This is a genomic window from Nonomuraea muscovyensis, from assembly GCF_014207745.1.
GTDB classification, from domain to species: Bacteria; Actinomycetota; Actinomycetes; order Streptosporangiales; family Streptosporangiaceae; genus Nonomuraea; species Nonomuraea muscovyensis.
Genome location: NZ_JACHJB010000002.1, coordinates 1635581 through 1861794, shown reverse-complemented (window position 1 = coordinate 1861794; position 226214 = coordinate 1635581). Strand labels below are relative to the sequence as shown.

Genomic DNA, 226214 nt, shown 5'->3' with positions numbered 1-226214 from the left:
AACGCAGTCCAGGCGCCGCGCGGTGAAGGTCCCGGGCCGGCCGTCGCCGCCGGCGAGCCGCAGCGCCGGGCCGATCGCGGGGAACGTCCAGGTCAGCAGGAGAGCGGAGACGAGCAGCAGGACGACGGTCAGTGGCGGGAACGGGTGCCGCCGTCTCATGCGGTTCGCAGCGCGCAGTCGCAGCGCATGACGGCGCGTTCGGCCTCGCGCGGCCTGCGGTGCAGCAGCATCGCCACCACCATCGGCGCGAAGACCACGGCGTTGTAGAACAGGTGCAGCTCGACACGGGGGATCAGCAACTGCACGACGCTGGTCGGAACGGGCCGGCCGGCCAGGTTCGTGCCGGACAGTGCCTGCAGGAGCAGGAGCAGGTGCTCGACGTGGTGCCAGAACTGGAGCCCGAGCGCGATGTTCCACCAGGTCCGGGAGCGACCGGTGAAGCCCGCCCGCAGCATGATCAGCCCGGCGAGCATGACGAGGGCGTACCCGTAGTGCATCCATTCGGAGGTGACGAGCCACGGGAACGCCAGCCCGAGCACCCCGCGCGCCTCCGGGATCGGCCAGCCGAGCGCGTAGATCTGGATCGCCTGCATGACGTGTTCCGCCCAGTGGGCGATGACGACCACCAGGAAGAGCCCGAGGGCGGCTCTGTGGTGCCGCTCGTTGAGCTGCCGGCGGCCGGCGACGGGGATGGACATGGTGATCTCCTCACGGTGGTTTCTCCGGTGGTGGACGCCTGTGCCGCGGGCACGAGCCGCACGCCGACCGCGCCGGCGTCGATGCACAGCGGCAGCTCGGTGAGGCTTTCGAAGCACCGGCTGTTGGCCGGCGGCCCGGCGTCGGCGGTTTCGACGCCCAGCGTCTTGCAGAACGTGGTGACGAGCAGCCTGGCGGCGGGGTCGTCGCCCGCGATGGGGACGGTCACCAGGGTGGGCGAGCGGGTGTGGGTGGCGATCCATCGGGCGGACCGGCAGTTGGCGGCTTTCACGACGGCGCAGCCGGGCAGTGCCGTGGCGATCCGCAGATCCACAGGTCGGTCCTCCCAGGCTGCCGAGATGGGGGAGTAGCGGTCGAGCGCTCGCCTGCGCGGTCCGGGGATCTCGGTCGGGGTGAGCGCGCCGGCGGTGTCGCGGTGCATGCACGCGATCGTCTGCCGTCCGCGGGCGACGAGCCGGGCCGGGCCGGCGCCGGCGTGGATCAGGTGGACGTATGCACCTCCCGTCCTCTCCGTCAGGGCCCGCAGCCGCCGGCTGTTGCTCAGGGTGATCGTGTCCAGCAGGGTGCAGCTCGTGGCGGCGCCGTCGAAGGGGTGAGGGTGGGGTGGCAAGTCGCTGACGTCCACATCACCGGTGAGTGCTCGGTCATAACCTTCGCCAAAGGCGGCGACCCCTTCCCGAAGATTCGTTTCGACCGGGCGTGATGGTGACACGAAGCCTGTCAGCCGATTTTCGGGCAGGCGAAATATCCGGGTGAGCGCCATGGCCGTTCCCGTCTTGATCTGGGTGACCTTCAGGAGAAACTAAGCATTTTCCCGGCAAAGGGTCAAGGTTTCTCCGGCTCTGTGACCAGAGTCAACGCTGAATTCGGCACCCCTCGGAGAAGGTTTATTGATTATTTGATTACTGAGGTCACCGGCCGTCCGACCGCTGAAGTGGCGCATTGTGGCTCGTATATAAGTGCCTTTACGCGGATAATCGGCACTACCGGTGCCGGGCCGCCGGTCCGGTCGCGCCACCCGCCTGCTGCGCGTCGCCTGAATCCGCTGGAGCATCCAGGAGCGGGAGGAGCTGATCCCGCTCACCGTCAACGAGATCCGCCGCCTCCACGCTCGTCTGCATCCCGGCGAGCATTATCTGCGTTGGTCGCGTTGGCGACGATGGCACCAAGCTCGCGTCCGCCGCCGCCACTACCAACGGCAGCACGGACTCATCAATCACCGAGAAGCTCCATAACCGATCGTTCAAGGTTGCTGAGCTGGGTCGCGTTCTCTGGGCGATCGCGTCAGCTCAAATAGCGGGTCACGATCGTGATGATTTCCTCGTCGAGTGCGGCCGCGTCGAGGTTGGGTATATGTCCGACGAAACGGTGGACGAGCGACTCGATCGTGGCCACCGGCAGCCACTGGGACAGCGACAGCGGACGTGGCTCAGCCAGTACGGCCTGTACCGTTTCGGCCGTCTGCTCCAGACGCGCCCGCGCGAGCACGACCAGGATCGCGTCCTTGTTCGGGAAGTCTGATAGAGCGATCCGATGGACAGCCCGGCCTCCTCGGCTATCCGGTCGGTGGTCCCGGAGGCGTAGCCATGGCGGGCGAAAGCGCGAGCAGCCGCCCCGCCGCCCCCCCGGCCGGCCCTCCCCGACCCGCAGGGCGGCCCCGCCTCCGACCTGTCGGCGACTCCGGAGCGTCGCAGCGCCCGTGTGGGTTGCGGCGCCGTTGGAATGGTTTGCGCCCTTCGCCGGGACGGTAACTCTTACGGAGAGTAGTCGCTTCACTACCTGTCGGCGCACCGGGCGCGACCCGTGCGCGCCGACGCCGAGGCGATGCCGGGCCGACAAGGGGCCGACAAGGGGGCGAAGGCCATGAGCGCAGTCAAGCCGGAAACCGGGCTGGACGAGGTGCACATCCTGTGGACGTCCGAAGGCATGAGCTGTGACGGGGACACCGTGTCCGTCACGGCCGCCACGCTGCCGAGCATCGAGGAGGTCCTCCTCGGGCTCGTGCCCGGGCTGCCGAAGGTGCACCTGCACAACAAGGTCCTGGCCACCGAGGTGGGCAGCGAGTTCATGGCCGCCTTCCACCAGGCGGCCGAGGGCCGGCTCGGGCCGTACATCTTCGTGATGGAGGGGTCCATCCCCAACGAGAACATCAACGGCGACGGCTTCTGGACGTCGATGGGCAACGACCCGGTGACCGGCCAGCCCATCACCGTCAACCAGTGGATCGACCGGCTCGCGCCGGGGGCGTGGGCCGTCGTCGCGGCGGGCACCTGCGCCACCTACGGCGGCATCCACGCCATGGCCGGCAACCCGACCGGCTGCATGGGGCTGGCCGACTACCTCGGACCGGACTTCCGCTCCGCCGGCGGCCTGCCCATCGTCAACGTGCCCGGCTGTCCCGTCCAGCCCGACAACTTCATGGAGACGCTGACGTGGCTGCTCTACCAGGCGGCCGGGCTGGCCCCGATGATCCCGCTCGACAAGCAGCTCCGGCCCACCTGGCTGTTCGGCAAGACCGTGCACGAGGGGTGCGACCGGGCCGGCTACTACGAACAGGGCGACTTCGCCCATGACTACAACTCGCCGAAGTGCCAGGTCAAGATCGGCTGCTGGGGGCCGGTCGTCAACTGCAACGTCACCAAGCGCGGCTGGATGGACGGCATCGGCGGCTGTCCCAACGTCGGCGGCATCTGCATCGGCTGCACGATGCCCGGCTTCCCCGACAAGTTCATGCCGTTCATGGACCAGCCGCCCGGCGGGACCCTGTCGGCGGGCATGACGTCCGTCTACGGCGGCCTCGTCCGGCGCCTGCGCGCCATCACCAACAAGACGGTCAACACCGAGCCGAAGTGGCGCCACCGGGGCGCGAAACTCACCAGCGGATACGACCCCCGCTGGCGGGCCTAGAAGGGGGATCGCCGACGTGACCATCCGATCACCACAGGAGCAGGACACGCGCCAGCTCGTGGAGATGTCCTGGGACCCGATCACCAGGATCATCGGCAACCTGGGCATCTACACCAAGATCGACTTCAAGAACAACGAGGTCGTGGAGTGCAAGAGCACCTCGTCGCTGTTCCGCGGCTACAGCGTGTTCATGAAGGGCAAGGACCCGCGCGACTCCCACTTCATCACCAGCCGCATCTGCGGCATCTGCGGCGACAACCACGCCGTCTGCTCGATCTACGCGCAGAACATGGCCTACGGGGTCAAGACCCCGCCGCTGGGGGAGTGGATCGTGAACCTCGGCGAGGCCGCCGAGTACATGTTCGACCACACCCTCTTCCAGGACAACCTGGTCTTCGTCGACTACTGCGAGCAGATGGTCAAGGAGACCAACCCCGGCCTGCTGCGGCGGGCCGAGACGACCGAGGCGCCACGCGGCGACATCCACGGCTACCGGACCATCGCCGACATCATGCGGGCCTTCAACCCGTTCACCGGCGACGTCTACCGTGAGGCCCTGCAGGTCAGCCGGCTCACCCGGGAGATGTGCTGCCTGATGGAGGGCCGGCACGTGCACCCGTCCACCCTCTACCCGGGCGGCGTCGGCACCGTGGCCACCCCGCAGGTGTTCACCGACTACCTGGTCCGCCTGCTGCGCACCGTCGACTTCATCAAGCGCGCGGTGCCGATGAACGACGACGTGTTCGACTTCTTCTACGAGGCGCTGCCCGGCTACGAGGAGGTCGGCCGGCGTCGCGTCATGCTGGGGTGCTGGGGCGCGTTCCAGGACCCGGACGTGGTCGACTACGACTACCGCACCATGAACGAGTGGGGCAGGCGGATGTTCGTCACGCCGGGCATCGTGCTCGACGGCGAGCTGCGCACCACCAACCTCGTGGACATCAACCTGGGCATCCGGATCCTGCTGGGCAGCTCCTACTACGACGACTGGCAGGGCGAGGAGACCTTCGTCACCCACGACCCGCTCGGCAACCCGGTCGACCAGCGCCATCCGTGGAATCAGACGACGCTGCCCAAGCCGCAGCGACGCGACCTGGACGGCGGCAACTACAGCTGGGTCATGAGCCCACGCTGGTACGACGAGCGCACCGCCGACTACCTCGCCCTCGACACCGGCGGCGGGCCGCTGGCGCGGCTCTGGGCCACGGCGCTGGCCGGGCTCGTCGACACCGGCACCGTCCGCGCCACCGGGCACAGCGTGCAGATCAACCTGCCCAAGAGCGCGGCCTTCCCGGACATACAGTTCGAGTGGCAGATTCCGAAATGGGCCAACACGATCGAGCGCAACCGGGCGCGCATGTACTTCGTCGCCTACGCGGCCGCGATGGCCTTCTACTTCGTCGAGCAGGCGCTGGGCGAGGTCCGGGCCGGGCGCACCAAGGTCTTCACCGACTTCGAGGTCCCGGACGAGGCGATCGGCGCCGGCTTCCACGAGGCGGTCCGGGGCGTCCTGTCGCACCACCTGGTGATCCGCGAGGGCAAGATCGCCAACTACCACCCGTACCCGCCGACCCCGTGGAACGCGAGCCCGCGCGACAGCTACGGCACGCCGGGGCCGTACGAAGACGCCGTGCAGGGCCTGCCCATCTTCGAGGAGAACGGCCCCGAGACGTTCAAGGGCATCGACATCATGCGCACCGTGCGCAGCTTCGACCCGTGCCTGCCGTGCGGCGTCCACATGTACCTCGGTGGCGGCAGGGTGCTCAAGCAGGTGCACTCGCCCACCCTCGGCACGAGCGTCTCGGGGTAGGGCCGCCATGGACGACCGTGATGTGACCGAACGGGTGCGCAGGGTCGAGGCCCTGCTCGACGGCGCCGCCGACGGCCACGCCGTGGAGCTGGCCGAGGCGCTGCTCGACCTGTACGGGGAGGTGCTGTCGAGGATCATGGCCACGGTCCGCGCGGCCCCGGGCGACGACGGGCTGCCCGAACGGATTGCCTCCGACGAGCTGGTCGCGCACCTGCTGCTGCTGCACGACCTGCACCCGCTGGACGCGCCCACCCGGATCGCCCGGGCCCTGCCCGGCCTGCGCGGGCGGCTCGGCGGCGCGAGCGCGGAGGTCGTGGCGGTCGAGGGCGACCTCGCCCGGCTGCGGTTGCGGCCGCGCCGGGGAGGCTGCGGCTCCTCCGCGGCGGCGCTGCCCGCGATCCTGGAGGAGGCGGTACGGCGTGCCGCGCCGGAGATCGAACGGGTCGAGATCGACGTCGAGGAGAGCGCACCGCCGCCCGTCGTGATCCCGGTCGAGAGCCTGCGCCGGGCACCCGCGCGCGACCGGCCCGGGGCCCCGGCGTGAGGCCGGCCTGCGACGACGGCGCTTCGGGCGGCGCGACGGGCGCCCCTCGGGGCAGCGCCGCGGGTGGCGCGGGACCGGCCCCGGCCGGCGGCGGAATCGCCGGCCGCACGCTGCGCCGGTTCATCGTCCGGCAGACGACGCCAGCACACGCGACGCCAGCACACGCGACGCCTGGACACGCGACGCCCGCACATGCGACGCCTGCACATGCGACGCCCGGACACGCGACGGTCCCGGCCTCTTCGGGGTCGGCCGCCTCGGGATCGGGATCGGTGTCGTCGGGCGCCGGCGCTCCGGGTGCCGGCGAAGAGCTGTGCGAGCTGTGCGCCGCGCCCGCGGGGACGGCCCACCGGCACCTGCTCGACCTGGCCGACCGCGAGCTGCGCTGTGCCTGCCGCGCCTGCGCCGTGCTGTTCGACCACGCCGCCGCGGGCGGCGAGCGCTATCGCCTGGTGCCGGACGACCGGCGGCTGCTGCGGGACTTCGTCCTCGACGACACCACCTGGGCGGACCTGAACATCCCCGTCCAGATGGCGTTCGCGCTGCGCGACTCGGCGGCGGGACGGACGGCGCTGTTCTACCCCAGCCCGGCGGGCGCCGTCGAGTCGCCGCTGGAGGAGGCGACCTGGCAGCGCCTGGAGGAGGCCAACCCGGTCCTGCGGGGGCTCGCCCCCGACGTCGAAGCCCTGCTGGTGAACCGGACGGGCGCCGCCCGGGAACACTGGCTCGTGCCCGTCGACGACTGCTACACCCTGGTCGGCCTGCTCCGGACCCACTGGAAGGGCCTCGCGGGCGGGCCGGACGTCTGGAACGAGATCACCGACTTCTTCACCGAGCTGCGCCGCAGGTCCAGGACCGCGACCTCGGCCGACCACCCGCTTCGCACCTGAGGGGATGCCACGATGACCAAGAAGGACGGCGACCACATCAAGACGGGCAGACGGGACGTCCGCCCGGACACCCCCTCGCACGTCAGAGGCATCAACGAGGGCAACGCGTGCGGCAACTACGACAAGCAGGTCGGCCACCTGCCCGACGCCCGGTCGACCGCCGCGCGTTCCACCGGCATCAACGCCGCCGACCGCGACCCGATCGACCCCGACATGCCCAACCTCTCGCCGGCCTGATCCTGTGGACGACGTGACGACGGCCGGCGCCCCGGCCCTGCGGATGGCGGTCGAGGGGGTGCGGGCGGCGGAGTTCGCGGCCGTGCCGATGCTGGAGTTCGCGCTCAGGATCACCAATCCGGACGGTCCCGAGGTGCGTTCGGTCACCCTCGACACCCAGATCCGCATCTCGGCCGCCCGCCGCGCCTACGACGAGCCGAGCCGGCAGCGGCTCGCCGAGCTGTTCGGCGGGCCCGAGGCGTGGAGCCGGAACCTGCGCAGCCTGCTGTGGGCGCAGACGGTCACGCAGGTTCCCGCCTTCGGCGCGGAGACCGTGGCGACCATCCGGGTGCCGTGCACCTACGACTTCGAGGTGGCGGTGGCCAAGTACTTCCACGGCCTCACCGGCGGCGACGTGCCGCTGGAGTTCCTCTTCGGCGGCACCACGTGGTACCTGGCCGACGGCCGGCTGCGGGCCACCCGCATCCCGTGGGACACCGAGGCGGACTTCCGCATGCCGGTGGCGGTGTGGAAGGACGTGATGGACCGCCACTTCCCGGGCGGTGCGTGGCTGCGGCTGGGCCGCGACACCTTCGACCGGCTCCACGCCTACCGGATCCGCCACGTCCTGCCCGGCTGGGACGACGTGGTCGGCCGACTGCTGAAGGAGGGCGGCGGCTGATGGACGAGCTGCGCCGGATCGCGCGGGCCGTGCTGTACGAGGGCTACCTGCTGTGGCCGTACCGCCAGTCGGCGCTGAAGAACCAGCACCGCTGGACGATCGGCGGCGTGCACCCCGAGCCCTACGGCAGGGCGCACGACGGAAACCCGTGGCTCACGCAGACCCAGTGCCTCATCGAGGCGGGCCCGGCCGACACGGTGGACGTGCGCGTGCGCTTCCTGCACCTCGTCGCGAGCGAGGTCGCCCGCTGCACGGCCGACGGGCTCGACCCGGTGCCCGAGCTGACGGTGGGGGAGCGGCGCTTCCGGCCGCGCGAGGAGGCCGTGGAACAGGAGGTGGCCGCGTGCGGGCTTCGCCTCGGCGCGCTGCTCGGCGAGGCGCACCGCACCCCGATCGGCGTGCCCGCCGGGCGGGAGACCGAGTGGCTGACCGACGAGGCGGGGCGGCGGGCGGGCGCGGTGCTGCGCTCGCGGCAGGCGCTGCGCGGTCACGTCGACGCACACGCCGAGGAACTGGAGCCGGGCGTCCTGCGGCTCACGGTGCGGGTGGTCAACACCACCCCCTGGCACGGTGACGCCCGCGCCGAGGCGATGCGGCACACCTTCGTCGCCGCCCACAGCGTGCTGCACACGACGGGCGGGCGGTTCGTGTCGCTCATGGACCCGCCGGAGGAACTGCGCGCCGCCGCGGCCGGCTGTCGCAACGTGGGCACCTGGCCGGTGCTGGCCGGCCCCGAAGGCGAGGGGCACACGATGCTGTCGGCGCCGATCATCCTGTACGACCACCCGCGCGTCGCGCCGGAGAGCCCCGGCGACCTCTTCGACGCGACCGAGATCGACCAGCTCCTCACGCTGAGCGTGCTGGCGCTGAGCGACGAGGAGAAGCGCGAGATCCGCGACGGCGACCCGCGCGGGCGGGAGATCCTCGAACGGTGCCAGGCGCTCACACCCGAGCAGCTCATGCGCCTGCACGGCATCGTCCGCACCGACCCGGCGATCCGCACCGACCCGGCGGTCCGTGCAGAACCGGTCCGTGCAGAGCCGGGGACCTGCCCGGAGCCGACGACATGAAGGAGAAGGACCCTTCCGTGGAACGACCCGGCCCCGAGACGTGGGCCTCCTGGACACCCCTCGGCCCCGCACCCGGCAGCGCTCACGCACGCCCGCCAGGTCCGGGGGAGGCGGACTTCTGGACGCGGATGGAGCGGCGCGGCCCGGAGGAGGTGGTCGTCGCCGGCGTGCCGGTGCGCGCGGGCAGCCGGGTCCGGCTGCGGCCGGCCGCCGGCCGGGCCGACATGCTGGACCTCCTCCTCGACGGCCGGACCGCCGTCGTCGAGTCGATCGAGCAGGACGACGGGGGCGCCTTCCACCTGGCGGTCATCGTGGACGACGACCCGGGTCGCGACCTGGGCGAGGCCCGCATGCCCGGACACCGGTTCTTCTACACGGCGGAGGAGGTCGAGCCGCTGGACCCGGACACCGGGCCGGGCCGCGTCCGGATCCTCGTCGCGGGGCTCGGCAACATCTTCCTCGGCGACGACGGCTTCGGCGTCGAGGTGGTCCGCCGCCTGGCCGGAACGGAGCTGCCCGCCGGCGTGGACGTGACCGACTTCGGCATCCGCGGCATGGACCTGGTCTACGCCCTGCAGCGCGACTACGACCTGGCCATCCTCGTCGACGCCGCCCCCCGGGGGGAGCCGCCGGGCACGCTGACCGTGCTGGAGGCCGACACGCCGGACAGCGCCGCGAGCCTCGGCGCGGCCACCGTCGAGACCCACGGGATGGACCCGGTCAGGGTCCTGCGGCTGGCAGGCGAACTCGGCCGGGTCCCCGGCCGGGTGATCGTGGTGTGCTGCGAGCCGGCCACGGTGCTGACGGGAGGCGCGGACGAGGACGTGCTCGTCGAACTGAGCGAACCCGTGCGCGCGGCGGCCGGCCAAGCCGCCCGCCTGGTGATGGACATGATTGCGGAAAGTGCCGGGCCCGGCTCCCGGCCCCGGAGCACGGAATGAGGTGACATGGCATGAGGAAGTCGCACGTGGCAGGGCTGATCGTGACCTGTGGGCTGGTCGCGATCATCGTCCACCAATGGCCGGAGATCCACCGGTACATGAAGATGAAACGGATGTAGCGCCCCATGCATGAGATCGGAATGTGCGAAGGTCTGGTCGAGCTGATCGGGCAACGCGCCGCCGGCAGGCGGATCACGGCCGCGCGGGTGCGCGTCGGCACCCGCCATGCCGTCGTCGGCGAGGCCTTCGACCAGGCGTTCGCACTCGCCGCGGCGGGCACCCTGGCGCAGGACGCCTCGGTCGAGCTCGTCGTCACACCCCTGACGGTCACCTGCCACTCCTGCGGCGCGCGGAGCGAGTCCCTGGACGTGCTCGCCGTCTGCCAGCGGTGCGGCAGCGCGGACGTGGCCGTCTCCGGCGGCGACGAGCTGGTCCTGGAGTCGATCGACTTCGGGGAGGAGCGGGCCGATGTGCCTGGGAATCCCCGGTGAGCTGGTCGCGGCCGACGAGGACAACCCCGACCTGGCGGTCGTGGACGTCGGCGGCGTGCGCCGCAGGATCAACGTGGCCCTCCTGACCGAGGAGGACCTGGGGGTCGGCGACTGGGTGCTCGTCCACGTGGGATTCGCCCTGTCGAAGATCTCGGAGTCGGAGGCGCAGGCCGTGCTCGACTACCTGGAAGGGCTCGGCACGGCCTACGACGACGAGCTCGACGCGCTCAGGGAATCGGACATCACATGAGGGGGACCCGTGCGGTTCGTCGATGAGTACCGCGACGGCGGCAAGGCGCGGACGCTGGCCGCCGGCATCGCCGCCCGGTGCGAGCCGGGGCGCCGCTACACGTTCATGGAGGTGTGCGGGGGGCACACCCACACGATCTACAAGCACGGGCTGGAGGACCACCTTCCCCGGGAGGTGACCCTCGTCCACGGCCCCGGATGCCCCGTGTGCGTGATCCCGATGGGTCGGGTGGACGACGCCGTCCACATCGCCTCCCAGCCGGACGTGATCATGACGTCGTTCGGCGACATGATGCGCGTGCCCGGCGGGCGGGGGTCGTTCCTCGAGGCCAAGGCCGCCGGCGCCGACATCCGCATGGTGTACTCACCGCTCGACGCGTTGAAGATCGCCAAGGCGAACCCCGACCGGCGGGTGGTGTTCATGGCCATCGGCTTCGAGACCACCGCCCCCTCGACCGCGATGACCGTGCTGCGGGCAGCCGCCGAAGGTGTCGGGAACTTCTCCGTCTTCTGCAACCACGTCCTCATCATCCCGGCGATCAAGGCCATCCTGGATTCGCCCGACCAGCGGCTGGACGGCTTCATCGGCCCCGGCCACGTCTCGGCCGTGATCGGCTGCCGGCCGTACGAGTTCATCGCCCGCGACTACGGCAAGCCGCTCGTGGTCGCCGGCTTCGAGCCGCTCGACGTCCTCCAGTCGGTCCACATGCTCCTCGGCCAGCTCGCCGAGGGCCGCGCCGAGGTGGACAACCAGTACGCCCGGGTGGTGCCGTGGGACGGCAACCGCACGGCCATGAACGCCATCGGCACGGTCATGCGGCTGCGGCCGCACTTCGAGTGGCGCGGCCTCGGCTTCATCTCCCAGTCGGCGCTCGGCCTGGCCGAGGCGTACGCGGAGTTCGACGCCGAGCGGATCTTCGACCTGCCGGGGGTCCGGGTCGCCGACCCCAAGGCCTGCCAGTGCGGCGAGGTGCTCAAGGGCGTACTCAAGCCGTGGGAGTGCAAGGTGTTCGGCACGGCCTGCACACCGGAGACGCCGATCGGGACCTGCATGGTCTCCTCCGAGGGCGCCTGCGCCGCGTACTACAACTTCGGCCGATTCGACCGCGAACGGGTGAAGGAGGCGACCCGGTCATGACGTCCGAACCCGCAGCCGACCGGGCGGAATGGGGCGCTCCCGGCAGCCCGCACCGCACCCGCGAGGAGCAGGTCCTCGACCGCATCGACCGGGTCAGGCGGCGCAAGGCCGTCGTCAAGGAGGAACGCATCACGCTCGCGCACGGCTCGGGCGGCCGGGCCACGCAGACGCTGATCCAGGCGGTGTTCCTGGAGGAGTTCGGCAACCCGCTGCTCGCCCCGCTGGAGGACGGCGCGACGCTGCGGCTCGGCGACGCGCGGACGGCGTTCACCACCGACTCGTTCGTGGTCTCCCCGCTGTTCTTCCCCGGCGGGGACATCGGCGACCTGGCCGTCAACGGGACCGTCAACGACCTGGCGATGTGCGGGGCCCGGCCCGGCTACCTGGCCGCCGGGTTCATCCTCGAAGAGGGGTTCCTCGTCGCCGACCTGCGGCGGATCGTCGCCTCGATGGCGGCGGCCGCGGCGGCGGCGGGCGTGTCGATCGTCACCGGCGACACCAAGGTGGTCCAGCGCGGCAAGGCGGACGGCTGCTACATCACCACCACCGGCGTCGGCGTCGTGGAGCGCCCCGTGGAGCTGTCCGCCTCCGGGGCGCGGCCCGGGGACGCGGTCATCGTGTCGGGCCCGATGGGCGACCACGGGGCCGCGATCATGGTGGCGCGCGGCGAGTTCGACCTGGAGTCGCCCATCGTGTCCGACACCGCGCCCCTGCACGGCATCGTGTCCGCCCTGCTGGACGCGCTGCCCGGACATGTCAGGACGCTGCGCGACGCCACGCGGGGCGGGGTGGCCACCATACTCAACGAGGTGGCCGCGGCCTCCCGGGTCGCCGTGGTGGTCGAGGAGAAGGCCCTGCCGGTGCGGCCCGAGGTGACGGGCGTGTGCGAGCTGCTGGGCATCGACCCGCTGTACGTCGCCTGCGAGGGCCGGTTTGTCGCGGTCGTCGACGGGGCGCACGCCGGTCGCGCTCTGGAGGCGCTGCGCCGGCACCCGCTGGGCGCCGGCGCGGCGATCGTCGGCACGATACGGGACGACCCGCCGGGGCTCGTGCTGCTGCGCACGGCGTTCGGCGGCACCCGTATCGTCGACGTGCTCGTCGGCGACCCGCTCCCGCGCATCTGCTGACCGCACACCACTCCGGCCGGGACCCGCGCTCCGGCCCGGAGCCGCGTCCGCCGCGGTGCGGGGGGATCAGCGGCGGGCGGCCGCGACGACCGCCTGGCCGAGGCTGATCCCGCCGTCGTTGCACGGGACGCGCCGGTGCGTCAGCACCCGGAACCCGTCGCCGCGCAACCGGTCGGCCACGCCGCCGAGCAGCACCGTGTTGCCGAACACCCCACCGGACAGGGCCACCGTGTCCAGCGCCGTGGCCCCGGCGACCAGACGGACCGCCGCCGCCACCGCGCCGGCCAGCCCGTGGTGGAACCGCGCCGCCACCACACCCGCCGGCACGTCCCGCCGCAGATCCTCGGCCACGCCCCGCACGAGGTCGGTGCTGCGGATCAGCACCGGCGACGGGCCGGTCACGGTGACCGGGTAGCCGTCCCCGACACCCGGGTCCACCCGCTGCTCCAGCCCCATCGCGGCCTGTCCCTCGTATGTCACGGTGTCACGGACGCCGAGGAGCGCGGCCACCGCGTCGAACAGCCGCCCGGCGCTCGACGTGACGGGCGCGGAGGGGCCGCCGGCGGCGGCGAGCGCGGACACGGCCGGCCAGGCGGCGGCGTTGCGGCGGGCCACGCCGAGCCCCTCGGCGGGCACCGACGCGGCGTGCAGGAAGGCCGCCGCCATCCGCCACGGCTGGCGGATCGCCGTGACGCCGCCCGGCATCCGCACCTGCTCCAGGTGCCCGGCCCGGTCGAAGCCCGCCAGGTCGGCCACCAGCAGCTCGCCGCCCCAGATCGTGCCGTCGGCGCCGTAGCCCGTCCCGTCGAACGCGACGCCGATGACCGGCCCGGCCTCCCCGTTGTCGGCCAGGCAGGAGGCGATGTGGGCATGGTGGTGCTGGACGCCGACCAGGTCCACGCCGTCGAGCGTGAGGGCGTACTTCGTGGACAGGTACTCCGGGTGCAGGTCGTGCGCGACGACCTCGGGCTCGATGCCGAGCAGCCGCCGGTAGCGGCCGATCTCCGTGGTGAACGCGCGCAGCGTCCGGTAGCTCTCCAGGTCGCCGAGGTGCTGAGAGACGACCGCGTGTCGTCCCCTGGCCAGGCAGAACGTGCTCTTGAGCTCCGCCCCGCAGGCCAGCACCGGACGGGGGAAGGGCCAGGGCGGCGCGAACGGCTCGGGCGCGTACCCGCGGGCCCGCCGGACGGGCAGCGCCGTGCCGCGGAACAGCCGGACGACGGAGTCGTCGGCGGGCGCCCGGATCGCCCGATCGTGGGACAGGAACGCGTCGGCCATCGCGCCCAGCCGCCGCCGGGCGTCGGCGTCGTCGTGCGCGATCGGCTCGTCTGACACGTTGCCGCTGGTCAGCACGTACGGCCGGCCGAGCCGGCGAGCGAGCAGGTGGTGCAGCGGCGTGTACGGCAACAGCACGCCCAGCTCGCCGCTGTCCGGCGCCACCGACGGCGCCACCGGCGCACCGGCGCGGCGGGGCAGCAGCACGATGGGCCCCCGCGGCCCGGTCAGCAGGCGGGCCGCGTCCTCGCCGGCCACGCACAGCTCACGGACGGCGGCCAGGTCGGCGGCCAGCACGGCGAACGCCTTGTCCGGCCGCCCCTTGCGGGCCCGCAGCCTCGCGACGGCCGCCTCGTCGGCCGCGTCGACGGCCAGGTGGTAGCCGCCGAGGCCCTTGACGGCCAGCACGGCTCCGCCCGCGAGCAACGCCGCCGCCTCCGTGACGGGATCACCGGCCATCCGCGCGCCGTCGGGCGCGGTCAGCGCGAGGGACGGGCCGCAGCCGGGGCAGCAGATCGGCTGGGCGTGGAAGCGCCGGTCGCGAGGGTCGCGGTACTCCCTCTCGCACGCGGCGCACATGGCGAACCCGGCCATCGTCGTCACGGCCCTGTCGTACGGCACGGCCGTGACGATCGTGAACCGGGGCCCGCAGTTCGTGCAGTTGACGAACGGGTACAGGTAACGGCGGTCGGCCGGGTCGAACAGCTCCGCCAGGCAGTCCGCGCAGGTCGCGACGTCGGCGGGGACGACGGCCCGCGTCGCCGCACCGGCCACGCTGGGCACGATCTCGAACCCGTGCGCTCCGGTCGGCGGCACCGGGGTCACGCTGACCCGTTCGACGACGGCCAGCGCGGGCGCCCGGTGGCGGACCTCCTCGACCAGCGCGCCGACCGCGGCCGCCGGGCCCTCCGCCTCGATGAACACCCCGCCGGAATCGTTGCCGACCAGCCCGGTCAGCCCGTACCGGGCGGCCAGCGCGTGCACGAACGGCCGGAAGCCGACACCCTGGACGATCCCCTCGACCCGGATCCTCGACCGGACCGGCCCCGTCATGCCCTGTCCGATCCCGCCCTGTCCGATCCCGCCCTGTCCGATCCCGCCCTGTCCGAGCCAGTCCCGGCCAGTTCGTGCTGCACCAGCTCCCACAGCACGTGGCGGAGCGTGGTCTGCGCCTCCTGGATGCGGTGCACCGACGACGACGGGACGACGAACAGGTGGTCGGCGAGCGCCTCCCCGGCCATCCGGCCGCCGCCCGAGCCGGCGAAGCCGACGGTCACCATGCCCGCGCGCCTGGCCGCCTGCAGCCCCTGCAGGACGTTGGCCGAGCCGCCGCTGGTCGACAGGGCCACGGCGATGTCGCCGCGGCGGCCGAGGGCGGCCAACTGGCGGGCGAAGACCACGTCGAAGTGCACGTCGTTGGCGAGGGCGGTCAGCAGCGCGGAGTCCCCGGTCAGCGAGATCGCCGGAAGCTGGCGCCCGCCCCGGCCGGGCGTCAGGAAGAGCTGGGCCACGGACTGCGCGTCGGTGCTGCTGCCGCCGTTGCCGAACGCCAGCAGCGTGCCGCCGGCCCGGAACGCGGCCGCCATCGCGCCGGCGCAGGCGACCAGCGACGGGCCGAACCGTTCGAGCACCTGGAGACGCAGATCGAGGCTCTCCGCGGCCTTCGCCGCGGTGGAGCGGACCAGCTCCTCGCGAGTCGTGTCGCGGCCGGGTGCCGCGAACGGGTAGCCGGCGCTCACGAGGCGTCACCGCCGAGCACCGCGATGGCCTCCCCGGCGTGCACCAGGACGGTGTCGCCGACCCGGGCCTCGACCAGTGCCACGCTGATCTCCTCGGTGCCGCCGCCCGTGTCGACCACGGCCAGGCCGCCCGGCCGCAACTCGGTGACGTGCACCGGGACCGCCGTGTCCGCGCAGGTGACGCACGTGGCATCGGCGTCACAACCGTACGGCGCCGGACGCGCCGGACCCGGATCGGCGCGGAGCCCGCGCTCGCCGCGGAGATCGGGCTCGTCCAGGAGGCCGGGATCGTCGAGGAAGACGTGGACCAGCTCCCACAGCAGGTGGTAGGTCGTCATGTGCGCCTCCCCGGCGATCCGGGGATCCGCGCACCGCGCGTCCAGCACGTGGTCCACGAGCGTCCCGTCCACGAGCGTCCGGTCCACCAGCGCTCCGTCCACCAGCGCTCCGTCCACCAGTGCCACGGTCAGCATGCCGAGCTGCCGGGCCGCCGCGAACGCGCCCAGCACGTCGCCGCACCGGTCGTCGACGGCGAAGCCCACCGCGACGTCCTCCGGCCGGCCGAGCATCCGCACCTGCGTGCTGAACACCGCGCCGTACCCCCGGGACACCGCGATGCCGCTCACCAGAGAGGCGTCGTTGGCCAGCGAGATCGCCGGCAGGGCCCGCTTGCCCACGATCACGGGATGGGTGAACTCGACCGCCAGGTGCCCGGCGTCGGTCGCGGCCGCGCCGGCTCCGAAGGCGAGCAGCCTGCCCCCGCGACGGAAGCGCGCCGCCATGTCGATCGCCGCGCGGACGACCAGCCCGGCGTCCTCGACGAGCGCCCGGCCGGGCCCGGCGCGGCGCGCGGCCGCCTCCTTGAGAAGGGACGTCGTCCGCGCCCGAACCCCTGCCATCGCGCCCCCCGGTGCCGGCTGCCTTCGCTGCCATGCTCCACCGGAGGCGTCGCGGGACCCGGATCTCATCAGGCGGCGTTTGGTCAATGTTGGGACAGGTTTTCCACCCCGGCGACGGTGCCGCCGGGATGGGCGTTCACCGTCATCCCGGCCGGTACCCGGCTCTATGCTGCTAGATATGCACGATCAGGCAGGAGCAGGGGAGCCCGACGACTTCCAGCGGCTGTGGACCCCGCATCGCATGGCCTACATCAAGGGCGAGGGCAAGCCGACCGGCACCGGCCCCGACGACGGCTGCCCGTTCGACGCCATCCCCAAGATGAGCGACGAGGACGGCCTGATCGTCGCCCGGGGCGAGCACGTGTACGCGGTGCTCAACCTCTACCCCTACAACTCCGGCCACCTCATGGTCGTGCCCTACCGCCACGTCTCCGGCTACGACGAGCTCGACCGGGCCGAGCTGACGGAGCTGGGGGAGTTCACCCAGCGCTCGCTGCGGGCGCTGCGCAAGGCGAGCGGCGCGCAGGGCTTCAACGTCGGCATGAACCTCGGCCAGGTGGCCGGCGCCGGCATCGCCGCCCACCTGCACCAGCACGTGGTGCCCCGGTGGGGCGGCGACACCAACTTCATGCCGGTGGTGGCGCGGACGAAGGTGCTGCCGCAGCTCCTGCGCGACACCCGCGCGCTGCTCGCCGACGCCTGGGACTGACCGCCGCCCACCCGGCCCGGCGCCGCCGGGCCGCTAGCCGACCTTGACCGTGGCCGGCTTGCTCTCGTGGTGCAGCCGGTCGAGGGCGGTCACCAGGTAGGTGCCCGGCGAGGCGGCGCCGAACGACGGGCTGGAGACCACCGCCACCAGATCGCGGGCGTCGGTGGTGTGGCAGTCCTCGCCCGACTTCGGCAGCCGGTAGACCGCGTACGACCGGGCGCCCGGCGTGGCGTTCCAGGTCAGCTTCGGGCCGGCGGACTTGACCCCGGCGGGAGCGGGCGGGGCGGAGCCGCCCCGCTCCTTCATCAGCGGCAGCAGCGCCGGGCGGGAGTAGTGCTCCTTGACGATGCGGTCCATCGCGCCCAGCGGGTTGGCCAGCAGGTTCTTGGCGCTGAAGTAGACGTCGCCGTCGACCTGCTTGAACTTGCGGTTGAGTGTCAGGTGCGCGGGCAGCTCGCCCGGCTTGGTCCACGCCTTGTCGTCGGTGGCGCCGACCCGGTAGAGGGCCTGCCCGATGTAGAGGTGGACGTCGCCGCCCTTGACCTCGCCGGCCCACCACGGCACCAGCGCGCTGTAGTCGGCGGCCCGGAACCCGCGGGGCCAGTAGAGCTGCGGCATCACGTAGTCGACCGTGCCGGCCTTGACCCAGGCCCGCGCGTCGGCGTGGATCGCGTCGTAGGCCGACATGCCCGAGGTGGCCGAGCCGGTCGGGTCCTGGGCCTTGTTGCGCCAGATGCCGAACGGGCTGACGCCGAACTTGACGTGCCCCTTGGCCGCGTGGACGGCCTTGTCGACCTGGGCGATCAGGGTGTTGACGTTGGACCGCCGCCAGGCCGGCAGGCTCTTGCCCTTGCCGTGCTTGGCGAAGGCGGCCCGGTCGTCGAACGTGCGGCCGGGCTCGGGGTAGGGGTAGAAGTAGTCGTCGAAGTGGATGCCGTCGACGTCGTAGCGCTGCACCACGTCGGTGACGACCTTGGTGACGTGCTCGCGCACCTGCGGCAGGCCCGGGTTGTAGTAGATCCGGTCGCCGTAGCGGACGATCCAGCCGGGGTTGCGCCGCGCCGGGTGCGAGGCGGGCAGCCGCGACAGGTCGGCGTCGTGGGCGGCGCGGTAGGGGTTGAACCAGGCGTGGAACTCCAGCCCCCGCTTGTGCGCCTCGGCGACGAGGAACGGCAGCGGGTCCCAGCCAGGGTCCTTGCCCGGCGTGCCGGTCAGGTACTCCGACCACGGCTCCAGCGACGACTTGTACAGCGCGTCGGAAGCCGGGCGCACCTGCACGAAGACGGCGTTGAGCCGGCGCTTGACGGCCGCGTCGAGGATCTTGACGTACTCGGCCTTCTGCCGGTCGACGGCCAGGCCGGTGCGCGAGGGCCAGTCGATGTTCTTGACCGTGGCGATCCAGACGCCGCGCAACTGCCGCTTGGGGTGGCGCGCGTCGGCGACGCACTGCGCGGCGGCGACCGCGGGCGTGGCCCGCTTCTTGGTCGTGGATCCCGAGGCCGACGTCTCAGCGCCTCCGGGGCCGAACAGGAAGGCGGCGCCGGTGGTCAGGACGGCCAAGGTGGCGGCGGCGATCAGAGGGCGTCCGGTTCGCATAATGTCCCCAGTGTGACACCGCACTTGACGTGCTCTGACCAGAAGAACGAAATCGGTTCGTGATGCTTGCGTGAAGGTTGCGCCGGGCGTGCCGGGCGGGTGCCGGCACGCCCGAGGGGTCTACTCGGTGGTCGCCATCTTGCCCGCCAGGTGCGCCGGCAGCGGCTCGTAGCGCAGGAAGGTGCGCTGGAAGGTGCCGGTGCCGTGCGACATGGACCGCAGGTCGATCGCGTACCTCGTGATCTCCAGCTGGGGGACCTCGGCCTTGACCAGCGTGCGGCCGGTGCCCACCGGCTCGGTGCCGAGCACCCGCCCGCGCCGCGACGACAGGTCGGACATCACCGAGCCCACGTAGTCGTCGGCCACCAGCACCGACAGCTCGTCCACCGGCTCCAGCAGCAGCGTCGGGACCTTGCCGGCGGCCTCCTTGAGCGCGAGCTGGCCGGCGATCTGGAAGGCCATGTCGGAGGAGTCGACCGAGTGGGCCTTGCCGTCGTACAGCGTCACCCGGACGTCGACCATGGGGTAGCCGGCGGCCACGCCGCGCTCCATCTGGGCCCGCACGCCCTTCTCGACGGACGGGATGAACTGGCGGGGCACCACCCCGCCGACGATCCGGTCGACGAACTCGAACCCGCCGCCGGACGGCAGCGGCTCGACCTCCAGGTGGCAGATGGCGTACTGGCCGTGCCCGCCGGTCTGTTTGACGTTGCGGCCCATCGCCTGGCATCGGCCGCCGAACGTCTCGCGCAGCGGCACCCGCAGCTCGACCCGCTCCACCTCGACGCCGTGGCGCTTGGCGAGCCGGTCGAGCAGCACGTCGGTGTGGGCCTCGCCCATGCACCACAGCACGAGCTGGCGGGTCTCGGCGTTGTTCTCCAGGCGCAGCGTCGGGTCCTCGGCCACCAGCCGGGCCAGTGCCTGCGACAGCTTGTCCTCGTCGGCCTTGGATTTGGCCCGGATCGCCACGGGCAGCAGCGGGTCGGGCATCGTCCAGGACGTCATCAGCAGCGGCCGGTCCACCTCCGACAGCGTGTCGCCCGTCTCGGCCCGCGACAGCTTGGCCACCGCCAGGATGTCGCCGGCCACGCCCTTGGCGATGGGCCGCTGCTGCTTGCCCAGCGGGCAGGTGAGGGTGCCGATGCGCTCGTCGACGTCGTGGTCCTCGTGGCCGCGGTCGGCCAGGCCGTGCCCGGAGACGTGCACGGTCATGTCGGGGCGCAACGTCCCGGAGAAGACGCGGACCAGGCTGATGCGGCCCACGTACGGGTCGCTGGTGGTCTTGACGACCTCGGCCACCAAGGGGCCGTCGGGGTCGCAGGTGATGCCGTCGACCGGCGTGCCGTCGACAGTGGTGATCTCGGGCATGGGGTGTTCGAGCGGGGCCGGGAAGCCCTGCGTGATCAGCTCCAGCAGCTCGATCATCCCGATGCCGTGGCCGGCGCCCGCGCCCGTGCACAGCACCGGGTAGAAGCTGCCGCGGGCCACGGCCTTCTCCAGGTCGTCGATGAGCACCTTGGTGTCGATCGGGTCGCCCTGGAGGTAGCGGTCCATGAGCGACTCGTCCTCGCTCTCCTGGATGATCCCCTCGATGAGGGCGCCGCGGTACTCCTCGATCCGCGCCTCGTACTCGGCTCCCGGCTCCTTCTCCGTACGGGTGCCGGTGGCGTAGTTGAAGAACTTCTGCGACAGCAGCCCGATGAGGCCGTTGACGTTGCCGTTGGTGACCACCGGCAGGTAGAGGGGGGCCACGCCGTCGCCGAAGGCGTCCTGGCAGGAGGTGAGCACCTCGTCGAAGTCTGCGCGCTGGTGGTCGATCTTGGTGATGACGACGGCGCGGGGCATGCCGACCTGGGCGCACTCCTCCCACAGCATCTGGGTGAGCCCGTCGACGCCGTCCACGGCGGACACGACGAACAGGGCGGCGTCCGCCGCGCGCAGCCCGGCGCGCAGGTCGCCCACGAAGTCGGCGTAACCGGGGGTGTCGAGGAGGTTGATCTTGATGCTGTTGTGCGTCAGCGGGGCCAGCGAGAGGTTGACCGACCGCTGCTGGCGTACCTCGACCTCGTCGAAGTCGCTGACCGTGTTGCCGTCCTCCACCCGTCCCGGCCGCTGGACGGTGCCGGTCGCGGCGAGCAGGTGCTCGACGAGGGTGGTCTTGCCCGCTCCCGAATGGCCGACCAGCACGACATTGCGTATCGCGTCCGCACTGCCGGCCGCGGGCGCCCTGCCCGCGGCTCCCGTGGCCCCGCCGAGGTTCTTATCCGCCACAACGCCTCCGCTCCTCGTGGGACGAGGCGGCCTCGGCTCGGGCGCCTGCAACCAGACACCCGGCCCGGTCTCCTCTCCCGTTTCGTCGGTTGAGGTTCCAACGCCGCGCCCGCGCGGAGGGTGCACAGGGGCCGCGAGGACCCGTATGAACCCACACGAACCCGTACATATACGCACGGATCAGCGTGGACACCGCATGGACGCGGTGTGTTCACCAAATACCCGTGTGGCGGATATCACAAGAGGGCGGAGGCAAAGAAAGTCGCCGGGCGCGGGATGGCCTACGATCGGACCGCGATGCTCAAACTCCTGCGCCCGGCCATGACCCGGATATTCACCCCGCTTGGCAGGGCCCTGGTCCGCCGCGGTATCGGCCCCAACGCCGTCACGGCGATCGGCACCCTCGGCACCGTCGTGTCGGCCCTGGTCCTGTTCCCCCTGGGGCTGCTGACCGCCGGCGCCCTGGTCATCACGGTGTTCGTGCTGTTCGACCTGCTCGACGGGGTGGTCGCCCGCCTCGGCGGCAAGGGGGGCAGCACCTGGGGGGCGTTCCTCGACTCCACGCTCGACCGGGTCGCCGACGCGGCGATCTTCTCCGGGCTTATCCTGTTCTTCATCTCCCGTGACGACGTGCTGATGGCCGCGGTCGCCCTGTTCTGCCTGGTGGCGGGCACCCTGGTGTCCTACGCCAAGGCCAGGGCCGAAGGGCTCGGGCTCACCTGCGACGTGGGCCTGGCCGAACGGCCCGAGCGGCTGGTGGTGGTGCTGGTGGCCACCTTCCTCGCCGGGCTGGGCGTGCCGTACGTGCTGCCCGCGGGGATGTGGCTGCTGGCGGCGGCGAGCGCCGTCACGGTGGTGCAGCGCGTGGTCCATGTCCACCGGCAGACGAGGGAACGATGAGCGACAAGCCGTCCGTCACCGATCGCGTGGTCGCCGCGGGTTTCGCGGCGGGCTGGAAGCTGGTGCCCCTGCTGCCGCCCCGGCTCACCCGCGGGGCCTTCCGCCTGGGCGCCGACCGGGTGTGGGCGCGGCGCGGCAAGTCGGTGCGCCGCCTGGAGTCCAACCTGGCCCGGGTGACCGGCCTCGACCCCGGCTCGCCGGAGCTGCGCGAGCTGTCCCGGGCCGGCATGCGCTCCTACTTCCGCTATTTCGAGGAGATCTTCCGGCTGCCGTCCCTGAGGCCCGAGGAGATCGTCCGGCGCACCCGGGTGCGGGGCGCCGAGCTGATCCACGACACCGTCGCCTCCGGCAGGGGAGTGGTGCTCGCGCTGCCGCACATGGGCAACTGGGACGCCGCGGGCGCCTGGCTGGTCGCCGTCGGCCACCCGTTCGCCACCGTCGCCGAGCGCCTGCGGCCGGAGACGCTCTTCCGCCGCTACGTCGCCTTCCGCGAGGGCCTCGGCATGGAGGTGCTGCCGCTCACGGGCGGCGACGGGCACACCTTCGCCGCCCTCGCCATGCGCGTACGACGGGGCGGGGTCGTCTGCCTGCCAGCCGAGCGCGACCTGACCAAGAGCGGCGTCGAGGTCGACTTCTTCGGCGCCAGGACCAAGGTTCCCGCCGGCCCGGCCCTGCTGGCCGTGCAGACCGGAGCGGCGCTGCTGCCCGCCACGGTCTACTTCGCGGGCGACGACTGGGGCATCGAGATCCACGAGGAGATCCCGCTGCCGGCCGAGGGCGGCCGGCAGGAGAAGGTGGCCGCCATGGCGCAGGGCCTGAGCCACGTCTTCGAGAAGGGCATCACCGACCACCCCGAGGACTGGCACATGCTGCAGCGGCTCTGGCTGGAGGACCTGACCCGATGAAGGTCGGCATCGTCTGCCCCTACTCCTGGGACATGCCCGGCGGGGTCAAGCAGCACATCGACGACCTGGCCCAGGCGCTGATGGCCCAGGGCCACGACGTGTCCGTGATCGCGCCCGCGGCCGACGACGACGAGCTGCCCCCGTACGTGGTCGGGGCCGGCCGGGCCGTGCCCGTGCCGTACAACGGGTCGGTGGCGCGCATGTCGTTCGGCTTCCTGTCGGCGGCCCGCGTGCGGCGCTGGGTGCGCGACGGCGACTTCGAGGTGCTGCACATCCACGAGCCGCTGGTGCCGAGCCTCGGCGTGCTCGCCTGCTGGGCCGCCAGGGGCCCGATCGTGGCCACCTTCCACGCCTCGTGGGTGCGCTCGCGGGCCATCGCGGTCGCCGAGCCGCTGCTGCGCAGCGCCCTGGAGAAGCTCAGCGGGCGCATCGCCGTCTCCGACGCCGCGCGCAAGAGCCTCGTCGAGCAGTTCGGCGGCGACACCGTGCTCATCCCCAACGGCGTGACCGTGGCCCGCTACGCCGAGGCCGAGCCGCTCGACGGCTGGGGGCCCGACGGGGCCACGCTCGGCTTCCTCGGCCGGATGGACGAGGAGCGCAAGGGCCTGCCGATCCTGCTCGACGCCTTCGCCCTGCTTGCCCCCGAGCGGCCCGGCCTGAAGCTGCTGATCGCCGGTCCCGGTGACGCCAAGGACGTCTACGACCGGGTGCCCAAGAAGTTCCACGACCGGGTCACCGTGCTCGGCATGGTGAGCGAGGCCGACAAGATCCGCGCCTACCACTCGGTCGACGTCTTCTGCGCGCCCAACACCCGCGGCGAGAGCTTCGGCATCGTGCTCGCCGAGGCCATGGCCTCGGGCGCGACCGTGCTGGCCAGCGACATCCCGGCCTTCCGCAAGGTCCTCGGCGACGGCCAGGCCGGGGCGCTGTTCGCCAACGGCGACGCCGCCTCGCTGGCGCGTGAGGCCGCCGCGCTGCTCGACGAGCCGGACCGGCGGGCCAAGCTGGCCGAGGAGGCGCTGGTCGCGGTCCGCAAGTACGACTGGTCGACGGTGGCGCGCGACGTGGTCCGGGTCTACGAGACGGTGACCGCGGGCGGCGCCGGCCGCGTGGAGGAGGACCTGTGACGCGCGGCGGTGCGCGCCTTCCGGAGGGGATCCTGTGACGTCCACCCTGATCATCCTCGTCGTGGGCATCGTCATGGTGCTCCTGGCCGTGTACGTCTCCTGGCGGGCCGGTCGGCTGGACCGGCTGCACATCCGGCTGGAGCTGGCCGGCGAGTCGCTGGAGGCCGCGCTGATGCGCCGCCGGGCCGTGGTGCTCGAACTGGCCGGCTCCCGCCTGCTCGACCCGGCGACCTCGCTCGTCCTCGCCGCGGCGGCCCACGAGGCCAGGATCGCCGGGCCGGAGGAGCGCGAGCACGCCGAGAGCGACCTGTCGCGCGCCCTGCGCGCCGCCGTCGACCAGGAGCGCTTCCGCGAGAGGCTGGCGGAGGCGCCGGGCGGCAAGGACCTGCTGGAGGAGCTGGACGCGGCCGTGGCCAAGGTCGTCTACTCCCGGCGCTTCTACAACAACTCCGTGGGGGTCACCCGTACGGCCCAGCGGCGCTGGCTGGCCCGCACCCTGCGCCTGGCCGGGCACACGGAGTACCCGAGCTTCTTCGAGATCGACGACGATCCACCAGCGGCAATGGCAACCGAATGACCTCATTTGGCCAGACCGGTAAGCTTCTTCCGTTTCTGGGCTGAAAGCTGAGGAGTTGTTCAGGTGCGCCTACCCCGGATGATCGCCGTGACGCTTGCCGGAGCGTCCGTGCTGCTGCCCGCGGCGGCGTGCTCGTCAGAGGAGCCCGCCGCGGGCCAGGCCCCGCAGGCCGCCACCGCGGCGCCCACCCCCACCGAGCAGGAGACGCCGGCGGGCGAGCCCCACCCGTTCACCGGCAAGCCGGGAGCGCCGCTCAGGCCGGTCCTCACGGCCAAGATCGAGAACACCGCGGCGGGCAAGCCGCAGCTCGGGCTCAAGAGCGCGGACATCGTCTACGTCACGCAGGTCGAGGCCGGCCTGACCCGGTTGATCGCGGTCTTCTCGTCCAAGATCCCGGCCAAGATCGGCCCGGTCCGCAGCGCCCGCATCTCCGACCTGCACCTCGCGCCGCAGTTCGGCAAGCCCGCCTTCGCCTACTCCGGCGCGCAGACCAAGATGCTGCCGTTCATCGCCCAGGCGTCGCTGTTCGACGTGTCCGACAGCCGGGTCCCGGGCGCCTACTTCCGCCAGCCGGGCCGGGTCGCCCCGTACAACCTGTTCGCCAACACCAAGCGGCTGCTGGCCGGGGCGCCCAAGGCGAGCAAGGCCAAGGACATCGGCTTCACCTTCGGCGACGCCCCGGCCGAGGGTGGCGTCGAGCGCACGTCGTACACGGTCAAATGGCCCGCCGCGCGCTTCACCTTCGCCTGGTCGGCGGCGAAGAAGCAGTGGCTCATCTGGCAGGACGGCAAGAAGGACATGGCCGCCGAGGGTGGCCAGCTCGGCGCGCCCACCATCGTGGTGCAGTACACCAAGACCGAGCGCTCCCAGTTCCACGACAAGAACCAGAGCTACACGCCGCTCGTGCGCACCGTGGGCAAGGGCTCGGCGATCGTGCTGCGCGACGGCAAGGCCTACAAGGCCCGCTGGGAGCGCAGGTCGGAGGAGAGCGGCACCACCTTCACCACCGCGGACGGCGAGCCGATGAACTTCGCGCCCGGCCAGGTCTGGGTGGCGCTCGCCAGCCGCACGCCCGTCACTCCGTGACGTACAAAAACCCCAAGGAATCATGACATCGTGGTATGTCGGGGGAAAGGTTGCTCAGGACCTACCATGGGGTTGGTAACTGACAGCATGCCGGAGGAGAGGCAGCCGGACCGGCCACCCGCCCGTGCGACGCGACGGCGTCCGCGACGAGGCGGGATGCGGGTGCGGAGGCTCGACCGATGAGTTCGTGAGGAAGACCGTGTCCAGCAGCACGCCCGAAGCCACGTCCACCACCACCCCCGCGCCGGGCGCCGTCACCGGTACGGCCCGTGTCAAGCGCGGCATGGCCGAGATGCTCAAGGGCGGCGTCATCATGGACGTCGTCACCCCCGAGCAGGCCAAGATCGCCGAAGACGCCGGCGCCGTCGCCGTCATGGCCCTGGAGCGCGTGCCCGCCGACATCCGCGCGCAGGGCGGCGTCTCCCGGATGAGCGACCCCGACATGATCGACGGCATCGTCGCCGCCGTCTCCATCCCCGTCATGGCCAAGGCCCGCATCGGCCACTTCGTCGAGGCCCAGGTGCTGCAGTCGCTCGGCGTCGACTACATCGACGAGTCCGAGGTGCTCACCCCGGCCGACTACGCCAACCACATCGACAAGTGGCAGTTCACCGTGCCCTTCGTCTGCGGCGCAACCAACCTCGGCGAGGCCCTGCGCCGCATCACCGAGGGCGCGGCCATGATCCGCTCCAAGGGTGAGGCCGGCACCGGCGACGTCTCCAACGCCGTCACCCACATGCGCACGATCCGCGGCGAGCTCAAGCGCCTCGCCTCGCTGCCCGAGGACGAGCTGTACGTCGCGGCCAAGGAGCTGCAGGCGCCGTACGAGCTGGTGGCCGAGGTCGCCAGGAGCGGCAAGCTGCCCGTCGTGCTCTTCACCGCCGGTGGCATCGCCACCCCGGCCGACGCCGCGATGATGATGCAGCTCGGCGCCGAGGGCGTCTTCGTCGGCTCCGGCATCTTCAAGTCGGGCGACCCGGCCAAGCGCGCCGCCGCCATCGTCAAGGCCACCACGTTCCACGACGACCCCGACGTCATCGCCAAGGTCTCCCGCGGCCTGGGCGAGGCCATGGTCGGCATCAACGTCGACGAGATCCCGCAGCCGCACCGCCTCGCCGAGCGCGGCTGGTAGCCGTCCGCCTTCCGGCGTGACATCTGGCAAGAAATACCGAAAAAGGCGATATCCGCGAAGGATGTCGCCTTTTTCGTGTCAGATGGCGTTCACCGGTGTGTCATGGAGTTCCGTCACGCTACGGAACGATCCTCTCCCTCGCCCCAGGAGCCCCCCATGACGCAGTTCAACCGGCGGCACTTCCTCGTCACCGGCTTAGCCGCAGGCGCCGCCGCGGCCGTCCCCGCCACCGCCGCGCACGCCGATCCCACCCCTGGCCCCACCCCCGGTCCCACCGTCGATCCCGCGGCCGAGACGGCGCGCAGCCTGGCCTCGCGCGGCCTGCGCACCGACCCCTTCACGCTCGGCGTCGCCTCGGGAGACCCCGACCACGGCGGTTTCGTGCTCTGGACGAGGCTCGCCCAGCAGCCGCTCGCCGAGGACGGCCTCGGCGGCATGCCGCAGCGCCCGTTCGCCGTCCAGTGGCAGGTCTACGCCGACGAGCGCGCCCGCCGCGTGGTCCGCGCCGGCGTGGCCGTCGCCGCCCCCGAATGGGGCCACAGCGTGCACGTCGAGGTGGGCGACCTGAGCTCCGACCGCGACTACTGGTACCGCTTCCGCGTCGGCCCGTACCTGTCGCCCCTCGGCCGCGCCAGGACCGCGCCGCACCCCCTGTCCTACGGCGGGGCGCTGTCGATGGCGTTCGTCTCCTGCGCCCAGTACGAGCACGGCTACTTCACCTCCTACCGCAGGCTCGCCGAGGACCACCCCGACCTGGTGCTCCACCTGGGCGACTACCAGTACGAGTACACGAAGAACACCTACACCATCCCCGGCGGCAACGTCCGCCACCACGAGGGCCCCGAGACCGAGACCCTCGCCGGCTACCGCCAGCGCCACGCCCAGTACAAGACCGACCCCGACCTGCAGGCCGCGCACGCCGCCGCGCCGTGGCTGGTCGTCTGGGACGACCACGAGCTCGACAACAACTGGGCCGACGAGGTGCCCGAGAAGCCCCAGGTGCCGCAGCCGGGCTTCCTGTCCCGCCGCGAGGCCGCCTTCCGGGCCTACTACGAGAACATGCCGCTGCGCCGCACCTCCATCCCGCGCGGCATCGACATGCAGCTCTACCGGCGCGTGCGGTGGGGCAGGATGGCCACCTTCCACATGCTCGACACCCGCCAGTACCGCGACGACCAGGGCTGCGGCGACGGCTACCGCGACTGCCCGGCCGCCGTCGACCCGGCCCGGTCCATCACCGGGGCCGAGCAGGAGGCGTGGCTGCTCGACGGCTTCCGCCACTCCCGGGCCCAGTGGGACATCCTCGGCCAGCAGGTCTTCTTCGCCCAGCGCGACAACAACGCCGGACCCGCCAAGGTCACCAGCCAGGACGCCTGGGACGGCTACACCGCCTCCCGCCACCGCATCACCCAGGGCTGGCTCGACGCCGGGGTACGCAACCCCGTCGTGCTAACCGGCGACGTGCACGCCAACTGGGCCGCCGACCTCAAACTCGACTACGACGACCCCACCGGCCCCACGGTCGGCTCCGAGCTGGTCACCACGTCCATCTCGACCGGCGGCGACGGCGCCGACTCCGACCCGGCGGCGCACCCCTTCCTGAAGATCAACCCGCACCTGAGGTTCTACAACAACCAGCGCGGCTACGTCCTGACGACCATCGACCGCGACCGGCTCACCGCCGACTTCAAGGTGGTGCCCCAGGTGCGGACGCCCGGCTCCGGCGTCCACACCCGGGCCACGTACGTGATCGAGGACCGGGTGCCGGGCGTCCAGCAGACGTACCTGCGCCCGCTCGACCCCGCGCTGCGCGCCCTGCCCGGCGTAACGGCCGAGGACACCGTCCGCCTGGAGACCGAACGCCCCTGACCCCTCACCCGGCGTCTTGGGGCACCTGAAGGAAGACGACGGGCCGTTCTGGTGTTGAATGGTCGGCGACCCGGCACCAGAACGGAAGGATCACCGTGCCCACGATCGGTGTACTCGCGCTCCAGGGCGACGTGCGCGAGCACGCGCGCATGCTCCAGGAGGCGGGCGCGACGGCCGTCGCCGTGCGCAGGCCGGCCGAGCTGGAGGCGGTCGACGGGCTGGTCATCCCCGGCGGCGAGTCGACCACCATGTGGAAGCTCGCCGAGACCTTCGAGCTGCTGGAGCCGCTGCGCCTGCGCGTCAAGGAGGGCATGCCCGCCTACGGCTCCTGCGCCGGCATGATCATGCTGGCCGACCGGATCGAGGACGGCATCGACGGCCAGCAGACCATCGGCGGCATCGACATGGTCGTCAGGCGCAACGCCTTCGGCCGCCAGGTCGACTCCTTCGAGTCCGACCTCGACTTCGCGGGAGAGCGGGTGCACGCCGTTTTCATCCGCGCCCCCTGGGTCGAGTCCGTCGGCGCGGACGTCGAAGTGCTGGGCAGGGCCGAGCCTGGGGATAGGATCGTCGCGGTCCGCCAGGGGCCACTGCTCGCGACGTCGTTCCATCCCGAGCTGACCGGGGACGCGCGCGTGCACCGTTACTTCGTAGACATGCTGAGGGAGCTCTAGGTTAATGTCCGGCCACTCCAAATGGGCGACGACGAAGCACAAGAAGGCCGCGCTCGACGCCAAACGCGGCAAGTTGTTCGCGAAGCTCATCAAGAACATCGAAGTGGCGGCCAGGACCGGTGGCCCCGACCCCGATGCCAACCCGACGCTCTTCGACGCCATCTACAAGGCGAAGAAGAACTCCGTGCCCAACGACAACATCGAGCGGGCGCGCAAGCGGGGCGGCGGCCTGGAGGCCGGCGGCGCCGAATACCAGACCATCATGTACGAGGGCTACGCCCCCGGCGGCGTCGCGGTGCTCATCGAGTGCCTCACCGACAACCGCAACCGCGCCGCCTCCGAGGTGCGCGTCGCGCTGACCCGCAACGGCGGCTCGCTGGCCGACCCCGGCTCGGTGTCCTACATGTTCAACCGCAAGGGCGTCGTCATCGTGCCGAAGAACGGCCTCGACGAGGACACCGTGCTCATGGCCGTCCTCGACGCGGGCGCCGAGGAGGTCAACGACCTCGGTGACGGCTTCGAGGTCGTCTGCGAGGCCGGCGACCTGGTGCCGGTGCGCAAGGCGCTGCAGGACGCGGGCATCGACTACGACTCGGCCGAGTCCAGCTTCCTGCCCACGATGAGCGTGCCGCTCGACGAGGACGGCGCGCGCAAGGTGTTCAGGCTCATCGAGGCGCTGGAGGACAGCGACGACGTGCAGAACGTCTGGGCCAACTTCGACGTCTCCGACGAGGTCATGGAGAAGCTCGACGCCTGAGCGACACGTCACGGCAACAGATGATTGTTCCGTGGCAGGGTGGCGGCAGGCCGCGTAGGGTCGGGCGACGTGATCTCCCCCATCCCTCCTCGACCCCCGTCCCCCGCGCTCGGCTGGCTGCTCCTCATGCCCGCCGTCGTGGGCATGCTGATCTCCCTGGTGCTGCCCAGCGTCCAGACGGTCCTGCTCAGCTTCGAATCGGGCGGGGCACTGACCCCGGGCACCCCCGCGGGCTTCGACAACTACGGTCGCGTCCTCGGCGACGGAGGCCCGTTCTGGGCCGCACTGGGCTTCTCGCTGTCGCTGGTGCTCCTGCCACTGCTCGTGGCGCTGGTCGCCGGCCCGCTGCTGGCCCTCGCCCTCGACCGGGCGGGCGGGCTCGTCCGCCGCGCGGGCGTCGTCGTGCTGTGGCTGTCGCTGATCGTGTTCTCGCCCACGGCCGTGGCCGCCTCCTGGCTGCGCGGGCTGCGGCCCGCCGAGACGGGGCTGGTGTCGCTGGTCAGGTCGCTGGGCGATCCCGCCACGGCCCCGGGCGCGCTGCGGCTCATCATCGCGGCGGCGACGTTCGGCGTGGTGTGCGCCCTGGCGGTGACGGCGTTCCTGCCGGCGCTGCGCGGCGGCACCCCGGGCCCGGCCGTCCTGGCGGTCGCGGGCGTCGTCGTGCTCGCCATGCTGGCCGCCGGGCTGCAGGCGTTCACCATCGGCGTCGCGCTGACCCGCGGCGGCCCGCGCGCAGCCACCCAGACGCCGGCCGGGCTGCAGTACGACTACGGGTTCGTCATGGCGCAGCCCGGTATGGGCGCCACGGTGGCCACGGTCACCGGGCTCGTGCTGGGGGTCCTGGGGGTGGCCGCCACGATCGTCGCGGTGGCGACCCGCATGCGCCTGTCGATCACTCCGCGCGCGGCCGGAAGTGCCGCGAAGGGCGGCTCGCCGGTCGCGGTGGCGGCGGGCGCGGCGGCCCTGGTGGTCACCGTCGCGGTCACCCTGGTGCTCACCTGGCCCTGGCTGTCGGCACTCACCGAGCCCGCCGAGTCCACGGGGACCGGGTTGCGCACCCAGGTCAACACGTGGGTGCCCGCCCTGGCCGGCGCCGTCGTCTCCGTGGGCACCGCCTACCTCGCCGCCCTCGGCATCGGCGGCCTGCGCCCGCTCGGCCGCCGTAGCGAGTGGCTGTTGCTGCCGTTCGCCCCCTGGCTGTTCGTGGGCGTCGGCCCGCTCAGCGTCGCCGGCTGGAGCAACTTCCGCGGGATGCGCCTCCTCGACACCTTCGCCGTGCTCGTCCAGCCGTTCCTCGTCAGCGTCCCGGCACTGCTCGTGCTGACGCTGCTGTGCAAGGGCCTGGCCGAGCGGACCGACCGCGACCTCCTCGGCGGGGTGGTCCTGCCGTCGCTGCCCATGGCCGGCGTCCTGACCGGCGCGGTCACCCTCGTCAACGCCCAGGACGTCCTGTGGCCCCTGCTGGTTACCCACGACCGCGGGCTGGCCACCGCGCCCGTCGCCCAGATGCTCCAGCTCACCCAGTTCGGCCGGACCGCGGTCGACGCCGCGCTGACCACCCCGCTGCCCGTCGTGGTGATCGCCCTGCTCGCCGTGGTCGCGGCCCAGCTCCTCTACCTCGACCGGCTGACGCTCACCGTGGGAGGCGAAAGTCGTTGGCCCATCCCGGCGACTCCTGCGTAGGTTGTCCCACTGTGGACATTCGTGACCTGACCCCCGACGACACCGACGCCATCCTCGACCTGCGCAGACGGTCGTTCGGCCCCGTCTCCGCCGCGGACGCGGACAAGTGGCGCAAGGCCGTGGGCCCCGTGATGGCCGAGGGCCGCTACCTCGGCGTGTTCGACGGCGACCGGCTGGCCGCCGGCGCCCGCGTGCGCGCGTTCACCCAGTGGTGGCACGGCAGGCCGCAGCCGATGGCGGGCGTCGCCGGGGTCACGGTCAACCCCGAGGACCGCGGCAGGGGCGTCGGCACCCGGCTCATGCGCGCGGTCGTCGACCGCGCCGCCGAGCTGGGCGACGCCGTCTCGGCGCTGTATCCGGCCACCACCCCCGTCTACCGCGCGACGGGCTACGAGCACGCCGGCGCCCAGCACCTGATGGTCCTGCGCGCCGAGGCGCTGCGCTCCATCCGCCCGTCCGGCCCGGTGCGGCTGCGCCGGATGGGCCCCGCCGACGCGGCCGAGGTCGTCTCCGTCCTGCACCGTGTCCACGGCGCCGCCCGCGCCTCCGGCCCCATCTCCTGGGACGAGCGCACCTGGGCCCTGTGGCTCGCCGAGGAGGACGACTTCCTCTACCTCGCCGAAGACGGCTACGTCGTCTACCGGTGGGACGACGGCGACATCCGTGTCGCCAACCTCGTGGCCGGCTCCGAGCGGACCGCCCGCGCGCTGTGGTCGCTGGTCGGCTCCTCCTCCTCGATCGCCGAGCACGTCACCGCCCCCGTCGCGCCGGACGACCCGGTGCTGTGGCTGACCCGCGAACGCTCGAAGGAGAAGGCCACGGACATCCGGTGGATGTTCCGGGTGATCGACCTGGCGGCGGCCGTGGCGCGCAGGGGCTACCCGGCAGGGGTCGCCCTCGACGCGACGCTCGACGTCGACGACCCCCTGCGGCCGGGCAACACCGGCCGGTGGCGGCTGCGCGTCTCGGGGGGCCAGGGCGCCGCCACCCTCCTGGGGGCCGCCACACCGGCCGCTGACGGCCCGGGGGACGGCTCCGGGTCTCCGGCCCCCGCGATGCCCTCCGGGGGCCCCAGGCTCACGATCAACGGCCTCTCGGCCCTGTACGCGGGCATCCCCACAGCCACGCTGCGCCGTAGCGGCCTCCTGTCGGGGGACGACCGCCACGACGAGGCCCTCGACACGACCTTCGCCGCCCGGCCGTACATGCTGGACTACTTCTGACCCCGCCCCGGCCACCCCAGGTCGCCATCCTCGCCGCGATCCGCCCGCCCGAGCCGCCGTCCGCCCTTCCGCGCCGCCTGTGACGTCGTGGCGGTGACACGGCGTCCGGCCAGAAACGGCGGGCGTTTCGCGATGCGCGGCCCCCTCCGGCCGGGGTAGAGTCTCGTGCCGAACACATGTTCGGCGCGGTGGCGACACCGGTGCCGGTGCCGGTGACGCCGCCGGCCCGCCGCGGGCGACCCCGCGCCCGGACGACGTGCGGTGATGGCTGGCCTGGCGGGAGGCGGACGGGTGCGGGTGATGGGCGTCGATCCGGGGCTGACCCGATGCGGGGTGGGGGCGGTCGAGGGCCGTCCCGGCGCGCCGCTGTCGCTGGTCGCCGTCGGCGTGGTCCGTACGGGCGCCGACGAGGACCTGGGCACCCGGTTGGTGGGCATCGAGGCCGGCATCGAGCGGTGGCTGGACGAGGTGCGTCCCGACGCCGTGGCCGTCGAGCGGGTCTTCAGCCAGCACAACGTCCGCACCGTCATGGGCACCGCCCAGGCCGCCGGCATCGCCGTCCTGTGCGCCGCCCGTCGCGGCCTGCCCGTCGCCCTGCACACCCCCTCGGAGGTCAAGGCCGCCATCACCGGCAGCGGCACCGCCGACAAGAAGCAGATCGGCGCCATGGTGACCCGGCTGCTGCGACTCAGCGAGATGCCCAAGCCCGCCGACGCCGCCGACGCCCTCGCCCTCGCCATCTGCCACGTCTGGCGGGGTGGCCCGCAACACCGCCTCGCCGAGGCCGTCGCCGCCGCCAAGGCCCGGGCCAGGACCGGCACACCGCCGCCAGGACACGGAAGCGGAGCCCGTGCCGCCCGAAGGCCGTGACCCGACGTGGTCGCCGCGCCCCGCGAGCACGTGCCAGGCTGGGAGGGCCGCGCCGTGACGGCATCGCACGGAAGGGGACGTGAGACTGTGGCCGTACCTCTCACCTGGAAGGACATGACGCTGTGATCGCTTCGGTGGCCGGGCGGGTGGCGGCCGTCGCTCCCGACGGCGCGGTGATCGAGGTCGGCGGGGTCGGCATCCTCACCCACTGCACCCCCGGCACGCTCGCCAGGCTCAAGGTCGGCGAGGAAGCGCGCCTGGCCACGTCGCTCGTGGTCCGCGAGGAGTCCCTCACGCTGTACGGGTTCGCCACCGACGACGAGCGGGCCGTCTTCGAGCTGCTGCAGAGCGCCAGCGGCGTCGGCCCCAAGCTGGCCCTGGCCATGCTCGCCGTCCACACGCCCCACGCGCTGCGCGTCGCCGTGGCCGCCGCCGACCTCAAGGCCCTCACCAAGGTGCCCGGCATCGGCCAGAAGGGCGCCCAGCGCATCGTCCTGGAGCTCAAGGACCGCCTCGGCACCCCCGCCACGGCCGTCGACGCCGCGCTCAACGGCGACCGCGGGACGGCGCCCTGGCGCGAGCAGGTGCACTCGGGCCTCGTGGGTCTCGGCTACTCCGCCAAGGACGCCGACGAGGCCGTCGCCGCCGTCGAGCACGAGGCCGACGCCGACCTGGTCGCCGGCCGCTCCCCGCAGGTGGCCGCCCTCCTCAAGGCCGCCCTCCGCTCACTCAGCGCCCGATGACCGCCCCGCGCGGCGTCCTGCCGGTCGCCTCCTGGGGCGCCCTGTCCGGCGCGCCGGGCGGCGGGCGCCGCCGCACCCGCCAGGCGCCGGAGTGCCGTACGCTCGCAGGGCCCGCGCGCCGCCACCCGGGCGCGGCGGACAGATGGCGGCGCGCCCGCGAGGACGCCCGCGAGGACGCGCGGAAGGAGGAGGCGTGAGCCTGGAGCGCGATCTCGTGTCCCCCGACGCCGAGGGCGACGAGCTGCAGATCGAGGCGGCGCTGCGGCCGAAGCGGCTGAGCGAGTTCATCGGCCAGGGCCGGGTCCGCGAGCAGCTCTCGCTGGTGCTGGAGAGCGCCATGCGGCGCAACCGCCCGCCCGACCACGTGCTGATGAGCGGCTCGCCCGGGCTCGGCAAGACGACCCTGGCCATGATCATCGCGGTGGAGCTGAACGCCCCCCTGCGCATCACCTCGGGTCCCGCCCTCGAACGGGCCGGCGACCTCGCCGCGATCCTGTCCACCCTCGCCGAGGGCGAGGTGCTGTTCATCGACGAGATCCACCGGATGGCCCGCCCCGCCGAGGAGATGCTCTACCTCGCCATGGAGGACTTCCGCGTCGACATCGTCGTCGGCAAGGGCCCCGGCGCCACCGCCATCCCGCTCGACATCGCGCCGTTCACCCTCGTCGGCGCCACCACGCGCGCCGGGCTGCTGCCCGCGCCGCTGCGCGACCGCTTCGGCTTCACCGCCCACATGGACTTCTACGAGGTGGCGGAGCTGGAGCAGGTGCTTCGCAGGTCGGCCACGCTGCTCGGCGTGACGCTGCCCGGCGAGGGCGCCCACGAGATCGCCCGGCGCTCGCGCGGCACACCGCGCATCGCCAACCGGCTGCTGCGCCGGGTGCGCGACTTCGCCGACGTCCGCGCCGGCGGGCTCATCGATCGGGACATCGCCTCCGCCGCGCTCGACCTGTACGAGGTCGACGCCGAAGGGCTGGACCGGCTCGACCGGGCGGTGCTCGGCGTGCTTCTGCGCAAGTTCGGCGGCGGCCCCGTGGGCCTGTCGACCCTCGCCGTGGCCGTGGGGGAGGAGCCGGAGACGGTCGAGGTGGTCGCCGAGCCGTTCCTCGTCCGGCAGGGCCTGCTGGCCAGGACCCCGCGCGGCCGGGTCGCCACCGCGGCGGCCTGGCACCACCTCGGTATGAAGCCGCCCCCCGACGCGTTCGGAGCGGCGCATTTCGACTGATTACAAAACGGTTGCAACCGTTTCGAATAGGGAACTTCTCCGCGCGCCGAAACGCTGCCTCGTTGCCGCGTTTCGCAACAAGCGCCTACACTCCGTGGCTTGGCTGGCTGTGTAGGCTGATGGGCTGAGCGGCGCGGCCCCGACGCTACGCGTGGAATTTCCGGCGCGAGGCCGGTGTCAACCTCTTGAACGACTATGGAAGGTCGCCTCTCATGGAGCAACTCGGAAGTATCCTGCCGCTGATTCTTCTCGTGGTGGTGTTCTACTTCCTGCTGATCCGCCCGCAGCGCAAGCGGCAGCAGGAGGCGCTCAAGATGCAGAGCAACCTCACTCCCGGCACCCGGGTGATGACCACGACCGGCCTGTTCGCGACCGTGGTCGTCGTTGACAACGAGGACGTGATCCTCGAGATCGCCCCGGGCGTGGAGACCCGCTGGGTCAAGGCCGCGATCGGCCGTGTGGTGACGCCGGGCGACCCCGTGGCCGACGCCGACGACACTGTCGCGAGCACCGCCGGCGAGACCGCCGACGACAGCACGGACCGGCCCGCGGCCGGTGAGATCGGTGGCAAGGACGACGACACCGCGGAGCGCAACGACGGACACGACACCAGGAAGTCCTGACTAGGCTCTGCGACAAACCTCTATCCGAAAGAACAGACGACCAGTGGCCCGACCGACCAGCAGCCACAGTAAGCCGGGGCGAACGCTCCTGCTGCTCCTGGCGCTCATCCTCGCCCTGGGCGGGACGATGTTCCTGCAGAAGGCGTTCACGCCGAAGCTGGGACTCGACCTCGCCGGCGGCACGACGGTGACCCTCTCACCCGTGACTCAGAACGGTGCGGCTCCCCCCGAGGAGATCCTGGACCGCGCGGTCAACATCATCCGCGACCGGGTCAACGGCACCGGCATCTCCGACGCGGAGGTCGCCAAGTCAGGCGACAACATCATCATCTCCATCCCGGGCGTCGGGCAGAGCGAGGCCATCAAGCTGGTCGCGACCACGGCGGAGCTGCGCTTCCGCCAGGTGCTCGCCATGGAGGCCACGCAACTCCCGCAGGAGCTCACCACCCAGCCCGCGACGCCCAGCGCCGCCCCGTCGGGCAGCGCGTCGCCCGAGCCGACGGCCTCGCCGTCGAAGTCGGCCAGGTCGGAGCCCTCGAGCCCCCGGTCACCCGCGGCGGGCACGCCCAGCGCCTCCCCGACGGGCAAGGCCCTGTCGTCGGCGCTCACGGCGCAGGCCCCCGATCCCACGCCGACGGCCACCCGCGCCCAGAAGGACGGCCAGTCGGACGCCAAGCAGCAGTCCGACCGCCAGCAGAACGACCAGCAGCAGGTGCAGAAGAAGGGCCAGGACCCCAAGGCCAGCCCCACCCCGAGCCCCACGGCCACGCAGCCGCAGCAGGATTCCGGCGTCAACACCAAGGGCATCGACCCCGCCGTGCTGAAGCAGTTCAACAGCCTCGACTGCGCCGACCCCAAGAACCGCGGCCAGGGCGTCCAGGACGACCCCAACAAGCAGTACGCCGGTTGTGAGAGTGACGGCAGCTTCAAGTACGTGCTCGACGTGGCCAAGGTCGTCGGCACCGACATCGACACCGCCTCGGCCGGCGTGCGTCAGGGCAGCACCGAGTGGGTCGTCCAGCTCGACTTCAAGAGCAAGGGCGCGGGCGAGTGGAGCAAGCTCACCTCCGCCGCCTTCAACTCGCCGGAGCCCCGCAACAAGGTGGCCGTCGTCCTCGACGGCGTCGTGATCACCGCCCCCAACATCATCAGCCCGATCCCGGGCGGCCGGGCCGAGATCACCGGCGGCTTCAACCAGAAGAGCGCCACCGAACTGGCCGAGCAGCTCAAGTACGGCGCGCTGCCGCTGAAGTTCGAGCGCAGCTCGATCGACACCGTCTCCTCCACGCTGGGCCAGGACCAGCTGATGGGCGGCCTGATCTCCGGCATCATCGGTCTGGCGCTCGTGGTCGTCTACTGCCTGCTCTACTACCGCGGCCTGGGCATCGTGGCCGTGCTGAGCCTCGTCGTCGCCTCGATCCTCACCTACCTGGCCGTCGTCGTGCTGGGCCACAACGCCGGTTTCCGGCTGTCGCTGCCGCACATCATCGGCCTGGTGGTCTCGATCGGCATCACCGCCGACTCCTTCATCGTGTACTTCGAGCGCATCCGCGACGAGATGAAGGAAGGCCGGCGGACGCTCCGCGCGGCCGTCGAGGTGGCCTGGGTCCGCGCCCGGCGCACGATCCTGATCGCCGACGCCGTCATGTTCATCGCCGCGGTCGTGCTCTACGCCCTCGCGGTGGGCGGTGTCGCCGGGTTCGCGTTCGCCATGGGCCTGACCACGCTGATCGACATCGTGGTGGTGTTCATGTTCACCAAGCCGTTCATCGCGCTGCTGGCCAGGCTGAAGTTCTTCGCCAAGGGACACCCGCTGTCCGGCATCGACGCCGAACGCATGAGCGCTCACCCCACCGGCTCGAGCCGCCCGACCACCCCGCAGGAGGCCTGACATGGGACTGGGGCGTCGCCTCTACCGAGGCGAGATCGACGTCGACTTCGTCGGCAAGTGGAGGCTCTGGTACGGCCTGTCGGGCTTCCTCCTCGTCATCTCCCTCGCCGGACTGCTGATCAACGGGCTCAACCTCGGCGTCGAGTTCAAGGGCGGGTCGGTCTTCTCGTTCAAGGCGCCGACCGCCACCATCGAGGAGGTCCGCGAGGGCTTCCAGGAGCAGGGCGTCCACCAGCCGATCGTGCAGACGGCCGGTGACCGCTGGCGGGTCACCACCGAGACCCTGCCCGAGAACACCATGCTCGCCGTCCAGAACTCCATCGCCAAGGACTACAACGTCCCGGTGAACCAGGTCGACGTCCAGTCGATCGGCGCGTCCTGGGGCGGTGAGGTGTCGCAGAAGGCCTGGATAGGCCTCGGCGTCTTCATGCTCGCGATCATCCTCTACCTGTCGATGGCGTTCGAGCCGAAGATGGCGCTGGCCGCGATCGTGGCGCTCGTCCACGACCTCGTCATCACGGCCGGCGTCTACGCCTGGTCCGGCTTCGAGGTCACCCCGGCGACCCTGCTGGGCTTCCTGACCATCCTCGGTTACTCGCTCTACGACGCGGTCGTGGTGTTCGACATGATCAAGGAGGTCACGGCCAAGCTGGGCACCACGTCCAAGCAGACCTACTCGATGGCCGCCAACAACGCGCTCAACCACACGCTGATCCGGTCGCTCAACACCTCGCTGGTCGCGATCCTGCCCGTGGCGGCGATCCTGTTCATCGGCACGACCGTGCTCGGCGCGGGCACGCTGAAGGACCTGTCGCTGTCGCTGTTCGTCGGCATGATCGTCGGCACCTACTCCTCGCTGTGCGTGGCCACGCCGCTGCTGGTCACCCTCAAGGAGCGGGAGCCGCGCTACCAGGCCATCGCCAAGCGGCTGGCCTCCCAGAGCGGCAAGGGCGCCAAGAGCGCCGCCGCGGCCAAGGGCTGACGTTCGCCCTCAAGCGTCCCAAGGTGTATTCATGCGGGGGCGGTCCGGGCCGGACCGCCCCCGCCGCGCGTGCGCGCCCACTCACCACCCCGAAGGAGTGCCGTGACCAACCGTGACCTGAGCACGCTGATCCTCGACCGGATCAGGGACGTGCCCGACTATCCCAAGCCAGGCGTGCTGTTCAAGGACATCAGCCCGCTGCTGGCCGACCACGAGGTGTTCGCGGCCGTGGTGGACGCGCTGGCCGGCAGCGAGCCGGTCGACAAGATCGTCGGAATCGAGGCACGGGGCTTCATCCTGGCCGCCCCGGTGGCCTACCGGGCAGGCGCCGGTTTCGTGCCCGTACGGAAAAAGGGCAAACTGCCCTCCGAAACGCTAGAGGAGTCCTACGATCTGGAGTACGGCTCCGCGACCATCGAGGTGCACCGCGACGCCTTCACCAAGGGCGACCGGGTTCTCATCGTCGATGACGTGCTCGCCACGGGCGGCACGGCCGAGGCGGCCGTGGAGCTCGTCCGGAGGGCCGGAGCCGAGGTGGTCGGCCTCGGCATCCTCATGGAGCTGGCCTTCCTCAAGGGGCGCGAGCGCCTGCCGGGAGTGGACGTCCGCTCCCTTGTGATCGTCTGAGCCGGACCCACGGCGGGCCAGGTTTCGTACCTGGATACACTGGGGGACCTGGACTCGAACATGAGGAGTCTGTGTGCCCCGTGAAGTGGTCGTGCCCGACGTAACCGACGCCGGAGGTGCCGAGCCTGCCGGTGGCGCTCCCGCGGTGCGTCGACGGCGATTTGGGGGTGGGGCCATGAACCCCGTGCTGGAGCCGCTGTTCCGGACCGTTCGCGCCACCCACCCCAAGGCCGACCTGCGCCTCATCGAGCGCGCCTACGAGGTCGCCGCCCACCACCACCGCGACCAGAAGCGCAAGTCGGGCGACCCGTACATCACCCATCCGCTGGCCGTGGCGACGATCCTGGCCGAGCTGGGCACCGACGACGAGACGCTGTGCGCGGCGCTGCTGCACGACACCGTCGAGGACACCTCCTACGGCCTCGACGAGCTGCGGGCCGACTTCGGTGACACGATCGGATCGCTGGTCGACGGCGTCACCAAGCTCGACAAGGTGAAGTTCGGCGACGCCGCGCAGGCCGAGACCGTGCGCAAGATGGTCGTCGCGATGTCGCGCGACATCCGGGTCCTGATCATCAAGCTGGCCGACCGGCTGCACAACATGCGCACCATGCGCTACCTGCCCGAGCACAAGCGCCACCAGAAGTCCCGCGAGACGCTGGAGATCTTCGCGCCGCTCGCCCACCGCCTGGGCATGAACACCATCAAGTGGGAGCTCGAGGACCTGGCCTTCGCCATGCTCTACCCCAAGCGCTACGACGAGATCGCGCGCATGGTGTCGGAGCGGGCGCCCCGTCGCGACCTGTTCCTCCAGGAGGTCATCGAGAAGGTCTCCGGCGACCTGCGCGAGGCCAAGATCCGCGCCGTGGTCAAGGGCAGGCCCAAGCACTACTACTCCGTCTACCAGAAGATGATCGCCCGCGACGTGGCCTTCGACGACATCTACGACCTGGTGGGCATCCGGGTCCTCGTCGACAGCGTGCGCGACTGCTATGCGGCCCTGGGAACGATCCACGCGCGATGGAACCCCGTGCCCGGCAGGTTCAAGGACTACATCGCGATGCCCAAGTTCAACATGTACCAGTCGCTGCACACCACGGTCATCGGCCCCGAGGGCAAGCCGGTGGAGCTGCAGATCCGCACGCACGCCATGCACCACCGGGCCGAGTACGGCGTGGCCGCCCACTGGAAGTACAAGGAGGAGGTCGGCTCGCCGGGCCCGCAGGGCAAGGTCAAGCCCGGCAGCGACATGGCCTGGCTGCGCCAGCTCCTCGACTGGCAGAAGGAGACCGCCGACCCGGGCGAGTTCCTGGAGTCGCTGCGCTTCGACCTGTCGGTGTCGGAGGTCTACGTCTTCACCCCGCGCGGCCAGGTCGTGGCGTTGCCCGAGGGCGCGACGCCGGTCGACTTCGCCTACGCCGTGCACACCGAGGTCGGCCACCGCTGCATCGGGGCCCGGGTCAACGGCCGGTTGGTGCCGCTGGAGTCGCGGCTGGGCAACGGCGACACGGTCGAGATCTTCACCTCCAAGTCGCCCGATGCCGGCCCGTCGCGCGACTGGCTCAAGTTCGTCAAGTCGGGCCGGGCCCGTAACAAGATCCGCCAGTGGTTCTCCAAGGAGCGCCGCGAGACCGCGATCGAGGCGGGCAAGGAGGCCATCGGCCGGGCCATGCGCAAGCAGGGCCTGCCGCTGCAGCGGCTGATGTCCGGTGAGTCGCTGCTGGCGCTCGCCCGCGACCTGCACTACCCCGACGTGTCGGCCCTCTACGCGGCCGTGGGGGAGGGCCACGTCGCCGCGCAGACGGTCGTGACGAAGCTGGTGGCGTCCATCGGCGGCGTGGACAGCGCAGAGGAGGACATCGCCGAGACGTCGGTCCCGACGCGCCTGCAGGGCCGCCCCCGTGGCGGCGGCGCGGGCGTGGTCGTGGCGGGCGACGCCGACGTGTGGGTGCGCCTGTCCAAGTGCTGCACGCCGGTGCCGGGCGACGAGATCGTCGGCTTCGTCACCCGCGGCCACGGCGTGTCGGTGCACCGCGCCGACTGCACCAACGTCCAGCAGCTCAGGTCGCAGCCCGACCGGCTGGTCGAGGTGAGCTGGTCGCCCGGCGACGACTCGGTGTTCCTCGTGGCGATCCAGGTGGAGGCCCTCGACCGGCCGCGCCTGCTCTCCGACGTCACGCGGACGCTGTCCGACCAGCACGTCAACATCCTCAGCGCGTCGGTCACCACCTCGCGCGACCGGGTGGCGGTCAGCAAGTTCACCTTCGAGATGGGCGACCCCAAACACCTCGGCCACGTGCTCAAGGCCGTCCGCAGCATCCAGGGCGTCTTCGACGTCTACCGCGTCAGCGGCGCCACCTGACCCGTCTTTCCCTCGCGCGCGGCACGGCCGGGGAAGCCGCCACCCGCCGCACGGGCGCAGCGGGCGGACAGCGGGTCGGGCGCGGTCAGTCTCGATCCACTCGTGGACGCGGCCGTGATCACACGTAGGGGCTCGTGGCGATCTCGCTCATCAGCCATGCGGTGAAGAGCTTCAGTCGTCGCCCGACCGGCCGGTCCTTCGGCCTGGTCAGGTAGTACGCGCTGCCCGGATCGATCTCGACGTCGAACGGGCGGACGAGTTGGCCGGTCCGGAGGTCCTCGTGAATCAGGCCAGAGAAGAACAGGGCGGCGCCGTGGCCGTCCAGGGCGAGCCTGCGCAGCGTGTGGGAGTCGTCCACCTGGTCGGCTCTGGGTGGTGCGGGAAGGTTGACGCCGGAGGCTTCGAACCAGCGGATCAGATGCTCGATGCTGAACTCGAACATGAGCCTGTGGTCGAGCAGATCGTGGGGGGAGGGATCAGGAGGCAACTGCTTGAGGTAGGCGCGGCTGCACACGATCGTGAGCCGGCCGTGCAGCACCAGCGTGCTCTCGGCGTTGGGCCAGTCGCCCGGACACCAGTTGATCCCCGCGTCCAGGTTGTCGGTGAGGAAGTCGGCCGGCTGGTAGGCATGGTGCAGCCGCAGGTCGATGTCCGGGTGATGTGCCCAGAACCGGCCCAGCCGTGGGGTCAGCCATTTCGCCGAGAAGTACGGGGCGACGCTGACCGTGAGAGTCTCCTGCTGGTCGGTCCGTTTGACCTCTCGAACCGCGCGGCTGAGGATCTGGAGCGCCTGCGAGCACTCGGGGAGGAGCCTCATCCCGCTGGGGGAGAGCTCGATGCGCCGGTGCAGGCGCGTGATGAGCGGAACTCCGAGCTCCTCCTCCAGATGACGCACATGGTGGCTGAGGGCGGCCGGGGTTACGTAAAGCTCCTGAGCTGCCTTAGCGAAACTAAGATGACGCCCGACCGCCTCGAAGGCTCGAAGCTTTGTCAGTGTCCCTGAATCCAGCTCCATGGGCTCACGCTACGTTAGTTGGGCTCATGTGTCATGCCGCCGAGGTAGGCGTCGGCAACTCTGGGGTCAGCGCGCAATTCGACGGCGTGGCCCTCGAGAATGCGGACGCCGTTCTCGAGGACATACCCGCGATGCGCGATCCCGAGGGCGGCGGTGGCGTTCTGCTCGACCAGCAGGACGGAGGTGCCCTCAGCGTTGATCTGTGCGATGAGCCGCATGACGGAAGCGACCACGAGTGGAGCCAGCCCCATGGAGGGCTCGTCGAGAAGGAGCAGTCGAGGGCCGGTGACGAGGGCGCGGCCGATGGCGAGCATCTGCTGTTCGCCGCCTGAGAGGGTGCCTCCTTGCTGGTCACGGCGTTCGGCCAGACGGGGCAGCAGCTCGTAGATGTGGGCGATGCGTTTGCGGATCTCGGCCTGATCGCGCACCATGTAGCCGCCGAGCTGCAGGTTCTCGTGGATGGTGAGGGTGGAGAAGACGCGGCGGCCTTCGGGGACGTGCACCAGCCCGCGTGCGGCGATGGTGTGGGGCTTGTCACGGGTGATCTCTTGGCCGTCGAAGACGACGGTGCCGTCGCCGGGACGCACGAGTCCGGAGATCGCGGACAGGGTGGTGGTCTTGCCCGCTCCGTTGTTGCCGAGCAGGGCGACGATCTCGCCCTGCTCGACGGTCACGGACAGGCCGCGCAGGGCGTGCACGCCGTCGTAGTGGACGTCGAGTCCGTGGATGTCAAGCATGGGTGTCGCTCCCCAGGTAGGCCTCGATGACAGCGGGGTCGCGCCGGATGTCCTCGGGGCGGCCGTCGGCGATCTCGCGGCCGAAGTTGAGCACGACGACGCGCTCAGAGACCTCCATGACCAGGCCCATGTCGTGTTCGATGAGCACGATGGCGATGCCCAGGGCCTGGATGCGGCGGATGAGGTCGAGCATCTCGGCCTTCTCGCCGTGGTTCAGCCCGGCGGCGGGTTCGTCCAGCAGGAGCAGGTCCGGGCGGCGGGCCAGCGCCCGGGCGATCTCGGCGCGCCGCTGCTCGCCGTAGGGCAGGTTGCGGGCGGCGCCGTAGCGGTCACCGCGCAGGCCCACGAAGTCGAGCCAGTGGTGGGCGGCTTGGGTGCATTCGCGCTCGGAGCGGCCGTAGCGGGGGGTGTGTAGCAGAGCGTCGAAGATGCTCTGCCGCAGCCACAGGTGGGCGCCGGCGCGCACGTTGTCCAGCACCGACAGTTCGCCGAACAGCCGCAGGTTCTGGAAGGTGCGCGCGATGCCCAGGCCGGCGATGGCCGAGGGGCGAAGGCCGCTCAGGCTCTTGCCGCGCAGCGTGATCTGGCCGCCGGCGGGCCGGTAGAAGCCGGTGACGCAGTTGAAGGCGGAGGTCTTGCCGGCGCCGTTGGGGCCGATCACCGAGACGATCTCGGCCTGGCCGACGGAGAAGCACAACCCGTCGATGGCCAGCAGCCCGCCGAAGGACAGGCGGAGATCCTCGATGCGCAGCAGGGTCATGTGAGCGGCTCCTTGGATCGGGCGGGCCACAAGCCCTGGGGCCGTGCCAGCATGAAGACGATGAGCAGGACGCCGAACAGGAAGAAGCGGTAGTCGGCCAGGTCGCGCAGGATCTCCGGGAGCAGGCTGATCACGATGGCGCCGACGACGACGCCCGGGACCGAGCCCATGCCGCCCAGGACCACGGCCATGAGCACCAGCGCTGACTGCAGGAAGGTGAAGCTGTTGGGGGAGATGGCCGACAGCTGGGAGGCGAACAGCACGCCGGCCAGGCCGCCCCAGACTGCGCCGGCGATGTAGGCGGCCAGCTTGATGCGGTAGGTGTGCACGCCCATGGCCTCGGCGGCGTCCTCGTCCTCGCGGACGAACCGCCAGGCGCGCCCCAGCCGGGAGCGGCCGAGCCGGGCCGCGCCGAGCACGGCCAGGGCGACCACGGCCACAGTCAGGTAGTAGAAGACCACCGGGCTGGTGGTCAGCGGCGGGATGCCGTAGATGCCGGACGGGCCTCCGGTGATGTCGAGGTTGTTGGCAGAGATGCGGATGATCTCGCCGAAGCCCAGCGTCACGATGGCCAGGTAGTCGCTGCGCAGCCGCAGCGTCGGGGCGCCGATGACGATCCCGGCGATCACGGTGACCACCAGCACCACCGGCACGGTGGCCACCAGCGGCAACTCGAGTCGGGTGGCCAGCACGCCGCTGGTGTAGGCGCCGACGGCGAAGAAGGCTACGTATCCCAGATCCAGCAGCCCGCAGTAGCCGACCACGATGTTCAGCCCGGCCGCCAGCATCACGAAGATCACCGTGCTGGTCATCACCGCCAGCGCGTACGGGCTGGCGTTCACGAACGGCGCCGCCAGCGCGATCAGCAGGCCGGCCAGCCCGACTCGATTGTTGCCCAACAGCTTCGAGGCGCGGCCAGGGGTCCTGCCCGTTCCCGGGGGACGCGGCTCGGTCCCGGTTTTGCTCTGATCGGCCGTCGTCATACTCGCTCCGTGACGCGTTCACCGAGCAGCCCGGTCGGCCGCACCGTCAGGAACAGGATCAGCACTCCGAACGTGAACACGTCCCGCCACTCGCCTCCGAGCCAGAACGTGCCGAACGACTCCAGCAGGCCCAGCAGCAGACCGCCCAGCATGGTGCCGGGGATGTTGCCGATACCGCCGATGACCGCGGCGGTGAACGCCTTCAACCCGATCAGAAACCCCATCAGGAAGTCGATCTTCCCGTAGTAGGCGCCGGCCATCACGCCTGCCGCTCCGGCCAGCGCCGAGCCGAGGAAGAAGGTGCGGGAGATCACCGCGTCCACGTCGATGCCCATCAGCGAGCTGGTCCGCGGATCCAGCGCGATGGCCCGCATGGCCCGGCCCTCGCGGGTGCGGGTGACCAGCAGGTTCAGCCCGGCCATCAGCGCCACGGCCGCCCCCACCAGCACCAGCTGCTGCAGGGTGAGCCGGGCGCCGAACACCTCGATCGCCGTGCCGCCCAGCCGCACCGGGTACACCTGCGGATCGGCTCCGGCCACCGCGCGCATCCCGTACTCCACCGCGAAGGACGCGCCGACCGCGGTGATCAGCAGGGACAGCCGGGGTGCCCGGCGCAGCGGCCGGTAGGCGATGCGTTCCAGCGCCACCCCGGCCAGGCCGGAGGCGACCATGGTCACCAGCAGCACGGCCAGCAGCGCCAGCAGCCCCATCGAGGCGGGTACGCCCCCGAACGCGCCGAGGATCGCGAAACCGGTGAACGCGCTCAGCATGTACAGGTCGCCGTGGGCGAAGTTGAGCAGCTTGATGATCCCGTACACCATGCTGTAGCCCAACGCCACCAGGGTGTAGAACGAGCCGACGAACAGACCGTTCCAGACGAGCTGCGTCATGACAGCGAATCCTGCAGGGCGAAGGCGCCGTCCTTGACCACGAGAATCTGGAACCCGCCGCCGGCCAGCGTGTGCTCCGGCGTGAACTTCAGCGGCCCGGAGAACATGGGGAACCCGTCGATCGCCTCCAGCGCGGCGATCACTTTCGCGCCGTCGGTGCCGCCCGCCCTGCCCACCGCCTCGGCCGCCAGCCGGACCGCGTCGTAGGCCTGATTGGAGTACGGCCCGGGCTCGGCGTTGAACTTCTTCTTGTATGCCTCGATCCAGCCCTTCGCACCCTCCAGGGTGTCGGGCGTCTGGGTCATGGTGGCGTAAACGCCCTCGGCCGCCTCGCCGCCGGCGATCTCGGCCAGCTTCGGCGACACCGATCCGTCACCGACCATGATCGAACCCTTGTAGCCGGCCTGCCGCAGCTGGCGGACGATCAAGCCGCCCTCCTGGAAGTAGCCGGTCCAGTAGACGAAGTCGGGCTTCTTGGCCAGCACGTTGGTGATGTTGGCGCTGTAGTCGCTCTCCTTCGGCGTCACCGCCTCGACGGTGACCGCCGCCGCTCCGAGACTCGATTGGGTGCGCAGCGCGATGTCCTTGGAGTAGCTGGTGTTGTCGTGCATCAGCGCGACACGCTGACCGCCCTGCCCGGCGATCCACTTCTGCGCGGCCTCGGCCTGCTGCGCGCCGGTACCGTTGATCATGAAGACGTGCTCGAGCTTCTGGTCGACCAGTTCCTGCGAGTTCGCCGCCGGAATGATCATCGGGATGGTCGCCTTGCCGAAGATGGGCAGCGTGGGCAGCGTCGCTCCTGAGCAGTAGCCGCCCACGGACACGTGCACGCCCTCGGTGACGAGCTTGTTGGCGGCGGCCGTGGCCGATTGGGCGTCGCAGGCGTCGTCGGCGGTCTTCAGCTCCAGCTTGCGGCCCAGCACGCCGCCCTTGGCGTTGATCTCGTCAACCGCCAGCCGGGCCGCGTTGCTCATGTACGGCCCGATCGAGGCTTCGCTGCCCGACTGCGGAATGAGCATGCCCAGGACGATGGGGCCGTGCTGCTCGCCCCCGGATTCCTGGCCGAGCAGGCCCTGACCGCAACCGGAGGCCAGGAGGCCGAGGGCGGCGACCGCCGCGATTGACTTCAGAGGAATGGCACGCATGCGATTCCTCCTTTCTTCTGTTAGACGAATGCGACGCCTTGTGCCAGTGGCAGTGCGGAGGAGTAGTTGATGGTGTTGGTCGCGCGGCGCATGTAGCCGCGCCAGGCGTCGGAGCCGGACTCCCTGCCGCCTCCCGTGCTCTTCTCGCCGCCGAACGCGCCGCCGATCTCCGCGCCGGAGGTGCCGATGTTCACGTTGACGATGCCGCAGTCGGAGCCGTCGGCGGCGAGGAAGCTCTCGGCCTCGCGCTGGTCCAGAGTGAAGATCGACGACGACAGGCCCTGGGGTACCGCGTTGTGCAGCCGTACGGCCTCCTCGAAGGAGTCGTACGTCATGACGTACAGGAGCGGGGCGAAGGTCTCCTGGCGCACGATGTCGCTCTGGCCGGGCATGCGGACGATGGCCGGCCGGGCGTAGTACGCCTGCGGAGCGCCTTCCCGGTCAACCCTGGTGCCGCCCGTGACGACGGTGCCGCCGTCTCGGACGGCGCGGTCCACCGCTCGGCGCATCGCGCCGAACGCGGTGCCGTCGATGAGCGGCCCCACCAGCGTGGCCTCGTCGAACGGATCGCCGACCACAAGCTTCGCGTAAGCCGCGTCGAGTCGCTCGACGAGCTCGTCCACCACCGACTCGTGGGCGATCACCCGTCGCATGGTGGTACAGCGCTGGCCCGCCGTCCCGACCGCCGCGAAGGCGATACCCCGGACGGCGAGGTCCAGGTCGGCCGACGGCGCCACCACCGCGGCGTTGTTGCCGCCGAGTTCGAGGATCGAGCGTCCGAAGCGCCGGGCGATGCGCGGGGCGATCTCGGCGCCCATGCGCTCGGATCCGGTCGCGCTCACCAGGGGGACCAGCGGGCTGTCGAGCAGGATTCCGGCCGCCGGCACGTCGCAGATGACCAGCCGGTTGATCTCGGAGGGCATGTCGCACTCGGCGGCGGCGCGCTCCAGCAGGGCCGAGCAGGCGAGCGCGGTCAGGCTTGTCATCGGTGACGGCTTCCACACGACCGTGTCACCGCAGACGAGCGCGATCGCGGCGTTCCACGCCCAGACGGCGGCCGGGAAGTTGAACGCGGAGATGACCGCGACGACGCCCAGCGGATGCCAGGTCTCCATGAGCCGGTGTCCCGGTCGCTCGGAGGGCATGGTGCGCCCCTCCAGGCGGCGCGAGAGGCCGACGGCGAAGTCGCAGACGTCGATCATCTCCTGTACTTCGCCGAGCGCCTCGGAGCGGATCTTGCCGACCTCGATCATGATCAGCTCGGCCAGGTCGTGCCTGTGCAGCTCGACCAGCTCGCCGAACCGCTTGACCAGCCGTCCCCGCTCTGGGGCGGGCACGGTCCGCCACCGCAGGAAGGCTTCGTGGGCGGCCTGAACGGCGGCTCCGACGGCCGCGGCGTCCGCGGCCGGGATGTCGAACAGCTCGTCCCCCGTCACCGGCGTGCGGGCCGTGACAGTGCTGCGGGCGGAGGTGTCGATGGCGACGCCGCACCGCTGCAGGCATGCCCGGGCCAGATGGCGCAGGTCCTCGCTGGAGCGCGGGTGAAGGGACGTCGGGGATGGTGATGTCACGGCCAGACTCCGGTTCCGCTCGCTACCACGCCATGACCCCGCCGACACCGTCGCGCAGCGCGCGACGGTAGACGAGGTTGGCCGCGACCATGTCCTCCATGCCGATCCCCATGGCCTTGTACACGGTGATCTCACGGTCGTCCCGCCTGCCCGCTCGTGGGTCGAGGACGACCGCACCCAGCGTCGTGGCCTTGCCGGGATCGGCGGTGGAGAGCTCGGAGCACCCGATCGGCACCGGTTCGAAGGCGTCGAGTGACTCCACGAACAGGCGATGCCGCTGCGCTAGTTCGCGGGGCAGTTCGCCCTCCGGCGGGAAGTACCCGACGGAGGACACATGCGCGCCGGGCTTGAGCCAGTCCGGATCGATCACCGGCGCGGCCGCGTGCGTGGCCAGGCAGACCACGTCCGATTCGCGCACGGCAGCCTCCAGGTCCGCCCAGGCGTGAGCGATGTCGTCGCGGGCGGCCAGCCGCTCCGCCTCGTCGACGTGGAGCGAGCACACGTTGATGCGGTCGAATGCCCGGATCAGGGGCAGCAACCGCAAGTGCTCGCGAGCCTGGACGCCCGCGCCGACGATCGTGGCGACCCGCGCGTCGCGCCGGGCCAGCAGCCGCGCGGACAGCACCGCGGACGCCGCGGTGCGAATCCCGGTGATGTAGGTCCCGTCCATGACGCACGTCGTCGCCCCGGTCTCCGGGTCGAAAAGGTTAATCATGGCGAGGTGGTTGGGCAGTCCGAGATCGAGGTTTCCGTCGAAGACGTTCACCACTTTCACGCACATCTGCCAACCCGGCTGCCAGGCCGACATGGCCAAGGAGAACCCCTTGCCCGGAACGGTCAGCTCCGGCCGGAAAGGCGACTGGACCTCGCCCAGTTCGAGCCCCCGGAATCCGTCCTCCAGGCCGTCCAGCAACTCCTGGGGATCGAGGTTCTCCTCGACCTCGGCCTCGGTGAGCGTGAGAATCTCACGAACTCCCTTGACGATCTCGAAGGCGGCCCTGCTCGCCGTCCCGGTCATGTAGATCTCCCTGCGTTCAATCGGGGTCTCGGTGCGTTCGATTCTGGGAGACGCAGCGATTCCACTCAACCGAAAAATTCGCGGCTCACATGAACAGAACTAAAGTGACCAACTTTTCGAGCAGGGCATGACTCGCGAGATCACTAAAGTCGTGCTAGGGCTTTGGATGCCTTCTGCGTATCGTGTAGGAGATGAATTCGGCGCAGCGCACCGGGCACCGCCCCACACCGACACGACGAGGCGACAGATGGCCAAGACAGCACCGGATGCCGAATGCCCCGCCGGCGGGACGCCCTCTGAGGTGACGAGTTTCGTCGGCCGGCGACGCGAGCTGGCGGAGGCCAGGCGGCTGCTGTCGGCCGCGCGAGTGGTGACGCTCACCGGCGTGGGCGGTGTCGGCAAGACCCGGCTGGCCATGCGGCTCGCCGACGAGGTCCGGCGGGCCTTCCCCGCCGGCGTGTGGCTGGTCGACCTGACCGCGGTGGAGACTCCGGAACTGCTCGTGCACGCGGTGGGCGAGGCACTGGAGATCCAGGACCGTTCCGCACGGCCCGCGCTGCAGGTGCTCGTCGAGAATCTGCGCGGCAAGCAGGCGCTGCTGCTCCTGGACAACTGCGAGCACGTGATCTCCGAGTGCGCCGAGCTGGCGGACCGGCTCGTACGGCACCTGCCGGACCTGCGCATCCTCGCCACGAGCCGCCAGACGCTGGGCATCGCCGGCGAGCAGGTGCTCCATGTGCCCACGCTGCCCAGCGACGAGGCGGTGCAGTTGTTCGCCGAGCGCGCCCAGACCGTGCTGCGGGGGTTCACGCTGACCGGGGCCGACCGCCGTTCCGTGGAGCTGATCTGCGCGCGCCTGGACGGGATACCGTTGGCGATCGAGCTGGCGAGCGCTCGGCTGAGGGTGCTTTCGCCGGCACAGGTGCTGGAGCGGCTGGACGACAGGTTCGGACTGCTGACCACCGGCTCGCGGACCGCGTTGCCACGCCGGCAGACACTGCGGGAGATGATCGGCTGGAGCCATGCCCTGTGCACGAAGCAGGAGCAGTTGCTGTGGGCCCGCGCCTCAGTGTTCGCCGACGGCATCGAACTGGAGGCCGCCGAAGAAGTGTGTTCGGGGGATGGCATCTCGCCCGAGGAGGTCATCGACGTGGTGACCGGCCTCGTGGACAAATCCATCCTGATCAGGGAGGAGCACGCCCACCGGGTCCGATACCGGCTGCTGGAGACCATCAAACAGTACGGCCGTGAACGGTTGCGCGAGCTCGGGCAAGAGGAGGAACTGCGGCGCCGCCACCGGGACTGGTTCCACCGGCTGGTGGCTCGGGCGGAGCCCGAATGGTTCGGGCCCGGACAGGCGGAGTGGTTCGCCCTGCTGCGCGTCGAGCAGGGCAACATCCGGGTTGCCCTGGACTTCTGTGTCACCGAGCGGCATGAGGCTCGCAGCGGGCTGAGCATGGCCGCCGCTCTCTGCTACTACTGGATCGCGACCAGTTCGCTGCGTGAAGGGCGGCGCTGGCTCGACCTGCTGCTATCCCTGGACACCGCCCCCACCGCGGTGCGGGCCAAGGCGTTGATCGTGGACGCCCGGCTGGCGATCCTGCAGAGCGATTTCGCCTCCGCTGGACCGGTGCTGCGGGACGGCCGGGCGCTGGCCGGTCGCTTGGACGATGCTCGTACTCTCGCGATGAGCATGCACGTCGAGGGGCTGGGCGCGCTGATCGATCAGGATCTGCCCCGGGCCGTGATCCTGCTCGGCACGTCGTGCAAGCGATACGAGCACCTCGGAGATCGCATGAGCGCGGCGATCTCGCAGATGTACCTGGCCACGGCCCAGTCGTATCTCGGCGACCACGATCAGGCAGCCGCGCTCTTCGACGACTGCGTGGCCGTGTGTGATGCGCACGGCGAGCTGTGGTTCAAGTCGTACGCGCTGTGTGTGTCCGGCATCGCCGCCTGGCGGGTGGGTGACGCGTCCGGGGCGCATGCTCTGCAGCTGGAGAGCATTCGGCTCAAGCGGCCGTTCAACGACCGCCTCGGGCTCGCCATGTGCGTGGAGGTGATGGCCTGGATCACCGCGGAGCAGGGAGAGAACGAGCGCGCCGCCCGGCTGCTCGGGGCGGTCGCAAACCTGTGGAAGTCCATCGGCGGGCCGCTCTTCGGGTACCTGACGGACCACCACGCGCGCTGCGAGGAGGCGGTGCGGCGTGCCCTGCCCGCGAGGACGTTCGACGATGCCGTGCACAAAGGCGCAGGGCTCTCCTTGGCCGCGCTGATCGAGCTGGCGCTGCGGGAGGACGCCGCTGCGCCGGAGGCCGCGGAGCCGTCGCCCTTGACGCGGAGGGAAGCGGAGATCGCCGAGCTCGTCGCGCGGGGCATGAGCAACAAGGAGATCGCGGCCGCGCTGGTGATCGCGCAGCGCACCGCTGAGGCGCACGTCGAGCACATCCTGGCCAAGCTCGGCTTCAAGTCCCGCGCTCAGATAGCCGTCTGGATGTCCGAGCGATCCCGCGCGCAGCGGCCGATCAGCGTTCATGACCGCACCGATCCGCCTGTGGCCACGGCGTGACCGTGCCGTCCTCCTGCTGAAGCAGGAGTCGCCTGCCGTGTGCCAACACGCCCCGCGGCAGTAACCCGCGCAGACTCGCGCTCGTGAACGCGGCGCTCATGCTGTTGAGGTCATGGACCAGGCCGATCCGGAACAAGGAGCGGGTCTCCCTGATGGCGTCGTGATCGCCCGCTCTGATCACCACGCGGAGATCGGGCGCGATCGCCCGCGCCGCCACGGAGACCGCTATGTTCTCCAGGTCGTCGGAGGCCACGGCCACCAGAGCCTGCGCGGCGTGCAGGCGGACCTTGGCGAGCACGAAGGCGTCCACGGCGTCGGCCACGAGGACGGGTACCCGGAGTGCCCTGGCGACCCGGAGGTTGGGGGCGGCCGGATCTCGTTCGATCGCCACCACGCCGATACCCAGATCCTGGAGCTGGGTGCACAGCCGCAGGCCCACCTGCCCCAGACCGACCACAACCACGTGGCCGGCTCGGGGCAGGGTCCGGGGGCCCACGATGCCGAGCGAGCGGGGCGCCAGCAGCCGGTCCACCATGCCGGCGGTGAAGACGGCGGTGAAGACCATGGTGATGATCATTGCCACGCTGGCGAACAGCAGGTAGCCGTCCGAGCCGTGCGCGGACGCCGGTCCGACGGTCGACACGGTGCGCACCGCGTCGAACAGCGCCTCGATCGGTGCTCTGCGGTGCACCGCCACGGACCACGCCCAGTCCGCGAAGAGCACCGCGAGCAGCCCCGCCAGGCCCGCGAGCATGATGCGGGAGCTGCCGTCGTGCGGCCGCAACTGGCCTTTGACCCTGCCCATCCGCGCTCGCCGCCGCAGCGGGCGCGGCAGCCGGTAGGGCTCCTGGCGGACGGTGTTCCCGTCCCAGCGGGCCGCGACGTGCCCGGAGGGCGTCCGCGTCACGGCAAGCAGGTCGGGTGCCACGCAGGCCGCCAGGAAGGCGGGCACCGCGACGTCGGCCGGCGACGTGACGCGGCAGTTGGGCACCACCCGCACCAGTTGTTCGGCGACGGTCCGGTCGAAGATCTGGACGACCAGCATGACGCTGGGGCGGATGTGCTCCACGGCGAGGGCATAGCGCAGAGATTCCACATCGTCGTCGAGCAGGATCGCCACGCCCGCGACGTGCTGGCCCAGCGCCTCGTGCAGGTCCTTGTCGGTGGGCTGGACGAGGTGGCGCACGGTGTGGCCGACCGCCAGCAGTGAGCCGCAGACGCCCCGGGCCGCCTCGCCGCCGATCACGACGTAGACGGGCTCAGGAAAGGAGGTCGCAGTCATCGGAGCGGTAGGGGTCGCAGCCAAAGCAGCGGAGGCTCTCGCAGCCCATGCAGTGATTCAGGACCCGGCCGCAGTGGCAGCGCGATGCGCTGCTTCCGGACGTGGCGCTTTCGGATGTGGCGCTCTGCCCGGCCAGGTGGTGCGCCGCTGTCATGCCCGCTCCGCGAGGGGAACGCGGCCCTTGAGCCCCATGGCGGCACGGACCCTGTCCTGGGCGATCGTGCGCGCCGCCTCGTGGGGCCGCATGCCGCAGGTACGGGCCGTCGCCAGAACCGCTTCGGTGTTGTCGCGCAGCTTGGCCGAGACGAGCGGGAAGATCCGTGCCGGGTCAGGCCGGAAGGGCGAGTAGCGGGCTTCCATGGCGAATCCCGCGGCCACCACGCCGCCGGCGTTCGCGATGAAGTCGGGCACGATGCCGACGCCCCGCTCCGCCAGGACTCGCTGCGCCTGGGGGGACGTGGGCAGGTTGGCCGCCTCGACGACGAGCCGTGCCCGCAGGCGGGTGGCGAGATCGGCGTCGATGACGTCCTGCAGAGCGGCGGGCACGAGGATGTCACACGGCACGAGCAGTTCGGTGCCCGGGGCGCGGACGGGGACCGAGCCGTACTCGTCGATCAGGGAGTCCCCGTAAGTCTCGCGCAGCTTGACCAGACGCTCGACGTCCAGGCCGGCTGGGTCGTGCAGGGCACCGCGGGCAGTGGAGACGGCCACGACGCTCGCGCCGAGCTCCGCCAGACGCCGGGCGGCGGCGGCGCCGACGGCGCCGAAGCCCTGAATGGACACCCTGGCAGTGGCCAGGGAGAACCCGCTCGCCCCGGCCGCCGCGTCGGCGGCCTCCGCGACGCCGTACCCGGTGATGCCGAGCGCGTCGTACGGGACGCCGCCCAGCTCCTGCGGTGTGCCGACGGCGGCGCCCCGGTCTCCGAGCTCGTCCTGGATGATCGCCGCGTCCCGCTCGGTCAGGCCCACGTCCAGGCCGAGGACGTACTCGCGGGGGACCTCGTTGGACAGCGCGCGTACGAAGGCGCGCAGGATCGCCTCCTTGTCCGGAGAGGCGGGATCGGCGGCGATCCCCGCCTTCGCGCCGCCGTGGAACATGTCGACGGCGGCCCATTTCCAGGTCATGACCCTGGCGAGGCGGGCGACCTCACCGACGGTGACGTGCGGGCTCATCCTGGTGCCGCCCTTGCCGGTGCCGCGGGCGGTGTTGTCGATGACCAGCACGCCCTTCATCCCACTTCGGCGGTGCGAGACGACCACCACCTTCTCCGGTCCCCATTCGTCGATAAGCGCGAGCGTGTCCGTCATGACGTGCGTTTCCTTCGGGCGGTCGTGATGGCGAGGAGTTCGGCGAGGTGTATGGCGGTGCGGTCGCTGAGCTGGGAGATCTGGGTACGGCAGCTGAAACCGTCGGCGAGGATCAGCGTGTCCGGGGCGGCGGCGCGCACGGCGGGAAGCAGCGTCTGCTCGGCGGCGGCGACCGAGACGTCGTAGTGGCCGCGCTCGAAGCCGAAGTTCCCGGCGAGCCCGCAACAGCCGGACCGCAGGACGGTGTTGTGCACGCCCGCTCGCCGCAGTATCTCGCCGTCGGCGTCGAACCCGCCCTCGGCGTGCTGGTGGCAGTGTGTCTGGCTGATGGAGCGGGCGTCGATCCGCGGCGGCGTGTAGTGCGGGGCGTGTTCGAGGAGAATCTCGGCCAAACTCTTGACGCGGCCGGCAGTACGGCGCGCGGCAGAGGTGTCCAGCAGCCTGGGCAGATCGCCGCGGAGGGCGGCGGTGCAACTCGGTTCCAGACCGACGACCGGCACGTCGGGCCGGGTCTCCAGCGCCGCGACGGCGCGCGCGGCCACTCTGCGGGCGACCCCGAGCTGGCCGGTGCTGATCCACGTCAGTCCGCAGCACTGGGTGCCGGGCGGCACGTGCACCTGGAAGCCGGCGGCCTCCAGGACGGTGACGGCGGCCCGCAGCACGTGCGGGCTGAAGTGGTTGTTGAACGAGTCGACCCACAGCAGCACCGGGGTGCCCTCCCGCGCGCCGTCGCGGCGGCGGAACCAGTGGAGGAAGCTCTCGCTCGCGAACGCGGGGATGCCACGCTGCGGGGCGATCCCGCCGAGCCGCTTGACCAGCGGCGCGAGTGGCGAGCAGGTGACCGAATTGGCCAGACGAGGGGCGCGGGCGGCGAGCCGGGACCACACGGGCAGCCATCCCATGGAGTAGTGGGCCGGCGGGCGCAGGCGGCCGCGGTAGTGGTGGTGCAGGAACTCCGACTTGTATGTCGCCATGTCGACCCCCACGGGGCAGTCGGAGCTGCACCCCTTGCACGACAGGCACAGGTCCAGTGCGTCGCGGACCTCTCGGGAGCGCCACCCGTCGTCGATCAGCTCCCCCTGCGCCATCTCGTACAGCAGCCGGGCACGGCCCCGGGTGGAGTCGCGTTCGTCGCGGGTCACCCGGTAGCTGGGACACATCACCGATCCGCTGGAGCCTCCGGTCAGGCACTTGCCGACGCCGACGCAGCGGCGCACCGCGCGGCCGAAGTCGCCGCCGTCGTCGGGGTAGGAGAACGTGGTGTGCAGCGGGATCGTGCTGCGGCGCGGGCTGACGCGCAGGTCGTGGTCGGAGCGACGAGGATGGACGATCACCCCGGGATTGAGCTTGTCGCCGGGGTCCCAGAGGTGCTTGAACCGCTCGAACAGCTCCACCGCCTGCCTGCTGTAGACCAGGCCCAGGAACTCGGAGCGGGCCTGCCCGTCGCCGTGCTCCCCGGAGGGCGAGCCGCCGTGCTCGGCGACCAGGCGGGCGGCGTCGGCCAGGAAGGCGCGAAACGCCTTCGTGCCTTCGTGGGTCTCGAAGTCGAAGTCAAGGCGGACGTGCAGGCAGCCCTCCCCGAAGTGGCCGTATACCGCCCCTTGCAAGCCATAGCGGGCCATGAGGTCGTTGAAGTCGCGCAGGTAGGCACCGAGACGTTCGGCTGGAACGGCGGCGTCCTCCCAGCCGGGCCACGCCTCGGACCCGTCGGGAAGCCGGGTCGCCAGCCCCGCGCCGTCCTCCCGGATCCCCCACAGGGCCCGCTGCTCGTCCGGGCCGGTGGCGACGTACGTGCCCAGGAACCCGGCGGTCCGCTCGGCCGCTGTGGCGAGATCGGACGCCGCGCGCCGGGCCTCGTCGGGCGTGTCCGCCCCCACCTCGGCGAACAGCCAGGCATCGCCGGCAGGGAGGCGCTCGACGGCCGCCAGCGCGGCCGGGCGGGTGACCATGCGGGTCAGCGCCCGGTCCAGGCCTTCGAGCGTCATCGGCGCCCGTTCCACCAGGGCGGGCACCGCGTCCGCCGCGGCGGGCGCGTCGGGGTACCCGAGCACGGCCAGCGCCCGCGCGCGGGGGCGGCGTACCAGGCTGAGCTTGGCGGACAGCACCACGGCGCAGGTGCCTTCGGAGCCGACCAGGGCGCGGGCCAGGTTGAACCGCGCTTCGGGCAGGAGGTGTTCCAGCGCGTACCCGGAGACCTGCCGGGGGAAGCGGCCGAACTCGGTGCGCAACGTGCCCAGGTTCTCCATCGCAAGGTCGCGTACGCCGGCAAGCAGTCGGCCGCGTTCGCCTCCTTCGGCGATGGCGTCCTCGAGTTGGCTCGTTGTCGTCGGCCCGACGGTGAGGACCGTCCCGCCGTAGGTGAGGACTTCGAGCTCGATGACGTTGTCGCTGGTGCGCCCCCAGGCGAGGGAGTGCGACCCGCAGGCGTTGTTGCCGATCATGCCGCCGATGGTGCACCGGCTGTGGGTGGACGGATCCGGACCGAAGGCCAGGCCATGCTGGGCCGCTGCGGCCTGGAGGTCGTCCAGGACCAGCCCCGGCTCGACCCGGGCGGTGCGCGCCCGCGGATCGAGGTCCAGGATGCGGTTGCAGTGCCGGGAGAAGTCCAGGACGAGGCCGGAGCCGATCGCCTGGCCGGAGGTGCTGGTTCCGGCGCCGCGGCAGGTCAGCGGCACACCGTGGCGCCGGCACGCCGCCACGGCCGCGATGACGTCCTCGCGGTCCAGCGGGAAGACCACGCCCAGCGGGACGCGGCGATAGTTGGAGGCGTCCGCGGCGTACTGGGCGAGGCGGCCGCGATCGGCGGTCACCTCGCCGCGGACGACGCGGCGCAGTGCGGTCAGGATCGGCTCGCCGGCCGATGATGCCATGGTGGCCCCCGGGGCGTAGTCATGCGGAGGAGTTCCCCTCCAGCGTGAGGGGAGGGGGCACGGCGAGCCAAGAGCCAGAAGCCCGGTAGCCTGTAGCCGTGAGAGCAAGCATTCCTTGGTCTGGAGCCGGTTCATGATGAATCCGACTCATCTGCGCACCCTTGAGGTGGTCTGCCGCACCGGTTCGTTCGCCATCGCGGCGCGCGAGCTCGGCTACACCTCCTCGGGCGTGTCACAGCAGATGGCGGGCCTGGAGCGGGCGTGCGGCCTTCTGCTGTTCGAACGGCAAGCCCACGGCATCCGGCCGACCGCGGCGGCCGACCAGCTCGTGGAGCGGGCCGGCCGCGTGCTGGCGATGCTCGGGGAGTTCGAGGACGAGATACGTGACCTGGCCGCCGGGCGAGTAGGCCGCCTGCGGCTGGGCAGCTTCCCCACGGCCAGCGTGCGCCTGGTGCCCGACGCCCTGACGGACCTGGTGGCAGGCCATCCCGCGGCGGAGATCCTGCTGGAGGAGGGCGAGCCGGACGAACTGGCCCAGCTGCTGGTCAACGGCGAGCTGGACGCTGCCCTGCTGTACGAGTACGGGCACGTGCCTCAGCGGTGGCCGGCGGGGCTGGTGACGGTGCCACTGCTGCGCGAGGCGCTGCTGCTCCTGACGCAGCGTCAGCGCGCGAACGCCGGCGAGGCGACGGCGCGACTGCCGGCACTCCGGGCGGCTCAGTGGATCACCAGCCGGGAGGGCACGGCGGGCGCGATCTCACTGGAGCGCCTGTGCGCGGCCGCCGGCTTCGCGCCCGCCATAACGCGGCGCAGCGACAACTACGACGTCGTGCGCCAACTCGTCGGGGCAGGGTTGGGCGTGGCTGTCGTGCCCGCGTTGGGGCACGTGCCCGACGAACGCGTCCATGCCGAGCCGATCGCCTCTCATCTGGCTCATCGCCGCGTCCTCGTGGCCCACCGCGCGGCCAACGTCAACCCGCTCCTGCAACCCGCGCTGCGGGCGATCAAAGCGGCTGTCGCCACGGACGACCCCTGGCTCGCCGTATCAGGGGACCCAGGGCAAGCGTAGCTTGGTCTGGCGGCCACCAGCTCCCGCCCTGCTGGGTCTTGGCCAATCGCCGCCCCCGCTCCCAGGCTGGAAACCGCGGCCCCACCCGAGCCGTGCCCCGGATCCGTGGAACGACACCCAGGAGGCTCGCATGGTTCCCACCTGGCGGCTGCGCGCCGCATTCGCCCGTCGCCTGTCGGACATGTACGGGAGCGAAGTGCCCGCATACACCACGCTCCTCGACGTCGCCGGCGAGGTCAATCACGAGGTGATGCGTGAGAACGCCGACGCCGAGCGTCTGGGCGGCATCGACCGGATCACGGCAGAACGCCACGGTGCGATCCGTGTCGGCACCCCGCTGGAGATGGGCCAGGCGGCCCAGATCTTCGCCGCCTTCGGCATGTACCCCGTGGGCTTCTACGACCTGCGCGATGCGACCTTCAGCGCGGTACCGGTGATCTCCACCGCTTTCCGTCCCATCGACGCCGTCGAACTGGCCCGCAACCCGTTCCGGGTCTTCACCTCGCTGCTCACCACCGCCGACCGGCGCTTCTTCGACGCCGACCTGCAGGACCGCCTGGAGAGGTTCCTCTCCCGCCGCGAACTCTTCACGCCGGAGCTCCTCGACCTGGCCCGCCGCGCCGAACGTGACGCGGGGCTGCCGCACGAGCAGGCCGAACGCTTCCTCGCCCTCGCCGTGGTCGCCTTCAAGCTGTCCGCCGAGCCGGTGGACCGCACGTGGTACGCGGAGCTGGAGCGCGTCTCCGCCGTCGCCGCCGACATAGGCGGCGTCTCCAGCACGCACATCAACCACCTCACGCCGCGCGTGCTCGACATCGACCTGCTCTACCAGCGCATGGCGGCCCGCGGCATCGCCATGATCGATGATGTCCAGGGCCCACCGCGCTGGGACGGCCCGGACGTCCTGCTGCGCCAGACCTCCTTCCGCGCACTCGCCGAGCCGAGGAAGTTCCGCGAACCCGATGGCAGCGTCACCACCGGGTCGCTGCGTGTCCGCTTCGGTGAGGTCGAGGCCCGGGGCATCGCCCTCACCCCGGCCGGCCGCGCCCTGTACGACGAGCTCGTCACCGAAACCGACCTGCGGAGCGCCGACCATCCCCACGTCACCAGGCAGGATCTAGCCCGGAGCATCTGGCAGGCCCGCTTCCCCGGCGACGAGCGCCGGCTGCTCACCGAGCGCCTGGCCTACTTCACCTACCAGCCGGCCACCAGACCTCCCGGCGACCGCCGGCAACCACCCGCGGACGTCGACGGACTCTTGGCAGACGGCTGGATCACCGCCCACCCCATCGTCTACGAGGACTTCCTGCCTCGCTCGGCCGCTGGGATCTTCCAATCCAACCTCACAGGCGAAGGCACCCGGAACGCCACCGTGGGCGGAGCCCACTACGACGCGCGATGGCTCACCGAGACCATCGAGCGGCCCGTGCACGATCCCTTCGAGCTCTACGCGGCACAACAGGACGAGTCCCTGGCCCTGACCCTCCGGGCGCTCGGGCTGACCGTCTAGCGGTGCCGCCGGTGAGCATGAGGGAAGGATCTTCGATGCGCGTCGGATGTCCGCGACTGCCACCGGCAGCCCCCTCGCCCGGCTCGGGCGGCACGCAGCGGCCGGGCGTGTCCGCGGGAGACCCCGTCGCTCGCGAAAGCCCTCGGCAACCGCATGAAGCCGCGCCGGACCCGGCGAGCCGCGCGAGGCCGTCCGAGGCGCCTTGCGGACGTCAGCTGAACTCGGCGAGCGTGCGCTCGGCCTCCTCCAGCCACGAGCGGCGCGCGGTCAGCGCCTCCTCCGCCTCCTTGACGTCCTTGGCCCGGCCGGCCGCCTCCGCCTTGGCCAGCCGCTTCTCGAGCTGCTCGATCGAGGTGCGGAGCTGGTCGACCGTGCTCTGCGCCCGGGCGCGCGCCTCGGGGTTGGAGCGCTTCCACTCGGCCTCCTCGGCCTTGCGGACGGCGTCGTCCACCCGCCGCAGCCCGCCCTCCAGGCGGTCGCGCTGCTCGCGCGGCACCGGCCCGGCCGCCTCCCACCGCTCCACGAGGTGGCGCAGCGTCGTGCGGGCGGCGCGCACGTCGGTGACCGGAAGGATCTTCTCGGCCTCGGCCAGAAGCAGCTCCTTGACCTCGGCGTTGGCCGCGAGCGAGGCGTCACGCTCGGCGAACACCGCCGACCGCGCCTGGAAGAACTGGTCCTGGGCGCCCTTGAACCGCGCCCACAGCTCGTCCTCCACCTCGCGCGAGGCCCGTCCGGCGCTCTTCCAGCGCTGCATGAGCTCCCGGTAGACGGCGGCCGTGCCGCCCCAGTCGGTGGAGTCGGCGATGGCCTCGGCCTCGGCGACGATCTGCTCCTTGGCGGCCCGGATGCCCTCGCGCTGCTCGTCGAGGCCGGCGAAGTAGGCCTTGCGTCGCTTGGCGAACGCGGTGCGGGCGGCCGACATCCGCTTCCACAGCTGCGCCTCGGTGACCCGGTCGATGCGGTCGGCGGCCTTCCACTCCTCGACGAGCTGGCGCAGCCGCTCGCCGCCGGACTTCCAGTGCGTGGTCTCGTCGGCGATGCGCTCGGCCTCGGCGACGATGCGCTCCTTGACCTCCCTGGCCTCGGCCCGCGCCTGCTCGCGCGCCGCCTTGACCTCCTCGCGGCGGTGCGCGACCAGCTCCGACAGCCCGTCCAGGCGGGCCGTCAGCGCGGCGAGGTCGCCGACGGCGTGGGCCTCGGCGACGGCCTCGCGCAGCTTGACGATGCTCGCCTCGGCCTGCGCCGGGGCCAGGTCGGTGCCCCTGACCCGCTGCTCCAGCAGCTGGACCTGGCCGGCCAGCTCGTCGTACTTGCGATGGAAGTATGCCAGCGCTTCCTCGGGTTCACCGGCCTGCCAGGAGCCGACGGCGCGCTCTCCCTCAGCCGTACGCACGTAGACGGTGCCGTCGTCGTCTACCCGGCCCCACGGGTCGGTGCTCACCGTGTCCTCCTGCACTTTCCATCAGACCCTTCGGGACTTGTCGTCCCTAGTTGTATTACGTCAGCTCTTGCCAGCGATTGTCACGTCTTTGATTTCGACCGTCTCCTTGGGAGCCCCGGTGCCGTCCCCGCCCGAGCCTGCCATGACGCCCGCCTTGTTCACCTTGTCCAGGATGTCGAGTCCCTTCGTGATCGTACCCACCGGCGTGTAATCAGGGGTGAGGCCGATGTCGCCGTACACCAGGAAGAACTGGCTGCCGGTGCTGCCCGGGGCCTGCGTCTTGGCCATCGCCATCACACCGCGCTTGTAGGTGGCGCCCTCGAGGTTCTCCTCGGCCATCACGTAGCCGGGGCCGCCCTGCCCGTCGGTCGGGTTCTTCCCGTCGGCCTTGGCCTTCGGGTCGCCGCACTGCAGCATCGGGAACTGGTCGCTGCCCAGCCGGTGGCACTTGCTGCCGTCGTAGTAGTTCTTGTCGGCCAGGAACTCCAGCGAGTTGACCGTGCACGGCGCCTTGGCGTTGTCCAGCTTGACCTCGATGTCGCCCAGGTTGGTCTTGAGCGTCATGGTCTTCGTGGCGGGCTTGGTGCCGGCCTTCTTCGGCGGCAGGCCCACGTCCTTGACGGTGCCGCCCGTCGGGTCGGCGACGTAGTCGCAGGTGCCGGTCTTGGCGTCGTACGGCTTGGGGCCCGCGGCGGGGGAGGCCGAGGGGGCCGAGGTCTCCTGCGCCGGCGCGGACGCGGACGGCGAGGCCGCGGCGTCGGGCTGCGGGTCACCGCCCAGCAGCGCGACCGCGGCCACGATGCCGCCGACCACGACCACGACCCCCACCGTGGAGCCGATGATCGCGGTGCGCCTGGACTGCTGCTCGCGCTCGATGCGGCGCTGCAGTTGCCGCTCGTGGTGCTCGCGTGCCAGCTGCTTCTGCCGGTCCTTCCCCGTGGCCACCGCTTTGCCTCCCATAGTGAATCGACTGAGGTGGGCGAATCGTATCGGCCAATGGGTAATGATTCGCAGCCCGGCGACCCGCACCGGTACCCTTCGGTTACATTCCCATTGGCTTTTTTGACGAGATCAGCTGAGGCAGATGCTCATCGCAGGCTTCCCCGCAGGGGCCTTCCAGACCAATTGTTACGTCATCGCGCCCGCGGCGGGGGAGGAGTGCGTGATCGTCGACCCCGGTCAGGACGCGGCCGCCGGGGTCGACGAGCTGCTGCGCGAGCACCGGCTGAAGCCCGTCGCGGTCCTGCTCACCCACGGACACCTCGACCACGTCTGGTCGGTGGCCCCCGTGTGCGGCGCGCGTGACGTCCCGGCCTGGATCCACCCCGACGACCGCCACCTGCTGTCCGACCCGGCCGCGGGCTGGTCGTCGTCGAGCGCCGAGCTGTTCGGCGGCATCACGCTCAGCGAGCCCGACGACGTCCGCGAGCTGTCCGACGGGGCGGTGCTGACGCTCGCCGGCCTGGAGCTGGTGGTCGACCACACCCCCGGCCATACCAGGGGGTCGGTGAGCTTCCGGTCGCCCGGCGAGGCAATCATGTTCTCGGGCGACCTGCTGTTCGCCGGCTCCATCGGCCGCACCGACCTGCCGGGCGGCGACTACCCGACGATCCTGCGCAGCCTCGCCTCCAAATGCCTGCCGCTGCCTGACGATACGGTCGTCCTGCCGGGACACGGACCACAGACCACGATCGGCCACGAGCGCGCCACCAATCCTTACCTCAAGGAGGCCGCGCCGCACGCCGGTCCCACACGAGGGATCTAATGAGTTTCCAAGCGCCAAAGGGCACCTTCGACTGGCTGCCGCCCAGCTCCGAGCAGGTCCTCGCCGTCCGCGAGGCCCTCGTCGCCCCGGTACGGCGAGCGGGCTACGGCTACATCGAGACGCCCGTCTTCGAGGACACCCAGCTGTTCGCCAGGGGCGTCGGCGAGTCGACCGACATCGTCTCCAAGGAGATGTACACCTTCCCCGACAAGGCGGGCCGCTCGCTGACCCTGCGCCCGGAGAGCACCGCGTCCGTCCTGCGCGCGGTGCTCCAGCACGGCCTGCACAACGGCCAGCTGCCGGTCAAGCTGTGGTACTCCGGCAGCCAGTTCCGCTACGAACGCGCCCAGAAGGGCCGCTACCGCCACTTCTGGCAGGTCGGCGCCGAGGCGCTGGGCGCCGAGGACCCGGCGCTCGACGCCGAGCTCATCGTGCTCGGCGTCCAGGGCTTCGCCGCGCTCGGCCTGACCGGGGTGCGGCTGCTGCTCAACTCCCTGGGCGACCGCGCCTGCCGGCCCGCCTACCGGGCCGCGCTGCAGGAGTTCCTGCGCGGCCTCGACCTCGACGCCGACACCCGGGCCCGCATCGACATCAACCCGCTGCGGGTGCTGGACGACAAGCGGCCGGAGGTGCAGGCCCAGCTTGCCGGGGCGCCGCTGGTCGTCGACCACCTGTGCGCCGCCTGCAAGGCCTACCACGAGGAGGTCAGGTCGCTGCTGACGGAGGCCGGGGTGGCGTTCGAGGACGATCCGCGCCTGGTGCGCGGCCTCGACTACTACACGCGGACCACCTTCGAGTTCGTCCACGACGGGCTCGGCTCACAGTCCGCGGTCGGCGGCGGCGGCCGCTACGACGGGCTCAGCGAGATGCTCGGCGGCCCGCCGCTGCCGAGCGTCGGCTGGGCGCTCGGCGTCGACCGCACCTACCTGGCCATGGAGGCCGAGGGACTGCTCGCCGGCGACGCCACCGGGCGCCTCCAGGTGTACGGTGTCCCGCTGGGCGACGACGCCCGCCGCCGGATGTTCCTGCTCGTGGACGAGCTGCGCCGGGCGGGCGTCAGCGCCGACATGGCCTTCGGCGGCAAGGGGCTCAAGGGCGCGATGAAGGGCGCCGGCCGCTCGGGCGCCCGGTTCGCGCTGATCCTCGGTGAGCGCGACCTGGCCGCGCAGGCCGTCCAACTGAAAGACCTGACCACCGCTGAGCAGACCGAGGTGCCGCTGGCCCAGGTCGTCGACGTTCTGAAAGGGAAAGTGCAGTGATTCGCACGCATACGGCCGGGTCGCTCCGTAAGGAGCACGCCGGGCAGCAGGTGACGCTCGCGGGATGGGTGGCACGGCGCCGTGACCACGGTGGTGTCGTCTTCATCGACCTGCGCGACGCCTCCGGCTCGGCGCAGGTGGTCTTCCGCGAGGAGGACCACGCCCACGACCTGCGCGCCGAATACTGCGTGAAGGTCGTCGGCGAGGTGCGGGTGCGCCCCGAGGGCAACGAGAACCCCGACCTGCCCACCGGCGCCATCGAGGTGGTCGCCGAGCAGGTCGAGGTGCTCAGCGAGTCGGCGCCGCTGCCGTTCCCGATCGAGGGCAACGTCGGCGTCTCCGAGGAGGCCCGGCTCAAGTACCGCTACCTCGACATCCGCCGCCAGCAGGTGGCCCACGCGATGCGCGTCCGCTCCAAGGCCACCTACCTGGCCAACGAGACGATGAACGAACTGGGCTTCGTCTACGTCGACACGCCGACGCTGACCCGCTCCACGCCCGAGGGAGCCCGTGACTTCCTCGTGCCGGTGCGGCTGCAGCCGGGCAACTGGTACGCGCTGCCCCAGTCGCCGCAGCTGTTCAAGCAGCTCCTGCAGGTGGCCGGCCTGGAGCGCTACTACCAGCTCGCCAAGTGCTACCGCGACGAGGACCTGCGGGCCGACCGGCAGCCGGAGTTCACCCAGATCGACCTCGAGATGTCCTTCGTCGACCAGGAGGACGTCATCGCGGTCGGCGAGAAGCTCGTCGGCCGGCTCTGGCGCGAGATCCTCGGCTACGAGATCCCGATGCCGCTGCCGCGCATGACCTACGCCGAGGCGATGGCCCGCTACGGATCCGACAAGCCCGACCTGCGCTTCGGTCAGGAGCTCGTCGAGATGACCGGCTACTTCGCCGGCACCTCGTTCCGCGTCTTCCAGGCCGACTACGTGGGCGCGGTCGTCATGCCGGGCGGGGCGTCGCAGACCCGCAAGGAGCTTGACGGCTGGCAGGAGTGGGCCCGCTCGCGCGGCGCCAAGGGCCTGGCCTACGTGCTCGTGCAGCCCGACGGCACGCTCGGCGGCCCCGTCGCCAAGAACCTGTCGGAGCAGGAGCTGGCCGGCCTGGCCGAGGCCGTCAAGGCCGCGCCGGGCGACGCCGTCTTCTTCGCCGCCGGGGGCCGCAGCGCCGCCCGCGACCTGCTGGGCGCCGCCCGGCTGGAGATCGGCCGCCGCTGCGGGCTCATCGACGAGTCGCAGTGGTCGTTCCTGTGGGTGGTCGACGCGCCCATGTTCGAGGAGGACGGGGAAGGCGGCTGGACGGCCGTGCACCACCCGTTCACCGGCCCCAAGCCCGAATGGGCCGACACCTTCCAGGACAACCCGGGCGAGGCGCTGGCCTACGCCTACGACATGGTCTGCAACGGCATGGAGATCGGCGGCGGTTCCATCCGTATCCACCGGGCCGAGATGCAGCAACGCGTCTTCGACGTGCTCGGCATCTCCAAGGAGGAGGCCGAGAGCAAGTTCGGCTTCCTGCTGGAGGCGTTCAAGTACGGCCCGCCCCCGCACGGCGGCATCGCCTACGGCTGGGACCGCATCTGCATGCTGTTGTCCGGCGGCGAGTCCATCCGCGACGTCATCGCCTTCCCGAAGACGGCCTCCGGCTTCGACCCGCTGACCGCCGCGCCGACGCCGATCACGGCTGAGCAGCGCAAGGAGGCGGGCGTCGACGCCCAGCCCAAGGAGTAGCCCTCCCGCCGCACGCGAACGCCCCGCCTCTCCGGCCCGGAGAGGCGGGGCGTTCGCCGGACGGGACGCGAAACGGCGCGGCCGCCTCCCCGGTGATCAGCCGGAGGGCGGCCGCGCCGATGGGACGGCGGTCAGCGCACCGTGACCTTCTTGATGATGATGGGGTTCTTCGGCGCGGTGGCGCCCGCGCCGGTCATGGCGTCGTCCTTGTTGACGATGACGCCGTCCGCGGCCACCTTGTCGATGATCTCCAGCCCGGAGGAGACGACGCCGAGCACCGTGTACGGGTCCTGGATCTGCGCGTTCTCGTCCGACAGGGAGATGGCGAACTGGCTGCTGCTCTGGTTCGACGCACCCGCCGGCTGGGTCAGCATCACCACGCCCCGGGAGTAGGGGATCACGCCGATGTTCTCGTCGGGGATGGCGTAGCCCGCGGTGCCCTGGCCGTCGGTCGGGTTCTTGCCGTCGGCCTTGGCCTTCGGGTCGCCGCACTGCAGGATGTGGACGCCCTCGGTCTCGGGCATGGCCAGCCGGTGACACTTGGTGTTGTCGTAGAAGCCCTTCTTGGCCAGGAAGGCCATCGAGTTGACCGAGCACGGCGTGGCCGCTGCGTCCACGTCGATGACGATGTCACCGTGGTTGGTGGTGATCGTCATCGTCGACAGCTTCATGTTGGGCTTGCGGCCCGGCATGCCCACGTACTTCATCGGGACGTCCTTGGGACCCCGCTTGTACGTACAGGTCACCGGACCGGCCTTCTTCGTCGGCGTCGCCGTCGGCAGCGCCGCCGGGGCCGAGGTCGAGGGCGAGGCCGACGGCGTGCTCTTGGCCGCCACGGGCGCCTTCGAGTCCTCGCCCATCAGCGTGGTGGCCGCGTAGATGCCGCCCGCCACCACGACGACGGCCACGCCCGCGCCGATGAACGTGTTCCGCTTCGCCTTGGCGGACTGCTCAGCCGCGCGCCGCGCCTGCCGCTCCTTGTGCTCCCGCGCCAGCTGGCTCTGGCGGTCGTCGCCGCTCACCGGTATGTCCTCCAGTTTTGCCTACACATGACCGAACAACTCCGCGAATGCTACCGGCCCTGGAATGTGGAAGACGTAAGTGACGGGAAACGGTCACTGTTGCGCGGGGGTCCGGGAATCATATGGTGCTGGAACTCGTAGTTGAAACACGTACTAAGGAGTTTCGCATGTTCGACCAAGTCTTCGGCCTGCCGGCCCACCCCCTGATCGTGCACTTCGCCGTCGTCCTGACCCCGCTGCTCGCCCTTCTGGCCGTGGCGTACGCGGCGCTGCCCCGCCTGCGGTCACGGCTCGGCTGGGCCGTGGTGCTGCTCTCCCTCGGCAGCCCCGTTGCGATCTTCGTCGCCAAGGAGAGCGGCGAGAGCCTCAAAGAGGCACGCTTCGCCACCACAGAAGGTGAGCTGGCCACGATGATCGCCACCCATCAGAGTTTCGCCAACCCGCTTCTGCTGTCGGCCCTCGGGCTCGGCGTCAGCGCGTTGCTGCTGGTCTTCGCCACCACCCCGGCGCGTGCTGGCAAGGAGGAGGGCGCGGCCGCCACGGGCGGCGACCGGTTCGGCCGCGCGGGCACCGTCGCCCTGTCGGTGCTGACCGTGGTCCTGGCGCTGGCGGCCGCCTACTACGTCTTCCAGGCCGGCGACTCCGGCGCCAGGGCCGTGTGGGAGTAGCCCCGCCGGCCCGCCGTGGGGCGAGTCCCGCCACCTGCGGCGGACCGCGGGGCGTGGACCACCGTGTAATCTCGCGTTGTGGAGAGCCTGTTCGATTCGGCGGCTGAAGAGGCCACGCCGCAGCCCCTCGCCGTACGGATGCGTCCCCGCACCCTCGACGAGGTCATCGGCCAGCGGCACCTGCTCGGTCCCGGCACGCCGCTGCGGCGCCTCGTCGAGAGCGAGGCCCCGATGTCGCTCTTCCTGTGGGGGCCGCCGGGCACCGGCAAGACCACGCTCGCCTACGTCGTCGCCGGCGTCACCAAACGGCGTTTCGTGGAGATCTCGGCCGTCTCCGCCGGGGTCAAGGACGTGCGCGCCGCCATCGACAACGCCCGCCGCGAGCTGGGCATGACCGGCCGCCAGACCGTCCTGTTCGTCGACGAGGTGCACCGCTTCAACAAGGCGCAGCAGGACGCGCTGCTGCCCGCCGTCGAGAACCGCTGGGTCACCTTCATCGGCGCCACCACCGAGAACCCGTTCTTCTCGGTCATCTCACCACTGCTGTCGCGCTCGCTGCTGCTGACGCTGGAGTCGCTGTCCGACGACGACATCCGCGAGGTGCTGGAGCGCGCCGTGCGCGACGAGCGCGGGCTCGGCGGCCGTGCCACCCTCGCCCCGCAGGCCCTCGACCACCTCGTCCGGCTCGCGGGCGGAGACGCGCGCCGCTCCCTGACCTACCTCGAGGCCGCGGCGCTGCTGTCCGACGACATCACGGTCGAGGTGGTGGAGAAGGCCGTCGACAAGGCCGCCGTCCGCTACGACCGGCAGGGCGACCAGCACTACGACGTGATCAGCGCGTTCATCAAGTCGATGCGCGGCTCCGACGCCGACGCCGCGCTCCACTATCTCGCCCGCATGATCGAGGCCGGCGAGGACCCCCGCTTCATCGCCCGCCGCATCGTCATCTTCGCCTCCGAGGACGTCGGCCTGGCCGACCCCACCTGCCTGCAGACGGCCGTCGCCGTCGCCCAGGCGGTGCAGCTCATCGGCCTGCCCGAGGCCCAGATCAACCTCGCCCACGCCGTCATCCACTGCGCGCTGGCCCCCAAGTCCAACGCCGTCGTCAAGGCGATCGGGGCGGCCGTCGGCGACGTCAGGCGCGGCCTCATCGGCCAGGTGCCCGGCCACCTGCGCGACGCCCACTATCCGGGCGCGGCCAAGCTCGGCCACGGCGAGGGCTACAAATACCCGCACGACTTCGACCACGGCCTGGTCCGCCAGGACTACGCCCCGGAGCAGGTCCGCGAGCGGCGCTACTACGAGCCCACCACCCACGGGGCCGAGGCTCCGGTCGCCGACCGCTGGGCCCGCATCCGCGACTTCCTGCGCGGCGCCTGACCGCCCCCGCGCCCACTCCACCGGCGGCAGCGCCGCGGGGCCTTGCCCGAGCGCCGCACCGCCGATCCCCGTACGCCGCCAAGGAGCGCATCGTGAGCGACGCACCGCCAGCCCCGGACCGCCCGCAGGACCCCGCGGCGAGCGACCCTACGGGAGACGACGGCGCCGGTGACCGCGTCGACCACCGGGCCTCGTTCGACGCGACCATCACCTTCGGCAACGGCGGCGATCTCACCGTCCACGGCTTCCGCGTCGACCTGCCCTCGCCCCGCTGCGGCGAGGACGAGATCGCCGCCCTCTTCGTCGCCTCGCTCGGCCTGCTGACGACCGACGAGGTCCGCCTGTCCGACGTCCGGGTCTTCCCCGAGCCGCACAAGGGCACCAGGGGCGGCCCGTCCGACCGCAGCGCCCCGCCACCCGGCCGGGGCGGGCCGCTCGTCGAACTCGACCACGCCTCGCCCGCGGCGGCCACCTCGATCGAGACGCCCGCGGACCTCGCCGCGCTGCGCCTGTCCCGCGTCGCCGACCTGCCCGCCGTGGTGGTGCGGGTGGTGGGGGCCGGGCCGCTGCCGGTCGGCGTCGGCGCGCTGGCGGCCTTCGACGTACGGGGCGCCGCCGTCCTCCTGCACACGGGGGCGCGCCACGGCCACCCGCTCACGCCCGAGGCCGCGACCTGGCTGGTGGAGCGCGGCGCCGCCCTGGTGGGCACCGACGCGGCCGCCCTCGACGACACTTTCGACGGCGCTTTCGACGGCGCGCCCGCCGGCGCCGGGACCGGGCCGGCGACGCCCGCGCGGCGGATCCTCCTGGACGCGGGCATCCCCCTCGTCGAGGGGCTGGCGGGGCTCGACGGGCTGCCGCCGACCGGCGCGCTGCTCACCGCCGTCCCGCCACGTCTGGCGGGCACCCGGCGCGCTCCCGTACGGGCCTTCGCCCGCCTGCCGGCCCGCTGATCCGCGAGCCTCCGCGCACCCCGGAAAAGGACGATCTCCGACGTGGCGGCCTGATCAAGATCTTCGTCGCCACTAACCTGAGTCCCCGGACACGATAGGGTTCATGCCGTTCCGGCGCAGCGTACGAGGGAGATGAGCGCATGCTTACCGCTGGAGAGGTCGCCGGGCTGATCGCGGCCACGGGCTGGATAGTCCTGGTCTGCGTGCTCGTCATGGTGCTGGTCAGGCTCACCAGGCTGCTGACCGAGACCACCAGGGCGGTCTCCGACCTGAGCAGCCGGGTGGCTCCGCTGCTCGACGACGTGAGCGTCACGGTCTACGAGACCAACAGGCAGCTCGTCGCCGTCGAGGCCATCACCAAGGATGTCAAGGAGATCAGCGGCCACGCCGCCAAGCTGAGCGCCGTGACCCAGACGATCTTCACCGGCCCGCTGATCAAGGTGTCGTCCCTCGGCTACGGCGTGCGCAGGGCCGTCGAGGCGCGCAGGACCGGCCGTGCGCGCGGCATCGGGCGGCGGCCGTGATCAGGCGTCTGTTCTATCTGTCGCTCGGCGCGCTCATCACGCTGTGGGTGATGCGCAGGCTGCAGGCCCTGCATCCCCAGCACGTGGCGCGCCGGACCGTGAGCGGCGCGGCGGGCATGCTCGCGCAGGTGAGAGACTTTACTTCCGACGCGCTCGGCGAGGCGGCCGAGCGCGAAATCGAGTTGCGGGCCCGGTTCGGGCTCGGTGACTCTGACCACAACGACTAACGCAAAGGATGGCCACCATGGAGTCGGCAGAGATCGCCCGCCGCTTCCTGCGCTTCTTCGAGGAGCGTGGGCACAAAGTAGTGCCCTCGGCCAGCCTGATCGCTGAGGACCCCACGCTACTCCTGGTCAACGCGGGTATGGTGCCGTTCAAGCCGTACTTCCTGGGGCAGCGCAAGCCTCCGGCGTCACGGCTGGCCACCGCCCAGAAGTGCGTGCGCACCCCCGACATCGACGAGGTGGGCAAGACCACCCGGCACGCCACGTTCTTCCAGATGCTCGGCAACTTCTCCATCGGCGACTACTTCAAGGCCGATGTGATCCCGTTCGCCTGGGAGCTGCTCACCAGGTCCGAGGCCGACGGCGGCTTCGGCTTCCCCGAGGACCGGCTCTGGGCGACCGTCTACCTCGACGACGACGAGGCGTTCGACATCTGGCACAACAAGGTCGGCCTGCCCGCCGAGCGCATCCAGCGCCGCGGCCTGGAGGACAACTACTGGCACATGGGCGTGCCCGGCCCCGGCGGCCCCTGCTCGGAGATCTACTACGACCGCGGCCCCGAGTACGGCAAGGAGGGCGGGCCCGTCGCCGACGAGGACCGCTACCTCGAGGTCTGGAACCTCGTGTTCATGCAGTACCAGCTCAGCGCGGTCCGCAGCAAGGTCGACTTCGACATCGCGGGCGAGCTGCCCAGCAAGAACATAGACACCGGCATGGGCCTGGAGCGCATGGCGGCGATCCTGCAGGGCGTCGACAACATCTACGAGATCGACACCACCTACAAGATCCTCGACCGGGCCGCCGAGCTCACCAAGACCCGCTACGGCCGTGACGCCCGCGCCGACGTGAGCCTGCGCGTCATCGCCGACCACGTGCGCACCGGCACCATGCTCGTCGCCGACGGCGTCATGCCCGGCAACGAGGGCCGCGGCTACGTCCTGCGCCGCATCCTGCGCCGCAGCGTGCGCAACCTGCGTCTGCTCGGCTCCGGCGACGAGCGCTACATGCACGAGCTGACCGGCGTCGCGATCGACGTCATGGGCCAGCAGTACCCCGAGCTCAAGGCCGACGCCCCGCAGATCCACGCCGTCATCGACGCCGAGGAGGCGTCGTTCCTCGGCACGCTGCGCACCGGCACCGCGATCTTCGACGTGGCGGTCGAGGAGACCAAGCGCAAGTCCGGCACGACGATCTCCGGCGACCAGGCGTTCCAGCTCCACGACACCTACGGCTTCCCCATCGACCTCACCCTGGAGATGGCCGCCGAGCAGGGCCTCCAGGTCGACGAAGAGGGCTTCCGCCGGCTGATGAAGGAGCAGCGGGAGCGGGCCAAGGCCGACGCCGCGGCGAAGAAGACCGGCAACGCCGACATCTCCGTCTTCGGGCAGCTGCTGGAGAAGGCGGGCAAGGTCGAGTTCCTCGGCTACGACGAGACCGAGGCCGAGACCACCGTGGTCGGCATCCTCGTCGACGGCGCGAGCGTCCCCGCCGCGGGCGCCGGCTCGGCCGTCGAGATCGTGCTCTGCCGCACCCCGTTCTACGCCGAGGGCGGCGGCCAGCTCGCCGACCAGGGCGTGATCCGCACCGCGGGCGCCGAGGTCGAGATCGTCGACGTGCAGTCGCCGATCGCCGGCCTGGTCGTGCACCGCGGCAAGGTCCGCACCGGCGAGCTCAGGGTCGGCGACGAGGCGCAGGCGGAGATCGACGTCGAGCGCCGCCGCGCCATCTCGCGCAGCCACAGCGCCACCCACCTCGTGCACCGCGGCTTCAAGAACGCGCTCGGCGAGACGGCCGCGCAGGCGGGCTCCGAGAACTCACCCGGCCGGTTCCGCTTCGACTTCACCGCGGCGGGCGCCGTGCCGCCGAGCGTGCTGCGCGACGTCGAGGACGAGGTCAACGCCGTGCTCATCAACGACCTCAAGGTCAACGCCTTCTACACCTCGCAGGCGGAGGCCCGGGCGATGGGCGCGCTGGCGATGTTCGGCGAGAAGTACGGCGACGAGGTCCGCGTCGTGGAGATCGGCGACTACTCCCGCGAGCTGTGCGGCGGCACCCACGTCCACAGCTCCGGCCAGCTCGGCCTGGTCAAGGTGCTCGGCGAGCAGTCGGTCGGCGCGGGCGTGCGCCGCGTCGAGGCGCTGGTCGGCATCGACGCCTTCCGCTTCCTGGCACGCGAGAGCGTGCTCGTCGCCCAGCTCACCGAGCAGCTCAAGGCCCGCCGCGAGGAGCTGCCCGAGCGCATCGAGGGCATCGTCACCCGGCTGCGCACCGCCGAGAAGGACCTGGAGAGGCTCCGCTCCGCCCAGGTGCTCCAGGTGGCCGGCGAGCTGGCCTCCCAGGCTCGTGACCTGCAGGGCGTCTCCGTGGTGACGCACCGCGCGCCTGATGGCACCGGCGCCGACGATCTGCGTAAGCTCGCCCTGGATGTGCGTGGCAGGTTCCCGGCCGACCGGCCTGCGGTCATCGTGATCGCAGGCGTCCCCTCCGACCGTCCCGTGGTCGTTGCCGCGGTCAACGAGGTGGGACGCGAGCGTGGGCTCAAGGCCGGGAGACTGGTCGGCGTCGCCGCCAAGGCGCTGGGGGGTGGCGGTGGCGGCAAGGACGACGTCGCGCAGGGCGGCGGCAGCCGGCCGGAGGCGATCGGCGACGCGCTGCGGCTCGTCGAGCAGGCCATCGAGGGGCAGCTCGGCTGACATGCGGTTCGGTTCACGGATCGGCGTGGACGTCGGCTCCGTACGCATCGGCGTGGCCCGCAGCGACCCTTCGGGGCTGCTGGCCACGCCGGTCGAGACCGTCAGGCGCGGCAAGGGAGACCTCGACCGCCTCGCCGTGATCGTCGCGGAGCACGAGGCGATCGAGGTCGTGGTGGGGCTGCCCACCTCGCTGTCCGGCCGTGAGGGCCACGCCGCCGCGCTGGCCCGCGACTTCGCCGCCGAGCTGGCCGCCCGGCTCGCCCCCGTCCCCGTCCGGCTGTTCGACGAGCGGCTGACGACGGTCGCCGCCCAGCAGGGGCTGCGGGCCAGCGGCGTGCGCGCCAAGAAGCAGCGCGGCGTCGTCGACCAGGCTGCCGCCGTCGTGCTGCTCCAGGACGCGCTCGACGTCGAGCGGGCCACGGACAGACCACCAGGCAGGCCCGTCGACCCGCCCTCCACGGCGGCCGGCGGACCCGCCTCATGACACGGCGCCCCCCTGGGCCAGGTGCGCCCGCACCGGTGGTGGGCGCATGACCGGCCGGCCCGCCGCCGACGGCGGCCCGCCGGACCAGCCTGGCCTGGCCATCGACTGCGGCGCGGCGGCCGAGAGCCGCTCCTCCCCAGGGCACCCACCACATCGGGACACCACCACGTCCAACCCGCCGACCGGCGCCCCTCCTGGCGATGCCGAGGACACTCCGCGCCACCCCGGCGCCTCTCGGGGCGGCAACGCTGACTGCCCTCCTGGTGCCTCCCGGGGCGGCAACGCTGACTGCCTTCCCGGTGCCTCCCGGCCCGCGGACGCGGACCGCCCGGGGGACCCGATCGTCTCTTGGGGCGGCGACGCGCCCTGGTCGGACCGTTCCGGCGCGTTTCCTGGCGGCGACGTGGCCCGCGCGGGAGATCCGACCGCCTGTCCGGGTGGTGAGGCGGCCTCGGACCACCCTGGCGTCTCTCCAGGGGGTGACGCGGCCTGTTCGCATCGTCCTCGCGTCTGTCTGGACGGCGACGTGGTGCGCTCGGGGGACCCGATCGCCTCTTCGGGTGGTGACGCGTCCTCGGACCGTCCTGGCGTCTCTCCGGAGGGTGAGGTGGGCTCGGAGGGGCCCGGCGACTCTGTGGGAGGTGACGCGGACAGCTCCGACACCTCTCGGGACGGCGATGGGGACCGCGCGAGCAGTTCCGGCGGCTTTCCGGACGACGACCCTGATCACTCATGCCGCCCCGGTGACCGTGTCGGTCGGGGGGAGCGCGACTCCAGGGGTGTGACGGGGGAGGCGGGTGCACCCGCGAGGGCCGCCTCGCCCGGCATCCCGGGCCCAGCGCAGACCGCCAGGGCTCGGCGCGGCCCTCGGGACGGCGCTGGGCAGGATGGTGCCGGCGCCCACCCGCAGGGCCGTGCCCCTGCCTGTGCCCACCCGCAGGGGGGTGGCGCTCACGGCGGGCATCGCGGCCTCCGCGCTCGCCCTGGGCGCAGGCGCGTACGCCGTCCTCAAGCCCTACCTCGACCCGGACGACTACGAGGGCGCCGGGAGCGGTGCCGTGACCGTCCGGATCCGGCCGGGCGCGACCGCGGGCGACATCGGCGAGACCCTGGCGGGCAGCGGCGTGGTGGCCAGCGCCCGGTCCTTCGTCAACGCGGCCGAGACGCGTGCGGTGGCCCACCGGCTCAGGCCGGGCCACTACCGGCTGCGCACCGGCATGGCCGCCGCGGCCGCGCTCGACCTGCTGCTCGCCCCGGCCTCCAGGGTGGTCCGGCGGGTCACGGTGACTGAGGGGATGCGGGTGGGCGAGGCGTTCCGGCGCATCGCCGCCCAGTCCGGGCTGCCGCTTCGCGAACTGCGGGCGGTCGAACCCGAGCTGGTCGGGCTGCCACCCTATGCCCGTGGGATCGAGGGATTCCTGTACCCCGCCACGTACGAGGTCGAGCCCGACGCCAAGGCCGTCGATGTGCTCGCCGCGATGGTCGAGCGGTACGGCGCGGTCGCGCGGCAGCTCGACCTGGAGGCCCGTGCGGCCCGGGTGCACCTGACGCCGCTGGAGGCGGTCATCGTGGCCAGCATCGCGCAGGCGGAGGGCGGCCGGGACGCCGATTACCCGAAGATCGCCAGAGTGATCTACAACAGGCTCAGGCGCGGCATGCCCCTGCAGATGGACGCGACCGTCACCTACGCGCTCGGCAGGCGGACGCTGCGGGTCGCGGGCCGGGATCTGCGGGTCCGCTCGCCGTACAACACCTATGCGCGCGCGGGACTGCCGCCGGCACCGATCTCGAACCCCGGCAGGAAGGCGCTGAGGGCGGCGCTACGACCGGCGAAGGGCGATTGGTACTGGTTTGTTACCACTGATCCGGCGCATAGAATCACCAAATTCACCGACAAAGAGAGCGAGTTCGTGAGATACCGGGAAGAGTTGCACCAGAACCTCGGGACGAACTGATGCTCGCTGGGACACCCTCCACCCTGCGGGGGATCGGCGTGATCTCCAGCCGGCGCCCTCGCGCCGGGGCGCCGGTTCGTTCCTTCCTGTCCCCGGGTACGGCTACCCAGAGTGAACTTCCCCGGGTGTGCGAGCATGTCCGGTGGATCCCCCCGTTCCCCCCGGTAATCCCGAACGGTTCGGTCCGTCCGCTTGACGCCGGGCGGCCCGCGCCGGGAGATTGGCCAGCGCACCTATGAGCGAGCTCGATATGGATTTCCTGCTCGGCGCCGAAGACGACGAGGGTCGTGGCAGGCGCTCCAGAGGTTCCGGCAGACGCGGGAGCCGCAGGCGGCGCAGACGCCGCAACCGGGGCGGCTTCATCGCCCCGCTCCTAGCCGTGATCATCCTCGTCGGCGTCCTGGGTGGTGGCGGCTACTTCGGCTACCAGTGGATCAGCGGCGCCCTCGTTCCCGCCGACTTCACCGGCCAGGGACAGGGGGAGGTGATCATCGAGATCAAGGACGGCCAGATCGCCTCCGACGTGGCGCTGGAGCTGGAACGGCAGGGGGTCGTCGCCAGTGCCAGGGCGTTCACCAACGCCCTCGACAGCGCCGGCAAGAGCAACAAGCTGCAACCGGGCCAGTACACGATGCGCAAGCGCATGTCGGCCGCCCACGCCGTGGCCATGCTCGAGGGGAACAACCGGCTGGTCGAGAGCGTGACCCTCAAGGAGGGGCTGCGCCTGTCCGACACCCTCACCAAGCTCGCCGAGGAGACGGGTAAGCCGCTCAAGGAGTTCCAGACGGCCGCCAAGAACACCCGCCAGCTCGACCTGCCCGGCTACGCCAGGAACAGGCTGGAGGGGTACGCGTTCCCGTCCACGTACGAGGTGCAGCCCAAGACCACGCCGGCCGACATCCTGTCGTCGATGGTCGAGCGGTTCCACGAGACGGCCGAGAAGGTCGAGCTGGAGGACGGCGCGAAGAAGCTCGGCTACACGGCCGGTGAGATGGTGATCATCGCGAGCATCATCCAGGCCGAGGCCGGCCGCCAGGAGGACATGCCGAAGATCGCCCGCGTCATCTACAACCGCCTCAACCGCCAGCCGGCGATGAAGCTGGAGATGGACAGCACGGTCATGTACGCGCTCGGCAAGTACGGCACGGCCGCGACCCACGAGGAGCTCAAGACGCCCTCGAAGTACAACACGTACATGTGGCCGGGCCTGCCGCCCGGACCCATCGCCAACCCGGGCGAGCACGCGCTGGAGGCGGCCCTCAACCCAGCCAGAGGCCCCTGGCTGTACTTCGTCGCCACCGACCCGAACAGCAACGTCACCAAGTTCGCCACCACCGAGGCCGAACGGCAGGCTCTGCTGGCGGAGTACCGCAAGAACGGCGGCTGAGCAGGGCGACCGGGGCCGCCCCCCGAGGGGCGGCTGGCTCCGGCTCGCGGCCCGGGTTCCCGGCCCCGGCCCCGGCCCCGGTTCGGGTTCCCGGCCCCGGCTCGGGTTCTCGGGTTCAGGCTCGCGGCTCGGGCTCGCGGCCCCGCTCGATCTGTGGCCGGTCCGGGAGCGGGCGACGGGCGCGGCCGGGGTAGGGTGCTTGCCAGTCGAAGGGAGCAGGTGATCATGCGGGCCGCGGTCATGGGGTCGCCGATCGGGCATTCGCTGTCACCCTGCCTGCACCGCGCCGCCTACGCGGCGATGGGGCTGGCCGGGTGGAGCTACGAGGCCGTCGAGTGCGACGAGGCGTCGCTGCCCGCCACGCTGCGCGGCCTCCACCCGGTGCGCGGCGGGCGTCCGGGAGGAGCCGGCGAACCGGACGACGCCTGGGCGGGGCTGTCGCTGACCATGCCACTCAAGCGGGCCGTGCTGCCGCTCCTCGACACGGTCTCCGACCTCGCGCTGGAGGTGGGCGGCGCCAACACCGTGGTGTTCCGCGACGGCGCCGCGCACGGGGACAACACCGACGTCCACGGCATCGAGCAGGCGCTCACCGAGGCCGGGGTGCCCGCGCCCCGCTCGGCGACCGTCCTCGGAGGCGGCGCCACGGCCGCCTCCGCGCTCGCCGCGCTGCGCGGCCTCGGCGTGCACGGCGTCACGCTGCTCGTCCGCGACCCCGCCCGCGCGGGGGAGACGGTACGGGTGGCCGAACGGCTCGGCGTGGCGCTCGCGGTGGAGACGCTCGACAAGCTCACCACGCGGCTCGAGGTGGACCTGGTGGTCTCCACGCTGCCCGGCGGCGCGGCCGACGCCCACGCGGACCTGCTGGCCGGCGTGCCCGCCCTGTTCGACGTCGTCTACTCGCCCTGGCCCACCCGGGCCGCCTCGGCCGTGCGGGAGTCGGGCGGCGTGGTCGTGAGCGGCTTCGCGATGCTGCTCCACCAGGCGGTCCGGCAGGTGGAGCTCATGACGGGCCGCACGGACGTCCCGGTGGAGGCCATGCGCGCGGCCGGCGAGGCCGAACTCCTCAGCCGGGCCACTCGAACGGGTTGATCACGGTCGCGCCGGTTCCGGCGAATTCCTTGACATTGCGGGTGACCACGCTCCAGCCGTGCACCTTCGCCGTGGCGGCCAGCAGGCCGTCGACGGCCGGCATCGGGCGGATGACGTTGAGACGCCCCCACTCCTCCGTGATCTCGGAGGAGACGGGAACGATGCGATCCCGGAACGACTCGTAGAGCCGGGCGAGCCACTGCTCGAGGACGAGTGCCTGGCGGGGATCGCGTCGCCTGCGCAGATCGATGCCATGCCGGATTTCGCCGATGGTCATCGCACTCACGTGCAGGGTGGGGCCGAGTGAGGCGTCGATCCAGGACTTCACCCGGGAATCGCCGTTTCGCTTGCGGACCTCCGAGACGACGTTGGTGTCGAGGAGATAGCCGACGCTCACCAGCCCAGGTCCACTTCGCGGGGCAGGTCCCGGCTACGGGGGAACTCGATGTCGTCGTCCCAGTCGGGCGCGCTGAGGAGGAAGTCCTTGAAGTCCGGTTCCTTGCCTTTGAGCTGCCGATACTCTGCCATGTCAAGGACCACCGCGACGTCTTCGCCATGGCGCGTCACGATCTGGGGGCCCTCGTCGTGAGCCCGGCGCACCACCTCGCTGAATCGCTGCTTGGCCTCCTGCAACTGCCACGTCGTCACTCGGCACTCTCCTGTCTAGACAGACTAGGTTGACTGCACAGTCTGGTGCGCCGATGCCGCCCGGAAGGGAAGATTCGAGCATCGTCCGTGGTTGTGGTAATGTAGCTCTCTGATCGGTCCGGCATGGCTTGCTGGACGCGCAAGCGGAGGTCTCCCTCCCACCCGGGTCGCCGAGAGGTGGCCGGGTCCAGGATCACGCCGGACTACTCCGGGGAGCTTGAGGCCACGACGCCGAAAAGCTCAGTGGCCCCGCATGCGCGACGTGCGGGGCTTTTCGCGTATCGCGTGAAGCTCCCCGGCACGACGAGCACGTAGGGATCGCAAACCTAGGAGGCCCCATCAGCACTGAGCCCCGCATCAACGAGCGTATCCGAGTTCCCGAGGTTCGCCTCGTGGGCCCGAACGGCGAGCAGGTCGGCATCGTCTCGATTCACGATGCCCTCAAGCTGGCCCAGGAGGCCGACCTCGACCTCGTCGAGGTCGCGGCCACGGCTCGACCGCCCGTGTGCAAGCTCATGGACTACGGCAAGTTCAAGTACGAGTCCGCGATGAAGGCGCGCGAGGCGCGCAAGAATCAGGCGCACACGATCATCAAGGAGATCAAGCTCCGGCCGAAGATCGACCCGCACGACTACGAGACCAAGAAGGGTCACGTGGTGCGGTTCCTCAAGGCGGGGGACAAGGTCAAAGTCACGATCATGTTCCGTGGCCGCGAGCAGTCCCGTCCGGAGCTCGGCTTCCGGCTGCTGCAGCGGCTGGCCGAGGACGTCCAGGAGCTCGGCTTCGTGGAGTCCCAGCCCAAGCAGGACGGCCGTAACATGATCATGGTGATCGGTCCGCACAAGAAGAAGGCGGAGGCCAAGGCCGAAAAGGCGGCGGCCAAGGCCCAGCGTGGCAGCGAGGAGCCTTCCGTACAGGAAGCGTGACCCGCCGTAGGGGTTAGCCTTACAGCGCACCCCGAACAGGCCACCAGCAGACGAAAGCAGCCGCGACCGGGTCGGCCAGCACCGGCCCGGCCACCGGCACGACCGAATTGAGGAGAGACGGCGAACATGCCGAAGATGAAGACGCACAGCGGTGCGAAGAAGCGGTTCCGGGTGACCGGTTCAGGCAAGATCAAGCGTCGCCGTGCCAACCGCGCGCACTACAACGAGTGGAAGTCGTCCACGCTGACGCGCCGTCTCAAGAACGAGGTCGTCCTTTCCGACGCCGACACCAAGAAGATCAAGAAGCTGCTCGGCAAGTAGCGCGAACCCCCGGGGAGAAGAAACATGGCACGCGTGAAGCGGGCGCTCAACGCCAAGAAGAAGCGCAAGGTCGTCCTCGAGCGGGCAACCGGTTACCGTGGCCAGCGGTCGCGGCTCTACCGCAAGGCCAAGGAGCAGATGCTCCACTCGATGACGTACGCCTACCGGGACCGCAAGGACCGTAAGGGTGCGTTCCGCCGTCTGTGGATCCAGCGCATCAACGCTGCGGCCCGTCAGAACGGCATGACCTACAACCGCCTGATCCAGGGTCTGCGCCTGGCGGGCGTCGAGGTCGACCGCAAGATCCTCGCCGATCTCGCGGTCAACGACAGCCAGACCTTCGCCACGCTCGTCGAGGCCGCCAAGAAGGCGCTGCCGGCGAACGTGAACGCTCCGGCCGCGAGCTGAGGCGTGTGACGAGCCCAGCCGGGCTCTAGACGAGGGGCCCACCTCAGGGTGGGCCCTTTTTCCATCTACAGGGCTTTCCAGCCCCAAGGCTTTTCCGGCTGTCCGGCAGGGCGCAGACAGGGGGACGCATGGCGGGATCGGAGCTGACCAACCTCAGGTCACCGAGGGTCAAGGCCGCCCGGCGGCTGACCAAACGCGCCTTCCGCGAACAGGACCGCAAGTTCCTGGCCGAGGGCCCGCAGGCGGTTCGCGAGGCACTGCGGCTCGACGGCGTGACGCTGGAGCTGTTCGCCACCGCCGAGGCCGAGCAACGCCACTCCGAGATCGTCGGCGAGGCCGCCGCCCGGGGGCTGCCCGTGCACCGGGTCAGCGGCGAGGTGATGGCCGAGCTGTCGCAGACCGTCACCCCCCAGGGTCTGCTGGCCGTCTGCGGGCTCGTCCACGTGCCGCTGGAGGAGGCTCTGCCCGCCGAGCCGCGCCTGGTCGCGGTCCTCGCGCACGTGCGCGACCCGGGCAACGCCGGCACCGTCCTGCGCACCGCCGACGCGGCCGGCGCCGACGCCGTGGTGTTCACCGACGCCTCCGTCGACCCGTACAACGGCAAGTGCGTGCGCGCCAGCGCCGGCAGCCTCTTCCACCTGCCGGTCGCCATCGGCGTGCCGGTGAGCGAGGCCGTGCGCCACCTCAGGCGGCAGGGGCTGCGCGTGCTGGCGGCAGACGGCGCGGGCAAGCACACGCTCGACGACGTGGACCTGTCCGGGCCCACCGCGTGGATCTTCGGCAACGAGGCGTGGGGTCTGCCGGAGGAGGTGCTCGCCGAGGCCGACGACGTGGTGCGGGTGCCCATCTACGGGCAGGCCGAGAGCCTCAACCTCGCGACGGCCGCCGCCGTGTGCCTCTACTCCTCCGCGCGGGCTCGACGACATCCCTGAACGCACCGGCCGTCCTTGTGGATCTCCCAGGTAGATCCACAAGATGGATCCGCGAGGGCCTCACCGAGATCCACCGCGGCTCCCCGCCGGACCCATAGGGAGGCGTTCCGCGAGTCCCCCAGGCGGCGGGAAACCCGCTATTGTCGGCCTTGTAGGCGGAGGAGGCGAGGTCGTGCACGGCGCAGACACCGGTGGTCCAGAGGTCTCGCCCGCATGCACGATCGCCATCGACGACCTCCCCGACGGGCTCATCGTGGCCGACGGCTTCGGCCGGGTGCTCGCCGTCAACCGCGCCGCCGCCCGGCTGACCGGCGTCAGCCCCGAGCGCGCCGTCGGCGGCGACATGGACGAGGTGTTCCCCTTCCGCGACCACGACGGCCGCGAGTGGTGGAAGGGCCTCGACCCGCATGGCGGCCTGCGCACCCGCAGCAGGGTGCCCGAGCGGCCGCTCCACCTGCCCGCCGGCCAGGAGCTGCACGTCGCCGCCCGCCTGGTGCGCGAGCCCGCCCGCGGTGGCGACGTCGTCCGGGTCGCCATCACGCTGCGCGACGGCGGAGCCCGCGCCCGGCTGGAGCGCAGCCGCGCCGACCTGGTCTCCACGGTCGCCCACGAGCTGCGCTCGCCGCTGACCAGCGTCAAGGGCTTCACCGCGACACTGCTGGCCAAGTGGACCCGCTTCACCGACGAGCAGAAGCGCGTCATGCTCGAGACGGTCAACAACGACGCCGACCGCGTCACCCGGCTGATCACCGAGCTGCTCGACGTGTCACGCATCGAGTCCGGGCGGCTGGAGCTGCACCGCCACGTCGTCGACGTGCCCGCCAGGGTCCGCCGGATCATCGCCGGTCGGGTCGCCGCGGGCGAGCCCGACGACCGTTTCCGCCTGCTCGCCGGCGCCGATCTGCCCGAGATGTGGCTCGACCAGGACAAGATCGACCAGATTCTCGGTAACCTGGTGGAGAATGCGGTGCGGCACGGACGCGGCACCGTGACGATCGAGATCGAGTCCGTCGGGTGGGGGTTAGCCGTGTCGGTGCGCGACGAGGGCGAGGGCATCGCGCCCGAGCTGGCTCCGCGCGTCTTCCGGCAGTTCTGGCGGGGCAACAGCCGCAGGCGCGGCGGCACCGGGCTGGGCCTGTTCATCGTCAAGGGCCTGGTCGAGGCCCACGGCGGCACGATCGCCGTGCAGCGGGCGCCCGAGGGTGGCGCGGAGTTCCGATTTACCGTGCCCACCGGCGCGCCCGACTTCGCCTGAAGCCCGAGGCCTCACGAGCGAGTCGGCCGGTGGGCGTCCCCGTTAGACTCTTGACCGCTCAAGCCCTGGATACGGAGCTCACTCTTGTCTGACTACGACCCCGTCGAGGTCACACCGTTGCATGCCGACGAGGTGTCCCGCATGGAGGCCGAAGCCCTCGATGCGATCAAGTCGGCCGGCAGCCTCGACGCACTCAAGCAGGCCCGCCTGGCCCACGCCGGCGACCGCTCGCCCATCGCCCTGGCCAACCGCGAGATAGGCGCCCTGCCCCCGGCGGGCCGCGCCGAGGCGGGCAAGCGCGTCGGCGCCGCCCGCAGGGCCATCAACGAGGCCCTCGCCGCCCGGCAGGCCGAGCTGGAGGCCGAGCGTGACGCCCGCGTGCTCGTCGAGGAGGCCGTCGACGTCACCCTGCCGTGGGACCGCCGGCCGCGCGGCGCGCGCCACCCGCTGACCACCATGCAGGAGCGCATCGCCGACACCTTCGTCGCGATGGGCTACGAGGTGGCCGAGGGGCCCGAGCTCGAAGGCGAATGGTTCAACTTCGACGCGCTCAACATCGCCACCGACCACCCGGCCCGCTCCGACCACGACACGTTCTTCGTCGGCTCCGCCGACTCGGGCATGGTGCTGCGCACCCAGACCTCGCCCGTGCAGGTGCGGGCGCTGCTGGAGCGCGGCGTGCCCTGCTACGTCATCTCGCCCGGCAAGGTCTTCCGCACCGACGAGCTCGACGCCACCCACACCCCGGTCTTCCACCAGGTCGAGGGGCTGGCCATCGACGAGGGCCTGACGATGGCCCACCTCAAGGGCACGCTCGACCGGTTCGCCGAGGTGATGTTCGGCGAGGGCATCACCACCCGGTTCCGGCCCAACTACTTCCCCTTCACCGAGCCGTCGGCCGAGATGGACCTCAAGTGCTTCGTCTGCCGCGGGGCCTCCGCCGTGCCCGGCAACCCGCCGTGCCGCACCTGCAAGTCCGAGGGCTGGATCGAGTGGGGCGGCTGCGGCATGGTCAACCCGCGCGTGCTCGTCGCCTGCGGGGTGGACCCGTCGACGTACTCCGGGTTCGCGTTCGGCATGGGCATCGAGCGGACGCTGATGTTCCGCCACAACGTCGAGGACATGCGCGACATGGTCGAGGGTGACACCCGCTTCACGCTTCCCTTCGGAATGGAGATCTGATGAAGGTCCCGCTCTCCTGGCTGCGGGAGTACGTCGATCTCCCCGCGGTCACGGCGCAGGAGGTGGCCGACAAGCTCACGGCCGCCCGGCTCAAGCTCGAGGCGATCACCTCCTACGGTCACGACGTCAAGAACGTCGTCGTCGGCGAGGTGCTCGAGATCGAGGAGCTCGCCGGCTTCAAGAAGCCGATCAGGCACTGCAAGGTCGAGGTGGGTGAGGCGACGCCGCGCGAGATCGTCTGCGGCGCCACCAACTTCGCCGCCGGCGACCGGGTGCCGGTCGTGCTGCCGGGCGGCGTGCTGCCCGGCGGGTTCGAGGTGGGCGCCCGCAAGACCTACGGGCGCATGTCCGAGGGCATGATCTGCTCCGAGCGCGAGCTGGGGCTGACCGACGACCACGGCGGCATCATGGTGCTGCCGCCCGACACCCCGATCGGCGCCGACGTCGCCGACCTGCTCGGGCTGCGCGATGACGTCCTCGAACTCGAGATCACGCCCGACGTGGGCTACGCCCTGTCCATCAGGGGCGTGGCCCGCGAGGCGGCCATCGCGTTCGGCGTGCCGTTCCGCGACCCCGCCGACGTCGAGCTGCCCGCCGAGACCGGGCAGGCGTGGCCGGCGTCGATCGCCGACCCGACCGCGTGCGACCGGTTCGTGCTGCGCGAGGTCCGCGGCTTCGACCCGGCCGCGCAGAGCCCGCTGTGGATGCGCGTACGGCTCGCCCGCGCCGGCATGCGGCCGGTGTCGCTGGCCGTCGACGTCACCAACTACCTGATGCTGGAGCTCGGCCAGCCGCTGCACGCCTTCGACCGGGCCAAGCTGACCGGCGAGATCGTCGTGCGCCGGGCGCGGCCGGGCGAGCGGCTGGAGACGCTCGACCACGTCGTCCGCGACCTCGACCCCGACGACATCCTCATCACCGACGAGTCGGGGCCGATCTCCATGGCGGGCACCATGGGCGGCCTGGCGACCGAGATCTCCGACGCCTCGACCGACATCGTCATCGAGGCGGCCCACTTCTCGGCCACCGGCATCTCCCGCGAGTCCCGCAGGCACCGGCTCGTGTCGGAGGCGTCCAAGCGCTTCGAGCGCGGCGTCGACCGCGAACTACCGCTCGTCGCCTCCTGGCGGGCCGCGCAGCTGCTGGCCGAGCTGGGCGGCGCGACCGTCCAGCCGGGCGTCACCCACGCCGAGAGCGACGTGCACCCGGCCCGCATCGCGATGCCGGCCGGTCACCCCGGCGCCGTCGCCGGCGTCACGTACGCCAAGCAGAGCGTCGTCCGTCGGCTGGAGCAGATCGGCTGCACGGTCGCCGACGGCGACGACCCGGCCGTGCGCCGGGGCGGCGTCGACCCGACCGGCGTGGTGACCGGCGGCGAGCTGGCGGCCAAGCTGGCTGTCACCGGCGACGAGATGATCACCGTGACGCCCCCGTCGTGGCGGCCCGACCTCACCGACCCCAACGACCTCGCCGAGGAGGTCATCCGGCTGGAGGGCTACGACCGGCTGCCGTCGATCCTGCCCAAGGCGCCGGCCGGGGCCGGGCTGACCGAGGGGCAGCGGCTGCGCAGGCGGGTCGGCCGGGCCCTGGCCGCGGCCGGCTACGTCGAGGTGCTGGCCTACCCGTTCGTCAGCGAGACCGACTTCGACCACCTCCAGTTGCCCGCCGACGACGCGCGCCGCCGCGCCGTCCGGCTGGTCAACCCGCTGGCCGAGGACGAGCCGCTGATGCGCACGACGCTGCTGCCGGGGCTGCTGAAGACCCTGGTGCGCAACGTCGGGCGCGGCTTCACCGACGTGACGCTGTTCGAGTCGGGCGCCGTCTACCGCCCGCGTGAGGGCGCGCCCGCCACCGCTCCGGTGCTCGGCGTGGAGCGCAGGCCGAGCGCCGAGGAGCTGGCCTCGGTCGCGGCCGCGCTGCCCGACCAGCCGCACCGCGTGGCGGTCGTGCTGGCCGGCGAGTTCGACCGGTCCGGCTGGTGGGGCGGCGGACGCCAGGAGTGCTGGGCCGACGCCGTGCAGGCGGCCCGGATCGTCGCCGGTGAGGCCGGGGTCGAGCTGTCGGTCGTCGCCGACCAGCACGAGCCGTGGCACCCGGGCAGGTGCGCGGCCCTCTACGCCGGTGACACGCTCGTCGGCCACGCCGGTGAGCTGCACCCGCGCGTCGTCGAGGCGTACGGGCTGCCGCCGCGCACCTCGGCGATGGAGCTGGAGCTGTCACGGCTGGAGCCGGTCATGCCGGGCCCGGTCCAGGCGCCGCAGGTGTCGGCCTACCCGGTGGCGACGCAGGACGTGGCGCTGATCGTGCCCGACTTCACGCCGGTGGCCGACGTGGAGGCGGCACTGCGCGACGGGGCGGGCGGCCTGCTGGAGTCGGTCCGGCTGTTCGACGTGTACGCGGGTGAGCAGGTGGGTGAGGGCAACAAGTCGCTCGCCTACACGCTGCGCTTCCGCGCCGAGGACCGCACGCTGACGGTGGAGGAGACCACCGCCGCCCGCGACGCCGCCGTGGCGATGGCGGCCGACCGGGTGGGGGCGCACCTGCGGGGCGCCTGACCGCGCTGTGCGAAGGGGCCCGGTACGGCTACCGGGCCCCTTCGTCGTGGGTCACACCTCGTCGATCCCGGTGAGGTCGATGTCGATCTCGAACGGCACGCTCACCTTGAGCCGGTCGTGGTAGATGCCGGTGAGCGCGTACCCGCGGGTGGCCGGGTCGAGTTCGTAGACGTAGACGACCGGCCTGCCGGACTCGTTCTCCACGCGCCAGTAGTGGCGGATGCCGGCTTCGGCGTAGAGCGACGGCTTGCGCTTGCGGTCGCGCTCTTCCGAGTCAGGGGAGACGACTTCCGCGGCCAGCAGCACGTCGTTGCCGTCGTAGTAGGTGGCGTCGAGCCGGACGACGGCCTGCGGGACGATGATGAGATCCGGCTCCGGTCGCTGTTCGGGCCCGAGCTTGACGCTCATCTCCCGGCGGACCCGATATCCCTCAGGAACTGAGCGGCGCAGCTCGGTGTGCACGAGGAACAGCATCGAGGTATGGAAGTCTCGCCGAGGGCTCGCGAAGACCAGGCCTCCATCGATCAACTCTGTGTGCGCGGGCAGATCCGGAATGTGATCGAGGTCCGCCCTGAAGCCCTCAGGGGGCGGGAAGACCTGGTCGGGGAGCGAAGGTGGCGCCATCTCGAGACTCACCGCTTCTGCCGTCATGATCCAACGTTGGCAACCTACCGCGTTCACGGTCGGTGAACCGCTCAGCACGCCCGGTTCGGGCCGGGTGCGGCACAATGCCATGCCATGAGGCAGCTATTCGTGTTCGCCGAGCGGGACGACGCCGAGGAGGTGGCGGAGACGCTGGGCGAGTGGTTCCCGCAGGCGGGGGTGCCGCGCGTGGTGCGGGAGACGCTGGCGGGGGAGGACGACGCGGAGGACGCCCAGTGGCTCGTCGTGGCCGAAGGGATCGACCAGGGGCGGCTGGCTGAGGTGGACGCGCTGGTGGAGCGCTACGACGGGTGGCGGGAGAGCGGGTAGGCCGCGCCGTCCGTCGGGCCTTACATCCGCGTCAGAGAGCGTCGATCTCGGTGAGGTCGATGTCGATCTCGAACGGCACGCTCACCTTGAGCCGGTCGTGGTGGATGCCGGTGAGCTCGTACCCGCGGGTGGCCGGGTCCAGCTCGTAGACGTATACGACCGGCCTGCCGGACTCGTTCTCCACGCGCCAGAAGTACGGGATCCCGGCCTTGGCGTAGAGCGTGGGTTTGCGCTCCCGGTCGCGCGTCCTGGACTCCGGCGAGACGACCTCGACAGTGAGCAGGACCTCCCGCGCCCGATAGAACGTCTGCTCCGGTCCGCGGTCCGCGCCGGCGGCGATGACGCAGATGTCAGGCTCGGGCCGCTGGTCGGCGTCGAGGATGACGCCCATCTCCCTGCGGACGCGCAGGCTCGCCGGGACGATTCTGCGGAGACCGGCCACGAGCAGGTCCACGGCCAATGTGTGGAAGGAGACTTGGGGGCTGGCGAAGACCAGGCTTCCATCGATCAACTCTGTGTGCGCGGGCAGATCCGGAATGTGATCGAGTCTTCGGCCCTGAAGCCCTCAGGGGGCGGGAAGACCCGGTCGGGGAGCGAAGGTGGCGCCATCTCGAGACTCACCGCTTCTGCCGTCATGGTCCAACGTCGGCAACCTACCGCGTTCACGGTCGGTGAACCGCTCAGCACGCCCGGTTCGTGCCGCGTGCGGCACAATGCCAAGCCCGGAGGCGGGAGGTCAGGTGGTCGCCTGGGCAGCACGCCGGGCCTCCTCGGCGAGGGCGTGCTCGTCGGTGCGGGCGTCGTAGCGGCGCAACCCCGGCAGCGCGGCGCCCAGCCCCGCCACGGTGGCCACGCACAGCAGCCCGCCCACTCCCAGCGCGAACCTGATGCCGCCCACGTCGGCCATCAGCCCCGCCCTGGCGTTGCCCAGCATCGGCCCGCTGGCATAGGACAGCAGCTCGATGCCCGCCAGCCGCCCGCGCAGCTCGGCCGGGATGGTCTGGTTCCACATCGTCATGCGGAAGATGCCGCTGATCATGTCGGCCGCGCCCGCCACGGCGAGGCAGGCGAACACCGCCCAGACGCTGGTCGCCAGCGCGGCCGCGGCCATCGCCGCGCCCCACAGCGCCGCCGCGAGGACCACGCCGAGCCCTTGGCGGTGCACGCGCGAGGTCCAGCCGCCGGTGAGCGAGGCGACCAGGCCGCCCACCGCGCCGGCCGAGTAGAGCAGGCCGAGCGCCTGGGGCGCGCCGAGCTGGTCGGCCAGGAACGGGAACAGCGCCGTGGACATGGCGAACACCATCGCCGCGATGTCCACCAGATAGGTGCCCATGAGGTCGGGCCGGCCGACGGCGTAGCGGACGCCTTCGGCCAGCGACCGCAGCGAGGCGGGTGTGGCGTCCTTCGCGGGCGGCCGTGACGCGGTCGGCCACAGCAGCAGCAGCGACAGCACGAAGCTCGCCGTGTCGATCCCGTACGCGACCGCGACCCCGGAGGAGGCCACCAGGAGCCCACCCAGCGCCGGGGCCACGATGGCGCCGAAGTTCCAGCGCAGGCTGGCCAGCACGGCGGCGGCCGCGAGCTGGTCGTGCCGGACGACCTGCGGGAGCATGGACTCCAGGCTGGGGCGTTGCAGCGAGCTGATGCCGGCCGTCAGGGCGCCCACCACGTACAGCACCCAGACCTGCGGGTCGGGCAGCAGGGCGTTGACCAGCAGCATCGCCGAGGTGAGCGCGAGCCCGAGCTCGCACAGCAGGACGACCGTGCGCCGGTCGGCGGCGTCGGCGATGGCGCCGCCCCACAGCCCGCACACCACCATGGGCACGAACTCGGCCAGGCTCACCAGACCGACCGCCACGTAGGAGCCGGTGAGCTCCTTCATCTGGAACGGCACCGCCACCATGGTGATGAGCGTGCCGAACATGGTGACGACGCCCGACGCCGTCAGCAGGCGGAAGTCGCGCGACTCGCGCAGCGGGCCGATGTCCGGCATGAGGCCGCGCAGGCGGGCCCGGGCCGGTGGGCCGGACGACGGCGAGGGCGCGGATTCGGACACGAGGTCCGATTCTCGCGGCAAGGCCGCGGCAGGGCAAACACATTTCGCCGGCCACGGCGAAGGCCCCCGGGGCGTCCCCGGGGGCCTTCGTCATGGACGGGGTCAGGCGGCGGGCGCCTTGTCGAGGAACCCGAGCACGCGGGCGATCCGGCCGTCCTCGGCGAGCTGCACCACGTCGAACCCCACCGCCACGGGCTCCCCGCCCTGCGGGCCGAGGTGCCAGGTGAAGCGGGCGACGTCGTGGTGGGCGTCGTACACCTCGCCGGGGCTGAAGACGAGCCCGGGAAACATGCCCTGTGCGCCCTTGATCACCGCGGCGATCCCGGCGTGCCCGGTGACCTCGGCCAGCGGGTCGGTGTAGGTGGCGTCCTCGGTCCACAGCGCGGCGACGGCCTTGGCGCGGGCGCCGGGGTCGGTCTCGTTCCAGGCGGCGACGTACCGCTCGACCAGTTCGGCGTTCATGTGCGTGTCCTTTCGGTTCGGTGTGACGGACGACAGGTCAGCGGGTCCTGCGCAGGCCCATCACCTGCAGTTCGGCGAACACCGCGACCACCAGCGCCTGGAGGATCGCCCACACCGCGCCGGCCACGGTGAACCCGGCGGCCCCCGTCACCACGGCGGCGACGCTGCCCACGGCCCAGGCCGCGTTGAGCGCGATCACGGTCCTGGTCCCGGCTGCGCTGATGGCGGGACGGCTCGCCAGGAACCCGACCCCCAGCCCGTACACGAGGAGGAAGGCGCCGATCCCGCGCAGCAGGCCCGCGCCGGGCCCGAGCAGGTCGCTGAGCAGATCCGCGCCGGCGAGGTAGGCCAGGCCGTTGACCCCCGTGACGACGGCGTCGGCGGCGAGCGCGAGGCGCAGGAACTTGGTCCGGTCGGAGGTGAGGGTCAAGGCGGTCATTCTGGCTCCTTCGAGGTCGTGTTCCGACACCTGGAACAGTGCCATCGACGACATAGGGAGCGCGATTACGCGCCAGGTAATGCTGGGCGAGCGGGAGCCGGCGGATCGGGAGCCGTGGCGCAGGCGATGATCGAGGAGGTCAGGTCGCGCAGCGGGGCCAGCAGGCGGGGGTAGTCGGCCGCGTTGAGCGCGTACAGGCGTTGGGCGCCGTTGCGGCGGACGGTGAGCAGTCCCGCGTCGCGCAGGATCTTCAGATGGTGCGAGACGGCGGGCTGCGACAGGCCCAGGTGGCCGGCGACGTCGCCGACGCTGCGCGGAGCAGCGGATTCGAGCAGGAACACGATGATCTCCTGCCGGCGTTCGTCGCCCAGCGCGGTGAACAGCGGCCGGGTGGTGGCGAACAGGGCCAGGACGTCCCGCGCGGCCGCCTGGCCGCTCATGCGGCCGCCTCGGCGCGCAGCGCCCTGAGGTGGGTGACGGGCAGGCCGCGGGCCGCGCCTTCGGCGATCCAGCCGTCGAGCATCAGCCGCGTCTGCGCGCTCACCTTGGTGAAGTGCGCCTCGAGGTAGCGTGGCAGGTCGAACGGGACGAGCAGGGGGAGCACGCGCAGGGCCAGGGCGACGGCCCAGGCCGGGGCCGCGAGCGGGGCGCGCCTGCCGTGCGGGGCCGCGGCGATGGCGAGGGCCTCCCGGCTCGCCCGGGCGGCGCCCGCGTACCGGGTGGCCGCGATCGACCAGCCCGCGTTCTCCAGGGCGGCGATGGTGGGGATCATCCGGGCGGCGGTGATGTCGCCGGCCCCCGCCCGCCGCGTCCGTCTGGCGCGCGCGCCGCCCGCCCGCAGGGCGTCGATCACCTGCCGGGCGCGCGGCTCCGTCCCGGAGACGCCGAGCGCGCTCCCGGGCGGCACCCAGTACGCGATGCCGGGCTCGCGTCTCTCCCCGGGCAGCGGCGCCGGGTAGGCGAGGAGGGCCGGGCGCACCTGGACGATCTGCTCCGCCGGCCAGGTCCGGGTGAGGACGGCGTGGTCCTGCGGCGCCTGGCCGATGGTCACCACGGTCGCGCCGCCGGTCGCGGCGCGCAGGCCGGCCGTCCACGGGCCGGGCAGCGCCGTGGAGTCCACGCACAGCCACACCATGTCCCACTGTCCGGCCGACTGGCCGGCCGCCGGCTCCGTCACCACCTGGTGGGGCCTCAGCCGCTGCTCGACGGCTCCGCCTCGCCGGCGCAGCCGGTACACCGGCGCGCCGTCCCCGGCCGCCCAGTGCTGCCTGCCGGGTCTGACCAGGTAGCTGACCTGGGCGCCGCCGGCCGCCAGCCACATCCCGAAGACCTGTCCGAGCGCGCCCGCGCCCACCACCAGCACCTTCATCAGCGCCATCCTTGCGAATATTTAAATATTTCGATGGACAGCCTAGCGCGAGACGGAGGACAGGGCGCGGTCGTCCTCGGCGAAGTCGGTGAAGGCGTCGGCCGGGGGATGGGCCAGGTGCCAGCGGACCGAGTCGGCGATGGCGGCCGCCGGGTCCCGGGGCCGGAAGCCGAGCAGGTCGGCCGCCTTGCGGCTGCTCGCCAACACGTGCGGCACGGTCGCGCCGGTCAGGGCCAGGTCGGCGGGCAGCACGTCGTCGGCCACCTGGACGAGCTCGGCCTCGTGCCCGGCCGCCTGCAGGATCAGCCGCATCCATCCGTGCATGCTGTAGGACGTGGTCTCGCCGATGTTGAACACCTCGCCGGAGGCCGCCGCGGGCCGGTCGAGCGCGGCGAGGACGGCGGCGGCCGTGTCGTCCACGTGCAGCCGGGTCACCAGCGCGGTGCCCGGGCCGACCGGGATCCGCTCGCGGCCGGCGCGCACGCGCCGCAGCACCGGCTCCTCGCGCCGCTGCTGGTCGTGCGGTCCGTAGATCATCGCGAGCCGGAGCGCGGTGCCGCCGCGTGCGAGGTAGGCGGGCTCGACGTCCAGCTTGTCGTAGTCGTCCAGGCCCATGCCCTTGCCCCGGTAGAGGTGGCGGGAGCGGCGGACGGGCGCGTCCTCGCCGAAGGGCACCGGCACCGGCGTGCGGTCACCCGTGAGCAGCGCCTCGAACGCCTGGTAGACGTCCACGCTGGACAGCACCAGGAGATGGGCGTCGGGCAGGTGTGGCAGCACCGCCTCCACGTCGCGGCGGGTCAGCGCGTAGGTGTCGACCACAGCATCGGGGGCGAAGTCGCGGACCCGCCCGGCCACCGCGGCGAAGTGGCGCCGGTTGGCGTGCAGGTGGGGGCAGGCCGGGCCGCCCTCGGGTTCGCTCTGCCCGCGGTGCACCACGAGCACCTCGTCGCCCCGCGCCACGAGCGCCTCGACCACCCGCCGGCCGATGAACCGGGTGCCGCCCAGAACCAAGATCCGCATTCGTCCAGTCAGCCGGACCGGCCGGCGCGGCGGCAAGTGACTTCACTACCGGCGAAGCGCCGGGGAGCGATCCCGGCCCCGACCCCGGCACCGAACCCGACAGGGGGTACGGCAGTGTCCGAAGTCTCAGATTGGGCAAAACCGTTGACGCTTAGGTAAGGCACACCTAATCATGAGGTGCACGCAGAACCCAGGAAGGCACGTCATGGGCACCACCACCAGCCGGTTCGCCGCGTTCGCCGCGGCCACCCTCCTCGCTCCGCTCCTCGCCGCCTGCGGCGGCCAGGGCCAGGAGGCCGCCCCCGGCTCCACGACCGCGGCCGCCCGGCAGGCCTCCCCGCTCGTCGTCTACTCCGGGCGCGACGAGGCGCTGATCGGTCCGCTGCTCCAGAAGCTGGAGCGATCCACCGGCGGCAAGGTCGAGGTCCGCTACGGCGACAGTGCCGAGCTGGCCGCCCAGCTGCTGGAGGAGGGCGACAAGACCCAGGCCGACCTGTTCCTGTCGCAGGACGCGGGAGCGCTCGGCGCCCTCGCCGGGCAGGGCCGCCTGGAGCCGCTGCCGCCGGAGTCCCTGGACAGGGTCGGCCAGGCATACCGCGCCCACGACGGCACCTGGGTCGGGCTGTCGGGCCGGGCCCGCGTCATCGCCTACAACCCCGGCAAGACCGCCAAGGCGCCCGACAGCGTCCGTGACCTGACCAGGCCGGAGTGGCGCGGCAAGGTGGGCTACGCCCCGACGAACGCCTCCTTCCAGGCGTTCGTCACCGGCATGCGGGTCCTGGACGGCGACGACGCCACCCGCAAGTGGCTGGAGGACTTCAAGGCCAACGACCCGAAGGTGTACGAGAAGAACGGCGCGATCCTCGACGCCGTCGACTCCGGCGAGATCACCCTCGGTCTGATCAACCACTACTACTGGTTCGAGAAGGCCGCCGAGGTCGGGGCCGGCAAGATGACCGCCAAGCTGCACTTCCCGGCCAAGGGCGACCCCGGCGCGCTGGTCAACGTCGCCGGCGTCGGCGTCGTCAAGGGCGCCGACCAGGCCGCCGCGGCCCGCAAGGCGGTCGACTACCTGCTCTCGGCCGAGGCGCAGACCTACTTCGCCGACCAGACCAAGGAGTACCCGCTGGCGGCCGGCGTCACCAGCAAGGTCGAGGGGCTGCCGCCGCTGGAGTCCATCGACGCGCCGAAGATCGACCTCGGCAAGCTCAGCTCGCTCCAGGAGACCCTGGCGATGCTCCAGGAAACCGGGATGGTCTGACCCGGAGTGTCCGCCAACAGATCCTCTCCCGGCGCCGGGCGCAGGCCGTCGCCGCTCCTGGTCGGCTGGGCGGGCGTCGCTGCGGTGCTCGCCCTGCTGCCGCTGGTCTACCTCGGCGTGCGGGCGCTGGAACACGGCCCCGCCCACGCCTGGCGGATCGTCGCCACCGGCCGCACCCTCGAACTGCTCGCCCGCAGCCTGGGCCTGGCCGCCGTGGTCGTCGCCGCCTGCCTGCTGATCGGGGTCTCGCTGGCCTGGCTGACCGTGCGGACCGCGCTGCCGGGCGCGCGGGCCTGGTCCGTGCTCGCCACGCTGCCGCTCGCCGTGCCCAGCTACGTCGCCGCGTTCGCCTGGATCTCCACCGAGCCGGGCCTGGCCGGTTTCGCGGGCGCCGCGCTCGCCCTGACGCTGGTCAGCTACCCGTACGTCTACCTGCCGGTCGCGGCCACGCTGGGCGGCATCGACCCGGCGCAGGAGGAGGCGGCCCGCTCGCTCGGCCACGGCCCGCTGCGCACGTTCTGGCGGGTCACGCTGCCACAGCTGCGCCCGGCCGCGGCGGGCGGCGGAGTGCTCGTCGCGCTCTACGTGCTGTCCGACTTCGGCGCCGTCTCGATCATGCGGTACGAGACGTTCACCCGGGCGATCTTCACCTCCTACCGGGCGAGCTTCGACCGGACCCCGGCGGCCGCGCTCGGCTGCGTGCTGGTGGTGATGACCGTGCTGCTCGTGTGGGCCGAGGCGCGCACCCGCGGCCGGGCGGGCCACGCCCGCACCGGCGGCGGCAGCGCCCGGCCAGCCCCTCCGGCGCGGCTCGGCCGGCTGCGGTGGGCGGCGCTCGGCTGGTGCTCGGCGGTGGCCGCGGCGGGGGTCGTCTTCCCGCTGGCCACGCTCGGCTACTGGCTGACCGCCGGCAGGTCGGGCGCCTGGGAGCCCGAGCGGCTGCTGGAGACGGCCGCGGCCACCCTCGCCCTGGCCGCCGCGGGCGCGGCGCTGACCACCGCCTGCGCGCTGCCCGTCGGCATCCTCGCCGCCCGACACCGCGGCCGGATCGTCCACCTGCTGGAGCAGGCCGCGTACGCGGGGCACGCGGTGCCCGGCATCACCGTGGCGCTGGCCATGGTGTTCCTCGCGGTGCGCTACGCCTACCCGATCTACCAGGAGCCGCCGCTGCTGGTGCTCTGCTACGCGGTGCTGTTCATGCCGGTGGCCGTGGCGGCCACCCGCGCCGCCGTCCTGCAGTCCCCGCCGGTCCTGGAGGACGTGGCCCGCTCGCTCGGCGACTCCCCGCTGCGGGTGCTGCGCCGGGTCACCGTGCCGCTCGCCGCCCCCGGCATCGCGGCGGGGGCCGCCCTGACGTTCGTGGTGTGCATGAAGGAACTGCCCGCCACGCTGCTGCTGCGGCCCACCGGCGTCGACACGCTCGCCACCCGGCTGTGGGCCGAGACGACCACGGCCTCCTACGCCGCGGCGGCCCCGTACGCGGCCGTGCTGATCCTCATCGCGGCCGTCCCGTCGTACCTGCTCGGAAGGCGGCGCGCATGACCGACCTGAGGATCAGCGGGCTGGTCAAGTGCTACGAGCCGCAGGCGCGGGTGCTCGACGGCCTGGACCTCACCGTCCCGGCGGGCCTGCTGGCCGCCGTGCTCGGCCCGTCGGGCTGCGGCAAGACCACGCTGCTGCGCGTGGTGGCGGGCTTCCTGCGCGCCGATGCCGGCACCGTGGAGCTCGGCGGTCGGATCGTGTGCGGGCCGGGCGTGCACGTGCCGCCCGAGCGGCGCCGGGTCGGCATCGTCCCGCAGGAGGGCGCTCTGTTCCCGCACCTGAGCGTCGCGGCCAACGTGGCGTTCGGCCTCACCGGTATCGGCCGCGCGGAGCGGCGCCGCCGTACCGGCGAGATGCTGGAGCTGGTCGGGCTGCCGGGTCACGGGGAGCGGATGCCGCACGAGCTGTCCGGCGGCCAGCAGCAGCGCGTCGCCGTCGCCCGGGCGCTGGCGCCGGCACCCGACCTGGTGCTGCTGGACGAGCCGTTCAACGCGCTCGACAGCGCCCTGCGGGCGGGCGTGCGCGCCGACGTGCGCGCCGCGCTGCGGGCCACCGGCGCCACGGGCCTGCTGGTCACCCACGACCAGCAGGAGGCGCTGTCTACCGCCGACCTGGTGGCCGTGCTGAGGGAGGGCAGGGTCGCCCAGTGCGGCACGCCCGAGGAGGTCTACCGGCGGCCGGCCGACCTGTGGGTGGCCGGGTTCGTCGGCGAGGCGGTGTTCCTGCCCGCCACGGTCGAGGACGGCACGGCGGCCACGCCCCTCGGCCGCATTCCCCTGGCGGGCGACCGCAGAGGTCCCGGCGGCGTCGTCGTGCTGCGACCCGAACAGCTCGTGCTGGGCGAGGCGGGCACCCGCGGCACGTGCGGCACCGTGGTGGATGTCCGCTTCTACGGGCACGACGCCATGGTCCGGGTGGCCGTGGCCGGTCTGGACGAGCCGGTGGCGGTCCGGGTGGCGGGTCCGGCCGGGGTCCGGCCGGGGGAGCGGGCCGCCGTGTCCGTCACCGGCGAGGCGACCCTGCACGCCGCCCCGTGACGGCCGTGTCCCCGGCGGGGCGAGGCCCGCCGGGGACACGAGGGGGGAGCTCAGTGCCGGCTGTTCCTCGGCAGCAGGAAGCCGAGCGCGAACGCCACAGCCACCAGTCCCAGCGTGATCAGCGAGACGGCCTGCGCGGCGTCCACCGCCCGCGCCACGCCCGCGCCGGGGGCGGGGGAGCCGAGCCGGCCGAAGAACACCGTGCCGAGGACGGCGATGCCGAGCGAGGCGCCGAGCTGCTGGATGCTCTCCAGGACGCCGGCCGCCGAGCCGACCTCGTGGTCCTCGACGTCGCCCATGATGATGCCGAACAGCGGCACGAAGATCATGCCCATGCCGGCCCCGCCCAGCAGCAGCGGGAGCACCAGGTCCCACGCGCCGACCGTGCCGGCCACGGTACCCGCCCAGCCGAGGACGAGGTGGAAGGCCAGCACGCCGGCGGCCAGGATGCCCAGCCCCAGGTGCAGGACGGCCCGCCCGAGGGTGGCCGTCCTGGCCGCCGAGAACCCGGTGCCGAGGAACGCCCCCACCGCGAAGGCCGTCATCGTCAGGCTGGCCCGCAGCGCGCTGTAGCCCAGCCCGAGCTGCAGGAACATGCCGATCGCCAGCGAGAAGCCGCAGACCGCGCCGAAGAACACGACGACGAGCACGGTGCCGGAGGTGTAGGAGCGCTTGCCGAACACGCTTGGCTCGATCAGCGTGGCCGCCCCGCGCCGCGCGCGCCGCACCTGGTGCAGCGCGAAGACGGCGAACACCGGCAGCGACGCGACGGCCATCACCAGCGACCAGGCGGGCCAGCCCAGCTCGCGGCCCTGCACCAGCGGGTGGACCAGCAGCAGGATCGCCACCCCGGCCAGCAGGCCGCCGCCCAGGTCCAGCCGCGAGGAGGGGGCCGAGGCCGGTACGGCGGGCAGCACCCTGGCGCCCACGGCCAGCGCGAACGCCCCCAGCGGCAGGTTGATCAGGAAGATCATCCGCCAGCCCGTGCCGAACAGGTCGGCCTCGACCAGCAGTCCTGCCACGATCGGCCCGAGGATCGTGGCCAGCCCGATGACCGGGCCGAAGGCGCCGAACGCCTTGCCCACCTCGGCCGGCGGGAACAGGTCGCGGATGAGCCCGAACCCCTGCGGGATCATCACCGCCCCGGCCAGCCCCTGCAGCACCCGGGCCACGATGAGCGCATCCGGCGTGGCCGACAGCGCGCAGGCCAGCGAGGTGAGGACGAAGCCGGCCGTGCCCATGAGCAGCATGCGCCGGCGCCCGTACACGTCGCCGAGCCGGCCGCCCACGAGCAGCCCGACGGCCAGGGCGAGGGTGTAGCCGGCCGCGATCCACTGCAGGCTCGCGTAGCCGCCGCCGAGGTCGGCCTGGATGGCGGGGCCGCCGACGCTCACGACGGTGGAGTCGAGCAGGTTCATCAGCGTCGCGGCGAGCACGGCGGCCAGGCCCAGCCAGCGGCGCCGGTCAGGGGTCGCGGCGGTGGGGGCCGGCGCCTCGAGTACTGCGGTCACGGGTTCCTCCAGAATCCGGAACGGATCGCTCTGTTCACGAACAGCATATCGGAACGGAACGATATATTCCACACTCGGGGCCGGGAAAAGGCCGCCGGATCGAGCCGGCGGCCTTGGCGGGGGGGCAGAGGGCGTGCAGGGGGTGGATCAGGTGCCGAGGATCTCCCGTCGCAGGTGCGTCTTGAGGATCTTGCCGCCCGGGTTGCGCGGCAGCTCACCTTCCCGGAACCACACGTGCACCGGGATCTTGAACTTCGCGATCCGCCCGGACAGGAACTCCCGCAGCTCTCCGGCCGTCACCGCGGAGCCCGGCGCCAGGCACACGACCGCACCCACCTCCTCGCCGAGCTCGTCGTGCGGCACCCCGATCACCGCGGCGTCGTCCACCGCCGGATGCTCGAACAGCGCGGCCTCGACCTCGGCGCAGTAGACGTTCTCGCCGCCCCTGATCACCATGTCCTTGGCCCGGTCGACGATGTAGACGAACCCCTCGTCGTCGATCCTCGCCAGGTCGCCGGTGTGCAGCCAGCCGTTCACGAACGTCTGCGCCGTCTCCTCCGGCCGGTTCCAGTAGCCGAGGATGACGTTCGGCCCGCGCACGCACAGCTCGCCGACCTCGCCCACCGGCAGTTCCTTGCCCTCCGGGTCCACCACCCGCACGTCCACCACCGCCGACGGCAGCCCGATGCTGTCCGGCCGGGCGTCGTAGTCGGGGCCGCCGTTGCCGATGGCCAGCGCGGTCGTCTCCGTCATGCCGTAACCGTTGGACGGCGCCCGGTTCGGCAGGGTCTCGTTGATCCGCTCCAGCAGCCGGGGCGGGGCCGGCGCGCCGCCGTAGCCGAGCGTGGTGAGCGAGGACAGGTCGTGGTCGGCGAAGGCGGGGTGCGACATGAGCTGCCAGGCGTTGGTCGGCACGCCGATCATCGTGGTGACCTTCTCGCGCTCGATCAGCCGCAGCGCCTGCCCGGGGTCCCACTTGTACATGAGCACCAGCCCGCCGCCGGTGAACATCGTCGTGGTCAGCGCGGAGAAGCAACCCGTGACGTGGAACAGCGGCACGGTCAGCAGCGTCACCCGCCGCACGCCCGCCGCCTCGGCGATGTCCCTGCCCGCCAGCGCCACCGCCCGCAGCAGCCCGTACGCCACCGTCATGGGCGACTGGCCCACGTTGCGGTGGCTGCCCAGCGCGCCCTTGGGGCGGCCGGTCGTCCCGGAGGTGTAGAAGATCGTCGCCGGGTCCTCGGGTGCCAGCTCCACCTCCGGCAGCGTCACGTCGGCGCGCACCTCGCCCAGCACCTCGTCCAGCGAGCGCGCGCCCGCGGGCGGCTCGCCCCTGGTCACGATCAGCGGGACGCCCGTGGACGCCAGCCTCGCGGCCCGCTCGCCGTCCGCGATCAGCACCTTGGCGCCCGAGTCGGTGACGCCGTACGCCAGCTCCTGCTCGGTCCACCAGGCGTTCAGCGGTACGGCCACGGCGCCCGCCGCGAGCGCGGCCGAGAAGGCGACCACCCACTCGGGGTAGTTGCGCATGGCCACCACGACCCGGTCGCCCTTCGCGACGCCGTAGTCCTCCACCAGCCGGCGGGCCAGCGTCGCCGCCCGCCGGAAGTGCTCCTCGAACGTGATGTGCTCGTCCTCGTAGACGAGGAAGACCTTCTCGCCGTGGAACCGGCTCATCTCCAGCAGGGCCCGGAAGTGCCCAGGCGCGTGCTTCCAGGTGCGGATCCCGGTGTCGCCGATCTCCTCGAGCTCGAAGAGCTGACCGGGCCCGGTGAGCTGGGCCTCTACCTCGGCATGCGTAAGGGTCATGCGCAGACTCCCGCAGGTGGACGGCTGATCCGGCCTTCACAGTACCGACCGGTAAGTATGTGCGCCAGACCACACCTGGGCGTGCCCGGCTTGCACATCCATCCCCGGCCGTGCATCATCTTCTTCATAGCAAAGTCATGAGGAAGCGTGCATGAACATACAGTGTGTATGAACACACAGCGCGCACGAACACACAGGGGGTTCTGTGATGAGGGCGGCGGTCGCCGGAGCCAGCGGCTACGCGGGAGGGGAGCTGCTGAGGCTGCTGCTCGGCCACCCGGAGCTTGAGATCGGCGCGCTGACCGCGGCCTCCAGCGCCGGCAGCGCGCTGGGCGCCCACCAGCCCCACCTGCCCGCCCTGGCCGGCCGCGTCATCGGGGACACCACCCCCGAGGCCCTCGCCGGTCACGACGTCGTCTTCCTCGCGCTGCCGCACGGCCACTCCGCCGCGGTGGCCGCCGCACTCGGCGGCGACACCCTCGTCGTCGACTGCGGCGCCGACCACCGGCTCGCCGACCCCGCCGCCTGGCAGGAGTTCTACGGCGGCGAGCACGCCGGCACCTGGCCGTACGGCCTGCCCGAGCTGCCCGGCCAGCGCGAGCTGCTCAAGTCCGCCCGCCGGATCGCCGTCCCCGGCTGCTACCCGACCTCGGTCCTGCTCGCGCTCGCGCCCGCCTTCGCCGCCGGCCTGGCCGAGCCCGACGTGGTCGTGGTGGCCGCGAGCGGCACCAGCGGCGCCGGCAGGTCGCTCAAGCCCAACCTCCTCGGCAGCGAGGTCATGGGCTCGGTCAGCGCCTACGGCGTCGGCGGCGTCCACCGGCACACCCCCGAGATGGAGCAGGGGCTCACGGCCGTCGCCGGCACGCCGGTGCGGGTGTCGTTCACCCCCACACTGGCCCCGATGAGCCGCGGCATCCTCGCCACCTGCTCGGCGCCCGCCACACCCGGCCTGACCAGGTCAGCCGTGCGCGAGGCGTACGAGAGCGCGCTGGCCACCGAGCCCTTCGTGCGACTGCTGCCCGAGGGCGCCTGGCCCGCCACCGCGATGACCTACGGCGCCAACACCGCCGCGCTGCAGGTGACGCTCGACGAGCGCGCCGGCCGCCTGGTCGCCGTCATCGCCATCGACAACCTCACCAAGGGCACGGCCGGAGGCGCGATCCAGAGCGCCAACCTCGCTCTCGGCCTGCCGGAAGAGCTCGGTCTCCCCACGACAGGAGTGGCCCCATGAGTGTGACCGCCCCCCTCGGCTTCCGGGCCGCGGGCATCGCCGCCGGCATCAAGTCCGGCGACGCCCGCGACCTGGCCCTCGTCGTCAACGACGGACCGAGCCGCGCCGCGGCCGGCGTCTTCACCGCCAACCGCGTCAAGGCCGCGCCCGTGCTGTGGTCGCAGCAGGTGCTGCGCGGCGGGCGCCTGCGTGCCGTCGTGCTCAACTCCGGCGGCGCCAACGCCTGCACCGGCCCCGAGGGCTTCCAGGACACCCACGCCACCGCCGAGAAGGTCGCCGAGGTCATCGACGACTCCGCCGGTGAGGTCGCCGTCTGCTCCACCGGCCTGATCGGCGAGCGGCTGCCGATGGACGCCCTGCTGTCGGGCGTCGAGCAGGCCGCCGCCCAGCTCTCGCGCGACGGCGGGCTGGCCGCCGCCGACGCCATCCGCACCACCGACACCGTCTCCAAGATCTCCTTCAAGCGGGCCGACGGCTACATGGTGGGCGGCATGGCCAAGGGCGCCGGCATGCTCGCCCCGGGCCTGGCCACCATGCTCTGCGTGATCACCACCGACGCCGACCTGACGGCCGAGCAGCTCGACACCGTGCTGCGCCGGGCCACCGCCACGACCTTCGACCGACTCGACACCGACGGCTGCATGTCCACCAACGACACCGTGCTGCTGCTCGCCAGCGGCGCCGCCGGTCTCACGCCCGACCTGGCCGAGTTCGAGCAGAAGGTCACCGAGGTCTGCGCCGACCTGGCCAGGCAGCTCCTCGTCGACGCCGAGGGCGCCAGCAAGGCCATCGCGATCGAGGTGGTCGGAGCCGCCAGCGAGGACGACGCCGTCACGGTCGGCCGTGCCGTGTCCCGGTCCAACCTGCTCAAGTGCGCCATCCACGGCGAGGACCCCAACTGGGGCCGCGTGCTGGCCGCCGCCGGCACCACCGACGCCGTCTTCGAGCCCGACCGGCTCAACGTCGCCATCAACGGCATCTGGGTCTGCCGCGGCGGCGCGGTCGGCGACGACCGCGACAAGGTCGACATGCGCCCCCGCGACGTGACGATCACCATCGACCTGGGGGCCGGCCCCCACACCGCGACGGTCCACACCACCGACCTGACCGCGGCCTACGTCCACGAGAACTCGGCGTACTCGTCATGAGAGCCAACGGCGCGCACGCCAAGGCCGGCACCCTCATCGAGGCGCTGCCCTGGCTGACCCGCTTCCACGGCGCGACCGTCGTCATCAAGTACGGCGGCAACGCGATGACCGAGCAGGCCCTCCAGGAGGGCTTCGCCGAGGACGTCGTCTTCCTGCGCCACGCCGGCCTGCGCCCGGTCGTCGTGCACGGCGGCGGGCCCCAGATCAGTGAGCACCTCGACCGGCTCGGCATCGAGTCCACCTTCACCGCCGGTCTGCGGGTCACCACGCCCGAGGCCATGCAGGTCGTCAGGATGGTGCTCGTCGGCCAGGTCAACCGCGACGTGGTCGGCCTGATCAACCGGCACGGCCCGTTCGCCGTGGGCCTGTCCGGCGAGGACGCCCACCTGTTCACCGCCGAGCGCAAGCACGCGCTCGTCGACGGCGAGCCCGTCGACATCGGCCAGGTCGGCGAGATCGTCAAGGTCGAGCCCGGCGCCGTCCAGGCCCTGCTCGACGACGGCCGCATCCCCGTCGTCTCCAGCATCGCCCGCGGCGCCGACGGAGAAATCTACAATGTAAATGCCGACACCGCGGCCGCCGCGCTGGCCGTCGCCCTGGGCGCCCAGAAGCTCGTCATCCTCACCGACGTCGAGGGCCTGTACGCCAACTGGCCCGACGACACCGACGTGATCGACGAGCTGGCCGCCACGGAGCTCGAAGCCCTCATGCCCACCCTGTCCAGCGGTATGGTCCCCAAGATGGGGGCATGCCTGACAGCGGTGCGCGGCGGCGTCCCACGGGCCCACGTGCTCGACGGCCGGGTGCCCCACGCGCTGCTTCTGGAGATCTTCACCGACGAAGGAATCGGAACCATGGTGATGCCCGATGAGTGACCACCCGAGCCTGTACGACAGGTTCGAGCGGGCCTTCATGCCCAACTACGGCGTCCCGCCGGTGGCCCTGGCCCGCGGCGAGGGCACCCGCGTGTGGGACGTCGACGGCAACGCCTACCTCGACTTCGTCGGCGGCATCGCCGTCAGCTCCCTCGGCCACGCCCACCCCGCGCTGGTCGAGGCGGTCTCCCGGCAGGTCGCGACGCTCGCCCACACCAGCAACCTGTTCCTGCACGAGCCCGAGGTGCTGCTCGCCGAGCGCCTGCTCGGCCTGCTCGGCACGCCCGGCCGCGTCTTCTTCGCCAACTCCGGCACCGAGGCCAACGAGGCCGCCTACAAGCTCGCGCTCAAGTACGGCAGGCGCGAGGGCCGCAGCTACTTCGTCGCCGCCGAGAACGGCTTCCACGGCCGCACCATCGGCGCCCTGTCACTGACCGGCAAGCAGTCCATCCGCGACCAGTTCGGCCCGTTCCCGGTGGACGTCCGGTTCGTCCCGTACGGTGACGCCGACGCCCTCAAGGAGGCCGTCACCGGCGACTGCATCGCGGTCTTCCTCGAACCCACCCAGGGCGAGGCCGGCGTCGTCCCGCCGCCCGACGGCTACCTGGCCGCCGCCCGCGAGATCTGCGACGCCACCGGCGCGCTGCTCGTCGCCGACGAGATCCAGTCGGCGATCGGCCGCACCGGCCACTGGTTCGCCCACCAGGCCGACGGCTTCGTCCCCGACATCCTCACCCTCGCCAAGGGTCTCGGCGGCGGCCTGCCCATCGGCGCCTGCATCGGGTTCGGCGCGGCCGGCACCCTGTTCGCCAAGGGCGACCACGGCTCCACCTTCGGCGGCAACCCGATCTCCTGCGCCGCCGCCCTGGCCGTCCTCGACCACGTCGACCTCGACCACGTCAAGCGGGTCGCGCGGCGGCTGCGCGCCGGCCTGGAGGCGGTGGACCACCCGCTGCTGAAGGGCGTGCGCGGCCGCGGCCTGTGGCTGGCCACCGTGCTGACCGAGCCCGTCTCCGGCCGCGTCCAGGAGGCCGCCGCCCGCGCGGGCTTCCTGGTCAACGCCCTCCAGCCGGACGCCGTCCGGCTCGCCCCGCCGCTCGTGGTGACGGACGAGGAGATCGACGCTCTGGTGTCCGCGTTCCCCGCGATCCTGACGGAGGCGAGCCGGTGAGACACTTCCTGAAGGACGACGACCTCACTCCCGCCGAGCAGGCCGAGGTGCTCGACCTGGCCGAGGCGATGAAGAAGGACCGCTTCGGCTACCGCCCCCTCGCCGGGCCCCGGACCGTCGCCGTGCTGTTCGACAAGCCGTCCACCCGCACGCGCGTGTCGTTCGCCGTCGGCGTCGGCGAGCTGGGCGGGCTGCCGCTCGTCATCGACGGCGGCTCCTCCCAGCTGGGCCGCGGCGAGCCCATCGAGGACACCGCCCGCGTCCTGGAACGCCAGGTCGCCGCGATCGTCTGGCGCACCTCCGGCCAGGAGCGCATCGAGGCGATGGCCTCGGCCTCCCACGTGCCCGTGGTCAACGCGCTCACCGACGAGTTCCACCCCTGCCAGATCCTCGCCGACCTGCAGACCGTCCGCGAACGCCTCGGCCGCACGGCCGGGCTGACGCTGGCCTACCTCGGCGACGGCGCCAACAACATGGCCCACTCCTACCTGCTCGGCTGCGCCACCGCCGGCATGAACGTGCGCATCGGCGCGCCCCCCGGCTACCAGCCGGACGCCGTCGTCCTCGACCGCGCCGCCGCCATCGCCGCCGAGACCGGCGGCTCCGTCACGGCGGTGTCCGACCCGGTCGCCGCCGTCGCCGGCGCGCACGTCGTCGCCACCGACACCTGGGTGTCGATGGGCCAGGACGGCAAGGAGGAGCGGGTCGCCGCCCTCATGCCCTACCAGGTCAACGCCGAGCTGCTCGGCCACGCGGCGGGCGAGGCGATCGTGCTGCACTGCCTGCCCGCCTACCGCGGCTACGAGATCACCGCCGACGTCCTCGAAGGACCCGCCAGCGCCGTGTGGGACCAGGCGGAGAACCGGCTGCACGCCCAGAAGGCGCTGCTGCACTGGCTGGTGGGTCAGGCATGACCATCCCGATGACCAAGGTCGCGCGCCAGGCGAAGATCACCGACCTGTTGCAGCGCCAGCCCGTACGCTCCCAGCCCGAGCTGGCCAAGCTGCTCGCCGAGAGCGGCGTCGAGGTCACCCAGGCGACCCTGTCGCGCGACCTCGACGAACTGGGGGCGCTCAAGCTGCGCGCCGAGGACGGTTCCCTGGTGTACGCGCTGCCCGGCGAGGGCGGCGGCCGCATCCCGCTGGCCCGCCTCGGCACCGGCGAGACTCCCGCGGCGCGGCTGCACCGCATCGCCGAGGAGCTGCTCGTCTCCGCCGAGGCCTCGGCCAACCTGGTCATCGTCCGCACTCCACCCGGCGCCGCCCAGTTCCTCGCCTCCGCCATCGACCACGCCGACTGGGAGTCCATCCTCGGCACCGTCGCCGGCGACGACACGATCCTGGTGATCAGCCGCGACCCGCAGGGCGGCCAGGCGCTCGCCGGCGCCCTGCTGAAGGCCGCCGACCGGCGCAGCTGACACGAGCCTGCAAGGAAAGGTCCAGCACGATGTCCGAGAGAGTAGTCCTCGCGTTCTCTGGAGGCCTCGACACCTCCGTCGCCATCCCGTTCCTCGCCGAGAAGATGGACGCCGAGGTCATCGCCGTCGCGGTGGACCTCGGCCAGGGCGGCGAGGACATGGAGGCCATCCAGAAGCGCGCGATGGACTGCGGCGCCGTCGAGTCGGTCGTCGTGGACGCCAAGGAGGAGTTCGCCGCCGACTTCTGCGTGCCCGCGCTGCGCGCCAACGCCCTCTACATGGACCGCTACCCGCTGCTGTCGTCGCTGTCGCGGCCGCTCATCGTCAAGCACCTCGTCACCGCGGCCAAGCGGTTCGGCGGCACCGTCGTCTCCCACGGCTGCACCGGCAAGGGCAACGACCAGGTCCGCTTCGAGGCCGGCCTGGCCGCGCTCGCGCCCGACCTGCGCGTCGTCGCTCCGGCCCGCGACTTCGCCTGGACCCGCGACAAGGCGATCGAGTTCGCCGAGGAGAAGGGCCTGCCGATCGAGACCAGCAAGAAGAACCCGTTCTCCATCGACCAGAACCTGTGGGGCCGCGCCGTCGAGACCGGCTACCTGGAGGACATCTGGAACGGGCCGACCGAGGACGTCTACGCCTACACCGCCGACCCGGCCACGCCACGTGACCCCGACGAGGTCGTCATCACCTTCGAGCAGGGCGTCCCCGTCAAGCTCGACGGCCGGTCGCTGACGCCGTACCAGGTCGTCGAGGAGCTCAACCGGCGCGCCGGCGCGCAGGGCGTCGGCCGGATCGACATGGTCGAGGACCGCCTCGTCGGCATCAAGTCACGCGAGGTGTACGAGGCGCCCGGCGCGATCGCGCTGATCACCGCGCACATGGAGCTGGAGAACGTCACCGTCGAACGCGACCTGGCCCGCTTCAAGCGGGGCGTCGACCAGCGCTGGAGCGAGCTCGTCTACGACGGCCTGTGGTTCTCGCCGCTGAAGGACGCGCTCGACGCCTTCATCGACGACGCCCAGAGGCACGTCTGCGGCGACGTCCGGATGACCCTGCACGGCGGCCGCGCCGTGGTCACCGGCCGGCGCTCCGAGCAGTCCCTGTACGATTTCTCGCTGGCCACCTACGACACCGGCGACACCTTCGACCAGTCCCTGGCCAGGGGCTTCGTCCAGCTCTTCAGCCTTCCTTCCAAGATCGCTGCTGCCCGGGACGCGAAGCACGGGTGAGGTGCACTATGGTCGCGCAGGAGCCACGGGGAGGCCCCCGCACCGGCGCGACCACAAGATCTTGACAAGGAGGAGACTGACGGTGAGTGAGGGTAAGCCGATGCGGCTGTGGGGCGGACGTTTCGAGGGAGGCCCGTCCGACGCGCTGACGCGGCTGTCGGTGAGCGTGCACTTCGACTGGCGGCTCGTGCCGTACGACCTGGCGGCGTCGCGTGCGCACGCCCGCGTGCTGCACCGGGCCGGACTCCTGACGGCCGACGAGCTGGAGCGCATGATCGGCGCGCTCGACGACCTGGAGCGGGCCTGCAAGGCGGGCGAGTTCCGGCCGACGGTCGCCGACGAGGACGTGCACACGGCGCTGGAACGCGGCCTGCTGGAGCGGCTCGGCTCGCTCGGCGGCAAGCTGCGCGCCGGGCGCAGCCGTAATGACCAGATCGCCACCGACCTGCGCCTCTACCTGCGCGACCACGCGCGCACGATCGTCTCCCGGCTGGTGGAGCTGGAGACGGCGCTGATGGAGCAGGCCGAGCAGCACGCCGACACGGCCGCGCCCGGCATGACGCACCTGCAGCACGCGCAGCCGGTCTCGTTCGGTCACCAGTTGCTCGCGCACGTGCACGCCTTCGCCCGCGACATCGACCGGCTCACCGACTGGGACAAGCGCGCGGCGGTCTCGCCGCTCGGCTCCGGCGCGCTGGCCGGCTCGTCGCTGCCGCTCGACCCGCAGGCCGTGGCGGCGGAGCTGGGCTTCGACAGCGCGGCGCCCAACTCGATGGACGCCGTCTCCGACCGCGACTTCGCCGCCGAGTTCCTGTTCGACGCGGCCATGATCGGCGTGCACCTGTCGCGGCTCGGCGAGGAGATCGTGCTGTGGGCCTCGCAGGAGTTCCGCTGGATCGAGATGGACGACGCCTACTCCACCGGCTCGTCGATCATGCCGCAGAAGAAGAACCCCGACGTGGCCGAGCTGGCCCGCGGCAAGTCCGGGCGGCTCATCGGCAACCTCATGTCGCTGCTGACGACGCTGAAGGGCCTGCCGCTGACCTACAACCGCGACCTGCAGGAGGACAAGGAGCCGGTGTTCGACGCCGTCGACACGCTGCTGCTCGTCCTGCCCGCGATGGCCGGGCTGGTCGCGACCATGCGGGTCAACACCGCCCGGCTGGAGGCGTCGGCCCCCGACGGGTTCGCGCTCGCCACCGACCTGGCCGAGCTGCTGGTCCGGCGCGGCGTGCCGTTCCGTGACGCGCACGAGGCCGTCGGCCACCTCGTGGTGTGGTGCCAGGTCAACGACCGCGACCTCGGCGAGCTGTCCGACGAGGAGCTCGGCAAGGTGTCGGAGCACCTGACGCCCGACGTCCGCGACGTGCTCAACGTGGCCGGCGCGCTCGCCGCGCGCAAGGCGCACGGCGGCACCGCCCCCGACCGGGTGCGCGACCAGCTCGCCGCGCTGCGCGAGGCGGTCGACGCGCAGGCGGCATGGGCCTCGGGCTCCTGACCACCGAGCCGCTGCCGCGCTCGTTCTTCGACCGGCCGTCCCACGAGGTGGCGCCCGACCTGCTCGGGCGCGTCCTCGTGCACGGCGGCTCGGGCGGCGGTCCAGGCGGCGGTGCGGACTGCGGCTTGGCGGACGGCCTGGTCGGCGGCGTCGCGGTGCGGCTCACGGAGGTCGAGGCGTACGGCGGGCCGGGCGAGGACCCGGCCGCCCACACCTACCGCGGCCCGACCCCGCGCAACGCGGTGATGTTCGGGCCGCCTGGACACCTGTACGTGTACTTCACCTACGGCATGCACTTCTGCGCCAACCTGGTGTGCCTGCCCGAGGGCCACGGGTCGGCGGTGCTGCTGCGCGCCGGGGAGGTCGTCGCCGGCCACGACCTCGCCCGCCTGCGCCGCTCCGGCGGCGCCCCGGCGGGCGGGGCCGCACCGGACGGCGACGGCGGCCCGCCCCCGCGGGCCGCCCGGCGGGTGTCCGACCGGGACCTCGCCCGCGGCCCCGCCCGGCTGGCGACCGCGCTCGGGCTGGCCCGCGAGCACAACGGGATCGACGCGACAGCACCGCGCGACCCGGCGGCCCACCTGCCCGGCCCGGCCGCCGTGGTGCTGGCGGGCAGCCCGCCCGAACCCGGACTGATCAGGTCAGGCCCGCGCACCGGCATCTCGACGGCCAAGGAGACGCCGTGGAGGTTCTGGATCGACGGCGACCCGACCGTCTCGCCGTACCGGCCTCATGTGCCGCGCCGGCGCAGCGCCGCCGCCACCTCAGTGGGGGACGCGCCCAGGTCGTGAGCGCTGAAGACGTGCAGGTTGTCGCCCGTGTCGATCTCCAGCATCTCGCTGCGCAGCCCCCACCGCCGGCGGACGTCCACCTTGACGTCCTCGATCTGCTCCCACGGCACGTGCCGCCGGCCCGCGTAGCCGTGCACCACGGTGATGCCGCTCTCGTCGGCGGCCAGCCGCACCGGGACGATCAGGTCGCGCAGCCCCATCGCGCCCACCAGCACCGCGGCGGGGACCGCCAGGATCACGCCGCGCACGTCGCCGCCGGCGAACCAGTGGACGGCGAGCCCGGCACATGCCAAAGCCCCTAAAATCTTGAAAACGGCCAGCTCGCGACGGACCCTCCACATGGGGATCGAGACTATATCCAAGTGGCGGTCTTGCGGCGCGATCGGGCACGCTGTAAACACCCGACACCTACTGGAAAGCCGGCACCGTGACCGACATTCTCGATGAGCTCGAATGGCGCGACGTCCTCGCCCAGACCACCGACATCGACGCCCTGCGCAAGGCGCTGTCGGAGGGCCCGATCACGGTCTATGGGGGCTTCGACCCGACGGCGCCGTCGCTGCACGTCGGAAACCTCGCCACGTTGCTGATCCTGACCCGCTTCCAGCGTGCCGGTCACCGGCCGATCGGGCTCGTCGGCGGCGCCACCGGGCTCATCGGCGATCCGAGCGGCCGCAGCACCGAGCGCACCCTCAACACCTCCGAGGTCGTCGCCGAGTGGGTGGCCAAGATCCGCGTGCAGGTGGAGAAGTTCCTGTCCTTCGACGCCGGGCCCACCGCGGCGACGCTGGTCAGCAACCTCGACTGGACCGCGCAGATGTCGGCCATCGACTTCCTGCGCGACGTCGGCAAGCACTTCCCGGTCAACCGGATGCTGGCCCGCGAGTCGGTGTCGGCGCGCCTGGGCGGTGACGGGCTCAGCTACACCGAGTTCAGCTACCAGATCCTGCAGGCCAACGACTACCTCGAGCTCTACCGGCGCCAAGGCTGCACGCTGCAGCTCGGCGGCAGCGACCAGTGGGGCAACATCACCGCGGGCGTCGACCTCATCCGCCGTGTCGAGGGCGCCCACGTGCACGCCCTGACCGGCAAGCTGATCACCAAGTCCGACGGCACCAAGTTCGGCAAGACGGCGGGCGGCGCGGTCTGGCTCGACGGCTCGCTGACCTCGCCGTACGCGTTCTACCAGTACTGGCTGAACGCCGACGACCGCGACGTGGTGCGCTTCCTCAAGGTCTTCACCTTCCGCTCCCGCGAGGAGATCGAGGCCCTGGAGAAGGCCGTCGCCGACCGGCCGTTCGCCCGCGAGGCACAGCGCACGCTCGCCGAGGACATGACCACGCTGGTGCACGGCGAGGCGGAGCTGGCGGCGGTGGTGGCGGCGTCCAAGGCGCTGTTCGGGCAGGGTTCGCTGGAGGAACTGCCCGCCGCGACGCTGGAGGCAGCACTGGCCGAGGTACCCAAGGCGACGGTGCCCGCGCTGGGCGCCCCGTACGTCGACCTGCTGGCCGAGAGCGGGCTGGTGGAGTCGAAGTCGGCGGCCCGCCGGGCGGTCAAGGAGGGCGGCGCCTACCTCAACAACGTCAAGATCACCGACGAGGCCTACGTGCCGACGGCCGACGACCTGCTGCACGGCCGGTTCATGGTGCTGCGGCGCGGCAAGAAGTCGATCGGCGGCGTCGAGGTCGGCTGACCCGGTTCGGGAGCGTGGGCGGGTTCCGCCCACGCTCCCGCGTGACGCCGCCTCTCGTGCGGGTGGGCGCCGGGCCGGATCAGGGCCGGGCGAACAGCGCCACGGCGAGACCCGGCAGCTCGGCCGGTGCCACGACCTGACCTGCCCGAAGCCGGTGGCTTGGGACGGCCTTCACTCTCGGCATCCTCAGCCCGGCGGCTTGGACGGCCTCCACTCTCGGCCCCGCCGCCTTGGTGTCCCGCCACACCAGCTGGACCCGCTGCCGGTCGCCGAGCATGGCCGCGTTGTCGGTGCGTTCCGGAACGTGAACCCGCCCGGCTGCGGAGCGCGGTACGCCGGCAGCACCTCGGCCGGCCTGCCGGGCAGGGCGCGGTGCAGGCCCGCCCGCACCGAGCTCCGCCCGAAGACGATCGCGTCCCCGGCCCGCGCCCGCACCTGGCCGACCGCGCCCGGGAAGTCCTCGAACCGCCCGTTGTGTTGCCGCAGTTCGCCATACAGGGCCAGCCGGGGTACGAGTGGCGGCAACCGGCACGCGGACGGTCCGGGACCCTGGCCGCCGTGCCCGGCAGGCACGCCGCAGCGACGCCCGCCGGCGGCGCCATCGCCGGGGTGGTCACGAACGGGTAGCGGTCCACGTACGCCGGTGTCACCAGGTGCGACACGGGGGGAGCAGCGGCCGCACGCCACCCACCCCGCCGGCGCCCAGTCTCGGCCGTCCGTCCGCCGGGCGAACGGGAGCCCCGCCGCCACCGCCGACAGCCTCGCTCCCACGGCCGCCACGCCCGTGGTCACCAGCGGGACTTCAGCAGCGCCTCCGGGCCCTTCAGCGGGATCCAGACTGATTGCGCACCGCGGACCGTAGCCGGCCCCAGCAGGTGTGCCGGCACGCCGCCCACGACGAGCGCGGGAGCCGCCCGCAGCAGCAGCGTACGGCGGGGCGTCAGCGCCACTGGCACCGGCAACTGCGCCGGTAGCGGCGCACGGCGAACAGGTGGGCGCACGACACCAACGCCACCGACACCGCGCTCAGCCCCCAGCCGCGTCCGCGCGCCGCCCGGTGCAACGCCCAGAACGACAGCGTCACCGCCGCCGCGGGAAGGCGTACGTCCCGTTGTAGGACGTGGCAGGACCCCATGGGCAGCATCGCGAGGATGGCCGCGGCCGCCACCCCCCCACAGGCACATTGCGCACGCGCCGCCCCAGGTCGGCCACGAACCACGCGGCCACCCCGACGCCCGGCGCCGACGGCAGCTCGAACCACAGTCCGGCCGTGCCCGCCTGCACCCACGGGCGCCAGAACAGTCAGGGGGCAGGAGGTACCCGTCGATGTTCGCGGGCAGCTCCCCCAGTCCCGGCAGGGAACGCGAGGCGGCGCTCGGCGTGGCCGGCCCGGTGCCGTCCAGCGAGGCCGAGCCCGATTCGGTGAGGGTCGCGAGGAACGCGACGGGGCCTGTCGTCAGCCAGAGGATCCACCGGCGGGACAGGAGGAGCGAGGGCGGCGACATCAGTCACGGGGGCAGGGACGCGCGCATAGGCTCGGAACCATGTCTGATGTGATCGTTTTCGACCTGTACGGCGTCATCGCCCGTACCCAGACGGAGGAGGCGCGGCGCCGGCTCGTGGAACTGGCCGGGGTGCCGGGGGAGCGGTTCTGGGAGGCGTACTGGGCCTGCCGTCCCGCCTACGACGCCGGTCAGGACTCGTCCGCCTACTGGGCCGCGGTCGCCGCCCGCCTGAGAGCCCGTTTCGTCGACGTGCCGGCGCTGGTCGAGGCGGACATCGACAGCTGGAGCGCGGTGGACGAGGAGATGGTCGGCCTGGTGTGCGAGCTGGCCGACCAGGGCCGCACGCTGGGGTTGCTGTCGAACATCATCGAGGACCTGGTGCCCGTGTGGGAGTCGCGGCACCGGGGATGGCTCGGGAGGTTCGCGGCGCTGACGTTCTCGTGCCGGATCGGGGTGGCCAAGCCGGACCGGCGGGCGTACGAGATCTGCGCGGCCCGGATGGGGGTGGCGCCGTCGCGGGTGCTGTTCATCGACGACAACGAGGCGAATGTCGTGGCGGCACGGGAGGCGGGCATGTCGGCGGAGCTGTTCACCTCGCCCGCCCAGGTGCGTGCCCTCGTGGCCGGGCGCTGACCACGGGCTTCGCGGGGAAACGCCGGCCGCGGCGGTGCCCGCCGGCCGGCGCGATTTGACGAGTCGCGGAAGGCGACCTAATGTTTCACCTCGCCCGGGAGTGAGCCGGACGCCGGACAGGCGGACGGGCCTCGGGCAAGCCCCTTGAGAACACCACTCGGCCGAGGCGCTTCGCGGCGCTCAGGTCCGAGTCGTCGTGGGCGCGTCCAGATCACCGGAAAATCGGTTGATTCGACACGGCCTCGATGCCACGGTAAGTTACGAGGGTTGCCCCGGAGACGGGGCACTGGGATCGGCGAGATCGGGATTGACACGGGATCGCGAGCCTGGTAAGATTAAAACGTGAAGTGTGCGCCTCTCTGAGGTTCTGGGGATTACGCGTCCGTTTCTTGAGAACTCAACAGTGTGTTAAAAGCCAGTGCATGATGCACAACCCCGTCATTTCGGTGACGGATTCCTTTTATAGCTAGATCAGACCTTTTTTGGAGAGTTTGATCCTGGCTCAGGACGAACGCTGGCGGCGTGCTTAACACATGCAAGTCGAGCGGAAAGGCCCTTCGGGGTACTCGAGCGGCGAACGGGTGAGTAACACGTGAGTAACCTGCCCCTGACTCTGGGATAAGCCCGGGAAACTGGGTCTAATACCGGATACGACCGGCTCTCGCATGAGATGCTGGTGGAAAGTCTTTTCGGTTGGGGATGGACTCGCGGCCTATCAGCTTGTTGGTGGGGTAGTGGCCTACCAAGGCGACGACGGGTAGCCGGCCTGAGAGGGCGACCGGCCACACTGGGACTGAGACACGGCCCAGACTCCTACGGGAGGCAGCAGTGGGGAATATTGCGCAATGGGCGAAAGCCTGACGCAGCGACGCCGCGTGGGGGATGACGGCCTTCGGGTTGTAAACCTCTTTCAGCAGGGACGAAGTTGACGTGTACCTGCAGAAGAAGCGCCGGCTAACTACGTGCCAGCAGCCGCGGTAATACGTAGGGCGCAAGCGTTGTCCGGAATTATTGGGCGTAAAGAGCTCGTAGGTGGCTGGTCGCGTCTGCCGTGAAAGCCCGCAGCTTAACTGCGGGTCTGCGGTGGATACGGGCCGGCTAGAGGTAGGTAGGGGCAAGTGGAATTCCTGGTGTAGCGGTGAAATGCGCAGATATCAGGAGGAACACCGGTGGCGAAGGCGGCTTGCTGGGCCTTACCTGACGCTGAGGAGCGAAAGCGTGGGGAGCGAACAGGATTAGATACCCTGGTAGTCCACGCTGTAAACGTTGGGCGCTAGGTGTGGGGATCTTCCACGATCTCCGTGCCGGAGCTAACGCATTAAGCGCCCCGCCTGGGGAGTACGGCCGCAAGGCTAAAACTCAAAGGAATTGACGGGGGCCCGCACAAGCGGCGGAGCATGTTGCTTAATTCGACGCAACGCGAAGAACCTTACCAAGGTTTGACATCACCCGGAAAGCTTCAGAGATGGAGCCCTCTTCGGACTGGGTGACAGGTGGTGCATGGCTGTCGTCAGCTCGTGTCGTGAGATGTTGGGTTAAGTCCCGCAACGAGCGCAACCCTTGTTCCATGTTGCCAGCGGCGCCTTCGGGCGGCCGGGGACTCATGGGAGACTGCCGGGGTCAACTCGGAGGAAGGTGGGGATGACGTCAAGTCATCATGCCCCTTATGTCTTGGGCTGCAAACATGCTACAATGGCCGGTACAGAGGGCTGCTAAGCCGTGAGGCGGAGCGAATCCCTAAAAGCCGGTCTCAGTTCGGATTGGGGTCTGCAACTCGACCCCATGAAGTCGGAGTCGCTAGTAATCGCAGATCAGCAACGCTGCGGTGAATACGTTCCCGGGCCTTGTACACACCGCCCGTCACGTCACGAAAGTCGGCAACACCCGAAGCCCGTGGCCCAACCAGCTTGCTGGGGGGAGCGGTCGAAGGTGGGGCTGGCGATTGGGACGAAGTCGTAACAAGGTAGCCGTACCGGAAGGTGCGGCTGGATCACCTCCTTTCTAAGGAGCATCGATCAGGGTTCATCTCCTGGTCTACGTCGAGGTCGTGAGTGAACGTCTCACGCTCGGCAGCTCATTAGTGGAGCACTGGCTAGTCAACCAGGCTGGATCGCCTGCGGGTTGGTACCGCCTCTTTCGGGAGGAGTGGGAAGGCGCGTTGTGGGGGTTCTGGTTGGTTGAACACACTGTTGGGTCCTGAGGGAACGGACATGCGACGGGCCTGCTTCGGCGGGCTCGTGGTTTGTGGGTCCTCAGTCAGGGCCGGCCTCCTGCCATACCAGTCCAGTGTTTGCTGGGTGTTGGTGGTGGGGTGGGTTGGTCGCTGGTTGTTGTTTGAGATTTGCATAGTGGACGCGAGCATCTTTGTGGCCAAGTTTTTTAGGGCACACGGTGGATGCCTTGGCATCAGGAGCCGATGAAGGACGTGGGAGGCTGCGTTAAGCCTCGGGGAGTCGCCAACCAGACGTTGATCCGGGGATGTCCGAATGGGGAAACCTAGCACCAGTCATGTGGTGTTGCCTCCGCCTGAATGTATAGGGCGGTTGGTGGTAACGCGGGGAAGTGAAACATCTCAGTACCCGTAGGAAGAGAAAACAACAGTGATTCCGTGAGTAGTGGTGAGCGAAAGCGGATGAGGCTAAACCGGGCGTGTGTGATAGCCGGCAGGCGTTGCATGTTCGGGGTTGTGGGACCTCCTTTCAGTCTCTGCCGGGACTGTGAAGAGTGATAAATCTGTTCGATAGTTGAAGCCTCTGGGAAGGGGCGCCGTAGACCGTGAGAGCCGGGTAGACGAAATCGGATGGACTCTTTGGGGTGTTCCCGAGTAGCACGGGGCTCGAGGAATCCTGTGTGAATCTGCCAGGACCACCTGGTAAGCCTAAATACTCCCTGATGACCGATAGTGCACGAGTACCGTGAGGGAAAGGTGAAAAGTGCCCCGGTGAGGGGTCGTGAAATAGTACCTGAAACCGTGTGCCTACAAGCCGTAGGAGCGTAGTCGTTCTTCGGAGCGGCTGTGATGTGACTGCGTGCCTTTTGAAGAATGAGCCTGCGAGTTATGGTGTGTGGCGAGGTTAACCCGTGTGGGGGAGCCGTAGCGAAAGCGAGTCTGAATAGGGCGTTTGAGTCGCATGCTGTAGACCCGAAGCGGAGTGATCTACGCATGGGCAGGTTGAAGCTCAGGTAAGACTGGGTGGAGGACCGAACCCACCAGGGTTGAAAACCTGGGGGATGACCTGTGTGTAGGGGTGAAAGGCCAATCAAACTCCGTGATAGCTGGTTCTCCCCGAAATGCATTTAGGTGCAGCGTTGCGTGTTTCTTGCCGGAGGTAGAGCACTGGATGGCCGATGGGCCCGACAAGGTTACTGACGTCAGCCAAACTCCGAATGCCGGTAAGTGAGAGCGTGGCAGTGAGACTGCGGGGGATAAGCTTCGTAGTCGAGAGGGAAACAGCCCAGATCACCGACTAAGGCCCCTAAGCGTGTGCTAAGTGGGAAAGGATGTGGAGTCGCAGAGACAACCAGGAGGTTGGCTTAGAAGCAGCCACCCTTGAAAGAGTGCGTAATAGCTCACTGGTCAAGTGATTCCGCGCCGACAATGTAGCGGGGCTCAAGTACACCGCCGAAGTCGTGGCACTCATCACCTTGTGTGGTGGGTGGGTAGGGGAGCGTCGTGCATCCGGTGAAGCCGCCGAGTGATCGAGTGGTGGAGGGTGTGCGAGTGAGAATGCAGGCATGAGTAGCGAATCGAGGGTGAGAAACCCTCGCGCCGGATGACCAAGGGTTCCTGGGGCAGGCTAATCCGCCCAGGGTAAGTCGGGACCTAAGGCGAGGCCGACAGGCGTAGTCGATGGACAACGGGTTGATATTCCCGTACCCGCTTCAACGCGCCCATATTGAACCTCGTGATGCTAAGAGTCCTTAAGTCAGCTGCTTCTTCGGAAGCGGTGTTAGGCTGAACGCTCGATCCGATCGGGTAGTAGGTAAGCGATGGGGTGACGCAGGAAGGTAGTCCAGCCCAGGCGATGGTTGTCCTGGGGTAAGCATGTAGCCCGTGTTGTAGGCAAATCCGCAACACTTGTGGGTGAGATGTGATGCCGAGCCGATTGTGGCGAAGTGGATGATCCTATGCTGCCGAGAAAAGCCTCTAGCGAGTGTTGTGGCGGCCCGTACCCTAAACCGACTCAGGTGGTCAGGTAGAGAATACTAAGGCGATCGGGTGAACTGTGGTTAAGGAACTCGGCAAATTGCCCCCGTAACTTCGGGAGAAGGGGGACCTCTGCTGGTGATAGGCCTTGCGCTTGGAGCTGGTGGGGGTCGCAGTGGCCAGGGGGAAGCGACTGTTTACTAAAAACACAGGTCCGTGCGAAGTCGTAAGACGATGTATACGGACTGACGCCTGCCCGGTGCCGGAACGTTAAGGGGACCGCTTAGCTGACTTCGGTTGGCGAAGGTGAGAACTTAAGCGCCGGTAAACGGCGGTGGTAACTATAACCATCCTAAGGTAGCGAAATTCCTTGTCGGGTAAGTTCCGACCTGCACGAATGGCGTAACGACTTCCCCGCTGTCTCAACCGCAGACCCGGCGAAATTGCATTACGAGTAAAGATGCTCGTTACGCGCAGCAGGACGGAAAGACCCCGGGACCTTCACTACAGCTTGACATTGGCGTTTGGAGCGTCTTGTGTAGGATAGGTGGGAGACTGGGAAGCTCGGACGCTAGTTCGGGTGGAGTCATTGGTGAAATACCACTCTGGTCGTTTTGAACGTCTAACTCTGGTCCGTGATCCGGATCGGGGACAGTGTCTGGTGGGTAGTTTAACTGGGGCGGTTGCCTCCTAAAGGGTAACGGAGGCGCCCAAAGGTTCCCTCAGCCTGGTTGGTAATCAGGTGTTGAGTGTAAGTGCACAAGGGAGCTTGACTGTGAGACTGACGGGTCGAGCAGGAGCGAAAGCTGGGACTAGTGATCCGGCATCGGCGTGTGGAAGCGGTGTCGCTCAACGGCTAAAAGGTACCCCGGGGATAACAGGCTGATCTTCCCCAAGAGTCCATATCGACGGGATGGTTTGGCACCTCGATGTCGGCTCGTCGCATCCTGGGGCTGGAGTAGGTCCCAAGGGTTGGGCTGTTCGCCCATTAAAGCGGTACGCGAGCTGGGTTTAGAACGTCGCGAGACAGTTCGGTCCCTATCCGCTGCGCGCGCAGGAGACTTGAAAGGGGCTGTCCCTAGTACGAGAGGACCGGGACGGACGAACCTCTGGTGTGCCAGTTGTACCGCCAGGTGCACGGCTGGTTGGCTACGTTCGGAAGGGATAACCGCTGAAAGCATCTAAGCGGGAAGCTCGCCTTGAGATGAGGTCTCCCACCACGTGAGTGGGTAAGGCTCCCGGTAGACGACCGGGTTGATAGGCCGGAGGTGGAAGCACGGTAACGTGTGGAGCTGACCGGTACTAATAGGCCGAGGACTTGACCACAAAGCATTGTTCGTGTCTGTGTGTGTGCTGCGCTCTGTTACTCTTCGCCGGGTCCGGAGCAGCGCTGCAGGCAGACCGTTCTTGCTCGCGTCCACTACGCAATTCTGAGACAGCAAACAGTTGTGTTTGTGTGGTCTCGTGGGGTTACGGCGGTTATGGCGGGAAGGAAACACCCGGTTACATTCCGAACCCGGAAGTTAAGCTTCTCAGCGCCGATGGTACTGCACTCGGGAGGGTGTGGGAGAGTAGGTCACCGCCGGACAATTTTTTGATTAGGGGGTCTCACCTTCGGGTGGGGCCCCTTTTTCTGTTTGTGGGGTCGGTCCCGGGTCTATGTGGTGTGAGCTCTGCCCTGCAGTGCGCTTCGCGGTGGTGCCGGTGCATCCCGTTCAGCCGGACGCACAGGGTGGCGCAGCACGGGGATGTCGTCTGATGGGGATGACGCGCGGAAATAGCGTGCATGGGGCACCCCGTCTGCCCGGGCCTGGGGCGTGCCGCCGTCGAGGGTCAGTCGGCCGTGCCGCTGGTTGCATTGCTGGCTCGCTCCGCCGGGCGTATGGGCGAAGACTTCCAGGAGGTCTGAACCGGCACGCGCTCGAGATGCTGGCATCGAGGCCTGTGCGGGCCTGCGAATCGGTGGGATCGGCACGTGCGAGGTTGACAGCGCCGTAGCGGATAGCGAGGGGGCATACCGGAAGTGTCCGGATAGAGGCTTTGAGCGGGGTTGAGGCACCCACGGGCTCGTCGGGTGGTAGCGCATCGGGTCCGCGATCGCTGGGTTCTCCGGGTTGCGGAAGCCGTAGGCGTCGCGGGCGATGGTCTTGATGACGCGGTTGGTGCCGTCGGAGCCGGCGTTGGTGATCCCGATGCGGAGAACGGCGAGGATCTCGCTCCACCAGGTCTCCAACGTGTCGCCAGACGCTCCAGCCCGGGTAGTTCGGAGGAGGCACGACGATCGTAGAAGCGGAACAGCCGGTCGGCGATGACATGCCGGTCCGGCTGTGTATGCGCCAGGGCCAGCAGGTCGAGCAGGTCTTCCTTGGCGTTCCAGGCAGCCAGGATCGGACGGCCGATCTTCTTGGGCAGCGCCTGCGGGTCGTCAATCATCGGGTCGAGTTGGCAGCCCATGCATCCGGGCCGCTGAGCGGGTCAGCGGGTTACGCAGTTCCCGCTCCCGGTTGCCCTTGCGTCCGCGACGCCCTCGCACCTGGACCGTCACCGGCGGCGGACCTCGGGGAGCGCGGCGTTGGCGAGCTGAACGATGAGGAAGTGATCCACAACCAGAACGGCGTGCGGCAACGCGGCGCGCACAGCCGCTTTGTAGATCGCGCACCTGTCGATGGCCCCATGGCTGACCCGCTGGCTTCCACTCCTGCCCGCGCGCGTCCAGCCAGTCGATTACCACCTGGCTGGTCCGGCCTTCGACCTGGCCGAGCAGCCCCTGCCCGCGGGACAGGTCGACAAGGCTGACGTGCCAGCGGTCCGCCACGGCCTGCCATGCCTGAGCTTGTTCGTCGAAGCTCCATCGTGGTCGGCTGCGGCGGGTCTCATCGATCCCCAGCACCGCCACCGGCTCGGGCTCGTCCGGCAGGACCCGGGCGGCATACGCTGAACGCAGCCGAGACAACCGGGCAGGACACGCCGTGATCGCGCGCGGACCGCACGCCCGTCCGGCCGCCATCGGCCACCGCCGCACCGCCGTAACCGCAGCGTCAGACGCGACCGGGCAGGGAGCTGCTCCACCTGCTCGGTGAACGGCCGGCGCGGACACTCCCGTTGGTCGCAATGCCAGCGGCGTTTACGCCGGCGCAGCCGGCAGGTCGGTCCCCGACGGGGAGATCACGCGGGCTGGCCGTCACCCACTCCTTCATCCGGGTGGCCGACACCCCGCACTCCGGACAGGTCCGGGCCCGCTCATCCAGCGGCTCCAGCCAGACAACAGGCCCCCGGCCAGCACCCTCATCCCGGGCGATGACCTTGGTGACCAGCACGCCTTCCAGGCCCAGCAGCCGGGTCGTGTCGTTGACCACGCTCACGGCTTCTCTGTTGTGAGATCTTGCTTCGACAACAGGAATGATCAACGAGAGCGGCGAGCACCCTCAAGACCGGCTGCGTACCTACTATCCGCGAGCGGGGCTTCGCGCACCGTGGCGACGTCGCCGTCACGGGTGCACCCGGGCAGCGCGACAAGGAGGGACCGATCACCTGGGTCAGCCGCTACGAACGGCCGCTCCAGGGCGGGCAAAGAGGCGTTAAAGCCATGCTCTAGCGTGACCACCATGAAGGCGGCTCGATATCTGTGCTGGCTGGCCTGGGCGCAGAAGGGCCGGGTCGCGCTGGGCGCGACGCTGGGAACCCTCTGGATGGTGGGCCTGACGCTCCCGCCGTACCTGCTGTCCAGGGCGATCGACGACAACCTGGCGCCCGGCTGGGTGCTGGCGCTGCTCGGCGCGGGCCTGGTCAACGCCTGGCTGGCGATGTTGCGGCACCGCACGATGACCAAGATCCGGATGGACGCCAACTTCCGCATCGTGCGCGCCCTGGTCGAGCAGATCAACAAGCTGGGCGCCGACCTGCCCAAGCGCGCTTCGACGGGCGACGTGGTGACGATCGGCATCGGCGACGTCATCACCATCGCCGCCTCGCTGACGGTGACCGGCCCCGGCGTGGGCGCGGTGATCAGCTACGGCGTGGTGGCGGCGCTGCTGCTGCAGGTCTCCGTGGTGCTGGCCGTGGTGGTGCTGCTGGGCGTGCCGCTGCTGGCGATCCTGCTCGGCCCGCTGCTCGGGCGGCTGATGAAGGTGCAGAACGGCTACCGCGAGAACCAGGGCAGGCTGACCACCCGCCTGGTCGACCTGATCGAGGGGCTGCGGGTGCTCAACGCCTTCGGCGGCAAGGGCACCTACGCCGAGCGGTACCGCACCGACTCGGCGAGCCTGCGCGAGCAGGGCTACCGGGTGGCGTCGCTGACGAGTTGGATCGGCGCGCTGGGCGCCGGATTGCCCGCCCTGTTCCTGGCCGCCGTCACCTGGCTGGGCGCCCGGCTGGCCGCCGAGGGGGCGATCACGGTGGGCGAGCTGGTCGGCGTATACGGCTACATCGCCGTGCTGGTGGTGCCGGTCTCCTTCTTCATCGAGGGCAGCTTCCAGATCAGCCACGGCCTGGTCGCCGCCCGCCAGGTCACCCGCTTCCTCGCGCTGCGCGCCGAGGAGCGGCCCCGGCCCGCCTGGCCGGAGGTCGCGCCGGGGAGCCTGGTGGGGCTGGTCAGTGCCCGGCCCGAGGAGGGCGTGGCGCTGCTCGAAGGGCTGGGCGGGTTCGACGGCACCTCCCTGATCGCCGACCACGACGCCGCCCTGTTCGCGGGCACGCTGCGCGAGGTCCTCCAGGGCCGGGGCGAGGCGGACGACGAGGCCATCCACCGGGCCGTGCACGTCGCCGCGGCGCAGGACGTGGTCGCAGGGCTGCGCCACGGGCTCGACTCGATGATCGAACCCGGTGGCCGCAACCTGTCGGGCGGCCAGCGTCAGCGCGTGCGCCTGGCCCGGGCGCTGCTGGCCGAGCCCGAGGTGCTGCTGGCCGTGGAGCCCACCTCCGCGCTGGACGCGCACACCGAGTCCCTCCTCGCGGGGCGACTCCGTACGGCACGCGCCGGTCGTACGACCGTCGTGGCCACCACCTCACCGCTGCTGCTCGCCCAGGCCGACCAGGTGCTGTTCATCGAGGACGGGCGGGTGGCCGCCTCCGGCACCCACCATGAGCTGATGGAGTCCACCCCCGCCTACCGATCGGTGCTCGCATGAACCGCGACCTGCCCATCGCCGACCGCCAGCAGGTCCGGCGGGCCGCCCTACGCCTGGTCAGGCGCGACGTGCCGGGCTTCACCGCGACGCTGCTGCTCAACAGCCTCGCGGCGGCCGCGGCGCTGGTCAGCCCGTGGTTGCTGGGCCGCATCATCGACTCCATCAGCGCCGGAGGCACGGTCGACCTGCTCGCCGCGATCGCCGTGGGCGCGGCGCTGGCCCAGCTGGTCCTGTCCAGGTACGCCGAGAAGATCGGCACCCGCTTCAGCGAGCGTGTCCAGGAACACATCCGCGCCGAACTCCTGGACCGCGTGCTGGCCCTGCCCGCCGCCACGGTCGAGCACACCCGCACCGGCGACCTGACCACCCGCGGAACCACCGACGTGGCCGTCGTCGGCCGCACCCTGCGCGACGCCGCCCCCGCGATCCTCGTCTCGAGCCTGCAGGCGCTCTTCCTGATCGTCGCCGTCTTCCTGGTCGACCCGGTCCTGGGCGCCTGCGGTCTGCTCGCGCTGGCCGGCATCGTGGCCGCCTCCCGCTGGTATCTTCGCCACGCCCGCCCCGCCTACCTGGAGGAGGGCGCCGCCCGCTCGGAGCTGGCCGAGCACCTGGCCGCCAACGCCGTGGGCGCTCGCACCATCGAGGCCCTGGGCCTGCAGGCCAAGCGCACGCGGGCGGCGGAACGGGTGATCGAGCGCAGCCGGGCCGCCCAGCTGCGGACCCTCTTCCTGCGCGGCGTGCTCTGGCCCTCGGTGGAGGTCTCCTCGCTCCTGCCGCCCGTGCTGGTACTGCTGCTCGGCGGGGTGCTCCTGGACCGCGGCCAGGTCACGCTGGGCGCGGTCGTCACCTGCGTGCTCTACCTGCGCCAGCTCGGCCAGCCGATCGAGACGATCCTGATCTGGCTGGAGCAGCTGCAGAGCAGCGGCGCCTCCTTCGCCAGGATCGAGGGCCTCGCGACACCGGCGCGGGAGGAGATCGCCGCCGCGGCGCCGCAGGGCGACCGCATCGAGGCGTGCGGCGTGCACTTCGCCTACGAAGGCGGCGACGACGTGGTGACCGGCGTCGATCTGACCGTACGGCCCGGCGAGCGCCTGGCCGTCGTCGGCCCCTCGGGAGCCGGCAAGTCCACCCTGGGCAAGCTGCTGGCCGGCATCGACCGCCCCCGCCTGGGCACGGTCACCGTCGGCTCGGTGCCCGTCGCCGACCTCTCCCCCGCCCAACTCCGCGAGCACGTCGTCCTGGTCACCCAGGAACAGCACCTGTTCCTCGGCACCCTCCGCGACAACCTGCTGCTGGCAGATCCGACGGCCGGTGACGACCGCCTGGGCAAGGCGCTGGCGGCGGTCGGCGCCGACTGGGTCGCCTCGCTCGACGACGAGCTGGGGTCCCAGTCGTCCGGCGCCACCCTCGGCCCGGACCGGGTCCAGCAGCTCGCCCTGGCCAGGGTCATCGTGGCCGACCCGCACACCGTCATCCTCGATGAGGCCACCGCCATGCTCGACCCCCGTACGGCCAGGCGCGCAGAACGCTCGCTCGCGGCCGTCCTGGAGGGGCGGACCGTCATCGCGATCGCCCACCGCCTGCACACGGCCCGCGACGCCGACCGGGTGGTCGTCATGGACAACGGCCGGGTGGTGGAGGTCGGAGCCCACGACGAGCTGGTCGCGGCGGGCGGGGTGTACGAGGCGCTGTGGAGGTCGTGGCGCGGCTCGCGGAGTGTCGGCGCCGAACACGATTCTCCGTCGCGCTGACCGGTGAAGCCGGGAGACGGTCAGACCTCGGCGGCGGAGGAAGTTCCTGGGTGAGCGGCAGCCGGCCTTCCCATGACCCCGTTCAACTTCGAAGAGCCCGTACAGAGCAGCCGATATCCACCAGCGGAGGGCGCATGGACGCTCGCGGGCTTGCTACGCTGGAGGAAAGCGGGCCACCCCCACGGGTGGCCTTCGTCGCGTAAGGCCCGAGGGCGGGCAGCGACCAGCCACGGCCCGTCATGTGCGATACGGGTCCGCTGAGTGAGCCAACGAAATGGACCAGAAGTGAACAGAGACAACGGGCCGGACGGCGGACAGCGCGGACGAGGCGACGACGGAGAGAGACGCTCGTCCGGCGACAGAGGGAGCGGGTACAACCCGCGCGGGGGTGACCAGGACAGGTCCAGAGGAGACCGTCCGTTCCGCTCCGACGAGCGCTCCAGCGGCCGCGACGATCGCGGGCAGCGCCGCGAGGGCGGAGACCGGCGGCCGTACCAGGGCCGTGGCTACGGTGAGCGCTCCGGTAACCGCGGCCAGGACGACCGTGGTCCCCGCCATGAGGGCGGGTTCCGCGATGATCGTGGTCCGCGTCGTGATGATGATCGCCGTCCGTTCCGTGACCGTGATGATCGTGGTCCGCGTCGTGATGATGATCGCCGTCCGTTCCGTGACCGTGATGATCGTGGTCCGCGTCGTGAGGGCGGGTTCGGCGGCGCTGGTGGTCCGCGTCGTGAGGGCGGGTTCGGCGGCGCTGGTGGTCCGCGTCGTGAGGGCGGGTTCGGCGGCGCTGGTGGTCCGCGTCGTGAGGGCGGGTTCCGCGATGATCGTGGTCCGCGTCGTGATGATGATCGCCGTCCGTTCCGTGACCGTGATGATCGTGGTCCGCGTCGTGAGGGCGGGTTCGGCGGCGCTGGTGGTCCGCGTCGTGAGGGCGGGTTCGGCGGCGCTGGTGGTCCGCGTCGTGAGGGCGGGTTCGGCGGCGCTGGTGGTCCGCGTCGTGAGGGCGGGTTCGGCGGCGCTGGTGGTCCGCGTCGTGAGGGCGGGTTCGGCGGCGATCGTGGCCCTCGCCGTGAGGGCGGGTTCGGCGGCGATCGCGGTCCGCGTCGTGAGGGCGGGTTCCGCGATGATCGTGGTCCGCGTCGTGAGGGCGGGTTCCGCGATGATCGTGGTCCGCGTCGTGATGATGATCGCCGTCCGTTCCGTGACCGTGATGATCGTGGCCCTCGCCGTGAAGGTGGGTTCGGCGGCGCTGGTGGTCCGCGTCGTGAGGGCGGGTTCGGCGGCGATCGTGGCCCTCGCCGTGAGGGCGGGTTCGGCGGCGATCGCGGTCCGCGTCGTGAGGGCGGGTTCCGCGATGATCGTGGTCCGCGTCGTGAGGGCGGGTTCCGCGATGATCGTGGTCCGCGTCGTGATGATGATCGCCGTCCGTTCCGTGACCGTGATGATCGTGGCCCTCGCCGTGAAGGTGGGTTCGGCGGCGCTGGTGGTCCGCGTCGTGAGGGCGGGTTCCGCGATGATCGTGGTCCGCGTCGTGATGATGATCGCCGTCCGTTCCGTGACCGTGATGATCGTGGTCCGCGCCGTGAGGGCGGGTTCGGCGGCGATCGCGGTCCGCGTCGTGAGGGCGGGTTCCGCGACGACCGTGGACCTCGTCAAGGCTTCCGTGATGATCGTGGTCCGCGCCGTGAGGGCGGGTTCGGCGGCGATCGTGGTCCGCGCCGTGAGGGCGGCTTCCGCGATGACCGCGGACCGCAGCGCGACGGTGGTTACCAGGGCGACCGCGCCCGGCCCTTCTCTCGCGACCGCGACGAGCAGTCCGCCGGCGGGGCGCGTGCCCGGTACGGCCGGCCGGACCGGGAGGACGCACCGCAGCGCGAGAGGCTTCCCGAGGTCGCGCCCGACATCACCGCCGACGAACTCGACAAGGAGGTGCGCGATGAGCTCCGTTCCCTCCCCGGCGACCTGGCCGAACTGGTGGGCAGGCACCTCGTCGCCGCCGAGCGGGCTCTCGAGGACGACGACCCGGACCGGGCGCACGAGCACACCAGCGTGGCACGGAGGTTCGCGGCTCGCATCGGTGTCGTCCGCGAGGCGGCCGGCATCGTCGCCTACCGCGCCGGACACTACTCCGAGGCGCTCAGCGACCTGCGGGCCGCGAGGCGGATGACAGGATCGGACGCCTACCTGCCCGTCATGGCCGACTGCGAGCGTGGCCTCGGCCGACCCGAGCGCGCCCTTGACCTGGTGCGCTCACCTGAGGCCGAGCGCCTCGACAGGGCCGAGCGCATCGAGCTGGCCATCGTGGAGTCCGGCGCGCGCCGTGACCTCAACCAGCACGACGCCGCCGTCATCACCCTTCAGCGCCTCCCCGAACTGCGCGACCCGGAGCAGAAGCCCTGGTCGGCGCGGCTCGCGTTCGCGTACGCCGATGCGCTGGCGGAGGCAGGCCACCAGGAGGCGGCGACCGACTGGTTCGCCCGCGCGATGGCGTTCGACGAGGACGGTGAGACCGACGCGGCCGAGCGCTACGCCGAGCTGACCGGCGCGGTCATCGAGGACCTCGAAGAGGACTTCGACGACGCCGACACGGACGACGCCGACACGGACGCCATCGACCAGGCGATCGAGCGGGAGGAGGAAATCGAGGACGAGGCTGCGCTGGCCGAGGCCGACGATCTCCTCACCGAGGACGATGAAGTCCAGGACGACGAGCCGAAGGACGAAGCGGCGACCGACGACCTCAAGGACGAGGAAGTCGAGGACGAGGCCGACGAGGACGGGACGGACGGTGACGATCTCGACGCGGACCCCGGCGTACGCGCCGACGCCGTGACCAAGGAGAAGAACACCGCCGAGCCGTCCCAGCCTGGGGCCCCGGATGATTCCGCGGAGGCCGAGAAGGCCACTGCGGAGCCCGCGCCCACCGGCGAGGACGCGTCCAAGACACAGCCGGCGGAAGCGGCCCCGGACATCAACCTGGCCTTCATCGAGCCGAACTTCGGCGACATTCTCGACGAGCCGGAAGAAGCGCCGACGACGGACAGGCCCAAGCGCGACGATTGACGTCCCGCCGCCTCCGTAGCCAGGTCGTGATCAGCCGTCGTCCATCCCTCTCAGGGGTGGACGGCGGCTTTTCCATGTCCGGGACGTGACGTAGAGGATGAGTTCGTCGGAAGGGGGTCAGCGTGCTGGACGGCGTGTCACGGCCTGACAATCGAAACGCGGACCAGGGCGACAGCCCAAGAAGCCTGTCAGATCCGCGACCGGTGCGTTGCCGATGCTGAGCTGACACATGTCCGTACGCGGTTCGGTGCGGCGGCACGACCAGCGAGGCCCGGCGGGTCGAGCCACACGGCGGCACGCGTACACCGACGTGCGTGAGTCGCATCACGCAGCATGGGCGCACCGAACGAGCCGTGGCAGGTGCCTCAGGCCCGGTGCGCGGGTCCTGTGGCATGCCCCGCCGGACGAGACGGGCTCGCCGGACGGGGCACGCTGTGCGTATGGCCGGATGGACGCGCCTCGCGTACCGGGGCTCCGCGCTGACAGACCGTGCCGGTCGGCTGTTACGGCGACACGCGGTCGAGCCAGTGGAGGATGCCGGCGACGTTCGACGGCGCGCCGCTCAACAACTCGAACTGCTCCGCCGTCTGGTCGTCGGCCTTCAGCGCGCTGTAGCGCTCCTTCGTGCGGTCCCTGACCATGGCCACGGCGTGGTCGAGATCCATGCCTTCGGTGCGTGCCTGCCGGGTCAGGTCCACCCAGATGCGGAGCTCCTCGGCGGACCGTTCGAGCGTCTCCTGGACCGCGTTCACCGGGCCGTAGTGGCTGAACAGCAGCCGCTGCGGCCCCAGAGCCTCGAACAGGGCGATCGAGTTGAGCGCCGTCTGCAGATCGAAGTCCGGTGGCGGTGTGGCAGGCCGCAGGTCACCGGTCTGCGGAAGGTAGACCCCGGCGGCGTCGCCGACGTACAGGTCGCCGGTGCCAGAGTCGACCAGGCCGACGTGGTGCTTGGCATGGCCGGGTGAGTAGTGGCTGCTCAGGGTTCGGCCGTTGCCCAGGTCGATGGAGCCGGTGTCGCCCAGGGCGACGATGCGTTCCGCCTCGGTCGGCGACAGCTCGCCGAAGAGCGTGTCCAGCTTGTCGCCCCACACCATGCGGGCGCTGGCCATCAGCCGGGACGGGTCCGCCAGATGCCGGGCACCCTTCTCGTGTACGACGATCTGCGCGGCAGGGAAGAACCTGGCGATGTCGCCGACCCCTCCGGCATGGTCGAGGTGAATGTGCGTGACGACGACCGTCGCCAGGTCCTGGGGGCCCACGCCCAGGGACGCCAGGGCATCACGCACCACCGGCGCCGACGTGGACGTGCCCGTCTCCACCAGGCAGGGGCGGTCGCCCAGGATCAGGTAGCCGGCGGTGATGCCCGTGTAGCCGGCCATTTTGGTGTCAATCTCATAGACGTCGCCGCCCAGGGCGGTGATGTTGTCCACAGGCGCTCCAAGAGCCGTGTCCGCTATCCCCAGAACGGCGTTCGAGCCGATCCGGCCTCCCCCTCATCGTAAAGAGTGATCTCCACCTGAGCATCGATGGGAGGCGGTAATGGACCGCAACGAGGTCGTTCTGGTGGGAAGGCTGTCCGGGGCAGCCGAGGACAAGACGTTGCCGAGCGGCGACACCCTGACGAAGTGGCGTCTGGTGGTGCGACGGCGCCGCCGCCACAGACGTGGCGGCACCCTGACCGACAGCATCCCCTGCGTCACGTTCGACCAGGAGACGGCCGAGCTGGTCCGGAGCTTGCGGCCTCCTGCGCTGCTGGAGGTGACGGGGGCGTTCCGGTGTCGCATCTACGGCCCGTCGACCGCGAAGGTCTGGCGCTACGAGGTGGAGGTCCTCTCGGCCAGACCGATCGAGGCGGACCCCACCCAGGAGGCGGATCGGGGCGAAGCCCCGAGGCCTTCGCCTCCCCGGCCGGTGGCAGCGCTCGCCGAGGTGGGGTGAGGAAGTGCCGTCACTTTGGGGCTGCCTCTCGCCTGAGTCCAGGCCGTGGTTCAGGCTGGCACGCCGCCTGGTGGTGCCCAGGTGCTTCGACGGTCGGTGGCTCTACGCGCGGGGCGTCCTGGAGGCATCGGGCGGGCTGCGGAAGGTGTGCCCGGCAGGCGGTGCGCCGGGTAGGTGTCGCCCGTGACGGTGGTGCGCCCGTGATGGTGTGGGTCACTCTGTGGCGAACGTGCGTAGGAGCAGCCCCGTTCTGGGCTTGGGGCCGAAGGAGGTGGACTTGCGCGGGACCCGTTCCCCGGCTGCGGCCACGGCCAGTACGTCGTCGACGGCGAGTGGCTTGATGATCACCGCCGTACCACCGTAGCGGACGGCGAGGTCCCTGGCGGCTTGGGCGTCGTGGTGGACGATGCGCACGGCCTGCTCGTCCTCCTCCATGCCCCACACCTTGGGCATGACGAATCGGGTGAGGACGGCGGTGTTCAGTGAGTTCCAGCGATCGGAATGGTCGGCAGGCATGGCGTGTGCCAGCTGCGTGGGGTCGGGATCGGTGAGCAGATGGCTGCCGCCCTCACCCGCCAGCAGGAAGGCGGGCTCCGCCGCCGCGTCCAGCGCGGCCAGGCCCTCGGCGAGCGTGGGATGGTCGTGCACCTGCCACGACCCCTTTGCCCGTGCCGCGGCCTGGGCCAGCGGAAGGCCGGGGATGACGCGGTGGATGGCTTTGAGGTCGGGTGGGTACGCGGTGGAGTCGACAAGGAGCGCCAGCCCGAAGTCCCACGGGCCCACCTGAGGGGTGGCAGGTGGGATCGGCGTCGTGCGGGCGGCGTGCTCCTGGCGCTGGAGGATGCGGTACGTCGCGTACCGGTGATGGCCGTCGGCGATGAGGGCTTGGCGGGGGCGCAGGTCGGCGTTGACGGCGTCGATCTCGGCCTGGTCGGTGATCGCCCACAGGCGGTGGCTCAGGCCGTCGTCCGTGCGTGCGTGGATCAAGGGGGCGCGCGTGGTGGCCACCTCCTCCACCAGGCGCGTCGCCGCACCGTGGTCGCCGTTGTAAAGGAGGAAGATGGGTTCGAGGTTGGCCTGGGTGGTGCTCATCAAGGCCAGGCGGTCGGCGACGGGACCGGGGAAGACGTCCTCGTGGGGCAGGATGATCCCCTGAGCCGGGTCGGCCAGGCCGACGTCTCCGATGAGACCGCGCTGCAGGACTCCGGCGCCGCTCTGTTCGTAGGCGTAGAGGGCGGGGAGGTCGTCTCGAACGAGGACACCCGAGGACAGCCAGGCGCGCAGGGTGTCGCGGGCGGGGCCGTACTTCTGGTCGCCGGAGTCGGTCCGGTCGTCAGGCGCCGGAATTCGCCGGCCGTCGTCGGGATGGGTGGCCGGGGAGGTGCCGGGCGGGGTGGCGGCGGGCTCAGTCGCCGGCGTGGCGGCCTGACCTGCCTCTTCCTGCGGAGTGGCCTGGGGCGACGTGCAGGGAAGGATGAGCCGTACGACGTTGTTGGGATGGGAGTCAAGGAGCGCACGGACATCGCCGTTGGAGATCAGGTCGTAGGGCGGAGACGTCACCTTGGCTGGATCGTCGACGGCGAAGCGGACGCCGCGGAAGGGCCGTAGCACCAGTCCATCCGGCACCGGCAGTTCAGGAGTGCCCATACCGGGCATGCTCCCATAAAGGTCTGAGTCCTCTGGAAGTCGCCCCAACGCCCCAGCCGCGCCCGGTGACGCGGCGAACCGAGCGGATCCGTCGTCTGTCGATGAAGGAGACCTCACGTATGGTCCAAGGAACGAATCCCCACGATGATTCCCCCGGCGCCCCGGAAGGCCACGTTTACGACTGGTACCAGCGTGGGGTGAGACTTCTGCAGGAGGGCAGTCCGGCTGCGGCCGCCGCGCTTCTCGAACGCGCCGCCCTGGCCGAGCCCGGCTCGCGCAGCATCCGCGAGGCGCTGGCCCGGGCCCAGTTCAACTCGCGGCAGTACGCGGAGGCGGCGGAGAGCTTCCGGCAGATCGTCGACGCCAATCCCGCGGAGGACTACGCCCACTTCGGGCTCGGGCTGGCGTTGTGGCGGACAGGAGACGTGGAAGGGGCGCAGGAGCCGTTGGCGATAGCCGTGGCCATGCGTCCCGATGAGCGCCACTACGTGTCCGCGTTGAAAAGCGTACGGGCCACGTTGCGCGCTCGCCGGGAGATGTCACGGTAGGGGCGGGTGCATGGGAGCGGTGACGGCACGCGGCTGACGGGTTTGCCGCAGGGGCTCAAGGGTTTTGAGGTGCGGTGATGGAGCCCTCGGCGATGGCCTGGCCCCGCGGTGCGTGTAGGTGGTGTGGTGGCTGGTTTCCCGTGGTGTGCGGTTGTGGCTGGTGACTTGGCTGTGTGGTGAGTGGGTTGCGTGGGGTGATTCGGTCGGGTGGTGAGTGGGATGCTCACCCGGCCGATGGCGCATGTCCTCCAGCTCAACGACCCGCGCGATCCGTCTGACGCTCGCCGCCGTTGGAGCGCGGGCAAATCCTTGCGCGAGCGATGTGGCCGAGGTCGAGGAGCAGCCGGCGTGGTGGGGCCGGGGATGAGAGTGGGCTGGCCCGCGGTGTGGGTGATGGGCGGCGTTAGAGTCACACAGGCGTAAGAGTGCGACGAAAAGGGGCCACGTGCTGATCGACGGCTACGACACCCTGCTGCTCGACCTCGACGGGGTCGTCTACCTGGGTAGGCACGCGGTGCCGGGGGCGCCCGAGGCGTTGGAGGCGGCGCGCGGGAGAGGCGCGCGGCTCGCGTACGTGACCAACAACGCCTCGCGGACGCCGGCGGCCATCGCCGCGCACCTGCGAGAGCTTGGGGTGCCCGCCGGCGCGGCCGACGTCGTGACGTCCGCCCAGGCTGCGGCCCGGGTGGTGGCGGAGCGCGTTCCGCCCGGCTCGAACGTCCTGGTCGTCGGGGGGACCGGGCTGCGGCTGGCCGTCCGGGACCGGGGGCTCAGGCCGGTCAGCACGGCGTTGGAGGCGCCCGCCGCCGTGGTGCAGGGGATAGCGCCCGGGCTGTCGTACGGGCTGCTGGCGGAGGGGGCGCTGGCGGTTCGGCAGGGGGCGCTGTTCGTCGCGTCCAACAGGGACGGCACCATGCCCACCGACCGTGGCGAGTTGCCGGGGAACGGGTCGATGGTGCGGGTCATCGCCGCGGCGACGGGGGTGGAGCCGGTGTATGCGGGCAAGCCGGATCCGCCACTGCACCGCGAGTCGGTGCTCCGCACCGGGGCGCGCCGGCCGCTGGTCGTCGGGGATCGGCTGGACACCGACATCGAGGGGGCCATGAAAGCGGGGGTGGACGGTCTCGTGGTGCTCACCGGGGTGGCCACGCCGCTCGACCTGCTCACAGCCGCTCCCGAGCACCGGCCCACGTACCTCGCCGAGGGGCTGTCCGCGCTGCTCGAACCGTACCCGGAGGTGCGAGAAGGCGCGTGCGGCGGCTGGCGGGCCCGGTGGGTGGACGACGTGCTGCGGTTGGAGGGGGACGGCAGCCGGATCGACGGGCTGCGGGCGGCGTGTGACGCGGCCTGGGCTCGAGCGGGGCAGGGGCGGGTCGAGGAAGATGCGATCAAGCAGGTGCTCGACCGCATCGGCTAGCTGTTCTGTTCGGTGGGATCGGGCATGCCGCCAGCGGGTGGCGAGCGACCCGGCGGGGATCCTCATGACCAGGTTCGTGGCGTGTGGCTTGTCTCTGGCACGGGAGCTTTGGGGCGGGCCGGGCCTTGGCACGGGTGCGCGGGGCGGTGCGGGCGCAGGTCAGATGTGACCCATGTGTTCGGCCCGTCGCCAAATGGTTGGCGGCAGCATTGAATATCTCGGGCGGCGGTCGGCGGGCGGTGGGCGGCGGGTGGGTCAACCACCGTCAGAGCAGGCGGCGCAGGCGCAACAGGTCGCCGAAGCTGGCCTCGACCTTCACCCTGCCCCCGAGCAGCGCACGGGCCAGGTCGAGCTCCCCGTCGACCAGCGCGATCAGGTCGTCGCTCACGATCGTCAGCCGTACGTCGGGCGTCCGCCCGTCGGCCGGAGGGTTCTCCTCGAACGGGTCCAGACCGTCATGGTGCAGCCGGCCGTAGAACATCACGCCGAGGTCGGAGACGCGGCAGCTGAGCGTGCGCTCGACCACGTGCTTGGCCCGGTCCCTCTCGTCGATCTCGTGGAACTGGGCGACGAGCTTGGCCAGTGCCGCCCGGCACTCCTCGACGCTTGCCATGGTGCGTATCCTTTCTGGGCCTTGTCCGGAGGTAGCGTTCCACATCTGTGGCACCCCGTATGCCCCCTCAACGTGTGACACACCCGCCGAGGTGCCGGGCGCTCGCGTGAGGCGTTACCGTCGTGTCATGAGTGCGCTGCCGGAGCAGACCGGAGACGATCGGGTCGACGCGGTGCTCACCGGCCTCGGCCGCCTGGCCGGCCTGCCGGTGAGCGAGCACGTGGGGGTGTTCGAGGAGGCGTTCGCCGGGCTCGAGGCCACGCTCGCCGCCGTGGACGACCAGTGAGCCGCAGGGTACGCCTGGACAGCGAGATGGTGCGGCGGGGTCTGGCCCGCTCGCGCGAGCAGGCGAGCCAGCTCATCGAGGCCGGCCGGGTGAGCGTGGGCGGCCAGCGGGCGGGCAAGCCCGCGACCCAGGTCGACACGGCCTCGGCCATCGTCGTCACCGAGTCGGCCGAAGGGCCCGACTACGTCTCGCGCGGCGCCCACAAGCTGCTCGGGGCGCTCAAGGCGTTCGGCGGCCTGTCCGTGGAGGGGCGGCGCTGCCTTGACGCGGGCGCCTCGACCGGCGGCTTCACCGACGTGCTGCTGCGCCACGGGGCCGCCCACGTGGTGGCGGTGGACGTCGGCTACGGCCAGCTCGCCTGGTCGCTGCGCACCGACGAGCGGGTGACCGTGATGGAACGGGTCAACGTGCGCGACCTGACCCCCGGCATGGTGGGTGATGCGCCGACGCTGGTCGTCGGCGACCTGTCGTTCATCTCGCTGCGGCTCGTGCTGCCCGCGCTGGCCTGCGTGGCCGCCGCGCGGGCCGACTTCGTCATGCTGGTCAAGCCGCAGTTCGAGGTCGGCAAGGACCTCGTCGGCGCGGGCGGTGTGGTGCGCGACCCCGAGCTGCGGGCGCGGGCCGTGCGCGACGTGGCCGCGCGCGCGGGAGAGCTGGGCCTGGCCGTGCGCGGCGTCACCGCCAGCCCGCTGCCGGGGCCGTCCGGTAACGTCGAGTACCTTCTCTGGCTGGGCAAGGGAGAGGGTGCGCCGCCGCTCGCCGATCTGGAGCCGGAGATCGCACGCGCCGTCGCGGAAGGGCCGCAATGAACCGTACGAGCCGTACGCAACGCACCGTGCTGGTCACCGCGCACACGGGCCGCGAGGCGGCGGTCGAGAGCGCCCGCCTCGTGATCAACCGCCTGATCGGCGCCGGTCTGACCGTCAGGGTGCTCGACGTGGAGGCCGCCGAGATCGGCTGTGCCGGCGCCGAGGTGGTGCCCGGCGACCCGAGCGCCGCCAAGGACGCCGAGGTCCTCATCGTGCTCGGCGGCGACGGCTCGCTGCTGCGCTCGGCCGAGCTGGCCCGGCCCGCCGGCACGCCGCTGCTCGGCGTCAACCTCGGCCACGTCGGCTTCCTGGCCGAGGCCGAGGTCGCCGATCTCGCCTCGGCCGTCGACGGCGTGGTCGCCGGCCGCTACGACGTCGAGGAACGCATGACGATCGACGTGCTGGCCCGGCAGAACGGCCAGGTCATCGCCGACACGTGGGCGCTGAACGAGGCGTCGGTGGAAAAGCGTGACCGCATGCTGGAAGTCGTGGCCGAGATCGACGGTCGGCCCCTGTCGCGGTGGGGCTGTGACGGCGTGATCTGCGCCACGCCGACCGGCTCGACCGCCTACGCGTTCTCCGCCGGCGGCCCGGTGGTCTGGCCCGAGGTGGAGGCCCTGCTCCTGGTGCCGATCAGCGCGCACGCGCTGTTCGCCCGGCCGCTGGTCGTCTCGCCGCGTTCCACCATGGCCGTCGAGATCCTGCCCGACACGCCCGGCGGTGTGCTGTGGTGCGACGGGCGGCGCCGGTTCGACCTGCCGTCCGGCTCGCGGGTCGAGGTCCGGCGCGGCGCCGAGCCGGTACGGCTGGCCCGGCTGCACGGCGTGGAGAGCACCGGCGCGCCGTTCACCGACAGGTTGGTCGCCAAGTTCGAACTACCCGTTCAGGGCTGGCGTGGACGGGTGCGTCCCTGAGTCAATGGGCTGGCAGGCGCGTAGGATCACATGCGCACAGGTGTTCGGAGCGACGGGAGTGGGCAGTTGCGACCCAGGGTCGAGGAGGTCCGCATCCAGGGGCTCGGCGTCATCGATGAGGCCGTCCTCGAGCTTTCGCCGGGCTTCAACGTGGTCACCGGCGAGACCGGTGCCGGCAAGACGATGGTCGTCACCGGGCTCGGGCTGCTGTTCGGCGGTCGGGCCGATCCGTCGCGCATCAGGCCGGGCGCCGACCGGGCCACGATCGAGGGCACGCTCGTCATCGAGCCCGTCGGCCGCGTAGCCCAGCAGGTCGAGGACATCGGTGGCGAGGTCGACGAGGGCGAGCTGATCATCTCCCGCACGGTCTCGGCCGAGGGCCGCTCCAGGGCGTGGCTGGGTGGGCGCACCGTGCCCGTCGGCACCCTCACCTACCTCGCCGACGACCTGGTCGCCGTGCACGGGCAGATGGACCAGCAGCGGCTGCTCCAGCCAGCCAGGCAGCGCGCCGCGCTCGACCGCTATGCCGGAAACGACCTGGTCAAGCCGCTGCGTGCCTACACCCAGGCGTACAAACGGCACAAGCAGGTCGCCGCGCAGTTGGAGGAGCTCACCACGCGGGCGCGCGAGCGGGCCCAGGAGGCCGACATGCTGCGGTTCGGCCTCGACGAGATCGAGAAGGTCGATCCCAAGCCCGGCGAGGACGTCGAACTGCGCGGGGAGGAGGAGCGCCTGTCACACGCCGACGCGTTGCGCGGCGCCGCCACCAGCGCTCACACGGCGTTGCTCGGCGACCCGATGCAGACCGCCGACGGCGGGCGCGACGTCATCTCGCTGCTCGGCGAGGCGCGCGCGGCCGTCGACGCGGTGCGCGACTTCGACGCCGAGCTGGCCGGGATGGCTGACCGGCTCGCCGAGGCGGGCTATCTGATCTCCGACGTCGCCACCGACCTGGCCGCCTACGCCGAGTCCGTCGAGGCCGACCCCGCCCGGCTGGCCGCGGTGCAGGAGCGGCGGGCGCTGCTGTCCGGGCTGATCCGCAAGTACGGCGAGGACAGCGCGTCCGTCCTGGCCTGGGCCCAGCGCTCGGCCGCCCGGCTGGGTGAGCTGGAGGGCGACGACGACCGCATCGGGGAGCTGGGCCGCGAGCACGAGGAGCTGACCGTCCGGCTCACCGAGCTGGCCGCCGAGCTGACCAAGGTGCGCGAGGCCGCCGCCGAGCGGTTCGGCCGGGCCGTCACCGAGGAGCTGACCGCGCTGGCCATGCCGCACGCCCGCGTGGTCGTCCAGCTCACCCGGACCGCCGACTTCGGGCCCGAAGGCGTCGACGAGGTCGAGCTGCGCATGGCGGCACACCCGGCCGCGCCGCCGCTCCCGCTCAACAAGGGCGCCTCCGGTGGTGAGCTCAGCCGCGTCATGCTCGCCATCGAGGTCGTCTTCGCCGGGGCCGACCCGGTGCCCACGTTCGTCTTCGACGAGGTCGACGCCGGGGTCGGCGGCAAGGCCGCGGTGGAGATCGGGCGCAGGCTCGCCCGGCTGGCCCGCACCGCGCAGGTCATCGTCGTCACCCACCTGCCGCAGGTGGCCGCCTTCGCCGACCAGCACCTGGTGGTGGAGAAGACCAGCGACGGCAGCGTCGTGCGCAGCGGTGTCGTGACGCTCGACCACGAGGGCAGGGTCCGCGAGCTGTCACGCATGCTGGCGGGCATGGAGGACTCCGAGCTGGGCAGGGCCCATGCCGAGGAGTTGCTGGGGCTGGCCGCCGCAGACCGGTGATCAGGGATGCCCAGCCGCTCCCCGGCGGGAGCCGAGTGATGTTCGTGACGGACCGGACGGATGAGCTGAGTGACATAGCGGACACGCCCCGCGGTGCGTGGCCGCTCAGCTGTTTCGCTCTGGCAGGATGTTCATGATGAAGGTTCCGGGGAGCAGGATGCCGGGCCTCCGCGGCAGGAAGGTCGACGACCTTCCCGGTGTCACGGCAGTGGCGAGAATCGATCGGCGGACGAAGAGGCTCACCAAACGCCTCCAGCCCGGTGAGATAGCGATTATCGATCACGTCGACGTCGACCGGGTCAGCGCGGAGGCGCTTGTCGCGTGCGGAGCGGCGGCGGTGGTGAACGTCGCGGCCGGTATCAGCGGCCGCTATCCCAACCTGGGGCCCCAGATTTTGCTGGAGGCGGGGGTGTCGTTCGTCGACAACGCCACCCCGGAGCTGTTCGAGCGGGTCAAGGACGGCGACGTCGTCCGCCTGCACGAAGGCGTCGTCTACCTCGACGACGAGCCGGCGGGCAAGGGCGACGAGCAGACCCACGAGGCCGTCGAGGCGGCCATGGCCGAGGCCAGGGCCGGGCTGGCGGTCCAGATCGAGGCGTTCGCCGTCAACACCATGGAATACGTGCGCGGCGAGGGCAAGCTGCTCATCGACGGAGTCGGCGTCCCCGAGATCCGCACCCCCATGGAGGGCCGCCACGTCCTCATCGTCGTGCGCGGCTACCACTACAAGGAGGACATCGCCACCCTCCGCCCCTACATCCGCGAATACCGCCCGGTGCTCATCGGCGTCGACGGAGGCGCCGACGCGCTGCTGGAGGCGGGCTACCTGCCCGACGTGATCGTGGGCGACTTCGACTCCGTCTCCACCAAGGCCCTCACCTGCGGCGCCGAGCTCGTCGTGCACGCCTACCGCGACGGCAGGGCGCCCGGCCTGGAGCGCGTCCACCAACTCGGCCGCGAAGCCGTCATCTTCCCCGCCACCGGCACCAGCGAGGACATCGCGATGCTGCTTGCCGACGACAAGGGCGCCGAGCTGATCGTCGCCGTCGGCACCCACGGCACGCTGGAGGAGTTCCTCGACAAGGGGCGCTCCGGCATGGCCAGCACCTTCCTCACCCGGTTGCGCGTCGGCAGCAAGCTCGTCGACGCCAAGGGGGTGAGCAGGCTCTACCGCAGCCGCATCTCCACCTCGCAGCTGCTCCTGCTCGTGATCACCGCCCTGACCACCATGGGCGTCGCGATCTTCCTGTCGCCGATCGGCCGCGGCTGGCTGAACGGCCTGCAAGTCGTCTGGAACGCGTTCATCTTCTGGCTGGTCGGACTCTTCTCGTGATCGATTTCCGTTATCACCTCGTCTCCATCGTCGCGATCTTCCTGGCGCTGGCCGTGGGCATCGTCCTGGGCACCACGCTGCTCCAGGAGCCCGCGATCGAGACCGTCAAGAGGACCAACGAGCTGATGGCCAAGGCCAACGACGGTCTCACCGCCGACCTCGACGCGCTGCGCAGCAAGGAGGGCGGCAACAACGAGTTCGTCACCGCGCTGACGCAGAAGCTGGTCGAGAAAGAGCTGAACGGCGAGCGCGTCCTGCTCGTCGAGGCCCCCGGCGCCAGCACCGCCTACCGAGAGGCCCAGCACCAGGTGCTCCTCCAGGCGGGCGCGGCCATCGCGGGGCGGGTGGTGCTGGCCGAGAGCTTCCTCGACCCCAAGAGCTCGGGTGTGATCGACGGGCTGGCCACCCAGCTCAAGCCCGAAGGCATGGCCTTCGCCCCGACCGCGACCGCCTACGACAAGGCCGGCGCGCTGCTCGCCGCCACCCTCATGACCACCGACGCCGCGCAGGCCGGCACCGCCAACGCGGCGACCCCCGGCGTGCTCGACGGCTTCGAGGCCGGCGACCTGCTCAGCGTCGACGGCGACCCGGGCAAGCGCGCCACGCTCGCCGTCATGTTCGCCCCCGAAAAGCCCTTCACCGGCGACAACGCCGAGGCCCAGGCCGACGCCCTGGTCTCCGTCGCCACCGCGCTCGACGCCGCGGGCAAGGGCACCGTGGTCACCGGGAGCGCCGCCACCGCGGCCTCCGCCGGAGGCATGATCACCGCCGTGCGCGACGACGGCGACGCCGCCAAGCGCGTCTCGACCGTCGACACCCCCGATATACCCGCGGGCCGCGTCGTGATCGTCTACGCTCTGCGAGAGCAGGTGAGCGGGGACGCCGGCCAGTACGGCATCGGCCCGGGCGTCTCGGCGTTCACCCCCGCGCTACCCACCGCGACCCCGTCACCCTCCGAGACAGGGAGCTGACCCATGGCCCGTGGCCTGTTGTCCGCGCTCGCCGGCGCCGCCATCGGCGCTGTCGCCGCCCGCGCCGCCTACGCCGCCTTCACCCGGGCCAGGCCGCTCGACCCCGGCGACCGCTGGACCCGCAAGAACCACCGCGGCGAGCCGCTCACCCTCCTGGAGGGCCCCGCGTTCGTCGCCGGCTCCAGCGCCGCCGTCGCGCTCGCCCCCGGCCTGCCCACCCGCGTACGGCTGGCGGCGCTGCTGGCCGGCGGTGGCAGCGGCGCGCTCGGCGCCTACGACGACCTCTACGGCACCACCTCCTCCAAGGGCTTCAAGGGCCACCTGAGCGCGCTGGCCCGGGGCGAGGTCACCAGCGGGGCCGTGAAGATCCTCGGCATCGGCGCGACCGGGCTCGGCGCCGCCGCGCTCGTCTCCGACGGCCCCGCCGACACGCTCGTCAACGGCGCGGCCATCGCGGGCGCCGCCAACCTCGCCAACCTCTTCGACCTGCGGCCCGGGCGTGCCGTCAAGGTCGGGCTGCTCACCGGCGGGCCGCTGCTGGCCGCCGCGCTGCTGCGCGACCGGCCGGTCGCCGCCGCGCTGGCCGCCGCGCCTCTGGGCGCAGCCGCCGCGCTGCTGCCCGAGGATCTCGGCGAACGCGCGATGCTCGGCGACGCCGGAGCCAACGCCCTCGGCGCCCTGCTCGGGCTCGCCGCCGTGACCCGGCTCGGCCGTCCCGGCAGGCTCGCGCTGCTCGGCACCGTGGCGGCGCTGACCGCGGCCTCCGAGAAGGTCAGCTTCACCAAGGTGATCGCGGGCAACCGGGTGCTCAACCACCTCGACATGCTCGGCCGCCGCCCGGTCGATCCCGTGTGACGGCAGCGGCGGTCCCGGGGCGCGCGAATGTCGGCGCGGCCTGCCAGGATGTCCCCGTGATCGGGGAACGTGCGTGGCGCCGAGGGCCGGTCGGCCGCTGCGACCGCGGCGCCTTCGCGCGAAGGGCCGCCGTGGCGTCGCGAGTCAGGCGGTGGGGCGGTCAGACCGGCCTCGCCGCGCACGCACGAGGTGCGCGCCGGCCCGGTCTCGCACGGGCGCGGCTCGGTGGGAGCGGCGTGGGTCCGGCCGGCCGTGGGCGGGCCCGCTCCGGGCCGGGAGGGGTGCGCCCGACCGGTGGTGGGTGGGCGCGGTGACGGCCAGGCTCGCACGGGGCGTCGCGGGCGGCGCGATGCTCATCGGCGCGATCACGATCCTGGCGCGCGTCGCGGGCTTCGCCAAGCAGTACGCCTTCGCCCAGACCGTCGGCACCGACTGCCTCGCCACCGCCTACTTCACCGCCAACCAGATCCCCAACATCGTCTTCGAGGTCGTCGTCGGCGGTGCGCTGTCCGGAATGGTCGTCCCCGTCCTCGCCGGAGCGGCCGCCGCGAGCTCCGCCGCCACCGCCGATGACCGCCCCGGCGGCCCCGACGGCTCGCCGGAGGCGCGGCAGCGGGTCGAGGAGATCAGCTCGGCCCTGCTCACCTGGGTGCTCGCCGTCCTCGTGCCGCTCGGCGTGCTGGTCGCCCTGCTCGCGGGGCCGATCATGGGGTTGTTCTTCCTCGACGGGGTGGACGGCTGCCAGGCGGAGCACGTGCACGCCGTCGCCACCCGCATGCTGGTCGTCTTCGCCCCCCAGATCCCCCTGTACGGCGTCGCCGTCGTGCTGTACGGCCTGCTCCAGGCGCACCGGCGCTTCGCCGGGCCCGCTCTGGCGCCGCTCGTGTCCAGCATCGTGGTCATCGTGGCCTACCTGGTGTTCGTCCCGCTCAGCGGCGGCCAGACCGACCCGGCCAAGGTGCCCGCAGCCGCCGAGCTGGCGCTGTCCGTGGGCACCAGCCTCGGCGTGCTGGCCCTGGTGCTCACCGTCGCCGGCCCCGTCGCCGGGCTCGGCCTGCGCTGGCGGCCCACCCTGCGGTTCCCGCCCGGCGTCGCCCCGCAGGTGCGCCGGCTCGCGCTGGCCGGAGTGGCCGCGCTGCTCGCCCAGCAGGCGGCCATGATCGTGGTGCTCGTGCTGTCCAACAAGGCCATCGGCAACGGCGCCATCGCCGTCTACAACTACGCGTGGGCCATCTACCTCGTCCCCTACGCCGTGCTCGCCGTACCGATCGCCACCAGCGCGTTCCCCGGGCTGTCGGCGCAGGCCGAGGCCGGAGACACGGCCGCCTTCTCCCGGTTGGCGGCCGGGGCGACGCGGGCCGTGGTCCTCGTGTCCGGGCTGGCCGCGGGCGTCCTCGCCGCCGCAGCGGAGCCGGGGGCCGTAGTGTTCCTCGGCGCCAAGACGGAGGTGTCTCCCGGTGAGCTGGCGCGGACGATCACGCTGTTCGCGCCGGGGCTCGTCGGCTACGGGCTGATCGCGCATCTCAGCCGGGTGCTGTTCGCGGCCGGCCGGGGCCGGGCCGCGTCCGTCGGCACGGTCGCCGGGTGGGTGGTGGTGATGGTCACCCAGACGGTGTTCGTGCTGGTGCTGCCCGATGACTGGAAGATCGCGGGGATGGCGCTCGGCATGACCGCGGGCATGACCGCCGGGGGTGCGCTGCTGCTCGCCTTCGTGGTGCGGGCCAGGGGCCGGTCCGCCGCGACGGGTCTGGGGCGTGCCGTGGCGGCGGCCGTCGCGGGTGGGGTCGCCGGTTACCTCGCCGGGGCGGCCGTGGTGGCGGCGCTGGACGCGCGGGGCGTACTGGCCAACGCCGGGGCGGCCGTGCCGGCGGTCCTCGCTGCGCTGGTGGCCGGGGGGCTCGCCGTCGCGCTGGTCGACCGGGACGACGCCAGGGCCGTGGCCGGCCGGTTCACCCGGAGGAGGAAGGCCGGCAAGTCGGATGGGTGACGGGCTCGGTGGGCGGTGGGCCCGGCGGTTTGCTGGTGTGATGGGGGCATGACAGGTGTGGTGAGGTCCCGCGAAGGAGGCACGGCAGTGCGGGTGGCATTCGTTGTGGGCACGACGTCCGGCGGTACGGGCCGGCATGTGCGGATGCTCGCCGAAGGGCTCGTCCGGCGGGGGCACCAGGTGCTCGTCGTGGGGCCGCGCAGCGTCGAGGAACGGTTCGCCTTCACCGGTGCCGGCGCCCGGTTCGTCCACGTGCCCGTCTCCGACCGGCCGCACCCGCTCAACGACGCCCGGGCCGTGCTCGCGATCAGACGGCTGACCAGGGAGGCCGACGCCGTGCACGCCCACGGGCTGCGGGCCGGCGCGCTGGCCGCCCTGGCCGCGCCGCTACGCCCTGCGCGCACGCGCGGCGGGGCGCCCCTCGTGGTGACCCTGCACAACGCGCTCACCGCGGGCGGGTTCGTGGGCCTCGTCTACGGGGTGCTGGAGCGGATCGTGGCGCGGCGGGCCGACCGGGTGCTGGTGGTCTCGCCCGACCTGGGCGAGCGGATGGAGCGGCTCGGCGCGGGCGACGTGCGCCCCGCCGTGGTGCCCGCGCCCGCGCTCAGGCCCGCCAGGCGTACGCCCGAGGAGGTGCGCGCCGAGCTGGGGGCGGGGGAGCGGCCCCTCGTGCTGACCCTCGCGCGGCTCGCCCAGCAGAAGGGCCTGGAGAACCTCCTCGACGCCGCCCGCGGCCCCTGGCCGGGCGCCCGCGAGAGCACGGACGAGGCGCGGCCGGTGGTCGTCCCGGACGAGGCCGCGAGCGGCACGGGGCCCACCGAGGTCCAGGAAGGCGCCCCCGGGGGAGACGCGCGGGAAGGCGCCGCGGTCGCCGGGGAGGTCGCGGGACGGGCCGGGGGAGCGGGCAGCGGGCGGGCGGCGCGTGGCCGGCCGTTGTTCGTGGTGGCCGGGGAAGGGCCGTTGCGTGCGGCCCTGCAGCGCAGGATCGACGCCGAAGGGTTGCCGGTGGTGCTGCTCGGCGAGCGGGATGACGTGCCCGACCTGCTGGCCGCCGCCACCGTCGTGGTGTGGCCCAGCCGCTGGGAAGGGCTGCCCCTCAGCCTCAGCGAGGCGCTCATGGCCGGCCGGCCCGTGGTCGCGACCGCCGTCGGCGGGATTCCCGGCCTGCTGGGCGAGGCCGGGAAGCTGGTCCCGTACGGTGACGCCGGGGCGCTGCGCTCCGCCGTCCGGGAGCTGGTGGAGGAGCCGGCGACGGCGGCGAGGATGGCCGAGGCGGCCGCGCGGCGCGGTGCCGAGCTGCCGGACGCGGACGACGCCGTGGAGGACGTGCTCGCCGTCTACGGCAAGCCAAGATCATCTGGAGGGTGAGGCGGGGCCTGACGCGTTCTGTATACTGCGTCCGTTAAGGGAGGGGAGTATCCCTTCGCGGCAGCCTCGTCATCACGGTGTAGCCCCACTCCACGGGGCCCCCGGGGCTGCCGGTCCGCGTGTTCGCGGGCGGGAGAGACCTCCGGCACTCGATTTTTTGCATGCCGGAGGTAGGGTGACGTGAGCGTACCTGTCTGGGCCTATTTCGCCGTGATCGGCGGTTTGTTGGTGGTCCTCGCCGTCGATCTGTGGATCGTCGACCGAGGCGAGGCCCGCGAGTTCTCGATGCGGCAGGCCGGCTACTGGGTGACGTTCTACGTTGCCCTTGCGATGATCTTCGGTGGTGTCCTGTGGGCCACCGAGGGGGCCGGCAAGGCGGGTGAGTTCTTCGCCGGTTACATCACCGAGTACAGCCTCAGCGTCGACAACCTGTTCATCTTCTTCATCATCATGAGCAGATTCGCGGTGCCGAAGGCCTACCAGCACAAGGTGCTGCTCGTCGGCATTCTGCTCGCCCTGGTCATGCGGGGCATCTTCATCGCGCTCGGCGCCGCCGCCCTCGAGCGGTTCAGTTGGCTTTTCTACGTTTTCGGCGCCTTCCTCATCTACACGGCCGTCAACATCGTGCGCGGGCACCTCCAGGGCGAGCAGGAGGAGTTCAACGAGAACATCCTGCTCAGGTGGGTACGCAAGGCGTTCCCCACCACCGAGGGGTACGTCGGCTCCAAGGTCACCGTCAAGATCGACGGCCGGCGGATGGTCACCCCGATGCTGATCGTGATGATCGCCATCGGCTCCACCGACCTGCTGTTCGCGCTCGACTCCATCCCCGCCATCTTCGGACTCACCACCGACCCGTTCATCGTCTTCACCGCCAACGCGTTCGCCCTGATGGGCCTGCGTCAGCTCTACTTCCTGCTGGGCGGCCTACTGCAGCGGCTGGTCTACATCAGTTATGGTTTGGCGTTCATCCTCGGGTTCATCGGGGTTAAGCTGATATCGGAGGCCTTGCACGGCAGCGGGGTCTCCTGGGCGCCCGAAGTACCCATCTGGCTGTCGCTCTCGATCATCGGTGGCACCATGGTCATCACGACCGTGGCCAGCCTGGTGAAGGCCCGCGTCGACGCGCGCAAGAGCGAGGAGAGCACTCCGACAAGGGCTGGCTAAATGGCTTTCGAGGCGCTTTGCTTGTGTAGTTGCGCCGTGTCATAGTTGCTCATTCCGCAACGAAACACGGCAAAGCGCCCAGTCCAGTCATCACCTAAGGTTGTCCGTGTCAGACGATTCTGCTAAGACGAGCCGCGTGCGGCTTGCACGCGGGGTGTCCCCGTGGCTCCTCCCGACAGTGGCCGCCGCGGCCACCACCGCGCTCCTGGCGCGCCGGGACCGGCGATGGGCGCTCGCGGCGGTGCCGCTGAGCGCGCTGACCGGGGGCATGCTCTGGTTCTTCCGCGACCCCGACCGCACCCTCGGCGAGGGGCTCGTCCTCTCGCCGGCCGACGGGGTCGTACAGAGCATCGACCCCTGGCCCGACGGCCGCACCCGCGTCGCGATCTTCATGAGCCCGCTGAACGTCCACGTCAACCGGGCCCCTCTTGCGGGAAATGTCACCTCCGTGCAGCATGTGGCGGGTGGGTTCCTGCCGGCGTTCAACAAGGACAGCGACCAGAACGAACGCGTGGTGTGGCATTTCGAGACCGCGCTCGGCGACATCGAGATGGTGCAGATCGCGGGCGCGGTGGCGCGCAGGATCGTGCCCTACCTGAGCGATGGGGCCAAGGTGGAGCGGGGCGACCGGATCGGCCTGATCAGGTTCGGTTCCAGGGTCGACATCTACCTACCCGAAGGGATCTCGCCCGCGGTCACCGTTGGCGAGAAGACGGTTGCGGGGGTGACCAGAATTGACCGCGGCTGACGCCGGTAGCTGGCAGGCGGAAGAGGAAGAACCCCAGGGCCCGGTCGGCAAGGCGTTCCGGCTCTCGGCCGCCGACTCGCTCTCGCTGGGCAACGCGCTCTGCGGGTTCCTCGCGGTCTGCGTCCTGGCCTCCTCGGCGATCCGTTCGCTGCAGGACGGCGGCGACTTCAGGCCCGCGCCGAGCTACTTCGCCACCGCTGTGGTGTTGCTGCTCATCGGCGCCACCTGCGACCTGTTCGACGGACTGGTCGCGCGTCGCTTCCGCGCCTCGGCGATGGGGGCCGAGCTCGACAACCTCGCCGACGTGATCAGCTTCGGCTTCGCACCGGCGTTCATGATCGTCATTTGGGGTGGTTTCACCAACGAGGTGCCCTTCCCCGTCGTGCTCGCCGCCGCCGCGGCCATCCTCATCGCCGGAGTCGTACGGCTGGCGAGGTTCGCCTGCGTCAAGACCAAGAGCGGCGACTTCATGGGCCTGCCCATCCCCATGGGCGCGATGACCGTGATCTCGATCGTGCTGCTGTTCGAGCCGAGCGTCCCGGCGCTGCTGGCGGTCCTGGGCGTGGCCTGGCTGATGGTCAGCCGGATCGAGTACCCGAAGCCGAAGGGACAGCTCGCCGCCGTCGTCCTCGGCTGGATCATGGTCAACGTGGCGTTCCTCACCTTCTGGGTGGCCTGGCCCGAGGGCGGCGACCTGCCCATCAAGATCGGCGCCACCATGCACATCGCGCTCGTGGCCGCGATCCCGCTGCGCGTGCTGTTCTACAAGCGCGAGCAGCGCAAGGAAGCCTCGCGGATCATCGGAGACTGACCTGGTCGTCCCGCCGTCTTCGGGTTGAATGGAGTCATGGCAGGCACGCCGCGCGAGCACACCCGCACCTACTACCTCGGCAAACTGGCCGCGGAGCTGGAGGAGCGCGGCCTGACCACCATGTTGCGCCCCTACCCGCCGACGTTGCGGGTCAGCGACCCCGACAACGCGATGCTGGCCGAGACGGTCGACTGCGTCCCGCTGTCGGACGGGTGGTTCTACCGCTGGTCGTGGGGCGAGGTCGTCGGCCTGGCCGACGACCCGGCGCTCGCGGCGCAGCGCATCGCCCAGGTCCTCACCGCCCGCTGAACCGGGCGCACTCCGGGCGACGGGTGCCTCTCGCGCGAGTCACGAGAGGCACGTCCGCCGTACGGACCGGGCTTACCAGCCGCGGGCCTTCCACTCCGGCAGCGACGGCCGCTCGGCGCCCAGCGTGGTGTCCTTGCCGTGGCCCGGGTAGACCCACGTCTCGTCGGGCAGCCGGTCGAAGATCCGCTCGGACACGTCGGTGTAGAGCTGCTCGAACCGGATCGGGTCGCCCTCGGTGTTGCCCACCCCGCCCGGGAACAGCGAGTCACCGGTGAACAGGTGCTGCCCGGCGCCGCCGCCGTCGTACAGCAGGGCGATCGAGCCCGGAGTGTGGCCGCGCAGGTGGATCACCTCGAGCGTCACCACGCCGACCGCGATCCGGTCGCCGTCCGCCACCTCCCGGTCCACCGGCACCGGCAGGGCGGGCGCGTCCAGCGGATGGGCGACCACCTGGGCCCCCGTCACCTTGGCCACCTGCTCCAGCGCCTGCCAGTGGTCGCCGTGCCGGTGGGTGGTGACGATCGAGCTGATCGGCTCGTCGGCGATCAGCGCGAGCAGCCGGTCGGCCTCCGCCGCCGCGTCGATGAGCACGCCGTCTCCGGTCTCGGCGCAGCGCAGCAGGTAGGCGTCGTTGTCGTACGGTCCCACGGCCAGCTTGTAGATCGTCAGCTTGGGCAGCTCGCGGACGTCGGCGGGGCCGCCGACCTGGACGTCGCCTGTGTACGTCATGGGTAGTCCTCCGGGGGCGTCGCGGGCAGATCAGCGGGAGAGAGCTTCGTCAACCACGGCGGGGCCGCGGGAACAGGCACCTCCTGACCGGGGGCGGACACCCGCCCCTCCGGTACCACCCTAATCCCCTCGCCCGCCGATCTTCCCGTGAGCCAGGCCAGCACGCCGGCCGGGGTGCCCTCCACGACCGGGCCGGCCCCGAGGTCCTTCCACACGGTGCCGTCCGTCAGGCGTATCCCGCCCACCGTGCTCTGCTCGTACGGCCAGGTCCACAGGCAGTCGTGCAGCTCCCGGCGGACGAACCGCTCCGGCCAGCGGTCCGGGCCGTACCCGGCGCCGAGGTCGACGTGGTGCATGCCGACCTCGCGCAGTCTCCTGACCAGCACGTACCAGGCGGGGTGCGTCGGCGGGCGCAGGCCGCCGACCTGCGCGCTCCACGCCTCGGCGGGCAGGGCCGCCGCGGCGGCGTCCAGGCGGGCGGCGCCGGCCTCCAGGTCGGCCAGTTGCTCGGCGGCGGGACGGCCCGCGCCGGCCTCGATCCCGGCGTCGCGCTCGGCCGGGGTGGCATACTGCGGGGTGACGACGCCGGTCCTTGCCCAGGTGAGCAGGTTGACCAGGCTGTCGGCGTTCCGGGCGAGATGGGCCAGGACGTGGCCTCGCGTCCAGCCGGGCAGCCGGGAGGGCGCGGCGACGTCATCGTCGGACAGGGCGGCCGCGGTGGCCAGCAGGTCGCGGGTGGCCGAGGCCAGCTCCTCCCGGAGCACGAGAACAACTGTCATGCCGGATATTTCACCATCTGATGGCTGATGGGGGGATCAACGGAATGAATGCGCAGGTCATGGGGTTACCGTCAAAGGCATCCTGCCCGTGTCGGCGGAGGCCGTAATCTAAGAGTGACGGATTTTCGGGGGCGGAGTCGTTCGGGCGCGGAGTGCGGCCCGCCGAAATTTGTCGGGGCCCCCGTCTACCATCCCCGTGGACCTATCCGCCTTCTTCGACATCGGGATCGCTGTGGCAGACCGCCTGATCGTGCGTGGTGCACGCGAACACAATCTCAAGGACGTCTCGCTGGACCTCCCGCGAGACGCTCTGATCGTCTTCACCGGGCTGTCCGGCTCGGGCAAGTCGAGCCTGGCCTTCGACACCATCTTCGCCGAGGGGCAGCGGCGCTACGTCGAGTCGCTGTCGGCCTACGCCCGCCAGTTCCTCGGCCAGATGGACAAGCCCGACGTCGACTTCATCGAGGGCCTGTCGCCCGCGGTGTCGATCGACCAGAAGGCGACCAGCAAGAACCCCCGCTCGACCGTCGGCACGATCACGGAGGTCTACGACTACCTCAGGCTGTTGTGGGCGCGCATCGGCAAGCCCCACTGCCCGGTCTGCGCCCGCCCGATCGCCAGGCAGTCGCCCCAGCAGATCGTCGACAGGGTCATGGACCTCGACGAGGGCACCCGCTTCCAGGTGCTCGCCCCCGTCGTGCGGGGCCGCAAGGGCGAGTACGCCGAGCTGTTCCGCGAGCTGCAGACCAAGGGCTTCGCCCGGGCCAGGGTCGACGGCACGGTGGTGCGGCTGGAGGAGCCGCCCACCCTGAAGAAGTACGAGAAGCACGACATCGAGGTCATCGTCGACCGCCTGTTGGTCAAGGATTCGGCCCGGCGCAGGCTCACCGACTCGGTCGAGACGGCGCTGCAGCTGTCCGGCGGCACGATCACCCTCGAGTTCGTCGACCTGCCCGAAGACGACCCGGGCCGCGAGCGCTTCTATTCCGAGCACCTCTACTGCCCCTACGACGACCTGTCGTTCGAGGAGCTCGAACCACGCTCGTTCTCGTTCAACTCCCCGTTCGGCGCCTGCCCCGAGTGCACCGGTCTCGGCACCAAGATGGAGGTCGACCCCGACCTGGTCGTGCCCGACCCGGAGCGCACACTCCGCGACGGCGCGCTGCACCCGTGGTCGGGCGGCCACACCAGCGAATACTTCGTCAGGCTGGTCGAGGCGCTCGGCCACGGCATGGGCTTCACCCTCGACACCCCCTGGGAGAAGCTGCCGAAGAAGGCGCACAAGTCGCTGCTGTACGGCCACGACGAGCAGGTCCACGTCCGCTACAGCAACCGCTACGGCAGGCAGCGCGCCTACTACACCACCTACGAGGGCGTCATCCCCTGGGTGCAGCGCAGGCACGCCGAGGCCGAGAGCGACTCGACCCGCGAGCGGTTCGAGGGCTACATGCGCGAGATCCCGTGCCCGGCGTGCAAGGGCGCGCGGCTCAAGCCGGTGTCGCTGGCCGTGACCGTCGCCGACAGGTCGATCGCCGACGTGTCGTCCATGTCGATCGGCGAGTGCGCCGCGTTCCTGGCGGGGCTCACTCTGTCCGACCGTGACATGCACATCGCCGAGCGGGTCGTCAAGGAGATCAACGCCCGGATGGGCTTCCTGCTCGACGTCGGGCTCGACTACCTCACCATGGACCGGGCCGCCGCGACGCTCGCCGGTGGCGAGGCGCAGCGCATCCGGCTGGCCACCCAGATCGGCTCCGGCCTGGTGGGCGTGCTGTACGTGCTCGACGAGCCGTCCATCGGCCTGCACCAGCGCGACAACATGCGCCTGCTCGACACCCTCGTCAGGCTGCGCGACATGGGCAACACCCTGATCGTCGTCGAGCACGACGAGGACACCATCGCCGCCGCCGACTGGGTGGTCGACATCGGGCCCGGCGCGGGCGAGCACGGCGGTCAGGTCGTCGTCTCCGGCACGGTCGACGACCTGCTCACCAGCGAGGAGTCGCTGACCGGGCAGTATCTGTCGGGCCGGCGCAGCATCCAGATCCCCGCCCAGCGGCGCAAGCGCGACCGCAAGCGGCAGATCACGGTCAAGGGCGCCCGCGAGCACAACCTCAAGGGCGTCGACATCGACTTCCCGCTGGGGCTGTTCACAGCGGTCACCGGCGTGTCCGGGTCGGGCAAGTCGACGCTCGTCAACGACATCCTCTACGCCGCCCTGGCCAAGGAGCTGCACGGCGCCCGCACGGTCCCGGGGCGCCACTCGCGGATCAACGGCATGGACCAGGTCGACAAGGTCGTGCACGTCGACCAGTCGCCGATCGGCCGCACCCCGCGTTCCAACCCGGCCACCTACACCGGCGTGTTCGACCACGTCCGCAAGCTGTTCGCGGCCACCACCGAGGCGAAGGTCCGCGGCTACCAGCCGGGACGCTTCAGCTTCAACATCAAGGGCGGCCGGTGCGAGGCGTGCGCGGGCGACGGCACCATCAAGATCGAGATGAACTTCCTGCCGGACGTCTACGTGCCCTGCGAGGTCTGCCACGGCGCCCGCTACAACCGCGAGACGCTCGAGGTCCACTACAAGGGCAAGACGATCTCCGAGGTCCTCGACATGCCGATCGAGGAGGCGCTCGGCTTCTTCGAGGCGATCCCGGCGATCAAGCGCCACCTGCAGACGCTCCACGACGTGGGCCTCGGCTACGTCCGGCTCGGGCAGCCGGCCACCACGCTGTCCGGCGGCGAGGCGCAGCGCGTCAAGCTCGCCTCCGAGCTGCAGCGGCGCCAGACCGGGCGTACCATCTACGTCCTCGACGAGCCCACCACGGGCCTGCACTTCGAGGACATCCGGCGGCTGCTCGGGGTGCTCGGCCGGCTGGTCGACGGCGGCAACACCGTGATCGTCATCGAGCACAACCTCGACGTCATCAAGACCGCCGACTGGATCATCGACATGGGCCCCGAAGGCGGCTCCCGTGGCGGCACCCTCGTCGCCACGGGCACTCCCGAGGAAGTGGCCCTGGCCGACGACAGCCACACCGGCCGCTTCCTGCGCAAGATCCTGCAGCTCTAGCGAGGCCGCGCGTGGCCGGGCGCGTTCGGGCCGCGCCTGGCCGGGCGCGTTCAGGTGGGGGTTCGGCCGGGGGCGGTGACCGGAGTGGGGCGTGTCCGGCTGCCCGGCCGCACCACCCGGCGATGCACAGTGCCGCAGTGCCGCCCGCCCGCCCGAACGTCGTTCGAGCGGGCGCCACCCGGAAGCGGGACCGGCGGGTGGCGGCCCTAAGGTATGGACAGACCTGCAGGGGGTCGGCGGCGACGCGGAGGGGTCGGCAGCACATGAACGATTCGGAGCGGGGCTCCGCCATGCCCGGAAACCGGCCGCAGGACGCGGGCGCGTGCGGGCGGGCGTCCGGCCAGGAGCTCGGGCGGGAGTCCGGGCAGCGGTTCGGGCGGCGCGAGGCGCTGGGCGCGGCGGGGATCGCGGCCTGCGGGCTGGCGCTGGCCGGGTGCGGCTCGGGCGGCCAGGACGCGAGCCGGGTGCCCGGCATCAAGGGCAAGGTCATCGCCAGGACGGCGGACGTGCCCGTGGGCGGCGGCAAGGTCGTCGACCAGTGGAAGATCGTTGTCACCCAGCCCAGCGAGGGCGTCTACAAGGCGTTCAGCGCGATCTGCCCGCACCGCGGCTGCGCCGTGGGCTCGCCCGAGAACGACGTCATGACCTGCCCCTGCCACGGCAGCGAGTTCGCGGCCGACACCGGCAAGTGCCTCAAGGGCCCGGCCTCCGGGCCGCTGACGCCCTACCAGGTCAAGGTGGAGGGTGACGGCATCGTCGTGGTCTGACGGCGATCTGAGTAATTGTGCGTGGTCGCGGGGATGGGCGTACGGGAGGCTGAACCGGCGGCGGGGCTCCGGCCGTACCTCATGTGAGACCCGAACCTGGGAGGACGCACCATGACCGAAACGACGCGCCGGGCGGTTGTGCTCGGAGCCGGAGGCGCCGGGCTTGCCGCGGTCCTGTCCGCGTGCGCGAGCTACGGCGATCCGGCCACGCAGGCCAGCGTGGCGCCGCCGGCCGAGGAGCCGCTGGCCGACGAGGCGTCGGAGGCCCCCGACGGCGGCGCCTCACCGACGAAGAAGGCCAAGGCCGAGGGCAAGGCGCTCGCCGAGACGGCGGACATCCCCTCCGGGGGCGGAAAGGTGTTCGAGAGCCAGAAGGTGGTGGTCGTCCAGACCCAGTCGGGCGACTTCAAGGCGTTCACCGCCGTCTGCACCCACGCGGGCTGCACCGTCGCCTCCGTCTCGAACGGCACGATCAACTGCCCGTGCCACGGCAGCAAGTTCAAGATCGAGGATGGCTCGGTGGCCGCCGGGCCCGCCGAGCAGCCGCTCGAAGAGAAGAAGATCAAGGTGGACGGCGACAGGATCATGCTGCTCTAATTCGTTCTCATCAAATCTTCATCTTTCTGCGGTTGGGTGACCGCATGGCGGATGACCTTCTCAAGAGCCGCAGGGCGGTGATCGCGAGCGCCGGGGCCGGTGGCCTCACGCTGGCGCTCGCCGCCTGCGGGGGCGACACCGGTGACACCAGCACCGCGGCCGCCCAGCAGTCCACACAGCCCACGGCCGCGTCCGGCGCCCCGAGCGCCGCCGAGAGCAGCGCCCCCGCCCCTGGAGGCGGAGCGCTCGCCAAGACCGCCGACATCCCGGTCGGCGGGGGCGCGGTCTTCAAGGAACAGAAGGTCGTGGTGACGCAGCCCACGGCCGGTGACTTCAAGGCGTTCAGCGCCATGTGCACGCACAAGGGCTGCGCGGTCAGCGGGGTCGAGAACGGCCTGATCGACTGCCCGTGCCACGGCAGCAAGTTCAAGATGGAGGACGGCTCCGTCTCGGCGGGCCCCGCCGAGAAGCCGCTCCCCGCGGTGCAGATCACCGTGGAGGGCGACCAGATCACCCTCGCTTGAGGCCGCGGCCGCCGTTTCCCGAGCGGAACGGCGGCCGTCCTGTCGGTGGCGCCCACTAGGCTTTGGAACGTGGTGAGATCAGCGGGCGCTCCCCTCAGTTTCCGGCCGAGACCGGGTTCCATCCCCGACTCGCCGGGCGTCTACCGGTTCCGTGACGCCCACGGCCGGGTGATCTACGTGGGCAAGGCCAAGAACCTCAGGCAGCGGCTCAACTCCTACTTCGCCGACTTCTCGGCGCTGCACCCGCGCACCCAGACGATGCTGACCACCGCGGCCGACGTCGACTGGACGGTCGTCGGCACCGAGGTGGAGGCGCTGCAGCTCGAATACTCCTGGATCAAGGAGTACGACCCCCGCTTCAACGTCAAGTACCGCGACGACAAGTCCTACCCCTATCTCGCGGTTACGATGGGCGACGACTTCCCGCGCGTGCAGGTGATGCGCGGCGCCAAGCGCAAGGGCACCCGCTACTTCGGCCCCTACTCCCACGCCTGGGCGATCCGCGAGACCGTCGACCTGCTGCTGCGCGTCTTCCCGGTGCGCACCTGCAGCGCCGGCGTGTTCAGGCGGGCCGGTCAGATCGGCCGGCCGTGCCTGCTCGGCTACATCGACAAGTGCTCGGCCCCCTGCGTCGGCCGGGTGACCCCCGAGGAGCACCGCGAGCTCGCCGAGGACTTCTGCGACTTCATGGCGGGCAACACCGGCCGCTTCATCAAGCGGCTGGAGAAGGAGATGCGCGAGGCCGCCGGCGAGCAGGAGTACGAACGCGCCGCCCGGCTGCGCGACGACATCCAGGCGCTGCAGCGGGCGCTGGAGAAGCAGGCGGTCGTGCTCGGCGAGGGCACCGACGCCGACGTGATCGCCCTGGCCGAGGACCCGCTGGAGGCCGCCGTCCAGGTCTTCTACGTGCGCGGCGGCCGCATCCGCGGCCAGCGCGGCTGGGTGGTCGACAAGGTCGAGGAGACCTCTCCCGGCGAGCTGGTCGAGCAGTTCCTCCTGCAGATGTACGGCGAGGCCGGCCCCGAGGCGATGCCCCGCGAGGTGCTCGTGCCCGCCCTGCCGCCCGACGCCGAGGCGATCACCGAGCTGCTGACCGAGCAGCGCGGCGCCCGCGTCGACGTGCGGGTGCCGCAGCGCGGCGACAAGAAGGCCCTCATGGAGACCGTCGAGCGCAACGCCAAGGAGTCGCTGGCCCAGCACAAGATCCGCCGCGCCAGCGACCTCACCACCCGCAGCAAGGCGCTCCAGGAGATCGCCGACGCGCTCGACCTCGACCAGGCCCCGCTGCGCGTCGAGTGCTACGACGTCTCCCACCTGCAGGGCGAGAACGTCGTGGCGTCGATGGTGGTGTTCGAGGACGGCCTGGCCCGCAAGAGCGAATACCGCCGCTTCGCCGTCAAGACCAAGGAAGGCGACGTCGCCGCCATCCACGAAGTGATCATGCGGCGGTTCCGGCGCTACCTGGAGGAGCGCTCGGCCACCGGCGAGCTGACCACGGGCGAGCCGGCCGCCGACGACCCGCAGGAGGCCCACGGCCCGATCGACCCCGAGACCGGCCGGCCACGCAAGTTCGCCTACCCGCCCAACCTCGTCGTCGTCGACGGCGCCGGCCCCCAGGCGGCCGCGGCCCAGCGGGCGCTCGACGAGCTGGGCATCGACGACGTGGCAGTGTGCGGGCTCGCCAAGCGGCTGGAGGAGGTGTGGCTGCCCGGCGACGATCAGCCGGTCATCATGCCACGCTCAAGCGAGGGCCTCTACCTGCTGCAACGCGTCAGGGATGAGGCACATCGCTTCGCCATCACCTACCATCGGTCCAAGAGGGCCAAGACCGTGAAGGAGAGCGCACTCGACGGCGTGCCGGGTCTCGGCCCAGCTCGGCGGCAGGCGCTCCTCAAGCACTTCGGCTCCGTGAAGAAACTGCGCGAAGCCACCGTCGCCGAGATCTGCGAGGTCCCCGGCATCGGTCCGTCGACCGCCGAGGTGATCGCATCGACGCTGAAGGGGGAGTCACCGTGAAGACGCGCCAGGGAGCGCCGGTGCCCGGACCGGGAGACGCCGAGACGACCGGGCGGAGCCGCGCGGCCGGAGCGGCGACATGAGCGCGGGGCGGTCGTTCGTCATCGTCACCGGCATGTCCGGGGCGGGGCGGAGCACCGCGGCCAAGGCACTGGAGGACCTCGGCTGGTTCGTCATCGACAACCTGCCGCCCGGCCTGCTGTTCGCCATGGCCGAGGAGGCCGGCAAGGTCAAGCTCGCCGCCGACAAGGTGGCCGCCGTCGTCGACGTGCGCAGCCTCGCCTTCACCACCGACCTCAACGCCGCGATCGAGGAGCTGGAGGCGCGCGGCGTCGGTGTGCGCGTGGTGTTCCTGGAGGCCAGCGACGAGGAGCTGGTGCGCCGCTTCGAGAACGTCCGCCGCCCCCACCCGCTGCAGGGCGAGGGCCGGCTGGTCGACGGCATCGCCCGCGAGCGCGGCATCCTGCGCGAGGTGCGCGCCAATGCCGACCTCGTCATCGACACCTCCGCGCACAACGTCCACGAGCTGCGCAACAAGATCGTCGCCTACTTCGGCGGGGAGGACCGGCCCGGCCTGCGGGTCAACGTGGTTTCCTTCGGGTTCAAGTACGGCCTGCCGGTCGACGCCGACCTCGTCGTCGACTGCCGGTTCCTGCCCAACCCGCACTGGGTGCCCGACCTGCGGCCGATGAACGGCCTCGACACCCCCGTGCGCGACTACGTGCTCGGGCAGCCGGGGGCCAAGGAGTTCCTCGACGCCTACGAGGAGGTCCTGGGGGTGGTCGCCGCCGGCTACGCGCGCGAGGGCAAGAGCTACGCGACGCTGGCGGTGGGCTGCACGGGCGGCAAGCACCGCAGCGTGGCCATGGCCGAGCAGGTCGCCGCCCGGCTGCGTGACCGGGGGATGGAGGTCCAGGTGAGCCATCGGGATGTGGGGCGGGAGTGACCGATGAGCGCCGGGGCTGCGACCCCGCGCGTCCGTCCGCGCCACCACCTTCCGGCCAGGCGCGTCCGTCCGCAACGCCGCTCGCCGCGGGCCCGCCCCTGACCCCGGCGGGTTCCGGCGGTGCGGCTGCGTCGCGTCCTGGCGGCGTGGGTGCGGCTGCGGCGCCGTCTCCTGGTGATGGTGCGGGTCCGGTGGCATCGCTTTCCGGCGGCACGGATTCGTCCGCGTCCCGTCATGGTGGTGAGGGTCCGTCCGGTCGGGCGGATCTTGGAGATGTGCGCGCTGGGATCGCTTCGTCTCTAGGCGGTGTGCGGCCGGCCGCGATGTCGCCCTCCGGACAGGCGCGGCCGAACGGGCCGCGCGTCGTCGCCCTCGGCGGCGGTCACGGCCTGTACGCCTCGCTGTCCGCGCTGCGGGCGGTGACCGACGCGCTCACCGCCGTCGTCACCGTCGCCGACGACGGAGGCTCCAGCGGCCGGTTACGGCGTGAGCTCGGCGTGCTGCCCCCGGGAGACCTGCGGATGGCGCTGGCCGCCCTCTGCGGCGACGACGAGTGGGGCATCACCTGGAGCGAAGTGGTTCAGCACCGTTTCCGCAGCGAGGGTGACCTGCACGGCCACGCGGTCGGCAACCTGCTGATCGTGGCGCTGTGGGAGCTGCTCGGCGACCCCGTCGCGGGGCTCGACTGGGTGGGACGGCTGCTCGGCGCGCAGGGACGGGTGCTGCCGATGGCGTCCGTGCCGCTCGACATCGTCGCCGAGGTGGAGCTCGACGGCGTCGTCTCGACCGTGCGCGGTCAGGTGGCGTGCGCGCTCACGCCAGGCCGCGTTCAGGCGATCTCGCTCGTTCCCGAGGACCCTCCGGCGCGGCCCGAAGCCGTCGAGGCGGTGCTGGAGGCCGACTGGGTGGTGTTCGGGCCGGGGTCGTGGTTCACCAGCGTGCTGCCGCATCTCAAGGTTCCCCAGCTGGCCAGGGCGCTGCACCGCACCAAGGCCAGGCGGCTGGTCACGCTCAACCTCGCCCCGCAGGCGGGGGAGACCGACGACTTCTCGCCCCAGCAGCACCTGGAGGTGCTCCGGCAGCACGCCCCCGAGCTGTCGATCGACGTCATCCTGGCCGACACCGGCGTGGTGGACGACCCGGGCGCGCTGGACAAGGCCGCGGCGGCGCTCGGCGGGCGGGCCGTCCTGGCCGACGTGGCCGCCGCCGACGGCTCTCCTCGGCATGACCCACGACGTCTTGCCTCGGTCCTGGACGAGATTTTCCTCCAGAAGCGTTGATCCTGGTCGGCGCGGCGCGAAGGTGCGAGAGACTGCTGTGAGCCGGTCTGAATGGGGGAGGACTAACGCTTATGGCGATGACAGGTGTGGTCAAGGACGAGCTGAGCCGACTGCCGGTGCTGAAGCCCTGCTGCCGCAAGGCCGAGGTTTCGACGCTGTTGCGGTTCGCCAGCGGCCTGCACCTGGTGGGCGGGCGCATCGTGATCGAGGCGGAGCTCGACACCAACGCCACCGCACGACGGCTCATCAAGGACATCGGCGAGGTGTTCGGCCACAAGGCGGAGGTCCTCGTCCTCGCGCCCGCCGGGCTGCGCAAGGGCTCGCGCTACGTCGTACGCGTCTACCGCGACGGCGAGGCCCTCGCCCGGCAGACGGGTCTCATCGACAACCACGGGCGGCCGGTGCGCGGCCTGCCCCGCCAGGTCGTGGCGGGCGCGTCCTGCGACGCCGAGGCGGCCTGGCGCGGGGCCTTCCTCGCGCACGGGTCGCTCACCGAGCCGGGCCGCTCCATGTCGCTGGAGGTCACCTGCCCAGGCCCGGAGGCGGCGCTGGCGCTCGTCGGCTCCGCCCGGCGGCTCAAGATCCACGCCAAGGCGCGTGAGGTGCGCGGCGTCGACCGGGTCGTGGTCCGCGACGGCGACGCCATCAGCGCCCTGCTGACCCGCCTGGGCGCGCACGACAGCGTGCTGGCCTGGGAGGAGCGACGCATGCGGCGCGAGGTCCGCGCCACCGCCAACCGGCTGGCCAACTTCGACGACGCCAACCTGCGACGCTCGGCCCGGGCGGCGGTGGCGGCCGGGGCGCGGGTGCAGCGGGCGCTGGAGATCCTGGGCGAGGAGGCACCGGATCATCTGGTGGTGGCCGGGCGGCTGCGCGTCGAGCACAAGCAGGCGTCGCTGGAGGAGCTCGGCCAGATCGCCGACCCGCCGCTGACCAAGGACGCCATCGCCGGGCGGATCCGGCGGCTGCTGGCCATGGCCGACAAGCGCGCCTCCGACCTCGGCATCCCCAACACGGAGGCCAATCTCACGGTCGACATGCTCGCCCCCTGACGCGGCGCGGCCGGCTTCCGGTCAGGTCGCGGGCAGTCGCCGGGTACGCGCTCGTCACATGGCAGGCGCGGCTGGGGTCAGCGGGTGGCGGGCGGTGCGTCCTTGTCCGGGTCGCGCGGGGTGAAGAGACTGACGGCGGCGGCCGTGCTGGTCGGCTTGGGCGGCTGCACCGGCTCGAACGGGTCGCGATACTCCGGCTCGGGCTGGTCCTCCTCCGCGCGCGTCTCGGCGGCCGCAGCCTTGCGGCGCATCCGCAGGACACGCAGCAGCGTCAGCAGGAACGCCGGCACGGCGGCGGCGCCGACGGTCGCCCAGAACTGCCATGACGTCTGCGCGACGCTCCACAACGCGAGGGCGGCGCGGCTGGCCTCCTCCTGGAGCGCGGTCGCCGGGAATCCCTGCTCCCACCGCAGCCCGACGGCGCCGGCGACGGAGCCGAGCGTCCGCGCGCCGACCGCGTAGAGCAGCGCCGCCATCGGCAGGAACAGGTTTCTGGCCCGTACGGTCCAGGCGGCCAGGCCGATGATCAGGCCGGCGAGGAAGGAGAGCGCGGCCGGGAAGACCACGGCCGGATCGCCGCCGAACCAGCGGGCCTCGTAGGACAGCCGGTAGAAGAAGGTCTCGACGGCCGCGTACGAGGCCGCGCCGAGCAACATGGCGATGAAGCCTGCGATCAGGCCGGACAGCAGCCCCGATCTTCGTTGTGACATCTCAGCCCCCAGAGAATGCCCGAGTTTACTCCGACGAGTCGGGCACTTTACTCGAACGCTCCAAATTGCGCCTCTCGAATGGTGATACGCAGGGCGGGGGTTGCAGTGGTCTAAACCAATTTAGGTCCGATAGGGTTGGGCTCAGGTAACAGCCCGCCATCACGTACTGAGGAGATCGGTTCCCGTGACCATCCGCGTAGGCGTCAACGGCTTCGGCCGCATCGGTCGTAACTTCTGGCGTGCGGTCGCCGCCAGCGGCAAGGACATCGAGATCGTGGCGGTCAACGACCTGACCGACAATGCGACGCTCGCCCACCTGCTGAAGTACGACAGCATTCTCGGCCGTCTGCCCTACGAGGTGAAGGCGTCGAGCGAGGAGATCACCGTCGACGGCAAGGCCATCAGGGTCTTCGAGGAGCGCGACCCGGCCAAGCTGCCGTGGGGCGACCTCGGTGTCGACGTGGTGCTCGAGTCGACCGGTCTGTTCACGGACGCGACCAAGGCCAAGGTGCACGCCGACAACGGCGCGAAGAAGGTCATCATCTCCGCCCCGGCGAAGAACGAAGACGTGACGATCGTCATGGGCGTCAACCACGACTCCTACGACCCGGCCAAGCACACGATCATCTCCAACGCCTCCTGCACCACCAACTGCCTGGCCCCGATGGCGAAGGTCCTCCACGACACCTTCACCATCGAGAAGGGTCTGATGACCACCATCCACGCCTACACGCAGGACCAGAACCTCCAGGACGGCCCGCACAAGGACCTGCGCCGCGCCCGCGCCGCCGCCCTCAACGTGGTGCCGACCTCCACCGGCGCGGCCAAGGCCATCGGCCTGGTGCTGCCGGAGCTCAAGGGCAAGCTCGACGGGTTCGCGATGCGCGTGCCGATCCCCACCGGCTCGGCCACCGACCTCACCGTCGAGGTCGGCCGTGACGTCACGGTCGAGGAGGTCAACGCCGCGCTCAAGGCCGCCGCCGAGGGCCCGCTCAAGGGCGTCCTGACCTACACCGAGGACGACATCGTCTCCTCCGACATCGTCACCGACCCCGCCTCCTGCATCTTCGACGCGGGCCTGACCAAGGTCATCGGCAACCAGGTCAAGGTCGTCGGCTGGTACGACAACGAGTGGGGCTACTCCAACCGCCTCGTCGACCTCATCGAGCTGGTGGGCGCGGACCTCTAATGCGCTCGCTCGACGATCTCGACGTGCGAGGTCGGCGCGTGCTCGTGCGCGCCGACCTCAACGTCCCCCTCGACGGGGAGACGATCACCGACGACGGGCGCATCCGCGCGTCGGTGCCCACGATCACGACGCTGGCGGACCGGGGTGCGAAGGTCGTCGTCTGCGCGCACCTGGGCCGCCCCAAGGGGCAGGTCAAGGCGGAGTTCTCGCTGAAGCCGGTCGCCGTGCGGCTGCGCGAGCTGCTCGGCCGCGACGTGGCGTTCGCCACGGACGTGGTCGGCGACAGCGCCCGCGCCACCGTGGACGGGCTTCAGGACGGCCAGGTGGCCCTGCTGGAGAACCTCCGCTACGAGCCGGGCGAGGAGTCCAAGGACGACGCGCTGCGCGGCGATTTCGCCACCAGGCTGGCCGGCCTCGCCGACCTCTACGTGGGCGACGGGTTCGGCGCGGTGCACCGCAAGCACGCCAGCGTCTACGACGTCCCCCGGATGCTGCCGCACGCGGCCGGCAGGCTGGTCCTCGCCGAGGTCGAGGTGCTGAAGCGGCTGACCGAGGACACCGAGCGCCCCTACGTGGTGGTGCTCGGCGGTGCCAAGGTCTCCGACAAGCTGGGTGTCATCGCCAACCTGCTCTCCAAGGTCGACCGGCTGCTCGTCGGCGGTGGCATGGCCTACACCTTCCTCAAGGCCCAGGGCCACGAGGTCGGCGGGTCGCTGCTGCAGGAGGACCAGCTCGACCAGGTGCGCGGCTTCCTCGACGAGGCGGCCAAGCGGGGCGTCGACCTGGTGCTCCCGGTCGACGTGCTGGCGGCCACCCACTTCGCCGAGGACGCGCCGTACGACGTGGTCGAGGCCACCGCGATCCCGGCCGACCGCGAGGGCCTCGACATCGGCCCGCGCACCCGCGAGCTGTTCGCGAGCAAGCTGGCCGACGCCCGCACCGTCTTCTGGAACGGCCCCATGGGTGTGTTCGAGTTCGACGCGTTCGCGGGTGGCACCAGGGCGGTGGCCGAGGCGCTGATCGCCTCCGAGGGCTACAGCGTGGTCGGCGGCGGCGACTCCGCCGCCGCCGTGCGCAAGCTGGGCCTGCCCGAGGACGGTTTCTCCCACATTTCCACCGGTGGAGGGGCGAGCCTCGAATATCTCGAGGGCAAGACCCTGCCCGGACTTGCCGCCCTGGAGGGGTGACGCGTGAGAAAGCCGCTCATCGCCGGCAACTGGAAGATGAACCTCAACCACCTTGAGGCGATCGCGCTGGTCCAGAAGCTGGCCTTCGCGCTCAACGACAAGGACTTCGACAAGGTCGAGGTGGCGGTGCTGCCGCCGTACACCGACCTGCGCAGCGTGCAGACGCTCGTCGACGGCGACAAGCTGCGCATCGTGTACGGCGCGCAGGACCTGTCGCAGCACGATGCCGGCGCCTACACCGCAGAGATCTCGGGCGCCATGCTGGCCAAGCTCGGCTGCACTTATGCGGTGATCGGCCACTCCGAGCGGCGCCAGTATCACCGCGAGGACGACGACCTGGTCAACGCCAAGGTGCTGGCCGCCTACCGCCACTCCATCACGCCGATCCTGTGCGTGGGCGAGGGGCTGGAGGTGCGGCAGGCGGGCGGCCACGTGGCGCACACCGTGGGTCAACTCGAGAATGCGCTGCGCAAGATCCCGGCCGAGCAGGCACAATCGATAGTGGTCGCCTACGAGCCGGTGTGGGCGATCGGCACCGGTGAGGTGGCCACTCCCGAGGACGCCCAGGAAGTCTGCGCGGCGTTGCGGGAGCGACTCGCTGAGCTGTACGACACCGAACTGGCCGCCAAGGTCCGTATCCTTTACGGAGGCTCGGTCAAGTCAGGCAACATCGCCGGGATCATGGCTCAACCCGATGTCGATGGCGCGCTCGTGGGCGGTGCCAGCATCGATGCCGGGGAGTATGTCAAGATCTGCCGTTTTTCTGATGTGGCCGGCTAACTGAGCGGTTCTGGAGGTGCGATTTGACAGCAGGCCGTACCCTCTAGAGGCAAGTTTGAATCGTCACGCGTCACAGAGCATTGAAGGAACAGGCATACCGTGGAACTCGGAATCTCCATCGCCCTCATCCTGGCGAGCCTTCTCATGATCCTGCTCGTCCTGCTCCACAAGGGCAAGGGTGGCGGTCTGTCCGACATGTTCGGCGGCGGTTTCTCGTCGAGCTTCGGCGGCTCGTCCGTGGTGGAGCGCAACCTCGACAGGTTGACCGTCATCACGGGCGTGATCTGGTTCGTCTGCATCGTCGCGCTCGGTCTGCTGGTCAGGCCCTGAACGACCCGACCCCGAGCGGGTCAACGCGCGTGACAGTGATTCTCCCCCCGTGTCTCGCGGGGCGATCGAGCGAGGAGTTCATCCGTGGGTAGTGGCAACGCGATCCGTGGCAGCCGTGTCGGCGCCGGCCCGATGGGGGAGGCCGAGCGCGGCGAGGCAGCTCCGAGAGTGCGGGTCTCGTTCTGGTGTGCCAACATGCACGAGACGCGCCCCAGTTTCGCCAGCGACGCCGCGGTCCCCGAGCTGTGGGACTGCCCGCGCTGCGGCCTTCCGGCCGGTCAGGACGAGCAGGCCCCGCCTGCGCCGCCCAAGAACGAGCCGTACAAGACGCACCTCGCCTACGTGAAGGAGCGCAGGAGCGACAAGGACGGCAAGGCGATCCTGGAAGAGGCGCTCGAGCGCCTGCGCAACACGAAGTCCCCCTGGTAGGGCCATTCGTCCGCGCGGGACGGTGAAACGGTGAGGGCTCCGGCTGCATGCCGGGGCCCTTTCGCCTTCCCGGGGATCCTCGCCCGGGGATCCTTGCCCGGCGTCCTGCCACGGGGTTCTGTCGTGGGGTCCTTCCTGCGGTCCGTCGCGCCTCCGACCGGTCGAGGCGCGGCGGGCGTGGGCGGGCCCTGCCCGCACCCGCCGCTGACCCGTCGAAGGACTCGGCCGCCGTCCGAGCCGACTGATCGGGAACGACGAGCGGATCTACGCGCCGGCCCGCTGGTACACCGGCTCGCCGGCCACGAACGTCATGCGCACCCCGGTGGTCCAGATCTCCTCCGGCGGCAGCGCGAACGGGTCACGGTCGAGCACCACCAGGTCGGCCGGCCGGCCCGCCTCGACCACCCCGGCGGGGGAGCGGTTGATCCAGGCCGAGCCGGCCGTGTACGCGGTCAGCGCCGTGGCCAGGTCGATGCGCTGGCCCGGCAGGAACGGCGTCTGCGCCGTCGGGTAGCCGGCGTGCACCGAGCCGCCCGGCTCCGTGCGGTTGACCGCCACGTGCACGCCCTGCAGCGGATCGGCGTCGGACACCGGCCAGTCGCTGCCCGCGCAGAACCTGGTGCCGTGGGCCAGCAGGTCGGCGAACGGATACTGCCACGAGGACCTCGGCTCTCCCAGGTAGGGCAGCGTCAGCTCGTCCATCTGCGCGTGGTGGGTGGCCCACAGCGGCTGCAGGTTGGCCGTCACGCCGAGCGCCGCGAACCGGGGCACGTCGGACGGCTCGATGATCTGCAGGTGGGCGATGTGGTGACGGTTGCCCGGGTCGGTGCCCTCCAGGCTGTCGAGCGCCTCGCGCACCGCCCGCTCGCCGATCGCGTGGAAGTGCACCTGGAAGCCGACCCGGTCCAGCTCGCGCACGTACTCCTTCAGCTTGCCCGGGTCCACGTACGACAGGCCCGTGCCGCCGCACAGGCAGTACGGTTCGAGCGTCGCGGCCGTGAAGTTCTCGGTGATGCCGTCCTGCATGATCTTGACCGAGGTGGCGGCGAACCGGTCGAGGCCCTTGGCGGACTCCCGCCGCTCGACCAGGTCGCCGATCTGGTCGAGCCCGCGCGTGCGGTCCCACCACAGCGCGCCGACCACGCGCGCCCGCAGCCTGCCGGACCGGGCCGCCGACAGGTACGTGGGGAGCTGGTCGTCCGAGCCCGCGTACGATCCGACGATCGCGTCCTGCCACCCCGTGATACCGAGCGAGAACAGGTGGTTCTCGGCGTCGGCCAGCGCCGCCTCCAGGTCCTCGGCCGTGGGCCGGGGGGTGAGCAGGCCGACCAGGTCCATCGCGCCCTCGTGCAGGACGCCGCTGGGGGTGCCGTCGGGGTCGCGCTCGATGCGGCCGTCGGCCGGGTCGGGGGTGTCGCGGGTGATGCCGGCCCGTTCGAGGGCGCGGGTGTTGACCCAGGCGGCGTGGTGGTCGCGCTGGATCAGGTAGGCCGGCCGGTCGAGGAAGTCGAGCTGGGAGCGGTGGGGGAGGCCGCCGGGGAACGCCGACATGTCCCACCCGCCGCCATCGATCCACTCCTTATCCCGATTTTTCGTCGCATAATCGGAGATTTTGGCGAGGTAGGCGTCCAGGCCGTAGACCTCCGACAGGTCGCACCTGGCGCGCTCCAGCCCCGCCTGCACCGGATGCATGTGCGCGTCGGTGAACCCCGGCACCAGCAGCCCGCCGTCCAGGTCCACGGTTTCCACGGCGTTCACGGCGTTCACTGTGTCCACTGCGTTCACTGTGTCCACTGCGCCGACAGGGCCGGTGCCGCCCGCGAGGCGGGCCAGCTCGCGCTCGGTGCCCACGGCGGCGATCACCCCGTCGCGGACCAGCACCGCCTCGGCGAAGTCGCCCTTCGCGGTGAAGACGCGCCCGCCACGGAAAAGGATGTTCATGAGGTTCCCCTGTGCCGTCAGATCAACCGAAAACAGATTATTGGCGGACATCTCGCTATATGAAACGAGACGTTAGCGGAGGTGTAACAGCTCCCCGGCATGCTCGTTCGCATGGGATTCTTGCGCATCCGCACCACGGTGGACGAGCGGCCGGGACGGCTGGCCTCCCTAGCAGCGGCACTGGCCGCGCGGGGCGGCAACATCCTGGGCCTGAGCGTCCAGTCCGACGCCGCCGGCACGGTGGACGAGTTCGTCGCCGACATCCCCGCCAACCCCGAGACCGTGCGCGAGGCCCTGGAGACGGCCGGCGGTCGTCGCGTCCAGGTCGTCGAGGCCACCGCCCACGAGCTGACCGACGAGCCGACCCGCGCGCTGCTGCTCGCCTCCCGGCTGCGCACGACGCCCTGGCGGCTGCCCGAGCTGCTGGGGGAACTGCTGCGCGCCGACGACGCCCGGTGGATCTATGGTGAAGCCGTGAGTGATCTTCCCGACCCCACCCAGCTCGTCGTGCCCGTGGCGCCCCGGCGTGCCGTCCGGCTGCGCCGCTCGGAGTTGCCGTTCACGCTGACCGAAGCCGCCCGCGCGGCCTCCTTCGCCCGGCTCGCGCAGCCGTCGGCCGAGCAGCGCGGCGACGAGCGCACGGTCAAGCTGCCCGACGGCGTGGAGGTCCGCGTCCGCCCGCTGACCTCGATCGACCGCGAGGCCGTCCGCGACCTGCGCGGTGGGCACTACGCCCACGTGTGAGAGCGGTACATCGGACACGGGCCGCCCGGCCGCTCGGGGCCGTCCCCGGCCGGCAGGCGCAGGGCGCGGCTGTGGGGCGCGCCCTCTCTGGCGCCGGGCGACGCGCTGCGGTGCGGCCGGCAGGGGAGCCCTTGGGGCGGTGTGGTGATCGGTCGCCGCTGCCGCCGGCACCCCAACAAGCCGATCGGGCACGACATCCCATCAGCGATCAACTCTCCCGGTTGCCGGCAGGGGCACGGCCTTTCGTCAGGACTCACGGTCCAGATCGAGGGAGTGCTCACCTACCGGGGGCAACCAGGTCCGAGTCTGCCGGATGGCGACCCATTGGCTCTCATTAGATCGAGGTTAGGGCTTGCAGGGAATAGCCCGTAGCTTTCGAGGATGTCTCTCGTTGCTGTGGTATGGGCGTAGCAGCGGAGATTGTGACGATGCTGGGGGCTTACTCGGTCTGCCCCATTCCCATCCGCTCGGGGACCTGCTTGGCGACTCCCCGCAGGTCCACCGCATGCTCGCCGGGACGCGGCGCGGGTGCCCGCTCGACCACGGTCACGGCGAACCCGTACCTGCGCAGCCGGTACGCGAGGGACAGGCCGGCGATGCTGCCGCCCGATATCACTTCATGCCTCATCAGCCTTCCCCTTCTCTGTCAGAGCTTGTCGACCGGCCCCGCATTGGGCGACGCCTGACGTTCCCAATCGATCGATTGGTTGACCATGCCGGATAGTACGGTATAGAAAGGGTGCTATCTGTCAATCGATCGATTGGTAGTTGATGTCAAGCTTGGTTGAGATCCACCGGGCGGCGGTGCGGCTGTTCGCGCGTAAGGGCTATGCGGGCACCGGTATCCGCGACCTCGGCAAGGAGGTGGGGATCAACTCCGCGACGCTCTACCACTACGCCGGCGGCAAGGAGGAGATCCTGGTCGCGATCATGGCGGCCTGCCTGGAGGGTCTGCTGGACGGGGGCCGCCGCGCCCTCGATCACAGTGCCGACCCCGCGGTCCAGCTCGTCCGGCTGGTCCGGCTGCACGTGGCCATGGAAGCGGTCAATCCGCTGACCTCGTACGTGACGGACCGCGAGGTGCGTGCGCTGTCGGCGGCCAACCGCGCACGCGTCCTCGGTCTGCGCGACGACTACGAGTCGATGTTCCAGCAGGTGCTGGAACGGGGAAAGCGAACCGGCCAGTTCCAGATCGACGATCTCTCGACCACCCGGATGGCGCTCCTGGAGATGTGCAACGGGGTTTCGAACTGGTATCGCCCCGGCGGACGGCTGTCGGTGGCCGAGATCCAGGACCGGTTCGCCGACCTCGCGACCCGGCTCGTCGGCTGCCCGTCGGTGCCGCCGGCGGAGTCCGGCACGGGTCTGCAGGTGGCCCGGCTCGACTCTGAGCCACTCGACCAGCACGCCGACGAGGAGGCCCTGGCATGACGACGATCATCGATGCCCGGATGAGGCTGCCGCAGGAGCTTCGGGTCCGGCCCAGCTACGAGGTCCCGCCCCGGCAGGCCGAACAGTACGACCGGGTGCTCGACCTCGGCAGGAAGATCAACGAGGGAACCCTGCACGACCTGCTGACAACCATGGACGGCGAAGGGATCGGCCATGCCGTCGTCCACGCCGAGTCCGAAGGCGGCGAGTCCGCGCAGGCGTTGAACGACGCGCTGCTCGCCCTGCTGGCCGCGCACCCCGGCCGGTTCAGCGGTGTCGGCGCGGTCGACCTGCACCCCCTGTGGCCGACACGGATCGCCACGCAGGTCGCCACGGCGTCCGCGTCCGGCCTGCTGGGCATCTCCGTCCAGCCCGCCTTCTTCGGCCTCGACATCGACGATCGCGCGCTCTACCCGATGTACTCGCGGGCCGAGGAACTCGGCCTGGTCGTCGCCCTGCATACCGGTGTGACCTATTCGCGGATGCACCCCATGCGTCACGAACGGCCCGAACTCCTCGACCAGGTCGCCTGCGACTTCCCCGACCTCAAGCTCGTCGCCTGCCATGCCGGATGGCCGTGGGTCACCGAACTGTGCGCCGTCGCCCGCCGCCACCCCACCGTGTACCTGGAGTTCGGCGGTCTGGCTCCCAAGTACGTGGCCAAGGCGGGCACCGGCTGGGACGCGCTGTTCACGATGATGCCGAACGTGCTGCGCGAGCAGGTCCTGTACGGCAGCGACTGGCCCGTCATGCATCCCCACCGCGCGTTGGCCGAGTGGCGGCAGTCCGGCCTGCCCGCGGCGGCGCTCCAGGCGCTGTTCGCCGGCAACGCGGCCCGGCTGTTCGGCCTCAAGCCCGAGGCGTTCCCCGGAGACACCCAGTGATCGTCGAGTTGCTCCGGACACAGGCGCGGCGTGCTCCCGGCAAGGTGTTCCTGCGGACCGAGCAAGGCGATCACACCTACGCCGAGGTCCATCAGCGAGCCGGAGCGCTGGCTGCCGACCTCGCGCGGCACGGGATCGAACCGGGTGAGCCGGTGGTCGCGCTCATGGGCAACAGCGCGGAGCTGGTATTCACCTGGTTCGCCGTGAACTGGCTGGGCGGCGTCCACGTCCCGGTCAACACCGCCCTGATCGGCCGGGGCCTGGCGCACGCTTTCCAGGTGACCGGGGCACGAGTCGCCGTCGTCGACGCCGATCTGCTGCCGAACCTCCTGGCGGTCGCGCCGGAACTCCCCCGGCTGACGACCGTCGTCGTCCACGGCGCGCCCCAGCCGCCCGCGAACCGCGCGGACCTGCCGGTCCTCGCCGCATTCCCCGAATCCCTGACGAGCGCCCGCCATCCCGTCCCTTTCCCCGTGGACGACCTTTCCCCCGCCACGATGCTGTTCACCTCGGGGACCACCGGGCCGTCCAAGGCCTGTGTGCTCTCCCACCGCTACGTCGTCAGGCAAGGTCAGCTGCACGCACAGAACCTGGGCTTCACCGCCGATGACGTCCTCTATTGCCCGTTCCCCCTCTTCCACGTCGACGCGGCGACCCTGACCGTCGTGGCCGCCCTCGCCACCGGTGCGACGGCGGCGATCGGCCGCCGCTTCAGCACCTCCGGTTTCTGGGCGGACGTCCGCCGCTTCGACGCCACCGTCATGAACTTCATGGGCGCGACCCTGGCGATGCTCTGGAAACAACCGGCTGCCGCCGGCGACCGCGACCACCGGATCCGGCTGGGCTGGGGCGTTCCGATGCCCGACTGGAAGGCCGGCTGGGAAGAGCGGTTCGGTTTCCCCCTCTACGAGATCTACGGCCTGACCGACGGCGGGATCTGCGTCTACGACCCGCTCGACGCCCCCAAACGCCCCGGATCCTGCGGCCGCCCCATCCCCGAGTACGAACTTGCCATCGCCGACCAGAACGGCTATCACCTGCCTCCCGGCGAGATCGGCGAGATCCTCATCAGAGCACGCGAACCCGGCCTGATCATGTCCGGCTACCACGCCATGCCGGAAGCCACCGCCGCGGCCTTCCACGGCGACTGGCTGCGCACCGGCGACCTGGGCCGCCAGGACGCCGACGGTTTCCTGTACTTCATCGGCAGGGTCAAGGACGCGATCCGCCGTCGCGGCGAGAACATCTCCGCCTACGAGGTGGAGCAGATCATCGAAAGCCACCCCGCCGTCCTGGAGGCCGCGGCCATCGGCGTCCCCAGCGAACTCAGCGAGGAAGACGTCAAGGCATGCGTCGTGCTACGCCCCGGCGCGAGCATCACCCCGGAAGAACTCGCCGATCACTGCGCCCGTACCGGCGCCAGGCACATGGTCCCCCGCTACGTGGAATTCCTCCCCTCCCTTCCCAAGACCCCGACCCAGAAAGTCGAGAAACTCCGCCTCAAGCAGCGCGGCCTCACCCCGCAGACGCACGATCTGCAAAAGGACCGGGCGTAGGAACGATGCCGCTCAGTGTCCACGGCCACGTCTCCGGCGCGCAGTTCCTCGGCCAGGTAGCAGAACATCATCGCCTCGAATTGCTGGCCACACCCCCGAAGAGGCCGACGAGCTGCTGGGCACCATCCCCACCTGGGCGTCCCCGCCGCATGGGGCACTCGGCGGCATCACCGCGCTATGGACCCTGGCCCAGTTCTTCCAGGCTGCTCGCGCGCCCACGCCCGAGTTGGAGGCGTGCACGACCTCCTCGTGAGTCCGTTCCTCGACGCGTACGTGGGCGGTAGCTCTGCGGGAGCGGCGGGGTCGTGGCATTGACAGGCATTGGCTGGAAGGATCTCCCAGCCGCGACCAAGGCGATGGTGCAACAGCACACCGGGCCCGTGCGGTCAGCGCGGAGTGTGTCAGAAGGCCGCAACTCTGCCGTGGCGGCGCTGCTGACCACTTCCCACGAGACTGTGTTTGTCAAGGGACTGCATCGCGACCACACGAGCCGGCCCACCCAGGACATAGAGTGGATGATCAGCCCGTACGTGGTTCAGGTCGCGCCCCGGCTGCTGTGGCGGGCAGACGAGGGCGAGTGGGACCTGCTCGGCTTCGAGGCCATCGACGGCCGCCACGCAGTCCTTGTTTGAGCCCGGCCCGCCCGACCTGCCGCTCCTCATCGACACGATGACCCTCCTGGGCCGTCTCACCGCGCCGCGCCTACCCATCAGGAACGCCGAAGACCTCTGGCGTCCCTACCTGGACGACCCTGAGGACTCGCGGCTGCTGGCGGGAGGGCGGCTCCTGTACACGGACTACAAGCCGCTCAATGTGCTCGTCGAAGGCGGCCGGGCGCTGCTTGTCGACTGGACGTCCCCCACGCGGGGTCCGGATGGATCGACCCGGCATGCCTCATCATCCGGCTGATTGCCGACGGTCATACCGCTGAAGAGGCCGAGCATGTTGTGCGTGGCTTGCCTGCCTGGATCCACGCCCCGACCACCAGCGTGGATGTGTTCGCAGCGGCCAGCGTGCGCATGTGGGAGGAGATCGCCAATCGCGACTCCGTCCCCTGGACCGAAGGCATGGCCTGCGCAGCCCGCGATTGGCACAAGCACCGCCAGGCCCTGCGGGCGGCGCTGGACATCTGAACCCATTGCCGGGTCGACCAAGGGCGACAAGAGGAACGCCCAGTTGGAGGTTCCACCCGACGAAGGACAGTCAGACCAGCAGTGTGCTGTTGCTACCGCCCCAGAGAAGCTGCCAGCCTAAAGCAGGCCGTCGCACGCAGGTCAGCTGTCCTCGGGCGGTGGTCCGGCGAAGTTGCCGATATCGAACACCGAGTAGACCACGCCTTCCTCGATCAGTCTGGTGAGGGCCTCGGAGCACATGCCCGCCATCGAACGCGCCCGCGGAGCATTCGATACGCGGGAAGACGCGGGTCTCTGAGCCCTCCCGCCCCAGCCAGCCGTAGAAACCGGGATCCCTGACGGGGGCGGCTGAGCGCCGATAGCCGGGGCGGCATTGGCTCCCGCGCCAACCCGTCGCGCGAACTTCTCCGCGGGCGCGCGATCCCGTCCCAGGGCGAGCGCGTCGGCCCCGCGTGGCGTGAGCGGGGAACCTCGGCCGCTGGCGTCCTGCGCCCGCTGCGTGACCCGGATGCGGCCGGGCTCGACGAGGACGACGTGGAGTGGACACCCTCTCAGCGGCTCTGCCGGGAGCCGGATCGTTTGTCCGGGGCGGGCCGCTCGCGGAACGAGACGGAGCCCTCGCGGCCGATGGTCGCCGCTATGGCGGAAAGGCCAGGCTGGAGGCGGTCCACATCCCTATCCGTTCCGGATCGGACTGTTCCGCCCTTTCCTGCGATCGCCGCTGTGAGCAGGCGCTATCTCTGAATGGACCATTAATGTCCGACTCGCGCGGCCAAGGGCTTCGTCAACCCGCGATTGGCGCGCCCTGCGCATGGAGGAGCAGTGAACGTGAGCGGTAATCGCGAAGTTTGGGTGGCGATCGTCATCATCGCGGGGGCTATCGTCGGCCTCGTCGGTGGCGGGTTGGCTTGGGTGGCCCGGCACCGCGCCTCCCTTGGCAGTGCTGGTCGGCGCGGGCGGCCTGGCCGGCTTCGTCGGTCTCGCATTGGCGATCAGGACGTTCCTGAAATGAATCTCCGGCGTTTCGTGGCGGCACCTCCTCGTCGGAGCCTTCCGGGACGGAGGGGCTCCGCGCGCGGACGCGTCGGCGGGCGCCCACCCCCGGTCGCCGAGCTGCTGCCCATGTAGATTACACGACATGTATGTCGTGTAATCTAATCGCATGACGAACGAACCGACGCTGGTCTTCATCCCCTGCTTCTCCGGCGCCCCTTGGGACCTCGAGCAGCTCACCCCCCCTGGCCTACCGGCCCCAACGCACGTTCCGCCTTCCCGAAGACGTCAACGACATGGAGGCCTACGCCGACGCCGTCGCAGCCCAAATCGCGGACCTGGACGAATACGTCCTGGTCGGCGACTCCTTCGGCGCGAACATCGCGCTGGCGCTGGCTGTCCGCCAACCGGCAGGGCTCCGCGGCCTGGTGATGTCCGGCGGGTTCGCCGCCAACCCCATTTCCTCACCGCTCTGGAAGACCGCCATGCGGCTCATGGGCAGGCTGCGCGGCGACCTCTACCGGCAGCTGGTGCTGCGCGCACACGCCCACCGGCTGGCATCGCCCCACGATCGCGAGGGCCAGATCCCCTGGAGCGAGGCCGACAGCCGCCACCTGTTCCTGGCCAACACCCCTGCCATATCCTTCGGAGCCCGCCTCACCGCAGCACTGGCCGCCGACTACACCGATCGTCTCGACAAAGTCGCGGTCCCCACTCTGATCATCACGCCATCACACGACAAGCTGATCGGCGAGGAAGCGGCGCAAATCATGCATACCGGGATCCCGGACGCCGACGAGATCGTGCTGGAGCGGACCGGGCACATGTTCCGCTTCACCCATCCCGACACCTATGCCCGCGCCGTCGAGGCGTTCCTGGCCGAAAGGGTCGACGAGCCCGAGGTGGCCGGTGCGGCCCGCTGAAGAGCTCCGCTACCTGATCCTGGCCACGTAACGAGAAGGCAACCGGATGCTCGGCCAGGCCCTGCGGCCGCTGGCCATCACGCCCTCCCAGGCCGAGGTCATCCGCGTCCTGCAGGAGCGTGGCCCGCTGACCCTCAACGGCCTCGGCGAACTGCTGATCTGCGAGAGCGGCACCAGCCCGAGCCGACTCGTTGACCGGCTGGTCGCAGCCGGCCTGGTCAAGCGCGAGGTGGCAACACACGATCGCCGCCACATCGAGTTGTCGCTCACCGCGGAAGGAGCCCGGCTCGGCCAGAAGATCATCAAGATCGAGGACGATCTCTACCGGTCGATCGACGCCGCAGCCGAGGGGCACGATCTGGAGCACCTCTTCGGGTTTCTCCGGGCCTTCGTCGCCGATCTGCCTGCGGGACAAGGCCTGTCGTTTAGGACGCTGTCACCAAGTACACGCGAGCGAGTTGGCCCAGGTGGCGGGGCACTGGAGTGCTTGCCGGAGTGACCACCCCGGCTACTGAGGAGGTCCCATGACTCCGTCCTCCCAGGGTCATCCACGCCGGGTCTCGTTCCGCAGTTGGGCGGGGGTCGCCGGGCGTTGGACGCAACCCTTGCCCCGCGCGGATGGGGCAGCCCACCACTGCGGGGATGCCGCCCGTCTGTCACGGTGTGGCGAGGTGGAGGCTTGCCGGGATGGCTTCGAACGCGTCCTTCAGGCGCCGGTTAAGGGTCTGCCGTCCGCCGTGCCCGCCCTCGCGCACCCAGTCGCGACCCGAGACGCTCCAGGCGGTGACGGCGAGTTCGGCCAGGACGTGCAGGCGCAGGTCGTCGGTGTCCAGGCCGAGCTTGTCCGCCAGGCAGCCGATCACGTTCTTCTTGACGCCGGAGCGGTGGTGCTCCACGTAGGCGAGCAGGGCGGGGGCGGTGAGTATGAGCCGGCGGGTGGCGACGTAGCGCTCGTCCCAGTCCGGCTCCAGCGCGGCGGCGGTTTCCAGTAGCGCATCGCGCAGCTCGGCCAGGACGAGGCCGGTCAGCTTCCGCCGCTCCAACGTGGTCAGGTAGGCCGACCACAGCTGGATCTCGGCCTCGATCGCCACCGCCTCCTTGGTCGGGAAGGTGCGGAAGAAGGTGCTCTTTGACACCTCAACCTCCTCGACCAGTTCCTCCAGCGTGGTCGCGTCGAAGCCCTTGTCGGTGAACAGCCGCAGGGCGGCGTCGGCCAGCGCGCGGCGGGTGCGCAGCTTCTTGCGTTCGCGCAGCGGCAGTGAACGGTCGTCGGTCATGCGCGTCATCCTAGTCGAAGCGACCCTCAGGAACGAATGAATCTCAGCAATAATTGAGACTTGCATCTAAGTGAGACTGAGTGTCATTATTGGCGGCGCCCGGGAAGTCACCCAGCCAAGGAGCAACCATGACCACCACCACGCCGATCACCCTCAACCCCCAGATCCTCGGCCAGGCCGAGAACGCCCACCGAGCCCTGCTGGAGCGCGCCCTGACCGGCACCGGCCTCACCTACCGCCACTGGGTCACCCTCAAGATCACAGCTGTCAGCGGCCCGGCCGTCCAGCACGAGCAACTCGCGGCACGCGCCGCCGGTGCCCTGAAGATCGACGCCCAGGTGGCCGGCGAGTCCATCGCCCACCTGGCCACCTCCGCCCTACTGGAGGTCCACTCCGGCACCGTCGACCTCACAGCCCGGGGCCACGACCTGTACCAGCGGCTCAGCACCGCCATCGGCCAGACCATCTCCCGGCTCTACAGCGAGGTGTCCGCCGAGGACCTGCAGGTCGCCGGACGCGTGCTGGCCGCCATCACCGCCCGCGTCGACGCCGAACTCGCCACCGCCTGATCACCCGCCATCCGCACCACGCAAAAGGACGACACACGCCATGCCCGTCACCACGGTTCTTGACTCCCACATCCACCACATCGAGACCGGGGCCGGCGACCTGCCGGTGGTGTTCCTGCACGGCAGCCCCACCTCCTCGCACCTATGGCGCAACGTCATCCCACACGTCGCCGACCGTGCCAGGGCACTGGCCCCGGACCTGATCGGCATGGGCGCCTCCGGCAAGCCCGACATCGCCTACCGATTCGCCGACCACGCCCGCTACCTGGCCGCCTGGCTCGAGGCCCAGAATCTGGACCAGGTCGTTCTGGTCGGCCACGACTGGGGCGGCGCACTGGCCATGGACTGGGCCGCCCGCCACCCCGGCCGGGTACGCGGCATAGCCCTGCTAGAAACATTCCTGCGACCGCAGATGTGGGCCGAACTCCCGCCCGAGGTGGCCGAGCACTCCATCGCCCTGCGCACACCCGGCCTCGGCGAGCGCCTGCTGCTGCAGGACAACGCAGCCATCGAGTACGCCCTGCCGCACCCGTTCGCCATCCAGACCGGCCTCAGCCGCGAAGACCACGACGTCTACCACGCCCCCTACCCCGATCCCGACTCCCGGCTGCCCCTGCTGCAATGGCCGCGGGAGATCCCCTTCGACCGCGAACCCGCCGACGTCGCCGAGCGCATGGACGCCTACGGTAGATGGCTCGCCGACACCCCCACCGTGCCCAAGCTCCTGCTCACCGTCGACGACGGCGTCGGCATCGCCGCACCAGAGATCATCGACTGGGCTCGCCGGACCGCCGCCGCCCTCGAAATAGAGGGCATCGGCCCCGCCGGGCACCAGGCACCCGAAGACCAGCCCGACGCCATCGGCAAGGCCATCGCCCGCTGGCTGGACCGTCATCACCTCACCTCCCCGGCTCGATGATCAGCGGCCAGGCGCTATGCCTTCGCGGACAACGCCCCGCCGCCTACTGCGCCGAGGCCAGCGGCACGGCTGTCCCTTTCTCCCGTACTTGGTCTGCCCCTACACAGAAGAGTCCGGTCTACCGGTGCACCGTGCAGAGCACGTCGAAGGTCTCCTACCCAACCGCTACCAGCGCGGCCTGATCGAACTGCTGGAGGTCCTGGAGTTCCGTTCCAACGACACGGGGTCCCAGTGAGAAGCGTGCCGTGAGTCCCAAACGATCACGCTCAGTGAACAGAGCGGAAACAGGAACAGGAACTCAGATCACGCGATCATCGTCTTTACCAGTCTCGAAGGCCCGACCTGCTCTACCGGCCGCTCGGCAACCCGCCGGTCAGCCGGCTCCTCGGGGCGTTCTGGGACGTCTACCACCAGCTCCGCGATCAGCTCGGCACGTCCCACGAGACGCCGCGGGACGTGGCCAGACGGCACCGCGACATCCTGACGGCGGTCACGCCCCGCGACCGGGCGGCGGTCCAGGCCCACTTCGAGGGTGTCCGCAACCGCCTGGAGCGCCTCACACCGCCGTAGTGAGATCCTCGTTACTCGGGAAATATGCCGGAACGCGATCGGGGCCGGCAACCTCTCGGGCGAGGCGGCGGTCCCACGGCGCAAAAGCCCGAGTTCCGGACGGGACTCGGGCTGGGGCGGCGGTGGCTTCACGCGGCGGGCAGGCTCTTCCAGAAGTGGTAGTCGTGGTCTGCGGCGAACGCGGTGCGGCGCCAGGTACCCGAGGTGAGCGACTGCACGTACCGTCCGTCCTGGAACGAGGGCCAGCCCGTCCGGCCGTCGTCGGCGAAGCCGGTCCACACGCCGATCAGCCGGTCACCGAGCCGGGCCTGCGCGGGGGTCAGCCCGTCGAACAGCTTCATGTCGAAGATGTAGGGCAGTTCGGCCATGTGCTGGGCACGGGCGGGGAGCTCGGAGCGGGGTAGCCGGCGAACCACGGCGTGTCACGCTCGGCGAACTCGTACATCCGCGTGGGCGTCCAGCGGGCCAGCATGCCGGCGGTGTCGAACGACGGGACCGACCACGCCGAGTCGGTGCGGAGCGCGGCCAGCGCCTGGCCGGCGGAGTCGTACCTGCTCAACGGGTAGCGCCGGAGCACCTCGTCGGCGCGGTCGCCGAACTGCTTCCTGACGGCCGGCTCGTACTCCTCGTCCTTCATGGGCGCCCCTCCCGGGGCGAGCTCCAGGCCGAGGACCCTGCCGTTCTCCTCGTCGTGGTTGACGCCGACCAGGACGGGCACGCGGTTGAACCGGCCGGTGCGCAGGGCCTCGGCGGGACTGAGCGGCAGAACAGGGGTCCCGGAGACCGGCCGGGGCTCGTTGAAGGGGCCGTACGCCTTCAGCAGGGACGCGCTCGGGACACGGCGCAGGCACGCGGCCACGTCGGCCTCCCCGTCGCAGCCGACCGCCTTGACCACGCGGTCGCTGTCGGCCTTCGCCTCGGCCATGGTGCGGGAGCCGTCGGTGGCGCACGGCGCGCTCTGGACGATCGCCCGGGTGAAGAGCCCGGCCGAGCGCGGGGACGCCAGGTGGCCGCAGACCGCGTACCCGCCGCCGGACTGGCCGGCGATGGTGACGCTCCGGGGGTCGCCGCCGAAGGCCGCGATGTTCTTGCGGACCCAGCGCAGGGCCGCCTGCTGGTCCTCCAGGCCGAAGCTCGCCCCGCCGCCGACCGCGTCGTTCGCGAGGAAGCCCATGATGCCCAGGCGGTAGTTCATGGACACGACGACGGCACCGCCCGCGGCCAGCCGTCGCGGGCCGTACATGTCGCCCGTGCCGTACATCATGCTGCCGCCGTGGATCCAGACGATCACCGGCAGCCGGCCCGTCGCGCGGGCGGGAGCAGTGACGTTGAGGTACAGACAGTCCTCGTTGTCGCTGGGAACCCCGATCGGGTAACCCACCGGCTGCGCGCATGCCCCGCCGGGAGACGTGGCGTCACGCACGCCGCTCCACGGGGTGACCGGCGCGGGCGAGGTCCAGCGCCGCTCACCCACGGGCGGTGCCGCGTACGGGATGCCCTGGAAGCTGCGCACCCGCGCTCCGGCCACTCCTCTCACCAGGCCGTCCGCGGTCTTGACCACCGCGGCGGCCTCCTGGACGGGCGCGGCGACCGCGGGCGCGGCCGTCACCAGCCCGCCGACGAGCCCCAACATCACGATCATCTGCTTGCGCACGGATCTCTCCTCGTTCCGATGACTCATCCCGCTGTCTCGCTGACCATACAGCGCGCTTATGCGATCGCATAATGCGTTCGCATGAATAAATCGTCTGCTACGCTCGGGGGCATGGGGAACCGGGAAGATCTCTTCGCCGCCGCGAAGCGCTGCCTGCTGGAGAAGGGCTACGACCGCTCCAGCGTCCGCGACATCGCCTCGGCCGCCGGGGTGAACATGGCGGCCATCGGCTACCACTACGGGTCGCGGGAGAAACTGCTCAACCAGGCCCTGTTCGCGCTGCTCGACGAGTGGGGCGACGCGATGGGCCGGGCGCTCGACCCGGACGTCGGCCTCGTCGGCATGTGGGAGAACCTGCTCGGGCAGTTCGCCGACAACCAGGCCCTCTGGCTGGCCTCCGTGGAGCTCTTCCTGCAGGCCCAGCGCCGCCCCGACCTCCGCGACCAGCTCACCCAGGGCACGCGGGAGGGCCGCCGCGGCATGGCCGCGATCCTGGAGAACACGCCTGAGGACGAGGTTCCGGAGCGGGCCATCCGCACTGTCGGCATGGTGCAGATGGCACTGATGTCCGGCCTGATGATCCAGTGCCTCAGCGACCCGGACAACGCTCCCACGGCGGCCGAGGTGCTGGAGGGCCTGCGAGCCCTGGTGGCCCTCGCCGAGAAGTGACGGGCCGGCACCTCGCGCCTCGCCGCAGGCCGGTCCACGTCTCCGCCGCCGCGATCACCTGGGGCCTCCCGGGCCCCCGAGCACGACGCGGCCGTCCGGAGGCGTCTCCTCGGCACACGAACCGTCCTGGTACGGGCACCCGAACACGCTCGCGAAGGCGGGAGCCCGTCACGGCTCGTACGTCCTGGCGGCGCACTCGCTCGGCGGCGCGTACGCCCGGCGTTTCCCGCAGTTGTTCCCCGACGAGGTGGCCGGAGTGGTCTACCTGGACTCCTTCGCCCACGAGGAGTGGGACATCCACCACACTGACGAGCGCCTGCGGCTCAAGCCACAGCCGGTCCCCGGCGCCCTGATGTTGCGCCTGATCACGCTGCTGTCTCGCGGCCTGTACCGGAAGATGTTCGCCGCCTGGCCAGGTGAGGTCCGTGACGCGCTCATCGCGCGGCACCTCACCGTCGACGCGCGGCGTGCCGGTGCGCTCGAACGCAGCAACCAGCACCAATGGGGCGAGAAGCTCATGGGCGCCGGACCGGTGCCCGGCAGGCCGGCAGTCATGCCCACCGCGCCGGGCATCGACGCCGCCCTGAGACTCACGATGCCCGAACGGCTCCTGCAGGAGATGACCGAGGGCAAGATCCGCATGCACCGGGCCATGGCCGCGTCCGTCGCCCATGGTGAGCACCGGGTTCTCGCGGGAGCCAAGCACAGTACGATCGGCACCGACTGCCCGGACGAGGTCGTGCGGGCTATTTTCGACCTGTGGCGGCGGGTGCGCTGAAGGGGGCGGCGTACGACCCCGAGTTCGTCCAGCTCTACCTCGCGTGCGACCAGGCGATGGACTGGGCGCCCCACGACCCACGCCTGTGTGAGATCGCCGACGCGATCGTCGCCTGGAACGCTCGCCACCCCCGCGACAACGATCTCGCCGAGAGCACGGCCGCCCTGCTGAGCTCGAACACCGTCGAGTCCTCGCCCGCCTGGGCGCGCCTGGAGCACCTGGTGGCCGCCAGAACGGCTTGACCTTGACGCTGCGTCAGGGCTTCAGCATTGAGGCCATGAGGAAAACCATGATCGCGGCCGGCCTGGCCGCCATGACGCTGGCCGCCACGCAGGCCCCCGTGGCCGCCGCCACCCGCGGGGGCTCGCCCCGAAATGTGGACACCGATCGTTAAGCGGCGAGCAGCACCCTGTCGATGGTCTGCTGCTCGTAGTCGATCGGGCAGAGATACCCGAGGGTGGAGTGTCTTCTTCGGGTGTTGTAGCGGGTGATCCACATGAGGACGGCCAGGCAGGCCTCGCGCGCCGAGGACCAGCGCTTGGCTCCCTGTAGCGTCTCGCGCTTGAGACTGGCATTGAAGGCCTCCGCTGCGAAAACGACCTGCTCTGCCAATCCGACCACGCCACGGATGTGCTCGGCCACCACCGGCGGGACGTCCCCGAGCTTCGGGAAGTACCCAAGCCGCTGGTATGCCTTCAACCACACCAGCAGCGCCAGCAGATGCTGATCGTCCTGCGTCTTGCCACGCGCCCACTCCACTTCGGCCGGCGACGGGGTGAACACCTCCGTCAGCTCCCGAGCAGACACCACCCGCGCGAACCTCGGGTAGGCCGTCCGACCGATCGACGCCACCGAACCTCCGGAAACCGTCACCAATCAGCGCCAACCCTCAGATCCTACGACCGGTGATCAAGCCCGCGGGCCGTTTCTGCCGTATCCCGGTGCCACCCGATTACGGCAGCGGAAACGGCCAGGCCACCACCTCGTAGCAGCGGCGTAACACCTCGAAGGCATCCTTGAGCTGCAACGAAGGGGAACAAACATGGCATTCATGCGGATCCGCACCACCGTCGACGAACGACCTGGGCGTCTGGCCTCCCTCGCCGCCGCACTCGCCAAACACGGTGGCAACATCCTCGGCCTGAGCGTCCAGCCCGACACCGACGGCACCGTGGACGAGTTCGTCGCCGAGGTGCACGCCGCCCCCGACACCGTCCGAAAGGCCCTCGAAGCCGCCGGCGGGCGCCGCGTCCACGTCATCCCCGCCCACGCCCACGAACTCGCCGACGAGCCCACCCGCGTCCTGCTCCTGGCCGACTGGCTCCGCTCCCAGCAATGGCGCCTGCCCGACGCGCTCGCCGAGCTGCTACGCGCTGACGACGCCCGCTGGTCCTACGGAGACGTCACCGACAGCGACCTGCCCGACCCCACGCTGCTCATCGTCCCGGTCACACACGACACCGCGATTCGCGTGCGCCGGACAGGGCTGCCCTTCACACTCACCGAGGCGGCCAGGGCCGCAGCCCTCGTGCGGCTCGGGCAGGAGCCGGCCGCGCCCCCTGCCGGCGACCAGTCGATCCGCCTCGCCGATGGCACCGAGGTCGTCGTGCGTCCTCTCACCACCATCTATCGCGAGGCCGTACGCGACCTGCACGATCGCTGTTCACCCGAATCACGACGCTTCCGCTACTTCACCAGCATGCCGACCCTGCCGCCGCGTATGTTCGACCGGTTGTGCGATCGCGGCCGCGGCGAATCCCTCGTCGCCGGCCACGACGGCCAGGTCATCGCCCTTGCGAGTCTCATGTACACCCAAGAGCCCGGCATCGCCGAAGTCGCCATCCTCGTCGAGGACACATGGCAGGGCCGCGGCCTGGGCGGCAAGCTCATCCGCCGGCTCCTCGACATCGCCCGCGACCAAGGCTTCGCCGAGGTCCGCGCCACCATGCTGTCGGACAACGCCCGCATGCGCCGCCTCATGATCTCCCTCGGCGCCGGCATCCACTACACCGACGACCCCGGCGTGATCGAGGGCCGCATGGCCATCGGCAAGATGGCCCCCGCCCCGCAGCGCTGACGCCCTCACCGCCACGCCGCCGCGTCGTGGAGGGGTGCGGGGGTCATCCGGCGGGGGCGGCCTTCTCCTCCTCGCGGGGGAGGAAGGGGAGCTCGATGTAGACCCGGTCGGCGGCGGCGAGGATCTTCGAGGCGTCGTCGACCGGCGGGTGGATCTGCTGGTTGATCTGCTTCTTGATGACCGCGCCGTCGGCACCCGAGGCCATCACCCTGCGGTCCCAGCCCCGGGTGAAGACCGCACCGGCGCCGCCCAGATCCAGGCAGGTGACGTACGGGCCGGGGGTGAAGTCGCGCAGCGGCACATCGAGCAGGTCGGCCGCCGCGTTGTACCCGGCGACCTTGCCGAGCGGCGTGGCGTGCTGGCAGGCCTGCATGACCGTGTGCTCGGCGTCGAACGCCGCCGCGGCCGTGTCCCCGGCGACGAACACCTCGGGAAGGGCGCGCAGCCGCCGGTCCACCGGCACCCGGCCGAGGTGGTCGAGCTCGTCGGACAGTTGCCGGGTGAGCTCGCTGGCCCTGATCCCCACGGACCAGACCACCACGTCCGCTTCGACCTTGGTGCCGTCGGAGAGGACGGCGTATCCGTCGCCGACCTCCGTCACCGTCGTCCCGAGGCGGCGTCCGACGCCCAGCTCGTCCAGCGCCGCCTCGATCTCCTCGCGCGGGCCCGGGCCGAGCTGGTCCCCGACCACCTGCGACCGGTCCACCAGCAACACCCGGCCCCGGGCGGCCAGCGCGGTCGCGGCCTCCAGGCCGGTGAACCCGCCGCCGACGACCACTGCGGAGAAGTCCTCCCGGTCGCGCAGATAGTTGGTGAGCCGCCGGGCCCCGTCCAGGGTGTCGATGTCGAAGAGCCGTTCGGCGCCGGGCAGGCCCTGGGGCCGAACGAGCCTGCTGCCCGCCGCCAGGACCAGGCGGTCATAGCCGATCTCCTCGCCGTCGGCCACCACCACGCGGCGGTCGGTGTCGATCGTGCTCACCGAGGCCCGCAGGTGCTCGACGCCGATCGGCTCGAGGATCCGGCTGAGCTCCACCTTGGCCAGGTCCGGCTCCGGCTCGTACAGGCGTGGTCGCAGCACCAGGTGCTCGTCCGGCGCGATGAGCGTGATGCGCAGGTCGGCATCTCCACGTGCCAGCGCCGCTCCCGCCGCGCTCCACACACCCGCGAAACCGCCTCCGATGATCACAACGTGTCGCATCTTCTCGTCCTCTCCCAGCCTCGCCCTCCGGGGGATCGGAGGGTTCGGCAGGGAGACAAGACGGCGGGTTCAGATGTGACCGATGTGGGCGAACTTTTCGGGATTGGCCAGTCTCCTGAACGCCGTGATCCGCCCGTCGGCGATCTCCACCGTGTCGAGCCAGATCAGCTCGCCGCCGCGATAGGTCGCCAGCGCCGGGTGCCCGTTCACCTCGATGATCTGGAACGCGTCGGGGCGCCTGATCTGGATCTGCCTGACCGCCAGCAGGGCGATGAGCTCCGCGCCCCGGACCGGTCTGCGCGCGGCGGTCACCTTGCCGCCGCCGTCGGCGACATAGACGGCCTCGGGGTGCAGCAGCTTGACGAGCTCGGCCATGTCCCCCGCGTCGGCTGCCGCCTTGAACGCCCTGAGCACGCGTTCGGTCTCGGCCCTGGACGCCCGGGGCCGCTCCTCGACCGCGGCCACCCGCGCCCGCGCGCGGGAGGCGAGCTTGCGGCTGGCGGCGGGCGTGCCGCCGAGCACCTCGGCGATCCGGCCGAACGGGAAGTCGAAGACGTCGTGCAGCACCAGCGCGACGCGTTCGGCGGGGGTGAGCGTCTCCATGACCACCAGCATCGCGGTGCTCACCGACTCGTCCAGGAGCACCCGGGCGGCGGCGTCGGGCCCGGTCAGCAGTGGTTCGGGCAGCCAGGGCCCGACATAGGACTCGCGCCGGACGCGCGCCGACTTCAGCACGTTGTAGGACGTCCGGGCGGCCAGGGTCACCAGCCAGGCTCGCAGATCCCGCACCTCGGACAGGTCGGTGGCCGCGGCGCGCAACCAGACCTCCTGCGTCACGTCCTCGGCTTCGGTCATGGCGCCCAGGATCCGGTAAGCCGCCCCGAAGACCGCGGGGCGATGGGATTGCCAGTCGGCCTCCGCCAACGTGCCGGTCGGCTCCACCCTCCGCCTCCTGCCCCCTCGGATCAGTGATCGACCTTCGATCCTAGTACGGCGGCCGGAATCGTGATCTTGGTGGGACCGTCCGTGACGTGATGCGACGCCCGGCAAGATGCGGCACCTGCTGGAACGGGCGAAATGGCCGTCTGTGCCGTCACCGCCGCGCGGGCACGGACCACCGGAGGCGGTTCGCCACCGCCCCCGACCAGACCCCATCCGCCGATCCCGGGCTGATCCCCCTCGCCGTCACAGAGGTGGAACGCCTGGTCAACCCGCACCTGGCACAGCCTCCAGCACCGGCGCCGTTGGCTCGCTCGGCGATGACAGAATCACCGTCTCCGACTGCCCGACAGGTGGGCCAGCAGCATATCCAGCGGCCGCGGCACGCGATCGAGATCGAGTGCCGCGACGAGCGGGCCGGCGTAGCGGATCTTGCGGCCACTGCCTGATCCCATGAACCGGCGCAGCTGGTCGTGAGTGGTGCCCCCGCGCCATGCGGGTTGCTTCTGGAGCGTGCGGAACGAGCCGAGCTCGCCCTCGGCATCGACAACGCGCTCAACCGCGGCGGTGCCGAGGGCGCGGATCAGCTCGTCTTCCAGATCGGCGACGCACACGAAGAATCCGAGAGCCTCCAGATCGCTTCGGCTGAGATTGGATCCAAGGCCGGCGCGCTCGAGACTCCTCCGGAAGTCGCCTTCCTCCCTGGCGTCACACAGACCGGCCAGCCGGAGATCGCGACCGGGAGGGCCGAACCTGCCGAGATACGTCCCGATGTTGGTGGCGCCGCCCATCGCCACAAGGGAGATGCCTTCGGCCGCCAGGTCTCGGCCACGGCGCTCGGCCAACGCTTCGATGGCCGACTTGTCGCTGGCTCCCTCGACCAGGACCACGGTTTGCGTGTCGCTCACGAGCCCAGCTTCGCATCGAACCTGGAGAGGTTCATCTCGTTTTACGCGTTGGAAGGTCACCGGCACCGCTCGGGGCGAGCGTGCGCTACGAACCGGGCCGGGCGGGGTATCTCACCAGCGTGGATCTTGACGAGGTGGCCGGCAGGCTCTACGCGCTCCCGCCGCCGGAGTTCACCGCCGCGCGCGAGGCCGAGGCCCGCGCGGCCAAGGAGGCGGGAGACGTGCGGCTGGCGCGCGAGATCGCCCGGCTGCGCAAGCCGACGGTCTCGGCGTGGGCCGTCAACAAGGCCGCCCGCGAGCATCCCGGCGCCCTGGGCGAGCTGCTGGAGCTGGGCGAGGAGCTGCGGCGGGCCTGGCGGGAGCAGGACGCCGGGGCGCTGGCCGAGCTGACCAGGCGGCGCGGCGCCGTGTCCGGCCGGGTGGGCAGGCTCGTCACGGAGGGCGCCGGGCTCTCGGCCGCCGCGGCGACCGAGGTGGACCAGACGCTCGACGCGGCCGTGGTCGACGCCGACGCGGCCGCGCAGGTGCGCGCGGGACGACTGGTCAGGCCGCTCAGCTACAGCGGTTTCGCCCCCGCCCCTGAGCCCGCGGCGCGGGCCGGGTCCGCACGGTCCGGAGCCGGGCAGGCGAGGGCGTCCGGGACCCGAGCATCCGGGACCCGAGCATCCGAGGTCAAGGAGTCCGGAGCCGAGCAGTCCGGGGCCGTGGCGGCCGGGGTCAAGGGGTCCGCCGCGGCCCGCCGCAGGGCCAAGGTCGAGGACGAGACCGCCCGGGCGCGTGCCCGGCCGGAGGCCGAGGAGCGCAGGGCCAGCCAGCGGCAGGAGGCCGAAGCGGTCCACCGCGAATGGCAGGAGGCGCTCGCCGTGGCCGTACAGGAGCACGAGGAGCGGGCCGGCAAGGTCGCCCGGCTGGAGCAGAAGCTCGCCAAGGCCCGGCGGCGGCTGGCCGAGAGCGAGCAGCGCCTCGAGGTGGCCCGGCGCGAGGAACGGCACGCGCGGCATCGCCTGGAGGGATAGAGCCTGGTCTGTACGAGACCGTTTCGTACACCTCGGGACCTGGAGTGGCGATGACAGCCTGGACCCCCGCCGGCATGCCCGACCTGACCGGCCGCACCGCGATCGTGACCGGCGCCGACAGCGGCATCGGCCTGCCCACCGCGCCGGAGCTGGCCCGGCACGGCGCCCGCGTGACCGCCCGCTCGGCCGAGAAGGGTGCCGCCGCGGTCAGCGGCATCCGGCAGGCGGTTCCCGACGCGCGGGTCGCCTACGCCCGGCTCGATCTCGCCGACCTCGCCTCGGTCAGGGAGTTCGCGGCAGGCATCGACCAGGTCGACCTGCTGGTCGACAACGCCGGCGTCGCCATGACCCCGAAGAGCCTGACCAAGGACGGCTTCGAGCTGCAGTTCGGCACCAACCACCTGGGCCACTTCGCGCTCCGGCCTGCTGCTGCCCCAGTTGCTGGCGCGGCCGGGCGCGGTCGTGGTCGCGGTCTCCAGCGACGCCCACGCGCGCGACGGCATCGACTCGAGGATGCCGGGCGCGGACCTCTGGCTTCAGTCATGGGGGTATGCCCGGTGCGAGAGTGCCCCACCAGGGGGTGAGCGTGCGTTGACGGAACGGACTTCGGTAGCGCGCCCGGCGCCGGTATGGTGGGTCGTGGTCGAACACGTGAGTGATATCCAAGCTTGCGGGGGAGGCCGAGGCAGTTTCTGCTCACCGCCGGGAGGGCGGAGTTCGCGCGGCCCGGACCGGGTGTGCGGGCTGGGGCGTGGAAACCCGTGGGAGCGGGGCCGGAAGGTGAATTGCCAAGCGACAGCGTCGCGACCATGCGCGTGGCCGCACGGTTGGGACGGCTGGAATCCCCCGGATTCATCCGTGGGGAGCGCTCCAATCGAGGAGATCTCCTACCGGTGAAGGACGTGCACGTGGCTCCACTCGACCCCGACCGGGAGAGGGCCATCCTCGACGCGACGCTGGAGTTGCTGTCGGAGTCGGGCTACGACCGGATGTCGGTCGACCAGATCGCCCGGCGGGCCAAGGCCAGCAAGGCCACCATCTACCGGCGCTGGCCGGGCAAGCCCGAGTTGGTGGCCGACGTCATCTGCGGACGGCTCGACATGGGCTCCCCGCCGGATCCCGACACGGGCTCGCTCGCGGGGGACGTGTCGGCGTTCTTCCGCGAACTGTGCGCGGTGCTGGAGCGCAAGCACACCCTCATCATCGGGCTGTTGTCCACGCTCGTCTCCCACCAGGAGCTGGCCAGGACGTTGCGCGCGCACATGCCCAGCAAGGACCTGTCCGGCGTCGAGGCGATGCTGGCGCGGGCGGTGGAGCGCGGCGAGCTGGCCGGCCCGGTGGCGGCCGGCCGCCTCATGGCGGTGATCGAGGCGCTCGTCTGGCACCGCATGATCTTCGTCGGGCCGCCGTTCGACGCCGCGTTCGTCGAGGAGTCGGTGACGGGCGTGCTGCTGCCGCTGCTGCGGGCCTGGCCGGTCCAGTCGCAAAACTGACATCTTCGCGTGAGATTGACGCCCAAAAGCTGTTGGAACGGACGATCGCCGTCCTAGGGTCGTCCCATGACCCTCGACCCAGGCCTCGACGCCTTCATCGACGCGCTGCCCAAGGTGGAGCTGCACGTCCACCTGATCGGCTCCGCCTCCGTGCCCACGGTCCTGGAACTGGCCCGCCGCCATCCCGGCGGCGAGGTGCCCACCGCCGAGGAGGAACTGCGCGCCTTCTACGCCTTCACCGACTTCCCGCACTTCGCCCGCGTCTACCGGGCCGTGAACGCGCTGGTCAGGGAGCCCGAGGACGTCGCCACCCTGGTCACCGGGCTGGCCCGCGACCTGTCCGGCCAGGGTGCCCGCTACGTCGAGCTGCAGGTCACCCCGTACGCCCACCACATCGTCGGCATGCCGATGCGCGAGGTCACCGAGGCGCTCGACCACGGCGCCCGCCTGGCGCTCGCCGACCACGGCGTGGAGATCGCCTACATCTTCGACATCCCCGGTGAGTACGGGGTCGAGGCGGCCGACGTGACCGTGGCCCACGCCCTGGAAGAACCTCCCGCCGCATTGGTAGGTTTCGGGCTCGGCGGGATCGAACAGGAACGCCCCGCCTACCGGGACGCCTTCCGCGACGCGTTCACCGCCGCCCGCAACGCCGGCCTGCACAGCGTCCCGCACGGGGGTGAGATGACCGGGCCGGAGACGATCTGGGAGGTCATCGAGGGCCTCGGCGCCGAACGCATCGGCCACGGCATCGCCTGCCTCCAGGACGACCGGCTCGTGGCCCACCTCCGCGAGACGCAACTCCCGCTGGACGTCTGCCCCACCTCGAACGTGTGCACCGGCCAGGTCGCCCGCATCGAGGACCACCCGCTGCCCCGGCTGCTGGAGGAGGGGCTGTTCGTGACGCTCAACAGCGACGATCCGCCCATGTTCGCCACCACGCTGGCGCAGGAGTATCGGGTGGCGGCGCGTGTCTTCGGGCTCGGCCGGCCGGTGCTGGCCCAGCTCGCCCGCAACGGCGTCACCGCCTCCTATCTGCCCGACGCCCGCAAGCAGGCCCTGCTGGCCGAGATCGACGCCCTGGTCACGGCCTGAACCGGCCCATCCACCGGCGCTCGGGCATGCCTCTGGGACGGAGACCAGGGGCATCAGGCACGAGGAGGGCCTCAGGCGGCGGGGGCACCGCGTCGCCGGGCGCCGTCGTGAGGCCCTCAACTCCGGGACGCCGGGGCGGCCGGAAGGCCAGGGCGTCAAGGGGGGCCGGGCGTCAGGGGGAGGCGATGCGGCCGAGACCCGGAGGGATCTTGGCGGCGGCGGCGCGGTCCAGGAGGAACAGCGTGCGGGAGCGGCCGCGCGCACCGGCCGCCGGGACCTGCATGGTCCCCGAGTCCGACAGCGCCAGCCGCACCGCGCCGGCCTTCTCCGCGCCGGCCGCCACCACCCACACCTCACGCGAGGCCCGGATCGTCGGCATCGTCAGCGAGATGCGCGTCGGCGGCGGCTTGGGGGAGCCGTGCACGGCCACCACCGGGCGCGTGTCGTACAGGGCCGGCATGCCCGGGAACAGCGAGGCCACATGCGCGTCGGGACCCATGCCGAGCAGCGTCACGTCGAACGACGGCGCCGGGCCGTGGTCCTCGGGCCGGGCGGCCTTGCGCAGCTCGGTGGCGTAGGCGTCGGCCGACTCCTCGGCCGTCAGGCCGGAGTCGGGGCCGAGCATGACGTGCACCCGCTCCGGGTTGATGTCGACGTGGTCGAGCAGCGCCCGCCGGGCGCCGGTCTCGTTGCGCTCCGGATCGCCGTCGGGCAGGAACCGCTCGTCGCCCCACCAGATGTCGAGGTGTGGCCAGTCGACCGCGTCACGCGCGGGCGTGGCGGCGATCGCGGCGAGGGTGGCGATGCCGACCGTGCCTCCGGTCAGCACCAGCGACGCCGAGCCCTTCGCGGACTGCGCGTCGACGAGCCGGGTGATGATCCGCGCCGCCACGGCCTTGGCCAGGATGTCGGCGTCGCGGTGCACGACGATGGTGGGAACGCTCACGGCGATCAGTCTTTCACGCCCGCGCCCGGCCCGGTGTCATCGGGGGTCGCGCCGCACCCGCCGGGCGACGGGCAAACCGCCTGTGGAGCGACGGGCGATCAAGGGATCATCGGCGCCGGTGGACCTGACGGCCCGGGGACCGGCCGGGGAAGCGCGCGGCCGGGCGCCCTCGGCTGAGGACGCCCGGCCGCCCGCCCGTCAGGCCTTGTGGTTGCGGGCCGCCCGCTTGACGGCCGCCGCGTACGTCTCGTCCGAGTCGAGCCGCCGCAGCTCCTCCGCCAGCAGCTCGGGGGTGTGCCGCCGGGCCAGCGCCACGTTGCGGTCGGGCCGCCCTGGACGGGCCAGCGTGGCGAGCCGGGCGTCGGTCCTGGAGATCGACAGCTCGCCCTCGCTCGTCGTCAGCCGCACCGAGGTCAGGCCGGGGCCGCCGGACTCCCCCACCTTGACGGGGCACCCCAGCTTCTCCGACAGCCACGCCGCCAGCAGCGGCGCGCTCGGGTTGCCGCCCACGGCCTCCACGAGGCCCTTGCGCACCTTGCCGACGGGCTGGTCGAACGCCGCCGCCAGCAGGCTGCGCCACGGCGTCAGCCGCGCCCACGCCAGGTCCGTGTCGCCGGGGGCGTAGCCCTTGGCCCGGGTCACCAGCGCCTTGGCGGCGTCGTCGCCCGCGGCCCTGGCGTCGGTGATGCGCCGCTGGGCGAGCATCCCGATCGGGTCCTTGGACGGCACGTCGGGAGCGTTGCCCGGCCACCACGCCACCACCGGGGTGTCGGGCAGCAGCAGCGGGCTGACCACCGAGTCGGCGTGCTCGGTCAGCTCGCCGTACAGGCGCAGCACCACCACCTCGCCCGGCGTGGACTCGCCGATGCGCAGCTCGGCGTCGAGCCGGGTGGTCTCGTCGGTCTCCCGGCTGATCACCACGAGGATGCGCGACGGGTGCTCGCGCGCCGCCTCGGTGGCGGCGCGCAGCGAGTCGTACTGGTCGCGCTCCTCGCACACCACCACCAGCGTCAGCACCATGCCGACGGCCGGCGCCCCCATCTGGTGGCGCAGCAGCGTCAGCTGGTTGGCGATCTTGCCGGCGGTCGTGTCGCTCAGCATGAACGTCGTCATCAGAGCCTCCTCCACACGCGGCCGTCACGCGCCATCATGGCGTCCGCCGACGGCGGCCCCCACGACCCGGCGGGGTAGGGCTCCGGCTGGCCCTGCGTGGCCCAGAACTCCTCGATCGGGTCGAGGATCTTCCACGACAGCTCCACCTCCCGCTGGTGCGGGAAGAGCGGCGGATCGCCGATCATCACGTCCAGCAGCAGCCGCTCGTACGCCTCCGGGGACGACTCCATGAACGACTCGCCGTAGGCGAAGTCCATCGAGACGTCGCGCACCTCCATCTGCGTGCCCGGCACCTTGGAGCCGAAGCGCACCGTGATGCCCTCGTCCGGCTGCACCCGGATGACGAGCGCGTTCTGGCCGAGGATCTCGGTGTCGTCCTTGGAGAACGGCAGGTGCGGCGCCCGCTGGAACACCACCGCCACCTCGGTCACCCGCCGGCCGAGCCGCTTGCCGGTCCGCAGGTAGAACGGCACGCCCGCCCAGCGCCGGTTGGCGATCTCCAGCTTGATGGCCGCGTACGTCTCGGTCGTGGAGTCGGCCGAGATGCCGTCCTCCTGAAGGTAGCCGACGACCTTCTCGCCGCCCTGCCAGCCCGCGGCGTACTGGCCGCGCGCGGTGTTGGCCGCCAGGTCGGCGGGCAGCCGTACGGCCTTGAACACCTTCTCCTTCTCCCGGCGCAGCGACTGCGCCTCGAAGGACGTCGGGTCCTCCATGGCGACGAGCGCGAGGAGTTGCAGCAGGTGGTTCTGGATCACGTCACGGGCGGCGCCGATGCCGTCGTAGTAGCCGGCCCGGCCGCCGATGCCGATGTCCTCGGCCATCGTGATCTGCACGTGGTCGACGTAGCCGCGGTTCCAGATCGGCTCGTAGAGGTTGTTGGCGAACCTCAGCGCCATGATGTTCTGGACCGTCTCCTTGCCGAGGTAGTGGTCGATCCGGAAGATCGAGCTCTCCGGGAAGGCCGAGGTGGTGATCTCGTTCAGCTCGTGCGCCGACTTCAGGTCGTGCCCGAACGGCTTCTCGATGACCACCCGCCGCCACGACCCGGGAGGCGCGTCGGCCATCCCGGTCCGCTTGAGCTGCTCCACCACGACGGGAAAGAACTTCGGCGGCACCGACAGGTAGAACGCATAGTTGCCGCCCGTGCCGCGGGTCTCGTCGATCTCCTTCAACGCCATCGCCAGCGCGTCGAACGCCCCGTCGTCGGAGAACTCGCCCGGCACGAAGTGGATGCCCTCGCAGATCTGCCGCCAGACCTCCTCGCGGAACGGGGTCCTGGCGTGCGCCTTGACCGCGTCGTGCGTCAGCTGGGCGAAGTCCTGGTTCTTCCAGTCGCGCCGGGCGAAGCCGACCAGGGAGAACCCGGGCGGCAGCAGCCCCCGGTTGCCCAGGTCGTAGATCGCCGGCAGCAGCTTGCGCTTGGCCAGGTCTCCGGTCACGCCGAACAACACCATCACACACGGCCCCGCCACCCGGGGCAGCCGCTTGTCGCGCGGGTCGCGCAGCGGGTTGGCGGCGGCCGCCTCCAGCGTGGTCGCCGCCTCGGCGGCGGAGGTGGCGACGGCGGTGGAGTCGTGGACGGAGTTGTGCGCTGTGCCCGCCTCCTCCGCGGGCTCTGCCACGTCTGTCATCTCAAGCCTCCTGTGCGGCTGCGGGCTGGTGCTCCCGCCGGGGGAGACGGCGGTGGCCGCCTCCCCCCGACGGTGGTCCACCTCCATCAGGGGACCAGGTTCTTGCTGACGCTCTCGAGCAGCTCGTTCCAGGACGCCTCGAACTTCTCGACGCCCTCGTCCTCAAGCACCCGCACCACGTCGTCGTAGTCGATGCCGGCCTCCTTGAGCTCGGCCATGGTGTTCCACGCCTGCTCGTAGAAGGGGCGGATGGTGTCGCCCGAGATCTGGCCGTGGTCGGCGACCGAGTCCAGCGTCTTCTCCGGCATCGTGTTGACCGTGCCAGGGGCGACCAGGTCGTCGACATACATGGTGTCGCGGTACTCGGGGTTCTTCACGCCCGTCGAGGCCCACAGCGGCCGCTGCGGCTGGGCGCCGGCGGCGCGCAGCCGCTGCCAGCGCTCGGAGCTCACCACGTCCTCGAACGCCGCGTACGCCAGGCGCGCGTTGGCGACGCCGGCCTTGCCCTTCAGCTCCGGCCGGCCGACCCCGTCGAGCCGCTTGTCGATCTCGGTGTCGACGCGGCTGACGAAGAACGACGCCACCGACTCGATCCTCGACAGGTCGAGGCCCTTGGCCTGCGCGGCCTCCAGGCCGGCCAGCCAGGCGTCCATGACCTGGCGGTAGCGCTCCAGCGAGAAGATCAGCGTGACGTTGACGCTGATGCCCTCGCCGATAGCCTGCGTGATCGCCGGCAGGCCCTCCAGGGTCGCCGGGATCTTGATCAGCAGGTTGGGCCGGTCGACCATCCACCACAGCGCGCGGGCCTCGGCGACGGTCTTGTCGGTGTCACGCGCCAGGCGCGGGTCCACCTCCAGCGACACGCGCCCGTCCACGCCGTCGGTGGCGTCGTACACCGGTCGCAGCACGTCGGCCGCCCACCGGATGTCGTAGGTGGTGATCGCGCGCACCGCCTCGCCGACGTCGACGCCGCGTACGGCCAGGTCGTGCAGCTGGGAGTCGTAGGCGTCGCCCTTGCTGAGCGCGCTGGCGAAGATCGTCGGGTTGGAGGTGACCCCGACGACGTTCTTCTCGCGGATCAGCTGCTGCAGGTTGCCCGTGCGCAACCGCTCGCGGCTGATGTCGTCGAGCCAGATGGAAACGCCCTGGCCGGACAGCTTGTTGAGGATCTCGCTCATCTTCAGTTTCCCGTCGTCTCGCCCTTGTCCTGACCGAGCTTGGCCAGGCTGGCCTTCGCAGCGGCGGCCACCCGCTCGGCCGTCAGGCCGAACTGCTCGTACAGCGTCTTGTACGGCGCCGAGGCGCCGAAATGGTCGAGGCCGACGATCTCGCCCGCCTCGCCGACGAACTCCCGCCAGCCGAGCGGCACGCCCGCCTCGACCGCGACCCGGGCCTTCACCCCGGACGGGAGGACCGTCTGCCTGTAGGCGGTGTCCTGCCCGGCGAACCACTCGACACACGGCATCGACACGACCCGCGTCGCGATGCCCTGGCCCTCCAGCAGCTCGCTCGCCCCGACGGCGATCTCCACCTCGCTGCCGGTGGCGATGAGGATCACCTGCGGGAGGCCGGACGACGCCTCGCGCAGCACGTAGCCGCCGCGGGCCACGCCGTCGGCGCTGGTGCCCTCGAACACCGGCAGGTTCTGGCGGGTCAGCGCGAGCGCGGCGGGCCGGTCGGTGTGCTCCAGCACCGCCTTCCAGGCGTAGGCCGTCTCGTTGGCGTCGGCCGGGCGCACCACGTCGAGGCCGGGGATCGCGCGCAGCGCCCACAGGTGCTCGATCGGCTGGTGGGTCGGGCCGTCCTCGCCGAGGCCGATCGAGTCGTGCGTCCACACGTAGGTGACCGGCAGCTTCATCAGCGCGGCCAGGCGCACCGACGGGCGCATGTAGTCGGAGAAGACCAGGAACGTGCCACCGTAGGGGCGGGTGCCGCCGTGCAGGGCGATGCCGTTGAGTATGGCGCCCATGCCGTGCTCGCGGATGCCGAAGTGCAGGGTGCGGCCGTAGCGGTTACCGGGGAACTCCTTGGTTTGGTGCTCCTCCGGGACGAACGACGGCTCGCCCTTCATCGTGGTGTTGTTGGACTCGGCCAGGTCGGCCGAGCCGCCCCACAGCTCGGGCAGCACCGGCGCGAGCGCGCCCAGCACCTCGCCGGAGGCCTTGCGGGTGGCCATCGACGCGCCCGCCTCGAACGACGGCAGCGCCTCGGCCCAGCCGGCGGGCAGCTCGCGGCGGGAGATGCGGTCGAGCTCGGCGGCCCGCTCCGGGTTGGCCTCGCGCCAGGCGGCGTAGGCGACGTCCCACTCGGCACGCGCCTCGCGGCCGCGCCGGGCCGCCGCGCGGGCGTGCTCCAGCACCTCGGCCGGCACGTCGAAGCCGGCGTCGGGGTCCATGCCCATGATCCGCTTGGTGGCGGCGACCTCCTCGGCGCCGAGCGCCGAGCCGTGGATCTTGCCGGTGTTCTGCTTGTTGGGGGCGGGCCAGCCGATGATCGTGCGCAGCCGGATGAACGAGGGCCGGTCGGTCTCGGCGCGGGCCTCCTCCAGGGCGGCGTGCAGCGCCCGCACGTCCTCGACGTAGTCGCCGGTCTCGGTCCAGTCGACGCTGACGGTGTGCCAGCCGTAGGCCTCGTAGCGCTTGACCACGTCCTCGGACTTGGCGATCAGCGTGTCGTCCTCGATCGAGATGTGGTTGTCGTCGTAGACGACGGTGAGGTTGCCGAGCTTCTGGTGGCCGGCGATGGCGCTGACCTCGTGGCTGATGCCCTCCTCGATGTCGCCGTCGCTGACCATGCACCAGATGTGGTGGTCGAACGGCGAGGCGCCGGGCGCGGCGTCGGGGTCGAACAGGCCGCGCTCGCGGCGGGCCGCCATGGCCATGCCGACCGCGTTGCCCAGGCCCTGGCCGAGCGGCCCGGTGGTGGTCTCGACACCGGCCGTGTGGCCGTGCTCGGGGTGGCCGGGGGTCAGGCTGTCCCACTGCCGCAGCCGCTTGAGATCGTCGAGCGTGAGCCCGTAGCCGGACAAGTAGAGCTGGATGTACAGCGTCAGGCTCGAATGGCCGCACGACAGCACGAATCGGTCACGACCGATCCACGTCGGGTCCGTCGGGTCGTGGCGCATCGTACGCTGAAACAGCAGATATGCGGCGGGGGCCAGGCTCATCGCGGTGCCGGGGTGACCCGATCCCGCCTTCTCCACTGCGTCCATCGCCAGGGCTCGAACGACGTCGACGGCCTTGTCGTCGAGGTCGGTCCATTCGAGGGCTGGCACGAGTTCGGTGCTCAAGTGCTCGATCTCCGGAATCTAGTCGTCTGTTGCTGGTGCCGGTTGGCTTATCCCGCCCACACCGGACCTTAACCGAGTGGAACAGGCCGTGGATTCCCCGATCCTCCCCCCGGGCGCAGGCATGCGGCTCCTGCACGGTTGCACGGCCCGAGCACCCCATTGGCCGGACCGGGCGACCCTGCGACTACAGTTTGGTTGTTCGCAGGGCAGCCACGCCCACCACGGATCCGCTCTAATCAGAGGTTACGCGTTGACTCCGCACGTGCTGGAAGCGCCTTGACGGTGCTGACCAACAGGCAGGCGACGGCCCCCGCCCCCGCGGCCGAGGCGCCGCGTACGACCGGGCGCTCGTTCGCTACGGTCGTCAAGGCCTACATCGCCCTCACCAAGCCGCGGATCATCGAGCTGCTCCTCATCACCACCCTGCCGGTGATGTTCCTGGCGGCCGGCGGCCTGCCACCGCTGTGGACCTCGATCTCGGTCATGGTGTTCGGCACCCTGTCGGCGGGCAGCGCCAACGCGCTCAACTGCTACGTGGACCGCGACATCGACCAGAAGATGCGCCGCACCCGGCGGCGCCCGCTGGCCCGCCACCAGGTGTCGCCGCGCGGGGCGCTGATCTTCGGCATCGTGCTCGGCGTCCTGTCGACCGCGGGTCTGTGGCTGACCGCCAACGGGCTGGCGGCCGTGCTGTCGACCGGGGCGATCCTGTTCTACGTCCTCGTCTACTCGATGATCCTCAAGCGCCGCACCGCCCAGAACATCGTGTGGGGCGGCATCGCCGGTTGCATGCCGGTCCTCATCGGCTGGGCGGGCATCACCGAGCGGCTCGACTGGGCGCCCCTGGTGCTGTTCGGCGTGGTGTTCTTCTGGACGCCGCCGCACACCTGGACGCTGGCCATGCGCTACAAGGAGGACTACGCCGCGGCCGAGGTGCCGATGCTGCCGGTGGTGGCCACCGAGCGGCGGGTCGTGCTGGAGTCGATCGCCTACACCTGGGCGACCGTGGCGTGCTCGCTGGCGCTGTGGCCGGTGGCGGACACGACGTTGTTCTACCCGGCCGTCGCGGCCGTGCTGGGCGTGGTCTGCCTGTGGGAGGTGCACCGCCTGCTGGCCCGGCTCAACGCCGGCAAGACCGGCGTCGCGCTGCGCCCCATGCGCTTCTTCCACTGGTCGAACGCCTACCTGGCGCTGCTGTTCCTCGCCGTCGCCATCGATCCGCTGCTGGCCTGAGCCCGCCGCCGGGTGGGCGTTTCCCGCGGCAGGACAGCATCTCCGTGATCCGTTACAGTCACCGTATGGGGTCTCGTGATCCACGCTGGGTGTTGAAGGACCGCCCGTCGACCGCGTTGATCATCGGGCTGGTCCTGACCGGCGTGTGCGCGCTCGTGTCGTTCTCGTTCGACGTGCTCAACGGCGCGCCCGTGCAGTTCTTCATCGCGCTCGTGCTCGCCCTGGCCCCCGTGCCCCTGCTGCTGGCGGCCGTGCTGGCGCTCGACCGGATGGAGCCGGAGCCACGCAGCGACCTCGTCTTCGCCTTCGCCTGGGGCGCCGGCATCGCGGTGCTCGTCGCGGGGGTGGTCAACTCGCTCAACCTGCACTACATCATCGACGCGGGCAACCTGTCGGAGACCAGCGCCCGCAACCTCGCCGCCACGTTCGGCGCGCCCGTGGTCGAGGAGACCATGAAGGGCCTCGTGCTGCTCGGGCTGCTGAGATTCCGCCGGGCCGAGCTCGACGGGCCGACCGACGGCATCATCTACGCCAGCATGGTCGGCCTCGGCTTCGGGATGAGCGAGAACGTCAGCTACTACATCGCCGCGCTCAACTCCGAGCAGGGCGGGGTGGGGCTGGCGGTCACGGTGGTGCTCCGCGGCGTGCTGTCGCCGTTCGCGCACCCGCTGTTCACCTCGATGATCGGCGTCGCGGTCGCCTACGCGGCCCAGCGGCACGGGCCGGAGCGGGTCTTCTCCGTCCTGGCGGGCTGGGCCGGTGCGATGGTCCTGCACGGCCTGTGGAACGGCCTGGTGTCCTACGGCGGCTTCCCGGGCCTCGTGGTGGCCTACCTGGCGCTGATGGTGGTGCTCGTCGTGCTCATCGCGGTGGTCATCGCCGACCGGCGGCGCATCGTGGCGCTGCTGCAGCGCTACCTGCCCCCGTACGAGCCGACCAACCTGGTGGACCAGGCCGACATCCACATGCTGTCGGCGCTGCCCCGGCGCAGGCGGGCCCGGCAGTGGGCCAAGCTCCACGGCGGCAAGCGGGGCCTGCGGGCGATGAGCGACTACCAGCTCGCCGCCACCGAGCTGGGGCTGCTGCACGCAAGGGCCGCCCGCCGGGTGGTGGACGAGCAGGCCTTCCACGAGGAGCAGCGGGCCCTGCTGGAGTGCATGAGCCTCGCGCGGGCGCAGCTCCCGGCCCCCGTGGGCGGGCCTAGCCGGCCCGGGCCAGGATCGTCCTGAGCGACGTCTCCGGCGGGCCGGGGAAGACCGGCTCGGCGCGCAGCAGCACGGCGTCGACGAGCGCCTTGCCGGTGGCGACCAGCTCCCGCGTGGCGTAGGCGTGGGTGGCCGCCGCCCACTGCCGGGTCGAGTCGTCGCCCACGCCGAACGCCTCCAGCCCCGCCGTACGGCACAGCGTCACCGCCCGGGGCAGGTGGAAGGCCTGCGTCACCACGGTCAGGCGCCGGGCGCCGAACACCTGGCGGGCCCGCACGCACGAGTCCCAGGTGTCGAACCCGGCGTAGTCGAGCACCATGACCTCGCCCGGCACGCCCCTGGCCAGCAGGTAGTCGCGCATGGCCGTGGGCTCGTCGTAGTCGTGGCGGCTGTTGTCGCCCGACAGCAGCAGCGCCCTGACCCGGCCCGCCCGGTACAGCTCGGCCGCCAGGTCGAGCCGGGCGGCCAGCATGGGGGTGGGGTGCCCACCGGACAGGCCGGCGCCGAGCACCAGGGCCGCCTCGGCGCCGGGCACCCGGGTGGTCCAGTCGTCGTCGCCGGCCACCAGCCGGTGCGGAGCGCTGCCGAGCTGGGCCCACGTCATGGGCGCCAGGGCGAGCATGCTGAGGAGCACCAGGGCCTGGTAGCCGCGCCGCAGGGTCTTCCGGGAGGGGCGGACGAATCGCCGCAAAGGACACCTCGCAGCGGTGGGGGAGTGGCGGACCTTTCACCCCATACCCTGACACGAATGCTCAGGCGGTGACGACCGCTTCGGTGGGGGAGGGGCTCGCGGCCGGGCCGCCGAGGTGGTCGCGGGTGCGCAGCGCGGTGACCGCGCGCAGCGCCCCGATCCAGACCAGCGTGGAGCCGAGCACGTGCAGCCCCACGAGCAGGGCCGGGACGCCCAGGAAGTACTGGACGTAGCCGATCACGCCCTGCGCCAGCTCGATGCCGAGCAGAGCCAGCGCGGCGCGGCGCGCGTGCCGCGGCGCGTCGGTGACGTGCAACGCGAACGCCAGCGCCAGCGTCAGTCCGACCACCAGGTAGGCGAGGTCGGCGTGCAGGCGGGCCACGGTCTCGATGTCGAGGTCGAAGCGCGAGGCCAGCTCGTCGCCCGAGTGCGGCCCGGTGCCGGTCACCACGACCCCGGCCACGAGCAGCGCGAACACCGCGGCGAGCAGGACGTGGCCGAGCCTGCGGATGTCGCGGTGGACCACCCGCCGTACGGGACCGTCGCCCTCGCCCGCCCGCTGGTAGAGCGCCCAGCAGGCGGCCGTCAGGGCGATCGAGATGAGGTAATGCATGCCGACGGTGAACGGGTTGAGCATGGTGTTGACCACCAGCCCGCCCCACAGCGCCTGCGCCACGATGCCCGCCGGCTGCAGCCAGGCCAGCACCAGCAGCGAGCGGCGGCGCGGCGCCAGCCGCATCGCCGCGACCACGCAGGCGAGCCCCACGGCCAGCACCAGGAACGTCACCAGCCGGTTGCCGAACTCGACCAGCATGTTGACCATCGAGACCTCGGGGTGCGGCACCGGCACGAAGCTGTCGGGCGTGCACCGCGGCCACGTCGGGCAGCCCAGCCCGGAGCCGGTGACCCGCACCGCGGCGCCCGACACGGTGATGCCCGCGTTGACCACCACGGACGCCAGCGCCCAGCCGCGCAACGACCCGGCCGTGGGCGCCCAGAACGACTGCGGGAGCCGGACGAGAGGGCGCGGAAGGTCGATGGGTAGCTTCACGTCAACGATGGTACGGGCCAGGTGTGCCGGTCCGGCCACCGGGAACACCCTTCTCAAGGCGTACGATATGTGACATATTACTGACCGGGAGGTGGGGATGTCCGACGTCATCGTCATCGGCGCCGGGATCGTCGGCGCCGCGTGCGCCTACTACGCGGCGCGCGCGGGACTCGACGTGACCGTGGTCGACCGCGGTCCCGTCGCGGGCGGCACCACCGGTGCCGGTGAGGGCAACGTGCTGGTCTCCGACAAGGAGCCGGGGCCCGAGCTGGAGCTGGCCGTGCTGTCCAACGGGCTGTGGCGCTCGCTGGCCGAGCACGTGGGCGGGTTCGAGCACGAGCCCAAGGGCGGCCTCGTCGTCGCCGAGACCGCCGCGGTGCACGAGCGGCTCGCCGAACTGGCCGCCGAGCAGGGCGTCGAGCACACGGTCGTCGCCGCCGGCGACCTGCGCGGCTACGAGCCGCACCTGGCCGACGGCCTCGCCGGTGGCGTCCACTATCCGCAGGACGCCCAGGTGCAGCCCATGCTGGCCGCCGCCCGGCTGCTCAGGCACGGCGCCGAGGCGTACGGCCGGCCAGATCTCGTCGGCGCGCTCAGCCTGCGCACCGGCGTCACCGTGACCGGCTTCACCCGCGACGGCGACCGGGTGACGGGCGTGCGCACCACCGGGGGCGACATCCCCGGCGGCGCGGTCGTCAACGCGGCCGGCACCTGGGCCGGCGAGGTGGCCGCGCTCGCCGGGCTGCACCTGCCCGTGCTGCCCCGGCGCGGTTTCATCCTCGTCACCGAGCCGCTCTCCCGGCCGCTCATCCGGCACAAGGTCTACACCGCCGCCTACGTCACCAACGTGGCCAGCGACAACGCCGGCCTGGAGACGTCGGCCGTCGTCGAGGGCACGCCCGCCGGGACCGTGCTCATCGGGGCCAGCAGGGAACGCGTCGGCTTCGACCGGACCACCTCGCTGCCCGTGCTGTCCCGGCTCGCCGCGCAGGCCGTCGCCCTGTTCCCCGCCCTGCGCGAGGTGCGTGCCATCCGCTCCTACTGCGGGTTCCGGCCGTACTGCCCCGACCACCTGCCCGTGATCGGCGAGGACCCGCGCGCGCCCGGGCTGTGGCACGCGTGCGGCCACGAAGGCGCCGGCATCGGCCTCGCCCCCGCCACGGGCCACCTGATCGCCCAGGCGCTCACCGGCGCCCGCACCGACCTCGACCTGCATCCCTTTCGTCCCGACCGCTTCCCGGCCGAGGAGCCAGCGTGACAGACGCCTTCGAGATCGCCTTCGAGATCACCGTGGACGGCCGGCCGGTGCCCGTAACGCCGGGGCAGACCGTCGGCGCGGCCCTGCACGCCGCGGGCATCCGCTCCTGGCGCACCACCCGCCTCGGCGGGCGGCCGCGCGGGCTGTTCTGCGGCATCGGGGTGTGCTTCGACTGCCTCGTCACGGTGAACGGCCGCCCGCCCGAACGCGCCTGCCTGCTGCAGGCCCGCCCCGGAGACGAGGTGACCACGTCATGACCGGCCGCTACGACCTCGCCGTCGTCGGGGGCGGGCCCGCCGGGGTGGCGGGCGCGCTCACGGCGGCGCTGGCCGGGCTGAGCGTCGTGCTCGTCGACTCGGGCGCGCGCCTCGGCGGCCAGTACTTCCGTCACCCCGCCGGCGCCCATCCCGGCACGCCGGGCCTCGACCGGTTCCTCCGGCAGAGCCGGGCCCTCGCCGACCGCGCCGACCTCCTCCTCGGCCACCAGGCCTGGGCGGTGGAACACACGGCCGCGGAGCACGACGGCGGGTTCACCCTGCGGTGCACCGCGCCGGACGGGAGCCCCGTCGCCGTGGCGAGCCGGCGCCTGCTCATCGCCACCGGCGCCCACGACCGGCCGCTGCCGTTCCCCGGCTGGGACCTGCCCGGCGTGCTGACGGCCGGCGGCGCCCAGGCGCTGCTGAAGGGCAACGGGGTCGTCGCCGGCCGCCGGATCGTCGTGGCCGGGACCGGGCCGTTCCTGCTGCCCGTCGCGACGGGCCTGGCCGGTGCCGGCGCGGATGTGCTCGGCGTGTTCGAGGCCGGTGGGGGGCTGGGGCTGGCCCGGCACCCCCTGCTGGCCGCCGGCAAGGCCGGGGAGGCGGCGGGCTACGCGCTCGCCCTGGCCAGGCACCGCGTGCCGTACCGGACCCGGCAGGCCGTGGTCGCCGCGCACGGCGAGCGCGAGCTGGAGGCCGTCACCGTGGCCCGCCTCGACCGCGACTGGAACGTGCTGTCCACCCGCCGCGTCGCCTGCGACACCCTGGCGACCGGCTACGGGTTCGTGCCGCAGATCGACCTCGGGGTCCAGCTCGGCTGCCGGACGCGGGCCGACCCGGACGGCAGCCCGGTGCTCGTCGTGGACGCCCGGCAGCGCACCTCCGTGCCGGGCGTGTGGGCGGCAGGCGAGCCGGCCGGCGTGGGCGGCCGGGAGCTCGCCGAGCTCGAAGGCCGCATCGCCGGCCGCACGATCAGCGCCGAGCACGACCCCGTCCCCGGCGCGCCGGCGCGGCGGCGCGAGCGGCTGCGGGCGTTCGCCCGCGCGCTGCTGGAGGCGTACCCGATCCGGCCCGGCTGGCAGCGGTGGCTGCGCGACGACACGCTCGTCTGCCGGTGCGAGGAGGTGCCGCTGGCCCGCGTCCGCGAGGCCCGTGAACTCGGCGCCACCGACGCCCGCTCGGTGAAGCTGCTGTCGCGGGCGGGCATGGGCTGGTGCCAGGGGCGCGTCTGCGGCCACGCCGTCGCCTGCCTCACCGGCGTGCCGGTCACGCAGCCGCGCCGCCCCCTCGCCCAGCCCGTCACCCTGGGCGCCCTGGCCGCCCTGACGGACACCCACGACCCGGCGGGTGCTCAACACCCGGCGGGCAGCCAGGACCCGACCGGCCCGCGGGAGCCGGCCGGTGGTCAGGCCGGCAGCCGAGCCGGCGACCGCAACTCCAGTGCAGCAAGCACCACTGATGGGAAGGACTCAGCATGATCGAGCGCGTCAAGCCCTGGCAGGGCGTCATGGTGGCCACGGCGCTGCCCCTCCACGACGACCTGTCCGTCGACCTCGACGGCTACGCCGCGCACTGCCGCTGGCTGGTCGAGAACGGCTGCGACGGCGTGGTGCCCAACGGCTCGCTGGGCGAGTACCAGACGCTCACCGACGACGAGCGGGCCGCCGTGGTCGCCACCGCCGTCGAGGCCGTCGGCGGGCGCAACGTGATGGCGGGCGCCGGCGCGTACGGCGCGGCCGAGTCACGCCTGTGGGCCGAACGGGCCCGCGACGCCGGCTGCGGCTCGGTGCTGCTGCTACCGCCCAACGCCTACCGGGCCGACGAGCGGGCCGTCGTCGAGCACTACCGCGAGGTGGCCAAGGCGGGAATCCCCGTCGTGGCCTACAACAACCCGTACGACACCAAGGTGGACCTCACGCCCGCGCTGCTGGCCCGCCTGTTCGACGAGGGCCTGATCGTGGCCGTGAAGGAGTTCACCGGCGACCCGCGCCGGGCGTACGAGATCGTCGAGCTGGCGCCCCAGCTCGACCTGCTGATCGGCTCCGACGACGTGCTGCTGGAGCTGGCCCTGGCCGGCGCCGTGGGCTGGATCGCGGGCTACCCCAACGCGCTGCCCGCCTCCAGCGTGGAGCTCTACCGGGCGGCCGTCGCGGGCGACCTCGCCACCGCGCTGCCCCTGTACCGCAAGCTGCACCCGCTGCTGCGCTGGGACTCCAAGACGGAGTTCGTCCAGGCGATCAAGCTGTCCATGGACCTGGCCGGCCGCCGCGGCGGGCCGTGCCGACTGCCCCGCGGGCCGCTCACGGACGAGCAGGCCGCCGCGGTGCGCGCCGTGACCGAGAAGGCGCTGGCCGAGGGCCTGCGATGAGGACCAGTCGCGTCTTCCACGCCGTCGACTCGCACACCGAGGGCATGCCCACCCGCGTCATCACGGGCGGGGTGGGCGTGATCCCGGGCGCCAGCATGGCCGAGCGGCGCATTCACTTCCGCGACAACCTCGACCACATCCGCAGGCTGCTGATGAACGAGCCGCGCGGGCACGCCGCCATGAGCGGCGCCATCCTGCAGCCGCCCACCCGGCCCGACGCCGACTGGGGGGTGCTGTTCATCGAGGTGTCCGGGCTGCTACCGATGTGCGGCCACGGCACCATCGGTGTGGCGACCGTGCTGGTCGAGACCGGCATGGTCGAGGTGGTCGAGCCCGTCACCACGGTACGGCTGGAGGTGCCCGCCGGCCTCGTGGTGGTGGACGTGGCCGTCCAGGACGGCATGGCCATGTCGGTCACCCTGCGCAACGTGCCGTCCTACTGCGACCGGCTCGACGCCGCGGTCACCGTGCCCGGGTACGGCGAGATCCGCTACGACCTCGCCTACGGCGGCAACTTCTACGCCATCGTCGACCTCGACGCCTACGGGCTGCCGTTCGACCGCAAGGCCAAGAACGAGATCCTCGCCGCCGGCCTGGCCACGATGGAGGCGATCAACACCACGGCCGAGCCCGTGCACCGCGAGGACGACCGCATCCGCGGCTGCCACCACGTCTACTTCGCCGCGCCCGGTTCCGACGCCGGGCACTCGCGCCACGCGATGGCCATCCACCCCGGCTGGTTCGACCGCTCGCCGTGCGGCACCGGCACCAGCGCCCGGATGGCCCAGCTGCACGCGCGGGGCGAGCTGCCGCTCGGCCGCGACTTCGTCAACGAGTCGTTCATCGGCACCCGTTTCGTCGGCAGGCTGCTGGAGGAGGCCACCGTCGGCGGCGCCCCGGCCGTGGTGCCGTCGATCACGGGCCGCGCCTGGGTGACCGGCACCGCCCAGTACTTCCTCGACCCGCGCGACCCCTTCCCCGAAGGGTTCGAGCTGTGAGGGGCGGGCAGGCGATCACCACGGTCGACTACCACACGGGCGGCGAGCCGTTCAGGGTCGTCACCGGCGGGGCGCCCGGCCTGCCCGGCGACGACGTGCTCGACCGGCGCGCCCGGGCGAGCGCGCCGGGGAGCGCGGCCGACCGGGTGCGCCGGCTGCTCTGCCACGAGCCGCGCGGCCACGCCGACATGTACGGCTGCTTCCTCGTCCCACCCGACACCCCACCCGGCGACCGGCCCGGCGAGCAGGGGGCGCACTTCGGCGCGTTGTTCTGGCACAAGGACGGCTTCTCCACCGCCTGCGGCCACGGCACGATCGCGCTCGGCGTGCACGCCGTCCAGGAGGGGCTGGTCGAGGCCCGGCCCGACGGCGACAGCGACGTCCGCCTCGACGTGCCGTCCGGCCGGGTCACCGCCCGGGTCCGCTCCGAGGGCGGCCGCATCCGGTCCGTCACGTTCGTCAACGTCCCGTCGTTCGTCCTCGCCCGCTCCGTCGCCGCGGCGGGGATGCGGGTGGACCTCGCCTACGGCGGGGCCGTCTACGCCTGCCTGCCCGCCGGCGCGGCGGGCCTGGCCGTGCGGCCCGAACACCTGACCGACCTCATCGCCACGGCCCGCCGGATCAAGGCGGACCTCGCCGGGCACCCCGCCACCCGCCACCCCGCGGACGACCGCCTGTCCGGCGTGTACGGCGTGATCTTCTACGACGAGCTGACCGGCGGCGACGGCCACGTCCGCCAGCGCAACGTCACCGTGTTCGCCGACGGCGAGGTCGACCGGTCCCCGTGCGGCTCCGGCACGGCCGCGCGGCTCGCCCTGCTGCACGACGAGGGGGTCCGCGACCCGCTCGTGCACGAGAGCGTCGTCGGCAGCCTCTTCCGCGCCCGGGTGGTCGCCGAGACCCCGCAGGGCGTCGTGCCCGAGATCGAGGGCATGGCCTACCGCACCGGCCGGCACGTCTTCGAACTCGACCCGGACGACCCGCTCGGCACCGGGTTCACCCTGAGATGACCCCTGTATGGAGATGAACCCGGCATGACCGATCTGCCCTACCTCGACGCCGCCACCGTGCGGCGGCTGGTGCCCGTGGAGCGGGCCGTGGACCTCCTCGAGGGCGCCCTGCGGGACGGACTCGACCCCGAGGACACGCCGCTGCGCCCGATCGTCGAGCTGCCCGCCGGTCAGCTCCTGCTCATGCCCGCCGCCGCCGGCGGCTACGCCGGGCTGAAGGCCGTCTCCGTGACGCCCGGCAACCCCGCCCGCGGGCTGCCCCGCATCCAGGGGACGTACCTGCTGCTCGACGGCGGCACGCTCGCACCGCTGGCCGCCCTCGACGGCGTCGCGCTCACCGACGTGCGCACTCCGGCCGTCTCGGCGCTCGCCGTCCGCCACCTGGCCGAGCCGGACGCCCGCGACCTCGTGGTGTTCGGCTCGGGACCGCAGGCGTGGGGGCACGTCGCGGCCCTGCGGCGGGTGCGCCCGATCGAGCGGGTCACGGTGGTCGGCCGCGACCGCGGACGCGCCGAGGCCCTCGCCGCCCACTGCCGCGCGGACGGCCTGCACGCCGAGGCCGTCACCGCCGGCCCGCCCACCTCGGCGGACACCCCTGCGCCCACCCCGGAGCCCAACCCGGCGGACACCACAGGTGGCCGCCCCGGGCCCGTGGCGGACGCCGCGCTCGCCGCCGTGGCACGGGCCGACCTCGTCGTGTGCTGCACCACCGCCAGGGAGCCGCTCTTCCCCGGGCACCTGCCGCGCGACGGCGCCACCGTCGTCGCCGTCGGCTCCCACGAGCCGGACGCCCGCGAGCTCGACGGCGCCCTGATCGCCCGCGCCACCGTGGTGGTGGAGGCGCGGGCGGCGGCGCTGGCCGAGGCGGGTGATGTGATCGTCCCGATCCGCCACGGTACGATCACCACTGGTCATCTCGCCGGAAACCTCGCCGAGCTGATCTCCGGCCGCCTGGAGCCGGGCCCCGGCCCGCGCGTCTTCAAGAGCACGGGCATGGCGTGGGAGGACCTGGTGGTGGCGGCCACGGCCTACGAGGCGTGGCACGCAGGGAAGGAATGAGCGGATGACTGCCGAGCACGGGCTCGACCTGCCGGCCGTGGGAGAGCGGCAGAGCCTGCGCGAGCAGGTGTCGCAGGCGCTGCGCGCCGCGCTGATCACGGGTGAGATGCGGCCCGGCGTCGTCTACTCGGCGCCGGTGCTGGCCCAGCAGTTCGGCGTCTCGGCCACGCCCGTGCGCGAGGCCATGCTCGACCTGGCCAAGGAGGGTCTGGTCGAGGCGGTGCGCAACAAGGGCTTCCGGGTCACCGAGCTGTCCGACCGCGACCTCGACGAGCTGACCGAGATCAGGCGGCTGATCGAGGTGCCCACCGTCACGCGGCTGGCCGGCGCCGAGCCCGCCGCCGACTTCGGGCGGCTGCGGCCCGTCGCCGAGGAGATCGTCTCCGCCGCCGAACGCGCCGACCTGCTCGCCTACGTGGACGCCGACCTGCGCTTCCACCTCGAACTGCTCGCCCTGTCCGGCAACGCCCACCTGGTGTCTGTCGTCAAGGACCTGCGCACCAGGGCCCGCCTGTACGGCCTGGCCCGGCTGCCGGGGCGCACCCTGACCGACTCGGCGCGCGAGCACCTGGACCTGCTGGACGCCCTCGAACGCGGCGACCCCGACGCCGTCGGCCACATCATGGGGCAGCACATCCAGCACGTCCGCGGCATCTGGGCCCACCCGGCCTCTTCCTGACCCGCCAGGCCCGCGAAAGAGCGGGCGGCGCGGGTCAGCGGGAGCGGGAGGAGCGGGTGGAGCCGAGGCTCGCGGCGACGATGCACCCGATCGCCGCCCACTGCTGCAGGTGCAGGATCTCGTTCAGCAGCAGCACCCCGATCAGCGCCGCCGCCGCCGGCTCCAGGCTCATCAGGATGCCGAAGACCTGCTTGGGCATCCGCCGCAGCGCCTGCAGCTCCAGCGAGTACGGGATCACCGACGACAGCAGCCCCACTCCGATCCCGATCAGCAGCAGCTCCGGCTGGAGCAGGTCCGCGCCGCCCGTGGCGACGCCCACCGGCGCGATGACCACCACCGACGCGATCATCGCGAACGACAGCCCGGACGTGCCGGGGAACCGCTGCCCGGCGGCGGCCGACAGCAGGATGTAGCCCGCCCAGCAGGCGCCCGCCACCAGCGCGAACCCGATGCCCGCCCAGCTCACCGTCTCCGCCTGCCCCCAGGGCGCGAGCAGTGCGATGCCGAGCCCGGCCAGCGCGACCCACAGCAGGTCGAGCCGGCGCCGCGAGGCCGCCACCGCCACGCCCAGCGGCCCGAGGAACTCGATCGCCACCGCGACCCCCATCGGCAGCCGCGCCAGCGCCTCGTAGAAGGTCAGGTTCATCAGCGCCAGCGTCGCGCCGAAGCCCAGCCCCACCGCCCAGTCGCGCCAGGACATGCCCTTCAGCCGGGGCCGGGCCACCGCCGCCATGATGAGCGCGCCCGCGGCGATCCGCAGGAACACCACCGCGCTCGGCGGCAACGCCGTGAACAGCTCCTTGGCGAACCCCGCCCCGATCTGCACCGAGAAGATCGCCAGCAGCACCAGACCGGAGGGCGGGATGGAGTCGGCCGCCGTTCGCAGCAGACCACCCGGCCCCGGCAGGCCCGGCCTGCGGTCGAACGGGTCGTCAAGGGCGAAGGCGGTCACGGCACTCCTCGGACGAACTCGGGACGAACTCAACAGGGCGATCGTCCGAGGATAGTCAACATGCCGGACATTTCCCCATTTGGGGGTCGAGTCAGGGGGGTGGCCCGCACGCGGGGCGGCGCGCCCCCGACGATGGACACCATGACCGCCCCCGCCCCACCCGTCACGCTCTCCCGCCCCCCGCTCGCCCTGTCCGTCGCCTCGTTCGTCTCCAGCTTCGACCGCTTCGCCGTCGGCCCCATGCTCGTCCTGATCGCCCTGGACCTGAGGGTGCCGCTGGCCGCGGCGGTGGCGGCCGCCAGCGGCTACTACCTCGCCTACGGGCTGACCCAGCCGCTGTGGGGGGTGCTGTCCGACCGGTTCGGGCGGCTGCCGGTGATGCGCGGCGCCCTGCTCGGCGCCGCCGTGGCGGGCGTCGTCTCGGCGCTGATGCCGGCGCTCGGCACGCTGGTGGCCGCGCGGGTGGTGGCGGGCGCCTGCTTCGGAGCGGTGATCCCCACCTCGCTCACCTACGTCGGCGACACGGTCGCCCCGTCGATCCGCCAGCGCGCCCTGTCGGACCTCATGGGCGCCACCGCCCTCGGCACCGCCGTCGCCACCGGGCTCGGCGGGGTGCTGGCCGACCTGGTCGACTGGCGGGCGGTCTTCGCGATCTCCGCCGCCTGCGCCCTGGCCTGCGCGGCGGGGCTGCGCACGGTGCCCGAGCCGCCCCGGGGCGCCATGGGCGGCCTGGGCGCGCACGTGGGCGCGGTGCTGGCCGACCGCTGGGCGCTGCTGGTCTTCGCCCTGGCCTTCGTCGAGGGGGCCGTCCTGCTCGGCGTCATGCCGTTCCTGGCGCCCGCCCTGCAGCACCACGGCGTCAGCGCCGCCGTGGCCGGGCTCGCCGTCGCCGTCTACGGGATCGGCCTGTGGCTGCTCACCCGCCTGGTGAAGCGGCTGACGCAGCGGTGGCCGCCCACGGCACTCATCGCGGTCGGCGGCGCCCAGATGTGCGTGGGGTACGCCCTCGTCGCCGCGCACGTGAGCCTGCCCACGGTCATGGCGGCCGCGCTGCTGTTCGGCGGCGGCTGGTCGTTCATGCACTCCTCGCTGCAGACCTGGGCCACCTCCGTGGCGCCCCGGGCCCGCGGCACCGCCGTGGCCTTCTTCGCCGCCGCCCTGTTCGTCGGCAGCGCGGTGTCGTCCTGGGCCGGCGGCCCGGCCGCCGAGAGCGGCGCGTACGGGCTGCTGTTCGGCGTCGCGGCGGCCGTCGCGCTGCCGCTCACGGTGGTCGCCGTCGTCGGACGGCACCGCTACGCGGCCCGGACGGGGGCGGCGGGCTCACTCCCAGCGGAAGGTCCGCGAGGCCAGGCCGAGTGACACGGCCGCCCACGCGGCGAGCACCGCCAGCGCCCCCCACGGCAGGGCCGCGCCGCCGGCCAGCACCGTGCGCAGCCCGCCGGTGAGCGCCGAGATGGGCAGCAGCTCCAGCACCGGCCGCACCGAGCCGGGGAACTTCGACAGCGGGAACATCACCCCGCCCGCCCCCAGCAGCACGAGGTAGACGAGGTTGGCCGCCGCCAGCGTCGCCTCGGCCCGCAGCGTGCCCGCCATGAGCAGGCCGAGGCCGCTGAAGGCCGCCGTGCCCAGCAGGATCAGCAGGACCGCCGCCGCGAACGACCCCTGCGGCCGCCAGCCGAGCGCCAGCGCCACCGCCACGATGACCACGACCTGGAGCAGCTCGACCGCCACCACGGCCAGTGTCTTGCCCATAAGCAGGCCCGCCCGCGACAGCGGCGTCGCGCCGAGCCGCTTCAGCACGCCGTAGCGCCGCTCGAAGCCGGTCGCGATCGCCTGCCCGGTGAACGCCGTGGACATCACCGCCAGCGCCAGCACGCCCGGTGTCAGGAACGCCACCCGGCTCCCGCCGCCCATGTCGATCAACGGCGCCAGCGAGAACCCGACCAGCAGCAGCACCGGGACGATCAGGGTGAGCAGCAGTTGCTCGCCGTTGCGCAGCGTCGCGCGCACCTCCGCGCCCGCCTGGGCGAGCACCATCCGGCCGAACGGCGCCGCCCCCGGGGCGGGCGTGAAGTCCAGCGCCGGCGGGGCGGCCGGGACGGCGGGATCGGTGGGCGTGGTCATCGCAGCTCCCTGCCGGTCAGCTCCAGGAAGACGTCCTCCAGCGTGCGCCGCTCGATGCGCAGGTCGTCGGCCGTGACGCCCTCGGCGGCGCACCACGCGGTCACGGTGGCGAGCAGCTCCGGGCCGACCAGTCCCTCGATGATGTAGTGGCCGGCCGGTGACTCCTTGGCGACGCTGCCCGCCGGCAACGCGTTGAGCAGCTCCTCCAGCGCCAGGCCGGGCCGGGCGCGGAAGCGGAGCTGGCGCTCGGCCCCGGTCAGCGAGGCAGGGCTGCCCTGCGCGACCACCTTGCCCCTGTCGATGATCACCACCTGGTCGGCCAGCCGTTCGGCCTCGTCCATGTGGTGCGTGGTCAGCACCACCGACACGCCCGCGCCGCGCAGCTCGGCCACCAGGTCCCAGCAGGCGTGCCTGGCCTGCGGGTCGAGCCCGGCCGTCGGCTCGTCGAGGAAGACCAGCTCCGGCCGGCCGACCACGGCGGCGGCCAGCGACAGCCGCTGCTGCTGGCCCCCCGACAGGCGCCGGTAGGGTGTGCGGCCGTGCTCGGCCAGGCCCAGCCGGGCGAGCAGAGCCCCGGAGTCGAGGGGCCGGGCGTAGAAGCGGGAGACCAGGCGCAGCCACTCGGCGCAGCGCATCGCCGGCGGCACGCCGCCCGACTGCAGCATCACGCCCACGCGGGGCCGCAGCGCCGGATCGTCGGGCGCCTCGCCCAGCACGCGGACCGTGCCGCCGTCGGCCTTGCGGAACCCCTCGCAGATCTCGACCGTGGACGTCTTGCCCGCGCCGTTGGGGCCGAGCACCGCGGTCACGGCCCCCCGCTCGGCACGCAGGGACAGGCCGTCGACGGCCGTCGCGCCGCCGTAGCGTTTGACCAGGCCGATGATCTCGACGGCTGGGGAGTCCATGGCCACGAGTCTAGGGACTGCCCGCGACGGCCACGATCCCAGCCCGGCCCGCCGGATATGGGCGCCTGTTTGCCGGGGCATTCCCTGGAGGCCGCCCGGGGCGGGCACAGTCTCACTGACGGCGGGGATTCGCGCACCAGGAGGTCACCATGTCACTGCGCAGCGGGTACGAGCCGGGCGTCCCGTGCTGGGTGGATCTGTCGAGCACCGACGTGGACGCGTCCGTGCACTTCTACGGCGAGGTCCTCGGCTGGCGGGCCGAGATGGTCGACGACCCCGAGGCCGGGGGATACGGCCAGTTCTTCCACGAGGGGCGCAACGTCGCCGGGGTCGGGCCCGTCTTCGCCGAGGGCATGCCCTCGGTCTGGAACACCTACGTTGCCACCGAGGACGCCGCCGCCACCGCCGACCGGGTCGAGGACGCCGGCGGCACCGTCGTCATGCCGCCCATGCAGATCTTCGAGGAAGGCACGATGGCCGTCTTCCGCGGGCCCGACGGCGCCCACGTCTGCGTCTGGCAGGCCGGCCGGCACAAGGGCGCCGAGCTGGTCAACGAGCCGGTCTCGCTCTGCTGGAACGAGCTGGTCACCCGCGACGTGGCCGCCGCCGAGCGGTTCTATCCGGCGGTCTTCGGCTGGACGCCGCGCCCGCAGGAGATGGACGGCGTCACCTACACCGAGTGGCTGTCGGGCGGCGCGAGCGTCGCGGGCATGATGGAGATGTCGCCGAACTACCCGCCCGAGACGCCGTCCCACTGGATGGTCTACTTCGCGGTCGCCGACCTCGACGACACCGTGGCCGCCGCTCGCCGCCTGGGCGCCAGCGTGCTCATCGACGCGATGGAGTCCCCTCCCGGCCGGTTCGGGATGTTCGTGGACCCGCAGGGCGCGGCCCTGTCCGTCATCCAGCTCACGGAAAATCAGTAAAAAACCGGTAATCGGGAATGAGGAAGACTTTATTCGGGTTTGATTCCTCGGCCCTCGTGGGGTCACACGCCTGCGAGGGAGAGGAACCGCGCCATGCCGGTGGCTCAGGCCGCACCGTCCGCCGTCGAACGGGAGAGCCGGAGCCGTCGCCGCCGGCTGTTGCTGTTCATCCTGGGGGCGCTGTCGGCCATCGGCCCGCTCTCGATCGACATGTACCTGCCGGCGCTGCCGGCCATCACCGGCGAGCTGCTCAGCACCCCGGCCCAGGTCCAGCTCACCCTGACCGCCTGCCTCATCGGCGTCTCCGTCGGCCAGGTGATCGCCGGCCCCGTCAGCGACGTGCGCGGGCGCCGGGTGCCCCTGCTCGTCGGCGTGGCCGGGTTCGCGCTGGCGTCGCTGCTGTGCGCGTTCGCGCCCTCGGTGCCGGTGCTCATCGCGCTGCGGCTGACGCAGGGCCTGTTCGGGGGCGCGGCGCTGGTGATCGTCCGCGCCGTGGTGCGCGACCTGTACGACGGCGCCGCCATCGCCCGCATCTTCGCCACGCTCATGCTGGTCAGCGGCCTGGCGCCGATCCTCGCCCCGATCGCCGGGGCCCAGCTGCTCGCCTTCACCTCCTGGCGGGGCGTGTTCGTCGCGCTCAGCCTGGCCGGGCTCGTGCTCATGCTGTCCGTGCTCGGCGGCGTGCGCGAGACGCTGCCCGCCAGCGAACGGCACGGCGGCGGCCTGCGGCACACCGCGGGCACGTTCGGCCGGCTGCTGCGCGACCGCGCGTTCATGGGCTGCGCCCTGACCGCGGGGCTGTCGTTCTCCGCGGTGTTCGCCTACGTCTCCGGCTCGCCGTTCGTCGTTCAGGAGGTCTACGACGCCTCGCCCCAGCAGTTCTCGCTCGTCTTCGGGCTCAACGCCTTCGGCCTGACCGTGATGGCCCAGATCGGGGGGCGCCTGTCGGGCCGGGTGCCGCCCCTGCGCCTCATCCTCACCGGCCTGGTGCTCGCCCTTCTCGGCGGCGCGATGCTGCTGGCCGCCGCGATCGTCGGGCTCGGCCTGGCGGGCATCGTCGCCGGGCTGTTCGTCATGATGTGCGGCCAGGGGCTCGTGCTGCCCGCCACCGGAGCGCTCGCCCTGGCCGGCCAGCCGCCGCAGGTGGCGGGCAGCGCCTCGGCCCTGCTCGGCGTGCTGCAGTTCGCGCTCGGCGCGATCTCCGCCCCGCTCGTCGGCCTGGTGGGGTCGGGCACCGCGACGCCCATGGCCGCCGTCATCCTGGGCCTCATCGTGCTGGCCGCCGCGACGTTCACCCTCCTCGGCCGGACCGCGACGTCGCAGGTTAGGTAAGGCTTGCCTGCGTGAGAAATTGCATTGCCCGCCTCTCCGGAACCGTTTGTGCACCGGGAAGGAATTACGGCACACTGATGTTGTCAAAACATATGGGAGCCAGCCCGACACGATGAGCCGAGCGGGGCGCCACAAGCAAGCCCCCCGCGAAGCGCACGAGGAGTGGTGAGCGACCGATGCAGAACGTGCCCACGATCGAGCCGGGAAGCGAGCGCAGCACCCGAGCGCGCGTGGCCCGGCTGATCCTCGAGCACGGTCCCGTAGCGGCGGCCGCGCTCGGCGAACGGCTCGGGCTCACGCCCGCCGCCGTCCGCCGTCATCTGGACGCGCTGCTGGCCGACGGGTTGATCGAGCCCCGCACGGTCAGACCGCGCGGCCAGCGCGGGAGAGGGCGACCGGCCAAGCTGTTCGCCATCACCGACGCGGGGCGCAGTGCTTTCGAGCACGCCTATGACGATCTGGCCGGGAGTGCGCTGCGCTTCCTGGCCGAGCGCATGGGCGAGCAGGCTGTGGCCGACTTCGCCCGCTCGCAGGTTTCCGGCCTGCTGAGGCGGCTGGAGCCGGTCATGCGGACGGTGCCGGCCGACCAGCGCGTTGAGGTGCTGGCGCAGGCGCTGTCGGCGGAGGGTTACGCTGCCTCGGCCAGCAAGGCCAAGTTCGGCGGTGATCAGCTCTGCCAGCATCACTGCCCGGTGGCGCACGCGGCGGCGGAGTTCCCGCAGCTGTGTGAGGCCGAGACGGAGGCGTTCGCGCAACTGCTCGGCACGCCGGTGCAGCGCCTGGCCACGATCGCCCACGGCGACGGGGTCTGCACCACGCACGTGAGCCCGCAAACGCTGGGCGATCCCGCACATAGAGAGACAAGCAAGGAGACCGGAAGGTGACTGTCACCGACCGCCCGGAGCTCGATGGCCTCGGGAATTACAAGTTCGGCTGGGCCGACCCGGATGCCGCCGGGGCGGTGGCCAAGCGCGGCCTGTCCGAGGAGGTCGTCCGCAACATCTCCGCGCTCAAGAGCGAGCCGGAGTGGATGCTCGACCTTCGCCTGAAGGGCCTCCGGCTGTTCGACAAGAAGCCGCTGCCCACCTGGGGCTCCGACCTCACCGGCATCGACTTCGACAACATCAAGTACTTCGTGCGCTCGACGGAGAAGCAGGCCACGTCCTGGGACGAGCTGCCCGCCGACATCAAGAACACCTACGACAAGCTCGGCATCCCCGAGGCGGAGAAGCAGCGCCTCATCGCCGGTGTCGCCGCCCAGTACGAGTCCGAGGTCGTCTACCACAAGATCCGTGAGGACCTCGAGGAGAAGGGCGTCATCTTCGTCGACACCGACACGGGCCTGAAGGAGCACGAGGAGCTCTTCAAGGAGTACTTCGGCTCCGTCATCCCGGTCGGCGACAACAAGTTCGCCGCGCTCAACACCAGCGTGTGGTCCGGTGGCTCGTTCATCTACGTGCCGCCGAACGTCGAGGTCGAGATCCCGCTGCAGGCCTACTTCCGGATCAACACCGAGAACATGGGCCAGTTCGAGCGCACCCTGATCATCGTGGACGAGAACAGCTACGTCCACTACGTCGAGGGCTGCACCGCGCCGATCTACTCCTCCGACTCGCTGCACTCCGCGGTCGTCGAGATCATCGTGAAGAAGAACGCCCGCTGCCGTTACACGACCATCCAGAACTGGTCCAACAACGTCTACAACCTGGTGACCAAGCGCGCCGTCGCCTACGAGGGCGCCACCATGGAGTGGATCGACGGCAACATCGGCTCCAAGGTCACGATGAAGTACCCGGCCGTCTACCTCATGGGCGAGCACGCCAAGGGTGAGACGCTGAGCGTCGCCTTCGCCGGCGAGGGCCAGCACCAGGACGCCGGCTCCAAGATGGTGCACCTGGCGCCCAACACCAGCTCCAGCGTCATCTCCAAGTCGGTGGCGCGCGGCGGCGGCCGCACCTCCTACCGCGGTCTCGTGCAGATCGAGGAGGGCGCCCACGGCAGCGCCAGCACCGTCAAGTGCGACGCGCTCCTGGTCGACCAGATCAGCCGCTCCGACACCTACCCCTACGTCGACGTCCGCGAGGACGACGTGTCGATGGGCCACGAGGCCACGGTCTCCAAGGTCAGCGAGGACCAGCTGTTCTACCTCATGAGCCGCGGGCTCGGCGAGGACGAGGCGATGGCGATGATCGTGCGCGGCTTCGTCGAGCCGATCGCGCGCGAGCTGCCCATGGAGTACGCGCTCGAGCTCAACCGGCTGATCGAGCTGCAGATGGAAGGAGCCGTCGGCTGATGGGCCTGAACGAGAAGCCCTTGTCGACCCTGCACGAGAAGGCGTCCTACGACCTGGCCGACTTCGAGGTGCCGACCGGGCGCGAGGAGGCGTGGCGTTTCACGCCGCTCTCGCGCCTCAAGGGCCTGCACAACGGCAAGGCCCAGGTCAGCGGTCAGGTCATCACCCAGGCCTACACGCCGGCCGGCGTGAGCGCCGAGTGGGTCGGGCGTGACGACGCGCGGGTCGGCAAGGCCTACGTGCCGGCCGACCGGATCAGCGCCCAGGCCTACAACGCCTTCGAGAAGGCGCTGGTCGTCACCGTGCCCAAGGAGGCGGTGCCCGACGGCCACATCGGCATCGAGCTGCGCGGCGGCGGTGCCGAAGGCGCCTCCTACGGCCACATCGTGATCAACGTGGAGCCGCTCGCCGAGGCCGTGGTCGTCATCGAGCACCAGGGCAGCGCCGTCTACGCCGACAACGTCGAGTTCGTCGTCGGCGACGGCGCGACCCTCAAGGTCGTCAGCCTGCAGGAGTGGGACGACGACGCCGTGCACGTCTCCCACCACCACGCCCAGCTCGGCAAGGACGCCACCTTCCGCAGCTTCGTGGTGACCCTGGGCGGCGACGTGGTGCGGCTGTCGCCCAGCGTCTCCTACACCGCCCCCGGTGGCGACGCCGACCTGAGCGGCGTCTACTTCGTCGACGCGGGCCAGCACCTGGAGCACCGGCTTCTGGTCGACCACTCCCAGCCGCACTGCCGCAGCAACGTCGACTACCGCGGCGCGCTGCAGGGCCAGGACGCCCACGCGGTGTGGATCGGCGACGTGATCATCCGGGTCGAGGCCGAGGGCACCGACACCTACGAGCTCAACCGCAACCTCATCCTCACCGACGGCGCCCGCGCCGACTCGGTGCCCAACCTGGAGATCCTCACCGGCGAGGTCGCCGGCGCCGGCCACGCCTCGGCGTCCGGCCGTCTCGACGACGAGCACATCTTCTACCTCCAGGCCCGTGGCATCCCGTTCGACGACGCCCGCAGGCTGGTCATCCGCGGCTTCCTCGGCCAGCTCATCGAGCGCATCGAGGTCGAGGAGATCCGCGAGCGCGTCCTCGGCGCGGTGGAGGCGGAGCTGGCCCGATGAGCGACCACTACGAGAAGGTGTGCCGCCTCGGCGACATCCCCGACGGCGGCGTCATCGGCGTCGAGGTCGGGGAGACGCCGGTCGCGCTGGTGCGCACCGGCTCGGAGGTGCGCGCGCTGCACGACGTCTGCTCCCACGCCGAGGTCAAGCTCAGCGAGGGCGAGGTGTACGACGGCACCCTGGAGTGCTGGCTGCACGGCTCGTGCTTCGACATCCGCACCGGCAAGCCCACCGGACCGCCCGCCACCAAGCCCGTGAACGTCTACACAGTCAAGATCGACGGCGATGACGTCCTCGTCTCGCTCTCGAAGGAGTCATAAACACATGTCCACCCTTGAGATCCGTGACCTCCAGGTCGCCGTCGAGGACAAGGAAATCCTGCGCGGCGTCAACCTCACCGTGAAGTCGGGCGAGACCCACGCCATCATGGGCCCCAACGGCTCGGGCAAGTCCACCCTCGCCTACGCCATCGCGGGCCACCCCAAGTACACGATCACCGGCGGCCAGGTGCTGCTCGACGGCGTCGACCTGCTGGAGCTGTCGGTGGACGAGCGGGCCCGCGCCGGCCTGTTCCTCGCCATGCAGTACCCCGTCGAGGTGCCCGGCGTCTCGGTGTCCAACTTCCTGCGCTCGGCCGTCACCTCGGTCCGCGGTGAGGCGCCCAAGCTGCGCCAGTTCGCCAAGGACCTCAAGGCCGGCATGGACGCCCTGTCCATCGACGCCTCCTTCGCCCAGCGCAACCTCAACGAGGGTTTCTCCGGCGGCGAGAAGAAGCGCCACGAGATCCTCCAGCTCGAACTGCTCAAGCCGAAGATCGCGGTGCTCGACGAGACCGACTCCGGCCTCGACGTCGACGCGCTGCGCGTGGTGTCCGAGGGCATCAACCGCTTCCGCGCCTCGGGTGAGACGGGTGTCCTGCTCATCACCCACTACACCCGCATCCTGCGCTACGTGAAGCCCGACCACGTGCACGTCTTCGCCGGTGGCCGGATCGTCGAGGAGGGCGGGCCGGAGCTGGCCGACAAGCTCGAGGCCGAGGGCTACGAGCAGTACACGAAGGCGAGTGCATGACTTCCATCAGCTTGGACGTGGAGAGGATCAGGAAGGACTTCCCGGTTCTCTCCCGCGAGCTGCCCGGCGGGCGCAGGCTCGTCTACCTCGACTCCGGCAACTCCTCGCAGAAGCCCGCCTCGGTCGTCGAGACCGTGCGCGAGCACCTGGCGATGCACTACAGCAACGTCGGGCGCGCGATGCACGTGCTCGGCGCGGAGTCGACCGAGGCCTACGAGGGCGCGCGCGACAAGGTGGCCGGTTTCATCGGCGCGCCCTCGCGCGACGAGGTGATCTTCACCAAGAACGCGTCCGAGGCGCTCAACCTCGTCGCCCACGCCTTCGGCCCCCACCTGTGGGGCTCCACCGAGGCGGCCGACCCGCGCTTCGCGCTCGGTCCCGGCGACGAGATCGTCATCTCCGAGATGGAGCACCACTCCAACATCGTGCCGTGGCAACTGCTCGTGCAGCGCACCGGCGCGACGCTGAAGTGGTTCGGCGTCACCGACGACGGCCGGCTCGACCTGTCCGAGCTGGAGCGGATCGTCACCGACCGGACGAAGATCGTCTCCATCGCGCACCAGTCCAACGTGCTCGGCACCGTCAACCCGGTCGCCGACGTGCTGCGGCGCGCGCGCGAGGTCGGCGCCCTGGTGATGCTCGACGCCTCCCAGTCGGTGCCCCACCACCCGGTGGACGTCGCCGAGCTGGGCGTCGACCTCGTCGCCTTCACCGGCCACAAGATGCTCGGCCCCTCGGGCATCGGCGTGCTGTGGGGTCGCGGCGAGCTGCTGGAGGCCATGCCCCCGTTCCTGGGCGGCGGCGAGATGATCGAGGCGGTCTGGATGGACCACTCGACCTACGCGCCGATCCCGCACAAGTTCGAGGCAGGCACCCCGCCGATCGTCGAGGCGATCGGGCTGGGCGCGGCCGTCGACTACCTCCAGGGCGTCGGCATGGACGCGATCGAGGCCCACGAGCGCGAGCTGACGGCCTACGCGCTGGACGCCCTGCGCGAGGTCCCCGGCCTGCGGCTGATCGGCCCCGACTCGCTGGAGCGGCGCGGCGGCACCCTGGCCTTCACGCTGGAGGGGATCCACCCGCACGACGTCGGGCAGATCCTCGACGACGAGTTCGGCATCGCCGTACGCGTCGGCCACCACTGCGCCCGCCCGCTGCACCTGCGGTTCGGAATACCCGCCACGACCCGGGCGTCGTTCTACCTGTACAACACCACGGGCGAGGTCGATGCCCTGGTGCGCGGTCTCCATCACGTACAGAAAGTGTTCGCATAGCCATGATCGGCGAGTCGATGTACCAGGAGCTGATCCTGGAGCACTACAAGCACCCGCAGGGGCGGGGGCTGCGTGAGCCGTACGACGCCGAGGTTCACCATGTGAACCCGACGTGCGGCGACGAGATCACGCTCCGGGTGAGGGTCGGCGACGCGGGCAAGATCGAGGACGTCTCCTACGACGGCCAGGGCTGCTCCATCAGTCAGGCCGCCGCGTCCGTGCTGCACGAGCTGACCACCGGCTCGACGGTCGAGGAGACGCTGTCGGTGGTGGACGAGTTCACCCGGCTCATGCAGGGCCGCGGGAAGGTGGAGGCCGACGAGGAGGTGCTCGGCGACGCGGTCGCGTTCGCCGGGGTCGCCAAGTTCCCCGCCAGGGTCAAGTGCGCGCTGCTGTCCTGGATGGCCTACAAGGACGCTGTAGTGAGGAGTGCCAGCCGATGAGCAAGCCGGTGGAGACGCCGACCGGATTCGACGGTGACGCCACCGTCGAGGAGGTCATGGAGGCGCTCAAGGACGTCGTCGACCCCGAGCTCGGCATCAACGTCGTCGACCTGGGCCTGGTCTACGGGCTCAACCTCGACCCCGCCGACGGCGGCAAGCCCGTGGCGACCATCGACATGACCCTCACCAGCGCGGCCTGCCCGCTGACCGACGTCATCGAGGATCAGGCGCACTCCGCGCTCGATGGTATGGTCTCCGATGTGAAGATCAACTGGGTCTGGCTCCCGCCGTGGGGCCCCGACAAGATCACTGATGAGGGTCGTGAGCAGCTTCGTATGCTAGGCTTCAACGTCTGATCTTTGCAGGACGGTCGGCACTCCGGTGCCGACCACCCAGCGTGCCAAGGCCCGGGTGACCGGGTCAGCCGGGGAATACACGGTGTGTTCCCCGCGTTGGCATGACGTGCACCTGACGCACCCATGTGCGTTTCGCCGCCTGCGGCCGGCAAGCGGGTGCGCGTAGACGGCCCACGCGAGTCGGTGAGCACCGACCGGGCCTGTCCCCACCCCAGCGGGTGCCGATCACCCGCGCTTTTTCCGACGAAGTACGGCGAGGCAGCCGTACGTCCTGGCTCGTCCTTTCGCAGAAGTGACGCGCCACTTCGACTGAAAGGCACGACGTTCGTGACCATGCTTGATGCTGTCCTGCCCGAGCTCGCCCCCGAGCAGGAGCTCACCCCCGAGCAGGGCCTGTCCGGATTCGAGCTGCTGGGCCTGCCCAAGCCGCTCGTCACCGGGCTGGCCAAGCAGGGCATCGACAGCCCCTTCCCGATCCAGAGCGCCACCATCCCCGACGTCCTCACGGGCGCCGACGTGCTCGGCCGCGGCCAGACCGGCTCCGGCAAGACGCTCGCCTTCGGCCTGCCCACCATGGCCCGCATCGCCGGCGTCCGGCCCGCGCCGGGCCGTCCGCGCGCGATGATCCTCGTCCCGACCCGTGAGCTGGCCCTCCAGGTGCACGACGCGCTGGAGCCGCTCGGCCGCGGTCTCGGCCTGCGCATGAAGGTCATCGTCGGCGGCATGTCGATGGGCAAGCAGATCGAGGCGCTGCGCCGCGGCGTCGACATCGTCATCGCCACCCCCGGGCGGCTGGGCGACCTCATCCGCCAGGGTGAGTGCTCGCTGGCGGAGGTCGAGGTCAGCGTTCTCGACGAGGCCGACCACATGTGCGACCTCGGCTTCTTCCCCGTCGTCACCGACCTGCTCGCGCAGACCCCGGCCGACGGTCAGCGGCTGCTGTTCTCGGCCACGCTCGACGGCGACGTCGACAAGCTGGTGCAGCGCTTCCTCAAGAACCCGATCACCCACTCCGTGGCGCCCGCGACCTCCCCGGTCGACACGATGGAGCACCACGTGCTGCAGGTGACGCGCGACGAGAAGTTCGACGTGACCGCCGAGATCGCCAACCGCGACGGCCGTACGATCATCTTCGTCCGCACCCAGCACGGCGTCGACCGGCTGTGCAAGCAGCTCGCCCGGGTCGGCGTCCGCGCCGGCGGCCTGCACGGCGGCAAGCGCCAGAACCAGCGCACCCGCATCCTCGCCGAGTTCCGCGAGGGCTCCGTCAACGTGCTCGTCTGCACCGACGTGGCCGCGCGCGGCATCCACGTCGACAACATCAGCCTCGTGCTGCACGTCGACCCGCCGCAGGACCACAAGAGCTACCTGCACCGCGGCGGCCGCACCGCCCGCGCGGGCGAGAAGGGCACCGTGGTGACGCTGGTGCTGCCGAACGAGCGCCGCTCCACCGAGCAGCTCACCCGGCGCGCCGGCATCCACCCGTTCCGGCTCAAGGCCGGCCCGGGTCACCCCAGGGTCGCCGAGGTGACCGGCGCCCGCACGCCGAGCGGCGAGTCCATCCCCGTGTGGGAGCCCGACGTCCGCAAGCCGCTGCGGCCGCGCCGCGACAGCCACGGCGGTGGGCACGGCGAGCGCCGTGGCCGCCGTCCGCGCCGCGACTTCGACGGTGACCGCCGTCCGCGCCGCCACGACGACACCGACCGCCCCGCGCGCAGGCACGACGAGGGCGACCGGTCCTTCTCGGCCGGCTCCACGCGTGGCTCCGGCTTCGCGGGTGACGAGCGCCGGGCGCCCCGCCACGACGGCGACGGCTCCCGCGAGCCGCGCACGTTCGGTGACGACCGCCGCTCCGGCGGCGAGCGCGGCGGCTTCCGCCGTGACGAGGGCGGCGCCCGTGGCGGGTTCCGCTCCGACGACCGCGCTGGTGACAGGAGCGGCGACCGGTCCGGCGACCGTGGCGGGTACCGGTCCGACGACCGTGGCGGGTTCCGCTCGGACGACCGCGGCGGGTTCCGTTCCGGCGAGCGCGGCCAGCGCAGCGGCGGGTTCCGCGGCGAGAGCCGGGGCGGGTTCCGCTCGGACGAGCGTGCTCCCCGTACCACCACCGGCGACCGCGGCCGTCCGTTCTCGGCCGATCGCGACCGCGGCGGCTTCCGGTCCGACGACCGGCCGCGTGACGGCTACCGCTCCGGCGGTGTCCGTGGCGACGACCGCGGCGGGCGCGGCGGCTACCGCTCGGGTGGCGAGCGCCGCTACGGCCGCTGACCGCTGACAGAACTCCGGCACCGCCCGTCGTACCTCTCCCACGAGGAGGGTACGGCGGGCGGTGCCGTTTTTGCGTGCTGCCCGCGACTATGAAGCGGTTCAGTAAACATATTGCCAGTACGCCGAATAAATGCTGATATGTGCGTATTGCTCGATCGATCCTCGGAGAGTTGTCGCATGGGCTTTCGGCGTGCCTTGCATGAGTCCTGGACCGTCCGCGCGGTGGACGGCGGCGCCGCGCACCCGCCCTCTGCCGTGCGAGCCGCCGTGCCGGCCGCCGTGCCCGGGTGCGTGCACACCGATCTGCTCGCCGCCGGCCTGATCCCCGACCCCTACCTCGACGACAACGAGACCCGCCTGACCTGGATCGGCCGCACGGCCTGGCGCTACGAGACCGTGTTCGACTGGAGCCCGACCGGCCACGAGCGGACCGACCTGGTGTGCGAGGGGCTGGACACGGTGGCCCTGATCGAGCTCAACGGCCAACGGATCGGCGAGACCGCCAACATGCACCGGTCGTACCGCTTCGACGTCGCGGGCGCGTTGCGTGAGGGGGAGAACCGGTTAAGCGTCACGTTCGACTCGCCGTACGCGTACGCCGAACGGGTGCGGGCCGAGCTGGGGGACCGGCCGGGCGCGTACGCGGAGCCGTACCCGTTCATCAGGAAGATGGCCTGCAACTTCGGCTGGGACTGGGGACCGACGCTCGTCACGTCCGGGATCTGGCGGCCCATCGGCCTGCACGCGTGGAGCGGCGTCAGGATCGCCGACGTGCGCCCCCTGGTGTCCCTCCACGACGCGACGGCCCGGGTGGACGTCCACGTGAAGGTGGACGGCGGGGCAGCCGCGGAGGTCACCGCGTCGCTCGGGGAAGTGTCGGGGCAGGCCCGGATCCCCGCCGGGCGCACCGACGCCGTGATCACGCTGGAGGTGCCGGATCCCGCCCTGTGGTGGCCACGCGGCCACGGCGACCAGCCGCTCCACGAACTGGTGGTCACGGCCGGGGACGACGTGTGGCGCAGGGACATCGGGCTGCGCGAGGTGCGTCTGCGCACCGACGACGGCGCCTTCACCCTGGCCGTCAACGGCGTCGACGTCTTCCTGCGGGGCGTCAACTGGATCCCCGACGACTGCTTCCCCACCCGGGTCGGCCGTGACCGGTACGCCGCGCGGCTCGCCCAGGCGTGCGAGGCCGGAGTCAACCTGGTGCGCGTGTGGGGCGGCGGCCTGTACGAGAGCGAGGACTTCTACGACCTGTGCGACCGCCTCGGGCTGATGGTCTGGCAGGACTTCCCGTTCGCCTGCGCCGCCTACCCGGAGGAGGACCCGATCGGCGCCGAGGTGGCGGCCGAGGCGCGCGAACAGGTCACCAGGCTCACCCCGCACCCGAGCCTGGTCCTGTGGTGCGGCAACAACGAGAACATCCAGGGCCACGCCGAATGGGGCTGGCGCGAGCGGTTGCAGGACCGTAGCTGGGGCGCCGGCTTCTACCTGGAGACGCTGCCCCGCATCGTGGCCGAGCTCGACCCCACCCGCCCCTACTGGCCCGGCAGCCCGTACTCCGGCTCGGCGGACCTGCCCCCGAACGACCCGGCCCGCGGCACCATGCACATCTGGGACGTGTGGAACGAGCGCGACTACACCGCCTACCGCGACTACCGGCCCAGGCTGGCCGCGGAGTTCGGCTTCCAGGCGCCGGCCGCCTACGCCACCGTCCGCCGGGCGGTCGGCGACGACCCGCTGCTGCCTGACTCTCCCGGCATGCTGCACCACCAGAAGGCCGCGGACGGCGACCTCAAACTGGCCGCCGGGCTCAAACCGCATTTCCCGGTACCGGAGACGTTCGACGACTGGCACTACCTGACCCAGGTCAACCAGGCGCGTGCCATCCGGCTCGGGGTGGAGCACTTCCGGTCGCTGTGGCCGTACTGCGCGGGCAGCGTGGTGTGGCAGCTCAACGACTGCTGGCCGGTCACCTCGTGGTCGGCCGTGGACGGCGACGGCCGCAGGAAGCCGCTCTTCCACGCGCTGCGCAGGGCCTACGCCGACCGGCTGCTGACCGTGCAGCCACGCGACGGCGGCCTGGTGCTGGCGGCCGTCAACGACACCGGCCGGCCGTGGCGGGCGCGGGCACAGGCCGTGCGGCACCGGTTCGACGGCTCCGCGCGGGCTACGCAGGACCTCGACCTCGACGTTCCGCCGCGCGCCGTCGTGACGCTGGAGCTGGCCGCCCCGGTGGCCGGCGCCGGCGATCCCGCCGGCGAGCTGATCGCCGTCCGGGCGGGGACGGGGGAGCGGGCCCTGTGGTTCTTCGCGCCCGACCGCGACCTGAACCTGCCCGAACCCCACTACGACGCGGTCACCGAACGCACCCCCGGCGGGGTGCGGCTGACCGTCACCGCGCGCACGCTCCTGCGCGACCTGGCCGTGTTCCCCGACCGGCTCGACCCCGCCGCCGAGGTGGACGACCAGCTCGTCACGCTGCTGCCGGGGGAGCGGGCGAGCTTCCTGGTCGCCGGCGGCGACCCGGAGGAGCGGGCCCTCACCCGCCCGCCCGTGCTGCGCTGCGTCAACGACGTGGCCGTGAGCTGAGGCACCGGCGCGCCGGGCCGGCCCTTCAGGCCGCTGGGCGTGATGCGAGGGGTGACGTGCTCACGGCGGACGTGGTCCACCCGGCCGGCCTCGGTCGGATCAGGTTATCTGGATAACATCACTTAAACGGATAAGTAACAATAAGCAGTGGGTCGCGGAGAATGGTCGGGTCGCGGCTGGATGTCCGCGGCCGGCTCAGGGCGCGGGGGCCGTGCTCCCCCGGGGGAGCAGCCGGGCGACCGGATCCTCCACGCAGGCCGGCTCCCCGCCGTCGACGAGGTGCAGCAGCCGCTGGACGGCGCG

General features: G+C 71.4%; 213 protein-coding genes, 3 rRNA genes and 3 pseudogenes (2 of these 219 running past the window's edge). 151 read left to right on the top strand and 68 right to left on the bottom strand.

Going from position 1 to position 226214, the window contains the following annotated elements:
- Together FHU36_RS25390 and FHU36_RS25385 are read right to left on the bottom strand one after the other, a co-directional pair.
- On the bottom strand, nt 1–159 hold the 5' end (the start) of the coding sequence (locus FHU36_RS25390) for a hypothetical protein (RefSeq protein WP_185086359.1). 303 nt of this gene lie to the left of the window's left edge; 159 of the gene's 462 nt are visible here — the first part of the coding sequence; it begins with the start codon at nt 157–159; the stop codon falls past the left edge of the window.
- Nucleotides 156–698 carry a hypothetical protein gene (locus FHU36_RS25385; protein WP_185086358.1) on the bottom strand — a complete coding sequence of 181 codons (543 nt, stop codon included), beginning with the start codon at nt 696–698 and terminating at the stop codon, nt 156–158. Before FHU36_RS25385 ends, FHU36_RS25390 begins: the two co-directional genes overlap by 4 nt.
- Before the next feature lie 15 nt (nt 699–713).
- Between FHU36_RS25385 and FHU36_RS25380 the strand changes: the two genes are divergently transcribed.
- Entirely contained in the window at nt 714–1067 is a 354-nt protein-coding gene (locus tag FHU36_RS25380) for a hypothetical protein (RefSeq protein WP_185086357.1), read from the top strand.
- A gap of 934 nt (nt 1068–2001) precedes the next feature.
- On the opposite strand, the gene FHU36_RS44835 is transcribed toward FHU36_RS25380, so the two are convergent.
- Both FHU36_RS44835 and FHU36_RS46915 read right to left on the bottom strand, forming a co-directional pair.
- Nucleotides 2002–2205 carry a hypothetical protein gene (locus tag FHU36_RS44835; protein ID WP_185086356.1) on the bottom strand — a complete coding sequence of 68 codons (204 nt, stop codon included), beginning with the start codon at nt 2203–2205 and terminating at the stop codon, nt 2002–2004.
- Nucleotides 2206–2279: 74 nt separating this feature from the next.
- A pseudogene (locus tag FHU36_RS46915) lies at nt 2280–2411 on the bottom strand (hypothetical protein); the annotation flags it as partial.
- Nucleotides 2412–2580: 169 nt separating this feature from the next.
- Here FHU36_RS46915 and FHU36_RS25365 point away from each other — a divergent pair.
- The 13 genes from FHU36_RS25365 (at nt 2581) to hypE (ending at nt 12782) form a co-directional block, all read left to right on the top strand.
- A complete protein-coding gene (locus tag FHU36_RS25365) occupies nt 2581–3624 on the top strand; it encodes an NADH-quinone oxidoreductase subunit B family protein (protein ID WP_185086355.1) in 1044 nt (347 codons plus the stop codon).
- Between the two features lie 16 nt (nt 3625–3640).
- On the top strand, nt 3641–5434 hold the full coding sequence (locus tag FHU36_RS25360; protein ID WP_312891807.1) for a nickel-dependent hydrogenase large subunit: 1794 nt from the start codon (nt 3641–3643) through the stop codon (nt 5432–5434).
- A 7-nt stretch (nt 5435–5441) separates the two neighbouring features.
- Nucleotides 5442–5978, top strand: a complete 537-nt coding sequence (locus FHU36_RS25355) for a NifU-related iron-sulfur-binding protein (RefSeq protein WP_185086354.1) — start codon at nt 5442–5444, stop codon at nt 5976–5978.
- Between the two features lie 272 nt (nt 5979–6250).
- On the top strand, nt 6251–6868 hold the full coding sequence (locus FHU36_RS25350; RefSeq protein WP_185086353.1) for a DUF5947 family protein: 618 nt from the start codon (nt 6251–6253) through the stop codon (nt 6866–6868).
- A 12-nt stretch (nt 6869–6880) separates the two neighbouring features.
- Nucleotides 6881–7105 carry a hypothetical protein gene (locus tag FHU36_RS25345; protein ID WP_185086352.1) on the top strand — a complete coding sequence of 75 codons (225 nt, stop codon included), beginning with the start codon at nt 6881–6883 and terminating at the stop codon, nt 7103–7105.
- 4 nt (nt 7106–7109) lie between these two features.
- On the top strand, nt 7110–7766 hold the full coding sequence (locus FHU36_RS25340) for a DUF6084 family protein (protein ID WP_221496567.1): 657 nt from the start codon (nt 7110–7112) through the stop codon (nt 7764–7766).
- Nucleotides 7766–8836: a hypothetical protein gene (locus tag FHU36_RS25335; protein ID WP_185086351.1), complete on the top strand. Its 1071-nt coding sequence runs from the start codon at nt 7766–7768 to the stop codon at nt 8834–8836. The genes FHU36_RS25340 and FHU36_RS25335 overlap by 1 nt, the downstream gene beginning before the upstream one ends.
- A 17-nt stretch (nt 8837–8853) precedes the next feature.
- Nucleotides 8854–9777 carry a hydrogenase maturation protease gene (locus FHU36_RS46515; RefSeq protein WP_312891806.1) on the top strand — a complete coding sequence of 308 codons (924 nt, stop codon included), beginning with the start codon at nt 8854–8856 and terminating at the stop codon, nt 9775–9777.
- 11 nt (nt 9778–9788) lie between these two features.
- A complete protein-coding gene (locus FHU36_RS46910) occupies nt 9789–9896 on the top strand; it encodes a DUF6893 family small protein (RefSeq protein ID WP_376774154.1) in 108 nt (35 codons plus the stop codon).
- A gap of 6 nt (nt 9897–9902) precedes the next feature.
- On the top strand, nt 9903–10268 hold the full coding sequence (locus FHU36_RS25325; RefSeq protein ID WP_185086350.1) for a hydrogenase maturation nickel metallochaperone HypA/HybF: 366 nt from the start codon (nt 9903–9905) through the stop codon (nt 10266–10268).
- Nucleotides 10246–10518 carry a HypC/HybG/HupF family hydrogenase formation chaperone gene (locus FHU36_RS25320; protein WP_185086349.1) on the top strand — a complete coding sequence of 91 codons (273 nt, stop codon included), beginning with the start codon at nt 10246–10248 and terminating at the stop codon, nt 10516–10518. The genes FHU36_RS25325 and FHU36_RS25320 overlap by 23 nt, the downstream gene beginning before the upstream one ends.
- Before the next feature lie 9 nt (nt 10519–10527).
- Nucleotides 10528–11655 carry a hydrogenase formation protein HypD gene (gene hypD / locus FHU36_RS25315; protein ID WP_185086348.1) on the top strand — a complete coding sequence of 376 codons (1128 nt, stop codon included), beginning with the start codon at nt 10528–10530 and terminating at the stop codon, nt 11653–11655.
- Entirely contained in the window at nt 11652–12782 is a 1131-nt protein-coding gene (gene hypE / locus FHU36_RS25310; RefSeq protein WP_185086347.1) for a hydrogenase expression/formation protein HypE, read from the top strand. Before hypD ends, hypE begins: the two co-directional genes overlap by 4 nt.
- Nucleotides 12783–12848: 66 nt before the next feature.
- On the opposite strand, the gene hypF is transcribed toward hypE, so the two are convergent.
- The 3 genes from hypF to FHU36_RS25295 are packed head-to-tail and all read right to left on the bottom strand — an operon-like array spanning nt 12849 to nt 16695.
- Nucleotides 12849–15110, bottom strand: a complete 2262-nt coding sequence (gene hypF, locus FHU36_RS25305; protein WP_185086346.1) for a carbamoyltransferase HypF — start codon at nt 15108–15110, stop codon at nt 12849–12851.
- Nucleotides 15107–15796, bottom strand: coding sequence for a D-sedoheptulose-7-phosphate isomerase (locus tag FHU36_RS25300; protein ID WP_185086345.1), 690 nt, complete (start codon nt 15794–15796; stop codon nt 15107–15109). The genes hypF and FHU36_RS25300 overlap by 4 nt, the downstream gene beginning before the upstream one ends.
- Nucleotides 15793–16695: a HypC/HybG/HupF family hydrogenase formation chaperone gene (locus FHU36_RS25295; protein ID WP_185086344.1), complete on the bottom strand. Its 903-nt coding sequence runs from the start codon at nt 16693–16695 to the stop codon at nt 15793–15795. The genes FHU36_RS25300 and FHU36_RS25295 overlap by 4 nt, the downstream gene beginning before the upstream one ends.
- Nucleotides 16696–16873: 178 nt before the next feature.
- On the opposite strand from FHU36_RS25295, the gene FHU36_RS25290 reads away from it, so the two are divergent.
- Nucleotides 16874–17404, top strand: a complete 531-nt coding sequence (locus FHU36_RS25290; protein WP_312891805.1) for an HIT family protein — start codon at nt 16874–16876, stop codon at nt 17402–17404.
- A gap of 33 nt (nt 17405–17437) precedes the next feature.
- Here FHU36_RS25290 and FHU36_RS25285 read toward each other — a convergent pair whose 3' ends face one another.
- Nucleotides 17438–19000, bottom strand: coding sequence for a glycoside hydrolase family 10-like protein (locus tag FHU36_RS25285; RefSeq protein WP_185086342.1), 1563 nt, complete (start codon nt 18998–19000; stop codon nt 17438–17440).
- Between the two features lie 120 nt (nt 19001–19120).
- On the bottom strand, nt 19121–21271 hold the full coding sequence (locus FHU36_RS25280; RefSeq protein WP_185086341.1) for an elongation factor G-like protein EF-G2: 2151 nt from the start codon (nt 21269–21271) through the stop codon (nt 19121–19123).
- Between the two features lie 297 nt (nt 21272–21568).
- On the opposite strand from FHU36_RS25280, the gene pgsA reads away from it, so the two are divergent.
- The 20 genes from pgsA (at nt 21569) to FHU36_RS25180 (ending at nt 42527) form a co-directional block, all read left to right on the top strand.
- Complete coding sequence (pgsA, locus tag FHU36_RS25275; RefSeq protein ID WP_185086340.1) at nt 21569–22171, top strand: phosphatidylinositol phosphate synthase; 603 nt, start codon at nt 21569–21571, stop codon at nt 22169–22171.
- A complete protein-coding gene (locus FHU36_RS25270) occupies nt 22168–23076 on the top strand; it encodes a phosphatidylinositol mannoside acyltransferase (RefSeq protein WP_185086339.1) in 909 nt (302 codons plus the stop codon). The genes pgsA and FHU36_RS25270 overlap by 4 nt, the downstream gene beginning before the upstream one ends.
- Nucleotides 23073–24203: a glycosyltransferase family 4 protein gene (locus FHU36_RS25265; protein ID WP_185086338.1), complete on the top strand. Its 1131-nt coding sequence runs from the start codon at nt 23073–23075 to the stop codon at nt 24201–24203. Before FHU36_RS25270 ends, FHU36_RS25265 begins: the two co-directional genes overlap by 4 nt.
- A 34-nt stretch (nt 24204–24237) precedes the next feature.
- Nucleotides 24238–24780 (top strand): hypothetical protein, encoded by a 543-nt coding sequence (locus FHU36_RS25260; RefSeq protein WP_185086337.1) that lies wholly within the window; start codon nt 24238–24240, stop codon nt 24778–24780.
- Between the two features lie 63 nt (nt 24781–24843).
- A complete protein-coding gene (locus tag FHU36_RS25255; protein WP_312891803.1) occupies nt 24844–25866 on the top strand; it encodes a DUF3048 domain-containing protein in 1023 nt (340 codons plus the stop codon).
- A 199-nt stretch (nt 25867–26065) separates the two neighbouring features.
- A complete protein-coding gene (pdxS, locus tag FHU36_RS25250) occupies nt 26066–26998 on the top strand; it encodes a pyridoxal 5'-phosphate synthase lyase subunit PdxS (RefSeq protein WP_185087608.1) in 933 nt (310 codons plus the stop codon).
- A 156-nt stretch (nt 26999–27154) separates the two neighbouring features.
- Nucleotides 27155–28867 carry an alkaline phosphatase D family protein gene (locus tag FHU36_RS25245; protein WP_185086336.1) on the top strand — a complete coding sequence of 571 codons (1713 nt, stop codon included), beginning with the start codon at nt 27155–27157 and terminating at the stop codon, nt 28865–28867.
- 95 nt (nt 28868–28962) lie between these two features.
- A complete protein-coding gene (pdxT, locus tag FHU36_RS25240; RefSeq protein WP_185086335.1) occupies nt 28963–29541 on the top strand; it encodes a pyridoxal 5'-phosphate synthase glutaminase subunit PdxT in 579 nt (192 codons plus the stop codon).
- A 4-nt stretch (nt 29542–29545) separates the two neighbouring features.
- Complete coding sequence (locus tag FHU36_RS25235; protein WP_185086334.1) at nt 29546–30298, top strand: YebC/PmpR family DNA-binding transcriptional regulator; 753 nt, start codon at nt 29546–29548, stop codon at nt 30296–30298.
- A gap of 69 nt (nt 30299–30367) precedes the next feature.
- Nucleotides 30368–31981, top strand: a complete 1614-nt coding sequence (locus FHU36_RS25230) for an ABC transporter permease family protein (protein ID WP_185086333.1) — start codon at nt 30368–30370, stop codon at nt 31979–31981.
- 11 nt (nt 31982–31992) lie between these two features.
- Nucleotides 31993–33204, top strand: a complete 1212-nt coding sequence (locus FHU36_RS25225) for a GNAT family N-acetyltransferase (protein WP_312891802.1) — start codon at nt 31993–31995, stop codon at nt 33202–33204.
- A 291-nt stretch (nt 33205–33495) separates the two neighbouring features.
- The gene (gene ruvC / locus FHU36_RS25220) at nt 33496–34074 is read left to right on the top strand and encodes a crossover junction endodeoxyribonuclease RuvC (RefSeq protein WP_185087606.1); all 579 of its coding nucleotides are present in this window, start codon (nt 33496–33498) and stop codon (nt 34072–34074) included.
- A gap of 122 nt (nt 34075–34196) precedes the next feature.
- Complete coding sequence (gene ruvA / locus FHU36_RS25215) at nt 34197–34817, top strand: Holliday junction branch migration protein RuvA (RefSeq protein WP_185086332.1); 621 nt, start codon at nt 34197–34199, stop codon at nt 34815–34817.
- Nucleotides 34814–35014, top strand: a complete 201-nt coding sequence (locus FHU36_RS25210; RefSeq protein WP_185086331.1) for a hypothetical protein — start codon at nt 34814–34816, stop codon at nt 35012–35014. The genes ruvA and FHU36_RS25210 overlap by 4 nt, the downstream gene beginning before the upstream one ends.
- Nucleotides 34960–36042 carry a Holliday junction branch migration DNA helicase RuvB gene (gene ruvB, locus FHU36_RS25205; protein ID WP_185086330.1) on the top strand — a complete coding sequence of 361 codons (1083 nt, stop codon included), beginning with the start codon at nt 34960–34962 and terminating at the stop codon, nt 36040–36042. The genes FHU36_RS25210 and ruvB overlap by 55 nt, the downstream gene beginning before the upstream one ends.
- 212 nt (nt 36043–36254) lie before the next feature.
- Complete coding sequence (yajC, locus tag FHU36_RS44830) at nt 36255–36665, top strand: preprotein translocase subunit YajC (protein ID WP_246502561.1); 411 nt, start codon at nt 36255–36257, stop codon at nt 36663–36665.
- Between the two features lie 43 nt (nt 36666–36708).
- The gene (secD, locus tag FHU36_RS25195) at nt 36709–38556 is read left to right on the top strand and encodes a protein translocase subunit SecD (protein ID WP_312891799.1); all 1848 of its coding nucleotides are present in this window, start codon (nt 36709–36711) and stop codon (nt 38554–38556) included.
- 1 nt (nt 38557) lies between these two features.
- The gene (gene secF / locus FHU36_RS25190) at nt 38558–39538 is read left to right on the top strand and encodes a protein translocase subunit SecF (protein WP_185086329.1); all 981 of its coding nucleotides are present in this window, start codon (nt 38558–38560) and stop codon (nt 39536–39538) included.
- A 102-nt stretch (nt 39539–39640) separates the two neighbouring features.
- Complete coding sequence (locus tag FHU36_RS25185) at nt 39641–40165, top strand: adenine phosphoribosyltransferase (RefSeq protein ID WP_185086328.1); 525 nt, start codon at nt 39641–39643, stop codon at nt 40163–40165.
- Between the two features lie 175 nt (nt 40166–40340).
- Nucleotides 40341–42527, top strand: coding sequence for a RelA/SpoT family protein (locus FHU36_RS25180; RefSeq protein ID WP_221496564.1), 2187 nt, complete (start codon nt 40341–40343; stop codon nt 42525–42527).
- A gap of 118 nt (nt 42528–42645) precedes the next feature.
- Here the strand turns inward: FHU36_RS25180 and FHU36_RS25175 are convergent, their stop codons facing one another.
- The 8 genes from FHU36_RS25175 to FHU36_RS25140 form a co-directional block, all read right to left on the bottom strand.
- Nucleotides 42646–43542 (bottom strand): LysR substrate-binding domain-containing protein, encoded by an 897-nt coding sequence (locus FHU36_RS25175; RefSeq protein ID WP_185086326.1) that lies wholly within the window; start codon nt 43540–43542, stop codon nt 42646–42648.
- A gap of 14 nt (nt 43543–43556) precedes the next feature.
- Nucleotides 43557–44279: an ABC transporter ATP-binding protein gene (locus FHU36_RS25170; protein ID WP_185086325.1), complete on the bottom strand. Its 723-nt coding sequence runs from the start codon at nt 44277–44279 to the stop codon at nt 43557–43559.
- Entirely contained in the window at nt 44272–45039 is a 768-nt protein-coding gene (locus FHU36_RS25165; RefSeq protein WP_185086324.1) for an ABC transporter ATP-binding protein, read from the bottom strand. The genes FHU36_RS25170 and FHU36_RS25165 overlap by 8 nt, the downstream gene beginning before the upstream one ends.
- Entirely contained in the window at nt 45036–45938 is a 903-nt protein-coding gene (locus FHU36_RS25160; RefSeq protein ID WP_246502560.1) for a branched-chain amino acid ABC transporter permease, read from the bottom strand. The genes FHU36_RS25165 and FHU36_RS25160 overlap by 4 nt, the downstream gene beginning before the upstream one ends.
- Nucleotides 45939–46018: 80 nt before the next feature.
- On the bottom strand, nt 46019–46912 hold the full coding sequence (locus FHU36_RS25155) for a branched-chain amino acid ABC transporter permease (RefSeq protein WP_185086322.1): 894 nt from the start codon (nt 46910–46912) through the stop codon (nt 46019–46021).
- Nucleotides 46909–48057, bottom strand: coding sequence for a branched-chain amino acid ABC transporter substrate-binding protein (locus FHU36_RS25150; protein ID WP_185086321.1), 1149 nt, complete (start codon nt 48055–48057; stop codon nt 46909–46911). The genes FHU36_RS25155 and FHU36_RS25150 overlap by 4 nt, the downstream gene beginning before the upstream one ends.
- A 20-nt stretch (nt 48058–48077) precedes the next feature.
- Nucleotides 48078–49628, bottom strand: coding sequence for an L-piperidine-6-carboxylate dehydrogenase (gene amaB / locus FHU36_RS25145; RefSeq protein ID WP_185086320.1), 1551 nt, complete (start codon nt 49626–49628; stop codon nt 48078–48080).
- A 22-nt stretch (nt 49629–49650) separates the two neighbouring features.
- Entirely contained in the window at nt 49651–50646 is a 996-nt protein-coding gene (locus FHU36_RS25140; RefSeq protein ID WP_185086319.1) for an ornithine cyclodeaminase family protein, read from the bottom strand.
- A 301-nt stretch (nt 50647–50947) separates the two neighbouring features.
- Between FHU36_RS25140 and FHU36_RS25135 the strand changes: the two genes are divergently transcribed.
- On the top strand, nt 50948–53215 hold the full coding sequence (locus FHU36_RS25135) for an ATP-binding protein (RefSeq protein WP_312891798.1): 2268 nt from the start codon (nt 50948–50950) through the stop codon (nt 53213–53215).
- Here FHU36_RS25135 and FHU36_RS25130 read toward each other — a convergent pair.
- The 3 genes from FHU36_RS25130 to FHU36_RS25120 all read right to left on the bottom strand — a co-directional run bounded on the left by FHU36_RS25130 (nt 53172) and on the right by FHU36_RS25120 (nt 58675).
- Complete coding sequence (locus FHU36_RS25130; protein WP_185086317.1) at nt 53172–54497, bottom strand: NAD-binding protein; 1326 nt, start codon at nt 54495–54497, stop codon at nt 53172–53174. The genes FHU36_RS25135 and FHU36_RS25130 overlap by 44 nt on opposite strands.
- 150 nt (nt 54498–54647) lie before the next feature.
- Nucleotides 54648–55805, bottom strand: a complete 1158-nt coding sequence (locus FHU36_RS25125) for a Glu/Leu/Phe/Val family dehydrogenase (RefSeq protein WP_185086316.1) — start codon at nt 55803–55805, stop codon at nt 54648–54650.
- The gene (locus FHU36_RS25120) at nt 55802–58675 is read right to left on the bottom strand and encodes an FAD-binding and (Fe-S)-binding domain-containing protein (protein WP_185086315.1); all 2874 of its coding nucleotides are present in this window, start codon (nt 58673–58675) and stop codon (nt 55802–55804) included. The genes FHU36_RS25125 and FHU36_RS25120 overlap by 4 nt, the downstream gene beginning before the upstream one ends.
- 133 nt (nt 58676–58808) lie before the next feature.
- On the opposite strand from FHU36_RS25120, the gene FHU36_RS25115 reads away from it, so the two are divergent.
- Nucleotides 58809–59744: a LysR family transcriptional regulator gene (locus FHU36_RS25115; protein WP_185086314.1), complete on the top strand. Its 936-nt coding sequence runs from the start codon at nt 58809–58811 to the stop codon at nt 59742–59744.
- Between the two features lie 130 nt (nt 59745–59874).
- Nucleotides 59875–61254, top strand: coding sequence for a 2-oxoadipate dioxygenase/decarboxylase (gene hglS, locus FHU36_RS25110; RefSeq protein WP_185086313.1), 1380 nt, complete (start codon nt 59875–59877; stop codon nt 61252–61254).
- Between the two features lie 211 nt (nt 61255–61465).
- Here the strand turns inward: hglS and FHU36_RS25105 are convergent, their stop codons facing one another.
- The gene (locus tag FHU36_RS25105) at nt 61466–62695 is read right to left on the bottom strand and encodes a DUF349 domain-containing protein (RefSeq protein WP_185086312.1); all 1230 of its coding nucleotides are present in this window, start codon (nt 62693–62695) and stop codon (nt 61466–61468) included.
- 60 nt (nt 62696–62755) lie between these two features.
- Nucleotides 62756–63640 carry a peptidylprolyl isomerase gene (locus FHU36_RS25100; protein ID WP_312891797.1) on the bottom strand — a complete coding sequence of 295 codons (885 nt, stop codon included), beginning with the start codon at nt 63638–63640 and terminating at the stop codon, nt 62756–62758.
- A gap of 139 nt (nt 63641–63779) precedes the next feature.
- On the opposite strand from FHU36_RS25100, the gene FHU36_RS25095 reads away from it, so the two are divergent.
- The 3 genes from FHU36_RS25095 to aspS are packed head-to-tail and all read left to right on the top strand — an operon-like array spanning nt 63780 to nt 67446.
- Complete coding sequence (locus tag FHU36_RS25095; RefSeq protein WP_185086310.1) at nt 63780–64460, top strand: MBL fold metallo-hydrolase; 681 nt, start codon at nt 63780–63782, stop codon at nt 64458–64460.
- On the top strand, nt 64460–65719 hold the full coding sequence (hisS, locus tag FHU36_RS25090; protein ID WP_185086309.1) for a histidine--tRNA ligase: 1260 nt from the start codon (nt 64460–64462) through the stop codon (nt 65717–65719). Before FHU36_RS25095 ends, hisS begins: the two co-directional genes overlap by 1 nt.
- Nucleotides 65716–67446 carry an aspartate--tRNA ligase gene (gene aspS, locus FHU36_RS25085; protein ID WP_185086308.1) on the top strand — a complete coding sequence of 577 codons (1731 nt, stop codon included), beginning with the start codon at nt 65716–65718 and terminating at the stop codon, nt 67444–67446. Before hisS ends, aspS begins: the two co-directional genes overlap by 4 nt.
- A gap of 131 nt (nt 67447–67577) precedes the next feature.
- Here the strand turns inward: aspS and FHU36_RS25080 are convergent, their stop codons facing one another.
- Nucleotides 67578–68468, bottom strand: a complete 891-nt coding sequence (locus FHU36_RS25080; RefSeq protein WP_185086307.1) for a peptidylprolyl isomerase — start codon at nt 68466–68468, stop codon at nt 67578–67580.
- Between the two features lie 167 nt (nt 68469–68635).
- On the opposite strand from FHU36_RS25080, the gene FHU36_RS25075 reads away from it, so the two are divergent.
- The 10 genes from FHU36_RS25075 (at nt 68636) to FHU36_RS25030 (ending at nt 79828) form a co-directional block, all read left to right on the top strand.
- Nucleotides 68636–69136, top strand: coding sequence for a DUF2231 domain-containing protein (locus FHU36_RS25075; RefSeq protein WP_185086306.1), 501 nt, complete (start codon nt 68636–68638; stop codon nt 69134–69136).
- A gap of 138 nt (nt 69137–69274) precedes the next feature.
- A complete protein-coding gene (locus FHU36_RS25070) occupies nt 69275–70516 on the top strand; it encodes a replication-associated recombination protein A (protein WP_246502845.1) in 1242 nt (413 codons plus the stop codon).
- A gap of 92 nt (nt 70517–70608) precedes the next feature.
- On the top strand, nt 70609–71469 hold the full coding sequence (locus FHU36_RS46510; RefSeq protein ID WP_185086304.1) for a cyclase family protein: 861 nt from the start codon (nt 70609–70611) through the stop codon (nt 71467–71469).
- A 140-nt stretch (nt 71470–71609) separates the two neighbouring features.
- Entirely contained in the window at nt 71610–71993 is a 384-nt protein-coding gene (locus FHU36_RS25060; RefSeq protein ID WP_185086303.1) for a DUF948 domain-containing protein, read from the top strand.
- Complete coding sequence (locus tag FHU36_RS25055; protein ID WP_185086302.1) at nt 71990–72220, top strand: hypothetical protein; 231 nt, start codon at nt 71990–71992, stop codon at nt 72218–72220. Before FHU36_RS25060 ends, FHU36_RS25055 begins: the two co-directional genes overlap by 4 nt.
- A 17-nt stretch (nt 72221–72237) precedes the next feature.
- Nucleotides 72238–74910, top strand: a complete 2673-nt coding sequence (gene alaS / locus FHU36_RS25050) for an alanine--tRNA ligase (protein ID WP_185086301.1) — start codon at nt 72238–72240, stop codon at nt 74908–74910.
- A gap of 1 nt (nt 74911) precedes the next feature.
- The gene (gene ruvX, locus FHU36_RS25045) at nt 74912–75394 is read left to right on the top strand and encodes a Holliday junction resolvase RuvX (RefSeq protein WP_185086300.1); all 483 of its coding nucleotides are present in this window, start codon (nt 74912–74914) and stop codon (nt 75392–75394) included.
- Between the two features lie 914 nt (nt 75395–76308).
- Entirely contained in the window at nt 76309–77349 is a 1041-nt protein-coding gene (gene mltG / locus FHU36_RS25040; RefSeq protein WP_312891796.1) for an endolytic transglycosylase MltG, read from the top strand.
- A gap of 235 nt (nt 77350–77584) precedes the next feature.
- The gene (gene mltG / locus FHU36_RS25035; protein WP_185086298.1) at nt 77585–78736 is read left to right on the top strand and encodes an endolytic transglycosylase MltG; all 1152 of its coding nucleotides are present in this window, start codon (nt 77585–77587) and stop codon (nt 78734–78736) included.
- 225 nt (nt 78737–78961) lie between these two features.
- A complete protein-coding gene (locus tag FHU36_RS25030) occupies nt 78962–79828 on the top strand; it encodes a shikimate dehydrogenase (RefSeq protein WP_185086297.1) in 867 nt (288 codons plus the stop codon).
- Here FHU36_RS25030 and FHU36_RS25025 read toward each other — a convergent pair.
- A complete protein-coding gene (locus tag FHU36_RS25025) occupies nt 79803–80225 on the bottom strand; it encodes a type II toxin-antitoxin system VapC family toxin (RefSeq protein WP_185086296.1) in 423 nt (140 codons plus the stop codon). The genes FHU36_RS25030 and FHU36_RS25025 overlap by 26 nt on opposite strands.
- Nucleotides 80222–80476: a type II toxin-antitoxin system Phd/YefM family antitoxin gene (locus FHU36_RS25020; RefSeq protein ID WP_185086295.1), complete on the bottom strand. Its 255-nt coding sequence runs from the start codon at nt 80474–80476 to the stop codon at nt 80222–80224. The genes FHU36_RS25025 and FHU36_RS25020 overlap by 4 nt, the downstream gene beginning before the upstream one ends.
- Nucleotides 80477–80793: 317 nt before the next feature.
- Between FHU36_RS25020 and infC the strand changes: the two genes are divergently transcribed.
- The 7 genes from infC (at nt 80794) to FHU36_RS24985 (ending at nt 88055) form a co-directional block, all read left to right on the top strand.
- Nucleotides 80794–81402, top strand: coding sequence for a translation initiation factor IF-3 (infC, locus tag FHU36_RS25015; RefSeq protein ID WP_185087604.1), 609 nt, complete (start codon nt 80794–80796; stop codon nt 81400–81402).
- Between the two features lie 126 nt (nt 81403–81528).
- Nucleotides 81529–81723, top strand: a complete 195-nt coding sequence (gene rpmI, locus FHU36_RS25010; RefSeq protein WP_185086294.1) for a 50S ribosomal protein L35 — start codon at nt 81529–81531, stop codon at nt 81721–81723.
- A 24-nt stretch (nt 81724–81747) separates the two neighbouring features.
- Nucleotides 81748–82131, top strand: a complete 384-nt coding sequence (gene rplT, locus FHU36_RS25005; protein WP_101785231.1) for a 50S ribosomal protein L20 — start codon at nt 81748–81750, stop codon at nt 82129–82131.
- 128 nt (nt 82132–82259) lie between these two features.
- Nucleotides 82260–83063, top strand: a complete 804-nt coding sequence (locus FHU36_RS25000; RefSeq protein WP_185086293.1) for a TrmH family RNA methyltransferase — start codon at nt 82260–82262, stop codon at nt 83061–83063.
- 172 nt (nt 83064–83235) lie between these two features.
- Nucleotides 83236–84318 carry a sensor histidine kinase gene (locus FHU36_RS24995; protein WP_312891794.1) on the top strand — a complete coding sequence of 361 codons (1083 nt, stop codon included), beginning with the start codon at nt 83236–83238 and terminating at the stop codon, nt 84316–84318.
- A 141-nt stretch (nt 84319–84459) separates the two neighbouring features.
- Nucleotides 84460–85500, top strand: coding sequence for a phenylalanine--tRNA ligase subunit alpha (gene pheS / locus FHU36_RS24990; RefSeq protein WP_246502842.1), 1041 nt, complete (start codon nt 84460–84462; stop codon nt 85498–85500).
- Nucleotides 85500–88055 (top strand): phenylalanine--tRNA ligase subunit beta, encoded by a 2556-nt coding sequence (locus tag FHU36_RS24985; RefSeq protein WP_185086290.1) that lies wholly within the window; start codon nt 85500–85502, stop codon nt 88053–88055. The genes pheS and FHU36_RS24985 overlap by 1 nt, the downstream gene beginning before the upstream one ends.
- A gap of 51 nt (nt 88056–88106) precedes the next feature.
- Here the strand turns inward: FHU36_RS24985 and FHU36_RS24980 are convergent, their stop codons facing one another.
- The gene (locus FHU36_RS24980; RefSeq protein ID WP_246502841.1) at nt 88107–88679 is read right to left on the bottom strand and encodes a Uma2 family endonuclease; all 573 of its coding nucleotides are present in this window, start codon (nt 88677–88679) and stop codon (nt 88107–88109) included.
- Nucleotides 88680–88793: 114 nt separating this feature from the next.
- Between FHU36_RS24980 and FHU36_RS24975 the strand changes: the two genes are divergently transcribed.
- Nucleotides 88794–89027, top strand: a complete 234-nt coding sequence (locus FHU36_RS24975) for a hypothetical protein (protein WP_185086288.1) — start codon at nt 88794–88796, stop codon at nt 89025–89027.
- A 31-nt stretch (nt 89028–89058) separates the two neighbouring features.
- Here the strand turns inward: FHU36_RS24975 and FHU36_RS24970 are convergent, their stop codons facing one another.
- The 7 genes from FHU36_RS24970 to FHU36_RS24940 form a co-directional block, all read right to left on the bottom strand.
- Nucleotides 89059–89538: a Uma2 family endonuclease gene (locus tag FHU36_RS24970; RefSeq protein ID WP_312891793.1), complete on the bottom strand. Its 480-nt coding sequence runs from the start codon at nt 89536–89538 to the stop codon at nt 89059–89061.
- A 225-nt stretch (nt 89539–89763) separates the two neighbouring features.
- The gene (locus FHU36_RS24965) at nt 89764–91083 is read right to left on the bottom strand and encodes an MFS transporter (protein ID WP_312891792.1); all 1320 of its coding nucleotides are present in this window, start codon (nt 91081–91083) and stop codon (nt 89764–89766) included.
- Nucleotides 91084–91185: 102 nt separating this feature from the next.
- Nucleotides 91186–91545, bottom strand: a complete 360-nt coding sequence (locus FHU36_RS24960) for a nuclear transport factor 2 family protein (protein ID WP_185086287.1) — start codon at nt 91543–91545, stop codon at nt 91186–91188.
- A gap of 37 nt (nt 91546–91582) precedes the next feature.
- Nucleotides 91583–91984 (bottom strand): hypothetical protein, encoded by a 402-nt coding sequence (locus FHU36_RS24955; protein WP_185086286.1) that lies wholly within the window; start codon nt 91982–91984, stop codon nt 91583–91585.
- 65 nt (nt 91985–92049) lie between these two features.
- Nucleotides 92050–92424, bottom strand: a complete 375-nt coding sequence (locus FHU36_RS24950; protein WP_185086285.1) for an ArsR/SmtB family transcription factor — start codon at nt 92422–92424, stop codon at nt 92050–92052.
- Nucleotides 92421–93362, bottom strand: a complete 942-nt coding sequence (locus FHU36_RS24945) for a 2-dehydropantoate 2-reductase N-terminal domain-containing protein (protein WP_185086284.1) — start codon at nt 93360–93362, stop codon at nt 92421–92423. The genes FHU36_RS24950 and FHU36_RS24945 overlap by 4 nt, the downstream gene beginning before the upstream one ends.
- A 33-nt stretch (nt 93363–93395) precedes the next feature.
- Nucleotides 93396–94373 carry an NAD-dependent epimerase/dehydratase family protein gene (locus FHU36_RS24940; RefSeq protein ID WP_185086283.1) on the bottom strand — a complete coding sequence of 326 codons (978 nt, stop codon included), beginning with the start codon at nt 94371–94373 and terminating at the stop codon, nt 93396–93398.
- Nucleotides 94374–94578: 205 nt separating this feature from the next.
- Between FHU36_RS24940 and FHU36_RS24935 the strand changes: the two genes are divergently transcribed.
- From FHU36_RS24935 to FHU36_RS24925, 3 genes are read left to right on the top strand one after another with little or no spacing between them, the layout of a single operon-like run.
- Nucleotides 94579–95634 (top strand): iron ABC transporter substrate-binding protein, encoded by a 1056-nt coding sequence (locus FHU36_RS24935; protein WP_185086282.1) that lies wholly within the window; start codon nt 94579–94581, stop codon nt 95632–95634.
- Nucleotides 95635–95640: 6 nt separating this feature from the next.
- Nucleotides 95641–97176 (top strand): ABC transporter permease, encoded by a 1536-nt coding sequence (locus FHU36_RS24930; protein ID WP_185086281.1) that lies wholly within the window; start codon nt 95641–95643, stop codon nt 97174–97176.
- Nucleotides 97173–98213 carry an ABC transporter ATP-binding protein gene (locus FHU36_RS24925; protein ID WP_185086280.1) on the top strand — a complete coding sequence of 347 codons (1041 nt, stop codon included), beginning with the start codon at nt 97173–97175 and terminating at the stop codon, nt 98211–98213. Before FHU36_RS24930 ends, FHU36_RS24925 begins: the two co-directional genes overlap by 4 nt.
- A gap of 50 nt (nt 98214–98263) precedes the next feature.
- On the opposite strand, the gene FHU36_RS24920 is transcribed toward FHU36_RS24925, so the two are convergent.
- Both FHU36_RS24920 and FHU36_RS24915 read right to left on the bottom strand, forming a co-directional pair.
- Nucleotides 98264–99724 (bottom strand): MFS transporter, encoded by a 1461-nt coding sequence (locus FHU36_RS24920; protein ID WP_312891791.1) that lies wholly within the window; start codon nt 99722–99724, stop codon nt 98264–98266.
- Between the two features lie 147 nt (nt 99725–99871).
- Nucleotides 99872–101533 carry a class I adenylate-forming enzyme family protein gene (locus FHU36_RS24915; RefSeq protein ID WP_185086279.1) on the bottom strand — a complete coding sequence of 554 codons (1662 nt, stop codon included), beginning with the start codon at nt 101531–101533 and terminating at the stop codon, nt 99872–99874.
- A 208-nt stretch (nt 101534–101741) separates the two neighbouring features.
- Between FHU36_RS24915 and argC the strand changes: the two genes are divergently transcribed.
- The 9 genes from argC to FHU36_RS24870 all read left to right on the top strand — a co-directional run bounded on the left by argC (nt 101742) and on the right by FHU36_RS24870 (nt 110893).
- Complete coding sequence (gene argC / locus FHU36_RS24910; protein WP_185086278.1) at nt 101742–102764, top strand: N-acetyl-gamma-glutamyl-phosphate reductase; 1023 nt, start codon at nt 101742–101744, stop codon at nt 102762–102764.
- The gene (argJ, locus tag FHU36_RS24905; protein ID WP_185086277.1) at nt 102761–103912 is read left to right on the top strand and encodes a bifunctional glutamate N-acetyltransferase/amino-acid acetyltransferase ArgJ; all 1152 of its coding nucleotides are present in this window, start codon (nt 102761–102763) and stop codon (nt 103910–103912) included. The genes argC and argJ overlap by 4 nt, the downstream gene beginning before the upstream one ends.
- The gene (argB, locus tag FHU36_RS24900) at nt 103909–104787 is read left to right on the top strand and encodes an acetylglutamate kinase (RefSeq protein WP_185086276.1); all 879 of its coding nucleotides are present in this window, start codon (nt 103909–103911) and stop codon (nt 104785–104787) included. Before argJ ends, argB begins: the two co-directional genes overlap by 4 nt.
- Entirely contained in the window at nt 104780–105958 is a 1179-nt protein-coding gene (locus tag FHU36_RS24895; RefSeq protein WP_185086275.1) for an acetylornithine transaminase, read from the top strand. The genes argB and FHU36_RS24895 overlap by 8 nt, the downstream gene beginning before the upstream one ends.
- A complete protein-coding gene (argF, locus tag FHU36_RS24890; protein WP_185086274.1) occupies nt 105955–106872 on the top strand; it encodes an ornithine carbamoyltransferase in 918 nt (305 codons plus the stop codon). The genes FHU36_RS24895 and argF overlap by 4 nt, the downstream gene beginning before the upstream one ends.
- Nucleotides 106869–107375: an arginine repressor gene (locus FHU36_RS24885; RefSeq protein WP_185086273.1), complete on the top strand. Its 507-nt coding sequence runs from the start codon at nt 106869–106871 to the stop codon at nt 107373–107375. The genes argF and FHU36_RS24885 overlap by 4 nt, the downstream gene beginning before the upstream one ends.
- Before the next feature lie 29 nt (nt 107376–107404).
- Complete coding sequence (locus tag FHU36_RS24880; RefSeq protein ID WP_185086272.1) at nt 107405–108604, top strand: argininosuccinate synthase; 1200 nt, start codon at nt 107405–107407, stop codon at nt 108602–108604.
- Nucleotides 108605–108704: 100 nt separating this feature from the next.
- Nucleotides 108705–110102 (top strand): argininosuccinate lyase, encoded by a 1398-nt coding sequence (argH, locus tag FHU36_RS24875; RefSeq protein WP_185087601.1) that lies wholly within the window; start codon nt 108705–108707, stop codon nt 110100–110102.
- Entirely contained in the window at nt 110084–110893 is an 810-nt protein-coding gene (locus FHU36_RS24870) for a DNA-3-methyladenine glycosylase (protein ID WP_185086271.1), read from the top strand. Before argH ends, FHU36_RS24870 begins: the two co-directional genes overlap by 19 nt.
- Here the strand turns inward: FHU36_RS24870 and FHU36_RS24865 are convergent.
- Nucleotides 110833–111234 (bottom strand): PH domain-containing protein, encoded by a 402-nt coding sequence (locus FHU36_RS24865; protein WP_185086270.1) that lies wholly within the window; start codon nt 111232–111234, stop codon nt 110833–110835. The two genes, FHU36_RS24870 and FHU36_RS24865, sit on opposite strands and share 61 nt — an antisense overlap.
- Nucleotides 111235–111320: 86 nt before the next feature.
- On the opposite strand from FHU36_RS24865, the gene tyrS reads away from it, so the two are divergent.
- Nucleotides 111321–112586 carry a tyrosine--tRNA ligase gene (gene tyrS, locus FHU36_RS24860; RefSeq protein ID WP_185086269.1) on the top strand — a complete coding sequence of 422 codons (1266 nt, stop codon included), beginning with the start codon at nt 111321–111323 and terminating at the stop codon, nt 112584–112586.
- Nucleotides 112587–112665: 79 nt separating this feature from the next.
- Here the strand turns inward: tyrS and FHU36_RS24855 are convergent, their stop codons facing one another.
- From FHU36_RS24855 to FHU36_RS24845, 3 genes are all read right to left on the bottom strand, one after another.
- The gene (locus FHU36_RS24855) at nt 112666–112863 is read right to left on the bottom strand and encodes a hypothetical protein (RefSeq protein ID WP_185086268.1); all 198 of its coding nucleotides are present in this window, start codon (nt 112861–112863) and stop codon (nt 112666–112668) included.
- A gap of 511 nt (nt 112864–113374) precedes the next feature.
- A complete protein-coding gene (locus FHU36_RS24850) occupies nt 113375–113542 on the bottom strand; it encodes a hypothetical protein (RefSeq protein WP_185086267.1) in 168 nt (55 codons plus the stop codon).
- Nucleotides 113527–113754, bottom strand: a complete 228-nt coding sequence (locus tag FHU36_RS24845) for a hypothetical protein (RefSeq protein ID WP_185086266.1) — start codon at nt 113752–113754, stop codon at nt 113527–113529. The genes FHU36_RS24850 and FHU36_RS24845 overlap by 16 nt, the downstream gene beginning before the upstream one ends.
- A gap of 376 nt (nt 113755–114130) precedes the next feature.
- Here FHU36_RS24845 and FHU36_RS24840 point away from each other — a divergent pair, with 376 nt between their 5' ends.
- The 4 genes from FHU36_RS24840 to rrf all read left to right on the top strand — a co-directional run bounded on the left by FHU36_RS24840 (nt 114131) and on the right by rrf (nt 120459).
- On the top strand, nt 114131–114724 hold the full coding sequence (locus tag FHU36_RS24840; RefSeq protein ID WP_185086265.1) for an HAD family hydrolase: 594 nt from the start codon (nt 114131–114133) through the stop codon (nt 114722–114724).
- Between the two features lie 479 nt (nt 114725–115203).
- Nucleotides 115204–116725 (top strand): 16S ribosomal RNA (locus FHU36_RS24835).
- Between the two features lie 367 nt (nt 116726–117092).
- A 23S ribosomal RNA gene (locus FHU36_RS24830) occupies nt 117093–120197 on the top strand.
- A gap of 145 nt (nt 120198–120342) precedes the next feature.
- Nucleotides 120343–120459 (top strand): 5S ribosomal RNA (gene rrf / locus FHU36_RS24825).
- The 16S, 23S and 5S rRNA genes sit together here, the layout of an rRNA operon.
- 69 nt (nt 120460–120528) lie before the next feature.
- Here rrf and FHU36_RS46905 read toward each other — a convergent pair.
- Both FHU36_RS46905 and FHU36_RS44820 read right to left on the bottom strand, forming a co-directional pair.
- Nucleotides 120529–121104: a transposase gene (locus FHU36_RS46905; RefSeq protein WP_221496563.1), complete on the bottom strand. Its 576-nt coding sequence runs from the start codon at nt 121102–121104 to the stop codon at nt 120529–120531.
- Nucleotides 121105–121412: 308 nt separating this feature from the next.
- Nucleotides 121413–121523: a transposase gene (locus FHU36_RS44820; protein ID WP_312891964.1), complete on the bottom strand. Its 111-nt coding sequence runs from the start codon at nt 121521–121523 to the stop codon at nt 121413–121415.
- 953 nt (nt 121524–122476) lie between these two features.
- Here FHU36_RS44820 and FHU36_RS24815 point away from each other — a divergent pair.
- Both FHU36_RS24815 and FHU36_RS24810 read left to right on the top strand, forming a co-directional pair.
- Nucleotides 122477–123997 carry an ABC transporter transmembrane domain-containing protein gene (locus FHU36_RS24815; RefSeq protein WP_221496562.1) on the top strand — a complete coding sequence of 507 codons (1521 nt, stop codon included), beginning with the start codon at nt 122477–122479 and terminating at the stop codon, nt 123995–123997.
- Complete coding sequence (locus FHU36_RS24810; RefSeq protein WP_185086264.1) at nt 123994–125748, top strand: ABC transporter ATP-binding protein; 1755 nt, start codon at nt 123994–123996, stop codon at nt 125746–125748. The genes FHU36_RS24815 and FHU36_RS24810 overlap by 4 nt, the downstream gene beginning before the upstream one ends.
- Before the next feature lie 237 nt (nt 125749–125985).
- Here the strand turns inward: FHU36_RS24810 and FHU36_RS24805 are convergent, their stop codons facing one another.
- The gene (locus tag FHU36_RS24805) at nt 125986–127734 is read right to left on the bottom strand and encodes a hypothetical protein (RefSeq protein ID WP_185087770.1); all 1749 of its coding nucleotides are present in this window, start codon (nt 127732–127734) and stop codon (nt 125986–125988) included.
- On the opposite strand from FHU36_RS24805, the gene FHU36_RS24800 reads away from it, so the two are divergent.
- Complete coding sequence (locus tag FHU36_RS24800) at nt 127678–128811, top strand: hypothetical protein (RefSeq protein ID WP_221496561.1); 1134 nt, start codon at nt 127678–127680, stop codon at nt 128809–128811. The genes FHU36_RS24805 and FHU36_RS24800 overlap by 57 nt on opposite strands.
- Nucleotides 128812–129314: 503 nt before the next feature.
- Here FHU36_RS24800 and FHU36_RS24795 read toward each other — a convergent pair.
- Nucleotides 129315–130241 carry an MBL fold metallo-hydrolase gene (locus tag FHU36_RS24795; RefSeq protein ID WP_185086263.1) on the bottom strand — a complete coding sequence of 309 codons (927 nt, stop codon included), beginning with the start codon at nt 130239–130241 and terminating at the stop codon, nt 129315–129317.
- A 109-nt stretch (nt 130242–130350) separates the two neighbouring features.
- Between FHU36_RS24795 and FHU36_RS24790 the strand changes: the two genes are divergently transcribed.
- Nucleotides 130351–130749: a single-stranded DNA-binding protein gene (locus tag FHU36_RS24790; RefSeq protein WP_185086262.1), complete on the top strand. Its 399-nt coding sequence runs from the start codon at nt 130351–130353 to the stop codon at nt 130747–130749.
- A gap of 213 nt (nt 130750–130962) precedes the next feature.
- On the opposite strand, the gene FHU36_RS24785 is transcribed toward FHU36_RS24790, so the two are convergent.
- Nucleotides 130963–132405, bottom strand: a complete 1443-nt coding sequence (locus tag FHU36_RS24785) for a DUF1015 family protein (RefSeq protein ID WP_185086261.1) — start codon at nt 132403–132405, stop codon at nt 130963–130965.
- Nucleotides 132406–132515: 110 nt separating this feature from the next.
- On the opposite strand from FHU36_RS24785, the gene FHU36_RS24780 reads away from it, so the two are divergent.
- Both FHU36_RS24780 and FHU36_RS24775 read left to right on the top strand, forming a co-directional pair.
- Complete coding sequence (locus FHU36_RS24780) at nt 132516–132944, top strand: tetratricopeptide repeat protein (RefSeq protein WP_185086260.1); 429 nt, start codon at nt 132516–132518, stop codon at nt 132942–132944.
- 445 nt (nt 132945–133389) lie between these two features.
- Complete coding sequence (locus FHU36_RS24775) at nt 133390–134361, top strand: HAD-IIA family hydrolase (protein WP_185086259.1); 972 nt, start codon at nt 133390–133392, stop codon at nt 134359–134361.
- Between the two features lie 265 nt (nt 134362–134626).
- Here the strand turns inward: FHU36_RS24775 and FHU36_RS24770 are convergent, their stop codons facing one another.
- The gene (locus tag FHU36_RS24770; RefSeq protein WP_185086258.1) at nt 134627–134974 is read right to left on the bottom strand and encodes an SCP2 sterol-binding domain-containing protein; all 348 of its coding nucleotides are present in this window, start codon (nt 134972–134974) and stop codon (nt 134627–134629) included.
- A 127-nt stretch (nt 134975–135101) separates the two neighbouring features.
- Between FHU36_RS24770 and FHU36_RS24765 the strand changes: the two genes are divergently transcribed.
- The 13 genes from FHU36_RS24765 (at nt 135102) to FHU36_RS24705 (ending at nt 148308) form a co-directional block, all read left to right on the top strand.
- On the top strand, nt 135102–135260 hold the full coding sequence (locus tag FHU36_RS24765; protein ID WP_185086257.1) for a hypothetical protein: 159 nt from the start codon (nt 135102–135104) through the stop codon (nt 135258–135260).
- Entirely contained in the window at nt 135257–136069 is an 813-nt protein-coding gene (locus tag FHU36_RS24760; protein ID WP_185086256.1) for a TlyA family RNA methyltransferase, read from the top strand. The genes FHU36_RS24765 and FHU36_RS24760 overlap by 4 nt, the downstream gene beginning before the upstream one ends.
- Nucleotides 136066–136983, top strand: coding sequence for an NAD kinase (locus FHU36_RS24755; protein WP_185086255.1), 918 nt, complete (start codon nt 136066–136068; stop codon nt 136981–136983). The genes FHU36_RS24760 and FHU36_RS24755 overlap by 4 nt, the downstream gene beginning before the upstream one ends.
- Before the next feature lie 30 nt (nt 136984–137013).
- Nucleotides 137014–138759 (top strand): DNA repair protein RecN, encoded by a 1746-nt coding sequence (gene recN, locus FHU36_RS24750; RefSeq protein WP_185086254.1) that lies wholly within the window; start codon nt 137014–137016, stop codon nt 138757–138759.
- Nucleotides 138760–138895: 136 nt separating this feature from the next.
- Nucleotides 138896–140092: a putative cytokinetic ring protein SteA gene (gene steA / locus FHU36_RS24745; RefSeq protein WP_185087598.1), complete on the top strand. Its 1197-nt coding sequence runs from the start codon at nt 138896–138898 to the stop codon at nt 140090–140092.
- Nucleotides 140089–141063 carry a copper transporter gene (locus FHU36_RS24740; RefSeq protein WP_185086253.1) on the top strand — a complete coding sequence of 325 codons (975 nt, stop codon included), beginning with the start codon at nt 140089–140091 and terminating at the stop codon, nt 141061–141063. The genes steA and FHU36_RS24740 overlap by 4 nt, the downstream gene beginning before the upstream one ends.
- Nucleotides 141064–141066: 3 nt before the next feature.
- Entirely contained in the window at nt 141067–141918 is an 852-nt protein-coding gene (locus FHU36_RS24735; protein WP_185086252.1) for a hypothetical protein, read from the top strand.
- A 310-nt stretch (nt 141919–142228) separates the two neighbouring features.
- The gene (gene murJ / locus FHU36_RS24730; protein WP_312891789.1) at nt 142229–143905 is read left to right on the top strand and encodes a murein biosynthesis integral membrane protein MurJ; all 1677 of its coding nucleotides are present in this window, start codon (nt 142229–142231) and stop codon (nt 143903–143905) included.
- Between the two features lie 87 nt (nt 143906–143992).
- Nucleotides 143993–145273 carry a glycosyltransferase gene (locus FHU36_RS24725; protein ID WP_376774153.1) on the top strand — a complete coding sequence of 427 codons (1281 nt, stop codon included), beginning with the start codon at nt 143993–143995 and terminating at the stop codon, nt 145271–145273.
- Between the two features lie 180 nt (nt 145274–145453).
- The gene (locus FHU36_RS24720; RefSeq protein WP_185086250.1) at nt 145454–146440 is read left to right on the top strand and encodes a TerC family protein; all 987 of its coding nucleotides are present in this window, start codon (nt 145454–145456) and stop codon (nt 146438–146440) included.
- A gap of 106 nt (nt 146441–146546) precedes the next feature.
- A complete protein-coding gene (locus FHU36_RS24715) occupies nt 146547–147188 on the top strand; it encodes a phosphatidylserine decarboxylase (protein ID WP_185086249.1) in 642 nt (213 codons plus the stop codon).
- On the top strand, nt 147175–147999 hold the full coding sequence (gene pssA / locus FHU36_RS24710; protein WP_185086248.1) for a CDP-diacylglycerol--serine O-phosphatidyltransferase: 825 nt from the start codon (nt 147175–147177) through the stop codon (nt 147997–147999). The genes FHU36_RS24715 and pssA overlap by 14 nt, the downstream gene beginning before the upstream one ends.
- Before the next feature lie 36 nt (nt 148000–148035).
- Nucleotides 148036–148308 carry a hypothetical protein gene (locus FHU36_RS24705; RefSeq protein ID WP_185086247.1) on the top strand — a complete coding sequence of 91 codons (273 nt, stop codon included), beginning with the start codon at nt 148036–148038 and terminating at the stop codon, nt 148306–148308.
- Between the two features lie 72 nt (nt 148309–148380).
- Here the strand turns inward: FHU36_RS24705 and FHU36_RS24700 are convergent, their stop codons facing one another.
- Nucleotides 148381–149037 (bottom strand): MBL fold metallo-hydrolase, encoded by a 657-nt coding sequence (locus FHU36_RS24700; RefSeq protein WP_185086246.1) that lies wholly within the window; start codon nt 149035–149037, stop codon nt 148381–148383.
- A complete protein-coding gene (locus FHU36_RS24695) occupies nt 149034–149816 on the bottom strand; it encodes a maleylpyruvate isomerase family mycothiol-dependent enzyme (protein ID WP_185086245.1) in 783 nt (260 codons plus the stop codon). Before FHU36_RS24695 ends, FHU36_RS24700 begins: the two co-directional genes overlap by 4 nt.
- Before the next feature lie 232 nt (nt 149817–150048).
- Between FHU36_RS24695 and uvrA the strand changes: the two genes are divergently transcribed.
- From uvrA to whiA, 8 genes are all read left to right on the top strand, one after another.
- Complete coding sequence (gene uvrA / locus FHU36_RS24690) at nt 150049–152889, top strand: excinuclease ABC subunit UvrA (RefSeq protein ID WP_185087596.1); 2841 nt, start codon at nt 150049–150051, stop codon at nt 152887–152889.
- Nucleotides 152890–153152: 263 nt separating this feature from the next.
- Nucleotides 153153–153656 (top strand): Rieske (2Fe-2S) protein, encoded by a 504-nt coding sequence (locus FHU36_RS24685; RefSeq protein ID WP_246502559.1) that lies wholly within the window; start codon nt 153153–153155, stop codon nt 153654–153656.
- A 111-nt stretch (nt 153657–153767) separates the two neighbouring features.
- Entirely contained in the window at nt 153768–154253 is a 486-nt protein-coding gene (locus FHU36_RS24680) for a QcrA and Rieske domain-containing protein (RefSeq protein ID WP_185086244.1), read from the top strand.
- Nucleotides 154254–154297: 44 nt separating this feature from the next.
- Entirely contained in the window at nt 154298–154777 is a 480-nt protein-coding gene (locus FHU36_RS24675) for a Rieske (2Fe-2S) protein (protein ID WP_185086243.1), read from the top strand.
- A gap of 72 nt (nt 154778–154849) precedes the next feature.
- Nucleotides 154850–156793 (top strand): excinuclease ABC subunit UvrC, encoded by a 1944-nt coding sequence (gene uvrC / locus FHU36_RS24670; protein WP_185087594.1) that lies wholly within the window; start codon nt 154850–154852, stop codon nt 156791–156793.
- A gap of 79 nt (nt 156794–156872) precedes the next feature.
- Nucleotides 156873–157739: an RNase adapter RapZ gene (gene rapZ, locus FHU36_RS24665; protein ID WP_185086242.1), complete on the top strand. Its 867-nt coding sequence runs from the start codon at nt 156873–156875 to the stop codon at nt 157737–157739.
- A 323-nt stretch (nt 157740–158062) separates the two neighbouring features.
- Nucleotides 158063–159019, top strand: a complete 957-nt coding sequence (locus tag FHU36_RS24660; RefSeq protein ID WP_185086241.1) for a gluconeogenesis factor YvcK family protein — start codon at nt 158063–158065, stop codon at nt 159017–159019.
- A gap of 71 nt (nt 159020–159090) precedes the next feature.
- Nucleotides 159091–160071 carry a DNA-binding protein WhiA gene (gene whiA, locus FHU36_RS24655; RefSeq protein WP_090764931.1) on the top strand — a complete coding sequence of 327 codons (981 nt, stop codon included), beginning with the start codon at nt 159091–159093 and terminating at the stop codon, nt 160069–160071.
- Between the two features lie 77 nt (nt 160072–160148).
- Here the strand turns inward: whiA and FHU36_RS24650 are convergent, their stop codons facing one another.
- A complete protein-coding gene (locus FHU36_RS24650; protein ID WP_185086240.1) occupies nt 160149–160781 on the bottom strand; it encodes a hypothetical protein in 633 nt (210 codons plus the stop codon).
- A 184-nt stretch (nt 160782–160965) separates the two neighbouring features.
- On the opposite strand from FHU36_RS24650, the gene gap reads away from it, so the two are divergent.
- The 5 genes from gap (at nt 160966) to FHU36_RS24625 (ending at nt 164696) form a co-directional block, all read left to right on the top strand.
- Complete coding sequence (gene gap / locus FHU36_RS24645; protein ID WP_185086239.1) at nt 160966–161970, top strand: type I glyceraldehyde-3-phosphate dehydrogenase; 1005 nt, start codon at nt 160966–160968, stop codon at nt 161968–161970.
- The gene (locus FHU36_RS24640) at nt 161970–163157 is read left to right on the top strand and encodes a phosphoglycerate kinase (protein WP_185086238.1); all 1188 of its coding nucleotides are present in this window, start codon (nt 161970–161972) and stop codon (nt 163155–163157) included. The genes gap and FHU36_RS24640 overlap by 1 nt, the downstream gene beginning before the upstream one ends.
- Before the next feature lie 3 nt (nt 163158–163160).
- Complete coding sequence (tpiA, locus tag FHU36_RS24635; protein ID WP_312891786.1) at nt 163161–163937, top strand: triose-phosphate isomerase; 777 nt, start codon at nt 163161–163163, stop codon at nt 163935–163937.
- Nucleotides 163938–164036: 99 nt separating this feature from the next.
- Nucleotides 164037–164267, top strand: coding sequence for a preprotein translocase subunit SecG (gene secG / locus FHU36_RS24630; RefSeq protein WP_101786920.1), 231 nt, complete (start codon nt 164037–164039; stop codon nt 164265–164267).
- A gap of 84 nt (nt 164268–164351) precedes the next feature.
- On the top strand, nt 164352–164696 hold the full coding sequence (locus FHU36_RS24625; protein ID WP_101786919.1) for an RNA polymerase-binding protein RbpA: 345 nt from the start codon (nt 164352–164354) through the stop codon (nt 164694–164696).
- 264 nt (nt 164697–164960) lie between these two features.
- Here FHU36_RS24625 and FHU36_RS24620 read toward each other — a convergent pair whose 3' ends face one another.
- Complete coding sequence (locus FHU36_RS24620; protein WP_185086237.1) at nt 164961–166637, bottom strand: amidohydrolase; 1677 nt, start codon at nt 166635–166637, stop codon at nt 164961–164963.
- Nucleotides 166638–166748: 111 nt separating this feature from the next.
- Between FHU36_RS24620 and FHU36_RS24615 the strand changes: the two genes are divergently transcribed.
- Nucleotides 166749–167381, top strand: a complete 633-nt coding sequence (locus tag FHU36_RS24615; RefSeq protein ID WP_246502558.1) for an ACT domain-containing protein — start codon at nt 166749–166751, stop codon at nt 167379–167381.
- A gap of 439 nt (nt 167382–167820) precedes the next feature.
- Here the strand turns inward: FHU36_RS24615 and FHU36_RS24610 are convergent, their stop codons facing one another.
- Entirely contained in the window at nt 167821–168009 is a 189-nt protein-coding gene (locus FHU36_RS24610) for an NAD(P)-binding protein (protein WP_185086236.1), read from the bottom strand.
- 143 nt (nt 168010–168152) lie between these two features.
- Here FHU36_RS24610 and FHU36_RS24605 point away from each other — a divergent pair, with 143 nt between their 5' ends.
- The 8 genes and pseudogenes from FHU36_RS24605 (at nt 168153) to FHU36_RS24570 (ending at nt 174800) form a co-directional block, all read left to right on the top strand.
- Entirely contained in the window at nt 168153–168812 is a 660-nt protein-coding gene (locus FHU36_RS24605; protein ID WP_185086235.1) for a TetR/AcrR family transcriptional regulator, read from the top strand.
- A complete protein-coding gene (locus FHU36_RS24600) occupies nt 168809–169696 on the top strand; it encodes an amidohydrolase family protein (RefSeq protein WP_221496559.1) in 888 nt (295 codons plus the stop codon). The genes FHU36_RS24605 and FHU36_RS24600 overlap by 4 nt, the downstream gene beginning before the upstream one ends.
- The gene (locus tag FHU36_RS24595; RefSeq protein ID WP_185086234.1) at nt 169693–171252 is read left to right on the top strand and encodes an AMP-binding protein; all 1560 of its coding nucleotides are present in this window, start codon (nt 169693–169695) and stop codon (nt 171250–171252) included. Before FHU36_RS24600 ends, FHU36_RS24595 begins: the two co-directional genes overlap by 4 nt.
- A gap of 422 nt (nt 171253–171674) precedes the next feature.
- Nucleotides 171675–171884, top strand: coding sequence for a hypothetical protein (locus FHU36_RS24590; protein WP_185086233.1), 210 nt, complete (start codon nt 171675–171677; stop codon nt 171882–171884).
- Complete coding sequence (locus FHU36_RS24585) at nt 171877–172161, top strand: hypothetical protein (protein ID WP_185086232.1); 285 nt, start codon at nt 171877–171879, stop codon at nt 172159–172161. The genes FHU36_RS24590 and FHU36_RS24585 overlap by 8 nt, the downstream gene beginning before the upstream one ends.
- A gap of 47 nt (nt 172162–172208) precedes the next feature.
- Nucleotides 172209–172385, top strand: coding sequence for a hypothetical protein (locus FHU36_RS24580; protein ID WP_185086231.1), 177 nt, complete (start codon nt 172209–172211; stop codon nt 172383–172385).
- Between the two features lie 1226 nt (nt 172386–173611).
- Nucleotides 173612–174301: pseudogene (locus FHU36_RS24575) on the top strand (alpha/beta fold hydrolase); the annotation flags it as partial.
- A gap of 46 nt (nt 174302–174347) precedes the next feature.
- Nucleotides 174348–174800, top strand: a complete 453-nt coding sequence (locus FHU36_RS24570) for a MarR family winged helix-turn-helix transcriptional regulator (RefSeq protein ID WP_221496558.1) — start codon at nt 174348–174350, stop codon at nt 174798–174800.
- Nucleotides 174801–174957: 157 nt separating this feature from the next.
- Here FHU36_RS24570 and FHU36_RS24565 read toward each other — a convergent pair whose 3' ends face one another.
- Nucleotides 174958–175578, bottom strand: a complete 621-nt coding sequence (locus tag FHU36_RS24565; protein WP_185086230.1) for a TetR family transcriptional regulator — start codon at nt 175576–175578, stop codon at nt 174958–174960.
- A gap of 128 nt (nt 175579–175706) precedes the next feature.
- Between FHU36_RS24565 and FHU36_RS24560 the strand changes: the two genes are divergently transcribed.
- The 3 genes and pseudogenes from FHU36_RS24560 (at nt 175707) to FHU36_RS24550 (ending at nt 177636) form a co-directional block, all read left to right on the top strand.
- A complete protein-coding gene (locus FHU36_RS24560) occupies nt 175707–176147 on the top strand; it encodes a winged helix DNA-binding protein (protein ID WP_185086229.1) in 441 nt (146 codons plus the stop codon).
- Nucleotides 176148–176181: 34 nt separating this feature from the next.
- Nucleotides 176182–177066: pseudogene (locus FHU36_RS24555) on the top strand (haloalkane dehalogenase); the annotation flags it as partial.
- Between the two features lie 342 nt (nt 177067–177408).
- Complete coding sequence (locus tag FHU36_RS24550; protein WP_185087591.1) at nt 177409–177636, top strand: FCD domain-containing protein; 228 nt, start codon at nt 177409–177411, stop codon at nt 177634–177636.
- Nucleotides 177637–177764: 128 nt separating this feature from the next.
- Here the strand turns inward: FHU36_RS24550 and FHU36_RS43710 are convergent, their stop codons facing one another.
- A complete protein-coding gene (locus FHU36_RS43710) occupies nt 177765–178004 on the bottom strand; it encodes a hypothetical protein (protein WP_221496557.1) in 240 nt (79 codons plus the stop codon).
- Nucleotides 177974–179290, bottom strand: a complete 1317-nt coding sequence (locus FHU36_RS24545) for a carboxylesterase/lipase family protein (protein ID WP_221496556.1) — start codon at nt 179288–179290, stop codon at nt 177974–177976. The genes FHU36_RS43710 and FHU36_RS24545 overlap by 31 nt, the downstream gene beginning before the upstream one ends.
- A 111-nt stretch (nt 179291–179401) precedes the next feature.
- On the opposite strand from FHU36_RS24545, the gene FHU36_RS24540 reads away from it, so the two are divergent.
- The 3 genes from FHU36_RS24540 to FHU36_RS24530 all read left to right on the top strand — a co-directional run bounded on the left by FHU36_RS24540 (nt 179402) and on the right by FHU36_RS24530 (nt 180979).
- Nucleotides 179402–179959, top strand: coding sequence for a TetR/AcrR family transcriptional regulator (locus tag FHU36_RS24540; protein ID WP_185086227.1), 558 nt, complete (start codon nt 179402–179404; stop codon nt 179957–179959).
- A 232-nt stretch (nt 179960–180191) separates the two neighbouring features.
- Nucleotides 180192–180737, top strand: a complete 546-nt coding sequence (locus FHU36_RS24535; protein ID WP_185086226.1) for a hypothetical protein — start codon at nt 180192–180194, stop codon at nt 180735–180737.
- Complete coding sequence (locus FHU36_RS24530) at nt 180719–180979, top strand: hypothetical protein (protein ID WP_185086225.1); 261 nt, start codon at nt 180719–180721, stop codon at nt 180977–180979. The genes FHU36_RS24535 and FHU36_RS24530 overlap by 19 nt, the downstream gene beginning before the upstream one ends.
- Before the next feature lie 148 nt (nt 180980–181127).
- Here FHU36_RS24530 and FHU36_RS46900 read toward each other — a convergent pair whose 3' ends face one another.
- Nucleotides 181128–181589, bottom strand: coding sequence for a DUF4158 domain-containing protein (locus FHU36_RS46900; protein WP_221496555.1), 462 nt, complete (start codon nt 181587–181589; stop codon nt 181128–181130).
- 190 nt (nt 181590–181779) lie between these two features.
- Between FHU36_RS46900 and FHU36_RS24515 the strand changes: the two genes are divergently transcribed.
- Nucleotides 181780–182814: a GNAT family N-acetyltransferase gene (locus tag FHU36_RS24515; RefSeq protein ID WP_185086224.1), complete on the top strand. Its 1035-nt coding sequence runs from the start codon at nt 181780–181782 to the stop codon at nt 182812–182814.
- Nucleotides 182815–182857: 43 nt separating this feature from the next.
- On the opposite strand, the gene FHU36_RS24510 is transcribed toward FHU36_RS24515, so the two are convergent.
- The 3 genes from FHU36_RS24510 to FHU36_RS24500 form a co-directional block, all read right to left on the bottom strand.
- Nucleotides 182858–184012: an NAD(P)/FAD-dependent oxidoreductase gene (locus tag FHU36_RS24510; protein ID WP_185086223.1), complete on the bottom strand. Its 1155-nt coding sequence runs from the start codon at nt 184010–184012 to the stop codon at nt 182858–182860.
- Between the two features lie 69 nt (nt 184013–184081).
- Entirely contained in the window at nt 184082–184954 is an 873-nt protein-coding gene (gene sigJ / locus FHU36_RS24505; protein ID WP_185086222.1) for an RNA polymerase sigma factor SigJ, read from the bottom strand.
- A gap of 326 nt (nt 184955–185280) precedes the next feature.
- Nucleotides 185281–185859, bottom strand: coding sequence for a TOPRIM nucleotidyl transferase/hydrolase domain-containing protein (locus FHU36_RS24500; RefSeq protein WP_185086221.1), 579 nt, complete (start codon nt 185857–185859; stop codon nt 185281–185283).
- Nucleotides 185860–185939: 80 nt separating this feature from the next.
- Here FHU36_RS24500 and FHU36_RS24495 point away from each other — a divergent pair, with 80 nt between their 5' ends.
- From FHU36_RS24495 to add, 4 genes are all read left to right on the top strand, one after another.
- Entirely contained in the window at nt 185940–186875 is a 936-nt protein-coding gene (locus FHU36_RS24495) for a coiled-coil domain-containing protein (RefSeq protein ID WP_185086220.1), read from the top strand.
- A 50-nt stretch (nt 186876–186925) separates the two neighbouring features.
- Complete coding sequence (locus FHU36_RS44805) at nt 186926–187459, top strand: SDR family NAD(P)-dependent oxidoreductase (protein ID WP_312891785.1); 534 nt, start codon at nt 186926–186928, stop codon at nt 187457–187459.
- Nucleotides 187460–187768: 309 nt separating this feature from the next.
- The gene (locus FHU36_RS24485; RefSeq protein ID WP_185086219.1) at nt 187769–188368 is read left to right on the top strand and encodes a TetR/AcrR family transcriptional regulator; all 600 of its coding nucleotides are present in this window, start codon (nt 187769–187771) and stop codon (nt 188366–188368) included.
- 66 nt (nt 188369–188434) lie between these two features.
- Nucleotides 188435–189463 (top strand): adenosine deaminase, encoded by a 1029-nt coding sequence (add, locus tag FHU36_RS24480; protein WP_185086218.1) that lies wholly within the window; start codon nt 188435–188437, stop codon nt 189461–189463.
- Between the two features lie 172 nt (nt 189464–189635).
- Here add and pgl read toward each other — a convergent pair whose 3' ends face one another.
- From pgl to tkt, 5 genes are all read right to left on the bottom strand, one after another.
- Nucleotides 189636–190409, bottom strand: coding sequence for a 6-phosphogluconolactonase (pgl, locus tag FHU36_RS24475; RefSeq protein WP_185086217.1), 774 nt, complete (start codon nt 190407–190409; stop codon nt 189636–189638).
- 198 nt (nt 190410–190607) lie between these two features.
- The gene (locus FHU36_RS24470) at nt 190608–191522 is read right to left on the bottom strand and encodes a glucose-6-phosphate dehydrogenase assembly protein OpcA (RefSeq protein WP_185086216.1); all 915 of its coding nucleotides are present in this window, start codon (nt 191520–191522) and stop codon (nt 190608–190610) included.
- The gene (gene zwf, locus FHU36_RS24465; RefSeq protein ID WP_246502557.1) at nt 191522–193153 is read right to left on the bottom strand and encodes a glucose-6-phosphate dehydrogenase; all 1632 of its coding nucleotides are present in this window, start codon (nt 193151–193153) and stop codon (nt 191522–191524) included. The genes FHU36_RS24470 and zwf overlap by 1 nt, the downstream gene beginning before the upstream one ends.
- 86 nt (nt 193154–193239) lie before the next feature.
- On the bottom strand, nt 193240–194331 hold the full coding sequence (gene tal, locus FHU36_RS24460; protein ID WP_185086215.1) for a transaldolase: 1092 nt from the start codon (nt 194329–194331) through the stop codon (nt 193240–193242).
- 2 nt (nt 194332–194333) lie between these two features.
- Complete coding sequence (tkt, locus tag FHU36_RS24455; protein ID WP_246502833.1) at nt 194334–196364, bottom strand: transketolase; 2031 nt, start codon at nt 196362–196364, stop codon at nt 194334–194336.
- 354 nt (nt 196365–196718) lie between these two features.
- Between tkt and FHU36_RS24450 the strand changes: the two genes are divergently transcribed.
- Nucleotides 196719–197675: a heme o synthase gene (locus FHU36_RS24450; protein ID WP_185086213.1), complete on the top strand. Its 957-nt coding sequence runs from the start codon at nt 196719–196721 to the stop codon at nt 197673–197675.
- A 65-nt stretch (nt 197676–197740) separates the two neighbouring features.
- Nucleotides 197741–198904 (top strand): PrsW family intramembrane metalloprotease, encoded by a 1164-nt coding sequence (locus FHU36_RS24445; RefSeq protein WP_185086212.1) that lies wholly within the window; start codon nt 197741–197743, stop codon nt 198902–198904.
- Here the strand turns inward: FHU36_RS24445 and FHU36_RS24440 are convergent.
- Nucleotides 198876–199571, bottom strand: a complete 696-nt coding sequence (locus FHU36_RS24440; protein ID WP_246502556.1) for a SanA/YdcF family protein — start codon at nt 199569–199571, stop codon at nt 198876–198878. The two genes, FHU36_RS24445 and FHU36_RS24440, sit on opposite strands and share 29 nt — an antisense overlap.
- A gap of 61 nt (nt 199572–199632) precedes the next feature.
- The gene (locus FHU36_RS24435; RefSeq protein ID WP_312891784.1) at nt 199633–200622 is read right to left on the bottom strand and encodes a COX15/CtaA family protein; all 990 of its coding nucleotides are present in this window, start codon (nt 200620–200622) and stop codon (nt 199633–199635) included.
- A gap of 97 nt (nt 200623–200719) precedes the next feature.
- Here FHU36_RS24435 and FHU36_RS24430 point away from each other — a divergent pair, with 97 nt between their 5' ends.
- Genes FHU36_RS24430 through FHU36_RS24395 form a run of 8 tightly spaced genes read left to right on the top strand, consistent with a single transcriptional unit; the run spans nt 200720 to nt 208251 of the window.
- Nucleotides 200720–201880: an NAD(P)/FAD-dependent oxidoreductase gene (locus tag FHU36_RS24430; protein WP_185086211.1), complete on the top strand. Its 1161-nt coding sequence runs from the start codon at nt 200720–200722 to the stop codon at nt 201878–201880.
- Nucleotides 201877–202137, top strand: a complete 261-nt coding sequence (locus FHU36_RS24425; protein ID WP_185086210.1) for a (2Fe-2S)-binding protein — start codon at nt 201877–201879, stop codon at nt 202135–202137. The genes FHU36_RS24430 and FHU36_RS24425 overlap by 4 nt, the downstream gene beginning before the upstream one ends.
- Complete coding sequence (locus FHU36_RS24420; protein WP_185086209.1) at nt 202134–203615, top strand: FAD/NAD(P)-dependent oxidoreductase; 1482 nt, start codon at nt 202134–202136, stop codon at nt 203613–203615. The genes FHU36_RS24425 and FHU36_RS24420 overlap by 4 nt, the downstream gene beginning before the upstream one ends.
- Nucleotides 203612–204505, top strand: coding sequence for a dihydrodipicolinate synthase family protein (locus tag FHU36_RS24415; RefSeq protein ID WP_185086208.1), 894 nt, complete (start codon nt 203612–203614; stop codon nt 204503–204505). The genes FHU36_RS24420 and FHU36_RS24415 overlap by 4 nt, the downstream gene beginning before the upstream one ends.
- Nucleotides 204502–205503, top strand: coding sequence for a proline racemase family protein (locus tag FHU36_RS24410; protein WP_185086207.1), 1002 nt, complete (start codon nt 204502–204504; stop codon nt 205501–205503). Before FHU36_RS24415 ends, FHU36_RS24410 begins: the two co-directional genes overlap by 4 nt.
- A complete protein-coding gene (locus FHU36_RS24405) occupies nt 205500–206513 on the top strand; it encodes a proline racemase family protein (protein ID WP_312891783.1) in 1014 nt (337 codons plus the stop codon). The genes FHU36_RS24410 and FHU36_RS24405 overlap by 4 nt, the downstream gene beginning before the upstream one ends.
- Before the next feature lie 24 nt (nt 206514–206537).
- Complete coding sequence (locus FHU36_RS24400) at nt 206538–207572, top strand: ornithine cyclodeaminase family protein (RefSeq protein WP_185086206.1); 1035 nt, start codon at nt 206538–206540, stop codon at nt 207570–207572.
- 4 nt (nt 207573–207576) lie between these two features.
- Nucleotides 207577–208251, top strand: a complete 675-nt coding sequence (locus tag FHU36_RS24395; protein WP_185086205.1) for a GntR family transcriptional regulator — start codon at nt 207577–207579, stop codon at nt 208249–208251.
- Between the two features lie 34 nt (nt 208252–208285).
- On the opposite strand, the gene FHU36_RS24390 is transcribed toward FHU36_RS24395, so the two are convergent.
- Nucleotides 208286–209203: an EamA family transporter gene (locus FHU36_RS24390; protein WP_185086204.1), complete on the bottom strand. Its 918-nt coding sequence runs from the start codon at nt 209201–209203 to the stop codon at nt 208286–208288.
- A 141-nt stretch (nt 209204–209344) separates the two neighbouring features.
- On the opposite strand from FHU36_RS24390, the gene FHU36_RS24385 reads away from it, so the two are divergent.
- On the top strand, nt 209345–210562 hold the full coding sequence (locus FHU36_RS24385) for an MFS transporter (RefSeq protein ID WP_246502555.1): 1218 nt from the start codon (nt 209345–209347) through the stop codon (nt 210560–210562).
- On the opposite strand, the gene FHU36_RS24380 is transcribed toward FHU36_RS24385, so the two are convergent.
- On the bottom strand, nt 210524–211327 hold the full coding sequence (locus FHU36_RS24380; protein ID WP_185086203.1) for an ABC transporter permease: 804 nt from the start codon (nt 211325–211327) through the stop codon (nt 210524–210526). The two genes, FHU36_RS24385 and FHU36_RS24380, sit on opposite strands and share 39 nt — an antisense overlap.
- The gene (locus FHU36_RS24375; protein WP_185086202.1) at nt 211324–212232 is read right to left on the bottom strand and encodes an ABC transporter ATP-binding protein; all 909 of its coding nucleotides are present in this window, start codon (nt 212230–212232) and stop codon (nt 211324–211326) included. The genes FHU36_RS24380 and FHU36_RS24375 overlap by 4 nt, the downstream gene beginning before the upstream one ends.
- Before the next feature lie 149 nt (nt 212233–212381).
- Here FHU36_RS24375 and FHU36_RS24370 point away from each other — a divergent pair, with 149 nt between their 5' ends.
- The 12 genes from FHU36_RS24370 to FHU36_RS24315 all read left to right on the top strand — a co-directional run bounded on the left by FHU36_RS24370 (nt 212382) and on the right by FHU36_RS24315 (nt 225911).
- Nucleotides 212382–213158 (top strand): VOC family protein, encoded by a 777-nt coding sequence (locus FHU36_RS24370; RefSeq protein WP_185086201.1) that lies wholly within the window; start codon nt 212382–212384, stop codon nt 213156–213158.
- 93 nt (nt 213159–213251) lie between these two features.
- Nucleotides 213252–214490, top strand: coding sequence for a multidrug effflux MFS transporter (locus FHU36_RS24365; RefSeq protein WP_185086200.1), 1239 nt, complete (start codon nt 213252–213254; stop codon nt 214488–214490).
- A 176-nt stretch (nt 214491–214666) separates the two neighbouring features.
- Nucleotides 214667–215374, top strand: a complete 708-nt coding sequence (locus tag FHU36_RS24360) for a helix-turn-helix transcriptional regulator (RefSeq protein ID WP_221496553.1) — start codon at nt 214667–214669, stop codon at nt 215372–215374.
- On the top strand, nt 215371–216783 hold the full coding sequence (gene sufB / locus FHU36_RS24355) for a Fe-S cluster assembly protein SufB (protein WP_185086199.1): 1413 nt from the start codon (nt 215371–215373) through the stop codon (nt 216781–216783). Before FHU36_RS24360 ends, sufB begins: the two co-directional genes overlap by 4 nt.
- Nucleotides 216783–217907 carry a Fe-S cluster assembly protein SufD gene (gene sufD, locus FHU36_RS24350; RefSeq protein ID WP_185086198.1) on the top strand — a complete coding sequence of 375 codons (1125 nt, stop codon included), beginning with the start codon at nt 216783–216785 and terminating at the stop codon, nt 217905–217907. Before sufB ends, sufD begins: the two co-directional genes overlap by 1 nt.
- On the top strand, nt 217904–218227 hold the full coding sequence (locus FHU36_RS24345; protein ID WP_185086197.1) for a non-heme iron oxygenase ferredoxin subunit: 324 nt from the start codon (nt 217904–217906) through the stop codon (nt 218225–218227). The genes sufD and FHU36_RS24345 overlap by 4 nt, the downstream gene beginning before the upstream one ends.
- Nucleotides 218228–218231: 4 nt before the next feature.
- Nucleotides 218232–218978, top strand: coding sequence for a Fe-S cluster assembly ATPase SufC (sufC, locus tag FHU36_RS24340; protein ID WP_185086196.1), 747 nt, complete (start codon nt 218232–218234; stop codon nt 218976–218978).
- On the top strand, nt 218975–220252 hold the full coding sequence (locus FHU36_RS24335) for a cysteine desulfurase (RefSeq protein ID WP_281394331.1): 1278 nt from the start codon (nt 218975–218977) through the stop codon (nt 220250–220252). Before sufC ends, FHU36_RS24335 begins: the two co-directional genes overlap by 4 nt.
- A 2-nt stretch (nt 220253–220254) precedes the next feature.
- The gene (gene sufU / locus FHU36_RS24330) at nt 220255–220695 is read left to right on the top strand and encodes a Fe-S cluster assembly sulfur transfer protein SufU (protein WP_185086195.1); all 441 of its coding nucleotides are present in this window, start codon (nt 220255–220257) and stop codon (nt 220693–220695) included.
- On the top strand, nt 220692–221051 hold the full coding sequence (locus FHU36_RS24325) for a metal-sulfur cluster assembly factor (protein WP_101786889.1): 360 nt from the start codon (nt 220692–220694) through the stop codon (nt 221049–221051). Before sufU ends, FHU36_RS24325 begins: the two co-directional genes overlap by 4 nt.
- Nucleotides 221052–221384: 333 nt before the next feature.
- Nucleotides 221385–223319: a DEAD/DEAH box helicase gene (locus FHU36_RS24320; protein ID WP_185086194.1), complete on the top strand. Its 1935-nt coding sequence runs from the start codon at nt 221385–221387 to the stop codon at nt 223317–223319.
- 177 nt (nt 223320–223496) lie between these two features.
- Complete coding sequence (locus tag FHU36_RS24315) at nt 223497–225911, top strand: glycoside hydrolase family 2 protein (protein ID WP_185086193.1); 2415 nt, start codon at nt 223497–223499, stop codon at nt 225909–225911.
- Between the two features lie 195 nt (nt 225912–226106).
- Here the strand turns inward: FHU36_RS24315 and FHU36_RS24310 are convergent, their stop codons facing one another.
- Nucleotides 226107–226214 carry the end of a LacI family DNA-binding transcriptional regulator gene (locus tag FHU36_RS24310; protein ID WP_185086192.1) on the bottom strand. Its footprint extends 906 nt past the window's final position, so only the last 108 of its 1014 coding nucleotides appear in the window; its start codon lies beyond the right edge, outside the window — the gene reads right to left on this strand; it ends in the stop codon at nt 226107–226109.

Excerpts from the sequence above, each read along its gene's own strand:
- FHU36_RS25385 (WP_185086358.1), bottom strand. The coding sequence starts at position 698 with ATGTCCATCCCCGTCGCCGGCCGCCGGCAGCTCAACGAGCGGCACCAC.
- FHU36_RS25365 (WP_185086355.1), top strand. The coding sequence starts at position 2,581 with ATGAGCGCAGTCAAGCCGGAAACCGGGCTGGACGAGGTGCACATCCTG.
- FHU36_RS25355 (WP_185086354.1), top strand. The coding sequence starts at position 5,442 with ATGGACGACCGTGATGTGACCGAACGGGTGCGCAGGGTCGAGGCCCTG.
- FHU36_RS25345 (WP_185086352.1), top strand. The coding sequence starts at position 6,881 with ATGACCAAGAAGGACGGCGACCACATCAAGACGGGCAGACGGGACGTC.
- FHU36_RS25335 (WP_185086351.1), top strand. The coding sequence starts at position 7,766 with ATGGACGAGCTGCGCCGGATCGCGCGGGCCGTGCTGTACGAGGGCTAC.
- FHU36_RS46910 (WP_376774154.1), top strand. The coding sequence starts at position 9,789 with ATGAGGAAGTCGCACGTGGCAGGGCTGATCGTGACCTGTGGGCTGGTC.
- FHU36_RS25325 (WP_185086350.1), top strand. The coding sequence starts at position 9,903 with ATGCATGAGATCGGAATGTGCGAAGGTCTGGTCGAGCTGATCGGGCAA.
- FHU36_RS25320 (WP_185086349.1), top strand. The coding sequence starts at position 10,246 with ATGTGCCTGGGAATCCCCGGTGAGCTGGTCGCGGCCGACGAGGACAAC.
- hypE (WP_185086347.1), top strand. The coding sequence starts at position 11,652 with ATGACGTCCGAACCCGCAGCCGACCGGGCGGAATGGGGCGCTCCCGGC.
- hypF (WP_185086346.1), bottom strand. The coding sequence starts at position 15,110 with ATGACGGGGCCGGTCCGGTCGAGGATCCGGGTCGAGGGGATCGTCCAG.
- FHU36_RS25295 (WP_185086344.1), bottom strand. The coding sequence starts at position 16,695 with ATGGCAGGGGTTCGGGCGCGGACGACGTCCCTTCTCAAGGAGGCGGCC.
- FHU36_RS25290 (WP_312891805.1), top strand. The coding sequence starts at position 16,874 with ATGCACGATCAGGCAGGAGCAGGGGAGCCCGACGACTTCCAGCGGCTG.
- FHU36_RS25285 (WP_185086342.1), bottom strand. The coding sequence starts at position 19,000 with ATGCGAACCGGACGCCCTCTGATCGCCGCCGCCACCTTGGCCGTCCTG.
- pgsA (WP_185086340.1), top strand. The coding sequence starts at position 21,569 with ATGCTCAAACTCCTGCGCCCGGCCATGACCCGGATATTCACCCCGCTT.
- FHU36_RS25270 (WP_185086339.1), top strand. The coding sequence starts at position 22,168 with ATGAGCGACAAGCCGTCCGTCACCGATCGCGTGGTCGCCGCGGGTTTC.
- FHU36_RS25265 (WP_185086338.1), top strand. The coding sequence starts at position 23,073 with ATGAAGGTCGGCATCGTCTGCCCCTACTCCTGGGACATGCCCGGCGGG.
- FHU36_RS25245 (WP_185086336.1), top strand. The coding sequence starts at position 27,155 with ATGACGCAGTTCAACCGGCGGCACTTCCTCGTCACCGGCTTAGCCGCA.
- FHU36_RS25235 (WP_185086334.1), top strand. The coding sequence starts at position 29,546 with ATGTCCGGCCACTCCAAATGGGCGACGACGAAGCACAAGAAGGCCGCG.
- FHU36_RS25210 (WP_185086331.1), top strand. The coding sequence starts at position 34,814 with ATGACCGCCCCGCGCGGCGTCCTGCCGGTCGCCTCCTGGGGCGCCCTG.
- ruvB (WP_185086330.1), top strand. The coding sequence starts at position 34,960 with ATGGCGGCGCGCCCGCGAGGACGCCCGCGAGGACGCGCGGAAGGAGGA.
- yajC (WP_246502561.1), top strand. The coding sequence starts at position 36,255 with ATGGAGCAACTCGGAAGTATCCTGCCGCTGATTCTTCTCGTGGTGGTG.
- secF (WP_185086329.1), top strand. The coding sequence starts at position 38,558 with ATGGGACTGGGGCGTCGCCTCTACCGAGGCGAGATCGACGTCGACTTC.
- FHU36_RS25180 (WP_221496564.1), top strand. The coding sequence starts at position 40,341 with ATGAACCCCGTGCTGGAGCCGCTGTTCCGGACCGTTCGCGCCACCCAC.
- FHU36_RS25175 (WP_185086326.1), bottom strand. The coding sequence starts at position 43,542 with ATGGAGCTGGATTCAGGGACACTGACAAAGCTTCGAGCCTTCGAGGCG.
- FHU36_RS25170 (WP_185086325.1), bottom strand. The coding sequence starts at position 44,279 with ATGCTTGACATCCACGGACTCGACGTCCACTACGACGGCGTGCACGCC.
- FHU36_RS25165 (WP_185086324.1), bottom strand. The coding sequence starts at position 45,039 with ATGACCCTGCTGCGCATCGAGGATCTCCGCCTGTCCTTCGGCGGGCTG.
- FHU36_RS25155 (WP_185086322.1), bottom strand. The coding sequence starts at position 46,912 with ATGACGCAGCTCGTCTGGAACGGTCTGTTCGTCGGCTCGTTCTACACC.
- FHU36_RS25150 (WP_185086321.1), bottom strand. The coding sequence starts at position 48,057 with ATGCGTGCCATTCCTCTGAAGTCAATCGCGGCGGTCGCCGCCCTCGGC.
- FHU36_RS25140 (WP_185086319.1), bottom strand. The coding sequence starts at position 50,646 with ATGACCGGGACGGCGAGCAGGGCCGCCTTCGAGATCGTCAAGGGAGTT.
- FHU36_RS25130 (WP_185086317.1), bottom strand. The coding sequence starts at position 54,497 with ATGACTGCGACCTCCTTTCCTGAGCCCGTCTACGTCGTGATCGGCGGC.
- FHU36_RS25125 (WP_185086316.1), bottom strand. The coding sequence starts at position 55,805 with ATGACGGACACGCTCGCGCTTATCGACGAATGGGGACCGGAGAAGGTG.
- FHU36_RS25120 (WP_185086315.1), bottom strand. The coding sequence starts at position 58,675 with ATGGCATCATCGGCCGGCGAGCCGATCCTGACCGCACTGCGCCGCGTC.
- FHU36_RS25115 (WP_185086314.1), top strand. The coding sequence starts at position 58,809 with ATGATGAATCCGACTCATCTGCGCACCCTTGAGGTGGTCTGCCGCACC.
- hglS (WP_185086313.1), top strand. The coding sequence starts at position 59,875 with ATGGTTCCCACCTGGCGGCTGCGCGCCGCATTCGCCCGTCGCCTGTCG.
- FHU36_RS25095 (WP_185086310.1), top strand. The coding sequence starts at position 63,780 with ATGCTCATCGCAGGCTTCCCCGCAGGGGCCTTCCAGACCAATTGTTAC.
- hisS (WP_185086309.1), top strand. The coding sequence starts at position 64,460 with ATGAGTTTCCAAGCGCCAAAGGGCACCTTCGACTGGCTGCCGCCCAGC.
- FHU36_RS25075 (WP_185086306.1), top strand. The coding sequence starts at position 68,636 with ATGTTCGACCAAGTCTTCGGCCTGCCGGCCCACCCCCTGATCGTGCAC.
- FHU36_RS25070 (WP_246502845.1), top strand. The coding sequence starts at position 69,275 with ATGCGTCCCCGCACCCTCGACGAGGTCATCGGCCAGCGGCACCTGCTC.
- FHU36_RS25060 (WP_185086303.1), top strand. The coding sequence starts at position 71,610 with ATGCTTACCGCTGGAGAGGTCGCCGGGCTGATCGCGGCCACGGGCTGG.
- alaS (WP_185086301.1), top strand. The coding sequence starts at position 72,238 with ATGGAGTCGGCAGAGATCGCCCGCCGCTTCCTGCGCTTCTTCGAGGAG.
- ruvX (WP_185086300.1), top strand. The coding sequence starts at position 74,912 with ATGCGGTTCGGTTCACGGATCGGCGTGGACGTCGGCTCCGTACGCATC.
- mltG (WP_185086298.1), top strand. The coding sequence starts at position 77,585 with ATGAGCGAGCTCGATATGGATTTCCTGCTCGGCGCCGAAGACGACGAG.
- FHU36_RS25030 (WP_185086297.1), top strand. The coding sequence starts at position 78,962 with ATGCGGGCCGCGGTCATGGGGTCGCCGATCGGGCATTCGCTGTCACCC.
- rpmI (WP_185086294.1), top strand. The coding sequence starts at position 81,529 with ATGCCGAAGATGAAGACGCACAGCGGTGCGAAGAAGCGGTTCCGGGTG.
- rplT (WP_101785231.1), top strand. The coding sequence starts at position 81,748 with ATGGCACGCGTGAAGCGGGCGCTCAACGCCAAGAAGAAGCGCAAGGTC.
- FHU36_RS25000 (WP_185086293.1), top strand. The coding sequence starts at position 82,260 with ATGGCGGGATCGGAGCTGACCAACCTCAGGTCACCGAGGGTCAAGGCC.
- pheS (WP_246502842.1), top strand. The coding sequence starts at position 84,460 with ATGGAGGCCGAAGCCCTCGATGCGATCAAGTCGGCCGGCAGCCTCGAC.
- FHU36_RS24985 (WP_185086290.1), top strand. The coding sequence starts at position 85,500 with ATGAAGGTCCCGCTCTCCTGGCTGCGGGAGTACGTCGATCTCCCCGCG.
- FHU36_RS24980 (WP_246502841.1), bottom strand. The coding sequence starts at position 88,679 with ATGGCGCCACCTTCGCTCCCCGACCAGGTCTTCCCGCCCCCTGAGGGC.
- FHU36_RS24975 (WP_185086288.1), top strand. The coding sequence starts at position 88,794 with ATGAGGCAGCTATTCGTGTTCGCCGAGCGGGACGACGCCGAGGAGGTG.
- FHU36_RS24960 (WP_185086287.1), bottom strand. The coding sequence starts at position 91,545 with ATGAACGCCGAACTGGTCGAGCGGTACGTCGCCGCCTGGAACGAGACC.
- FHU36_RS24955 (WP_185086286.1), bottom strand. The coding sequence starts at position 91,984 with ATGACCGCCTTGACCCTCACCTCCGACCGGACCAAGTTCCTGCGCCTC.
- FHU36_RS24950 (WP_185086285.1), bottom strand. The coding sequence starts at position 92,424 with ATGAGCGGCCAGGCGGCCGCGCGGGACGTCCTGGCCCTGTTCGCCACC.
- FHU36_RS24945 (WP_185086284.1), bottom strand. The coding sequence starts at position 93,362 with ATGGCGCTGATGAAGGTGCTGGTGGTGGGCGCGGGCGCGCTCGGACAG.
- FHU36_RS24940 (WP_185086283.1), bottom strand. The coding sequence starts at position 94,373 with ATGCGGATCTTGGTTCTGGGCGGCACCCGGTTCATCGGCCGGCGGGTG.
- FHU36_RS24935 (WP_185086282.1), top strand. The coding sequence starts at position 94,579 with ATGGGCACCACCACCAGCCGGTTCGCCGCGTTCGCCGCGGCCACCCTC.
- FHU36_RS24925 (WP_185086280.1), top strand. The coding sequence starts at position 97,173 with ATGACCGACCTGAGGATCAGCGGGCTGGTCAAGTGCTACGAGCCGCAG.
- FHU36_RS24915 (WP_185086279.1), bottom strand. The coding sequence starts at position 101,533 with ATGACCCTTACGCATGCCGAGGTAGAGGCCCAGCTCACCGGGCCCGGT.
- argC (WP_185086278.1), top strand. The coding sequence starts at position 101,742 with ATGAGGGCGGCGGTCGCCGGAGCCAGCGGCTACGCGGGAGGGGAGCTG.
- argJ (WP_185086277.1), top strand. The coding sequence starts at position 102,761 with ATGAGTGTGACCGCCCCCCTCGGCTTCCGGGCCGCGGGCATCGCCGCC.
- argB (WP_185086276.1), top strand. The coding sequence starts at position 103,909 with ATGAGAGCCAACGGCGCGCACGCCAAGGCCGGCACCCTCATCGAGGCG.
- FHU36_RS24895 (WP_185086275.1), top strand. The coding sequence starts at position 104,780 with ATGAGTGACCACCCGAGCCTGTACGACAGGTTCGAGCGGGCCTTCATG.
- FHU36_RS24885 (WP_185086273.1), top strand. The coding sequence starts at position 106,869 with ATGACCATCCCGATGACCAAGGTCGCGCGCCAGGCGAAGATCACCGAC.
- FHU36_RS24880 (WP_185086272.1), top strand. The coding sequence starts at position 107,405 with ATGTCCGAGAGAGTAGTCCTCGCGTTCTCTGGAGGCCTCGACACCTCC.
- argH (WP_185087601.1), top strand. The coding sequence starts at position 108,705 with ATGCGGCTGTGGGGCGGACGTTTCGAGGGAGGCCCGTCCGACGCGCTG.
- FHU36_RS24870 (WP_185086271.1), top strand. The coding sequence starts at position 110,084 with ATGGGCCTCGGGCTCCTGACCACCGAGCCGCTGCCGCGCTCGTTCTTC.
- FHU36_RS24865 (WP_185086270.1), bottom strand. The coding sequence starts at position 111,234 with ATGTGGAGGGTCCGTCGCGAGCTGGCCGTTTTCAAGATTTTAGGGGCT.
- FHU36_RS24855 (WP_185086268.1), bottom strand. The coding sequence starts at position 112,863 with ATGCTCGGCGACCGGCAGCGGGTCCAGCTGGTGTGGCGGGACACCAAG.
- FHU36_RS24840 (WP_185086265.1), top strand. The coding sequence starts at position 114,131 with ATGTCTGATGTGATCGTTTTCGACCTGTACGGCGTCATCGCCCGTACC.
- FHU36_RS24815 (WP_221496562.1), top strand. The coding sequence starts at position 122,477 with ATGAAGGCGGCTCGATATCTGTGCTGGCTGGCCTGGGCGCAGAAGGGC.
- FHU36_RS24810 (WP_185086264.1), top strand. The coding sequence starts at position 123,994 with ATGAACCGCGACCTGCCCATCGCCGACCGCCAGCAGGTCCGGCGGGCC.
- FHU36_RS24790 (WP_185086262.1), top strand. The coding sequence starts at position 130,351 with ATGGACCGCAACGAGGTCGTTCTGGTGGGAAGGCTGTCCGGGGCAGCC.
- FHU36_RS24785 (WP_185086261.1), bottom strand. The coding sequence starts at position 132,405 with ATGCCCGGTATGGGCACTCCTGAACTGCCGGTGCCGGATGGACTGGTG.
- FHU36_RS24780 (WP_185086260.1), top strand. The coding sequence starts at position 132,516 with ATGGTCCAAGGAACGAATCCCCACGATGATTCCCCCGGCGCCCCGGAA.
- FHU36_RS24770 (WP_185086258.1), bottom strand. The coding sequence starts at position 134,974 with ATGGCAAGCGTCGAGGAGTGCCGGGCGGCACTGGCCAAGCTCGTCGCC.
- FHU36_RS24765 (WP_185086257.1), top strand. The coding sequence starts at position 135,102 with ATGAGTGCGCTGCCGGAGCAGACCGGAGACGATCGGGTCGACGCGGTG.
- FHU36_RS24755 (WP_185086255.1), top strand. The coding sequence starts at position 136,066 with ATGAACCGTACGAGCCGTACGCAACGCACCGTGCTGGTCACCGCGCAC.
- recN (WP_185086254.1), top strand. The coding sequence starts at position 137,014 with ATGCGCACAGGTGTTCGGAGCGACGGGAGTGGGCAGTTGCGACCCAGG.
- steA (WP_185087598.1), top strand. The coding sequence starts at position 138,896 with ATGAAGGTTCCGGGGAGCAGGATGCCGGGCCTCCGCGGCAGGAAGGTC.
- FHU36_RS24735 (WP_185086252.1), top strand. The coding sequence starts at position 141,067 with ATGGCCCGTGGCCTGTTGTCCGCGCTCGCCGGCGCCGCCATCGGCGCT.
- FHU36_RS24705 (WP_185086247.1), top strand. The coding sequence starts at position 148,036 with ATGGCAGGCACGCCGCGCGAGCACACCCGCACCTACTACCTCGGCAAA.
- FHU36_RS24700 (WP_185086246.1), bottom strand. The coding sequence starts at position 149,037 with ATGACGTACACAGGCGACGTCCAGGTCGGCGGCCCCGCCGACGTCCGC.
- FHU36_RS24695 (WP_185086245.1), bottom strand. The coding sequence starts at position 149,816 with ATGACAGTTGTTCTCGTGCTCCGGGAGGAGCTGGCCTCGGCCACCCGC.
- FHU36_RS24685 (WP_246502559.1), top strand. The coding sequence starts at position 153,153 with ATGAACGATTCGGAGCGGGGCTCCGCCATGCCCGGAAACCGGCCGCAG.
- FHU36_RS24680 (WP_185086244.1), top strand. The coding sequence starts at position 153,768 with ATGACCGAAACGACGCGCCGGGCGGTTGTGCTCGGAGCCGGAGGCGCC.
- FHU36_RS24675 (WP_185086243.1), top strand. The coding sequence starts at position 154,298 with ATGGCGGATGACCTTCTCAAGAGCCGCAGGGCGGTGATCGCGAGCGCC.
- rapZ (WP_185086242.1), top strand. The coding sequence starts at position 156,873 with ATGAGCGCGGGGCGGTCGTTCGTCATCGTCACCGGCATGTCCGGGGCG.
- FHU36_RS24660 (WP_185086241.1), top strand. The coding sequence starts at position 158,063 with ATGTCGCCCTCCGGACAGGCGCGGCCGAACGGGCCGCGCGTCGTCGCC.
- whiA (WP_090764931.1), top strand. The coding sequence starts at position 159,091 with ATGGCGATGACAGGTGTGGTCAAGGACGAGCTGAGCCGACTGCCGGTG.
- FHU36_RS24650 (WP_185086240.1), bottom strand. The coding sequence starts at position 160,781 with ATGTCACAACGAAGATCGGGGCTGCTGTCCGGCCTGATCGCAGGCTTC.
- FHU36_RS24640 (WP_185086238.1), top strand. The coding sequence starts at position 161,970 with ATGCGCTCGCTCGACGATCTCGACGTGCGAGGTCGGCGCGTGCTCGTG.
- FHU36_RS24620 (WP_185086237.1), bottom strand. The coding sequence starts at position 166,637 with ATGAACATCCTTTTCCGTGGCGGGCGCGTCTTCACCGCGAAGGGCGAC.
- FHU36_RS24615 (WP_246502558.1), top strand. The coding sequence starts at position 166,749 with ATGGGATTCTTGCGCATCCGCACCACGGTGGACGAGCGGCCGGGACGG.
- FHU36_RS24610 (WP_185086236.1), bottom strand. The coding sequence starts at position 168,009 with ATGAGGCATGAAGTGATATCGGGCGGCAGCATCGCCGGCCTGTCCCTC.
- FHU36_RS24605 (WP_185086235.1), top strand. The coding sequence starts at position 168,153 with ATGTCAAGCTTGGTTGAGATCCACCGGGCGGCGGTGCGGCTGTTCGCG.
- FHU36_RS24600 (WP_221496559.1), top strand. The coding sequence starts at position 168,809 with ATGACGACGATCATCGATGCCCGGATGAGGCTGCCGCAGGAGCTTCGG.
- FHU36_RS24570 (WP_221496558.1), top strand. The coding sequence starts at position 174,348 with ATGCTCGGCCAGGCCCTGCGGCCGCTGGCCATCACGCCCTCCCAGGCC.
- FHU36_RS24565 (WP_185086230.1), bottom strand. The coding sequence starts at position 175,578 with ATGACCGACGACCGTTCACTGCCGCTGCGCGAACGCAAGAAGCTGCGC.
- FHU36_RS24560 (WP_185086229.1), top strand. The coding sequence starts at position 175,707 with ATGACCACCACCACGCCGATCACCCTCAACCCCCAGATCCTCGGCCAG.
- FHU36_RS43710 (WP_221496557.1), bottom strand. The coding sequence starts at position 178,004 with ATGGCCGAACTGCCCTACATCTTCGACATGAAGCTGTTCGACGGGCTG.
- FHU36_RS24540 (WP_185086227.1), top strand. The coding sequence starts at position 179,402 with ATGGGGAACCGGGAAGATCTCTTCGCCGCCGCGAAGCGCTGCCTGCTG.
- FHU36_RS24515 (WP_185086224.1), top strand. The coding sequence starts at position 181,780 with ATGGCATTCATGCGGATCCGCACCACCGTCGACGAACGACCTGGGCGT.
- FHU36_RS24510 (WP_185086223.1), bottom strand. The coding sequence starts at position 184,012 with ATGCGACACGTTGTGATCATCGGAGGCGGTTTCGCGGGTGTGTGGAGC.
- FHU36_RS44805 (WP_312891785.1), top strand. The coding sequence starts at position 186,926 with ATGACAGCCTGGACCCCCGCCGGCATGCCCGACCTGACCGGCCGCACC.
- add (WP_185086218.1), top strand. The coding sequence starts at position 188,435 with ATGACCCTCGACCCAGGCCTCGACGCCTTCATCGACGCGCTGCCCAAG.
- FHU36_RS24470 (WP_185086216.1), bottom strand. The coding sequence starts at position 191,522 with ATGACGACGTTCATGCTGAGCGACACGACCGCCGGCAAGATCGCCAAC.
- zwf (WP_246502557.1), bottom strand. The coding sequence starts at position 193,153 with ATGACAGACGTGGCAGAGCCCGCGGAGGAGGCGGGCACAGCGCACAAC.
- tal (WP_185086215.1), bottom strand. The coding sequence starts at position 194,331 with ATGAGCGAGATCCTCAACAAGCTGTCCGGCCAGGGCGTTTCCATCTGG.
- tkt (WP_246502833.1), bottom strand. The coding sequence starts at position 196,364 with ATGGACGCAGTGGAGAAGGCGGGATCGGGTCACCCCGGCACCGCGATG.
- FHU36_RS24445 (WP_185086212.1), top strand. The coding sequence starts at position 197,741 with ATGGGGTCTCGTGATCCACGCTGGGTGTTGAAGGACCGCCCGTCGACC.
- FHU36_RS24430 (WP_185086211.1), top strand. The coding sequence starts at position 200,720 with ATGTCCGACGTCATCGTCATCGGCGCCGGGATCGTCGGCGCCGCGTGC.
- FHU36_RS24420 (WP_185086209.1), top strand. The coding sequence starts at position 202,134 with ATGACCGGCCGCTACGACCTCGCCGTCGTCGGGGGCGGGCCCGCCGGG.
- FHU36_RS24415 (WP_185086208.1), top strand. The coding sequence starts at position 203,612 with ATGATCGAGCGCGTCAAGCCCTGGCAGGGCGTCATGGTGGCCACGGCG.
- FHU36_RS24410 (WP_185086207.1), top strand. The coding sequence starts at position 204,502 with ATGAGGACCAGTCGCGTCTTCCACGCCGTCGACTCGCACACCGAGGGC.
- FHU36_RS24400 (WP_185086206.1), top strand. The coding sequence starts at position 206,538 with ATGACCGATCTGCCCTACCTCGACGCCGCCACCGTGCGGCGGCTGGTG.
- FHU36_RS24395 (WP_185086205.1), top strand. The coding sequence starts at position 207,577 with ATGACTGCCGAGCACGGGCTCGACCTGCCGGCCGTGGGAGAGCGGCAG.
- FHU36_RS24385 (WP_246502555.1), top strand. The coding sequence starts at position 209,345 with ATGACCGCCCCCGCCCCACCCGTCACGCTCTCCCGCCCCCCGCTCGCC.
- FHU36_RS24380 (WP_185086203.1), bottom strand. The coding sequence starts at position 211,327 with ATGACCACGCCCACCGATCCCGCCGTCCCGGCCGCCCCGCCGGCGCTG.
- FHU36_RS24375 (WP_185086202.1), bottom strand. The coding sequence starts at position 212,232 with ATGGACTCCCCAGCCGTCGAGATCATCGGCCTGGTCAAACGCTACGGC.
- FHU36_RS24370 (WP_185086201.1), top strand. The coding sequence starts at position 212,382 with ATGTCACTGCGCAGCGGGTACGAGCCGGGCGTCCCGTGCTGGGTGGAT.
- FHU36_RS24365 (WP_185086200.1), top strand. The coding sequence starts at position 213,252 with ATGCCGGTGGCTCAGGCCGCACCGTCCGCCGTCGAACGGGAGAGCCGG.
- FHU36_RS24360 (WP_221496553.1), top strand. The coding sequence starts at position 214,667 with ATGCAGAACGTGCCCACGATCGAGCCGGGAAGCGAGCGCAGCACCCGA.
- sufD (WP_185086198.1), top strand. The coding sequence starts at position 216,783 with ATGGGCCTGAACGAGAAGCCCTTGTCGACCCTGCACGAGAAGGCGTCC.
- FHU36_RS24345 (WP_185086197.1), top strand. The coding sequence starts at position 217,904 with ATGAGCGACCACTACGAGAAGGTGTGCCGCCTCGGCGACATCCCCGAC.
- sufC (WP_185086196.1), top strand. The coding sequence starts at position 218,232 with ATGTCCACCCTTGAGATCCGTGACCTCCAGGTCGCCGTCGAGGACAAG.
- FHU36_RS24335 (WP_281394331.1), top strand. The coding sequence starts at position 218,975 with ATGACTTCCATCAGCTTGGACGTGGAGAGGATCAGGAAGGACTTCCCG.
- sufU (WP_185086195.1), top strand. The coding sequence starts at position 220,255 with ATGATCGGCGAGTCGATGTACCAGGAGCTGATCCTGGAGCACTACAAG.
- FHU36_RS24325 (WP_101786889.1), top strand. The coding sequence starts at position 220,692 with ATGAGCAAGCCGGTGGAGACGCCGACCGGATTCGACGGTGACGCCACC.
- FHU36_RS24320 (WP_185086194.1), top strand. The coding sequence starts at position 221,385 with ATGCTTGATGCTGTCCTGCCCGAGCTCGCCCCCGAGCAGGAGCTCACC.
- FHU36_RS24315 (WP_185086193.1), top strand. The coding sequence starts at position 223,497 with ATGGGCTTTCGGCGTGCCTTGCATGAGTCCTGGACCGTCCGCGCGGTG.